This is a genomic window from Nocardia tengchongensis, assembly GCF_054781395.1.
Genome location: NZ_BAAGUM010000001.1, coordinates 282,634 through 507,327, shown reverse-complemented (window position 1 = coordinate 507,327; position 224,694 = coordinate 282,634). Strand labels below are relative to the sequence as shown.

Here is a 224,694-nt window from a genome sequence, read left to right as displayed (position 1 = left end):
GATCCGACACCGACCAGGGTGCGGCGGGGGAGTGGTGCACGGCGGTCAGCACCGGGGCCAGGGCCGGGTCGAGGGCGGCGGTGAGCCAGCCGGGGGCGGCGGTGTCGGTGGACCAGGCGCGCAGGGCGTGGATGAACAGCAGGTCCAGGATGCGCGAGATCATGGCGGCCGCGCCCGGGCGGGGATGGGTGACCTCGACCAGCAGCAGGTTCAGGCTCAGCGGCAGCCAGTCGCGGCTGGGCCCGGCGGCCTCGATGTGGATGGCGGGCGCCAGCACCGAGAGCAGCGGGGCCGCTTGGGGTTCGTCGACCAGGAACCAGCCGGTCACCCAGCGGGCGGCGCCGCCGACGGGGGTCACGGTGTGGCCGTCACCGCGGGCGAGCACCACCATGTCGCCGGAATGCGCGGTGGTGCCGCCGGTTTCGCCGTCGACCCGGATCTCGGCGGTGCCGCGTTCCAGGATGTGGAGCACCCGCTTGCCGGGCGGAACCCGCACGGGGACCCCGGCTTCGGCGCTGCGGCGGGTGACCGCCTGGCCGCGCAGGCGCACGGTCTCCAGGATCTCCGAGAGCGCGTCCAGGGCCGCGAGGGTCGCCGCATCCGGCCGCGCATCCGGTGATTCGGCAAAGTTTTGCGGTGTTTCCGTCATGGTCTTTGCTCCATCATCCGAATAGCGTAAGTCTCGCAACCCGGGAAGCACACCGAAGATCAGCACTTCGAGAGGAGAAAACGCTATGGCGGACAAACCTGCGATCGTTCTGGTTCACGGATTCTGGGGTGGTGCGGCGCACTGGGCCAAGGTCATCGTGGAACTGCGGCGGCGCGGCTACGAGTCGCTGTACGCGGTGGAGAACCCGCTCACCGGGCTGGCCGACGACGCGGCCCGGACCCAGAAGATGGTGCGTCAGATCCCCGGGCCGGTCCTGCTGGTGGGTCATTCCTACGGTGGTGCGGTCATCACCGAGGCGGGTGACCTGCCCAATGTCGAGGGCCTGGTCTATGTCGCGGCCTTCGCGCCGGACGCCGGGGAGAGCCCCGGCCAGATCACCGAACAGCTGCCGCCCGCCGCGGTCGCGGCGATCGCGCCGGATTCGGACGGCTATCTCTGGATCGCGCAGGACAAGTTCCACGACAGCTTCTGCCAGGACCTGGCCGACGACGAGGCCCTGGTCATGGCCGTCACCCAGAAGGCTCCGCTGGGCTCGGCCTTCGGTGACACGGTGACCGCCCCGGCCTGGAAGGCCAAGCCGACCTGGTATCAGGTGTCCACCGAGGACCGCATGATCAATCCGGACAACGAGCGCCGGATGGCCGAGCGCATGGGCCCGCGGCGCATCGTGGAACTGCCCACCGGTCACGCGTCCCTGGCTTCGCAGCCGGGGGCCATCGCGGATCTGATCGATGCCGCCGTGGCCGATCTGGGTTACGTCTGATTCGGCCCTGACGTGCGGCGCATTCCGGTATCGGGGGATGCGCCGCGGAGTCTTGACTTTCCTGCCCCGGCCCCGCATCGTAGGAATACTTAGCGAAGCTAAGTGGTGGGGAGAAAACCTGACGCCCGAACATGTTTCGAGGCGTGTGATCGCTGCAGATCAGGGAGGCACTGATGGCCGAGGACGCCACGCGCACCGAGCTTACCCAGCGATTGGCCGATCGGCTCGCCGGAGCCGAGGCCACCCTCCGCTTCCAAGCGCTGCTCGCCGACGACCAGGTGCGCGCGGCCGTCCCGCTACCCGAGGTCGCCGAGGCGGCCCGGCAGTCCGCTCCGGGCCAGGCCCAGGTGATGGCGGCGCTGATGGACGGCTACGCGCAACGCCCCGCCTGCGCCGAGCGAGCCGCCGAGCTCGTCGTCGGCGCGGACGGGCGGCGGACCCGGCGGCTGCTGCCCGAGTATCGGACCGTCACCTACGGCGAGCTGTGGACGCGGGCCGGCGCCGTCGCGGCCGCCTGGCACGGCGACGCGCGGAATCCCCTGCGCGCCGGGGACTTCCTGTGCACGCTGGGCTTCACCAGCGGCGACTACGCCACCGTCGAGCTCGCCGGTGTCCGGCTGGGCCTGGTCAGCGTCCCGCTGCAAGCGAGCGCAGTAGCCGCGCAATGGCATTCGATCATCACCGAGACCGGCGCCCGGATTCTCGCGGTCAGCCTGGAACTGCTCGATGCCGCCCTCGACTGCGTGCTCGACGACACGCCGGTGCGCTCGGTGGTGGTCTTCGATTTCGAACCCGGCGACGACGCGCAGGCCGAGACCTTCGCCGCCGCGCAACGGCGCATCGCGGACACCGGCATCACCCTGGAATCGCTTGCCGCGGTGGCCGATCGAGGCAGCGATCTGCCAGAGGTCGCGCTGCACGTCCCCGCCGACGAGGACGAGCTGGCCCTGCTCATCTACACCTCCGGCACGACCGGCACCCCCAAGGGCGCCATCTACACCCAGCGCCTGGTGACCGGTATGTGGTTGGGGCCCACGATGATTCCCGCCCCGGTCCTGAACTTCTGCTACATGCCGATGAGTCACGTGGCCGGCCGCATGGTGCTCAGCGGCACCTTCTCCCGCGGCGGCACCGCCTACTTCACCGCCACCAGCGACATGTCGACACTGTTCGAGGACTTCGGCCTGGCCCGGCCCACCGAGGTGTTCTTCGTGCCGCGGGTGTGCGACATGATCTTCCAGCGCTATCAGCGTGATGTGCAGCGCCACCTGGCGGCCGGCGAGTCGGCCGAGGCGGCGGCCGAGACGGTGAAAGCCGCACTGCGGCAGGACTTCCTGGGCGGCCGTTTGGCGCGGGTGATGGTCGGCAGCGCGCCCATCTCCGAGGAGATGAAGGAGTTCATGGACTCGGTGCTGGGCCAGCCGCTCATCGACGGCTACGGCTCCACCGAGGCCGGCGGCGGCCTGCTCATCGACAACCAGATCCGCCGGCCCCCGGTCATCGACTACAAACTGGCCGACGTGCCCGAGCTCGGCTACTTCGCCACCGACAAGCCCTATCCGCGCGGCGAGTTCCTGGTGAAGTCGACCCAGCAGGTCCCGGGCTATTTCAAGCGGCCCGAGGCGACCGCGGAGATCTTCGACGAAGACGGCTACTACCGCACCGGCGACATCGTCGCCGAGGTCCGGCCCGACCATCTGGTCTACGTGGACCGCCGCAACAACGTGCTCAAGCTCTCGCAGGGCGAGTTCGTGACCGTGGCCAAACTCGAGGCCGTCTACGCCACCAGCCCGCTCATCGCCCAGATCTTCGTGCACGGCTCCAGCGAACGCGCCTACCTGCTGGCCGTCATCGTGCCCACCGCCGCGGCCCTCGCCCTCGATCCGGCCGAGCGCCCCGCGGCCATCGCCGAGTCGCTGCGGCGGCTGGCCAAGGACGCCGAGCTGGAGTCCTACGAGATTCCGCGCGAATTCCTGCTCGAACCCGAGCCCTTCACCCTGGACAACGGCCTGCTGTCCGGGATCGGAAAACTGTTGCGGCCCAAGCTGAAGGAGCGGTACGGACCACAGCTCGAGCAGCTCTACCGCGCCGAGAGCCAGCGGCAGGAAGACGAACTGCTCGCGCTGCGTGACCGGGCCGCCGACCGTCCGGTGCTCGAGACGGTGCTGCGGGCCGCCCGCACCGTGCTCGGCGGCGTCGAGCCGCCGGCCGATGCGCACTTCACCGACCTGGGCGGCGATTCGCTCTCGGCGCTGTCGTATTCGACGCTGCTGCGGGAGGTCTTCGGGATCGAGGTGCCCGTCGGCGTCATCGTCAGCCCCGCCAACGACTTCGCCGGACTGGCCGCCCACATCGAGGCGGGCCGTTCCGGGGTCGCGCGCCCGACCGCGGCCACCGTGCACGGCGGCGGCGAGCTGCGCGCCACCGACCTCCCCCTGGCCGCCTTCATCGACGCGGACACCCTCGCGGCCGCCCCCGATCTGCCGCTCGCGCCGCAGCCGCCGCGCACCGTGCTGCTCACCGGCGCCAACGGCTACCTGGGCCGGTTCCTGTGCCTGGAATGGCTGGAGCGCCTGGACGATTCGGACGGCACCCTGATCTGTGTCATCCGCGGCCACGACGCCGACGCCGCCCGGCAGCGGCTCGACGAGGTCTTCGACAGCGGCGATCCGGTCCTGTCGGCGCGCTATCGCGAGCTGGCCGGGCGCCGCCTGCGGGTGCTGGCCGGTGACATCGCCGAGCCGAATTTCGGTCTGGATCAACGGGTCTGGCAGGAGCTGGCCGCCACCGTCGACCTGATCGTGCACCCGGCCGCCCTGGTCAACCACGTGCTGCCCTACGACCAGCTGTTCGCGCCCAACGTGGTCGGCACCGCCGAGGTGATCCGCCTGGCTCTGACCACGATCCGCAAACCGGTCACCTACCTGTCCACGGTCGCCGTGGCCGCGCAGATCCCGCCCGGCGTCTTCACCGAGGACGGCGACATCCGCGAGATCAGCCCCGTGCGATCACTCGACGACGGCTACGCCAACGGCTACGGCAACAGCAAATGGGCCGGTGAGGTGCTGCTGCGGGAGGCGCACGACCGGTGCGACCTGCCGGTGGCGGTGTTCCGTTCCGACATGATCCTGGCGCACAGCGCATTCGCCGGTCAGCTCAACCTGCCCGACATGTTCACCCGCCTGCTGCTCAGCGTGCTCGCCACCGGACTGGCCCCGAAGTCGTTCTACGCCTTGGATGTTCACGGCAACCGGCAGCGTGCCCACTACGACGGCCTGCCCGCCGATTTCACCGCCGCCGCCATCACCACCCTGGGCGCGCGCGTCACCGCCGGCTTCGAGACCTACGACGTGCTCAACCCGCACGACGACGGCATCTCCCTCGACGAATTCGTCGACTGGCTCATCGAATCCGGCCACCCGATCGACCGCATCGACTCCTATCCGGACTGGTTCACCCGCTTCGAGACCGCCCTGCGCGCCCTGCCGGAGAAGCAACGCAACCTTTCGGTGCTGCCGCTGCTGCACGCCTACCGCCGCCCCGCCCCGCCCATCCCGGGCGCGGCGCTGCTGGCCAAGCGTTTCCAGGCCGCGGTTCAGCACGCGAACCTCGGCCCGAACGGCGACATCCCGCATCTGACGAAGGACCTCATCGACAAGTACGTCGCCGACCTGACCCTCCGCGGCCTGCTGCGCTGACCGGGTCAGGCCCCGATTCCGGCTGCCGCCGCGGGGATTTCGAGCCCGTTCTGCACCGCGGCGACGGTCCGGTCGAGGATTTCGTAGAGGCCGGTCAGTGACGGGTCCGGGCTCGTCACCCAGTGATCGAGCCCGACGCCGAACGCAGCGAAGCAGGTCGCGGCGGCGAGTTTCGCCCGCAGGTCGTCCTCGCTCAGCCCGGCGCGGCGGGCGAAGCTGCGGGCCAGCGCGTCCCGGCGGCCGAAGGCGCCGGTGAAATTCTCCTGCCGCAGTTGCGGATTGGCGATCAGGACCAGCCGCGCCCGCCGCGCGGTGTCGGCCTGGCGGCGGCGCGCCTCGCGCTCGGCGTCGTCGAGCAGGAAGTCGCGCAGGGCGGCCCGCAAGGCGACGAAGACCGCTTCGTGCGGCGGGCGGCGGCCCAGGGCGGCCAGCAGGTAGGACATGACGTCCTCCTCGTGGCTGAAGATCACGGCCGTCTTGGCGGGGAAGTGGCGATGGAAGGTGCGCCGCGAAACCTGGGCGGCGTCGGCGATCTCCTGCACGGTGGTCTGTTCGAAGCCGCGGCGCTCGAACAGCAGTAGCGCGGCGTCGATCAGGTCGCGCCGGACTCTGGCCTTCTCGCGTTCGCGCATCCCGATGGCTGCCGTCATTCCGACCTTTCGTGCCGAGTCACCCCCTGGTGTCTCACAGTGACACTTCTCAGGATAGTCTCGCGGAAGTGTCTCAATGAGACACCAGAGCGAGAGAGGACTCCTCGATGACGCGACGTACCGTGATCACCCTGGTCTCGGCGGCTGTGCTGGCCGCCGGGCCGCTCGCCGCCACCGCCGTGGCCGACCCGCCCGCCCGGGCCGAGGCCGCGGGCGCGGTCGTCGCCGACGCGGCGTTGCCACTGGACCTGTGGCTCGACGGCACCGGTTCGGCCCGCAAACTCACCTACTGGACCCGGGATTCGGCCGATCAGCCCGCGCTGTCCACCGGCGTCGTCTTCACCCCGGCGGGCACCCCGCCGCCGGGTGGCTGGCCGGTGCTGTCCTGGGAGCACGGCACCGTCGGCATCGGCGACGACTGCGCGCCCTCGGTCACCGGACGCTCCGACCGCGACAACGGCTTCCTGGCCACCTGGCTGAAGCAGGGTTACGCCATCGTCGCCACCGACTACATCGGGCTGGGCACGCCCGGGGTGCACGCCTACCTCGACGGCCGCGCCGAGGCGCACGCCGCCATCGACATGGTGCGCGCCGCCCGCGCGGTGGACGACTCGCTGGCCTCGAAATGGGTCGCCATCGGGCAGTCACAGGGCGGCGGCGCGGCCGTGTTCACCGCCTCGCTCGCGACTCGCTATGCGCCGGAACTGGATTACCGCGGCGCGGTGGCGACCGGCCCGGCCTCCAATATCGTCGATGCGGCCACCCTGGTCGGCCCGGGCACCACGTTCGGGTCCTCGCACATCACCGCCTACTCCGCCTACGTGCTCAACGGTGTGAAGGCGGCGCGCCCGGACTTCGACCTGGACAGCTATCTGACCCCGCAGGGCAAGCAGTTGGTGGAGGACGCCAAGACGCTGTGCTTCGGTCCGCTGGCCGATCGCGCCGAGGGACTGTCGCTGGGGCAGCTGCTCTCGCGGCCGCTGTCCGACGGCGATTTCGTGCCCGTCGCCCGCTCGGTCATGGATGTGCCGCTGACCGGCTACGACCGGCCGCTGTTCATCGGCCAGGGCACCAACGACACCGACGTCCCCGCGCCGCTGACCGCCAAACTGGTCGCCGACATGACCCTGGCCGGCACCCATCCCGAGGTGCACGTCTACCCGGGCAAGGACCACAGCGGCGCGATGCTCGCCTCGCTGGCCGACAGCGTGCCCTTCGTGGCGCGCCTGTTCGCCTGACTCGAACGGCTCCACACCTGCGAAAGGCCGAGTGGCGCACCGCCACTCGGCCTTGTCACGCGCTCGAGTTCAGCCGATGGTGACGGTGGTGTCGATGAGTCCGAACACCTCACCCTGGGGTCCGGACACGATGCCCATCCGCCCGAACGGGCTGTCGGAGGCGCCCATCAGCACGGTCGCGCCGAGCGCTGCCGCCTTGTCCAGCGCGGCGTCGGTGCCCGCGACCTGGAACCAGGTCAGCCAGTAGTTCGGGGCTCCACCGGGCTGCCCGGTGCTGTCGGCCATGCCGCCCATCGGCCGCCCGTCGGCGCCGGCGAAGGTGGAGTACGGCATCTGCTCGTTGCCGATCTCGTCGAAGGTCCAGCCGAAGACGGTGCTGTAGAACTCCTGCGACGGCTTGTAGCCGTTGGTCTGCAGATCGTTCCAGCAGTACGCGCCGGGCTCGTTGAAGATCCCGGCGCCGGTGTGCGCCTTGGCTTCCCAGACGCCGAACATCGCACCGGCCGGGTCGCCGGCGACGAACATCCGCCCGACGTCCATGACGTCGAAGGGCGGCATGTAGACCGTGCCGCCGGCCGCGGTCACCGCGCCCGCGATGCTGTCGGCGCTGTCGGCGGCGAAGTAGGTGGTCCAGACCGAGGGCATGGGCGCCGCGCCCATCTTCGGTCCGATACCCGCGGCGGGCTTGCCGTCGAGCATGGCCATCAGATAGCCGCCGGCTTCGGGCGGGCTGTCGAGGATCTCCCAGCCGAGCAGCTGGGAGTAGAAGTCCCGCGCGGCGGCGGGATCGTCGACCGAACAGTCGACCCAACACGGTGTTCCCTGGGGCCAAGCCTTGTCTGTCGTGGGCATCCAGATCCTCCCGAAAACGGTCGGTGGCGGCCGGCCGCTGCGGTCGGCCGGTCATAGAATACCGATTGGTTCTCCCGGATTGGGTGGTTCCGGCGCTGGTCAGGATTCCAGCGCGCCCACCACGTCCTCGAAGGTGTCGCGGGCCAGCAACTCGGCGTAGAAGCCATTGCGTTCGACCAGTTCCCGATGCGTGCCGCGTTCCACCACGCGGCCCCGGTCGAGCACCACGATCTGGTCGGCGTCGCGGATGGTCGACAACCGGTGCGCGATCGTAATGGTGGTCCGGTTCGCCGACAGCGTGTCGATGGCGGCCTGCACCTCCCGCTCGGTGCGGGTGTCCAGGGCGCTGGTCGCCTCGTCGAGCACCATGATCGGCGGATTGCGCAGGATCGCCCGCGCCACCGCCAGGCGCTGCTTCTCGCCGCCGGAGAACCGGTAGCCGCGCTCGCCGACCAGGGTGTCGTAGCCGTCGGGCAGGCTCATGATGTGGTCGTGGATCTGTGCGGCCCGTGCCGCGGCGTGCAGTTCCGTTTCGGTCGCATCGGGTTTGGCGAAGCGCAGGTTGTCGGCGACCGAGGAGTGGAACAGGTATGTCTCCTGTGACACCACGCCCACGGTCGCGGACAGGTCGGCGAACGACAGGTCTCGGACGTCGATGCCGTCGACGGTGACCCGTCCGGACGTCACGTCGTAGAGCCGAGCCACCAGGTATCCGAGAGTGGTCTTGCCCGAACCGGTTTCGCCGACGATGGCCAGGCTCGACCCGGCGGGCACATCGATGTCGATGCCGCTGAGCACCTCCCGATCCGCGTCGTAGGCGAAACCGACCTCGTCGAAGCGCACCGCGCCGGTCACCCGCTCCGGCAGCGCCGCCGGCCGCTCCGGCTCTTCGATATCCGGTCGCAGATCCAGGTATTCGAAGATCCGCCCGAACAGCGCCAGCGAGCTCTGGATGTCCACGCCGGTGGACAGCAGCATCACCGAGGGCCGGAGTAATCCGCTCTGCAGGGTGGTGAACGCGACCAGCGTGCCGATCGACACCAGCGGGTGGCCCGAGGCCACGGTCATGCCCGCCGCCCAGTAGACCACCGCGGGCATGGCCGCCATGACGATCGAGATGGTGGACTGCCGCCAACGCCCGGCCATACTGGCCCGGATCTCGAGATCGACCAGTCCGCGCGATTCCCGGGTGAAGTCCTCGACCAGGGCGGGGGAGCGGCCCATGGTGCGCGCCAACAGGATTCCGCTCACCGACAACGATTCCTCGACGATGGCCGACATGCCCGCCAGCTTGCGCTGCTTCTCGCCGGTGATGCGCCGGCGCTCGGAGCCGACCCGGCGGCTGATCCACACGAACAGCGGCAGCATGGCCAGCGACACCAGGGTGAGCCGCCAGTCCAGCGCGAACATGGCGATGACCGCGGCGATGACGGAGGTGAGGTTGGAGACCAGGGAGGTCAGGGTGGAGGTGACGGTGGACTGCATGCCGCCGATGTCGTTGGCGATGCGCGACTGCACCTCGCCGGTGCGGGTGGCGGTGAAGAAGGCCAGCGGCATCGATTGCAGTCGCGCGTAGACCGCGGCGCGCAGATCGTGCATGACGTGCTGGCCGACGCCGGTCGAGATGTAGGTCTGGAGTACGCCGAACACGCTGTTGAGCGCGGCCACGGCGATCATGCCGGCCGCGAGCAGGGTCAGCAGGCCGGTGCGGCCGCCGGGCAGGGCGTCGTCGATGATGCCGCGCAGCAGGAACGGGGAGGCCAGCCCGGCCAGCGAGGCCAGTCCGACCAGGGCCGCGACCACGGCCAGGCGTCCCCGATAGGGGTGGAAGAGCCGGACGATCCGGCGAAGTTCTGTGTCTTGTGAAGCCAGGGGTGCCTCCGAAGCCATAGCGCCTCCTTTCGCAGGGAGTCTCACGCTGTAACTGAGTTTGACTCATAATTGTTCCGGGGACAATGAGTTATGCTCTGAATCATGTCGAGCACGCCCGCGGACCAGCCGCGCGCCACCGGGGAGCCCCGCGAGGACGACCTCGCCGAACTGTTCCTGCGCGCGACCAAACGCCTGCATCGCACGCAGTCCGTGCGGCTGTCCCCGCTGGGTCTCACCCCCGCCCAGGCCCGCGCGCTGCGCACCATCGGCCGCGCCGCCGAGCACGCCGACGAACCGCTGCGCATGTCCGCGCTCGCCGAGCATCTGGGCATCGTGCCGCGCTCGGCCACCACCGTGGTCGACGCGCTGGTCGCGGCGGGACTGGTTGCGCGCGAAGCGGATCCGGCCAACCGCCGCGCCACCCTGGTGACCATGACCGCGGCCGGCCGCGATGCGCTCAACCGCATGTTCGAGGCGCGCCGCGACGCCGCCGAGGAGATGTTCGCCGCGCTCACCCCGGAGCAGCGCTATACCCTGCGCGATTTACTGGCGACACTGACCTCCGGCGAATCCGCTCCGCGCTGACGGGCATACAGTCCGAGTTCACCCATTCGAGCTCGTCATCTCCATCAGCAAGGAGTCGATATGCCGCGTGAGCTGGCCGACCTGCCCTTCGCGCGTTTCCTGGAAACGCAGGACGCGTTGCGTGACGAGGGCGCCTACGACTGCGCCCATTTCGACGGCCTGTCCCTGGACGACCCGCAGTTGCGCGGCGTCGCCTTCACCGAGTGCGCCATCTCGGCCACCACGGTGACCGGCGGGTTCTTCCGCTACTCGCGGTTCAACGATGTCTGGCTCGACAGCACCCGCTGGTTTCGCACCGATCTGTCCGAAACCAATTGGATGGACACCGAATTCGTGATGGCCGCGCTGTCGGGGGTGGAGGCGTTCGGCTCGGTGCTGCGCCGGGTGAGCTTCCACAACTGCAAGTTCGATTCGGTCAATCTGCGCGGGGCCGTGCTGACCGACGTCTCCTTCGTCGATTGCGTGCTGCGCGATGTCGATATCAGCGAGGCCAAGCTGACCTCGGTGAGCTTCCCGGGTTCGGAGGTCTCCGGGCTGTCGCTGCGCAACGCGAAGCTGAAGAAGGTGGATCTGCGCGAGGCCCGCTCGATCGGCATCTCCAGCGGTGTCGAGTCGCTCTCGGGTGCGCTGGTGACCAATACCCAGCTGCTCGAGCTGGCCCCGGTGTTCGCGCACGCGTTCGGGATCGTGGTCAAGGATCTCTAGTTAGTAGCGCAAGTGAACTGACTCGAGTTACGCTGCTCACATGACGGAGTGGCAGCCCACGGCATGCATCCTGTGCGAGTGCAATTGCGGCATCCAGGTGCTGCTCGGGCCCGACGGCCGGTCCTTCGAGAAGATCCGCGGCGACAAGCTGCATCCGGCCTCGGCGGGCTACACCTGCAACAAGGCGCTGCAGCTGGACCGCTACCAGAACGGGCGCACCGGGCGGCTGACCTCGCCGCTGCGGCGGCGCGCGGACGGCAGCTTCGAGGAAATCGACTGGGAAACAGCGATTTCCGAGATCTCGGCGCGGATGCTCGAGATCGGGCACCACTTCGGCGGGGAATCGATCTTCTATTACGGCGGCGGCGGACAGGGCAATCACCTGGGCGGCGCCTACGCCCCGGCCACCATGGCCGCCTACGGCATGAAGTACCGCTCCAGCGCGCTCGCGCAGGAGAAGACCGGTGACTTCTGGGTGGGCGCGCGGATGACCGGCTACCCGATGCGCGCCGACGTCGAGCACGCCGAGGTGGCGTTCTTCATCGGCAAGAACCCCTACCAGTCCCACGGGTTCCCGCGGGCGCGCACCGTGCTCAAGGAGATCGCCAAGGATCCGGCCCGGTCGATGATCGTGCTCGATCCGGTGCGCACCGAGACCGCCGAGCTGGCCGACTTCCACCTGCAGCTGCGGCCGGGCACCGATGTGTACCTGCTGACGGCCATGGCCGCGATCCTGGTGCGCGACGACCTCCTCGACGACGAGTGGCTCGCCGCCCACACCACCGGCCTGGACGCGGTGCTGCCGGTGCTGCGGGCGGTGCCGATCGAGAAGTACTGCGCCATCGCCGATGTCGACCCCGCACTGGTCACCGCCGCCACGCACCGCCTGGCCGCCGCCGAATCGGTGGCCGCGCTCGAAGACCTCGGCGTGCAGATGAACCGGTACTCGACGGTGGTCAGCTATGTCGAGAAGCTGGTGTGGCTGCTCACCGGCAATGTCGGAAAGCCCGGCACCCAATACGCTTTCACCGGTCTGAGCAATCTCGGCCATGACCGCGGGCACCCGGCCGGTGAAGGCCCCAAGAGCCCGGTGGCCGGCGCGCAGATCGTCAGCGGGCTGGTGCCGTGCAATGTGATCAGCGAGGAGATCCTCACCGATCACCCCGCCCGCTACCGGGCCATGTTCGTCGAGAGCGCGAATCCCGCCCACTCCCTGGCGGATTCGGCCCGCATGCGCGAGGCCCTGCGGGCGCTGGAACTGGTGGTGGTCATCGACGTCGCCATGACCGAGACCGCGCGGCTGGCCGACTACGTGCTGCCCGCACCGACCCAGTTCGAGAAGTACGAGGCCACCTTCTTCAACTTCGACTTCCCGCGCAACATCTTCCACCTGCGCCACCCGGTGCTGCCCGCACCCGAGGGCGTGCTCCCCGAACCCGAGATCCACGCCCGCCTCGTCGAGGCCGCGGGCGTGGTCGGCGAGGCGGACTACGCGCCGCTGCGGGCCGCGCTGGCGCAGGGCCGCGAGGCGTTCGCCTTGGCCTTCCTGGGCATTCTGGGGGACCCGGCGCGCTCGAAACTGGCTCCCGTGCTGCTGTATCGGACGCTGGGGGAGACCCTGCCCGGCGGGGCCGCCTCGGCGGCGCTGCTGTGGGCCGCCGCCTACAACATGGTGCGCAAGTTCCCCGACAGTGTGGAACGCGCCGGGCACGGTACCGGATTGGCGGCCGGTGAGCGGCTGTTCGAGGCGATCCTCGAGGGCAAGCACGGCATCGTGATCTCCGAGGACGACTACGCCGAGACCTGGAACCGGGTGCGCGACAAGGTGATCCGCCTGGAAGTCCCGGAACTGCTGGAAGTGGTCGCCACCCTGCCCGAGCCCGCCGCCGACGACAGCGCGGCCTGGCCGTTCATCCTCTCCGCCGGTGAGCGCCGGGCGTTCACGGCCAACACCATCTTCCGCGATCCTGCCTGGCGCAAGCGGGATGCGGCGGGCACGCTGCGGATCAGCGTCGGCGACGCCGAACGGCTCGGCTTGTCGGCCGGTGATCTGGTGCAGGTCACCACGCGTCGCGGCACCGCGCGGGTGCCCGTCGAACCCACCGACCGCATGCGCTCGGGTCACCTGTCGCTGCCCAACGGTTTCGGGCTGTCGGTGGCCGACGCCGACGGCACGCCGGTCACCACCGGCACCGCCCCGAACGAGCTGACCTCGTTCGAGGATCGCGACGAATGGGTCGGGACCCCCTGGCACAAGTACGTCCCGGCCCGTCTGGATACCGTGACCACATGAAACGTACGAGTTTCGCGAACTGGCCGTGCACCGTCGCCCGCACCGTCGACCTGCTGGGCGACTGGTGGACGCCGCTGATCCTGCGCGAAGCTTTCTACGGCGCCAAGCGTTTCGACGATTTCGAATCCGCCCTGGGCCTCAGCCGCAATATCCTCACCCAGCGGCTGGCCCGGCTGGTGGAGGCGGGTCTGCTCGACAAGGTGCCCTATCAGGACCGCCCGGTCCGCCACGAGTACCGGCTGACCACCCAGGGCCGCGATTTCTTCCCGGTGATCGCGGCCATGATGGCGTGGGGTGACCGCTATCTGGCCCCGGAATCGGGTGAACCGGTGCTGCTCCACCACACCGCCTGCGACCACGACACCCACGCCGAGGTCGTCTGCGCGCACTGCCGCGAGCCGCTGCGCCACGAGGACATCGCGGCCCGGCTGGGTCCGGGGTTCCCGCCGCGGCTGCGCGACGCGGCCCTGGCCACCGGCCGCTTCACCGATGCGGTCTGACCCCGCACCGGTGCTTTAAGCTGCAGGGACTATGGCCCTGAACGCGACTCTCCATACCTTCAACGTGCAACTGTCCGACATCGATCGGGGGGTGTACGAGGAATTGGATCTGCGGGTCGCCCAGCATCCTTCCGAGACAGCCGAATACATGCTGACCCGGGTGCTTGCCTACTGCCTGGAATACGAGGAGGGCATCGCGTTCAGCGTCGGCGGCGTCTCCTCGACCGATGAGCCGCCGGTGCTGGTGCGCGACCTCACCATGCGGCTGACCGCGTGGATCGATGTGGGCGCCCCCGACGCGGCCCGGATCCATCGGGGCAGCAAGGCGGCCGACCGCGTGGTCATCTACACCCACCGGGATCCGGTCAAGGTGCTGGCGCAGCTGCCGGCCAAGCGCATTCACCACGCCGGCGAGATCCGCGTCTACTCGTTCGACCCCACCTTCATCGAGGACGCCGCCGCGTTCCTGCAGCGCCGCAACACCGTCTCGGTCTCGATCTCCGAGCGGCACCTCTATCTGGATCTGAACGGCAACGCCCTGTCGACCGACATCGAAGAACACCGCCTGTCCTGATGCCCGCATCCCGTCGGCGTCTCCGTATCGCGGCCGCGGCCACCGTCCTGGTCGCCGCGGCGAGCGGCTGTGCCCAGCGGCACCCCGAATCCGACGAACAACCGGCTTACACGGGGCCCGCCGATCAGGTGATCGCGGTCGTCTCCGATGCGCCGACCGACACCTCGGCCACGCTCACGGCCTGGGATCGCGTTGGGGCGCACTGGGTCCGGGCGATCGGCCCGCTGCGCGCCGACGTCGGCGCGCAGGGCATCGGCGCCGCCAGCGAATCGGCGACCCGATCGCCCGCCGGAATCTGGCCGCTGACCGAGGCTTTCGGCATCGCCGCCGACAACGGCACCCGGCTGCCGTATCGGCGCGTGAGCACCTCGGACTGGTGGGTGTCCGACACCGCGTCGCGGTACTACAACACGCATTACACGTGCGCGCCCGGCAGTTGCCCGTTCGACGAGTCCGCGGGGGAGGATCTGGGGGCCGCCGGGCCGGCGTACGACCACGCGGTCGTCATCGACTACAACCGATCCCCGGTCGTCCCGGCCGCCGGATCGGCGTATTTCCTGCATGTCGGCGACGGACATCCCACTGCCGGGTGCGTCGCGGTTCCCGCTTCCGACCTGGACGCCCTCATGCGCTGGCTCGATCCGGCGCGCGGGCCAGTTATTGATATCACGGTGCGATAACGGCCACGAGGCGCTATTTCAGCGGACAAACCCCAGGTGCATCGGCAATTCGCCTGATGTGATCGAGCTATCACCCTGCATTCGTCGCGGGATTGCACGTTTCAGATAACCGGGGTGCGGGTATCAAACTTTGTCGAACGTGCAAAGGATTTGAAATATGGGTGCGAGCCTGATGATCGTGGGGGACGACAATGGGGTCCGTGGCGCCCTGCGGGCGGCGATGGAGGAGGAAGGGTACGAGGTCGCCGAGGCCGACGCGGGTGAGGCCGCGCTGGAACGGCTGCGCAGTCACGGCGCGCCGGACGTGATGGTGGTCGACCTGCTGGACGGCGAGATGGACGCCTTCACCTGTATTCGTGAGGTGCGCCGCGCCCACGAGGTGCCGATCATCGTGGTCAGCGCCAGCACCGACACCCACGACGTGGTCGCCGCGCTGGAAGCCGGCGCCGACGACTTCGTCACCAAGCCCTTCGAGATCAAGGAGATCAGCGCGCGCATGCGGGCGCTGCGGCGGCGCCCGCACCTGGGCGGACTGCCGGACGAGCCGGTGGACGTACCCCTCACCGAGATCCTGCTGGATGCCGACGAGGCTGCGCCGCTGGTGCTTTCGCCCGAGGGTGGCTCGGTGCGCCGGGGCGAGGAGCCGATTCCCTTGACCATCACCGAGTTCCGGCTGCTGTGCGAGCTGGCGGCCAATCCGGGCCGCGTGCTCACCCGCACCGTGCTGCTGGAAAGAGCCTGGGACGAGGGCTTCTTCGGCGACGAGCGACTGGTCGACGTGCACGTGCGGCGCTTGCGCACCAAGATCGAGACCGATCCCTCGGATCCGCGCATCGTGGTGACGGTCCGCGGGCTCGGCTACCGCCTCGATATGCCCCGATAGGCGGGCGCCCGGAGCCGGGGTCATCGGATCGTCATGAGATCGCAATGAGTTCGCACGGAAGACCTCAACGTTGCGCGGTCAGGCTGAAACGGTCATGCAGATCCCAATCAGCAAATTTGACGCGATATCCGAGCAAACCATCCAGATCCGGGAACCCGAGCTTGCCGACGGCGCGCACATGTGGCAGATCGCCGAGAACTCCCGGGTCCTCGACACCAACTCCAGCTACGCCTATCTGCTGTGGTGCCGGGACTTTCCCGACACCTCGATGGTCGCCGAAATCGACGGCGAGGTAGCCGGATTCGTCATCGGCTACACCCGGCCCGCCTGGCCGAACACCCTGTTCGTCTGGCAGGTGGCGGTGGACCGGCCGCATCGCGGGCACGGGCTGGGCGTGAACATGCTCGACGCGCTGCTGGAACGCGCCGCGGCGCAGGGCATCACCCAACTCGAAACCACCATCGCGCCGGACAATCCGGCGTCGGTGGCCATGTTCGCGGCCCTGGCCCGCCGGCGCGGCGCGGCCCTGACCCGCACCACCCTGTTCTCGGCGGACCAGTTCCCCGGCGGACATCAGCCCGAGGACCTCTACCGCATCGCACCGGTCACCACTCAGGAGGAACGACGTTGATCACCCCCGATATGACCGTTTTCGCGGACCTGGAATCGAATGTGCGCGGCTACTGCCGCTCCTGGCCGACCGTCTTCGACACCGCGTCGGGCTGCTGGCTGCGCGATGAGACCGGCCGCGAATACCTGGACTTCTTCGCCGGCGCGGGCGCGCTGAACTACGGGCACAACAATCCCGTGCTCAAGCAGTCGCTGCTCGACTACATCGCGGCCGACGGCCTCACCCACGGACTGGACATGTCCACCGTGGCCAAGCGCGAACTGCTGGAATCGCTGCGGGACCGGATCCTGCGCCCGCGCGGCCTCGACTACAAGGTGCAGTTCCCCGGGCCCACCGGCGCGAACGCGGTGGAGGCGGCACTCAAACTGGCCCGCAAGGTGACCGGCCGCACCGAAATCCTCAACTTCACCAACGCTTTTCACGGCATGACGCTGGGCGCGCTGTCGGTCACCGGCAATGCCGCCAAGCGGGCGGGTGCGGGCGTGCCGTTGCAGCACGCCACCTCGATGCCCTTCGACGGCTACCTGTCCGGCGCGGACGACGACTCGTTCGAATGGATGGAGCGCGTCCTCGACGACGCCTCCTCGGGCCTGGACAGCCCCGCCGCGGTGATCGTCGAAACCGTGCAGGGCGAGGGCGGGGTCAACATCGCGCGCGCCGAATGGCTGCGCAAGCTGGCCGGATTGTGTTCCGCCCGTGAGATTCTGCTGATCGTCGACGACGTGCAGATGGGCTGCGGCCGCACCGGGCCCTTCTTCTCCTTCGAAAGCGCCGGCATCACCCCGGATATCGTCACCCTCTCCAAGTCCATCGGCGGCTACGGCCTGCCCATGGCGCTGGTTCTGTTCAAACCCGAACTGGACCAGTGGAAGCCGGGCGAGCACAACGGCACCTTCCGCGGCAACAACCCGGCCTTCGTGACCGCACGGACCGCCCTCGAGCACTACTGGTCCGACGACACCCTGGAGTCGGCCACCCTCGCCAAGGGCGCACGCATAGATCGCGCCCTGACCGGCATGGCCGCGGCCTTCGACGGCGTGACCGCGCGCGGCCGCGGCCTGGTGCACGGTCTCGTGTTCGACGACGCCTCCCAGGCGGGCAAGGTGTGCGCCGCCGCCTTCGGGCGCGGACTGCTGGTCGAGACCTCCGGTGCCGAGGACGAGGTGGTGAAACTGCTTCCGCCGCTGACCATCTCCGAGAACGAGCTCGATCACGGCCTGGAACTGCTGGCCGCGTCCCTGGATGCCGTCGGCAGCGGACGGGGGCACTGAGATGATCGTGCGCACCACCGCCGAGATCACCGGCACCGAACGCGATGTCGCGGGCCCGGGCTGGCGCAGCAAGCGCATCGTGCTCGGCGGCGACGGGGTCGGCTTCTCGTTCCACGAGACCACCATCGAAGCCGGAACCCTGCACGAATTCCACTACCAGCATCACATCGAGGCCGTCTGGCTGGTCGAGGGCGAGGGCACCCTGGTCGATCTCGACCACGGCGTCAGCTACGAGCTGGTCCCCGGCTCGATGTACCTGCTCGACGGCCACGAACGCCACCGCCTGTTCGCCCGTACCGGAATGCGGATGCTGTGCGTGTTCAATCCGCCGGTGACGGGCCAGGAGGTCCACGACGAGAACGGCGTCTACCCGCTGGTGGCCGTCGCCCGGGAGAGTGCCGAATGACCCTGTCCGACTACGGACTGATCGACCGCTACCGCACCCGGACCGTCGCCGGGACGCCGCCATTCGACCGCGACGACCCGACGGTCTGGGGTCCGATCGACTCCCACGGCCTGGCCGAGTTCGACGACAACGGCTTCGCAGTGCTGGACATGCTGCTCGACCCGGACGAAGTCCGCGCCGTGGCAGCCGAGATCGAGCACCTGACCAGCGATCCCGAACTGCTGCTGGACGAGCGCGTGATCATCGAGCGGGCCTCGCACCGGGTGCGCTCGGTGTTCGATGTGCACCGGCTGAGCCCGATGATCGGGGATCTGGTGCGCCAGGACCGGATCGCGGGTCTGGCCCGCCAGATCCTCGGCTCCGACGTCTATCTGCATCAGGCCCGGGTGAACTACATGCCCGGGTTCTCCGGGGCGGGGTTCTACTGGCATTCGGACTTCGAGACCTGGCACGCCGAGGACGGCATGCCGGCCCCGCGCGCGGTGAGCCTGTCGATCGCTCTGACCGACAACTATCCGTTCAACGGGAGTCTCATGGTCATGCCCGGCTCCCACCGGACCTTCGTGCCCTGCCAGGGGGAGACGCCGACCGACCACCATCGGGTTTCGCTGCGGCAGCAGGACATCGGCGTGCCCTCGCAGGAGGCGCTCACCGATCTGGCCGGCAAGCACGGCATCACCCAGTTCACCGGTCCGGCGGGCTCGGCGCTGCTGTTCGACTCGAACCTGATGCACGGGTCCTCGGGCAACATCACCCCGTTCCCGCGCTCGAATCTGTTCCTGGTGTTCAACAGTGTCGAGAACACCTTGCGCGACCCGTACTCCGCGCCGGATCCCCGGCCGGAGTACCTCGCGAGCCGGGACTTCACGCCGCTGCGCTGAGCGGCACCGGACGCGAGGTTGGTTCCGGCAATGGCGTCGAATCAGCTTGCGGCGGGGGTGGTTCGGTGCCCGCGAGAGCCGTAGCGCTCGCGGGCCTGGGCCGGTGTCACCGTCTCGGGGCGGGCCGGGAGCTCGCCCTTGATGTGCTGTTCGAGGATCTGCCCGGCCATCGGCGCGATGATCGGCGCGGCCATGATCAGGCCCTTCTTGTCGAAGAGAGTGAACAGCCACACCAGGATCCGGCCGGCGGGGCGGACCAGGAGGTCGACGATGCCGGGCCGGTCGAACTGGCCGAGCTTGCGCTGCCATTTGGGCAGGGTCGCGATGGAGGCGAACGACAGCAGTCGCGCGCCGATCGCGTAGGTCCAGCCCGCGCCGTTGCCGGGTGAGGTGAACAGCAGCTGCCGCATACCGTCCTGGGCGGCCTCCGAAGTGCACAGGCGCGCACGGACATCCGCGTAGTACTGGCGCACGCCCTCGCGGGTGATCGGGACATCCTCGGGCTTGCAGGTCTGCAGTTCGGCCGCGATGCGGCACTCCCGCCAGTACTGCGCCTCCTCCTCGGGTGTCAGTCCGGGCCCGAACATCTCGTAGGCCTTGAGGACCGACTGCCAGCCGGTGATGTGGATCCACAGTTGGGTCTCGGGGGAGTTGGCGCTGTAGCGCTGGCCGCTGATCGGCTCGATGCCGGTGTTCTTGGCGTGCACCGTCATCAGATGCTCGGAGGCCTGGATCGCGGTGCGGGAGTCGCCGATGGCCACGATCAGGAAGTAGGCGAAGGTGGCGTCGAGGCGGTTGCGCGGTTCGGAGTAGATCTTGCCGGTGTCGGCGACGGCCGCGGTCAGGAACGGGTCGAAGTGCTCGAGGGTGACCGCGCGCTGGAAACCGATGACGGCGGTGGGCGAGGTCCACACCTTCCAGCTCGGCGAATCCGGGCCGAAGAAGCCGTAGTCCGCACGGCGGAGGGTGGTCGGATCGAAGGTCACTGGGGCTCCTCTACGGGTTCGATCCCATGCAATACAACGCAACCGTAGCAATTGCCGGGAATGAATACAACGGGGGCGTAGCTTTAGTCGGGACAGGCGGGTGACCTCGCGATCCGGAATGACAGAATGGGGCCGATGAAGGTGCAGCGGCAGTGAGCGAACCGATGATGGCGGACCGGCCGCGTCGCCGCTATGCGCCCCGCCTGCCTCCTGAGGAGCGCCGCGCGCAGCTGCTCGACGCCGCCTTCGCGGTCCTGGAACGGTCCGAACTCCACGAGCTCAACATGGAGGCCGTCGCCGCCGAGGCGGGTGTGGGAAAGCCGGTGCTGTACACGGTCTTCAAGACCCGCGCCGAGCTGGTCGCCGCGCTGCTCGAACGCGAACGCGAACGGGCGCTGGAACAGGTCGCCGACACCCTGCCCACCGACCTGCTCGGCGCGGATCCCGTGGTCGCGGCCTCCGCCGCGGTCCGGGCGTTCGTCGATGTGGCCCTGGACAATCCGACCCGGTGGCGACTGCTGTTGTCCGGGCCGGGCAATGCCCCCGACGAGTATCGTGAGGCCATTCGCAGCTCCCGTGCGGGCATCTTCGATCAGGCCGAGGCGCTGGTCCGGGTGGGTCTGATCAGCGATTCGCGCTGGGCCGGAATCGATTCCGGCCTGCTCACCAATTCGCTGCTGACCATCGCCGAGATGCTGGGCCGCATGGCGGTCAGTGAACCGGATGTCTACCCCCGTGAACGCATCGAGGGTTTCGTCCAGGCGATCGTCGCGCTGCTCGTCGGCCCCGGCCGCTAGGCCCGCGGCCCGGCCGCACCACCTCCGACGCCGCAAAAGTGACCCTTGCCACAGCCCGGTACACGAGCGTACCGTCGCGCTGGTACGCAGAGGTACCACGCTGGGAGATGGCGCATGACCACAGTGACACTGCCCGACGGACCGACGACGCCGGGCTTCGTGCAGGGCATCGAGATCCTGGCCGGACGCACCCGCGCCTGGCGGCGGCTGCATCAGCGCTACGGGTCGGCGTTCGTGGTGTCGATGCCGCGCTTCGGGCCCACCGTCGTGCTGTCCGACCCCGCCGAGGTGAAGGCGCTGTTCACCACCCACACCGATCTGGTCGACAACCTCGACATCAACCTCGGCCAATTCCTGGGCCCCGGTTCGCTGTTCGCGCGGCGCGGTGAGGAGCATCGCAAGGAACGCAAGCTGCTCACGCCGCCCTTCCACGGGCGTCGGCTCGCGGTCTACGAATCGCTGATCGAGGAGGAGGCCGTCCGCGAGATGGCCACCTGGCCGTCGGGCCGCGAGTTCGCGACCATGGATTCGATGATGCGCATCACGCTCAATGTGATCCTGCGCGCCGTATTCGGTGCGGAGGGAGCGGAATTCGAGCAATTGCGCGAGCTGATCCCGAAACTGGTGCTGATCGCCTCCGCGCTGGCGGCGCTGCCGGTACCGCAAGGATTGTTCGGGCGCTTCGGGCCGTGGGCGCGGTTCGCGACCCACCGCGCGAGCTACGACGAGATCGTGGGCCGGCTCATCCGCCGCGCGGCCGCCGACCCGCACCTGTCCGACCGTGACGACGTGCTGGCCATGCTGCTGCAGGCCCGCTACGACGACGGCTCGGCCATGACACAGAGCGAGATCGCCGACGAGCTGCTCACCCTGCTCACCGCGGGCCACGAGACCACCGCCACCTCGCTGGCCTGGACCGTCGAACGGCTGCGGCGGCACCCGCACCTGCTGACCCGCCTGGTCGAGGAGACCGACGCGGGCGGCTCCGCGCTGCGCGAGGCGACGCTGCTGGAGGTCCAGCGGGTGCGCCCGGTCATCGACGCCACCGCCCGCAAGGTGCGGGTGGACGATTTCCAGCTGGGCCGCTGGACGCTGCCGCGCGGCCAGCACGTCCTGGTCAGCATCCGGCTCATGCACGACAACCCGGAATTGTTCACCAACCCACGCGATTTCGACCCGGACCGGTTCCTCGACGCGCGCCCGGGGACGTTCAACTGGATTCCGTTCGGCGGCGGCGCGCGCCGCTGCATCGGGGCGGCGTTCGCCACCATGGAGATGAACGTGGTGCTGCGGGTGCTGTTGCGCGACTTCACCCTCGCACCCACCGACGCGCCCGACGAGCGCACCCACTTCCGCGGCGTCGCCCTGGCGCCCGCGAAGAAGGGCCGCGCGGTCGTCTACCGCAGGCCACCACGACCGCCACTGATCGCCGCCGAATCCGATACAGCCGGTGCCGAATCCGGGGCAGACGGTGCCGCATCCGGTGAATCTCCGGCGGTATCCGGTGAATCCCGGGATGTGCGTGGCGAACAGGTGACGGCGTGAGCGAGCGAGGAACAGGCGCAGCCGAGGGTAATGAGCGACAGTTGAGCGAAGCAGAGCGCGTCGCCGAGGTCGGACGCGGGATCACCCTCACCTACGAGCGTCAAGGCGCGGGCGTGCCGGTGCTGCTGATCGCCGGGCTCGGGCAGCAGAAGCACGAATGGCACGACGGGCTGGTCGCCCAGCTGGTGGTGCGCGGGCACGAGGTGGTGCGGTTCGACAATCGTGACGTCGGGACCTCCACGCACGCCAGGTTCCGGCCGCCGGGCGGGCTCGCCCTGGCCCGCAAGCGCTGGGACCCAAGGCAATACGATCTCGGCGACCTGGCGGCCGACACCGCCGGGCTGCTCGACGTCCTCGGCTGGCGCTCCGCGCATCTGGTCGGGATGTCGATGGGTGGGATGATCGCCCAGACCGTCGCGGCCCGGTATCCGGCGCGGGTGTCGTCGCTGACGTCGATCTTCTCCACCACCGGGGCGGCGCGCGTGGGCCGGCCGGCACTGTCCACCTGGGCGCGCATGTTCCGCAAGCCCGCCCGCACCCGCGACCAGCATGTCGAGGATGCGGTGAACATGTACCGGCACATCGGATCTGCCGGCTACCCCATCGACGAGGCGCGGATCCGCGCGACCGCGGGCCTGACCTGGGACCGTGACCCGCATCCGGCGGCCGGTGTCGGCCGTCAGCTCGCCGGAGTCCTCAAGTCGGGCGACCGGACCCGGGAGGTGCGGACCATCACCGCGCCGACGCTGGTGCTGCATGGCGACCGCGATCGCATGGTGAACCCGACCGGCGGCGCGGTGACCGCCGCCGCCATCCCGGGCGCGCGCCTGCACACGCTGCCGGGCATGGGCCACGATCTGCCCGTCGCGCTGTGGCCCACCTTCGCCGACCTCATCGACAGTCACATCCGCACCGCAGAATCCAGGAGTTCCGATGCCCCGAACCTCTAGGCCCCTGTCGGGCCGGCCCGTCATGATCACCGGCGCGGCCTCCGGCATCGGGCGCGGACTGGCCGAATTGCTGTCGCGCCGTGGATCGCCGGTGGCCATCGCCGATATCGACGCCGACGGGTTGAAGCAGACCGCCGCCGGGCTCGACGGTCCGGTGCTGACCCGGGTGCTGGATGTCAGCGACGCCGCCGACCAGCTGGCCTTCGCCGGTGAGGTCCGGGAGTGGCTGAACGCGCCGCTGGCCGCGGTGTTCAACAATGCCGGGGTGGCGGTGTCCTCGTCGGTGCTCGACAGCGTGCCCGACGATGACGAATGGTTGCGCCGCATCAACTTCGACGGGGTGGTGAACGGGACGCGGGCGTTCCTGCCGATCCTCGTCGAGCAGGGCAGCGGCGCGATCGTCAACACGTCCAGCGTGTTCGGACTGGCGGGCATACCGTATCAAAGTGCCTACTGTGCCGCGAAATTCGCGGTGCGCGGGTTCACCGACGCACTGCGACAGGAACTCCGGGGGACCGGGGTGTCGGCGGTGACCGTGCATCCCGGCGGTATTCGCACCAATATCGCCCGCAACGGGCGGGTGCGCAAGGACCCTGAAGGCCGGGGCCGCACCCACGAGCAGATGGCCGCCGAATTCGAGGCCATGACCATGACCACGCCCGAGCGGGCGGCCGAAATCATCTGCCGCGGTGTCGAACGCGGCAAGGCGCGGATCCTGGTCGGACCCGACGCCTACCTGTTCGACACCCTGACGCGGGTGACCCCGACGCACTACTACGACGTGCTGTCGGTCGTGATGGGCCTGGCGCGCGGGCGGGCCGCGAAGGGAGCGGGACAATGACCGAACACGTGGACGTGCTGATCGTCGGGGCCGGACTGTCGGGCATCGGGGCGGCCCATCACCTGCAGGACGCATTCCCCGGCCGCAGTTACGCGATCCTCGAGGCCCGCGAGGCGATGGGCGGGACCTGGGATCTGTTCCGCTATCCCGGGGTGCGGTCGGACTCCGACATGCACACCCTCGGGTACCGGTTCCGGCCGTGGGTGGCGGCCGAGGCCATCGCGGACGGGCCCGCCATCCTCTCCTACATTCGCGAGACCGCCGCCGACGCGGGCATCGACCAGCGAATCCGGTACGGGCACAAGGTGACCGGGGCGTCCTGGTCGTCGGAGGAGGCGCGCTGGACCGTCGGGTTCGAGCACGCCGGGGTGCCCGCCACCATCACCTGCGACTTCCTCTACCTGTGCAGCGGCTACTACCGGTACGACGAGGGCTACGTCCCGGAGTTCGCCGGAATGGACGACTTCCGCGGGCAGATCGTGCACCCGCAGCATTGGCCGGCCGAACTCGATTACGCCGGAAAGCGTGTCGTGGTGATCGGCAGCGGGGCGACCGCGGTGACGCTGGTACCCGCGATGGCCGAGACCGCCGGGCACGTCACCATGCTGCAGCGCTCGCCCACCTACATCATGTCCGCGCCGAGCGTGGACACCGTCGCCACCAAGCTGCGTCAGTGGCTGGGGGCGCGGCGGGCGTATGCCGTCACCCGATGGAAGAACGTGGCGATCAGCACCGTCATCTATCAGCTCAGTCAGCGGCGGCCGGCGATGATGCGCAAGTTCTTCCGGGATCTGACCGTCAAGCAGCTGCCCGCGGGCTACGACGTCGACACGCATTTCAATCCGGCCTACAACCCGTGGGATCAGCGGCTGTGCCTGGTGCCCGACGGGGACCTGTTCCGCGCCATCAGCGCCGGGCGCGCGTCGGTGGCCACCGACCGCATCGAACGCTTCACCGCGGACGGGCTGCGGCTGGAATCGGGGACCGAACTGGACGCCGACATCGTGGTGACGGCGACCGGGCTGGATCTGCTGGCGCTCGGCGGCATCGCGCTCACGGTCGACGGCCGCGAGATCCAGCCGCCCGACACCATGGCCTACAAGGGCATGATGCTGAGCGGCGTGCCGAACTTCGCGTTCACCATCGGCTACACCAACGCGTCGTGGACGCTGAAGGCCGACCTGGTCTCCGAGTTCGTCTGCCGGCTGCTTCGGCACCTGGACGAGCACGGGTACAGCCAGGCCACGCCGTGGCCGGACCCCGCGGTGACCTCCAAGCCGCTGCTCGATTTCCAGGCGGGCTACGTGCTGCGGTCGATGGATCGTTTCCCCAGGGCCGGGTCGCGGGCGCCGTGGCGGCTGGGCATGAACTACGCCCAGGACGTCATCACCTTGCGGCACGGGCGAATCGAGGACGGCACCATCCGTTTCAGTCGGCGCACGGTGCGCGCGGCCACCGCGCCCACGGCCGAGCGCGGACCCGAACAGGTCACGGCCTGACCATGGCGAGACACGCCGCGGCGGACACACCGACCCCGTCGCGGTGCTCACCGAGATCCGGGAAACTACGCTGATGCTCGTGACCCGCGCCGACCCTGCCAGCAGTGCCGACCCCGCTGCGCGGGCCGACACCGCCGCCGACTCCGGCTTCCGGCGGCGTCTGCTCGACGCCATGGCCGACGCGGTCCGTGAGCGCGGCTACCGCGACACCACGGTCGCCGACATCGTGCGCCTGGCCAAAACGTCGCGGCGGACCTTCTACGAGCATTTCGCCGACAAGCAGGACTGCTTCGTGGCGATGCTCGCCGAACGCAACAACGAGACCATCGACCAGATCTACGCGGCCGTGGACGCGGCCGCGCCCTGGGACACCCAGATTCATCAGGCCATCGAGGCGTGGATCGGGGCGTCGCGGGAGGACACCTGCATCACCCTGGCCTGGATCCGCGATATTCCGGCGCTGGGGGAGCGGGCCCGGCAGCTGCAACGCGAGGCCGCCGACGCGTTCATCACCCTTATCCAGACTTTGACCGCCACAACCGAATTCCAGGCCGCGGGCCTGCATCCGCCGACCCATCAGATGGCGACGATCCTCTACGGCGGGTTCCGTGAATTGATCGCCTCCACCGTGGAGGACGGGCGCGACATCATCGAAATCATCGACGTGGCAGTCGAAACCGCGCTGGCCCTGATCGGCCCGCGCTACTCGGCGTAGCCGTCAGTCCTTCTTCGGCCGGGCGCGGAAGTGCGCTCGCTCACCCTGTTTGCCGAACAGGCTCAGGAACTCGACCGGTTCGTCATCGGCCGCGCCGAACCAGTGCGGTTCACGCGTATCGAATTCGGCGGCCTCGCCCGGTCCCAGGATGAGGTCGTGCGAGCCGAGGATCATCCGTAGTCGCCCGTTGAGCACGTACAGCCATTCGTAGCCCTCGTGCGTCTGCGGATTGGGCTCGGTGCGACCGGATTTCGGCCCGAGCACGATCTTGAACGCCTGAATCCCGCCCGCCCGCCGCGTCAACGGCAGCATCTGCATGCCGCCCCGCGTGATCGGCCGCATGTGCACGCGCGGATCTCCGGTGACCGGCGCGTTCACCAGATCGTCGAGGCTCACCCCGTGGGCGCGTGCCAGCGGCAGCAGCTGCTCCAGGGTGGGCCGCCGGGCTCCCGACTCCAGCCGGGACAGGGTGCTCACCGAGATCCCGGTCTCCGCCGACAGCTCCGCGAGCGTCGTCTCCCGCTGTTTGCGCAGTTCACGCAGCCGCAGCCCCACCCCTTCCAGGGCTCTGTCGATATCCTCGGTCATCACCCCAGTTTGCCACATCGGCAAAGAAGGTTGCCGATGCGCCGTCATCCTCCGCATCGTCGTAGTCAGGAGGTGGTCATCCATGACCGATCAGCTGAACAGCAACTACGACGTGGTGGTGGTAGGCGGCGGCCCCGCCGGCCTGAACGGGGCCCTCATGCTCGCCCGCGCCCGCCGCACCGTGGCCGTCATCGACGCGGGCGCCCCACGCAACGCCCCCGCCGACCGCGTCCACGGCCTGTTCGCCCGCGAGGGCGTCCCACCCGCCGAACTACTGTCCCGCGGCCGCGACGAGGTCCGCTCCTTCGGCGGCCACATCGTCCCCGGCGAGGTAACCGAAATCACCAGGGACGGCGACGATTTCATCATCACCCTCGCCGACTCCCGCACCACCCGAGCCCGCCGCCTGCTGGTGACCTCGGGCCTGGTCGACGAACTCCCCGACATCCCCGGCCTCCGCGACCGCTGGGGCCACGACGTCATCCACTGCCCCTACTGCCACGGCTGGGAATCCCGAGACCGTCCCATCGGCGTCCTGGGCCTGGGTCCCATGGCAATCCACTTGGCACTCCTCTTCCGTCAGTGGAGCGACGACATCACCTACTTCGCCCACACCAATACCCCTCCCACCCCCGAGGAATCAGAACAACTGGCAGCCAGAGGAATCCGGATCGTCGAAGGCGAAATCGCCTCCGTCGAAATCGCCGACGACCGCATCACCGGCGTCCGCCTCGCCACCGGCACCGTGGTTCCCCGTGAAATCCTGGTCGCCCCCACCCGAATGGTCGCGCGAGCTCCCTTCCTCACCCCTCTCGGCCTCACGCCTACCCCTCACCCCATGGGGGCAGGCGAGCATATCCCCACCGACCCCACCGGCCGAACCACCATTCCTGGCGTCTGGGCGGCAGGCAACGTCACCGATCTCTCCGCCCAAGTCGGCAACTCTGCGGCTGCTGGCGCGATGGCGGGCGCTCATATCAACGCTGACCTGGTAACCGAGGACACGCGGCACGCTGTCGAGGCGCATCGAGTTCACGCTCGGGTGTAGCGCCGGGATCAAGAAAGGACCAAAAGATAAAGAGGACTAAAAGATAAAAGACGCCTGGAGAAGGGAGAGGGGCTGGCTGGGTGGGGAGGCTCACTCACCTACCAGCCTCATTACGGCTCGGCCGTGGATCGGCCCGGTGTGGGGTACAAGCACTCTGAAGTTGTCGAGGTACACGCACTGTGAGGTGTGCTGGGAGGGAAGGGTTGGGGTCGTCCCGAGCCTTTGAGGCTTTGAGTCTTTGGGCTTGTGTCTCGAGAAGGTGATCCGTGCAGTCCGTGGGCCGGGATCGGCGGGTCACGGCTCCCAACTTGGCGTCAGCCCAGGTCCGGTAGGCAGGCGAGGCGACCACACTCTATGTAGTTTTGCGCACGCCAGCAGCACACGAGCAGCACTGGTTTCACGCAGCCCGTGAGCGCCACTTTCGGCAACTGGAATCGATGGCAGCGGCGATCGACTGCCCGACATGATGGCGATCGTTCACCCGAGGAGTTCCGGTCGGGTCAACACTCTTCGGAGCAATCCACCCCGTTCGACCCCGATACGGTGAGTCCTTGCCCATCACAACGGTTTTCCACCCATCGGGCCCGTCATTGATCAACGCGTGGCAGTGATCGCACGCAAGAGTCAGGTTGTTGATGTCTGTCGGTCCGCCCTTGGCCCAATCGGCGACGTGGTGGGCGGCGCACATCGAGGCGGGTTGTTCGCAACCCGGGCGGGTGCAGCCCTTGTCGCGGGCGATGAGTGCGAGGCGCTGGGCGCGGTTCGCGGTGCGGCGGGACCGCTGCAGGTAGAGCGGCATCCCGTCACCGTCGAGGACCACGATCACCGGGTGGGTCCCTTCGGCCATCTTCAGCGCCTCGTTGATCGAGATCTGAGTGCCGGTGTTGGTGGTGGCCACCCCGGTCCCGTTCTCCAGGTCGGACAGGCTCATGGTGAGCACGACCTCGACCGGCAGACCCCGGTGCATCCCCAGTGCGCGCATGTTCACGCCCGGCTGCACGAGAGCCATCAGCGCGTCGTGGGTGCGCTGCCCGGCATCGCGACGGTCACGCCGCGCGGCAGCGTCGAGAACGCTGTCGGCGATGAACCCACCACTGGCGGTGGGGCTTTCCGCATCATCGACGTTGCACATGCCGGGCCGGGCGAGCTTGGCGAACACAGCATCCAGACAGGCACGCAGTTCGGGGGTGATCCACCCTTCGATCCGCGACATCCCATCCACACCGGGGCGGCACAGGGTGATCCCGCGCCGACGCCGACGGTCGGCGTCGGAGACAACCTTCCCGTCCGGATCCAGCCGCGCCAGAATGTCGCGCCCGATCTTCGGCAGATCATCCGGCCAGCCCTCACGCGAGTACGAGACGAGAATCTGTTCGGCCTCCACGCGTGCTTCGGTGGGGACGTCGGCGGGCAGATGGTCCATCACGTCCATGATGTTGCGCACGTGATCCCGCGAAATCTCCCCGGCGGCAAAGGCTTCCGCCATCACCGGCAAAGTCGCCGGACGCAGGTGTCCGCTGGGTTCGAAGAACTCTCCGCAGTGATGGGTCACCTTCACCCGCAGGGCCGCGTCGTACCGCGAAAGTCCGAGGGTGTGCCGCAGGAACGGCACCATCTTCCCGGCCCCGGAACGCGCGTGCAGCGAACGCTCCCCGGCTTCGATGATCAGCCGCGTATCCAGCGCAGCCAATTGCCGCTTGCAGGCTTCGAGCTGCTGCATCAACGCCACGATGTCTTCATCGGAGAACTGGGCCATCGTCGCCTTCTGAACGGAGTTCGAAAGGGTCGAGACCGCGGCCGCCAGTTCAGCGATACCGCAGTCGTCGAGTGTCACCCCATTCGAATCCATGTGCTAATTCTACGCCCATGCGATCACCCTGGGAACCCGAAATGTCCAGTATTGCAACGCATTTGGGAATCTTCAAGATCAACGCGTGTGTCGCCGAGGCTACCTGCTGTGGTACCGGCGGTGCCAAACCTACCGGTCCAGTTGGCCGGACTGGACGAGGAAGGACACGAAGTCGCGGACGGACTGTTCCAAAGTGTGTGGCTCGTAGCCGAGTTCGTGTTTGGCCTTCGAGTAGTCCACTCGCGGTGCGGCTGATAGCGCATTGAGCATGGCTTGGGAGAGGACGTCCGAGCCGAGTGCGGCGCAGATCGGTTCGGCTACCGGCATGATGCCGCTCAGTATCGACAGTGGGAAGCCGATCCGGGGTCCGCGGCGGCCGGCGACGCGGGCGTTGAGCCGGACCCATTGGATGAGTGGTCGGTAGTCGCCGCCGAGTAGGTAGTTCTCTCCGGTGCAGCCCTTTTCGGCGGCGAGCATGGCTCCTGCCACGACATCGCGAACGTCGACGATGTCGAAGGCGGCGTCGGAGATGAATGCGGGTACCAGGCCGCGTGCGGCGTCGCGCGCAATTCCGTTGAGCCGCGACCACTTTCCGGTCGCGTACTCGACCGGGCCCCAGATGCCGGTCGGGTTGCAGATCGTCGCGTCCAGGCCTTTGTCGATGACCTTGCGCAGTTCCTGTTCGCCTGCCCATTTGGATCGGTCGTACACCGGGATTTCCGGGCGCTCGGACCGGGGTGAGGTCTCGTCCAGAACCGGCCCGCAGATCTCCTGGTCGAAGGAGTGCACCGAGCTGACATGTACGAACCGGCGTGCGCCGACGGCCAGTGCGGCTTCGGCGACGTGGCGCACACCCTCGGTGTTCACCCGCCACGCCAGCGGGTCCTCCATCCGCAGCGTGATCATCGCGACCAGGTGGTACACCTGGTCGACTCCGTCGAGTGCGCGGCGCATCGAGTCGGGGCTCAGCACATCCCCTTCGACCCAACCGACCTGATCGGATTGCATGCGCGGGTTGCGGACACGGTCGATGGCGACCACGTCGTGTCCTTCGGCGACCAACGCGTCGATCAGGTTCGTGCCGACGAAGCCGGCGGCTCCGGTAACGCCAATCTTCATGCTTTCTTCCCCCCGGTCGCTTCGATGCGCTCGGTCACGGTGTCGGTGACCGAACTGTTTCTGGCATGGTATGCCATCAATGGCACTTTATGCCATAAAGGCGTCATCGAAAGCGGTTACACGGCAACGACTATCGACAAGGTCGCCGCTTACTGCATCAACGACAGTGAGGACTGGGCTTCGTCGCGGCCGGAGCGCTTCAGGAATTCCCGCGCCAGCTCTCGGTACTGTTCGGCGCCACGGGATTTCGGGGCCCAGCTGGTGAGGGGCTCGCCGGCGATGGTGGAGTCGGGGAAGCGGACGGTTCTCGAGATCATGGTGTCGTAGAGCTGTTCGCCGAAGGTTTCGGCGACTCGGTCGCGGACCTGGCGGGAGTGCAGCAGGCGCGGGTCGAACATGGTGACCACGATGCCGGATAGTTCGAGGCGCGGGTTGAGGCGCTCGCGGACCTTCTCCATGGTGTCGTTGAGCAGGGCCAGTCCGCGTAGTGAGAAGTATTCGCATTCCATGGGAATGATGACGCCGTCCGCGCAGGCGAGCGCGTTGACGGTGAGCAGGCTGAGCGACGGCTGGCAGTCGATGAGGATGAAGTCGTAGCGGTTGCGGATGGGGTCGAGTACCCGCGCCAGCGAGTGTTCGCGGCCGACCTCGTTGACCAGCTGGATCTCCGCCGCGGAGAGATCGATATTGCTGGGTAGCAGATGCAGGTTGGGGACGGTGGTCTTGATCAGCACGTCGTCGATGGGTGGGGCGTTGCGGCTCAGTAGGTCGTAGATGGTGAGTTCCAGATTGTGGTGTGCGACGCCCAGGGCGGCGGACAGCGCGCCCTGCGGGTCGAGATCCACCAGCAGCACCCGCAGCCCGCACTCGGCAAGCGCGGCACCCAGATTGACTGTCGAGGTGGTCTTTCCGACGCCGCCCTTCTGATTGCACAAGGCAATCACCTGGGCTTCGCCTGTGGCCGCCCCGGCCTCCCGAACAGCATTGTTTGCCGACATTTCGCCAGACTATCCTGTCACGTGGCGGAACTGGCGGACCCGCTCCGGAGTGCTTTCCAACGATCTCGATCGTTACCGGTTGCCAGCCCTTTTCGGGGATTTCACGGCGAACCCGCATGTCGGACAAGGGTGGTTTGCTGGCCGCGCTGATCGTTAGCCGGATTCGGGGTGGAGGGCCCCAACCACGCTGCCCTCCACCCCGAAATTCAGACGAAACCGGCCGCTCAGCTGCCGGGCAGCACCAGGATCTTCACGTGCTCCTCCGGGTCGCGCAGCGCGGTGAACGCCTCGGCCACCCCGTCGAGTCCGACCCGGCCGGTGATGATCGCCTCGACGTCGATCAGCCCGGACGCCAGCCGCTCCAGCGTGATGTCGTAGGCGTTCTCGTACGGCCCGTGCCCGAAGTTGATCGCGATCCGCCGGAACTGACCGACCACCGGAATGATCGGCTCGTCCGCGAACGGCGCGGCCAGCACCTGGATCCGCGAATTGAACGGCATCGTGCGCATCAGCGTGGCCAGAATCCCCGCGCGCCCGCTGCACTCGTAGGCGATGAGAATGCCGGTGCCGGACTGCCCGACCACCGAATCCTGCTGCGCCACCGCCGCCATCCAGGCCGCGATCGGGTCCTGCTCTCGCGGATCGACCACGATGTCCGCGCCGACGGCCCGGGCGAGTTCGCGTCGCTTGGGGGAGGGTTCGGAGGCGACCACCAGTCGTGCCCCGCGCGCCTTGGCCGCGATGATCGCGCCGAGCCCGATTGTCCCGCAGCCGATCACCAACGCGGAGTCCTCGGGCGTGAGACCCGACTGCTGTACGTGCATCTCGCCGACATGCAGCGGTTCGGCCAAAGTGGCGTGCTCGAGCGGCAACCCGTCGGGCACGTGCCGCACCCACCACGAGTCCACCACGATGCTCTCGCCGAACGCCCCGTGATAGTCGTTGGAGTATCCGATGATCGTGGGAATCCCGGTGGCCGTCTCGGTGGCCAGCCCGATCCCGGCGACCCGGTCCCCGACCGCGAAATCGGTGACCCCGGACCCGATCTCGCTGACGGTGCCCGCGTATTCGTGCCCGAGCACGACCGGCCGCTCGGTGTCGAAAGTGGCGAGGGGATATCCGCTGTCGGTGGCCACCTGCACGAACCGGCAGGGATCCTTCGACATGGACAGGTCGCTGCCGCAGATGCCGCACGCGGCGACCGCGATGCGCAGCTGTCCGGGGCCGAGGGCGGGCGGCTCGGCCACTTCGGCGGCGGTGAACTCCCCGTTCAGAAACTGTGTGGCGCGCATGGGTTCACGCTCCTGTCGCGGCGGCTTCGCCGTAGTAGTCGGTGTGGGCCTTGGTGATCGCGGTGACCAGTTGCCCGATCAGCAGCTCGCGGTTGTCGGCGGCGTATTGCAGGCTGTCCTCGCGCCGGCGGTTGCGGTTCTTGAAGTGCGGGATCACCTCCGAGGCGAACAGCTCGTAGCTGCGCTTGGTGTCCTCCCAGCTCGCCATGTCGACGTGCAGCACGAGCATGGTGCCGAAGCCGCCGGTCTTCTCGATCAGCTTCTCGATCCGCGCGATCGCCTCGTCGGGGGTACCGATGATGGCCTGCCCGAATTCGCCGAGGTTCTCGTTGCGCCACTGGTCGATGATCCCCTTGGGGGTGTCGGCCCAGGCCGGGTTCTCGCCGGTCTGCCGGTTCACGTAGGCGGCCATGGATCCGATCCGCCGGCTCACCGCGCGTTCGGCTTCCTCGCGCGTCTCGGCCAGGAAGATCGGGTTGACCAGTCGCCACCGCGACCGGTCGGCGACGTGCCCGTGTTCGGCGCACGCCTTCTCGTACACGCCCCAATTGCGGTCCAGCACTTCGAATCCCATGGGCGAGCTGGCGGCCAGCGACAGCAGCGACAGCCCGTGCTGTCCGGCCAGCACCGACCCGTTGGGGGAGATGGTGGAGGCGGTGGCGACCTCGATGCCGGCCGGATCGTAGGTCGGCAGCTGGGCGCGAGCGTCGCGCAGGGTGAACCAGTCGGTGGTCATGTTGACCACCTCGCCGCGCAGCAGCGCCAGGATCGCCTCGAGCGCTTCGCCTTGGCGGCGGCGCTGATCGGAGGGGTTGATGCCCATCATGTGCGCGTCGAGCGGAATCTTGCCGGGCCCGGTGCCGAAGATGAGGCGGCCGCGGGTCTGCAGGTCGAGCTGGGTGATGCGGTCGACGGTGACCAGCGGGTGGTGATAGGGCAGCGACATGACGCCGGTGCCGAAGCGCAGCCGCTCGGTGCGTTCGGCGGCCGCGGCGATGAAAACGTCGGGCGCGGGGACGATCTCGGCGCCGGTGGAGTGGTGCTCGCCCATCCACGCCTCATCGAAGCCCAGGTGGTCGAGGTGTTCCATGAGATCGATGTCGCGGCGCAGCTGTAGCGCCGGATCGGCGTCGAGGGGGTGGTACGGGGCCAGGAAGGCCCCGAACTTCATCGATTCAGCAGTCCACATACAGGGATCTCCTTACCCAGAGCGCCGGGCTTCGTCGCCCGGAGCGGTTCCCCGAGTAAACCTGGATCAAGTGATCCAGAAATGTGGTCGTCCCGCTGAGTGGGCATGATTGGAAAACTCAGGTAGTGATGCCATTCCGACCTCGATAATGGGCTGTTTCGGTGGTAAGAAATCGGTCTGACGATCCACTTCCGAACCCCGCGCCGACGAGTCCCCGGCCGTCATGTGCGAAGCTCGTGATGTGACCGTCCCGATGCAGAACCGCCAGGGCAATGCGACTCGCACCCGGCTGGTGAAGACCGCCGAGCGTCTGTTCGCCGCCCACGGCGTGGACGCCGTCTCGGTGCGCGCGGTGAACGCGGCGGCCGGTCTCGGGCCCTCCTCGGTCAACTACCACTTCGGCACCAAGGACGATCTGATCGCGGCGGTACTGCTCGATCTCGGTGCGGCCGTGCGTGACCGCATCCGCGCCAATGCCGACGTGCTGGCGCAGCGGGCCGAGCCGCCCACCGCGGAGACCCTGGTGCGCGCGGTCACCGAGCCCTATCGGGACCTGCTGCTGGCGCACCGGACTCGCGGCATGCGCTGGATCAAGATCGTCACCCAGCTGTCCCTGGTATCGCATCCCGCCCTGATCGCCTCCGAACAGGACCTCCCCGATCAGTTGCACGTCCAGTTGCGCCGGGCGTTCCCGGCGTCGGATCCCGAACGGCTGGAGGCGCGCTGGGCGATAGCGCTCATGGGCTTCCTGCAGGCGTTGAGCCGGGCCGACGACTGGCATCCGGGCGCGACGCCGCCGCCCGCGCAGGAGCTGGCCGCGCTGTACGAGGACCAGGTCGTTTTCCTGATCGGCGGCCTCGACCGGCTGCTGAGTGGGACTGCCCGCTGACAGTTCGTGCCCGCTTTGTCCGGCCATCTGGACGCTGGGCCAGGTTAGCTGTAGCGTCACTGTACGATTCGCGACGGGCTTGCTGTCTGTCCGCTACCGAATCATGGGCGCGGCTGTGCCGCATGCCAATCCGTTGCTTGTTGGTCGATCGTTCGTTCGCCGTGCAGTCGGGGGCGCGAGACTCGAACGGCTGAAGTGTGAGGGAACGTCGTTGTTCGCAGTATCCGCCAGGGCAGTGGTCCTGGCTCTGAGCATCCTGACCGCGGGAGCCGTGTGTGCACCCGTATCGGCTCAACCCCTTTATCCCACACAGGATTCCGATCCTTTCTATAGCCCGCCCGCCGATCTGGGCGGTTTCGCGCCCGGTGACGTGGTCCGTACCCGCCGCATCGATACCGGCCTGTACGTGGGCACCGACGGCTGGCAGGTCGCCTTCCGCAGCACCAATTCCCAGGGGCAGCCGATCCTGGGCATGACCACGGTGCTGATGCCGAAGGGCGTCAAGAACCCGCCGCTGGTGTCGTATCAGGCCCTGATCAATTCCCTCGGCTCGCAGTGCAATCCGTCGCGGTCGCTGTTCAACGGCGAACTGCAGGACGGCGCGGGCGCGATGCTGCCGATCGGGCGCGGCTGGGCCATCTCGATGCCGGACTACCTGGGGCCCAATGTCGCCTACGGTGCGGCCAAGCTGAGCGGCATGGTCACCCTCGACAGCGTGAAGGCGGTCCGCAAGGTCGCCGAGCTGGGGCTGGGTAGCTCACCGATCGCATTGGCCGGTTACTCGGGCGGCGGCATGGCCACCGCGTGGGCCGGTGCGCTGCAGCCGGAGTACGCCCCGGACCTGAAGCTGGACGCCGTGGTGGCGGGCGGCATTCCGGCCGATCTGGAGGAGATGGCGCTGTCGCTGGGCTTCGCGCCGCACCCGGGCTTCGGCCTGGCCTTCGCCGCGGCGATGGGTCTGGAGCGCGAATATCCGGACCGCCTGCCGATCTCGGATCAGCTCAACGAGAACGGCCTGTGGTTCCGGGAATTCACCCACGACGCCTGCCGTCGGTTCCTGCTGTTCCACGGTGCCTTCCGCAGCGCCGATCAGCTGGCCGCGTCCAAGAGCCTGATGGATTCGCCGGTGGCGCACGAGGTGCTGCGGGAGAACAGCCTGCGCTACAACTCCGCCGTCCCGACCGCCCCGACCTACTTCTGGCAGGGCCGTTTCGACGAGCTGACCGCCTTCGCCCCGGTGGCCGAGGTGGCCGACCGCTACTGCAAGGCGGGTGCGCCGGTGGTGTTCCGGCCGTTCGAGATCGCCGAGCACATGACCACCGCGGTCGCCGGCTTCCCGGATGCCTGGAACTACGTGGAGGCCCGTTTCCGCGGGGATGCGGTTCCGTCCAGCTGCTGATCGTTAACCAAGTATGTGCTGCGTTGCCGTTCGATAGCCGATCCGCACCGAATTGCCATAAGGGACAGAGTGCTTCCTTTCTGGATTTCCTTTGGTAACAGCTTGATTCCGGAACTTGTCAAGCGTGGTTCGGTCAATTACTTCTAGGTAGAAGTAATTAGCTGGTTCAATGCCGAACCACGATTCGAGGAGGAATCCGGTGCGTATCCTGCTGCTGGCCGGCGCTTTCGACAGCCTGACGCAACGCGTCCGGTGCGAGCTGGTCGAGCGGGGCCATCGGATCGGGATCGAACTGGCGCTCGGTGACGACGACATGCGGGCGGGTGTACAGGCCTTCGAACCGGACCTGATCGTCGGGCTCATGCTCGCCGATCAGGTCCCGGCGGACCTGTGCGCCCGCCATGCCGTGCTGCAGGTGAACCCGGGACCGGAAGGCGATCACGGCCCCTCGTCCCTGGACTGGGCGATCGGCACCAACGCCCCGTATTGGAGCGTGACCGTGCAGCGGGCGGTCGGCGCCTCCGGTGCCGGTCCGGTCTGGGCCTCGGAAACGTTCCCGCTGCGCCAGTGCGGCAAGAGCGAGCTGTATCGGACCGAGGTCGCCGATGCCGCGGTGCGGGCCCTGCTGCGGGCGATCGAACGGTTCGAGCGCACCGGCGCCGAGCCGATCGATCCGCGCCTCGAGGTGTCCGCACCGCCGCCTCCGCCCTACACCCAGTACTTCCGCCGCATCGACTGGGCACACGACAGCACCGCCACCGTGCTGCGAAAACTTCGTGCCGCGGACTCGAATCCGGGTGTCCTGGACGAGCTGTACGGCCGCGACGTGTTTCTCCACGGCGGCCATCTGGAGGACCGGTTGCGCGGTGTCCCCGGCAGCGTGATCGCCACCCGCGACGGCGCGATCTGCCGCGCCACCGTCGACGGCGCGGTCTGGATCCCGCAGCTGCGCGCCCGCCCGCTGCCCGGCGGCCCGGCCACCTACAAACTGCCCGCGACCGAGGTGCTCGGCCCCGAACCGCTCGCCGACGTCCCGGACGTGCCGGTCAGCCCGTGCGAGGCGGCGGTCCGCGTCACCTGGTCGGAACTGCGGTATTACGAATACGACGAGGTCGGCTACCTGGGCTTCACCTATGCCGGTGGCGCTTTGAGCACCGCCCAGTGCGAACGCCTGCTGGCGGCCTACCGGCAGGCCTGTGCCCGACCGGTGAAGGTGCTGGTGCTGGGTCCGGCCCGGGACTTCTTCTGTAATGGCATCCAGCTCAATGTGATCGAGGCGGCCGCGGATCCGGCCGCCGAGGCGTGGCGCAATGTCAACGCCTTCAACGATCTGGTCGAGGCCATCCTCACCACCACCGACAAGCTCGTGATCTCCGCGCTGCCCGGCAATTCCGCCGCGGGCGGGGTGATGCTGGCGCTGGCCGCCGACGAGGTGTGGTGCCGGGAGTCGGTGGTGCTGAACCCGCACTACCGCCTGTCGGGCCTGCGTGGTTCGAAGTACTGGACCTACACCATGCCGCGTCGCGTCGGCGCCGAGTGCGCGGATCGTCTGACGGGCGAGGCCCTTCCGATCGGCGCTCGCTCCGCGGCCCGGCTGGGCCTGGCGGATCGGGTGGTGGCGGGGGATCCGGCCGAGTTCCGCACCTGGGTCCGGCACCAGGCCGCGGAGCTGGCCGCCGCCCCCGACCTCGCCGCACGCATCGACGAGAAGCGGCGCCGTCGCGCGGCCGACGAAGCGGCGAAACCGTTGGCGGTGTACCGATCCGAGGAGCTCGAACACCTCGAGCGCGAGGTCTTCGATCCCGCCTCGCCGTTCCATCGGCTCCGCCACGACTTCGTGACCAAGGCCGGGCCGCGGGCCACCCCGGCCTATCTGCTCGGCTGACCGCGTCAGCTCGCGAGGCGCAGCACCAGCGCCCCGGCGATGATGGCGCCGAACGCTACGACCTTGGGCGCGTTGATCTTCTCCCGGTAGATGAGCGCGCCCAGCACGACGGTGCCGATGGACCCCAGGCCGGTCCAGATCGTGTAGCCCACCCCGACATCGAGGGTGCGCAGCGCGAGGCTGAGGGTATAGATGCCGGCCGCGGCGGCGGCCAGGGTGAACACCGACGGCCACAGCCGGGTGAATCCCTTGGTGGCATTGGTGCCGAGTGCGAAGGCGACCTCGAAAACGGCGGCGATGAGCAGGTAGACCCAGGACATGACGGTTCTCCTCGAAAACGGTTGTACGGGAACGACGATCGGGCCGGCGGTTCAGGCCGGTGCGCCGGTGAGCTTGTCGGCGAGCTTCAATCCGAGGACGCCGCCGATGATCAGCACGAAGGCCACCACCTTGGCCGGGGTGAACGCTTCGCCGAACACGATGGCCCCGAACAGGACCGTGCCGACCGACCCGATGCCGGTCCACACCGTGTAGCCGACCCCGACGTCGAGGGATTTCAGCGCGAGGCTGAGGAAGAAGATGCCGCCCGCGGCGGCCGCGGCGGTGAGCAGGGACGGGCCCAGGACGGTGAAGCCGTGGGTGGCGTTGGTCGCCAGGGCGAAGACGATCTCGAAGACCGATGCGATGAGCAGGTGGACCCAGGCCATGGGAGTCGCGCTCCTTCATGTTGTTGTATGTACGTGCAAGTAGTTGCTCGAAAAGAATGCATGTACATGTAAACTCGTGTCAAGACCCAGTGGCCGCGGACCTGGCCGGCCACGCGTCAGTTCGAGGGAGTGAGTCGATGCCGTCGCAGGCTCGAGTGGCGAAAACCGGTGCGGACGCCCAACTCTGGAACCGGATGCTGATCCTGCACGCGCAGGTGGAGAGCCGCCTGGCGACCGTCCTGCAGCGCCGCCACGGGCTGGGACTGTCCGAATACCGGGCGCTGAGCTTCCTCGATCAGGCCCCCGACAGCGAACTGCGCATGCAGGAACTCGCCGACAAGCTGGGCCTGAACCAGAGCTCGGTCACCCGGCTGGTCGGGCGCTTGAACGCCGCCGACCTCACCTATCGGGACCTGTGCCCCGACGACAAGCGCGGCGTCTACACGGTGCTCGCCGACGCCGGCCGCGAGCGCTACCGCGCGGCCCGCACCACCTACGAGGACGCGCTCGCCGCGGCGTTCGCCGAGATCGCCAACGGCGACCCGGCGCTGGCCGCCATCCTGGCCGCCGCCCGCGCCGCCGGCTGAGCGGCGCGCCGCGTCAGAGTGCTTCCAGGATCATGGCATTGGCCTGGCCGCCGGATTCGCACATGGTCTGCAGACCGTAGCGCGCGCCGCGCTCGTGCATGGCGTGCACGAGGGTGGCGGTGAGGCGGACGCCGCTGGCGCCGAGCGGATGGCCCAGCGAGATCGCGCCGCCGTGGACGTTCACCCGATCGAGGTCGGCCCCGGTTTCCCGCGCCCAGGCCAGCACGACGCTGGCGTAGGCCTCGTTGATCTCGATGAGATCGATGTCGGCCAGCGTCAAACCTGTTTGCTTGAGCACCTTCTCGGTGGCCGGGACGACCGCGGTCAGCATCAGGAACGGGTCGTCGCCGACGGCGATGTGACTGCGGATGCGCGCCAGCGGCTTCAGCCCGAGGCGCGCGGCGTTCTCGCTGGTGGTGACCACGACCGCGGCACTGCCGTCACCGAGCTGGCTGGCATTGCCGGCGGTGATGTGCCAGGCGATCTCGGGGAAGCGCGCGGCGATGGCCTCGTTGTAGAACGAGGGCGGCAGCGCGCCGAGTCCGGCCGCGGTGGAATCGAATCGGATGGTCTCGTCGCGGGCCAGGCCGTTGATCGGCGAGGTCAGCTCGGCGTCGAAGCCGCCGCGCGCGGTGGCCTCGGCGGCGCGGCGGTGGCTCTCGAGCGCGTAGTCGTCGAGCTGGTTGCGACCGAATCCCCAACGCGCGGTGATGAGTTCGGCGCTGATGCCCTGCCACGGCACACCCTGCGGATAACGTTCGAGGAAGGCCGATCCGGTGAGGTTGTCGACGTCGAGCAGGCTGGTGCCCATCGGAATCCGGCTCACCGATTCGACGCCGGTGGCGACGACCAGATCGCAGTCGCCCGCGATGACCGCGTGCGCGGCGAAGCGCAACGCCTGCTGGCTGGCGCTGCACTGGCGGTCGATGGTGCTGGCGGGCACCGATTCCGGGAACCCGGCCGCCAGCGAGGCGCGCCGGGTGACATTGGTGGCCTGTTCGCCGACCTGGCTGACCACGCCGCCGATCACCTCGTCGATCAGGGCCGGATCGATCCCGGCCTGATCGATGACGGCGCGCAGGCTGTGCGCCATCAGATCCACCGGGTGCACGCCGTCGAGCGCACCGCCCTGCTTACCGCGTCCGATCGGGGTGCGCACCGCCGCGACGATGACCGCGTCGCGCATCACGGGATCCCCAGCACGCGGCGCATGGTGGCCAGCTTGGCCGAGGTCTCGGCGAATTCGTCGTCGATGCGGCTGCGCGACACCACGCCGCCGCCGGCCCGCAGCGTCAGATCACTGCGGTGGGAATCCAATTCGAGTCCGCGCAGCGCCATGTGGAACTCGCAGTCGCCGGTGCTGTCGAGCCAGCCCACCAGGCCGCCGTAGTAGGCGCGCGCGGGTTCGTAGTCGGCGATCATGCGGCGCGACAGCGCCTGCGGCACCCCGCAGACCGCGGGGGAGGGGTGCAGGGCCGCGACCAGGTCGGTCACCGGCGTCTCGGGGTCGATCAGGCGCGCCGTGATGGGAGTTCCCAAGTGCCACACGCCCGGAGCCTTCACCAGTTCCGGGTCACCCGGATAGTCGAGGTCGGGGCAGAAGGCCGCCAGGCCCTTGACCATGAAATCGACCAGGTGCCGGTGCTCGGCCAGATACTTGTCGTCGAACAGGATGGCGCGGGCGCGCTCCTTGTCCTCGGAGTCGGGCAGGCGGGTGTCGCGCAGCACGGTGCCGGCCAGCGGCGTCATGGTGATGGTGGCGCCGGACTTGGCCAGGAACAGCTCCGGGCTCGCTCCCATCGTGTACACGCCGGGGTGGTCGAGGTGCTCGACGAAGTAACTGCGCGCGTTCGGGTACAGCTCCGCGAACCGCTCGAACAGTGCGTGCGGGTCGACGACGCCGTCGTAGAAATAGCGTTCGCAGCGCGAGATGACGATCTTCTCGAGGTCCGTGCCGGGCGCCCGCAGCTGCGTCAGGGCATCGTCGATGAGCCGCAGGTAGTTCGCGATCGCGGCGTCGTTGAACTCGATGTCGCAACGGAATTCGGGGTGCGTGCCGGGACGGGCGGCGGACCGGGTGCGGGCGTCGTTGCGCCAGCCCAGGTACAGCGAGGAGCCGGCGAGTTCGGTGTCGAAGGGGATCGCCCCCGCCACCAGATTGCCGTAGGCCCCCGCGCGGACGGCGGCCTCGGCCTCGGCCAGGTTGTCGTAACAGATCAGCGGGCCGTCCAAGCCCACCGGGCCTTTCGCGCCGGCTAGGCGGAATCGCACGGGATCATGCATGGGTGGGCTCCGATTCGGTGGTGGTCAGTCGTTGGTGCACGGCGCGGCGGTCGATCTTCGAGTTCGGCAGCAGGGGCAGCTCGGTGCCGAGCACGAAGCGCTTCGGCACGGCCGCGCGGCCCAGGCGTCGCCGGACGCTGTCGCGCAGCGGTTCGAGGTCCGGGATCGCTCGGCGGGTCACGATGTACGCACCGACGAGTTCGCCCCATTCGCGGTCGGGCACGCCCATGACCACCGCGGACTCGATCCCCGGGATGCCGGTCAGGGCCTGTTCGATCGCGACCGCGGAGACCTTGACCCCGCCGGTGTTGATCAGATCGTCGACGCGGCCGGTCGGGACCAGCAGGTCCTGGGCCCAGTGCCCGCGATCGGAGGTGCGGTACCAGCGCGTGTCGCCCTCGCGATAGAAGGGCTGCTCGCCGGCGTCGCCGAGATAGCCGTCGGCCACCACGTCGCCGCCCAGGTGGATGAGTCCGTCCACGATGCGCGCCTCGACCCCGCGCAGCGGGACGCCGTCGTAGACGCAGCCGCCGCAGGTCTCGGTCATGCCGTAGGTCACCACGGCATCGGTGAGCTCGCGCAGCCTGCGGCCGGTCTCCTCGTCCAGGCGCGCGCCGCCGATCAGGACCTTGTCGAAACACCCGAGAGCGCTGCGGGATTCGGCGTCGGCGAGCAGGCGGGTGACCTGGGTGGGCACCAGCGAGGCGTAGCGGCGGCCGGCGGGCATGCGCCGGGCCGCGGCCGCGAAGGCGGCCGGATCGAAGTGGCCGCCGGGCAGTGTGGTCACGCGGGTGCCGCCGAGCGCGGCCCGCGAGATCACCTGGAAGCCCGCGACGAACCCGGCCGGCAGGCACAGCAGCCAGTCGCCCGCGCCGCCGAGCCGTTCCGCGCTGGCCTGCGCCGAGGCCAGCAAGGCATTGCGGGACAACAGGGTTCGCTTGGGCACACCGCTGGATCCGGAGGTGGACAGCAGTACCGCGGTGGTGGCGGGCACGGTCGGCGGAAGCTGCTGTGCCTGAGCGGAATCGGTGACCGGTGCGATCGCCCGATCGCCGGTGTAGGCGAGTTCGATGGCGCGCTGCAGCGCCTCGACCGCGGCGTCGGGATCTTCGGGGAGGAGCAGGGGAGTCAAGGGAATGGCGGGGTGTGGCATCAGGAGTGCAGCTCCAGCTCGAGATTCATCGCCGAGACCGCGGTGGCGTCGAAGGCCTCCTCGGCGGCCTGCCGGGTGCCCGCGTGCACGTCGCGCAAAGCGGTTCGGGTGACGGGTACTTCGAGGACCGACAGGCGCTGCGCCGTGCGGGCCCGCCCGAGCGCCGCGGGCAGGTCGTCGATTTCGACCGTGGCGTGCGCGACGTCGTAGGCGCTGCACAGGTGGGAGATGTCGATGTTCTGCGGCGTGCCGTAGATCCGCTCGAAGGTGTCGCCGTAGGGTTCCCGCTTGTAGCGGGCGTCGCCCTGTTCGAGCAGTTCGAAGATGCCGCCACCGGCATCGTTGGACACGACGATGATCAGATTGGCGGGCATCCGCTCGAGCCGCCCGGTCTGCAACCCCGACGCGTCGTAGGCGAAGGTCAGGTCGCCGAGCAGCGCGACGACGGTGCGGTCGGGATGCGCCAGCGCGACTCCCGTTGCGGCACTGACGTTTCCGTCGATGCCCGCGACACCGCGGTTGGACAGCACCTGCACGCCGGGCGGCACCGGGCCGGTCAGTGAGACGTCGCGGATCGGGTTGGACGCTCCGAGCCAGAGCAGGTCGCCGGGCCGCAGCGCGTTGAGCACCGCGTGCGCCACGCCGACGCCCGTGCGGCGGTCGGCGGGCTCGGTCATGGTCCGGGTCCACGCGTCGCGCACGATCGTGTCGGCCCGTTCGAGCTCCTCGATCCAGACCGGCGACGCGGCGCCGGTCCAGCGCGGATTCCGGGACAGCACTTCGATATCGGGTGCGGCGTAGAGCCAGTCGCCGCCGCCGGCGACGAGCACGCTGCGCACTCCCGGCCGGGCCAGTACGCGGCCGACATTGCGGTGCAGGGTCGGCCGGCCGTACACCACGACCTGCTCGGGTCGCACCTGGTCGAGTACCCAGGGGTGCAGGCGTCGACGGCCGCCGACATCGACGGTCGGTTCGGCCATGCACGGCAGGTGCGCCGGCAGCGCGGCCGGATCGGCCCCGTCGCCGGCGATGACGAGCGTGGGCCGGCGCAGGTCGATCTCGGTGGCGTCCGGGTGCTGCGAGCGTGGGATCTCGGGCATGGCGATCCACGGCATGCCGTCGGGACGTCCTGCGGGAGAAGAGGTTTCGGTCTGCGGCGGCAGGCCCGACGACAGCGGCACGTCGAGCTGGACCGGGCCCGGGCGGCCGACCAGCCGACCGGTGCCGATGCCGAGGGCGCGGCACACCTGCGAGCGCAGCACGCCGTTGGCCGTCGCGCCGGCCGAGTCGCCGGACCAGAGCTGCTGTACGTGGCGCACCTGCGAGGCGAGCAACGCGGTCTGATCCACCGTCTGCGACGCCCCCGTGCCCAGCACGTCCGGCGGCCGATTCGCGGTCACCAGTACCAGCGGCAGATCGGAGTAGTTGGCCTCGGTGACGGCGGGCAGCAGGTTCGACACCGCCGTGCCCGAGGTGGTCACCACGGCCGCCGGAAGGCCGGTCGCCTTCGTGATGCCCAGTGCCACAAAGGCTGCCGAGCGTTCGTCGAGACGGACCTGAAGGTTGATCTCCCCGGCCCGCGCTCGGCGGGCCAGTTCGAATCCGAGAGGACCGTTCCGGGAGCCGGGACAATACACGAACCATTGCACGCCATTGCGAACCAATTCATCGACGACTATCGCCGAGATCACCGAAGGCATGCGGTATTTCCAAACTGAAACGATGTCGTCCCACACGAATGCGGAACCGATTCAAAATTACTCACAAAACAATCCCGACCACAGACCCCGACAATTAATCGTTGTTGATCAGCCGACCCGCAACGTCATGGCAACACGCTATCGGCACCTGCTCGATGCTGTCAATGTGAGCCGCCACTCTCAACAGCCTTGCAGCTCAGAGCGATTCGGTCACCTCTGCAGGGTGTGACCGGGGTCGGTGCACAGACTTGTCTGTCAATGCGGTCATCGCGCCGCCGTAAGTCAGATCTGTCTCATTCGGCGGCGCGTATTCACTTGGCTACCAAGCCACCGGAAGCGCCTTCGGCCCACGCAACAACATGCCGGTCTTCCATTCGATTTCGGCGGCCGGAATCGCGAGCCGCAATTCCGGGTAGCGTCGCAGCAGTGCGGACAAGGTGACGTCCAATTCGAGCCGCGCCAGGTGCGCCCCCACGCAGTGATGGAATCCGTGCCCGAATGTCAAGTGCGAGTTGTGATGCCGGCTCAGATCCAGGGTACCGGGATTCTCGAATACCGTCTCATCGCGGTTGGCGGCCTGCAGATCGACGAACACCGACTCCCCGGCGCGGATCAGGGTGCCCGACAGTTCGATGTCCTCGGTGGCGATGCGCGGGAACGCGCCGCCGTTGCCGACCTGGACGTAGCGCAGCAGCTCCTCGATGGCGGTCGGGACCAGCCCGGGATCGGCCCGCAGTCGATCCCATTCGCCCGATTCGGTCAGGAGCACGTAGGTGAAGTTGGCGATCTGATTGGCCGTGGTCTCGTGCCCGGCGACCAGCAAGGTGATGCCCAGGGTGATGAGTTCGTCCTCGCTGAGCCGGTCCTCGTCGTCGCGGGCCGCCACCAGCGCGCCGAGCAGGTCGTCGGCCGGTTCGGCGCGCCGCACCGCGATCTGTTCGGTCAGATACCCGGCGACGGCGGCGTAGGCGTTCAGGCGGTCGGTGTCGCTGACCGCGGTCGTGGACATGATGGCGTCGGAGAAGTCGCGGAAGCGATGCTGGTCCTGCGGTGGGACACCGAGCATTTCGCAGATCACGGTGACCGGCAGGGGCAGCGCCAGCGCGTCCACCAGGTCGGCGGGCGAGCCCGCGGCCTCCATGGCGTCCAGCAGCTCCTCGACGATGCGCTCGGCGCGCGGGCGCAGTTCCTGCACGCGGCGGGAGGTGAACGTGGTCATGGTCAGCTTGCGCAGCCGGGTCAGCTCCGGCGGGTCCATGCTGGTCGGAATATTCGGCAGCGCAGGGGTTTCCCGCACCCGGGGCACATCCAGCCGCCCGACGGTGGCGGCGCGACTGAACCGGGCGTCGCTGAGCACCGAGCGCACGTCCGCGTAGCGGGTGACGAGCCAGGCTTCACCGCCGAAGGGCAGTAGCACGCGGGAAATCGGTTCCTCGCGTTGCAGTTTCGCCACCAGCGGGGGCGGATCGAGCCGGACCGGCTCGCCGAACGGATAGGGGCGGGCTTCGGTGTGTGTGGTCACGCGGTACTCCCTAGTCTCGAGAGCCCGACATTAGTTGTCCGGGAACACTTCCGCTGTGCGGTCAGCGGCAGCGGACCGGCAGTTCGGTGAGGCCGCGGATCACCACGCTGGGCCGCCAGCGCAGCTGCGCGGGATCGGTGGCGAGGGTGAGGGCGGGGAAGCGGGTGAGCAGGCGGCTCAGCGCGATATCGGTCTCCAAGCGGGCCAGCGGCGCGCCGAGGCAGAAGTGGGCGCCGTAGCCGAAGGCGATGTGGTGGTTGTCGATTCGGTCCGGGTGGAAGGTGTCGGGGTCCGCGAACCGGCCGTGATCCCGATTGCCCGCGCCGAGGGAGACCATGATGAGCTCACCGGCCTCGATCCGGACGTCGGCCAGGGTGAGCGGGGTGGTGGTGTAGCGGAACGTGGTGATGTGCACCGGGCTGTGATAGCGCAGCACTTCCTCGCGGAAAGCCTTGGTGGCCGGTGGATCCGTGGCGATCGACTGGCGGACCCGGGCATCGTCGGGCAGGGCCAGGACGCAGTTGGCGATCAGGTTCACCGTGGTCTCGTGCCCGGCGATGAGCAGCAGCAGCGCGTTCGACCGGAGCTCGTCGGGGCTGAGCCGATCGCCCGCCTCGGTCGCGCGGATCAAACCCGACAGCAGGTCGGCGCCGCTGTCGCTGCGCCGCTCGGCGATCAGGTCGTCGAGGTATTTCGCCAATTGCGTGTTGGCGTCGGCCTTGGCGGCGTGGCTCTGCGCGGTCACCAACTCGCTCGACCAGAGCTGGAAGTCGGTGCGGTCGGCGGCGGGCACGCCGAGCAGTTCGCAGATGACGGTGATGGGCAACGGGAAGGCATACTGCCGTAGCAGATCGACCGTCTCGCCGGGGGCGATGGTGTCGAGCAGCTCGTCGGCGAGCGCGGTGATGCGCGGTGCCAGCGCGGCGACCGCGGCAGGGGTGAAGGCTCGATCCACCAGCTTCCGCATGCGGGTGTGGTGGGGCGGATCGGTATTGAGCATGTGCTGACTGTTGCCGGGGTCGGCGATGGTCGCCCCGCCGACCAGTCGGTTGTCACCGGCGACGGCCCGCAGGCCCTTGCTGATCGTCGGCTCGCTCAACACCTGGCGCGCGAGCGTGTAATCGGTGACGAGCCAACCGATCACGCCGTGCGGGAACCGGACGTGTTGGACGGGTCCGCGCTCCCGCAGCCGTCCATAGGTCGTGTGCGGGTCCTGGAAGAACTCGTCGGTCAAGACGATCGGCTGCTCGTCGATCAAGACAACTCCCGAAGGTGGACGCGTTCGCAGCGGAGAACGGGCCCGGCGACAAGGGCGGACCCGACAGTCAGAATAGGCCGTTCCGGCCGCCGAGCAGCGGGATTCACCGCGGGCGGTGCCGCTGCCCCGGTTGCCGGGTGTCGCCACTGATTCCGGAGCGGCTGAGCTATCGTCGGTTTGATATTGCTGGCGGTTAGCCAGTCCATTCAGGGAAGGCGGTTCGGCGTGATCAGTGCGGCCTCGGAGGCGGTTTCGGGGAACCCGGCTCCCTTCACCTGGGTGACCGCGGTATCGATGCTCGTGTTCTGCGCGATCCTGTGGGTCATCGTCGACTACATGCGGGTGCATCCGCGGCCGGCGATGTGGGTGTGGGGGCTGTCGCTGCTGACGTTTCCGCTCTGGATCTGGGGACCGGGACGCGATATCGGGCTGGTGAACTGGTTCTCCTGGGCCAAGATCCTGTCGGTGCTGATTCCGCTGACCATCGTCGGGGCCATGCGCATCGCGGTCGCCGAGCAACGCGTGGGCCGGATCTGGGACATCCTGCGCAATCCGCGGTTCCTGTGGTTCCCCTACGCGATCCTGTTCCTGAACATCGCCGAGGCCACGCTGCGCGACGCGGAGATCGGCAACTACTGGAACGCCGCCGTCGGACTCGGACTGTGCCTGACGATTCCGTACTCGCCGCGCTTCTGGGAGATCCTGCCCGGCCGCAACGCCGAACTGGTCGCCTACACGACCATGGCCTGGAACTTCCTCTACACCACCTGGAATCTCTGCTTCACGTTCGGCGGCTACCCGCCCGAGGAGGAGCACTTCGCCGCCAGCATCTGCATCCTCGCGGTCGCCGAGATCTACCCGCTGGTCAAGGGCCGGCCCGAGCTGTACATCATGGCGCGCATCTACACGCTGCCGGTACTCATGCTGGCGATCGCGATCTACAACATCTTCCCGAAGGTCATGCCGTCGGACGGCTGGTTCAACAACGATGTCTGGATCGTCTGGGGCATAGTCAATTTCGCGCTCACCGTGCCGTATCTGTTCTGGTACACCTGGCAGCTCGAGTCCGACCGCTCGTTCATCTCGTTCCGCCGCGGCAAGGCCCGCCAGGAGTTCGTGCGGCTGCACGGTGACACCATCGATCAGCTGATGGAGATCAACCTGTCCCTCGATGCCGCAGTCGACAACCACGGCCGCACCCGGACTCGCGGACCGCAACCGCCCCGCCCGTTCCCGGCGCCGGATACCGTCGATCCCCGATGACCGCCGCCGATCCCGTCACCCGGATGCCCGCCGCGTTCCTCGGCCACGGCAGCCCGATGAACGCCCTGGAACGCAACCGCTACACCGAGGCCTGGCAGACCTTCGGCAGCAGCGTGCCCCGCCCGCGCGCGATCCTGATCGTGTCCGCACACTGGTACATCAACGCCACCGCGGTGACCACGATGGCGTACCCGCGCACCATCCACGACTTCTACGGCTTCCCGCCCGAGCTGTTCGCCGTACAGTACCCGGCCCCCGGTCTGCCCGCGCTGTTCGAGGAAGTCAGCGAGGCGGTGAAACCGAACTGGGTCGGCGCGGACACCGACAGCTGGGGCATCGACCACGGGTCCTGGTCGGTGCTGCGGCACGCCTTCCCCGACGCCGACATCCCGGTGGTGCAGCTCAGCATCAACGCCGACAAGCCGCTCGAATACCACCTCGAGCTCGGCATCCGGCTGAACGCGCTGCGCGAGAGCGGGATTCTGATCGTGGCCAGCGGCAATGTGGTGCACAATCTGCGCGGCATGGATCCCAGCCGCCCGGACACCGGCTTCGACTGGGCCCAGCGCTTCGACGAGGCCGCTCGGAACATCATGCTGACCCGGCCCGCCGACGCGCTGGCACTGACCGACCAGCGCGACTACGGACTCGCGGTGCCGACCCCGGATCACTTCATCCCGTTGCTGTACCTGGCCGGTCTGGCCGCCGCCTCCTCCGAGGGCGCGGGCACGCTGATCGACGGCTACAGCTACGGCTCATTGTCGATGACGGCCTACACCCTCGGAATCTCGTGTCCCGGAGCGGATTCCGGCTCCGGCGGCGCGGCCGAGCTGCCCGACGGTGTGCCCGCGGACGGCACGAACATCTGAGTTCCGTTCGCGCGCAAGGTGTTCAGGCCAGACGGGCCCGGGCCCCCGGCGAGTTGCTGCCGGGCAGCGAGCCGTCGGCGAACATCTCGGCGGCGGTCCGGCGGGCGGCGGTGAACACCAGCGGGGCGACCCGCCGCAGTTCGAGTTCGCCGCGCGTGGCCACCGAGATCGCGGCGATCGGGCCGTCCGGGCCCAGCACCGGGGCGGCCACGGTGCTGATGCCCATCTCGCACGCCGTCCCCAGCGACACCGCCAGCCCGTTGCGCTGACGCACCCGGTACAGGTCGGCCAGCACCGCGCGCCGGCGGGCGATCGGCCGAACGGCGGAGCTGCGCAGCGGCATCCGCAGCACCCGGTCGGCGTCCTCGGGCGCCAGCGAGGCCAGCAACGCCAGTCCGCACACGGTTTGGGTGGCGTCGATCCGGGTGCCGACCTTGGAGGGAATCGTCGCGGCCAGCGCGCCGCCGACCTTGTCGAGGTAGTGGACCGTATTGCCCTCGAGCACTCCGAGGTGGACGACCGCGCCCGTCGCCACGTGCAGGTCCGACAGCGCGGCGGAGGCCGCGGCCCGGATGTCCTCGCAGTCGGTGATCCGGGCCAGCCGCCGGGTGCGCGCACCCAGCCGGTAACCCTGCTCGTCGTGAATCAGCCACTGCAGCTCGGTCAGCTGGCAGGCCAGGCGGAAGGTGGTGGACCGCGGCAGTCCGGTGCGGTCGGTGATGTCCTCGAGCCGCAGGGTTTCGCGGCCGCTGTCGAAGGCGTCGAGGATGGCCGACATGCGCTCGATGACCCCGGAGCGCGATTCCCGAATGGCGGTGTCGCCGCTTACGCGCGGCTGGTCCGTCACCGTCATGCACATCCTTCCACCAAGCTTCGCTCCACCGCAGCGTACGACGCGGCGGCGCGGGGCGGAATACGTGGCGACCGATTGGTTCGGATGGGCTACTTCGACGCCTCGGGCGGTGTCTGCACGTCGTAGCGGCGCACATAGGCCGACAGGAAGGCCTGCGCGGTGGCCGTCACCGGGATCGCCAGCAGTGCGCCGGTCGCGCCGAACAGGGCCGCACCCGCCAGCACCGCGCCGAAGGCGACCGCGGGATGCATGTCCAGCGTCGTCGCGGTGATGCGCGGCTGCAGCACGTAGTTCTCGAATTGCTGGTACACGACGATGAATCCGAGAATCCACAGGGCGGACCGCGGATTGTGCGCCAGCGCCACCACCACCGGCAGGGCCCCGGCGAGATAGGTGCCGACGGTCGGAATGAACTGCGACACCACGCCCACCCACAACGCCAGCGCGAACGCCGACGGGATCCCCAGCACCCGCATCGCCGCGTAGTGCGCCAATGCCGAGCAGGCCGCGAGCAGAGCCCGCGAATAGAGGTAGCCACCGGTTTTCTCGACCGCGATATCCCAGGCGCGCAACACGTGCAGCTGCCGTTGCGGCGGCAGCAGCGAGCACACCGCGTTGCGGAACCGGGGTCCGTCGGCGGCGAAGTAGAAGGTGAACAACAACACGCCCAGCCCCTGGAACAGCACGCCCAGCGCGGTGGTGCCGATGCCCCACACGTCGTCGGCCAGATCCAGCGCCCAGGCTTGGAGTTTCGAACTGATCTCCGAGGTGCGGTCGGTGATGTCGGTGACCGAGAGCTCGGTGTGGAAGGTGTCGTTGATCCAGGTGACCACGCTCTGGATGTCGTGCGGCAGGTTCCCGATCAGCGAGGACACCTGGTTGACCACCAATTCGCCCATGGTCCAGACGAATCCGACCAGCACCACGGTGACGATCGCGAATACCGCACCGGTCGCCGCGCCGCGCTTCCAGCCGCGCGCGGCCAGCCAGTTCACGGCGGGCTCGATCGCGAACGCCAGGAACAGCGACACCACCAGCACCGTCAGCAGCCCCTGCAGGCGGGTCAGCGCCCAGAAGGTCACCACGATGCCCGCGACCGTGGCGGCCGCGAGCAGGTAGGCGCGCGGCAGCCAGGCCGGAATCACCGAGGCGACCAACGCATCGGGCCGGATTCCGGCGTCACCGTTGTCCTCGGTTGTCGTCTCGCCGTCCCCGGCGTCGGTCGTGTCAGCGGGCACCCCGCCAACCTAACGGCGACCGACCCCGCCGGCCCGGCCCGGCCCCGCGTGTTGCCGACCGAAAACCGGCGGTGCGGAGTTCTGCGCCGCGAGGTTTCCGTACCGGCCCGATCCAGCGGGCCGATACCGCTGTCGATCAGGACCCCGTGCGGGCGAGGAACTCCCGGATCAGGGCGGCGATCTCGGGGCCGTGGGTTTCGAGGGCGAAATGGCCGGCGTCGAGCAGGTGGAGTTCGGCGTCGGGCAGGTCGCGCAGGTAGGCGCGAGCGCCGTCCGCGCCGAAGATCTCGTCGTGTTCGCCCCAGGTGATCAGGACCGGCGGGCGATGCTCGGCGAAGTATTTCTGGAAGGCCGGATAGCCGTCCAGGTTGAACTGGTAGTCCCAGAACAGCTGGAGCTGAATCTCCTTGTTGCCCGGGCGATCCAGGTAGGCCTGGTCCAGGGTCCAGCCATCGGGGTTGACCAGGGCCTTGCGGTCGTCGGGCACGCCGTGCAGGTGCTGCCATCGAGTGGCGTCGGCCTCGAGCAGCTGTCGAACCGCGGGCTCGTTGGCAGCGCGGTCCTTTGCGTGCGCGAAGAGGATGTCCCAGAACGGGGTGAAGCCCTCGAGGTAGGCATTGCCGCTCTGGGTGATGATCGCGGTGACGCGCTCGGGATGCGCCGCGGCGATCCGCAGTCCGATGGGAGCCCCGTAGTCGTGGATGTAGAGGGTGAATCGATCGATGCCCAGGGCGTCGAGCAGGCCCTCGGTGATCTCGGTGAGTTTGTCGAAGCTGTAGTCGAATTCGCCGGCCTGCGGCATGGCCGAGCGGCCGAAGCCGATGTGGTCGGGGGCGATGAGGTGGAAGTCGTCGCCCAGGTCGTGCATCAGGGTCGCGAACATGGCCGAGCTGCTGGGGAATCCGTGCAGCAGGACCAGGGTGGGCCGGGTGGGATCGCCCGCCTCCCGGTAGAAGACGGGCAGGCCCTGGACCTCGATGGTGTGGTGGCGCACGGCAGTCATGTTCTCGGCCTTCCGTTTACGTCCCGATCAGTCTTTCTAACCGGTTGTTGACACTTAGAAGGTTATAAAGACTGCGCATGTTCCCGTGCTCACCGAATTCGAGTGTGAGATCGCCGTCACACCGCGGCCGGGCTCACGGCCTGACTTGCGACCACAGCCGCAAATAGACCTCCGCACCGTGGAAGACATCGGTCATGATCTCCGGGCCGCCGAGAACCCGGACCGCCTCGAGCCAGTCGGCGTAGGCGCCGTAGGTCGCGGTGCCGTCGGTGCCGAGGTCGAAAGTGCGGTCGCCCCAACGCTCCCGGTCGAAGGTGACCGCGCCGTCGTGGGAGGTGAAGGGGTACCGCACGATGCCCGGTCCCGCGGGTCCGCCCTGGGGGCCGAGGCCGTTCATGTCCGAGCCGAAGCCGTAGCCGAAATCGCCGCCGGGGCGGTGCATCCCGCGCGCCTTCTGCCAGGAGGCCACGAATCCGGCCGGGCCGCCCGCGTACGGGGTGGCGAAACCGCCCACGGCATAGACGCGTTCGAGGGTGCGGTCGGAATCCCAGCCGTGCGAGGACAGCACGCCGGGATAGTGGCGCTGCTCGATGATGGACATGACCGAGTCCGCGGTGGCCTCGCTCATGTGATCGACCTCGATGAGGAAGCCCTGGTCGATCATCTTGTTGATCAGGTACTTGCCCAGCTCGGTCAATCCGCGCGCGTTGCACTGGGTTCCGGCCGGGTACAGGGGGAGCGGCACGCCGCCCAGCAGCGGGCCGGTGACCTTGCCGAGGAGCTGGTTGAGGTCACCGGCGATCGGCACCGAGGGCTGCGGGTTGTCGTGGCCGGGACCGGTGCAGGGCTGCACATTCCAGAACGTGCCGGTCTGTACGAAGTTTCCGGCGTTCACCAGCAGACCCGTGGTGTTGGAGTCCATCTTGGTGCCGCCGAAGGCATTGTCGAACTTGTGGACCGGGAAGAAGCTGCTCACCCCGAGCGCACGCAACTCGGTCAGCCAGCGGTCGACATCGGCGGTGCCGCACTTGGGCTGGCCGAGGAACACGCCGCAGCCCATGGGATCCGACAGTTCCATGCCGAGGACGACGGCGAGCTTGCCCGACGCCGCGACCCGGCGCGCCTCGGCGGGGTCGGTGACGATCCGGAAGAAACCCCGGCCCGGGCCACCGGCCTGCGCGTCGATGTAGTCCTGCAGCGCGCGCATGTCGGCCGCCTGGGTGCGCACCGAAGTCATATCGGTACAGGGGTTCCGGCGATCGGTCATCATCATGCACAGCGACTCGTTGTCGACCAGGTCCACGGTCATCACCCGCAGACCCGCCTTCCAGCTGCGCTGAATGCTGGTCCAATAGGTGCCTTCGGTGCTGAGCTTGGACGGTTCGGGCCAGTCGCGGAAGCTGGGCCAGCCGGCCGGGTCGGACTGCCGGGCGCCACCGTAGTCCAGGAAATCGGCGACCAGGCCGTTGGTTCCGGTGCGGTAGGACCCGCAGTCGGGCAGCGCGTAGGTCACACCGTAGGGATGCCACGGTCTGCCGCAATGGAAGTCGCCGCCCAGGAACTCGTAGGCCGAGACGTGCACGTGCGCGTCGATGGTGCCGACGATCGAACCGTCCGGGCCCACGCTCGGGCCCGGGGTGCCGGTGGCGCCGTCCTGTGCTTCGGGGAAGACTGCGCAGCCGGTGTCGGGGACGAAGGTGGCGGACGTGCTGGTCTTGGTCGCGGCGTTGGTGAGGGTGAATCCGCCTGCGCCGGAACCGTCCACCTTCCAGACCGCGGTGACCGACGGGGTCTGCGCGGGGTGGATCGCGCCCGCCGAGGCGTCGAGGACTTCCTTGTTTCGGCCGTAGAGCAGGTATTCGCCGAGTGCGGTCGCGTGCATCCGGTACGGCCCGGCGGCCTGCGCCAATGGTCCTGCGGGAGTGTCGATTCGGTAGCAGCCGTCGACCAGCGAGTAGCGGGTCCGGCCTGGATCGGGGGCCGGGTCCGCGGCGGCGAATCCGGCGCCGGGCCCGACCGCTCCTGCGGCCAGCAGGACAGTGGCGAGGGCTGGGAGGTACTTCACGCCGACGAAAATACTATGCAACATAGTTTTTGGCGTGCGAATCTCAGATCGTGAGCACGTAGGCGACCGCGGCACTCGCGCCGATCGCGATGATCGAGGCGGCGGGCGCGAGCAGCATCGTCGCCAGCACCCCGAGCGTCGCCCGGCGGCGGGCGGCCGCCCGGGATCGCGGTGGGGCGCACAGACATTCCAGCCGCAACGCCAGCGACTCGTCGACCAGGCCCAGCGCCGTGGTCGTGGAGGTGGTGCGGGCCGCCACGATGCGCAGCGCGGCGGCCAGCGCACGCGGGTCGCCGGCCGCGCGGTCGGCGGCGAGCTCCACCAGCGACGCCATCGCGGCCGGCGCGGCGGCGAACACCGGAATCCACGGAAACGCGCGCGCGAAAACCTGGCAGACACCGAGGATCTGGTGATGGCGGGCACGCAGATGCGCGTGCTCGTGAGCGAGCACCGCCTGCCGCTGCGCGTCGGTCAGGCAGTGGGCCAGCCCATCGGTGACCACCACGTAGCCGCCGCGGCCCGCGACGCTGTAGGCCAGCGGCGCCGGGTGCTCGAGCCACACCAAGTTCGCGTGGGCGGCATCGGCGCGGCCCAGTACCTCGACCAGTTCGTTGTGCTTGCGGCGCAGGGCCGCTCCGCGTCCGCGATGCCCGATGGCGATCCGGGCCAGCTGCCCCGTCGGCGCCGTCAGGCCGATCGCGGTCACCGGGGCGATGAAGCCCGCCGTCCAGGTGACGACGATCGGCTCGATCGCGCCCAGGCAGGCGAGCGCGCTGCCCGCGAAGGACTCGCCCGGGGGATAGCCCGGCCACGCCAGTGCGATCAACGCCAGTGCGACATACCCGAGCGTGGCGGCGAACGCGCCCAGCCAGGCCGCGATCCCGATACTCGGGGCGGCGGCGAAATCGATGCGCGACAACGCCGCCGGCGCGCCCACCGCGACCGCGACGGCCGCCACCAGCAGGGCCGCGATCAGGATCACCGGCGGTGCCGCTCGTCGGAAATGCCCTGCCGCAGCGCCTCGATCTCGTGGGCGCTGGCGGTGCGGGCCAGGTGCAGCAGCACGGCCGGCGCGTCGGGGCTGGCGTCGAGGATCTCGCGCAGCAGGTCGGTGGTCGCCTCGGCGCGGGTGCGGCTGGGCCGGTAACGGTAGGAGCGCCCGACCTTCTCGCGCAGCACCCACTTCTTCTCCCACAGGTGCGTCAGGACCGTCAGCACCGTGGTGTACGCGGGCACCCGCTGGTCGTCGCTGAGCCGCTCGACCACATCGTGCACCGACAGCGTGTCCGCGCTGTCCCAGAGCACGGTCATCACCCGGCTCTCGAGTGCGCCCAGTCCTTTCATCACCCTCCTCGGTTCGCCCGACAAATCTACTATTCTTCATAGTTTTCGCGGGCCGATACCCGTCCTGTGCGGGAATGCCACGGAACCGTCTCTCCGACAGGTACTCTCGATGCGGTGGGACATCGTGTGCTGTTCTCGCTCGTGAGTGTCGTTCTGGCCGCGTGGTGTGCGGTCGTCATACCCGGCAAGGTGGTCGCCGATCCGGGATTGCCGCCGGTGGGCGGGAATTTCTTCTGGGGCGTGTCCAGTTCGGGATTCCAGAGTGAAGGCTTTGCGCCGGACAGCAATTGGAGGCGATATGCCGGATCCGGCCGGGCCGAGAGCTATCTGAACTCCGTCGATTTCCTGCATCGCTACGGTGAGGACATTCAGAATGCGGCCGACCTCGGTGTCGGCGTCTATCGCGTGAGCGTGGAATGGGCGCGCGTGCAGCCGAATCCGGGCGCGTGGGATTTCTCGTTCTACGACAATATGATTGCGCGCATTCGCGCCGCCGGGATGCGGCCGATGATCACCCTCGACCACTGGGTGTTCCCGGGGTGGGCCCTCGACCGCGGCGGCTGGCGCAATCCCGGCATGGTCGAGGACTGGCTGACCAATGCCCGTGCGGTGGTGGACCGCTACGCCGGCGCCGATCCACTGTGGGTCACGTTCAACGAGCCGCTCGCCTATGTGGGAAAAGAGCAGGAGATCGGTGACATCGGCGCCGGCGATGTGGTGCCGATGATCGACCGGATGGTCGCCGCGCACCGCGCGATCTACGACCACATCCACGCGCGGCAGGGCGGCGCGCTGGTCACCAGCAATATCGCCTTCACCGACGTCGGCGCGGACCAGGCCGACACCTCGTTCATCGACCGGATCGCGGACAAGGTCGATTACATCGGCATCGACTACTACTACGGCGGATCGCTCAGCAATCCACCGAATGTGCTCGCGCAGCTCACCGATCAGCCGTCACCGCTGATCCTGGAACCCGACGGCATCTATTATGCGCTGCGCCGATACGCCCATCGATTCCCCGGCCGCCCCCTCTACATCGTCGAGAACGGCATGCCCACCTACGGCGGCTCGGCCACCACCGACGGCATGACCCGCGCCGACAATCTTCGCGACACCGTCTACTGGGTGCAGCGCGCGAAAGCCGACGGCATGGACGTCATCGGCTACAACTACTGGAGCATCACCGACAACTACGAATGGGGCAGCTACGCACCCCGTTTCGGCCTCTACACCGTCGACGTCACCACCGACTCCAGCCTGTCCCGCCGCCCCACACCCGCTGTTCCGGCCTACCGTGACATCGCCCTGTCGGGCGGCGTCCCCGCCGGCTACCTGCCCACCCGCGCCCCGGCCCTGTGTTCCATCCAGGACCTACCCTCGAGCTGCCTGTTCCCGGTCACTGCGCCGGGTCGCTGACCCAGGCCCCATCGTGGACGTTCAACTCGTGCCGCATGGTGTGCCGCAGCCGATCCAGCGCCCGCAGGAACGGCGCGTGCACCGCATGCCACTCCGGTGACCCCGCGGGCCCCCGCCCCACGGTCAGCTGCGTCTCGATCAGCGCCTCCCGGATCTCCCGCAGCCTCCGATAAGCATCGGCCGCATCCTCCCGAACCGCCCTGGACGCCACCAGATCCACCTCATACCCCACTGCCACCAGCGAATACGACCGAAACGCCGCGGTTACGGCCTCCCGCTCCAACGGCGTGGCCCCGTGTAACCCCAACGCCTGCATAGCCGTATCGGTCTGCACCAACGCCGTCAAATACTTCACGTAGATCTCACGCCGCGTATCCCCGAACCGCTGCGCCTTCTCCCGACGCGCCCGCGTCGCATCGATGACCAAGGTGGTCGTCGCCCCCACCACGGCACCACCCAACGTCCCGACGACCGCCAACCACTCCGCTGCCACAACTACCCCCGTCACTACCGGTCGGGCGGCGGGTCGTGGCCCGCGCCCTCACCGAAAGAGTCTAGGCAGCTGCGACATTCGTGCCCGCTGGAGCGGTCAATCCAGGTCGATGCGGATGGACAGGAGGTCGGTGCCGACGAGTCGGACGGCGGTGCTGTTGGCTCGGGGGAGGGAACGGAGGCGGGCGATCGGGTCGTCGTCGGGCATGAGGTGTGCGGTGCCGGTGAGCCAGCGGCCGCGGAGGCGCAGCCGAACTCGGTTGTCGGCCTCGATGTTTCGAACGTATTGGGAGCGGGTGCCGAATTCGGAGACCAACCAGAAGGAGTTCCCGGTGCGGCGGCCGCCGATCGGGGTGATGCGGGGTTGGCCGCTGACCCGGCCCGTGGTTTCCAGCAGGGTCTGGATGGGCAGGCGGCCGAGGATCGGATTGCCCACCCGGCGTTGGAATTCGGTCACCACTGCGTGTTGGATATCGCGCCGGTTCGCCATGTCCTGACGCTACCTCGAGTTGGTGCGTCGAGGAGTTTCCGGTCGGGTCATCAGAAACTCCCCAACGGGTCTTGGTTGTTGAAAATGTATCTGTCGCCGTTGTACCAGGTGACAATCGTCGAGGTGGCGTCGGCGGATAGTTGCCGGCAATAGGACACGCCGGGGAACGGCAGGGACGATGAGTCGCCGTCGCATTGGTAGGTGAAATCGTCGGCGAGTTTCTGCGTTTCGTAGCGCTGGCCGACGCCGCCGTAACTGCGGGGGATCCACACCGAATCGGGGCCGGTGAACACCCACAGGATGCTGCCGAACAGCCAGCTGTAGAAGATGTAGGTCATCGCTATCGCGACCGCGCAAATCACGGTGAGTTGTCTGCTGCGGCGCCGGCGAGATTTCTGCGCCTTGATGGGGTAGGAGCCCGAATCGGAACTGTCCATCAGCGTTGTCCTCCTTGGCGGGAGAGATAACGTGCTCAGCTCATGATATCGGTGCGGCGGCAACCGGGCCGCTGCTTCCGGCCGAACCCAGGTCGAGATGGTTGAGCAGGTTCTGGATGACGACGTACGGGTTCATCGGCTGATCCTTCGATCGGGAAATCCGGGCCAATCCTGTTGTGACTGGCGTCACGGTGTGGTCTCATCAAGATACACGGATACAAAGTGTGTGTCTGTGTATCACGCCAAGTGCAGAGGACATCGGCATGGATGCACACCGTCTGAGCAGACGCGACGCATTGAGAACAGGTACCGGCTTGCTGGGCGTCGCCGGTGCGATGGCACTGACCGCGCGCACCGCGCGAGCCGAACCGTGGAAGTGGTCGCCGGCCGACTCGGTGGTCGGAGTCGGCGGCGGCGCCGACCCGATGACCATCTACGACCCCGACGCCGACTCCGTACTGGCCGATGTCATCCAGCACGCCGACGTGCCGCAGATCAACCGGCTGCTGGCGACCTGGGTCTACAACGACCAGGCCCTGCCCGCCGGCCTGCCGAAAGGGTTGGCGGACTTCATCGAAGACGCACGCCGACTGCCGTCGTGGGCCGACCAGGGCAGGCTGGCCAGTTCCTTCGAATTCACCAAGAAGCGCGGCACCTATCTGGGTGTGCTCTACGCCTTCGCCAGCGGCATGATGTCCACGGTCATTCCGCACGAGGCGCGCGCGGTGTACTACTCGCGCGGCGGCTCACATCTGAAGGAACGCATCGCCAAGACCGCGAAGTTCGGCTACGACATCGGCGCGGTCAACGCCTACGGCGACGGCGGCGAAATGATCGTCACCTGCGTCAAGACCCGGATCATCCACGCCTCCGTGCGGCACCTGCTGCCGCAGTCGCCGCACTGGCCCGCGGACGTCACCCCGATCAGCCAGGACGACCTGATGGTCACCTGGCACAGCCTGGCCACCACCATCATGCGCACCCTCACCGCGTGGAAGCTGCCCATCCCCGCCGCGGAATCCGATGGCTACCTGCACAGTTGGCAGTTGGCCGCGCACCTGCTCGGCATCCGCGACGAGTACATCCCCTCGACCTGGGATCAGGCCAACGCCCAGGCGGCACAGCAACTCGACCCGATCCTGGCCCCCACCGCGGAGGGTCACGACCTGGCCGATCAGCTGCTCAACCTGGGCGCGGACCTCGACCTGACCCTGTTGAGCCGCGGCATCCTGGGCGCGTTCACCCGATTCATCATGGGAGACAAGGTCGCCGACTGGCTCACCATCCCCCGGGAGCCAGTGTGGAGCCCGCTGCTCGAGGTCGCGTGGGGGCCGTACGTGGCGGTCCGGGAGGGCGTGCTGGCGGTGGCGCCGGTGGTCGACGCCCCCTACTGGATGTTCGACGAGTTCCTGCGGCAGTTCGTGCTCTGGTACATGTCCGAGCTGCGGATGCCGTTGAGCATCGAAATCCCGCTCACCAACCGCTGATTCGCCCACCGGCGCGGGGACGGCGAGCGCGTTGCCGGCTCGCCGTCCCCACCACCTCCGGACTCGAGGAAACAGCTAACGTATCCGCGTATCGGCAACGATGTGGAGACGTGAAACGCGATCAGGAGGACGCCGTGGAACCCGCGCCGCGCGCGAAGGAGCTCCCGCTCGGCCCATCGCTGATCGAACGCGCCTACCTGCAGGCCGTCGAACAGGTCGATGACGACGACGGCATGCGGACCCGCATCCTCGACGCGGCCGACGAACAATTCCGCCGCTGGGGTGTGCAGCGTTCGACGATGGAGGACGTGGCCCGCACCGCGGGCGTCTCCCGGATCACCGTCTACCGGCGCTTCAGCACCAAGGAAGAGCTCGTCGAACGCGTCATCCTGCGGGAATTCCGCCGGTACTTCGATACTTTCCTGGTCGACATCGCCGCGGCCGCCGATGTGGGGGAGCGCGTCGTCGTCGGATTCGTGAGTTCGCTGCGCGCCTTGCGGGGCAATCCGCTGATCGGCGCGCTGATCACCGCCGAACCGGACTACTTCGTGAGTTCGCTGGTGGGAGACGGCGGCCGGGCGGTCGCCATGGTCCGCGAATTCGTGGCCCGGCAACTGGGCCAGGAGCAGCGCGCGGGCACCATCTCCGCGGACCTGCGGGTCGAGCTGGTCGCCGAGCTGATGGTCCGAATCTGCGCTTCCTTCCTGGCGATTCCGAGCCAGGTCGTCGACCTCGACGATGACGAACAGCTCGCGGCGATCGCCCGGCAGTTCCTGCTCCCCATGCTCGACCCGCCGGGCGCCGGCCGCACCGCCCCGGATGCCTGATCGATGGACCACGGTATGGATCCGCGCGATATCGAACTGCGCGACATCGAGATCTTCTTGACGCTGTCCGACGAACTGCATTTCGGCCGCACCGCGGAACGGCTCTACATTTCGCAGGCCCGGGTCAGTCAGGTGATCCGGAAGATCGAAACCCAGGTCGGCGGAAAGCTTTTCGAGCGCTCCAGCCGCAATGTCGCGCTCACCCCGATCGGGCGGCGGCTCGCCGAGGACCTGCACATCACCTACCGCGATCTGCGCGCCGGCCTGGGCCGGGCGGCGCGCGCCGCCCGGCACGGTGAGGACGGCCTGCTGCGGATCGGGGTGACCAGCAGCAGCCTCGCCGAGATCCGGCCGCTGCTGAAGATCTTCGAAGCCCAGCACCCGAACTGCAGCATCCACATCGAGCACGTCCACTTCGGCAACCCCTTCGGAGCGCTGCGCGCCGACGAGATCGACGTCCTGGTCAGCTGGCTGCCCATCGAGGAACCCGACCTGACCGTCGGCCCCACCCTCTACGAGGAACCGTTCATGCTCCTCGTCGGCGCGGATCACCCACTGGCGGACCGGGAATCGGCCACCTACGAAGACCTCGCCGACTACGGCGTCTTCGGCGCGGGCACCGACCCCGCTCGCCAACCACCCGACTACTGGCAGAGCGCGATCACCCCGTTCACCACCCCCAGTGGCCGCACCATCCGCCGCGTCGTCCACGCCGACAACTTCCAGGACGCGATCATGCTCGTCGCGGCGGGCAAGGCCATCACCCCCGTCCACGCCCACGCCGCCATCCACTACGCCCGCCCCGACGTCACCTACATCCCGATGCCGGACGCCCCACCCGCCCGCTGGGCCCTGATCTGGCGTCGAGGCGGCGAAACCGACCTCATCCGAGACCTGGCCGCCATCGCCGCCGCCGGATAGGCCGGAGACGGGCGGCCTGGCCGAGTCAATTGCTGGGTCGGCCCGCGATCGCGTTGTAGACGTGGGCGCGGAGCTTGTCGATCCAGCGCTCGTGCTGGTCGCGACGCGCGGCCCGGATCGCCTTGCTCGACTCGGGCGGGTATCGCCAACGTGCCCAGGGGGATTGGGGCCGGGCCAGGCGGATCGCGCCCACGATGCCGAGCGTCGGAACGAACAGCGCCGCCATGCCGGTCCACACCTTGCCCTTGGTCATCGTCACGATCGCGAGCGCGCCGTTGATCAGGACCACCGCGACGAGATACGGCCAGCCGGTGAAGACATCGGTGATGCCGAGGGGTGTGGCGCCGAGCAGCATCAGCCCGCACACCGAGGCGCCCACCACGACGGCGTCCACCGACACCCGCCCCTGCTCCGACCAGTAGACATCCCGCAGGTCGAGGATCAGGGCGAACTCGTCGAGCACCAGCGCCGCGCCGGCGCCGAACAGGCCCGCGAAGATCTCGAGCCAGGGGTGCAGGTCACCGATCGGGCTGAAGGCGCCGAACCCCGCCGCGATCATGAAGACGACCCCGAAGACCATGTGGTGGATGTGCTTTCCGCCCGGGGTGATGTTCCCGGGCCACCAGGACACGCCCGCCCGGATCATCCGCACGCTGATCCGGATGAATACGAAGGTGCTCACGAACATCACCAGCAGGATCGCCAACGGCAACTTGCCGGCAGCACGATGCTTCTGTCGAACCACCCTGCGGCGACCAGGTTCACGACGTGGCGGCGCAGCCTGGCGTGGGCGGGCCGGCGAAACGGTCGCCGAGGTAGCGCAGGGCGCCCAAGGCTTCGACGGTGGCGGCGCCGCTGTGGCCCGGGATCGATGAAAAGCGCTGGGTGAGAGTCGATCCGATGCTGCAGTAGCGATTGATCAAGGCGTGCACCCCGGCGGAGGGAATCATTTCGTCGGCGTTGCTGTGGTACAGATACAGCGGTACGTCCGGGGTGATGGAGCCCAACTCCTGCCGGCGTGCGGCCGCCAGGATCGTCGGGTGCGCGAACAGGTCGGCTGCGACGGAATAGTCGCCGACATGTGTCCCCGCGTAGGTCGACAACAGGCCGGTGCCGCAGCGCTTGGTGACGTCCGCGAGCATGGCGGTGCTGCGCTTGTTGAGCAGGCCCTCGATGTTGGCGCGTGGTTCGTTCCGGATCAGTGCCGCCGTGATCAACAGGGCCAGAGCCGCTTTCGGGCCGCCGTCGGCCGCATTGGCGATGGCGGGGATATCGGCCGGTATCCCACCCGCGGCGATCCCGGTCAGCGGCAGTTCCGGTGCGTATTGGGCGTGCAGCTGTCCCGCCCACAGGGCCGCGAAAGCGCCGCCGGAATAGCCCCAAACCCCCGTGGGGCTGTTGGCCAGACCGGTGGACGGGAAGCGGCGCGCGGCGCGGATACCGTCGAGCAGGGCGCGGCCGGACATCACACCGTCGAGGAACCGGGACTGCGGGCCCTCGTAGTCGGGAATGACCAGCGCCCAGCCGAACATCAACGGCCCCAACAGGAACGGCAAATCCAAGGTCGTCTGGCTGCTCAGGTTGAGGGGGCCGCGCAGAGTGGCGGAGGGGGCGCAAGCGGTGGTGAGGCTGTCCTCGGCGCTGGCGTAGGCCAGCAGCGGACGGGAACCGGGGCCCCGCCAGGGGGCGCTGGGTTCGACGACGGTAGCGATCGTGGTGACCGGCTTGCCCTCGGAATCCGTTGTCAGGTATTGGATTTGCCAGGAATTGAGTGGAAGCCGCGTCGACAAACCGAACAGGTTCACGCTGCGCCAGGCGAGCGGATCCCCATTCGTGTGGCCGCCGAGGTCGGCGGGCGCGGTGTAGAACGGGTCGGGGTCGGGCGCCGCCGGGGGCGGCGCCGCGGCGGCCTGGGAGACCGCGGTACTGAACGCTAGAACCAGCACGCCGACGATCAGGGCGTGCCGCGCGGCCTTCTTCATGAAGCCGCTTGTCATTGGGCGCCTCACGGTGTCTCCCGCATCGGGGCGACTGTATCCGGTGTAAAGCCTGGTCAGGGGGACGTGAGCGGTGTGTCGCGCGCCCGGATTGTCCAGGCCGACGACGACGGCAGCCGATGGCGATCGCCGCCGGCTGCCGTCCGGTGTGCTGATCCTCGCTATCCGACCGGGGCGTGGGCCATGTTGGAGTTCGGGACCAGGATCGGTGGTGTGACCCGTCGCCGCCGTTGCTTCGGTTTGGGGAGTGCGACCGGCATCGCCGGGGTGACGCTGATGGCTTGCTGGGGTTCGCGTCCGCATTTACGGATCAGGTCGTAGAGGTCGCCGTCGAATTTGTCGACACAGCAGGTCTCTTGGTCACCGACGACGCCGTCGGACGCGAATTGCAGGATGCTGGGTTTGCGTCCGGACATGACGTTCCAGCCGACGGCATGGTCACCGACGCCCTGGTATTGATCCCGGAAGGGTCGGGGCGGGCCGGACCCGTTGTAATTGCTCGCCCAGATGTCGTAATCGCCGGTGAGCGTATCGCCGTACATCCAGTAGGGGGTGTATCCGATGACGTAGCCGGGGGCTCCACGGTCGGCGAGGTGCTGTTGGATGAGTTGCACCGCTTGCAGGACTTCGTCGGCGCTGGGCGGGCGTGGGGCATTGGGGGACTGCTCGGCGTCGATCTGCCAGATCCACGGCCGGTCTTTCCACCACGGCGTTTGTTCGTCGACGCAGCTGACCCAGAATTCGATCTGCGATTGGATGTCATCGGGCCACAGGAAGTGGTAGCTACCGAGGACCGGAATTCCGGCGTCGCGCCCCCGTTCGAGGATGGTCTGATAGTGCTGGGATTGCCAGTCGCTGCCTTCGCTGGCCTTGTAGATGAAGAACGAGATGCCGTCACGTTGGGCGGCGACCATGTTCATGGGGCCGCGGTTGAAGTCGAAGTCGGAGGCGTCCCATCCCCAGACGGGAGCCGTGTTGGCGACACCGGTGGTGACGGCGGCGACGGGCGATCCCGTGACCTCCGGGTGGACGCGGGCGGGTGCGGATCCGCCGGCGAGCTGTTCCAGTTGCGTCATCAGATCGGCCGAGGTCGCCCAGTGGGTGTGGTCGTAGTGACCGATGGCGGCGGGGCCGCCGTAGGGTCCGCCGCCGGGGAATTGTTGTTGGTTCTTGACATAGAAGCCGTCGTCGTCGGCGAAAGGCGTGGAATGGATGAGTTCGACCGTGTAGTTCGAGTAGTTGTCGTACATCCATTTGGCGAAGTCCCGCATCTTGACGTCGTCCAGGTCGCAGCCGATATCGATGGCCGCGGTGGGCGAGCCCTGGTAGGACAGACCGTAGTGGTGCGATTGGAGTCCGTGATCGCCGTCCATGCCACTGGTGATCCGCAGCTCGTCGGCTCTCGGATAGGTTTCGAGAAACTTCACCATCCTTGTGCCCAGCGGGCCGAGTATGACACCCGGAAATTGTTGAATGGCCATGACCTTCTCCTCCATGCTGATGCTGGTGAGAAAGGCAACAAGCTACAACGGGCACAAAGCTTTTCGCCCCCGGGCGCCGCGTCTTCGCAGTGCCGGTAATCCTCGGCGCGTGTGCGTCACTACTTCCCCACGCTGGTGATTTGCTGTGAGAAATCAAGGGTCGCATCGCGATTCGGCGGTGTATCGAGTGTTCTACTACGTGCGTTTCGGCGGAACCACGCCGATGCCCTCGGGCAGGTCAGGAGGCCGCAGCCGTCGAAGGGGACCGCGAGACCGGCGACGCCGGTGTCGGGGCAAGTAGTCGGCTACCTGCCCGTCTTCGCGTCGTTCTCGGTCGTCGTCGGCCACAGCTACCCGTATGCAAGTAGGGGGCAGGCCGTCGGCTGACGTGGGTAGGTTGTGGTGCCCACGCCAGCCGATCATTCGTTGTTCAGCGCCGGTGCGTGCGCGCTGTCGCGCATCAATCCAGCGGGGAAACCTTCGCGCCACCGCCTTGCCGGGCCGCGGCGACGGTCGCGTCGTGGACGGCCTCGCCGGCTTCCTCGGTTGTCGCCTCGACGGGGCCGCCGGACACGGTGTACCAGTCATCGCCGTCGGCCGCGCGGACCGTGACCAGTGCTCGCTTGCTGACTCCAGACCACAATGTCCGGATTGTTATGTCGCCCTCCACCTGACCGGCCTCTTCAGTGGTCACGCCACCGGCGCCGGAGGTGAGGGTGGAGGTCCAATCGCTATTCGTCATATGCATCTCGTCTTCAGTGGGTAAAGAAAATCAGTAAAACGCCACGTAGCGTAGTTCTCCGCCGATGGCGAAACGTCGAAAAGCTCGAAAGTAGCGCTGACGGCTCGCTTACCCCGTTGCCCGTCGGTTCGACCGGCCGGAACAGCTGTGTCCTGACCGTCCGGTGAGTGGACATCCGGCCGACCGATTTGCCGGATATGCGCGGTTGTGCAGAATCGAAGGTATGCCGAACTCGAATCCCATCAGTGCCTGGAAGTCCCTGCGTGACGGAAATGACCGCTTCGTCGCCGGTCGGCAGCAACATCCCAGCCAGGACGCGGTCAACCGCGCGAAGCTGGTCTCCGGCCAGCACCCCACCGCGATCCTGTTCGGATGCGGCGATTCGCGCGTGGCCGCCGAGATCATCTTCGACCAGGGCCTCGGCGACATGTTCGTGGTGCGCACCGCGGGCCACGTCATCGACAGCTCGGTGCTCGGGTCGATCGAGTACGGCGTCGAGGTGCTGAACGTGCCACTGATCGTGGTGCTCGGCCACGACAGCTGCGGCGCGGTCAAGGCGACCATCGACGCCCTCGACGGCGGCGCGGTCCCCGGCGGCTTCATCCGCAGCCTCGTCGAACGGGTCTCCCCGTCGATCCTGCTGGGCCGCCGCGAAGGCCTGACCTCCGTCGACGACCTGGAAGCCCGGCACGTCGCCGAAACCAGCCACCTGCTGATGGAGCACTCACAGCTCATCGCCCGCGCGGTGGCCGACGGCAAACTGGCGATCGCGTCGGTCACCTACCGCCTCGACGACGGCCGTGCTCAGCTGCGCCGCGTGGTCGGGGACATCGGCGAGCTCGCCTGAGGCATTGCCTTCCGCCACCGCGCCCGCGGCCGACAAGGCACGTTCGATCAGGTGCGCTGTAATTCGCGCCAGCGCATACACATTGCTCGGATCTCTGCCGTCGGCCGGCGGCATGGTGGAAAGGGCCGCGACCACGGTGCGGGTATCCGACCGGATCGGAACCGAGATCGTGTTCGGATCCGTTGAGTCGCTGTAGTGGGCAACGCCCCGCCTCCGGATCTCGTCGAGCTGTTCGCGGAGAGGTCGGGTGGCGGGGACCGTGCCGGGTTGTGCGCGCGGATGCAGGGGCTCGAAAACATCGCTCGCTGCACCGTATTCGGCGCATACGCGAGCAGCACCAGTCCGGCCGCGGACCTGTGCAATGGAAGTCGCTCGGCCGATCGGGGCACGGCCGAGAAGACGCCGGGCGCCGACACCCTTTCGATGCACAGGACTTCGCGCTGTTGCCGGACGGACAGGCCCACGTTTCGACCGACCTGCGCGCTGAGCCTATTCATGTACGGGATCGCGAGGGCGCGCAGATCGTGGAAGGGGGGCTCTGCGGTTCGCCAGCTCCCAGACGCGAGGCCCGATGTCGACGCGCCGAGTCATATCGCGGCGCAACCACTCACGTTCTACCAGTTCGGATACGGTGCGCGAGACGGTTGGCAACGGCAGCCCGGTGCGTTGGGACAGTTCCGAGACGGACAGCGGGAAGTCATTGTCGGCGACGGCCTCCACCAGTCTGATCACACGGGAGAGGACGGTTTCGCCGTTGGAGAATCGAGCCACAGCCACTTCTTTCACCTGAATTGGGCGTGCGGGAACCATCCCGACCTGGACGATTGACCAGTGTGGTCGACGGTTCTATCCCTCAGCTGTCCGCAACTTATGTGCCGGCTGTGTAGGTCTGCGAAAGCTGCGGGGGTGTGCGTGCCGCCGAGATGCCGGCAAGGGGAGGATGGCTCTCGGTCGGCACGCACGGCCCGCGAGGGGACGACGCTCCAGCGTTGCGATGACGGAGGCTTCGGAGCGTCTCGGGCCACCTGCATTCTGCAATCGGTGCCTGTCGCACCGCCAGACGGCTTTCCTTGATTGCAAGGTTGCGGATGATGGCCTCTCACAGCGTGCTCCTAACTCGCGCCAATCAGCGACATATGCGGCGGCGCAAGGATTCCTGTACCGGCCCGAGAGGCGGGCGGGTGCTCTCGGATGCGGATCCGACGACAGGAGGAACAACGACATGGTGTACCCGAAGGTTGTTAGGGTGGTCGCCGCCACGGCGGTTGCGGTCGGACTCCTCGGCGTGGGTGTCGGCGTTGCCGGCGCCGACCCGGCGCCTGGTTTCCCGGTGAATCCGGTTGCGGGGCAGCAGTGTCCGCCGCCGCCCGGCGATCAGCAGGGCCAGCCGCCCCAGGGGCAACCGCCGCAGGGCCAGCCGCCGCAAGGTCAGCCTCCCCAAGGCCAGCCGCCGGAAGGTCAGCCGCCGCAGTGCCCCGGCCAGTAGCTCGATGAGATCCGGCCCGATGCGATCGTGTTTCGCATCGGGCCGATCCGTCGTGCCGGGTTACCCGGTTTCGTCGGCGTCGTTGCCGGACATACCGGGAAGGCGCACAGTGAATTCGGTATGGCCGGGCACACTCTCGACGGTGATCTGCCCGCCGTGTGTTTCGACGACCGCGGCAACGATCGCAAGGCCCAAGCCTGTACTTCCTGCCCGTCGTGAGCGCGAGGAATCGCCGCGAGCGAACCGTTCGAAGATCTCGGGCTGGAATTGCGCCGGGATGCCCGGCCCGTTATCGACCACGCGCCACACCGCACCGCCGCACGCGTCGGTGTCCAGGGCGGTGACCACGGTCGTACCGGACGCGGTATGGGTGCGGGCGTTGGCGAGCAGGTTGGCCAGCACCTGGTGGAGGCGTGCCGCATCCCCGGTGACGATCACCGGCTCATCGGGCAACTCCAGATCCCAATGATGTTCCGGCCCGGCGATATGCGCGTCGCTGACCGCATCCACGGTGAGCTGTGTCAGATCGACCGGAGCATGTTCGAGCCCGCGCCCGGAGTCCAGCCGCGCCAGCAACAGCATGTCTTCGACCAGATCGGTCATGCGGAGCGACTCCGATTCCACCCGCCCCATGGCGTTGGCCACGGCGGGCGGCACCTCGCTCCGATTGCGTTGCGCCAGTTCGGCATATCCGCGAATCGCGGTCAACGGGGTGCGTAATTCATGGCTGGCGTCGGCGAGGAATTGACGGACCCGAGTCTCGCTGGCATGCCGCGCCGACAGCGCGGCGGTGATGTGATCGAGCATCTGATTGATGGCCGCACCCAGCTGTCCCACCTCGGTCCGGACATCGGCATCGGAGCTCGGAACCCTCACCTGGAGCGCCACTTCGCCGCGATCCAGCCGCAGATCGGCGACGGTCGCGGCGGTGGCCGCGACCCGGTTCAGCGGTGCGAGCGCCCGCCGGATCAACCAGATCCCCACCGTCACCGCCACGACCAACACCACCGCGGTGACGATCAGCAGGATCAGCAGCACGCGCATGAGGATGGCGTCCACCGAGGCCAGCGGCAATCCGATGACGACCACCTCATCATCCCAAGTGGACTCCGTCGTGATCCGATAGCGACCCTGTCCATCGAGGTCCAGAGTCACCGTCCGTCCCGAACCAAGCTCGGCGAGTTGGTGTTTCGCCGCTTCTGAAAGCGCGGACCGGGTGCCGTCGGCCCCGACCTTACCGGCGGAGACGGCCCGCCCGCCGGCTACGAGTGCGCCGATCGTGTCGGGCTGAATCCCACGGCGGTCGATGAAATCGGGCCCGGGGCCGGCGCCGCGCGGCTCGAGCGGTGGCGGCTGCGGCGCGCCGGTGCCGACCGGTTCAGGTGGTGGGAGTTGCGGCGCGCCCGTGCTGCCCGGGCCTTGCGGCCGCGGGCCGAGGCTGGGCCCGCCGCCGCTGTCGACGAGGGCACGATGCTCGATATCGATGAGCCCGGTATCGAGCTGATGGACCAGAAACTGTTGCAGCGCCAGCTCTGTCGCCGCCCCGGTACCCACGACCACGACCACGAGCAGCACGATCTGCCCGAGCAACAGCCGGGTCCGCAGCGACCACGCGCGTCCCCGACGCTCAGCCGGCGGGCTTGAGGACATAACCGGCTCCACGCAGGGTGTGAATCATCGGCTCGCGATTGCTGTCGATCTTCTTACGAAGGTAGGACACATACAGCTCCACAATGTTCGACCGCCCACCGAAGTCATAACTCCAAACCCGATCCAAAATCTGTGCCTTACTCAGCACCCGCTTCGGGTTCCGCATGAAGAACCTCAGCAATTCGAACTCCGTGGAAGTCAACACAATCGGCTCACCCCCACGCGCAACCTCATGACTGTCCTCGTCGAGCACCAAATCCCCAACCACAATCTGCGCCCCGCTATCGGCCTCGGTAACCCCGGTCCGCCGCAACAGCGCCCGCAACCGCAACATCACCTCCTCGATACTGAACGGCTTGGTCACGTAGTCGTCGCCCCCCGCGGTGAACCCGGCAATCCGATCCTCAACGGTGTCCTTCGCCGTCAACAGCAGCACAGGCAACTCAGGACAATGCCGCCGCAATCTCCCGAGCACCTCGAGCCCACTCATATCCGGCAACATCACATCGAGCACGACCACATCCGGCCGCACTTCCCGCGCAACGGTCACAGCCGTACCGCCGCTGCCGGCCGTAGCGACCTCCCACCCCTCCAGCCGCAACGCCATCGACATCAGCTCGGCCAGCGCCGGTTCGTCATCGACAACCAAAACACTGATCGCACTGCCATCGGCACGTCGCATGATCGCCCGTTCGATCGGGCCGTTTCGAGTGGTCATCGGAGGCATCGAAAGAGTGTCGATCCTGTGGCTCACCCCTAGCTATGTCTTGCCTGTGTGCCCGCTGTGAATCAGGAGCTTCTTCGAAGACTGGGTGAGAATCGCGCCCACCGCGAAGCGTTCACAGCCGGGACCTATTTCACGCCCATGGTGGACAAATGCGGCGACTCTACGGTTCGTGCCGACATTGAAATAAGCAGCACGACAGGAGTTTCGAGTGACACATCCAAACCCCGCGCGAATCGGCCGCTGGATTTCACCGACATCTGACGGCGTCCAGCCGGCCAGTCCCTGGCTGGCGCTGTGGATCATCGTGACGACGGGCAGTGCGACTGCCGCCAGCTGATCGGAAGCTGTAACACCAGGGACTGTCTTCAGGTGCTATGGCGTGTAGCGGAGGATAGCTGCCGCGTGCGCGCCGTCGGGGATGTCTTCGGAGCGGACCGCGAGTACGCGGCCGTTGGAAAGCAGTGTGCGGCGCGCGATCTCGTCGAGGACGCCCGGGCCGTTGTCGTCACGCGCCGGCACCTGGGTGATCGAGCCGTCGTCGGCGAGTCGGCCGGGCACATGCGCGTCGATGTCCACGAACAGCACGTGCACGATGCCGTAGGTTGCGGCACGGGCGATATCGGAGAGGTCGAGGATGCCGCGACCGTCGCTGCGGCGGTTCTCGAATTCGGTGCGAAGCTCGGCCAATTCGGTCGCGTAATGCTGGTCGAGCAGGGTCCGGGCCTGTTCGGCGAGTTCGGCGTCGGTCAAACGCTCCGGGTTGCCGGAGATGCCCTCGGTCAGCAGCTGGGGATAGCTGCTCACCGAACGGAACAGCCCGGCGGTCGGCTCGGTAGCGGCCAGAATCAGCGGAATATCCAAGCCGGTCAGCACATTTCGCAGTGCGAGATCGACCGCGCGGCAGTACTGGCGGACCCGTACCTTGCGGCCCTCGCTGCCCTGTAGGCGGCCGTGCGGGCTGCGGCCCAGCGGGGGCAGTGCCAGGTACTCGGTCAAGCTTGCGGGGAGGCCGGGCACCTGCGCGTCCTGGGCCGGTCGATCCGCGGTGACCTCCACCAGGCGCACCGCGTTCTCCGACAGCGCCAGCACGAAGGCCGACTGCGGGAACGTCACGGCGCGCAGCAGCGGCTTGATATTGAACCGATCGCCGACGGTGGTGCTCGCCTCCAGCCGGTTCGGCACCCGATGGGTGATCAGTTGCTCGGGAGTAGCGTGCACCGCCAAGGTGCGCGACTGATAGCGCCAGTAGTCCTCGTCATCGAGGAGATCGGCGAACGCCTCCGACAATGCGGTGCGTGCGTTCTTGTCCTCCACGCGGTCGAGCGCCTGTTTTACCTGGTTCTCGATGGCCACTCGATTCTTGTCCGGCGTAGGCGTGTCCACCTCGGTCGGTGTGTAGATGGAGACGCACCACGGTTCGGATACGGTCGTCAGGGCCAGGATTTCGCCGTGCGTGGGGATATCGGTGTGCAGCATGCTCGCCTCCACGAAATCGTCATCGCCGGTTTTCGGGTATCAGCACGAACCGCACTCGATAGTAGCCTCGCGATTGCTACCCGGGGCTTCATCCCGCCCAGCCCGCTTCGTGGGCTTCGACTGTGCCCATGGCGATTGCTTCGGTGAGTTGGGCGTGGTCCCGGGCATTTTGGTCAGCATAGGAGGTGGCGAAGGCGACGAGCGCGGCGTCGGTCCGTGCGGTGCGGCCGAGGTAGTCCGCGATCATCGTCGCGTCGCCGGATCGAGCGTGCGCTCGAGCCAGGACTCGTGCGCAAGCGGTCGCGAACTGTTCCAGCTGGGGCGCGACCAGCGCCGTGTCGGCGGTGATCTTCATGTCGCGGAACTGGCGTACGTAGAAGTCCAGGCCGTCGACACGGGTCCAGCCCAGGAACTTGTCGGTCGTCGACTGCAGCATCCGCTGACCGTGTGCCACCCGAGATCCGCCGTTGGGGTACCGGCTCGGAGGAAGGAAGTCCTCGTACACCGATCGACCCGCCTGCTTGACCTGGAGGAAGAACGGATCGCCAGTGCGTCGTTCCTCGAGCAACGCCAGATAGACCCGCATGCCGACGCTACCGACGCCCACCACTTGCCGCGCCACATCGACGACCCGGTACCGAGTCAACAATGACCAGATGTGATCGGGCACCGACTCGGCATAGTCGTGCACGATCTCGGCGACCAGGCGGCGCTGATCCGAGCCGACGGCCACCCGGAACGGTGGCTGTTCGGTAATGCACCGGCGACCGTCGCGGATCTCGGTGAACTTGGCGAACGCGCCCCGGCTGGTCCGTTTGCGGGTACCGCGTTCGATCACCTTGCGTGCCGACTGTTGTGCGCGAGGGCCGAAATAGCCCAGGAAGTCCTCCGCATCGACCCGCTCGTACCAGATGTCGATCTCCGGGGTACGCGCGTAGTCGGCCATGGCGGCCCGGTAGCTCGCCGATGTCGCGGCCACCGCGGCGGCCGCCCGGTCCTCGGACACGGCATTGTCTCTCGCGAGCACCACGAGCGAGGTGACCAGTCGCAGCAGATCCCACTCGAACGGGCCCGGCAGAGTTTCGTCGAAATCGCGCAGATCGAAGACCAGGTTTCTTTCGGGCGAGGCCCACATGCCGAAGTTGAGGACGTGCGCATCCCCGCACATCTGCACCTCGATGCCGGTGTGTGGCCGCGAGGCCAGGTCCGCGGCCATCACAGCCGCGGCTCCGCGGTAGTAGGTCCACGGCGAGGCCGCCATTCGCGCGATCCGGATCGGCACCAGATCGGGGGCGCGCAGGTCGTTCTGTGCGAGGACCGTGGTCAGCGCGTCATGGCCGCGCGCTTCCGGGTTCCACTCACCCAACGCCGACCGCGGCACGATCTTGCGGGAATCCCGCCCTCGCCCACTGCGTTCCGGCCGGATGATGCTTGCGCGCGGCGTCAGTGGGGAGTTGAGTTCATCGGTCATCGGCGGACTCCCTGCCTCGGGTGCCCGGGGAACTTCCCGCAGGACACGCTGCGTCAAGGGTCCCCAGGGTAGGCCCATACCGAACCGATTACGTGCACCTGACGATCACCGAGACGGTCTCGCTCGAGCAGAATCGGTGGTGTCGATGACGAAAACCGGGAATCTGTCCTCGGGCGGGTCGGGTTCGTATCGGACACGGATCGGCTGGTCCGATAGTGGCGGGAGCTCGCTGTCGATCATGGAGTAGAGCAAGGGGCCGTCGTCGAGTTCGACAATGGCGACCGTCGAGGGCTCCCACGTCCCGGTGTTCGATCGGTAGCCCGCCTCCTTCCACGACACGATCGAGCCCGCGCCCGAGGAGGGGACCCAGTCCAGCGTCGTGGCTCGGCACGATGAGCAGGCGTTGGTCAGCGGCCCGACCAAAGTCGCACAGTCGGTGCAACGCCGAATCATCAAGATCGGACCGCCGTGGCGCACGGTGGGGTCGCTGACGTCTCGTGGGTTCTCCAGCTTGTGGTCGAACATGGGAATCCTCGCCGTTTCTTGCCCGCTCGGTCACTCATGAGCCTGCGCCCCCGAGGGCCCCACCCGCGACGACCGAACTACCCACGACATACCTATTTTGCTGCCCCCGATCTGTAGTGGCACCGGTCTGGGACCGCCCCTCGAGGCGGTCCCATGCAGGTCTAGGCCACGGTCGGCTCGTCGTATCGGATGTCGTGCCTGGCCGCGATGGGGTTGAGCTTGACCGGGTCGAGCTCGCCATCGGTGAGCACGGCCGAGGCAGCCTCGAAGAGGTCTTCCAAATAGCACTCCCAGCCGCCGGGTGAGGAGATCTGGATGAGTCGGGGCGGGGGCGTGGAAGCGCGGCGCAACGCGTGCGGAACGCCGTGGGGGAGCAACACGAACATTCCAGCGGTGGCATGCACGATGCGGTCGTCGAATTCCACCTCCAAGGTGCCGTCGAGGACGTAGATGCACTCGTCCGCCACGTGGTGGGTGTGACGCGGGATATCGCGGGCAAGGCTGACTTCCAACAGCGAGAAGCGGCCCTCGGTGTCGGCGGTGCCGGCCTTCACAGCGAACGCGGGCGGCAGCGGCAGGCGTCCGGGGCGAATGGCGCCGGCGTCGAGCAGCAGAAATCGATTGTGGGACATGGTGGTACCCTTCGATCAGAAAGAAACGGAACCGGAATCCGGATCCGTTTCGAGTGTAGGCCGGAAGGGAACCCGAGTGTCAAGCCCGTCATCGCCGCCGCGCAAGCCGCGAGCGGACGCCTCCCGCAACCGCGACCGAATCCTGGAGGTCGCGCGAAACCTGTTCACGGAGCGCGGAAGTCAGGTGCAACTGCCGGAGGTGGCGCGCGCCGCGGGCGTCGGGATCGGCACCGTGTATCGACACTTCCCGACCCAGGCCGACCTGATCGAGGCGGCGGCCACACAGCGCTTCGCCGAGATCGAGGAGTACGCCCGCACCCGATGTCTGGACCTCGCCGAATCCGGCCGCGCCGTGCTGACCTACCTGACGCACGTCGGCGAAACCCTCGCCGCGGACAGCGGATTGTCGGCCGCCATCGAAGCGGCCCGCCACTCGCGAGGCAGCGAACCGCGCGGCGTGGCGATGGAAGGCCTCGCCGAAATCCTCGGCACACTCATCGAATCCGACAAAGCGGCCGCAACTGTCCGCCCGGACTTGACCGTCGCCGACGTCTACATGGTTGTGGGCGCGTTGTCCGCCACCATTCGCTCGGAAAGCGGCGATTGGCGTCGACTCCTAACGCTGCTGTACGGCGGGCTTGCGACCTAAGGCTTCCGAACCGAAGCCTGTCGAGTGTGGCAAACCCCGTGATCGGTCTGCTGGAAGTTGTTTTCTGCGTTGGCATATAGCGTCGGCTGTGGCCTCTTTCTCGCTAGTCGAGAAAGTAGGCGTCGATCTTCTCCTCGGCATCCAGGATCTCATCCGAAGCCACGCCGAGTGCCACTGCCAGCTCAACCGATCCGACGAGCGCGACCTGCACGTCAGGCGAGAATGCTCGTTCGAGCAGTCCGAGATAGTCCGACATGCTCTGGTCCAACTTTTCCAGAATCCCCTGGTACTCGGTGGCGAGTTGCTCGTCGAGCGCGCGCTGTTCGTCGAGGTACCGCTCGATCAGCGCTGCCTCTCGCTTCGTCAACGACGATGCGACGGCCTTGTACATCACAATGCCGACCGTGTTGCCGATGACGGCACCAAGGATTGGGATGGGAATGGTCGCCTGGCCGACAGAAGCGGACAGCGCGCGGACTGCGGCCTTCAAGGCGACGAGCTCGGAGGTTTCGATGAACTCCAGTTCGTCGATCTCGTTGCGGCGGAGCTTGTTCGCTTGCTCTGCGATGCTGAAGGATGCGGTGACGATCGAGCTGGCGACGGCTGCGGAGGTAGCCGTAAAGTTCGTGAGCGCGTAGATGCTCAGTCCTCGGACGCCGCCCTCGCCGAAACCCAGGCCGGTCTCGCCTGCGATGTCGATCCAGTCCTGCCCGGTGAACTCATTGAGCCTCTTGCCTTCTCGACGCTTGGTGAACACGGCCAGTGCGAAAGCTGTCCCGCCCGCTGTCGCGGCAGCCGTGAGTGCGACCGTGCCTCCTTCTCGCAGCGTCGGCCGGCTCTGCTGGTGGGCATCGTCGCGCAGAGACCGGTCCGTGGCGCGGAGCGAGTCCTTTTCCGCCGCAATGGTCGAGGTGTAGACATCGCGTTGAACTTCGTCGTACCTCAGCGTCGAGGGTTCGAGCGATTCGATGCCGACTGATCCGGATTGGAAGAACGCCTGGACTCGCTGCCAGTCCCTGAGGGAAGGTCCGTCGCCGCTGCGTGACAGCAGCATGCTCGCCTCCTCCGGCGACAAGGCGTGCAGCCGCTGGATCACCTCGAAGTGATTACTGGGGATCTGGTACTTCCCACCGTTGTGCACGAATTCGGGATACTTCTGGAGGTGCTCGGCGATCGCGCCCAGTGAGAAGCGGCCGCCGGCTGCGACGAACTTCTGCTGGATCTCGACACTTCCGCGCATCAGGTCGACGGGTCCGTTGTCGTTCACCCACTGGTAGACGGCCTCGTGGCCGAGGATCTGCTTTCGGGCGTTACCGATCCCGACCTCGGCGATCTCCGCGATGAAGCCGTGCATGCCATGTTGTCCGCCGCGGTTGGCGGCTACCACCTCGAGGTCGATCTTCCTGATGGCTTCATCGACGCTGGTGAGCGCGTCCCGAAGGTGCTCGTCCTGCTGGCTGAGCGCGCTCAGAAGGTTGTCGATGCGAAGCTGGTTGAGATAGCTCACCCAGGACGCGACTGCCTGCTCCTGTGTGCTCGTGACGAACTCGGCAGCGTCACTCACTGTCGGCATCCTGTTCGATGCGCGTGCTCAGCATGGTCGCGCACGACTTCGTGTTGTTCACCAACGTAGCGAGTGTCGACCGCTCGGCAGGGGCGAGCGCGTGGAAATCGGAGCGGAAGTGCATCAAGGCTTCACCGTAATTCTTTACCAGCCCTTCGCGGAGTGAGGTCGTCCGCTGGAGGAGCTCGTCGATCTGAGCATCCATGCCTTTGACGAGGGCGGTGTTGCGCTTAATCGCAGTCAGCGCTTCGTGCTTCGCCTCTCGATTCTCGAACTTCTTCTTCGCGAACAGGGCGATCGACGCGAGTAGGGTTGCGCCCGCGATGGTCCAGCCGATCGGGCCGGCAAGCGCGAGCAGTGTGGTGCCTGCCGCAGTGCCGCCGCCGCCGGCGGCCAGCGCGCCGCCACCGAGCCACGCCAGTGCTGCCTGGCTGGCCGCAGCCCCGGAAAGGGTCGAGATCGCGGTCCCGGTCGACGCCGTCCCGAAGGTGGTGGCAACCCACATCGCCGCCGACGGTGCCAGGCCCGCTACCGCGGTGCCCGCCGCGAACCCGGCGCCGGCGCCGGCAGCCGACAACCGCGCCGATTCCAGCTCTTTCTGAGCGAAATCCTCTGCGCTCAGGAACCGTTTCCGATGTACCTCGATCTCGTCGAAGTCGGTATCGAATGACTTCGGGGTGTTGGCGATGCTGTTCACCAACTGCTCGACCAGCTCGATCAGGTCCGTCGAACGTTCGCGCTGACGCAACAGAGACAGGCCCCGGTCAGCCATCGCTGTGAAGACGCCGTTGTATTCCGCTACGGCAACCTCATAGAGGTCCGGCCCTTTCGCAGTCAGCTTCTCGACCCTGCCTCTGGCAGCGTCCTTGACGTTGCCGACCTGCCCGACGAACTGCGTTGAAGCGGTTCGCGCCGCCTTGCCGATGCCGTCGACGGTCCTGCCGATGCCCTCCTTGGCATTGCCTACGTTGAGCCTGGCGTTGCCCACGTCGAGCTGTTCTTCCAACGCACCCTCCAAGACCATTGCGGCTCAACAACGTAACGGAGAATATCGACCACATGTGACAGATTGGACGGGACGCACACTCCGATCCACCCAGCTTCGCCTGCAGCTCATCCGCGCACGTCACAATTCCTACACCAGCTGGTGCCCCCGCCGCAGCGGAGCCCGCCGACCCGACGACGATCGCGCCCGCGCCCGCCAATCCGCCTGCGGCCCAGCCGATTCGTCCCAGAGTATGGCTCGGTGCCATTTGTCCTCCCCGTGTGTTCGCAGCCTTCCCACCAGGCCCGGATGGCGCGGGAAGCCGGTCGGGCGTCGTGAGTACCAGCGGTGTCGAATTCCGGAATGGCCCGATTCAGATCGGCGGGGACGCCCCGACTTCCTGGGGCGAAGTACCTGCCCGAGATGGTCCCTGGGTAGCAGGGTCGCCGTCGGCCGCCAACTGGTTTTCGCCGAGGCTCGGCGGCCGGATGCCACGGAGCCACAGGTAGGGTTCTTGACTCTCACACGGTGTCAGGCGGTCAGCTGGGAGGCGTCATGTTCATTATCGGAGACTTCGCCCGGCACGGCCGCGTATCGGTCCGGATGCTGCGTCATTACAACGCGACCGGCCTTTTGTACCCGGCGCGAGTCGACCCGGCCACCGGCTACCGCTATTACAACGCCGGCCAGCTGGCCCGCCTCAACCGCATTATCGCGCTCAAAGATCTGGGATTCACCCTCCAGCAGGTCGGGGAGATTCTGGACGAGAAGGTCACGACCTCCGAACTGCGTGCCATGCTGCGGCTGCGACGAGCGGAACTGGAAGCGACCATGCAAGCCATGTCGGCCAGGTTGGTTCAGGTCGAGGCGAGGCTCCGCTCGATCGAAAGCGAGGGACAGATGCCCGAAAACGATGTGGTGGTGAAGAGTCTGCCGAGCGTGCGGGTTGCCGAATTGACCGGTGCGGCTCCGGACTTCGACAGTATCGGACTGGTTATCCAGCCGCTGTACGACGAGCTGTTCCGGCGCCTGGAGGCCGCGGGCATCACTCCTTCAGGTCCCGGTATCGCCCATTACGAGGACGCCCCGGACGGCGGGGTCCTCATCCACGCGGGCGTCGAGGTCTGCGCGCCTCTTGCGGTGGATGACGGATTGCGGATCGTGAACCTACCGCCCATCGAGCAGGCGGCGACCATCGTGCATCGCGGGTCGCTGGACACCAGCCTGCCCACGTTCCAAACCCTGGGCCGCTGGATCGATGCAAACGGCTACCGCTCCACCGGCTACCCCAGGGAAATCAACCTGGAATGCCCCGCGAACCTCGACGACTGGGTGACCGAGTTTCAGGAACCGGTCGTCAAGAACCAGTACACCAGCTGACCAACCCAAACTTCGGCCCGCCAATCGCTCTCGGTCGCTGGGACGCTTCCGGCGACCGGTACAGCAACGACAACGAGCTGGAACAACGAACCACCACCGGTATCTCAGGGGAATGAGCCGGCCACGACGATCGATCGTGATCGCAAAAGAGCTGTGAGTCAGTACGAATAGCGAAGGCCCGCATGCGTATCGGGAGTAGTGGCGCATCCATCTCGCCGAGATCGTCGGCGACCCTCTTGCCCCCGTCGGGCGGGCATACGGCCACAATCCTGTGATGGCCACGATCAACCCGCGGCCGAGCTTCACGCCGGTATTCGGGTCGATCTCGGGAGTCGCCTGGGTGATCAGTTGCGCGAGCCGATCGTTGAGCCGGCACGCCCGCTCCTTGAAAGACCGTGCCGTCTCGACCGAGACGTTGCGTTCCAGCTCGATCGCCATGGCCCACCGAACCGGGTCGAGGGGCTGATCGGCAACACATCCACGCGGGCGGAGCCGACAAGCATCGACATCGTCACCATTGCTCTCCCACCCTCGCTGGCAACACTCGTCGAGGAACTGATCCGAAAGGGTGCTGGGCCGCCCCCAGGTCGGTGGACGCAGCAGGATACTGCTGCGGCGAACCGGATGCGGCGATGCCCGCATGCGGCGAGCTCACACTCGACGAGGTTCGGCCACGACGGGTAGAAGGCGGTCCACTGCTTGCGGTCGTGCTCTGGTTGCTGTTCGAGACACGATGCCCTACATCCTGTACGAAAAGTGCGCGATCTCGGCCGCTTCCATCAGCGACAGGAATTCGCGCTGCTCCATATGGATGAGTGCCTCGTGATCGCCGGCCTCGAAATAGACCTCCGGCTCCAGCGCCAGATCCTGCTCGAGGAACGTCTGCATGCCGTAGGCCATGCAGACCGGCGGCAACGCACCCGTATCGCAGTCCGTGAACAGCTTGCGAAGCTCGTTTTCCTTCGCGAGTACCAGATGCCGGCCGGTCCGCGCCCAGAGATCGGTCAGGCGCACCGCTTGCGTCGTCGGCAACACGGCTGCGACATAGCCGTTGTCGTCTTCGAGCAGCACAGTTTTCGCGAGGCGATCGCCGGGTACGTGCGCCGCCGCGGCCGTCTGCATGCTCGTGTCGCTATGCGGGTGGTTCACGACTTCGTACCGCGAGGACTTCTGACGCAGGCAGTCCTGCAGGGTGGCAGACATGGGCATGGAACACCTCGTCTCAACGTCTCGGGCGGATGTTGTGTTCGTGCCGACGTCATTCAGCATAGATCGCATTCGTGCGGATGGAATCACGTTGCACCCCCTGGCTTCACGTCGGCCCAAAGCCCGGCGATCAACCCGACACCTGGTTACCGCAAACAACTTTTCCGGCGGTACCAGTGTTCGCGTCTTCGAGGTCGAAGATGCACGCTATCGCGACGACGTTGATCCCCTGCCCGGTCAGGACCGCGATCCGCGCCCGCCATTACGAGCTATCCTGTCGTGGTTCCTGACTGGCAGGGGCCGGGATTGCCTGGACGGTGGCGGCTGGGTGCCGGATGAACTACTGCTTCCCAGCTGTCCGTTTCTCTGGGATTCTGGTCGGGGAAGCCCGATTGGAGGCGACATTCTGGCGACCATCAATGCCGAGTGGATCGAGAGTCTCTCGCAATGTGCCCTGCCGCAGATCGAGTCCGTGCGGCTCGTCGAGGCGGTGCACGCGGCAGTCGGCCAGCTCACCGCCGCTCTCGCGGGCGAATATCCCGATCTCGAGGCAGTGCGGCAGGTCGCGGCCGGTCTGGTGGATGCCGGCGCCACCGATCCGGTCGTCGTTGCCCGCTCGGTACCGGTCCTGTGCGATCTGGCCGAGCGGGCCGGTCACGGCAGGGTCGATCGGGTCGCTGCGATCGTGGGGGCGTTCGGCGAAGGGTTCGCCCGGGCGGCGGTCGACGTCACCGAGACGCGGTTCGAAGGGATGGAAGCCGCCTACCGCAACACGCCCGTAGCTATCGTTATCGGTAGCGCCGGGGGCCTGATCTACGAGGTCAACCCGACATTCGAGCGGTTGATGGGGGTTCGCGCCGAAGATTGGCGCGGCAGACCAGGCTATCCGCTGTTGCCGCCGGACCAGCGTGAGCGGGCCCTGAGGCAGCTCGGATCGGGGGAACGTTTCACCTCCCAAGGGCCGCTCCCGCAGGCCGACGGGACCGAGGTTTGGATGGCCTGGACGGGGCTCCCGGCGACGTCGAAGTCCGGCCGCCACTACATGCTCGGATTCGGTCAGGACATCACCGAGCAACGCAAAGCCACCGAAGCGCTGAAGTGGCAGGCCCTGTACGACCCCCTCACCTTGCTGCCAAATCGTCGGCACCTGCTCGAGCATCTGGCGCGGACGGCAGCTTCGGCCGGGCCCACGGATGAGGTGGGGGTGTGTGCGCTGGACTTGGACACGTTCAAACCGGTGAACGACCTGTACGGTCACCTGGTCGGTGACCAGTTGCTGGTCGAGGTTGCGCACCGGATGCAGGCGGCGGTGGGCGCCGACTGTTTTCTGGCCCGCGTCGGCGGTGACGAGTTCGTGGCGGTGATGGTGCCGCCGACGGACCACGACAGGATATGCGCGATCCTGTCTGGTCTGCAGGCCGCGCTGCGCGAGCCGTTCCATATTGGTGGCCACGTCCTCAACGTCACTGTCAGCGTCGGTGCGGTGCTGGGCCCTGTAGCCGGACGCGATCTGTCCCAGGTGCTCGATGCCGCCGACCAGGTACTCTACGAAGCCAAGACGCAGGGGGCGGATCGGCTGGTGCTTCGCCGGCTCACCGCTGGCGGTGACCTCGAGTCGGGCCCGCAGCTCCGATGATCCGTCGGCAGTAGCCGGGCCCACCACAGGAATCCGACACAGGCCGCGCCAGCGGCCGCACAGAGTCGGTCGGGTCGGGCCCCGCACGCCGAAGTCGCTGGCTCCGATCGTCGTTCATGCAGGGTTTGACGGCGAGCACGGGCCAGGCGTTGCTCCGTACACGCAGATGTCCGCCATTGGCGCGAACCTTGCTCCGCCGGCGAGGTTTCCGGTTGCCGGGTCCGCGGGCATCGACACCGCCGAGTGGATGTGGGCCTTGCGCCGCCAGACAACCCCGGGGCCCGGCGGTCTCAAAGACAAAGGTACGAAAGGGAAGAGGGCGCGACGCATGCCGATCATCGGCCATATTCGACCACTGGTGCTGACCCACATCAACGACGCCCGTGACCGAGTCGGCCGAACCCACCCGGAGGCCCGCGAACGCGAGTTGCGTGAGGCACTCATGGACGCGCGGTTGTTCGTCGGTCCACGCGGCGGCCCCAAATCTATGGGTCGTCGAATAGCAGAAAATCCCTTCCGGCCGAGGTCTGCACGAAGCCGTTCACCGTCGCCGAACCCGCACCACCACAGCAGAACACACCGACTACGGGCATTCAGGGGCCACGATGACCATCCATCGACCGCCGACTCCGCCGGGCCGTCGCCCGCGGTTGTTGGACTTGTTCTGCTGCGCCGGCGGTGCCGCGAAGGGCTACCACGACGGTCCGCGCGAGCTGGATGGCTCAGGAGTTGCTCACCACCTTCGCCACCGACCTGTCCGAGGTCGCCCTCATTCCCGGCGAGGGCGGCGTCTTCCGCATCACCGTCGACGGTGACCAGATCTGGGAACGCAAGGCCGACGGCGGTTTTCCCGATATCGCCATCCTCGAGCAGCGTGTCCGCGACCGGGTGGCGCCCGGCCGCTCGCTCGGCCACGCGGACAAGAAGGACACCGAACCGGCGAGCTAGCGGCTCGAGCGGGGCGCCATCGCGAGCTCCCCACGGCGGGCAGCCCGCCGCCACCGCTGTCCGGAGTCGATGGCACGCCTGATCTTGCGCACGCTGGGTACCTGCGTGAGCAGGTGCAGTTGATACCGCCACGGCATTTGCCGCCCGTGCCGGACCGACATCGCATAGGCGAACTGCACGGCGCCGCGATCGAGATACCGGTCGGCGTGTTCGAACCAGACCATGCTGGTACGGGCGGCGGCCTGTATCGGGCGCAGTGCAGCGCGCCGCTGCGCATCGTAATTCTTCAGTGCGTCGGCGACCTCGGCATGCTCGTACAGGTTCTGTGCGAGCACGACAGCGTCGACGATTGCCAACCGGGTGCCTGAGCCGATGGTGAAGTGCGTCGTGTGCGCCGCATCGCCGAGCAGCACCACGTTGTCGTGATACCAGGTCTTGTTGGTCACCTCGGGAAATCGGCTCCACCTTGCGAATTCGCCTCGTGTCTTGCTGATCAACGAGTGACCGTCGAGAGGGCGGCCGAATATGTTCTCCAGAACCCGCACGTTCTCCAGAACGTCCAGGGAATCGAATCCCAGTCCATGCCAAGTCCGCGGTTGGCATTCGACGATGCAGGTGCTGATTCTCCCGGCAATCGACGGGTAGGCGTGAAACCAGATCCAACCGGCCGACGTGTGTTCGAAGGCGAAGGTGAATCGGGTGAAGACCTTGTCCGTGCCGAGCCAGATATATCGATTCTCGCCGAGTGTGACCGACGTGCCGAAACGATGATCACCCAGCTGTCGTATCCGGCTGTTCGCGCCGTCGGAGGCGACGATGAGATCGAAATCGTCGAAGCCGGACAGATCATCCACGTTTCGCCCGTGCTGGACATCGACGCCCAGGTCCCTCGCCCGTCGCGAAAGCACGTCGAGCAAGGCCGCGCGCCCCATGCTGAACCCGTAGCCCCCGAAATGCGCGGTCTCGTTGTCGCACACATGGATTGCCTGTTCACGCCATACGACCGACCCGGCACGCACCGCCTGGGCGCTGTCGGGGTCATTCCGATACAGAATGTCGAGCAGGTCGTCCCAATACACGACGCCCCAGCCATAGGTGGATCCGGGAGGATCGCGGTCGATCACCGTGATGTCATGGGCCGGGTCGCGGCGCTTCATCGAAATAGCGAAGTACAACCCGGCCGGCCCGCCACCGACACACACGATCTTCATCTCGTCACCGGCTCCAGCCGAGTTGGTCGAACCTGGCTTCACATGGTGGTACTCGATGCGACCGAGCCCGGCACGCTGTGCGTGTCCGGGCTCGATCACCAGCGCTAGAAGCTGCCCCAGCCACCGGGTAGCCACCAGCCGGGATTCCATCCCCAGCCGTTGCCGCCACCCCAACCCCCGCCGTCGCCACCCCAACCCCCGCCGTCGCCACCCCAACCCCCGCCGTCGCCACCCCAACCCCAGCCGCCACCGCCCCAACCCCAGCCGCCACCGCCCCAGCCGTGGCCGCCGCCCCAGCCGTTGCCGCCGCCCCAGCCGGGGCCGTTTCCCCAGCCGTTGCCGCCGCCCCAGCCGGGGCCGCCGCCCCAGCCATGGCCGCCGCCCCCACCAGGGCTGTCGACTTGCTGGGTTACAGACGTTGACGTGGTTGCTTGCGCGGTAGGCGCTTTTGCCGCGGCTGCGGCGACCGGAATCGCGGCGAGTGCGGCTATACCGGCGGCAGCCGCCAGCCGGGTGAACCTTGTGCGTGAACTCTTTCTCTCGGTCATGATAGGGCTCCAGAAATGCTGTCCCGACCTGCTGGAAGTCTACGCGGTTTCGCCGAACTCCAGAAGACATAGCATTGGCCCATATATAATGCCCGCCGCGTCCCGCTGGCCGCCGGCTCAGCTGCTACAGCAGCCGCCCCCACAGCAGCCGCCACCGCTCGACGGGACCGGCGGTCGATCCGGCGCCGGGCCTGGACGACGTTGACGAGGTGCTCGCGCTGCTTGCCTTGCCGATGCTCGGTGGCGTCGTTGCGGTGTGTGACGGCGTTTATCGGGCGGGGGCGGCGGCCGACATCGTGGTCGCGAGGTTGCGTAGGCTCGCCGCGGCTGCGCGGGTCGTCGACGACGAGGATCTGGCCGACCGGTATTGAACACATCGGAAGGCATTGCGGCGCTACCGATGCCAGCCGCGCAGCATCGGCCATCGCTGTCCACACCGAAGTCCGCTCGGCATCGTTGTGATGATCAGGATCCGGATCTGATGAAACCGCCACCGGCTCGCGGGGTCGGTCGGGTCGCACCCCGCACGCCGAAGGCGCTGGCGCCGTGCGTCGTTCATACAGGGTTTGACGTCGACCAAGGCGAGGCATTGCAACGGACACGTAGGTGTCCGCCGTTGGCGCGGGCCTTGCTCCGACTTGCGCTTGGATGTCCAGTTCTGCGACCGGCGCTCATGCTGAACTGGCATGTATCTGGCATTCAAACGCGCCGGTGCGCAAGTGTGCAGGTCAGGATGTGCCCTCGGCAGGATTCGCTATCGCCACAGCGGAACTAGTCGATGTCTGAGGAAATGGCGGTGAAATACTGTGCGCAAGTGGACATTCGAGGCCCAGGAATGGGGAGCAACGGCGACACCGGCTGCGGCGCTGGCGATTCCGGCCGCGGGGACTGGGTCGGCTGGGTGGGCTGGTCCACGGTCATCAACGCCACCCGACGGTCTTCCCGGCTTCCAGGAGTTGAACCGGACCGCGTCGTGGGTCCAGGCTGCGTGCACGGCGACGAGGATCGGTGAGGTCTCCGGCTGCTGAGTCGGTGACGTCGACACCGAGGCGTGGCTATGGACGCTGCGGCGGCAGACCACGCCCGGACCGGGCGGACTCCATAACAAGGGGACGAAAGGCAAACGCGCCCGGTCGGTTCCGATCATCGAGCAGCTTCGTCCATTAGTGGAGAAGCGGATTGCGGCCGTCGGCAAGAAACCCGATGCCCGGCTATTCGCCGGACCGCGCGGTGGACGGATCCAGGTCACCGTGTTACGGCGCGCAACACACTGGGATGAAGTGGTCGCCAAGTTCGGCTACGAACACCTGCGGAGACACAGCCTTCGGCACACGGGCCTCACATGGTTCGCCGACGCCGGGGTTCCTATCCATCGGCTCCAACAGATCGCAGGCCACACCGACCCGCGAATCACCCAGCGGTATCTGCACCCGGATAAGAAGGCCCTCCAGAATGACGGCAACCTGCTGTCGATCCACCTCCGAGCGCCGAATCGGTCCCCAGATGGTCCCCAACTCCGATTGGTCAAATAACAGCAAATCCCCTCCGACCGAGGTCGGAGGGGATTTTTCTTTGTCGGGCTGACAGGATTTGAACCTGCGACCACTTGACCCCCAGTCAAGTGCGCTACCAAGCTGCGCCACAGCCCGTGGCATTCGCTCTCGCTCGTGCTCGACGAGATTACCTCACTACCCCCCTCAACATCCAAATCGGCTGGTTATCGGCGTGTGGAGAGGGTTGCCGGGGTGGAGCGGGCTTAGGTGGGGAGGGCTCAGCCCTGTTCTGGCGCAGTCGAATCCGTGGGGGTGCGGATGAAGGGGGCGGCTACGTCGGGGGAGAGGGGGGAGGGGGTGGTGGACTCGCGGCGGGCCAGGGCTTCGGCGGCTTCGGGTTCGTTGTTGGTGGTGAGGCGGTGGACTGCGCGTTCGAGGATGGGGAGGACTTCGGAGACCTGGAGGGTGCCGTCGGCGCATTGGCCCAGGAGGGAGAAGGTCATGTTGGCGAGGATGACGGCGATGTCTGCGAGGTAGCGGGGGTTGGCGCCGGAGAGGACGGCGGCGGCGATGGGGAAGACGGCGTCGAGGCCGTGGTTGTCGAGGCGGTGGCGGGCGGGGCCGGTGCGGGCCCGGTAGTAGGCCTCGAGCATGGTGGGGTGGCGTTCCCACGGGTCGAAGACGTGGCGCATGACGCGCAGCAGGCCGTCACGGAGGGGTTCGCCGGGGGGTGGGGTTTCCATCGGGAGGTAGGTGTTGTCATCCATCCAGGCTTCGATGGCGGAAACCAGCAGGTCATCGCGGGTGGGGAAGAACTTGTAGATGGTGGTGAGGGAGACGCGGGCGCGGCGGGCGACCTCGCGGAGCTGGACGGCGTCGGGGCCTTCGGATTCGAGCAGGGCGGTCACTTCGAGCAGAATTCGTGCCCGGATTGCCTCTTCCGTCTCCTTGGCCATGCCGCTACAGTAACGCCGTTACTCGAGTAACCCGGTTACTCGGAGGGTGAAGTCCGTGGAGAAAGAGCACTATGCCTCGTCAGCAGTACTCGTCTGTTCCGACTGTCCGGTGGCCGATCAGCGTCGTCAAAGGCGCGGTGGCTGCGCTCGCGGTGGCCGCGAGCTGCGCCGCGGTGACCCCGGCCGCCGCCGAGCCGGTGAACGGCTTCTATTACCCGCCACAGGAATTCGATGCGACGCCGGGCGCGGTGATCAAAACCGAGGGGATGTCGGTGCTGCCGGCGGTCCCGGCCGCCGATGGGAGCTGGCCGTTGCCGGCGCAGCGGGTCATGTACACCTCGCGCACCCAGAACGACACGCCCGTGGCCGTGACCGGCACGTTCATCGACTCCACCCGGCCGTGGCAGGGGCAGGGACCCCGGCCGACGGTGCTGATCGCCCCCGGCACAGTCGGGCAGGGCGATCAGTGCGCGCTGTCGCTGGCGTTCCCGACCGGCATATACGCGAGCCTGACGCCGCCCACGTTCTCGGCCAATCAGGAGGCCATCGCCGCGTTCGCCTGGAACGCGCTCGGCGCGCGGGTCTTCGTCACCGACTACATCGGGATGGGCACGCCCGGCATCCACACCTACGCCAACCGGATCGAGGAAGCGCACGCCGTGCTGGACGCCGCGCGCACCGCGAACCGGCTCGCGGGCACCAGCGCGGACACGCCGCTCGCGTTCTGGGGGTATTCGCAGGGCGGCGGGGCGAGTGCCGCCGCGGCGGAGATGCAGCCGGACTACGCCCCGGAGCTGAATCTGAAGGGCACGTGGGCCGGTGCTCCCACGGCGGATCTGTCGGCGATTCTGGATCGGATCGAGGGCAGCCTGATCGGTGGCGCGGTCGGCTTCGCGCTCAATGGATTTCTGGACCGGTACCCGGAACTGAAGCCCGAACTCGATGCGCGCGTGACCCCGGCGGGCCACGGGCTGCTCGACGAGCTGTCCAACGCGTGCATCGGTGACGTGATCGCGCTGCATCCGTTCCTGCGCACCAACGCGTTCACCGTCGATCAGCGGCCGCTGGTCGAGCACATGCGGGAAATCCCGGCGATCCAGCAGATTCTGCGGCAGCAGCGGATCGGATCGCTGACCCCGGCCAGCCCGGTGCTGATCACCAGCGGCGTCAATGACGACACCGTGCCGTACGGCCAGGCCAAGCAGCTCGCCAACGATTGGTGCGCCGCGGGTGCGACGGTCACCTTCCGCACCGACGAATTGCCGCCGATCCTGCCGGGCGCCACAATTCCCAATCATTTCGGCCCGGAATTGATCGACGGCTTCGGCACGAACAATGCGATCAGCTATCTGATGGATCGGCTGAACGGCACACCGCTCTCGGGATGCGCCTTCTCCTGAGAACCGCAGCCACCGTCCGATTTTCGCCGATCAGTCAAGGTCACCATGTCGAATATTTCGCGTCGCTCCCTGCTGTCCGGAGCCGCCGCCACCGCCGCCCTGCTCGCGACCGCTCCCCGGGCGGGAGCCGGAATCGCCGCCCGGGTCAACAGGGTTCAGCTCACCCGTGAGGACCACCGGGTCATCGTCATCGGATCCGGTTTCGGTGGCGGGGTGACCGCGCTGCGCCTGGCCGAGGCCGGTGTCCCCGTCACCCTGCTCGAACGCGGCATGCGATGGCCGACGGGACCGAACGCGCAGACGTTCCCGAACGCCACCGCACCGGACAAGCGCATGCTGTGGCATCGATCGAGCCCCGAATTGTTCGGTAGGCCGGTCGCTTTCGACAAGTACACCGGACTGGTCGAGGCGGTGCCCGGCGAGAACATGACAGCGCTGTGCGCCGCCGGTCTGGGCGGCGGATCGCTGGTCTACCAGGGCATGTCATTGCAGCCGTCCGAGGCGGTGTTCGCCACCCACTTCCCCGGCGGTCTCGACTGGGCCGCGCTGGACAGCGTCTACTATCCCCGTGTCGCGCGGATGCTCGGCCTGGCGGTCGCACCCGACGAACTCGTCGAGACGCCGAACTACCGGGCCGCACGGGTTTTCGCCGAACACGCCCGCAATGCGGGGCTACCCGTGTCGAAGATCCCCATGCCGATCGACTGGAACTACGCGCTCGCCGAACTGCGCGGCGAGATGGCCGCCTCCTACACCAACGGCGCGGGCTCGCTCGGGGTGAACAATGGCGGCAAGCACACCGTCGACGTCACCTATGTCGCCGCGGCCGAGGCCACCGGCCGGGTCACCGTCGAGACCCTGCACGAGGTCACCGAGATCGAGCGCGGCCGCGACGGCCGCTGGGTCGTGCACGTGAATCGCACCGACACCGCGGGCACGGTGCTGGAGAACAAGATCCTCACCACCAATGCGCTGGTGCTGGCGGCGGGCAGCCTCAATACGACCCGCCTGCTGGTGCGCGCGGCCGCCAAGGGGCAGATCCCCGACCTCCCCGACGAGCTCGGCCGCGGCTGGGGCACCAATGCCGACCGCATCTACGTCTGGACCGCTCCCACCGAGGAATTCGGCCTCGCGCAAGGCGGACCCGTCGTCTACGGCAGCCTGAACTGGGACGATCCGGACGGCGCGCACACCGTCATCCAGGCGTCGATCCCGCCGCTGTCGGTGGACGCGCACAGCACCATGATGGTCGGCTACGGCGTGAGCACCGGCCGTGGCGAATTCCGCTACGACCCGGCCACCGACGCCGCCACCCTGCACTGGCCCGCCAACGGCGACAGCGCCATCCAGGACAACCACATCGGCCCCGCCGTACACCGCATCGCCGGCCCGTCGAGCACCCTGCTCGACACCAACCTCGCCTTCCCCTCCACCTGGCATCCGCTCGGCGGCGCGAGCATGGGCACGGTCTGCGACCTCGACGGCCGCGTCCTGGGCCACCCCGGCCTGTACGTCCTCGACGGCGCCCTCATGCCCGGCAACACCGCGGCCTGCAACCCGTCGATGACGATCGCGGCGCTGGCCGAGCGCGCCCTGGATCGACTCGTGGCAAAGGACGTGGGACAGCTGATTTGATGTGAGCTACCCGCGGCCGGTGACCGTGATTTGACGGACAGCGCGGACTTCGCCGGCGAGCCTCGACCGGCCGCCGGTGAACTCGCGTGGAGATGCCCGGCCTGGACCTGTCGAACTCGTCGCCCTCCGGTGTCGCGTCGAAGCCGCTCCGGCCGCCGACCGGAACTCCTGGTAGCTCAGGAACATCCGGCCACTCACGGTGATCGCCGATGGCGTCAGTATGCCGAGGCCGTCGTGGTCGGCGTCGTGATCGGGGTGGTGGACTTCTGCGGCGTGGTGGTCGGTGAGGTGGTGGTCGTGTTGGCGCCGACGGTGATGGTGATCGTCAGGTCGGGCGCTACCGCGGTGCCGGCCGTCGGGTTCTGGTCGATCACTTTGCCGATCTTCGCCGAATCGGTGACCGCGGCATAGATTTGCTTCACCGACCCCGACCAGCCGGCGGCTTTCAGCGCGGTGGTCACGGCGTCGGGGGACAGGCCGGTCAGAGTGGGCACGGTGATCGTGGTCGGGCCGGACGCGACGTACACCGTGATGGTGGCGCCGGCAGGCTGCTCGGATCCCGCGGCCGGCGCGAGTTCCACGACTGTCCCTTTGTCCCTTTTGTCCTCACGCTGAACCGTTTTGACGGTGAACCCGTCCTTCTCCAGCCGCGCTTTCGCCTGCGTGATCGTCATGCCGACCACGTTCGGAACCGGAATGGTTTTCGCGGGCTGGGCGGTGGGTGTGGTGACGATCGGCTTGTCCGTGGTGACCGTTGGCGTGTCGGTGACCGACGTGTCGGTCGTCGAGATCGCCGGGGTCGTCGTGGGCGACTGTGACGTTGCCGCGTCGGACTTCAGGGATGGCTGATGGTTTCCGGTGTGCACCACCAAGTATCCGAGGCCCGCCACGATGACAACCAGGGCGAAGGCCACGACGATCCGTGCCACAGTGCCGCGTTTGCCGGGATTCGTTGTGCCGATATCGGTCCCGGTGTCAGTGTCCGATCCGGTGCCGATGTCCGATCCCGTGCACGCGCCGATGCCGATGGCTTCATGATGCTCGGCAGGCAAGGGCCCGGTGACCAGCCTGGTCGGCGCAGGTCCCGTATTCCGAAGGGTGGGTGCGGGTCCCGTGTTCTGCCGCGTCGGCGCCGTGCCGGTGACCCAGCGGGTCGGCGCGGGCCCGGTCGCTTGGCGGGCGGGTGCGGGCCCGGTCGCCGGGAGCGTCGGCGCCGGCCCTGTTGTCTGGCGCGCGGCTCCAGGCTCGGTGTCCTGGCGGGTGTGCGGAGGCCCTGTCGGGCGCGAGGGCAGTGGCGCGGGCGGCATCGTCGTCGCGTTGTGCCCGGGCTGCGTCACAAGGGATCTCGGTCGGCCGCGGTGAACGCTGGTCGACAGTCCGGTGTGCGGCGTCGTGTTCTGGCGCAGAATTCGCGAGGCGCTCCACGCCAGGTGCGTGCAGGTGGGGAACCGCCGCTCGGGATCCTTGGCCATGGCACGCGCGATCAGCTCGTCGAAACCCCGTGGCAGCGTGGGGTTCCGATCGGAGGGGACGGGCACCGGCTCGTAGGCGTGGCCGTAGACGATCTGCCCGACGTTCTGTCCCGGATACGGAGCCTCTCCGGTCAGCATGTGAAACAGCGTGCACCCCAACGAGTACACGTCGGCGCGGCGGTCGGCCTCGGCAGGCCGGGTCAGCCGTTCCGGTGCCGCGTACTGGAAACTGACGAGGATTTCACCGTTCTGGGTGAGTTGTCGGCTCTCGTCGAGAGATTTTGCGATGCCGAAGTCGGTCAGCAGGATGCGTTCCGGCCGTCCGTCGGCGAGCAGGATATTGGCCGGTTTCACGTCCCGGTGCAGGATTCCGGTGTCGTGGGCGTGGTCGAGCGCGGCGGCGGTCTCGGCGATGATGCGCACCGCGCGGGCCGGGTGCAGGGGCCGTCGCGCAGGGCGCGCGCCACGTCGCTGCCGTCGACGAAGGTCATGGAGATCCACAGCCGGTCGTCTTCCTCGCCGCGGGCGTAGACGGTGACGATGTTCGGATGTTGCAGGCGCGCAACCGTATCGGCCTCCCGCTGGAACCGGGCCCGGTGGGCTTGTTCGCCGCCGGGCAGGGTCAGCAGTTTCAATGCCACGAATCGTGGCAGGTCGCGGTCTCGGGCCTGATAGACCGCGCCCATCCCGCCGGCTCCCAGTTTTCGCAAGATCTGGTAGCCGGCGAACATCTCTCCGGGTTCGAGCGTGACTCCCACGGAAGGGATATCGCGTGACGGGCTCACACCGAAACGTTCGGCGTGTCGCGCTCGCGCGAGTCGGGCATTTTTGATCATGGGATGCCGTTGGCTCGCCGGACGCAGCAATGACCTTGTAGTCTTTCACAATTCGGTGGGCTGGTCCGGCTACTGTCTGGGCTGTCTTGCATCCACCGGGTACTGGAAGCAACCGGTCAACAGCAAAGGGGAACGCCGGACGTGGACGTGGGAGCAGTGGCGGCGGCCGCGCAATCGGGTCGCAGCAGCGAAGCCATCGTCGCCGACACCGAGCAGCAGGTCATCGAACTGCTGACCAATATCGGGCGGTACTACCAGGCGATGTACAACCTCGGCGATATCCGTTCGCCGGGTGCGCAGTTGCGCGCGGCCTGTATGAAACTGCTGACCGTCGCCGACTGGCTGGACACGGCCCGCGATGAGCAATTCCAGGAGACCCCGCCCGCGCCGGGGGAGATCCCGCAGGAGCAGAACCGTTCGCTACCCCGGGTGGTGGCCGACTTCCTCGCCGAACACCCCGAGCAGACCTGGACTCCGGCCGAGGTGATCGCCGCGCTGCAGAGCCGCGGGGTGGAGTTGCCGATCAGCGCCCGCCATCACGTCGCGGTCGCGCTGGGGCGAATGGCGCAGCGCGACAACAGCAATGTGCGCAAGCTGGACCGGGGAAAGTACCAGTACGCGGCCGACTCGGCCTAGCGCTCGAGACGACTCGGCCTAGGAGATCCAGGCGATGAGTTCGTCGATGTAGGCGCGGAAGAGCGTGGCCATGTCCACGTTGTCGGGATCCACCAGCCATTGCAGCTGTAATCCGTCCATCATGGCGAAGACCTGCCGTGCGACGGCCGCGGGATCGATGTCCGCGCGCACGCTGCCGTCGGCGCGGCCCGCGTTCAGGGCCGCGGCCAGGTAATCCTGGAGTTTGCGGTAGCGCTGCTGCGCCCAGTCGTGCGCGGGGTGATCGGTGGTGACCGCCTCGCTGGTGAGCACCGTGAACAGCCGGACCAGTCCGGGCACGTGCGTATTGTGGTCGACCAGCTGGGCGAGGCGGATGAGGGCGTCCTTGCCGGGCAGCTGCTGGTCGAAGCCGAGGCGGTCGTAGTCGAGGCGGTCGCGGTAATCGAGGACCGCGGACAGCAGCGCCGCCTTGTTGGGGAAGTAGTGCAGCACGCCGGGCTGGGACAGTCCGCAGCGCTCGGCGATCTCGGCGATGGAGGTGCTGCGGTACCCGTTGTCGGCGAAGGCTTTCAGGGCCTGGTCGATGATCTGCTCGCGGCGGTCGTCGCCCCGGCTGCGGCGTCGAGGATGGGGCGTCATGAGGTGGGACACTAGTCAAGCGTGTTGATCAGGCAAAACCCGACCGTGGTAACGAAACGATAACGTTACCTAATGGCCACTCGGTAAACGTGGATTCCGCTGGCACACTCGAGCCCAGGCCGTACATGGCAGTACGAGGGAAGGGATCGCCGGATGAGTCAGGCCCTGATCACACCGTTCACACTGCGGGGAGCCGCCGGGAAGCTGGCCGCCTGGGAAGCCGCACCGCCGGCCGGGGCCGAGCACCGCGGCACCGCGCTGCTGGTCCCGGGCTTCACCGGCTCCAAGGAGGACTTCGAGGCGATGCTGCCGCTGCTGGCGGACGCCGGCTATCGCGCGGTCGCCTACGACCAGCGCGGGCAGTGGGAATCCGAGGGTCCGGACGAGGTGTCGGGCTACACCATGGCCGATTTCGTCGGCGATCTGCACGGCGTGGTCGATCAGATCTCGCCGGATGAGCCCGTGCACCTGGTCGGTCACTCCTTCGGCGGCTATGTCTCGCGCGTCGCGGTGATCGAGCGTCCCGCGCGGTTCCGCACCTTCACCCTGCTCGCCTCCGGCCCGTCCTCGGTGGAGGACATCAACTTCCCGCCGCCGCAGCTGGTCGCGCAGATGGTGGAAGCCGGTGGGCAGGAGACGATCTGGCAGCAGATGAGCGCGGTCATGGCCCAGGCCGACCAGCAGCCCTCGCCGGAGCGAATGGAATTCCTGCGCGAACGCATCCTGCGCACCAAGCAGGCCAACATCATCGGCATCCTGACCTGCATGGCCGAGCCGCCGGTGAAAGACCCCGCCACGCTGCGCGATTCGGGCGTGCCCCTGCTGGTCGCGTACGGCGACACCAACGACCTGTGGGCGCCCGAGGTGCACGCGGAGTTCGCGAAACAGCTGCACGCCCGGACCGCCGTCTACCCCGGCTCCGGTCACGTGCCGAACGAGGATGTCCCCGACCGGGTCTGCGCGGACCTGGTGACCTTCTGGAAGGAACGAGCATGACCGACGCCATCGACGACCTGCTCGCGAAGCTGGATCTCCCCGCCAAGATTCGCCTGATCTCGGGCGCCGGCTTCTTCCGCTTCGCCGGCGACGAGAGCATCGGGTTGGCCGAGATGCCGGTCTCCGACGGTCCCTCCGGAGTGCGCGGCGAGCAGTGGGACGAGCGCGATCCGTCGGTGAGCCTGCCCTCGGGCACCGCCCTGGCCGCCACCTGGGACCGCGACCTGCTCACCGACATCGGCGCGCTCATCGCCGCCGAGGCGCGCCGCAAGGACGTGTACGCGGTCCTGGGCCCGACCATCAACCTGCACCGATCCCCGCTCGGCGGACGGCATTTCGAATGCTTCTCCGAGGATCCGATGCTCACCGCCGAGATCGCCGATGCCTATGTGCGCGCGGTCCAGGCGCACGGGGTGAGCGCGTGCCCCAAGCACTACGTCGCCAACGACTCCGAGACCGAGCGCTTCACCGCCGACGTCGTCGCCGACGAACGCACCCTGCGGGAGCTGTATCTGTACCCGTTCGAGCGTTCCGTGGAGGCGGGCGCGTGGATGGTCATGGCCGCCTACAACTCGGTCAACGGCGCGACCATGACCGAGAACGACCTGCTCGACGAACCGTTGAAGGGGGAGTGGGGCTTCGACGGCGTGGTGGTGTCGGACTGGACCGCGGTGCGCTCCACCGCGGGCGCGGCCAAGGGCAACGACCTGGCCATGCCCGGCCCGTGGGAATTGTGGGGCGCGCCCCTGGAGCATGCGGTGCGCGACGGTGAGGTCCCCGAATCCGCGATCGACGACAAGGTGCGGCGCATCCTGCGCTTCGCCGAGCGGGTCGGGGCGTTGCGCGGAACACCCACGCCGGTCCCGGCTTTCGGTGAGGACGCGGCGCGGCAACTGGTGCGCGAGGCCGCGTCCCTGGCCATGGTGCTCGCCACCAATGACGGCACCCTGCCGCTGCGCGAGCCCGCGCGCGTCGCGCTGCTCGGATCCGCCGCCGCCGAACCGCGATTCATGGGCGGCGGCAGCGCGACCGTGATCCCCACCCACACCACCTCGCCGCTGCAGGGACTCTCCGAGGTGCTGCCGGTGGTCCACACCCCGGGTGTGCACCTGAGCGAGAACATGATTCCGGTTCCGCTGGACCTGGTCACCGATCCCGAGACCGGCGAGCCCGGGCTCCGCCTGCGCTACCTCGACGGTGACACGGTGCTCGCGTCCGAGCATCGCGGCGCGGGCAACCTCATGTTGTTCGGCAACCCGAATGCGGTGCAGGCCAAGACCATCGAACTGCGCGGGCGGCTGCGCGCCGACCTGGCGGGGGAATGGCGCATCGGTTTCGCCGGTGTCGGCGCGCTGACGCTGACCCTCGACGGCGAGCAGGTGCTCGACGAGACCGTGCTGCCCGACGGCGCCGACCCGGTCGAGATGCTGCTGAACCCGCCGCAGCGATTCGTCACCCGCACCCTCGCCGCGGGCGAGGAGGTCGAGGTGCTGGTGCGCATGGCGCCCGGCGGCGGCTTCCCGGCCATGGGCATCACCTGCGCGGTCGGCCGCCCGCGCCGTTCGGACGACGAGGAGTTCGCCGCGGCCATCGAGCTGGCGTGCACCAGCGACGTGGCGGTGGTCGTGGTCGGCACCACCGAGCAGATCGAATCCGAGGGTTTCGACCGCACCACGCTGCGGCTGCCCGGCCGGCAGGACGAGCTGGTCGCGGCCGTCGCCGCGGCCAACCCGCGCACCGTCGTGGTGGTGAATTCCGGTTCGCCCGTGGAGATGCCGTGGCGCGACGACGTCGCGGCGGTGCTGCTGGCCTGGTTCCCCGGACAGGAATTCGGGTCGGCGCTGGCGGACGTGCTCACCGGCGCGGCCGAACCCGGTGGCCGACTGCCCACCACCTGGCCCAAGACGATCGACGACGTCCCGGTGCTGAACACCAAGCCGGAGCTGGACAATGCGCTGCCGTACTCCGAGGGCATTCACATCGGCTACCGCGCGTGGCTGAAATCCGGTGTGGCACCGGCCTATCCGTTCGGGCACGGGCTCGGCTACACCACATGGGAGCTCGACGAGCTGACGGTGTCGGGCCGGACCGCCACGGTCACCGTGCGCAATACCGGCGCCCGCGCCGGCCGTCAGGTCGTGCAGGCGTATCTGTCGCGCCCGGACAGCGCCGTCGATCGCCCGGTGCGCTGGCTGGCCGGATTCGCGGTGGTCGAGGCCGGGGCGGGTGAATCCGTCACCGCCACCGTCGAATTGCCGAAGCGGTCCTTCGAGCACTGGACCGAGCAGGGCTGGGTCGTCGAGCCCGGCTCGTTCACGCTGCACGTCGGCACCTCGGTGACGGCGCTTCCGCTCACCGCCGAGATCGGCTGAGCGCTTCGCGGGTAAAGAGATCCGGCCGTTCGCGGCCGGATCTCTGACATTCAGTGCCAGCGATTCCGCTGAGCTTTCGCTCCGGATGCATTGTTGACAAGATCATGTAATATCTGGCGACATCGAAAGGGGCTGCACGGCAACCCTTTTTGCACTCTTGATCGACTTCAGGGCGGTAGGGGGTATCCGGGGGGAAACGAACAATATCGAGGCTTCGAAATATGTCGGAGCGCAGGGGCAGCTCGTCGACGCGGAGGGGGCGTTGATGGCGAGACGCAGGGGCCGGCTGCGCGCGACGTGGTGACCACACGGATTCCGCAGCATCGACTGCCGCTCGCACCAAAGGAATCTCGCGATGTCCGAAAACTTCCCGGATCATCCAGCCGCCCTTTCTTCCACTCCCACCGACCTCTCCCTGCTGTTGCGGCCGGCCCCGCCCGGAGCGCCCACCGATATGGTGCGCCCGCATCCGCGTAACGGTTATCTGCTGTGGGCCGACCTGCCGCCCGTGCTCGTGCTGGGCAGCTCCGGCGGCTCGGGCGCCACGACCACCGCGCTGGGCATCGCCGGCGCGGCCGCCTACGACTACGGCGAGCATTCGCCGGTCGTGGTGGACGCGACCACGACCGGCGGCGATCTGGCCGCGCGTGGCTGCGACACCATCGACGCCGCAGGCACCGTGCAGTCCTGGCTGAACATGGCACACCGCAGCCTGCCCTCGACGGTCATCGACAGTTGCGGTGAAAACTCTTCCGGCGTAGGCGTTCTGCCGCGCGGACCCGAGGCGCTGCCGCGTCGCGAGACCTACTCCTCGGTGCATCGCGACCTGGTGGAGGCGGGATGCCTGCCGGTGTACGACGGTGGCGCGCCGGTTACCAGCCGGATGGTCGCGCCGTTGCTGTGCGACTCGCGGATCTCGCTGGTGATCACGCTCGCCGCTCGGCCCGATGCGGTGAATCGGCTCAAGCCCGCGCTGATCTGGCTGGACGACAATTACAGCCAGTACCACTTGGCCGAGGCGGTCATCGTGGTCACGCGTCAGCATCCCAAGGACGGGCCGCTGGTCACCGAGCATGTGCGCAAGTACCTGGGCGACGTGGTCCGCGCGGTGGCCGAGATCCCGTATGACACGCATCTGGGTGCGGGCGGGCCGGTGAGCTGGCGTCGCCTGGCGCCGCCGACGCGCGCGGCGTATCGGCAATTGGTCAATCTACTTCGATAGCCCCACAAGACCATTCGGTTCGTTTCCTGGGTTGGCCCGGCAGCGCGAGGGTTGCTGGCAAGATTGCCCCATGAATGCCTACGAGGTGACCGTGGGTGGCTCGCGCATCTCGACCGCCGGGGCGTCCGCGAAGGAATCGTTCGACCTCTGGGCGTCCATCCTGAGCGAGTCGATGGTGAAGTGCTCGATGGAACCGCTCTCCGACGAACCCTTCCACGGCGTACTCGACCCGCGCGTGCGCTCCGAGCCGATATCGATTGCCCTGGTGGCGAATTCGGACACGCTGGCGCGCCGTACGCATCGCCACATCGCGAGCTCGGACTCCTCGTACGTGCTGGCCTGCCTGACCACGGCCGGGGTGTGCGACGTCCGTTGCGGCGGAACCTATCTGCGCTCGCCCGTGGGCACCATGTTCGTGGTGGACGGCGATCGGCCGCAGGAGGCCGTCACCACCGGCTACCAGGGCATCATCATCCGCGTCCGGCGCGACCTGCTGATGAGCGCCGCGGGCCTGCGCGAAGACCAGGTGCCGCAGGCGATGCGGTTGCAGCCGATCGGCCACGAGGGCTTGGTGATCGACTACTTCCGGCGTCTGGTGCACCTGTCGCCCGCGGCGCTGGGCAATACGGCGATGCTCGACGCGGGTATCGGACTGCTCGCGGCGGGCCTGGCCCTGGGCAGCGACCAGCTGCCCGACGAGTGTGCGGCCAACACCCTCCTACGTCAGCAGGTGATCACCTTTCTCGAGGCGCACCTGAGCAATCCGGAACTGACGCCGGACCGCATCGCCGTCGCGTGCGGGCTCTCGCGCCGCAAGCTGTTCCGGATCTTCGCCGACATCGACGGCGGACCCATGATGTTGCTGCGCCGGCTGCGGGCCGAGCGCGCCCGGGAACTGCTGGTCGCCGCGCCCGATCGCACCATCGCCGCCATCGCGGACGCCTGCGGATTCACCGGGGACCGCAACTTCTATCGCGTGTTCCGGGCCGAAACCGGGCTGACCCCACGCGAATACCGTGACCACATCCTGTCGGTGCGGCCCGCGCCCGGCTCGCCGATGGGTGTGCCGCTGGGTAGCTTCTCGGCGTGACCGCCTGCCGACCGCGGTGTGTCACCGGTGGTCGCAGTGGTGTCACCGGAGGTCGGTCGAGATGACCGTTCGATTGCTGTGAGGCTGCTGACAGTTTGCGGAGTGTTAGCGTGGCTCCCGTTTTGTACGAAATCAGGATCCATGGACACGAAGAGTTGCGGGAGTGCTGATTTGCTGAAGTACGACATGACGGAGATGGGCGCGGCGGTCGCGGGCGGCGAGCTGTCGGCCGGGGAAACGCCGAGGGCGAAGGTGCGCAGCCGGGTGCCGGTGGTGCTGCGGCGCGGCGTCGAGTGTGTGGCCGACCTCGTCACGTTCGAGAATCTCGCGGATCCGGGTGAGCACGTGGCCTTCGTCTTTCCGGCCCCGTATCGGGCCGCGGGAATTCCCTTGGTGCGCGTCCACAGCGAATGCCTGACCGGTGATCTGCTGGGCTGCGACCGTTGCCAATGCGGCGGGCAATTGCAGGAGGCGGTCACCCTGATCGCCGCGCGCGGCGGCGCGATTCTCTATCTGCGCCAGGAAGGCCGCGGCATCGGGCTGTACAACAAGGTCGACGCCTATGTGCTCCAGGATGTGGGCTACGACACATTCGAGGCCAATCGTTTGCTCGGCCGCGGCGCCGACGAACGCACCTATCGAATGGCCGCGCAGATGTTGTCCGCCCTGGGCCTGGACACTGTGGAACTACTCACCAACAACCCCGACAAGGTGCGTCAATTGCGTGCCGAGGGAATAGAAATCGCCTCCGTGCGCAGGTCGGAGCCGGATCTGCTGACCGAGCCCCATCGGTTCTTCTGACGCCACCCGTAGTTCAGTCACAGCCGAGAATTGGTCCGTGCCAATCGATCTCGCACCCATGTGATTCCGATAGCATCGAATGGGAACAGTGGTACGCGCAAACCGTTCGATCGTCGGAATTCGGCAGGTAGGTGGGATGCGGTGAGTCCGGGTGCGAGATCGTGTATCCGCTGTGGCGGCCGTTTGGCCCGGGACAACGACGACGAGCTGTGCGGTCCCTGCGCCCGGGGCCGCGAACGCCTGCCCCGGCTGGAGCCCGCGCAGTGGCGCACCGAGGATATGCGGAATGCCCTGCTCACCAGGGAATTCGGGGAAGTGCTGCGGGCCTGGCGGCGGCATCCCGCCCACGGCGGCCGTCCGGTCCCGCAGATCGATCTGGCCGGGTGGCTGGGCATCACACAGGGCCAGTTGAGCCGCATCGAAAGCGGCCGCAACCGCGTGCGTGACCTGGACAAACTGAACTGGTACGCACGCACCCTGGGCATTCCGGCCGAACTGCTGTGGTTCGAATTGGACGGCGCCGATGATCCGGCGCCGCCGGTGACCCGCGATCTCGAACTCGGCAATGGCGCGCTGGTTCCGACGACAGCGCCATTGTCATCGAGTCTGCTGGTCGAATCCTTTTCCACGGTCCTGGAACAGTATGTGCGCACCGACCGGGTGGCAGGCGCGCATCGCCTGCTCCCGATCATCACCCAGCAGATGCGCTACGTCGACCAACTCGACGAGACTGCCGGCTCGGCGCCCATGGGATTGCAACTGCTGCGAGCGCGATTCGCCGAATTCCTCGGGTGGCTGCATCAGGACGCCGGGAATCTCCCGGCGGCCAGCGAATGGACGCGGCGCGCGGCCACACTGGCCGGAGAATGCGGCGACGAACGTCTGCAGTCCTACACCCTGGTCCGGCAGAGCAATATCGCGGCCGAATCGGGAAATCCCTCGGCGGCGATCGATCTGGCCCGGGTGGCGCTGCGCACCCCGTCGAATCTCTCCCCGCGCCTGCGCACCCTGGGACTGCTGCAATTGGCCCACGGTCACGCCCTGCGCCGGGAGCGCGGCGAATCCGATCGGGCCATCGGGCAGGCCTGGGACAGCGCGGCCGATTCTGCGGGCGGCGACGACCTGGCCGGTTATTGCACACCCGAATTCATTCGCATGGAAGCCGCGCACAGCTGGGTGCAGCTGGGCAAGCCCGAAGCCGCCGAGGAGGCTTTACTGAAAGCCCTTCCGCTGTGGCAGGTCGAGGACCGGCGTGATCTCGGGCGCGGGCTCGCGCTGCTGGCGGTCGCGCAGGCGCGCACCGGGCAAGCCGAGCAGTCCCTGGAAGCGGCCCGGCACGCGCTGGCGATCGTGGCGGAGACCCATTCCAGCCGGACCATGCGGCAATTGCACCGGCTGCCTGAGGAATTGCGGAGCCGGGGTGGCGTCGATCAGGCGATCGAACTGCGTAAACTACTGCATCGGACCGTCCGTGCCCAGCGCTGATCACGGCCGGCCGCGAGTCCGGCGGCAATTCGGCGGCGTGGATATGTGTGAGCGGAATTGCCGATATGCGCGGCGCCGGATTCCGCCCTGATGCGAGGTGCGTCACGCTGCTATTAGCTGGAAAATAGCGGTAAAGTTCGCAGTTGGAGTCGATCTTGTTCGTACGTATCTCACGCGACGTGGATTCGAGGACAAATGACGAATGCCGGAAAGTTGCCTGTGCTGACCTTCGCCGCACTTCTGTTGACCTCGATCGGGCTGCTCCTGATCGGTCCGGTGGCCGCCGGATTCCTGATCCAGGCCAGCGCGGGCGGGCCCGCGGACCTGGCGAAATTCGCGCCGCTGGTCGGGATGGCGCTCCTGGTCGCCCTCACACTGGGCTCCGGGGTGTGGATGTTCTGGTCACTGCGGCGCAAGATCTGAGACCTCGGGCACCCCGGAGCCGGCGAGATCGATTCAGGCGAAGTTCTTTTCGATCAGCTGGGTCAGCACGGACGGGTACCGGTCGGGGTAGTCCATGGGGACGATCCCGTAGTGGGCGGCCTGGCCGCGATGGGCGGTCAGGTACGCGTCGAGCTTCGGCATGATCGCCGCGGCATTGTCCTTGGGCCAGGCATTGTCGGCGAAACTGGTGAAGTTGATGTACTGGAGGGTGTTCGCGGGATCGCCGGCGGCCTTGTCCAGGCAGGCCTGCACGTAGTCGAACTTGTCGCCGCCCGAGGAGCCGAAGTTCGAGGAACCGGAATCGAGTCCGGCCAGGCCGCGGTCCTTGTAGCGGTCCTGCAGATAGATGCGGTCGTTGCTGAAGACGCCGTTGTCGCCGCCGGGCCATTGCAGACAACCCAGCGAGTTGGCGAACTGGGCGATCAGCACGATGCGCCCGCGTGCCTCGCCGAGTGCGGGGAAGCGGTTCTCCAGCCAGAACAATGAGCGGTAGCCCTTGGCGTCGAGGTAGCCGTTGAAGATTCGCTCGAAGTTCGAGCCCACGTCGTTGTTGGTGCCGTCCTCCTTCTTGACCCGCATGACGAGGACCTCGCCGGGGTTGCGGGTCAGGAAGGTCCGGCACTGGTCGAGCACGGAGTCGAAGCTGATGCCCTGGTAGAAGCCGCTGTGGTAGACGCCGAAGGAGTCGGCGGTGTGGTCCTGCAGGCCGTTGCAGCGGATGTCGAGGAAGCGGATGCCGTGCGCGAATTGATCGGGCAGCGACCAATTCTGGGTGTGCGACCATTCGGTGCCGTTGGCCGGGTCGGTGGCGCACGAGTCGTGGGTGCCGGGGATGGTCAGGCGCAGCAGCGCGGTGCTGTCGGGCAGCGCCGCCATCCAGGCCTGCGGGGGTGTGGTGACGGTGCGCGCGTGCGGAATCGCCTGCGCCGCAGCGCCGGTCAGGCCGGTGGCGACGGTGCCGGCGACGGCGGCCAGGGTGGTGCGGGCGAAGTCTCGGCGCGTCAGGCTCATAGAGCGGGGAGCCTAACCTGGACAGCGGTCCAAGATCATTGAATTGCTCGAATTGAGGGATCGATCTCGGTGCCGCGTCCGGGTCGGCCCGAAACCGGTCAGCTCGGTTCGGCGCGCAACGTGATCGTGGTCCAGCCGCCCACATGGATCCGATCGCCGTCCCGCAGCGGGATGGCCGTCTTCGGCGCGATCGGCGTCGGGCTCTCGTTGATGCAGGTGCCGTTCGTGGACCCGAGATCGGTGACCGTGAGCGTCGCGCCCTTGATGTGCAGCATCGCGTGCGAGCGCGAGACCGCGATATCGGCGGGCGCCACCGACAGATCGATCTCGGGGTGCAGGCCCTGCGAGGCGCTGCGCTTGCCGATCAGGACATTGGGGCCCCGCAACGGGATTCGGCGGTCCGGGTAGTAGCCCGGGAACTCGACCCGGTCCAGGTCGGGGCCCTGCTGCGCCTGCATGCGCGCGTAATGCCCGGGATCGGCGGTCACGGTGGCCACCCAGACCGGCCCGCCGTCGAGGTCCGGGGGCTCGCGGATCTCGCCCAGCGTGGCGGCCTCGTGCTCGTCCGGCGCGCCCGGTTCCGGCGCGGGTGGTGGCGGCGGCAGCGCCGAATCGTGGCCGCAGTTCTCGCAGAACCGGCCCTCCGACGGCACCCCGCACGACGGGCACAGGGCCAGGTTCGTGGTGGCGCTGGGCGATCGGCCGCCCACCGGCGCGCCGCAGGTGTCGCAGTAGTCGACGGCGGCGGTCTCGTGCCCGTCGGTGCAGAACGCCATCACGGCTCCTTGCGAACTCGGGCCGTCTTCGTGGATCGCACGTCGAGGGCCATCTCGTCGACCGGATCGACCTTGTTGCGCAGCCGGATGGTGCCGGTCCGCTCGTCGACCACGTCCACCACGCTGAGCAGCAGCTTGGCGGTGTTCTCATTGCCGGAGGCGGTCGCCAGGTGGTAGGCGCGCTGGAGTTTGGCGGTGGCCGTGGCGAAGTCGCCCTGCTTGCGCGCGGTCAGGCCCTCCTGCACGGTCTGGGCCAGCTCGGCTTGGCCGGTGTAGTGGGCGACGCGGCGGCTGATGCGCGCGGACTTGTCGGTGTCGGTGGTCCAGGCGGCCTTGACCAGGCCCTGCCCGAGGATCTCGCCGTCGGCCAGCACGGTGACCCGCGCGGCCAGCTTCTCGCGATCGGCCGCCGCGGGCTCGACATCCAATTGCACGTGATAGTCACGGTCCTCGGCGCCCCAGGAGCCCAGCGCGTACTCGCCGACCTGCGGGCCGGTCTCGATCCGCCGCGCAGTGAGGTCCTCGATGAACGGCGCGACCTGCTTGATGAAGGAGATCCGCGCGCCCACCGGCGTCCACACCCGCAGCGTCAGCTCCGGAATCGCCTTCTCCATTGAGGTTTCCATTATGGTCGCGAAGTCCTGGGCCAGCAGGTCCGCGGTCTTCACGATGTCCACGGTGCCGTGCAGCGCGGAGGCGACGGCGCGCAGCTCGTTCGGGTTCCAGTCCGCGCCGACACCCCGGCAGTCGCAGGTGAAAACGCCTGTCGACAAACCGATTTCCTCGGCCAGCCGCTCGGGCGTCTCGTGCTCGTTCTTGCCGTCGGTGAGCAGGATGGCGTGCACCATGGCGCCCGGATGCTGCTGCGCGATCAGCCGCGAGAGTCCCAGCCAGGTGCCGATGGCGGTGCCGCCGTGCGGGGACAGCCGGTCCAGGGCGCGGCGGGCATTGGCGCGTTCCTGCGGGCTCGCCACCGCGGACGGGCCCTGCGTCGGGAACACCACCTGCGCCTTGTCGGTGCCCTCCACGATCGCGAAACGGGTGCCGTCGGGCATGACGTCCAGGGCGGCCAGCGTGGCGCGCCGCGCGCCGGCGAACTTGTCGCCCCCGCCCATCGATCCGGAGGCGTCGATGATGAGGATCTCGACCCGCGGCGCGGGCGGCACCGACACCACCAGGTCGTCGGTGGCCTCGACGGTCACGATCGCGTCGACCGTGCGGGCGCCGTCGGCGAGGAAGGGGTTCTGGTCGACGGCGACCGAGAGTCCGGTGTGCTCAGCGGAAGTCACGGGGTGTCTCCTGAAGGTGCTAGGGACGGTACAGGGACGAGAGCGACGGTGATGTTGTCCTTGCCGCCCGCGCCGAGCGCGTGTTCCACCAGGGCGCGCGCCGCCGGCAGAGCGGGCAGCGCACTGGTGAAGCGGGACAGGGCCGCCGCCTCCGGGAGGTAGTTCCACAGGCCGTCGCTGCACAGCAGCAGCACGCCGGGCTCGTGGGTGTGCAGGGTCCGCACGCAGGTGGGCGACCACTGGTGTTCGCTGTCGGCGCCCAGCCAGCGGGTCAGCACGTGCGCGTGCGGACCGTCCATGGCGGTGGCCGCGTCCAGCAGGCCGTTGTCGACCATGGCCTGCGCGAGCGTGTCGTCGACGGTGAGGCGCTGCGAGTCGTCGCCGGGCCGCAGCCAATAGGCGCGGCTGTCACCGACATTCGCGACGGTGATCGACGCGCCGCCCTCGGGCCGGAACTGCACGATCGCCGAGACGTAGGTGCACGACGGGGACTTGCCGTCGGGTGAGCCGACCGCCTTGACCGCGTCCGCGGCGGCGGTGAGCCCGGCCAGCGCGCAGTCCTCGGCGGACCGGTCGGCGGCCAGTGCGGCCAGGGTGGCGTCCAGGCCCGCCCGCACCGCCGCGCCCGAGGCCGCCTGTGGGTCCTCGGAGGTCGACACCCCGTCGCAGACCGCGAGCACCGCGGTGGCCGGGCGGTCCGGCGAGGCGCTGTCGACCACCGCCGCGGCAACCGCGTCCTCGTTGCGGGCATGCAGCAGACCACGATCGGTGACCAGGCAGGTGGCGCCCAGATCGGCTTCGAAGCGATCGCGTTCGGGGCCCAGTTCACCGCAGGTGGAGCAGTAGCCGTCCGGATCGAACGCGGTGCCCCCGCAGCCGGTGCAATCCGGCGCGGGACCGGCGTCGAAGCCGTCCGGGCCCGCGGTCGTGGCGCGGGCGTTGCGCGCGGCCTCGGCGACCGGCACCGTCGACCCGGAGCCGGGCCGGAACTCCCTGGGCGGCAGGGCGATCAACCGGATGCCCAGCTTGCTCCCGCACGCCTCGCAGAAGCGGTCGGTGTCGGCGGCGAAGGTGCCGCACTGCGGGCAGCGCGCGGTCACAGCAGCGTCCTCGGGCGCACGGCATTGGCCTGTTCGACCAGGGCGATCCGCTCCCACATGTCGTCGGTCTCGTGCGCGAGGTCGCGATAGCAGCGTTCCAAACCGGTCCGTACCCCTTGTTGATCGAGCGCCACCCCCAGCAGCGGGGAGTGGTCGGTGGGCACCCTGCCCAGGCGCAGCCAGCGCAGCGCCGCGTCCAGGACCCGCAGCCGGGCCTGCGCGGCACGGCGTTTCGAGTCCAGGGTCAGCTTGCCGATGCGGGCGCCGGCGTCGCGCAGCACCTGCTCGGTGAGCTCGGCGGGATCGCTGACGACCAGCAAGGTCTCCACCGCGGTGACCCCCGCCTCGGTGTACACCGCCGAGGCGGCGTCGACCTGATCGAGCACCGCCACCGCGCCGGCGCTGTCGCCGGCCGCGCGTCGCAGCCGAGCCGCGCCGAACGCGGCGCTGGTGAAGGCGTGGTCGGTGCGCCACACCAGCTCGTAATAGGTTGTGGCGAGGGCGGACGCGGCGTCCTCGCCGTCGGAGGCCAGCAGTTCGGCGGTGACGGCGAGCGCCAGTTTCGGGGCGGCCTCGCCCGGCAGCGCGCTGTAGAGGGCGTCGAATTCGGCTACGGCGGTGGCCCAGTCGTGTTGCAGCAGCCGGGCCTGGCCGGCGAACCAGGTGAGCCGCCAGTCGCCGGCCAGGGTGGCCTCCACCGCGTCGAGGCGGCGCAGGGCGTCGTCGGGATCGCCGAATTCCAATGCGGCACGGATCAGTCGGAGCGGAATCTCCACCGACTCGGCCTGGCCGGTGACCACCGACTGCAATCCGGCGTTGATCTCGCGCTCGAGGTCCTCCGGGGTGACCGCGCCGCTCGCGGCGAGCAGCGCGGCGCCGCTGTCGCTCGGATCGACCAGCGGGACCGGCAGTGCGGCGATGATGTCGCGCGGGTCGCCCGGCAGCCGGTCGCCGACGCCGAACACCCCGCGCGGCGGGCCGAACCGGGTGGACAGGCCCGGCCGCGGGCGGCCGTCCTCCTCGGCCAGCACCTCGCGCAGGACACCGGTGAGCTGATCGCCCATCTCGGTCATCGAGGTGAAGCGGGCGTCGGGGTCGGCATCGGTGGCGCGCACCAGGAATCGGTACAGCGACTCGTGGCGGGCCAGCACCGCCTCGGTGTCCGGACCGGGCAGCGGCCCGAGCTCGTTGTTCACCGGCGGGATCCGCATGATCAGCGCGGCCAGCGTGCGGCCCACCGTGTACACCTCGGAGGCGACCGTCGGACCGGTCTGCGCGATCTCCTTGGCCTGATAACCCGGTGTGCCGTAGATGGTTTCGTTCTGATCGTGCAGGCCGATCACCGCGCCCAGGTCGATGAGCTTGAGCTGCTCCTCGGTCTGCATTACGTTGTCGGGCTTGAAATCGCAGTAGGCCAGGCCGCGATCGTGCAGGTACTCCAGCGCGGGCAGCATCTCCAGGATGTAGGCGATGGCGCGCGCGGGGCGCAGATACTGCTGATCGGCGGTGCGCTGCTCGCGCAGAATCTGTTTGAGCGACTTGCCGCCCACGTACTCCATGACGATGTAGCCGACCGGCTTGCCGTCGGGGCCGGTGTCCTCGGCGAAGTTGTAGATCCGCACGATATTCGGGTGATCGACCTGCGCGAGGAACCGCTTCTCGGCCACCGCGGCCCGCATGGCGTCCGCATCGCCGGTATTGAGCAGACCCTTGAGCACCACCGGCCGATCGTCGACCTTGTGGTCGACCGCCAGGTAGATCCAGCCCAGGCCGCCGTGCGCCAGCGGGCCCAGCACCTCGTACTGGCCGCCCACCACATCGGTGTGGGACAGCTTGGGGGTGAAGGAGAATCGGGTGCCGCAGTGGGCGCAGAAACCCTCGGTGCGACCGGGCGCGCCCTCGCGGCTGCGGCCGACAGGGCGGCCGCACTTGCCGCAATCACGGTGGTGCTCGGGCACTTCCGGATCGGCGAGCACCGCCTCGGCCGGGTCGCGGCGGGGGACCGACGGGACCTTCACCATGCCCGCGCCCAGCCGGCCGCGACTGGCGCCGGTGGATCCGGAACGGCCGGTGCGGACCGAGCGTCCGCTGCGCGAGGCGCGGCCGGTCGAGATGGAGCCCGCGCCGGTGGTGGCCGCCACGCTCGCCTGCGCGGTGGTGGCCATCGCGGACGGGGGAGCGGGGGCGCTGCCGCACACATCGCAGTAGCCGTCGAGAATCGTTCCGGTGCAACCGGGTTCGGTGCAGCTGCCGGATGTGGCAGCGTTGCCGAGGTCGGGGTCGCCCGTGTTGGCGCCCGTCGTGCCGGTGACAGTTCCGGCCGTCCCGGTGCCGCTGTGCGCGGTCCCGGTCGCGGCGTTGGCTGTGCCGGTGGTGGCGTTCGTCGCGCCGGCGGTGTGCGCCGACATGGTCGCCTGGTGCGTGGCGGCCGCCGGGTTCGGGGCGGTGCCGCAGACGGTGCAGTATCCGTCCTCGATGGTCCCGGTGCAGCCGGGCTCGGTGCAGTTCATGATCGCCTCCCCGATTTCTGCGCGATGAGCTGGCGGTAGTCCGTGATGGCGCGGGTGACCGCGGCCAGGTCGCAGGGCCGGCGGGCGAGCAGCCCGGCGGCGATTCGGCTGGAGGCCAGCACATCCTGTTCCTCGCTGACGCCCAGGCGGGCGGCCTTGGCGCGGTAGGAGCTGAATCGGCCCTTCAGTTCCAGCCGCCGGTCGAGCAGGCCCTGCGCGAGTTGTTCGTTGCGGGCGGCGGCGTCGAGCGTGGCGGCGATGCGCCGGCGCAGCTCCCACAGCGCCGCCGGCGCGGGCGGATTGGCTTCCAGCGCGGTCAGTTCCGCGCTGTAGACGGCGCTCTCGTCGGGCTGTCGGGGCAGCGGCGCGGCCAGGATGATGGTCTCCACCTCCGCGCGCGCGTGGTCGGCCCGCGCATAGGTCTTGCGCAGCACGTCGATCAGCGTCCGCACCCGCTCGACCGCGGTGTCCCAGTCCGCGGCCATGGCCCGCAGGTCGGCCAGGACCGTCGCGGCCTCGCGCATGCGCCGGGACAGTTCGGTCAGCTTGCGCTCGACTACCTCGGGCCCCAGGGCGAGCGGATCGGTGGCGACCTGGACCGACAACTCGTCGATCTCGGTTGCCAGCGCCCGTAATTGCGGCAGCGAGGTGCCGATGCGGTCCAGTTCCGCGCGTAGCGGCGCGACCTCGGTCATGACCCGCCCGTTGACCGCGTCCACCGCCTCGAGCACCTGCACCACCACGGGGAAGGCCGCGCGCATGCGGTCCAGCATCTCCGCGATGCCGATCAGCTCGACCTGCTCGCGCGGTCCGCCCAGCGAGCGCTGCGACATGGGAATCATGGTGCGCGCCAGCTCGACCGGCTGCCCGCGCAGCAGCCGGGTCAGCTCCTCGCGATCGAGCGCGTCGAGCCGCCGCCGGGCCCGTGCGGTGCGCGCCTGGTCCAGCACGGCGGTCAGCCGGCCGAAGTCCTCCCACATCAGCTCCAGCGCGGCTCGCGCCGGGGCCCAGCGCTGCTCGGTCACGCCGGTCGGCGGAAACCGGCGCAGCAGCACCAGACCCGGATGTTTGTCCAGCTCCACCAACGTGGCGGCGATGATCTCGATCTCGCGGGCACGTTCGGCGATGTCGCGATCGATCTCGGCGACGCTGAGAACGTGCCCAGGATTCCCCTGCATGACCGAGCTCAATCGCTGTACTTGGGCGCCGGGGGACCGTTGGACGGCCCGAGCACGCTCAGCCGCTGGTTGTAGAGCCGCTGCCAGGTGCCGTCGGAACGCACCCGCTCCAGCACGCCGTTGACGAAGCGCACGAAATCGGTGGCCTGCTGCTGGATTCCGATGGCGTAGGAGTCCGAGGCCATGGCGTCGCCGACCACTTCGAGATTCGGGTCCTGGATCTTGAGGCCGTACAGCAGCGGCAGGTCGGTGCTCGCGGCGTCGACCTCGCCCTGCTGCAGTGCGGTCAGGCAGTCCAGCCAGTTCTCGATGCCGATCACGATGGGCCGCTGCGGGAGCGCGAAGACGGCGTCCAGGGTGGTCGAATTCGGGATGCCGCACACCTTCTTGCCGCCCAGGTCCGCGGCCGAGTGGATGCCGGAGCCCTTGGTCACCAGGACCCGCTGGTCGGTCTCGAAGTAGACCGACGAGAACTGGATGTCCTTGCGGCGCGCGCAGGTCGCGCTGAAGCTCTGCACCACCATGTCGACCTGGCCCTTGGTCAGCGCCTGCACCCGGTTCGAGGTCTCGATCGGCTTGAGCTCCACCCGGTTCGGGTCACCGAACAGGTCCCGGGCCACCTCGCGCGCCAGATCGATGTCGAAGCCCTCGATCTCGCCGGTGGCCGGATTGCGGTAGCCGAACAGGAATTCGTTCTGGTTCACCCCGACCCGGATCTTGCCGCTGGCGACGATCGCCGCCATGGTCGATCCTGCGGGCATGGCGCCCGGCTGCGGTTGCGCGCCCTGGGGACGCAGGCTCGCGGTCGGATTGCAGGCCTGATCGGTGCGCTGATTGGGGGCGCCGGTGAGCACCGTCGCGCCCGCCGGCAGCCGGTTCTCGGCCGGCAACTGAAAGGGCGCGGCCTCCGGCGTCGCACCGCACGCGGCGGCCAGCAGCGCCACCGCCGCCACCACCAGCATCCGCATCCGCTTCACAGGAACTCCTTCAACCGCGGCCACACCCCGACGACGATGGCGCCCGCCGCAGCCACCAGCAGTGCCAGCGTGCCCCACGGGCTGAGGGTGAGAGCATTTCCGGCCGTGTTCACATCGTCGCGCACTTCCTGGCGGGTGCGCTCGAGTTCGGTGTTCAAGGCGGTGTCGAGCGCGGCGAACTGGGCCGCCGAGCCCGTGCCGTCGGCCTTGAGCGACTGGTCGACCGCCCCGCGATAGTTGTTGCTCAGGAACGCGGCGACTTCCTTGCGATGGCCGTCCTGCCAGCCGGAGAACGCCTTCGAGGCCGGTGAATCGGCGCTGACCAGGTCGGACAGATCCGACCGGAGCTTGTCGCTGCCCTGGGCGAAGCGCTGCTCGCTGGCGCTGATGTCGCTGCGGGTGATCAGCTGCAGGGTCTCCTCGGTGCGGGCCTGCTGGGCGAGAATCCGCGCCTGCGCGAGCTTCTCGAACCGGGCGGTCGCCCCGGTGTCGATCGACGCCGAGGCCGCGATGGTGGTGGCCAGGATCCACAGCAGCGCCACCACGGTCAGACCCGCGGCCGCGACCACGCCCGGATTGATCCACCGGTTGGTGCGAGCCACCAGCAGCCACGATCCGTAGCCGCAGGCCGCGAGGAGCAGGACCAGCACGCCGACGCTCCACAGCGGCAGGCCGGTGATGGCGCGCTGATCGCGGTGCAGCTGGTCCAGCCGGATGCCTTCCAGTTCGGCCGCGTTCTTCAGCAGGGAGCCCTGCATGAGCGCCGAGGCCTGGCGCAGGTAGGCCGAGCCGACGGGCAGGCCCTGCCGGTTATTGGCCCGGGCCGCCTCGACATAGCCGGTGTAACTGGGCAATTCGGCCGCGATCTTGCCGAGGATGGTGCGGGTCTCGTTGTCGGAGGCGCCGGTGGTGGCCTCCGCGAGGGCGGCCGCCGCGTCGGTGAGCGCGTTCTCGTAGCGGGTGCGGACCTCGGACGATTCGATGCCGCCGGACAGGTACGCGGTGGAGGCCGCGGCGTCGGCGGTGGACAGTGCCACGTAGAGCCGTTGCGCGGCATTGGCCAGTGGCTCGGTGTGGGCCAGCACGGTGTCGTGGCGAGAGAGTTTGGCGCTCTGCTGATTCGCCGACACTCCCGCGCCGATCAGGGCGAGCACCGCGAGGGCCGCGCCCACCGCCGCGATGACACCCGGTGCGGTGCGCGCCAGGCGTCGCGTCCATTCCGCGGCATTGCGAATGGTCGCCGGTAAGCGACTCCTCAACTCCGATTCCCCCGTTCGACCGGCCGGTTCTCCCCGTATGGCCAGATCGTACGGGAGTGATCGCGGGCTGTCGATCGAGTTCCGACCGGTTGGAATTCGATTGCCGAGCTCGCGATTTCGAATGTCCGCGCATTCATGACCGGACCGTGAAATCCAGATTTAACCGCGGGTAATCGCCGGGAAACGTTACGGCACAACACTTGGTTCACCCGATGTGACCTCAGACACCTTATGTCACAACGTCATTAGTGCTGGAGCGAGTCTGGTGCCTGCCCGCTCCGCGGTGAGGTAGCGCTGAAACAATGTCACCGTATCCCGACTGGCTCAACCCCGGCGACAATGCCTGGCAGTTGGTAGCCGCGACTCTCGTCGGCCTGATGAGCATACCCGGAATCGCGATCTTGTACGGCGGTCTGGTGCAACGCAAATGGGCCGTCAACACCATGCTCATGGCATTCACCGGATTCTCGCTGGTCCTGGTGGTGTGGGTGCTGTGGGGCTTCAAGATGGGATTCGGCGAACCCGTCCGGATCGGGCCCGGAATTCTGCGGGCCGCCATCGGCAAGCCGCACACCGTGCTCGGCTCGAATAATCAAGAACAGGCAGCGATTCCGCTGCTCGACGGGCTCATGCCGAACTTCCGCTTCTCCCAGACGACTCTCGTTTACTTCCAGTTCGTGTTCGCGGCGATCACCCCATTGCTGTTCCTGGGCAGCGTGATCGGCCGCATCAATTTCAAGGTCTGGCTGATTTTCGTCCCGCTGTGGTCGACGCTGGCGTATTCGGTCAACGCCTTCCTGATCTGGGGCGGCGGCTGGTGGTCGCAGATGGGAGCGCTCGACTACTCCGGCGGCTACGTCATCCATCTGGCCGCGGGGACCACGGGATTCGTGGCGGCGGCGGTCATCGGTCCGCGACTGGCGCGCGACCGCGAACGCGCGGTGCCCAACAATCTGCCCATGGCCGCGGCCGGGGCGGGCATCCTGTGGCTGGGGTGGAACGGATTCAACGGCGGCGACCCGTACTTCGCGGGCGCGGATGCCTCACTGGCGGTGATCAATACGAATCTGGCCACCGCGTGCGCCGTGCTGACCTGGGTCGTGTGGGACATGCTGGCCGGCCCGTCGCGGCGACCCAACTTCCTGGGCGCGGTCAACGGCATGATCGCTGGGCTGGTCGCCATCACCCCGGCGGCCGGTTTCGTGAACAGCTTCGGGGCCATGGTGATCGGGCTGATCGCCTCGACGCTGGTATGGCTGTCCTGGAACAAGCTGGGCCGCACCAAGCTGTTCCGGAAGGTCGACGACACCCTCGGGGTGGTGCACACCCACGGCGTGGCCGGGCTGGCGGGCGGGCTGCTGGTCGGGGTGTTCGCCGATCCGCACATCCGGGTGTATCTGGGCACCGGCGGGGCCGCGGACGCGACCTACGGCGGCTGGCTCTACGGGCACAATCCGAAACTGCTGCTCTGGCAGGCGGGTGCCGCGGCGACGGTGATCGTGTGGGACGCGTTCGTCACCTTCGCGATCCTGAAGATACTGAGCCTGTTCATGAGCCTGCGCATGCCGGATGCGGTCCTCGAAGTGGGCGACGTCGCGGCGCACGAGGAGGAGGCCTACCCGGACGACTCGCTCGTGCACGCGCCACCGGTGCGGAAACCGCCGGTGCGCGCGCAGGCGCCACTCGCGCAGGACGGTGAAGCGGGGGTCCCGGTCGAGGAAACCTGAAACCGAGGCCGCCGCGACTCGGCGGCATGATCGGTGCCCGCATCGCCCTACCGGTTCAGGCCGGCAGGGCGATGTGCGGGTCGTTCGAGCGGTACGGCTCGGCGTGGGGGCCGGTGGCCAGGCCGCGCAGGACGGTGGCGAGGGCGTGCTGGATGGCCGCTTCCCGGTCGGCGTCGGTGGCGTCGGCAAGGGGAGCGTCGATGAGCAGCGTCGCCAGGCCGTGGACGGCCGCCCAGGCGGTGAATTCGGCGCCCGGGCGCTGGCGGGGGTCCATGAAGCCCACGGTGACCAGGGCGTCCAGGCCGACACCGATCAGCTGGAAGATCGGGTCCTCGGTGACGTCCTTGTCGATGTCGATGTCGGTGGCGCAGAAGGCGGTTCGGAACAGGCCGCGTTCGCGGTCGGCGTATTCGATGTAGGCGCGGCCGGCGGTCGCCAACTGGGCAATGGCGGTGGCGGTCGGGTCGGATTGTTGCGGAACGCTTTTCATCGCGGTGTCGAGGGCCTCGAACAGGGCCTCGGCGGCCTGGTCGTGGACGGCGGCGAGCAGTTCCTCGTGTCCGTTGAAGTGGCGGTAGGCGGCCGTGGCGGTCACGCCGACGGCGCGGGCCGCGGCGCGCACGGTGACGGCGGTGGGGCCGCCGATCTCGGCGAGCTGTGCGGAGGCGCGAACGAGGGCATTGCGCAGGTCCCCGTGGTGGTAGGGGGCCTCGCGAGCGGGTCGTTGCGGCGCGTCGTCTGTGATGGCCACGACATTGATGTTGACACCTGTACAGATTCGGGGGCAAGTTAACACCCATAAAGTTCACACCTGTCAACATCTGTCTTCTCGAGGGGAATCAACCATGAGCGCAGTGCTGGGGAGGATCGGCGACCTCGCGTTCCGACGCCGTGGCCTGGTCGTCTCGATCTGGATCGCAGTGCTGATCGCCGTGGTCGGTGGCGCCGCCGCCGCGGGCGGCCACCTCGACGACCGGTTCACCGTGCCCGGGGCCGAATCGCAGCACGCGCTGGATACCTTGACCGAGACCGCGCCGGGTGCGGCCGGGGCCACGGCGCAACTGGTCTTCACCGCGCCGCCGGGTCATCTCATCTCCGAGGCGCCCTATCGCGCGGCCATCGCTCACACCCTGGCGGACGCCGGAACCGCGGCCGGCGCGGTCGGGGTCACCACACCGCAGCAGGCGGGAACGATCTCACCCGACCAGCGGACCGCGGTCGCGATGGTGTCCTTCGCCGGTGACCGCTCCCAGGTGAGCACCGATGCCCGCGCGACCGTGGAGCGGTCGGCGGATTCTGCGCGTGACGCCGGACTTGATGTTTCGGTCGGCGGCACCGTGTACGGCGTCGGCGACATGCAACCGGGCATTACCGAAGTCCTCGGACTGGGTGTGGCCGTGCTCGTGCTGCTGATCACCTTCGGTTCGCTGCTGGCCGCCGGAATGCCGTTGCTGTCGGCGATCTTCGGCATCGCTGTCACGGTGGGCGGGCTGCTGGGGGTGGCCGCGGTCACGCCGGTGTCCTCGACCGCGTTGACGCTGGCGCTCATGCTCGGGCTGGCGGTCGGGATCGACTACGCGTTGTTCATCCTGTCGCGGCATCGGTCGCAACTGGCGGCGGGGCTCGCACCCCGGGAATCGGTCATCCGGGCCAATCAGACCGCGGGCAGCGCCGTCGTTTTCGCCGGCGTCACGGTGATCATCGCGCTGGCGGCGTTGAGCGTCATCGGGATTCCGTTCCTGACCGTCATGGGCCTGGCCGCCTCGGGCGCGGTGCTGGTCGCCGTGGCGGTGGCGATCACGCTGCTGCCCGCGCTGGCCGGGTTCGCCGGTCATCGACTGGCTCCGCGCGCCGGGTCGCGGGCCCAGCGCCGGGCCACGGCCACCGGCGCCAACAGCATGGGCGCGCGCTGGGCTCGGCTGGTCACCGCGCGGCCGATCCTGACGGTGGCGGCGGTGACGGGTGCGCTGATCGTGCTGGCGATTCCCGTAGCCTCCCTGCGAATGGCGCTGCCCGACAACGGATCCGCGGCCGCCGCGACCGGACAGCGGCAGGCCTACGACACCATCGCCGAGAAGTTCGGTCCCGGCTTCAACGGCCCGCTCGTTGTTGTTGTCGATGCCGACGGCGATGCCGGAGCGGCCGTGCGTGTGGCCGAGACGGTACGCAAGCTGCCGAACGTCGCCTACGTGGCCGCGCCGCAGCCGACCCTGCGGCGCGGGCAGTCGCTGGTCATGGCCGTTCCGGCGAGCGCGCCGGAAACCCGGCAGACCGCCGACCTCGTGCACGCCATCCGCGATCAGGCGCCCGCCGCGGTCCCCGGCGTCCGGGTGGCCGTCACCGGCAATACGGCGGTCACCATCGATGTCTCGCAACGGCTCTCGGCGTCGCTGCTCCCGTTCCTCGGCGTCGTGGTCGGCCTGAGCCTGCTGCTGTTGATCGTGGTGTTCCGCTCGATCGCGGTGCCGGTGAAGGCGGCGCTGACCTTCCTGCTGTCGGTCGCGGCCGCGCTCGGCACGACGGTGGCGGTGTTCCAATGGGGTTGGGCGGCAGACCTGCTCGGCGTCGCGAAGACCGGTCCGCTGGTCGCGTTCCTGCCGATCATCCTGGTGGGCGTGCTGTTCGGGCTGGCCATGGACTACGAGGTGTTCCTGGTCTCCGGCATCCGTGAACAATGGCTGCACGATGGCGACGCTATGGCGTCGATCGTCGAAGGCACCCGGCACAATGCCCGGGTGGTCACGGCGGCGGCCTCCATCATGGTCGTGGTCTTCGCCTCGTTCGTGCCGACCGACGACGCCATGATCAAGCCGATCGCCTTCGCGCTGGCCGTGGGTGTGCTGGTGGACGCGTTCGCGGTGCGGCTGACCCTGGTCCCCGCCGTGCTGGCCCTGCTGGGCCGCGCCGCGTGGTGGCTGCCGCGCCGCCTCGACCGGATTCTTCCGGCGCTGCATATCGAAGGGCCGCACGAGGATTCGCAGGACCGCGAGGAACAGCGCCGGCCCGAGCCGGTCGCGGTCTGACCGACCGGAACGTCAGGCGGGCTGCCACAGTTCGATGCGGTTGCCCGCCGGATCGGTGACCCACCCGAACCGGCCGACGCCCTCCATCTCCTGGGTCTCCTCGGCGACATCGGCTCCCTTGGCCCGCAATTGGGCGAGCATCGCGTCCAGGTTCTCGACCCGGAAGTTGAGCATCGTCTGCTGGCCCGGGGAGCCGAAGTAGTCGGTGTCGGCGGGAAAGGTCGCGAACACGGTCGGTCCGGGTTCCTGCCGCCACAGGCCGTGCTCGTCGGCGTTCAGGCCCAGATATTCGCGGTACCAGGCGCCGAGACCCTCGGGGTCCGTGGCGCGCAGGAAGTATCCGCCGATGCCGACCACACGTTCCATGCCGCCATCATGCCGGGCCGGGCAGGTGGGAGGTTGCCGCCACTCCGGGCGGGTGCGAACGGCTTACGGCTGAACCAGGGCGGCGAGGATTTCCTCGGTGGTGGCGGTTCTGCCGAGGCGGGGGAAGATCTTTTCGGTGGAGTGGGTGTGGGAGGCCGGGTCTCGGTCGGAGGTGGCGTCGGTGGCTATGACGACGTTGTAAGCGTGTTCGTGGGCGGCGCGGGCGGTGGATTCGACGCCGATGCTGGTGGAGATGCCGGTGAGGACGATGGTGGTGATGCCGCGGCGGCGGAGCTGGAGGTCGAGGTCGGTGCCGTGGAAGGCGCCCCACTGGTGCTTGGTGATGCGGATGTCGGTGGGGTGGGGGTCGAGGTCGTCGAGGAGTTCGTCCCAGCCCGGGGGTGGGGTGAAGGCGCCGGTGGGTTGCATGGTGCGGCCCGGGGGCATGTCGGCGCCGTCGGGGGAGAAGGAGACTCGGACCAGGACGACGGGGAGGCCCTGTGCCCGGAAGGCTTTCGCCAGGGCCGCGGAGCGGCCGATCACGTCGTCGGTGGAGTGCGGCTGGGTGGGGGCTGCCACCACGCCGCGTTGCAGGTCGATGACGACCAGGGCGGAAGTGGGGTCCACAAGGGTGTCCGTCACAGGGCGATCCTTCACTGGGAGTGGGGAATTCGGTCAGTCCTCGACCAGGCGGGCGAGCAGCGGGATCGCGGTGATCAGTGAATCCTGTTCCGCGGGAGAGAGTTTGGTGGTGATGGCGGTGGCCAGCCAGTCCTCTTTGGCGTGGTGGGCCAGGGTCAGCAGGCGCCTGCCCTCGTCCGACAACGACAGCAGGACCTGACGTTGGTCGGTGGGGTGGGGTGCTCGCGTGACCAGGCCGCGCTCCTCGAGGGTCGCGAGGGTGGTGCGCATGGACTGGGGGCGGACGCGCTCGGCCCGGGCCAGATCGGCCACCGACAGGGGGCCATCGGTGCCGAGCCGGCTCAGGGCCACGGCCTGGGAGGGGGTCATCTCGATGCCGGCGCGGGCGGATCGCAGATGCCGCAGCAGGCGACTGGCCGCCACGCGGAGTTCGCTCGCGGCGGCGGCCACGTCGGCGGCTGATCCGGCCCTTCTGGTCGCGCTCACCCTCCCAGGGTGGCACAGGGCAGAAAGACTTGCAAGTTTACCTGTCTAATTTGGTGGGTGCTGTGACGGCCGCGAGGCGGTCACGGAGGAATTCGGTGATCGTCGTGCGGGCGGGTTTCGCCTGCGGCACCAAGCCGGGCATGGTGATGAAGGCGTGTGTCGCGCCGGGGTATTCGGCGACTTCGACCGGAGTGCCGGACGCGCGCAGCCGCTCGGCGTACCGGCGGCCGTGGTCGGCCAGCGGGTCCAAGGTCGGGATCACGACCAGTGCCGGGGGCAGACCGCCGAGATCGTCGGCATACAGGGGTGAGAAGGGACGCGGGTCACCGTCCGGGGGCAGGGCCAGCTTCCGGAACAGCTTCAGCCGCGCGAGATTCAGGGTGGGAGTGTCGGGGTAGTGGGCCATCGACGGGTAGTCGTACATGGTGTCGGTCAGGTCGCAGGCGGGGTTGGTCAGCACTTGCGCCCGCAGGGGCAGGCCGGTTGCCGTGGCGCGGATCGCGGTGATAGCGGTGATGAGTGCACCGGCGCTCTCACCCGCGAGGAGGATCCGCGCCGGGTCGATTCCCCAGTCGCCGGGTTTATTCACGATGTGCTGCAACATGTCCCAGTTGTCGTCGACAGCCGCCGCGAGCCCGATCCCGGGCCCGAGCAGGCGGTGCTCCACCGACACGACGACGGCGGGCAGCCGGGCGGCGAGATGACTGTTGCCCCAATCGCATTGGGCTGCGGTCCCGGCGAAACCGCCACCGTGCACCTGCAACACCAGGGGCAGCGCGGCATCGCCCGAGGTAGCGGGGCGGTACACGCGGACACGGACCACCCGATCGGCCAGCGCCACGTCCTGCCACTCGATGGTGGTGCCGCGCACCGGGAATCCGGTGATGACCCGCAGGTATCGCGAGCCCGCCAGCCGGTTCGCCGCGTCGCGGTGGGTGATCACCTCCTCCAGGCTGAGAGCTTCCCAATCCGGGTCCTTGCGGAGTGCGTGCAGCAGCCGGATGCCGCGCGGCGGCCGATCGAACGCGTGCGCCTGGTTCTTGTCGTTTCTGGACATGAATCCCAGGATCGGCGGCCGGTGGGGCCGTGTATTGGAGAAATGTTCCCGGGCTAGCGGGTCCCCGCCCAGGCCACCGGATCGACCGCCAGCCACGGCGCGTCCGCGAGCGCCGAGGGCGTGAGCCCGGCGAAGGTCATCGCCTCCCGATGGAAATGCGACTGATCGGCGTACCCGGTGTCCGCCGACACCCGCGCCGCACTGAACCCCGCCGCCAGGCGATGGGTGGCATCGTCGAATCGGACCAGTTGCGCGGCCCGCTTGGGAGTCAGCCCGATCTGGGCGCGGAACCGGGACCACAGCCGTTTGCGGCTCCACCCCACCTCCGCGGCGAGCGCTTCGACGCGAATCTGACCGCCGCTCACCATGATTCGCTGCCAGGCGAAGGCCACCTCCGGGTCGACGGCCGTCCCCGTGCGCTGCCGATCGATCAGCGCATCGTCCATGATGGCGGATCGGTCCTCCCAGGCCGCGGTGTCGTGCAACCGCTCTCGCAGCTGTTCGGCGTCCGCGCCCCACAGCTCGTCGAGCCCGACCACGGACCCGCTCACCTCCGACGCTCCGCCCAGGACGGCATGGGCGACCACCGGCGACAACCGCAACTGCAACAGATCGACATCGGTCGCGGACCCGCGCACCCCGACCGGCCCCACGCCCACCACGCCACTGCCCGCCGCGCGAGCGCCACCGGTGTCCTCGACCATCACCATGTCCCCGAAATCGATGAACATCGTGACCGCCGGGAACGGCACCACCGGCAGGTCGATCGGCGTCGGCGCACGCCCCCGGAACCCGGCCATGCCGACCCCGGCCAGGCGGCCGGGCCGCGCCGGCACCGCGACATCCACCAAGGCCCCGGCGACGACGACCGGATCTCGAGCCATGTCCCCACTGTACGAGCCGCCCGTCCGAATGCCGCCAACGCGATGGCCGATTCCCGCCGGTCATTGCTGATCGGCTGCACCAGAGTGGATACCGGAAGCGAACGAGACGACGCAGGAGGAAGCGATGAGCGTGTACACGACAATGGCCAGCCCGGTCGGTGAGCTGTTGCTCGCGGGCGAGCGGCGCGGCGGCGAGGTCGAGCTGACCGCGGTGTCGATGGCGGGCAGCAAAAGCCTTCTGGTGGAGGGTGACTGGATCGCCGACCCCGAGGCCTTCGCGGAGGTCGTCGCGCAGCTGACGGCCTACTTCGCCGGGGAACGCGACAGCTTCGATCTCCGATTCGGCAGCCGCGGAACCGATTTCCAGCGCCGGGTCTGGCGGGCCCTCGACGAGATCCCCTACGGCACCACCGCCACCTACGGGGAGATCGCGAAACGCATCGGGGCCGCGCGCACCGCGGTGCGCGCGGTGGGATCGGCCATCGGGGCCAACCCGCTGCTCATCGTGCGGCCCTGCCACCGCGTGATCGGCGCCGACGGGTCGCTCACCGGCTACGCCGGGGGAGTGGAACGCAAGCAGCGGCTGCTGGAGCTCGAGCGGGCCGCGCGATGACCGCCGCCGTCGCGAAATCGGTGTGGGCCGCCAGGGTCGCCCAGCAGGAGTGGGCGACCCTGGCCGGTGAGCTAGACGACTACGGGCACGCGCTCACCGGGCCGCTGCTCACCCCCGGGGAATGCCGCACGCTCGCAGGTCTTTACGACGCGGACGAGCACTTCCGCTCGACGGTCGAGATGGCCCGGCACCGGTTCGGGTCCGGCGAGTACCGGTACTTCACCCACGACCTGCCCGAGCTCGTGGCGGAACTGCGGGCGGCCCTCTACCCGGCCTTGCTGCCCATCGCCCGGGACTGGGCGGCGCGGCTGGGCCGGCCCGGCACCTGGCCGGACCGCCTCGAGGACTGGATCGCCCAGTGCCATCGGGCGGGCCAGACGAAGGGTTCGCAGATCCTGCTGCGCTACGGCCCGGGCGACTGGAACGCGCTGCACCGGGATCTGTTCGGGGACATGGTGTTTCCGCTCCAGGTGGTGATCGGCCTGGACGCGCCCGGTTCCGACTACACCGGCGGTGAGTTCCTGATGGTCGAGCAGCGCCCGCGCGCCCAATCCAGGGGCGCGGCAATGGTCTTGCCGCAGGGACACGGCCTGATCTTCACCACCCGTGACCGGCCGGTCCGGGGCGCGCGAGGGTGGTCGGCCGCGCCCATGCGGCACGGTGTCAGCCTGGTGCGTTCCGGGCGCCGACGCACCCTCGGCCTGGTCTTCCACGATGCCTGACGGTGCGCGACGGACCAACGCCGCGAGCGGAGCCGGTGGTGCGTGAAGCGTCGGCCGTGCGCGAGTACGTCCTGCTGGGTGCGGACGGTCGCCCCTATCCCAGCCGGACGCCCGGAGCCGTCGGCGGCCACCGCCGCATGAAGATCTACGGCCGCCTGGACTGCCCGGCCGCACTGCGCGCCCTGGCCCGCGGTGGCTATGTCACCCATCGTGTGTTCTTCGCCGACGAGTCCACCGCGGTCGCGGCCGGATACCGGCCCTGCGCGGTGTGCTCACCGGAGGCCTATCGGCGGTGGCGTGCTCGCCGGGCCGGGTGAGGCTCCGGCTCTCCGAATAATCAAGACCGGTCGGTAGCCAATACCCTGGACCCCATGCTGACCACGTTGGCCGTGGAGAACTACCGGTCCCTGCGCACGCTGCGGGCACCCCTCGGCCGCACCAACGTCGTCACCAGCGCCAACGGCAGCAGCAAATCCAGCGAATCGGTGCAGCAGGAGGGTGCGACGACGGTGACGGGACAGCGAATCATGGATGAACCGCTCTGGTATCGGCCGGACCGTTAGTCGCTCGGTGACGTGGAAACTTATTCTTGGGACGTGAGTGTGGAAACCATCGGTGATCCGGGACCCCTGCCGCGGGGCCGGCACGGGCTGACCCGTGAGCAGGTGGAGGCCTCGCAGTACCAGCGATTGTGCACCGCCGTGCTCGAAGCGGTGGGCGAGCTCGGCTTCGCGGCGACCACCGTCGCCGATATCGTGACCCGCGCCCAGGTGGCGCGCCGCACCTTCTACGCCGTCTTCGGCGGCAAGGACGAATGTTTCGCCGCCGCCTACGATCTGGCCGTCGGGGCCGCGCTGGAACAATTGCGCGAGACCGTCACCGGGCTCGAGGGCGTGAATTTCGCTGACCGGGTGCGCATCTCGTTCGAGATCTACCTGGGCTTCCTGGCCCTGCAGCCGGGTGCGGCCCGCGCACTGTATGTCGAAACTCTCGCCGCCGGACCGGGATTGGTGGCGCACCGGCTGCGGGTGCACGAACGGTTCGCCGATTACATCATGGCGGTGGCGCAGGTCGGCGTGCGCGACGGCGACCTCACCGCCGAACCGGACCGCGAGATGGTCGACATGCTGCTCGGCGGCATCGACGACCGAGTGCGGGCGTGCCTGCACACCAAAGGCGCGCAGGCTCTGCCCGAGCTGGTGCCGTTGTTCACCCGCACCGCGGTCACCATCGCGAGCACACCCGCGTCCTGACCGCTGTTCACCGCCACAATCCGCGCACGGTCCGCGCCCGTCCGACTGTCACCTGGCACAGCGGCGGTGACACGGGCCACAGCGCGCTTCTACGGTCGCAAGCGAATTCGACGCGTTCGGTCGGGTTCGCCGCACGCAGTAGGAGAATTCATGAGGCCAACCTTCCGCACCCTCGGCAGCGCCGTGTTCACCAGTGTCACCGCCCTGTCGGTCGCCTTCGCCACGGGCGTGGCCAGTTCCGAACCCGACACCGGCAGCAGCTCGGGGTCCGCGACCGTCAGCACCGCCTCCGACGCCGTCGGCGAGGGTCCGGAGATGACCTCCTATCTGGCCGCGTTCGCCTACGGCCTCACCCACCCGGACGCCGCGCCGCCGGGATCCAACGACTGGAATTGCACACCGAGCGCCGAGCATCCGCGGCCGGTGGTGCTGGTTCACGGCACCTGGCTCAACACCTACGACAGCTTCTCGTTCCTGTCCCCGCAGATCGCCCGCGCCGGATTCTGTGTCTTCGCCTTCAATTTCGGCCGTGAGACGCCCCTGGCGGGCGGCGGGATCGGGCCGGTTCTGCCCGGTCGCTACGGCGTCGGGCCGATGGGGGACTCGGCCCAGCAGCTCGGCCGGTTCGTGGATCGTGTGCTGGCCGCCACCGGCGCGCCCGCCGTCGACGTGATCGCGCACTCCCAGGGCGGCCCGGTCACCAGCCAGTACCTGAAATTCGAAGGCGGCCAGGGGAAGGTGCGCAAGGTGGTCGGCTTCGGCGCGACCAACCACGGCACTTCGCTGCTCGGCATCGCCACGCTGGGCCGGATCATCACCAATCTGGGCCTCGACATTCTGGGCTTCTATCAGCCGTTGATCGGCCAGGCCAATACCGAACAGGTCGTCGGCTCCCCGTTCTACGCCAAGCTGAACGCCGACGGTGACACCGTGCCCGGCGTCGAATACACCGCGGTCGGCACCAGCCACGACGAGATCTCCAACCCCTACGAGTGGACCTTCCTCACCCCCGGGCCCGACGCGAGCGTGGAAAACATCACGCTGCAACAGGATTGCCCCGAGGACGTCTCCGACCACCTCACCATCATGTATTCGCCGCGGGCGGCGTCGATCGCCCTGCACGCCCTCGACCCGGCCGCGCACCCCGGCCTGGTCTGCACCTTCAACCCCTGGATGATCGGCGGCAGCGGCCACATCTAGCCGCTGCGTTACGGAGAGGACCACGATGACGATCGGCGATGCGATCGAGACAGCAAGTGTCACCGAGGAACTGGAGCCGCCCCGCGGGCGCCCACTGCTACCCGGAGAGGATCCGTTCTATCGTTCGCCGATCGACCCGGGCGCCGTCGCGCCGGGCACGATCCTGCGGTCGCGGCCGGTGCGGCTGGCCCTGTTCGGACGCATTTCGCAGCGCGTCCGAGCCTGGCAGCTGCTCTACCGCAGTACCGATCTCAATGGCGCGCCCGAGGCGGCGGTCACCACGGTCCTGCTGCCGTGGGATGCCGAGCCGTCGGCGGACCGGCCGCTGGTGTCGTTCCAGTGCGCCATCGATGCCGTCGCGCCGAAATGCTTCCCCTCCTACGCTTTACGGCACGGCGCTCGCGCGCTCGGCGCCATTCCGCAGGTGGAGTTCCCGCTCATCGCCGCGGCCCTGGCCCGGGGCTGGGCGGTGTCGGTGCCCGATCACGAAGGGATCCACGGCCATTTCGGCGCGGCCCGCGAGCCCGGTTACCGCGCCCTCGACGGCCTGCGGGCCGCGCTACGTTTCGAACCGTTGGGTCTGGCGCCGCGGACCCGAATCGGCTTGTGGGGCTACTCCGGTGGCGGTCTCGCCACCGCGTGGGCCGCGGAACTGGCGGCGGGCTACGCGCCCGAGCTCGATATCGTGGGCGCGGTCGCGGGCTCGCCGGTGGGCGATCCGGCCGAGGCGTTCGTGCGGTTGAACGGTTCACCGTTCGCGGGTTTCGCCATGGTGTTCACCTCCGGCCTGCGCCGCGCCTACCCGCAGCTCGACGACTGCGTGCGCACGCTGGTGTCGGAGGAGTACCAGGGCCTGCTCGACGGCGCGGAGTCCATCGCCACCTTCCCGCTGCTGGCCCGCTACGCCGGACGGAATGCCAACCGGCACATCCGCGGTGGCCTGGGCGCGCTACTGACCCGCCCCGAGATGCGGGCCGTCCTCGACGACATCCGCCCCGGCGCGCAGGCGCCCGCCATGCCGATGCTGGTCGTGCAAGGGGTCAATGACGAGGTGATCGCGGTGGCCGATGTCGACGCGCATGTGCGCCGCTATCACGAGCGCGGAGCCCACGTGCACTACCTGCGCGATCGGCTCAGCACCCATCTGCCATTGCAGTTCATCGCCATTCCGGTGATGGTGGATTGGCTGGCCGACCGCCTGGCCGGCCGACCGTTGCCGCCGTCGGAGGTGCGCACCGTGTGGTCGGTGGCCGCCTCCCGGCGCGCGCTGCGCGAGCACGCTCACTTCGCGGCGCTGGTGGCCACCATGCTGTCGGGCGGCCCGATCCGCACCCGATCGGACTTGCGGTAACTGCGGGCCACCAGCGCGGACCGCAGGTACCACAGCCCCGACGGCTGGGCCGGATCGAAGCCGGTCAGCTGCCCGATGCGTTTGAGCCGATTGTCGACGGTATTGGTGTGCACGCCCAGCAAGCGCGCCGTATGCCGTCGGCTCAGGTCGTTGCCGATATGGCGGCGCAGGGTTTCCAGCAGTTCGGGGTGGGCGTCGAGCGGATCGAGCAGCGTGCCCAGGTATTCGCGGGCCGGGCCGGGGCGGGTCAGCTGGTACTCCATGGCCAGGTCGTCGAAGCGGTACAGGCCGGGCGCGCATTCCAGGCGGTGCACCATGTCGAGTAGTTCGTGCGCCTGCTCGGCGGCGTCGGGAATACGCGAGGTCTCGGTGTGGACGACCGTGGCGGTCACCGGAACCTGTGCGGCCGTGGACAATCCGGTGATCAGATCGGCCAGTTCGGCGGCGGTCGCGGCGGTGCCGGGCAGCAGCACGGTCCCGCCGTCGGCGCTCAGCAGCGACAGCGCCCGGCCCTCGCCACTGCGCGCCAGTTCGGATTGGATGCGCCGCAGCTTGCGGCGCGCCACCACCTCGCCGTCCACCCGGGCATCGGATTCGCCCGGATGACGCGGAATGCTCAGGGCCAGAATGTGATACGACTCGTCGATCTCGATGCCGCCGGCGCGGGCCATGGTCGAGGCGGGATGCCCGGCCAGCAGCGCCGAGGCGACCGTGTGCACCGCCGTGTGGTGTTCGGCCACCACCGCGCGGTGCTCGCGCACATAGGCCACGGCGAAGGTCGAATCCACCATGGCCAGCACCTCGAACAGCCGCCGCGCGGTGACCGCGAGCCGCGCGTAGTCCTCGGGCCCGGTGTCGTCGACGATCAGGTCGAAGCCCAGCGCGAAGCCGTCGTGCACGGCGCGGTGGATGGTGCCGATCGGAATGCCTTCACGCGCCCAGTCCGCGCCCGCGCGTTGCAGCCGTTCGATCTTCGCGCTGACGTCGCGGCCCTCGAGCACCCCGGCGGCGAGTTCGAGGCAGGTGCGGGTGACGGTGGTGACCTCGCCGCGCAGCGCGTCCCCGGGCAGGGTGCCGCAGCGGGCGACATTGTCGGCGAAGTGGGCGACCAGGGTGTTCGAGAGCGTGCGCGCATCGCGCAGGGGTCCGGAAATCGGTGCGGCCGTGAGGGGTTGCGTTGCCTTGATCATGCGCGTTGCCTCCACAGCAGTCTGGGAACGCTGGCGTTCCTACTGGAGCGTAACTGTAGCCGGGGTCACGTTGCGCGGCAATATGCTTGGCCGCTTCCGCCGGGGTCCGGGCCGGTCGAGAGTACGATCGGCCGTATGGAAAGCCCGGCAGTGGAGGCCACCGAGATCACCGACAAGCGGCTGCTGCGCGGCTCCCGCACCCGCCGCGTCGTGCTCGACCGGGCCGTGGACATCGCCTCGCTGGACAGCCTGGAGGGCTTGAGTTTCGGCCGCCTCGCCACCGACACCGGGCTCAGCAAAGCGGGCATCCAGACGCTGTTCCGCACCAAGGAAGGCTTGCAGCTGGCCACCATCGAGCACTTCCGCGGCCTGTTCGTCGACACCGTCACCCGGCCCGCGCTGACGAAACCCCGTGGCGTCCAACGGCTCCAGGCGCTCGTCGAGCACTGGGTGGACTACGCGGCGCGGCCGCTGTTCGAAGGCGGCTGCTTCCAGGCGGCCAACCTGACCGAATTCGACAGCCGCCCCGGGCCGGTCCGCGACGCGCTGATCGAGAACCAGCGCGTGTGGACCGAGCTGCTTACCGGGGAACTGGCCTACGCCCGCGACCACGGCGAGATCGCCGACCTGGATGCCGAACTCGCGGCCTTCCAGATCGACGCGGTGCTCAAAGCGGCGAATACCGCACTGCGCCTGGGCGACGACAGTGCGGTAGCGAAGGTGCGCCGAATCGTCGACGGCTTCCTCACCGCCCCTTGATCAGCGGGCCAGGCCGGCGAAGAACTCCCGGATATCGCCCACCAGCAGCTCGGGCACCTCGAGGGCCGGGAAGTGGCCGCCGGAGTAGAACTCCGACCAGTGCACGATGTTGTGCGCCTTCTCCGCGAAACGGCGAATGGCGTAATCACCGGTGGTGAAGACCGCCACGCCGGTCGGCACCGTGCCCTTGGGCTTGGGCGCGAACATCGTGTGATCGTGGAAGCGCTCGTAGTAGTAGTCGCACACGCTGCGCGCGGTATCGGTGAGCCAGTAGATCGCCACCGTGGTCAGGATCCTGTCGCGGTCGATGGCCTGCTCGGGCAGCTCGTGGCTCGCGTCGGTCCACTCCTTGTACTTCTCCACGATCCAACCCAGCTGGCCGACGGGCGAATCCGCGAGCAGCTGCGCCAGGGTGTGCGGGCGGGAACCTGCCAGGCTCATGTAGGCCGAGCCGTCGTCCTGGAACTGCTTCATCGCCGCCAGCCGCTGCCGCTCGGTGTCGGTGAGCGCGGCCATATCGGCCGGGTCGCCGGTCGGGAAGGTGACCAGGGCGTTGGCGTGCACGCCGATCACGTGCTCGGAGTGCTCGCGGGCCAGGCGCGGGGCCACGAACGCGCCGTGGTCGCCGCCCTGCACGCCGTAGCGGTCGTAGCCCAGCCGCGCCATCAGCTCGGCCAGCGCCGCCGCGACTCTGCCGTCGTGCCAGCCGGTTTCGGTGACCGGGCCGGAGAAGCCGTGCCCGGGCAGCGTCGGGATGACCAGGTGGAAGACGGGGGCGTCGGAGTCGCCGTGGGCGGCCGGGTCGGTCAGCGGGCCGATCAGGTCCAGGAAGTCGGCGGGGGTGCCGGGCCAGCCGTGGATCAGCAGCAGCGGCGTGGCGTCCGGGCGGGCCGAGCGGATGTGGAGGAAGTGCAGGTGCTGGCCGTCGATCGTGGTGGTGAATTGCGGGTGGGCGTTGAGGGCGGCCTCCACGGCGCGCCAATCGAACTTGTCGGCCCAATAGGTGGCGAGCTCGCGCAGGTAGGCGGTCGGGACGCCGCGTTCCCAGCCGACGCCGGGGACCTCGTCGATCCAGCGGGTGCGGGTCAGGCGCTGGTGCAGGTCGTCCAGGTCGGCCTGTGCGATGTCGATGCGGAAGGGGCGGATCGCGGTGTCGTGCAGGCGGTTCTCGGTGTCGCTCATGAGAATGAGTCTTCCGATAAAGAGGGGGTGGCCACATCACGATAATTAGCTATTTGGTGTCCGGGCTGGGCGAAATGCGAAGGTGACGGCATGATCGTGACGTGGTGAGTTTCCCCGGCAGTAGCGCCCTGGTCGGTCGGGCCGCGGAAGTGTCCGCGTTGCTCGAAGCCGTCGACGACGACCGCGCACAGACCGTGCTGGTCGCCGGCGAAGCCGGGATCGGGAAGTCCCGGCTGATCGCGGAGTTCACCGAGCGCCTGGGCGGCGAGGCGATGGTGCTGCTCGGGCGCTGCCCGGAACTGGGCACCGGGGGCGTCGCCTACGCGCCGTTCCTGGCCGTGCTGCGCGGCCTGGTCCGCAGGCTCGGCGGCGAGGCCGTGGCCACCCTGCTGCCGCCGCATCCGGCGCTGGCGAACTGGCTGCCGCAGCTGGCCGTGCACACCGGCGGCGCCGCGCCCGAGGCCGACCGGATCCGGCTCTTCGGCGAAATCCTCACGGTGCTCGAACAATTGGCGATGACCCGGCCGGTGGTGCTGGTGCTCGAGGACCTGCACTGGGCCGACGACGCCAGCCGCGAACTGCTCACCTTCCTGGCCGCCAACCTCGCCGACGCCAACGCCCTGCTGGTCGGCACCTACCGGCCCGGCGAGGCCGGACCGCTGCGCGGACTGGTCGCCGAACTGCGCCGCAACCCGGGCGTCCACGTCCTGGAACTGCACCCGCTGACCCGCCACGAGGTGGGCCGCCAGCTCGCCGCCCTGCTCGGGCGCGAACCCGGATCCGAGCTCATCACCAAGGTTTTCGAGCGCAGCGGCGGCAACCCGCTGTTCGTCGAAGCCCTGGGTCAATGCCCCGACGAGCTCCCCGCCGACCTGGCCGACCTGCTGCTGGGCTTCCAAACCGGCTTGTCCCCGCAGGCCCGCACCGTGGTTCCGCCGGCCGCGGTCATCGGCTCCCCGATCCACCACGACCTGCTCGCCGCGACCGTCGACCTACCCCCGGACGAACTACCCCGCGCCCTGCGCGAATTGGTCGACCGCCACCTGCTGCTCACCACCGACACCGGCTACGAATTCCGCCACGGCCTCATCCGCCAGGCCATCTACGACAACCTGCTGCCCGTCGAGCGCACCGCCCTGCACGCCCGGGCCGCCGCGGCCCTGCACTCCCGCGGCGACGCCCTCGACCCCGAATCCCGCGCCGACCTGGCCCGCCACGCCCGCGCGGCCGGCGACCTCGACCGAGCACTGCGCGCCTACTGGTCCGCCATCGAAGTCGTTCCCGCCACCCACCCCGAACGCCTCCGCCTGCTCGAACAAATCCTCACCCTCTGGGACCGCGTCCCGACCCCGGAACAGATCCTCCCCACCACGAAACTGTCCGTCCTGGAACAGATCGTCGACGTCGCCGTCGCCTGCGGCGCCACCGAACGCGGCATCGCCGCCGCCGACGCCGCACTGGCCGTACTCGACCCCGCCGGGGACCCGGGATCGGCCACGCTGCCCGGCGGTGACGGGTCCGACTTCGCGGTCGCGGCGGGGACAGTAGTTGTTGCCGGCGAATCCGGCACAGCCGCTTCCGATCCCGAGCGCGTGGCGCGAATCTACCGGCGGCGGGCTTACCTACGGGCGACCACGGGAGCCGGTCCGGGGGAGGACCTGCGCCGGGCGCTGGCTCTGATGGAGGGGACGCCGGACAGCGTCGAGCGAGCCGAGGCCTTGGTGCAGTCCGCGGCGGCGCGAGTCTTTCAGGGGGATGCGGTGGGTTCGGCCGTGGATGCGGTGGCGGCGCTGGCCATCGCGCGGCGGCTGGGCGCGGACGCGTTGGTGGCGCGGGCACACGCTCATCTGGGGCTGGCGGGTGCGGCCGCGGCCGGGGGCTCGCTGGACCGGGACGCGCCCGATGACGGGGATGCGCGGCCCGGCGGGAATGCGTCGGCGGACAGTGGCGTGCGGCCGGGAGCAACGGCGGCGGCGGACGGGGTGGCAGGGCGCGCGCGATCGCGCTCGTCGAGTGAAACTGATTGGGCACTAGAGCATTTCGCGCAGGCGCATCGGGCGGCCGCGGTGGCGGGTGATGCGCGGATCGTGGTGGATGTGGCCACATGGGAGTCGGCCGTGCTGGTGGGGGCGGGGCGGTACGAGGCCGCGATCGCGGCGGTGCGGCAGGGGCTGCGGGCGGCGCACGAGTCGTTCCGGTTCGCGGAATCCGCGCCGATCCTCTACGTGAAATGGGCTCAGGCGCTGAGTGCGCTGGGGCGGTGGGACGAGGCGCGGGCCGTGGTCGACGAGACGCAGTTCGCGCAGTTGCCGCCGTTGAGTCGTGCGGCATTGCTGGTGTGCTTCGCACGGATCTCGTTGGCCACCGGCGATGTTCGCGCTGCCGAGGAGGGGGCGGAGGCGGCGGGGCTGCTCCTGGGAGACAGTCGGTGGGCGGCGCAGTATCGGCTCGAACTCGCGGCGCTGACCTGTTCGCTGGCGTTGGTGGGGGGTGATGAGCGGGCGGCCGCGGCGGCGCTGACCGGGCTGCTCGAGGGCGGCGACGGGGTCGCGACGCTTTTCGCGCATCCACACGAGGCGTGGCCGCTGGTGGTGCTCGCGGCCCGAATCGGCGGCGCGCCCGCGGAATTGCTCGCGCTGGGTGACACGCTGCCGACGGCGTCGCCGGTGGATGCCGCGCAGCGCGCCGCGTTCACCGCGCATCTGGCCGGGACCGCGGCCCGCTGGGCGGAGGCGGTGGCGGCCTGGCGCGGTGTCGGGCGGCCCTACGACGTGGGCATCGCGTTGCTCGGGTCGGCGGAATCGGCTGCGGTGGAGGGGAATCGGGTCGAGGCGGGATCGGCGTTGAAGGAGCTGACCGAGATCGCCACCCGGCTGGGAGCGGTCCCGCTGGCCGCGGCCGCCGCGGCGGTGGGTGAGCGGGCCCGCATCTCCCTCGACGGGTCGGCGGTCCGGGCGCCGAAAGCGCAGAGCGGCACTGCTTCCGGCGGATTCGGGCTCACCGCACGGGAATTGGACGTGCTGCGCCTGGTCGCCAAGGGCATGAGCAACCGGGCGCTGGCGGCGGAGCTGTTCATCAGCGCCAATACCGCCGGAGTGCATGTCTCGCGGATTCTCACCAAGCTGGGGGTGGCCGGCCGGACCGAGGCCGCGGCGTTCGCGCACGAGCACGGGCTGCTGATCACCGTGGGCGATTGAGCCTCAGGGCAGCCGGGGCGGCATGTCGAACAGGTCGAAGATCTCGTCGACCTGATAGACGACGAGATTGGTGATGAGGCCGTCGCGAACGGTGAAGACCTGCACGGTGTGCCGCGCGTACCCGTCGCCGTCGCGGGCGTAGGCGGCCAGCGCGGGCTGGCCGTTGGCCCACATCGGTTCCATACGCCAGTCGGAGCCCTTCCATTCGAAGACCCGGGCCATGAATCCGACGTAGCTCGCGCGACCGAGGTACCAATTGAGCATGGGCGGCATTTCCATGATCACGTCGTGGGACAGCAGCTTCTCCAGGGCGGTCAGATCCGCGTTGCGGAAGGCGGTGACGTAGTCGTCCACCACTGCCCGCTGTTCGGCGCGCTCGGTCACGTCGTCTTCGCGAATACTGTTCTGGCCCAAAGTCTTCCGGGCCCGCTGCAGGGCGCTGTTGACGGCCGCCGGAGTCATGTCGAGGGCCTGTGCGACCTGGGCGGCGGGCCAGTCGAGCACCTCGCGCAGCACCAGCACCGCGCGCTGCCGGGCGGGCAACTGCTGCATGGCCGCGACCAGCGCGAGCCGCAGACTGCCCTGCGCCACCGCGGCTTCGGAAGGATCGCCGAGTAGTTTGTCCGGAATCGGTTGCAGCCACGGGATTTCCCCGCCGTGCACCAGCTCCTCGCGCGGGTCGTCGCCGGGCGCGTGCCCGAGGCCCGACGGCATGGGCCGTCGCCCACGCTGTTCGAGCGCGGTGAGGCAGGCATTGGTGGCGATCCGGTAGAGCCAGGTCCGCATGCCGGCCCGGGTGCCGTCGTAGCTGTCGCGTGACCGCCAGGCGCGCAGATAGGTTTCCTGCACCAGATCCTCGGCGTCCTGCACCGAGCCGAGCATGCGATAGCAATGCGCGAGCAACTCCCGCCGATAGCGGTCGGTGCTCGCCGCGAAGTCTGCGTCCGCCATGCTCTCACTCCTCGAAACATGGCCCCCACCGGTCGAAACAGGGCCCTGCCGAACTTTGTACACCGCGAGCGATGAATCCGGCACCTCCCGCCGGTAGGTACTCGTGAGCCGCCACACCGGGCGGCCGCAGACCGAGGAGTAATCATGAACGACACCGCCGTGCGCACCGACCGCGACGCCGTGCTCGATGTCCTGAAGGGCGTCTATACCGCGTGGGTCGCCAATGACGCGGACACTTTCGTCGCCGACTACGAACCCGAGTCGACCTCGGTCCTGCCGGGCGTCTTCCGCAACGGCCGGGAGGCGGTCCGGGCCGGCATGGCCGCCGGTTTCGCGGGTCCGCTGCGCGGTTCCAGCGTGCTGGACGAGCCGCAGCTGGTGCGGTTCCCGGCCCCGGACACCGCCGTGGTCACCAGCCGCGCCGCCATTCTCCTGGCCGGTGAAACCGAACCTCCGGCCGACCGCTGGGTGCTGGCGACCTGGACCCTGGTCCGCCGCGACGGCCGCTGGCTGATCACGGCCTATCACAACTGCGCGGCCTGAAAAGCGCAGTGGCACACCGGCGCGGGCGGATCTCGCGCCGGTGTGCCACTGGAAAGGATTGTTACGGAACCACTTCGACCATGTCGCCGGGGTTGAGGTAGTTGAAGAACTCCCGCGCGCCGTCCGGGGTCATCCGGATACAGCCGTGGGACTTCTTGTCGACCGGGCCGATGTGGAAGGCGATGTCGCCGTTGAAGAAGACCGCGTACTCCATCGGAGCGTTGTGCATGGTGCTCCAGTGGAACGGCTTCTTGAACGAGACATGGAAGACGCCCGGCGGGGTCTCGAAGCCGGGCATGCCGTGGGAGATGGGGGTGGGGCCGAAAACGACCTTGCCGTTGTCCATCAGCCACGCCTCGTTGCTGCTGAGCTTCAGGCAGGCGCGGGCGCCTGCGGTCGCGCACGGTGCGTTGACATCGCTGGGTGCGATGCCGGGGATGATCGCCGGGACACCGGGCACGTCCGGTCCGCCGGGCCACAATGGTTCGGCCTGCGCGGGCGCCGCCGCGAGTCCTGCGACCGCCACACCGGCGAAGACCGCCGATCGCGCCGCCAAGCCGAGGGAACTTCTGCTGATCATCGCGTTCGACCCTCTCCTAGCCTCGCCCACCACCCTGTTCGATCTCGCCTGTCAGGGCGAAGGGACTGCCTTGTTGACACAAGCACGGGACCTCTGGGTACCGGTAGATCATTCTGACTGGTGCCGCGCGCGATTCGCGGGACAAAACGCGACGGACGCGCCGACACGCCTGTTCAGGCCCCGGCGGCACGCCGGTCGGCCCCGCTGCCGGGCGTGGCGGACCCGCCGGAATCACTTGACCGGCGGCAGCGTGCGCGCCTGCGGATCGACGCCGGTCGGCCGGTGCGCGCCATTGTTGGGAACGTTCGGTCGCGGCGCGTTGGCCGATCCGCGGATCTGCTGGTCGGCGGGCGGATTGTCGCAGTAGTTCCAGCGCCCGAAGCCACCCTCGGTGGCCAGGAACGGCGCCACCGCCGGGACCGGATACTGACACCACGGCCGGTTCCAGATGTCGATGATGGTGTTGAACTCTCCGTTGTGGGCCGGCACGCCCATGGCGGAGGTGCCGATCACCAGGGCCGGGAACAGTTCGCGCACCGCGGGCAGCCGCAGCAGCGCGGCGGTCACGATGGCCGACATGGTGGTGGCCAGGCTCTGGATCGGATCCAGGTTCCGGTCCAGGGTGGCGTCGAGGATCGCGATCTGCTCGGGCGCGCGGTCGAGCAGGCCGCGCAGTTCGCCGTCCGCGGCCCGGGCCTGGGTGACCAGGGTCTGCGAATTGCGGGTCAGCGTGCCGAGATCGGGTTGGGCGTGGGACGTGGTGCCCGCGATGACCTGCAGGTTCTGCAACAGGCTGACGGTCTGCGGCAGCCGGTTGTCCAGACCGGTGGTCGCCACGCTCAATCCTTCGATGAGGCCGCGCAGCTGATCGGGACCGCCGCCCAACGCGGTGTCCATATTGTCGAGAATCACCCCGACCTTGTCCGGGTCGATCGACGCGATGAGCTCGTTGCTGTCGGTCAGTGTCTGCCAGACCGGCGTCGGGGTGCTGATCCGGCTCGGATCGAAGCGCACCACCTGTCCGTCGTGCAGGTAGGGCGGCGCGTCGGAGTGCGGCCGGAAGTCGATGTACTGCTCGCCCACGGCGGACAGCGCCGCCACCGCGATCTCGGTGTCGGCCGGAATCTTGTACTTCTTCTCGATTTCCGCGGTCGCCGCGATACCGGCCCCGCCGTCGATGATCTCGACCGCTCTGACCGATCCGACCCGATATCCGCGCCAGGTCACATCGTTACCCGCCTGCAAACCGCCGGAGCGATCCAACTGGACGGTCACCGAGTAGGTGCTGCCCGGGGCGCGCACCCGCGCCACATCGATCAGCAGATACGCCGCCCCGACCGCGAGTAGCAGGATCAGAGCCAGATTGGAGAACAACAACTTATGTCCGCGCAGCACGCTCAAGAGGCCCGCCTCCACCGCTGAATAGCAGCCAATAGGGTTCGATGCACAGCAACTACCAGGCGAAACTGCGCGCAATCTAACCACAGTCGGGACGCGGGACCCGGCGGGGGCGGTGTCCGGGCGGGCGGGTCGCCCGGACATCGGGTTTCGGAACGGGAGTGGGTCAGTCCTTCGGCAGCGCGGCCAGGTGCGCCTCGACGGCCTTCACCGCCTGGCCCACCCCGTCCTCCGCGGCGATCCGGGCCGCCATGCGAGTCGCGTTGTCGCGCAGCGCGGTATCGGTGGTGGCGCGGCGGATGGCGTCGGTGAGGCGGTCCTCCGAGATCTTCGAATACGGGATGGTCGCCGGGCTGACCCCCAGATCGATCAGGCGTTGCGCCCAGAACGGCTGATCGGCGTAGACCGGAACGCCGATGGCGGGCACGCCCGCGCGCAGGCCCGCGGCGGTGGTGCCCGCCCCGCAGTGGTGCACCACCGCCGCCATGCGCGGGAACAGCCAATCGTGCGGCGCCTCACCGATGGTCAGCACGTCGTCGCCGGTGACCTCGAGGTTGAGCCAGCCGCTCTGCACGATGCCGCGCACCCCGGCTCGGCGCAGGGCGGCGCCGATGATCGTGCCGGTGCGGGCGGTGCCCGCGCTGCTGTCGGCCATGCTGCCGAAGCCGAGGAACACCGGCGGCGGCCCGGCGGCGAGGAAGTCCACCAGTTCGGCGGGCGGTTCCCAGCCTTCGGGGCGCGGCGGCCACCAGTATCCGGTCACCTCCAGGCCCGCCCGCCAATCGGCCGGGCGCGGAACGACACTGGGGGAGTAGCCGTTGAGCATAGGCCAGCCCGCCGCGGTCCGGGCCCGGCGCAGGTCGTACACCGAGATCGGCGGCAGGCCGAGTTCGCGGCGGAAGAAGGCGACCGAGCTCGCGTAGAAGCGGTCGTTGAACCAGGCCCCGAAGTCGGCGGCGAGCCGGTTGCCGCGCGCGCCGAAATCGTAGGCGCCGTAGGCCGAGGGCGCGTGGTCGGCGGTGGCGGACAACGGCTGGAACCGCAGTCCGATCGAGGGAATACCCTTGGCCTCGGCCAGCGCCAGACCCGCGTATTCGGTCGGCGGCGGCAACAGCAGGACGTCGGCGGGTTCGTCGATCAGCGCCCGGATCATGCCCAGGCCCAGACTCTGGACTCCCTTGGGCGAGGAGAACTTCCAGCCCGCGGACAGCCGGTTGACGTCGGGATCGGTCATGTCGATGTCGATGTCGTGGGTCATCTCGCGGAACTCGAGCCCGCAGCGGGTGATCTGTTCGGCGAACAGGGTGTGCGCGGCCACCACGACCTCGTGTCCGGCGTCGCGCAGTCCCACGCCCAGGCCGGTCAGCGGCGCGATGTCGCCGCGGCTGCCGATGCCCACCAGCACGATCCTGCTCATCGGACCTCCACGTTCTCGATGATGGTCAGCCAACGGGTCACGACGGCCCGCATCCGGTCCGCGCCCAGGCCACCGTCGGGGGAGTGCACCGAATAGTGCACCTGCTCAACACCTTCGGGTTTGCTGGTGCCCAGGAACAGGCTCATGTCGAACATCTTCAGGCGGGCCTGTTCGCGTGAGTGCGCGTCCGGGATCCACACGCCCACGTCGCCGAGGAAGTTGAAGTAGAACTTGGGTGAGTTGAAGGTCAGGAAATGCGACCAGCTTTCGGGGTGATGCCAGCGCAGCAGCGTGAAATCCTCGGGGTGCGTGGGGTATCCGGCGAGGGCGTCGCGCAGGCGTTCGTCGAGGGTGCCGGTCGCGGGTCGCAGCAGCCACGGGTAGTCGTCGGAGATCCAGGCGACGGTGCGCGAGAGGTCGGTGCCGGGCCGCAGGCGGCTGTAGCGGCCGTGCTTCTGCACGGTGATGGGGCGCGCGACCCCGGTCGCGTCCTCGATAGCCAAACCCAGTGTGACGAGCAGGATTCGGGTGTAGCTGGCCCCGAACACCTCGGGCAGTTCGACCAGCAGCCGCTGCGCCAGCGGTCCGTCGATGACGCCGTCGAAGTGCGCCGATTTCGGGGTGTCGCCTCGGTCGAGTTTGGCGGGCTCGCTGTCGGAGGCGGCCAGCCAGTAGTCGCGTTCCCCGACGCGGGTGGTCGCGTACTCGTCGAGGTATTCGGCCCACTCCGATCCGGTGATCGACTCGGGCGGCAGCGAGATCTCCTCGCCCGCCGACCATTGCCGGGCGTAGGTGGCGATGTCCTCCCACAGCACCCACATCGAGATGCCGTCGATGGCGATGTGGTGGGCGGTGAACAGCAGGATGTTCACGTCGAAGGAGCGGGTGAGCAGCACCGCGGTGACGATCTTGCCGGCGGTCGGGTCCAGTCGCAGGTTGGCCGCGGCGGATTGTTCGGCGATGACGGTGGCGAGCTCCTCGGGGTCGAGGTCCTCGATGTCGATGGTCCGGACGTCGACGCGGGCGGGGTCGATCACGCCGCCGGATTCGGGTTCGATCTCGCAGGCCGCGTCCGCGCCGTAGCTGTAGCGGCTGCGCAGCGACTCGTGGGTGTCGATCAGGGTGTTGATCAGCCGCTGCGTGTCCTCGAGCCCCATGGTCACCGGGAGCGGGCAGGGAATGGTGACGCCGAAGACTCCCGGATTCTCGTCCCAGGTCAGGAATTTCTTGGCGGCGGCGGTGAGCCGCCCGGGGCGCAGGTCTGTCATGAAGGTCCTCTGGCTGGATTTCTGATCATCGAACGGTGGTGAGAGACAGCACGTGGTCGCCGAGCAGGCGCAGACTGGTCCAGCCCGCCTCGATCGGCAGCCCGCCGATCAGCGGGTTCATCAGGATTTCGGTGCGCCCGGCCGCGATCTGGTCGAGCAGCTGTGCGGGCGTGAGGATTTCGAGGTAGCCGTGCGCGCGCAGTGATTCGACGGAATCGGGCACCGCGTCGTGCGGGCGGGAGATGCCCTCGCGTCCCCAGGACGCGTACTCGCGGATCTCCGTCAGAATGTGCGGGGCGTATTCGTGCCAGGCCTGGTCCGGGTCTTCGTGCAGCAGGGTGTGACGGCTGTCTGGCTCGGGCTTGTGCACGAATCCGGTGGTGCCGCAACGGATCAGCTCCTGCTGATACAGCTCCTCCACCGCCGGTGCGGGCAGCGGCAGCGCCAGTCCCAGTCCGAATCGCGCGGCCCGGCGGGCGGTCGCGGGGCTCATTCCGGCGATCAGCAGGTGCGGGTGCGGCTTGGTGAACGGCTTGGGCGTGACATCGAAGGCGTGCCCCTCGCCCGGCATCGGCTCGTCCCGCCAGGCGGCGAGCATGATCTCGAGCGCCTCGTCCATGAGTTTGCCGCGGCGGGTGAAGTCGCGCCCGAGCGCCGCGTATTCCGTTGGGCGGTAACCGATCGCGGCGAGCACGGTCAGTCGCCCGCCGGCCAGGTTGTCGAGCACGGCCAGGTCCTCGGCCAACCGGACCGGGTTGTACAGCGGGACGATCAGCGCACCGATGCTGATCCGGATCCGTTCGGTGCGCGCCGCGACCGCCGCCGCCAGCAGCAGCGGCGCGGGCAGCCAGCCGGTGCCCGAGCCGTGGTGCTCTTCGACGTTCACCACCGCGAACCCGCATCGGTCCGCGTACTCGGCCATGTCGAGGGCGGCGCGGTAGCGCTCGTGATGCCCGGCCCGCGGGTCGTCGATATTGGTCATATTGAGCTTGAGCGCCGCCACCACGTTCATGCAGTCAATATCGAATGTGCCGGTGCGGCAGGACAACCTGCGCGGATGCCCCAGTCAGGTGGTTCGTGCGAGGGGGGCACCACCGGGAGAGGCCCGGACGATGCCGGTGCCACCGGCGGGGGTACCGGCAAGGATGGCAACTACTACGGCGGGTCGAGCAGGCCGAGTTGGGCTGCGCGCACCCCGATCTGGAAGCGGCTGCGCACCTCGAGCCGGGTCATCAGGTCGGCGATGTGGCGGCGGTAGGTGCGCAGTGACATGCCCAAGGTGCGGGCCGCCGTCTCGTCGATCAGGCCGAGGTTGAGGGTGTTCAGGACCGCGCGGGCAGTAACGCTCAATTCGACGGGGCCGCTGTCGATCCGGCTCGGCAGACCGTGCCCGGACTGCCAGCTGAGCAGCGCGAACTGGTGCAGTGCGCGCAGCAGGGCGGGTTCGCGGACGAGGTAGGCGTAGGGATGGTCGGCGCCCGCACCGCTCCACAGCACCGCCACCGTGCGGTCCAGGATGAGCACATTGTGGAAGTCGTTGTCGGTGACGCGGATCTGCGCGCCGAGGGAGGACTGGCGCAGCAGTGGCTGCCGGTCGCGGCTTTCCAGGTAGTCGGGCGAGTAGAGCAGCCGCACCTCTTTGCCCGCGGCCAGCAGGTCGTCGACCACCACCTGGCCGAGGCGCAGGTGATCGGTGGAGTGGGTGGGGTTCGAGACCGCCACCACCGCTTCGCGCCGGGCATGGCGCAGCAGCTGGTGGACGTCCTGATCCCAGTGCCCGTCCTGGCTGAACCGGACGATGCCGGTGGCCAGGGTGCCGTTGGCGTCGGTCCGCTGTCGCTGCATCACTTCCCCGATCCTGGCAGGCGACCTGGCGTTTCCGGTCGATCTGGCAGCTTCCTGCCAGCCCGGCGGATCTGCCCGGGCCGCTTCCTACCGTCAGCTTATGCACATCAGTTTGACCGAAGAACAGCATCGGCTGCGGAAACGGCTGCGCGAGTATTTCGCCGATCTCGTCACCCCCGACGTGCGGGCGGCGCTGCGGTCGGGGCCGGGCGGCGAACACGGTGACGGGGTCGTCTACAAGGAGGTGGTGCGCCGGCTGGGCACGGACGGCTGGCTGGTGCTGGGCTGGCCGGAAGAGCATGGCGGACAAGGCCGCCCGATGCTGGATCAGCTGATCTTCCTGGACGAGGCCGCGGCGGCCGGCGTGCCGCTGCCGTACCTGACCGTGAACACCGTCGGGCCGACCATCATGCGCTACGGCACCGAGGAGCAGAAGGCGCATTTCCTGCCGCGGATCGCCCGCGGTGAACTGCACTTCTCCATCGGCTATTCGGAGCCGGACGCGGGCACCGACCTGGCGTCGCTGCGCACCCGCGCGGTGCGCGACGGGGACGACTACGTGATCAACGGCGAGAAGATGTGGACCAGCCTCATCGAATACGCCGACTACGTCTGGCTGGCCGCGCGCACCGATCCGGCGGCGAGCAAGCACGCCGGCTTGTCGATCTTCATGGTTCCGGCCACCGCGCCCGGGTTCTCGTGGACGAAGGTGCACACCATGGCCGGTGTCGGCACCAGCGCCACCTACTACGCCGACGTCCGGGTGCCCGCGCGGAACCTGGTGCACGGGGAGAACCGTGGGTGGGCGCTGATCACCAATCAGCTCAATCACGAACGCGTGGCGCTGGCCTCGGCCGCGCCGCTCGCGGAGTCGCTGCGGCAGGTCACCGCCTGGGCGCGCGCCACCGTACTGCCCGACGGGTCCCGGGTGATGGACGCCGAATGGGTGCGGCTGCACCTGGCCCGCGTGCACGCCCACACCGAATATCTGAAGCTGCGCAATTGGCGGACCGCGTGGGCGGCCGATCGCGGTGAACTCGGCCCCGCGGACGCCTCCGCCACCAAGGTGTTCGGCACCGAGTTCGCCATCGAGGGGTATCGGCTGCTCATGGAGGTGCTCGGGGCCGACGCCGTGGTGCGTGCCGGTTCCCCGGGCGCGCTGCTGCTCGGCCGCCTCGAACGCTTCCACCGGACCTCGCTCATCCTGACCTTCGGCGGCGGCATCAACGAGGTGCAGCGCGACATCATCGCCAAGACCGCCCTCGGCCTGCCCGTCACCCGCTGAGCCGAACAAGGAGTAGGACAATGGATTTCGAATACACCGAAGCGCAGCGGGACCTGTCGGGACTGGCACGGGAGCTGCTCACCGACTGGGCCGTGCGCCATCCCCGGCCCGACGACAGCGGGTTCGACCCGGAGCTGTGGCGGGCCATGGCGGGCGCGGGGCTGTTGGAGGCGGCGCTGCCCGAGCGGGTCGACGGTGGCGGGTTCGGGGTGCTGGAACAGTGCGCCGTGCTGATCGAGATCGGCCGGACCGTCGCTCCCGCACCGTATTCCACGAGTATCGCCGTGGTCGCGGCGACGTTGGCCGAGTTCGGCGACGATCTGCTGGTGCGGCGTCGGCTGCGGCCGCTGCTGCGGGGTGAGACGACGTTCGCCGCCGCACTCGCCCGTGATTTCGCCGCCTTCGAGGCCGAGCCGGGTGAGAACGGCTGGTGCGTACGAGGTTCGCAGTCGGTGGTCGCGGCCGGGGCCTTCGCCGACGGGTTCCTCATCGAAGCCTGTTCCGGTGCGAATTCGATTCTGCTGCTGGTGGATCGGGCCGCTGCGGGTGTCACGGTCACCGGGCAGCAGGTGGTGAACGGTACCGACGCGGCCCTTCTGGAACTACGCGATGTCCAGGTTCCGGATGGCGATGTGATCCTCGCGCCCGAAGCGCCCGGCTGGGCCCGCCGCCGCGCCGCGTTGGCGGTATGCGCCCACCAGCTGGGGGTGCTGGAACGCGCCCTGGAGATGACCGCCGAATACGCCCGCACCAGAAAACAATTCGACAAGCCCATCGGCGCTTTCCAAGCGGTCCGGCAACGCCTGGCCGACGCCTACATCGACGTCGAGGCGGTTCGCCTGACGTTGTGGCAGGCCGCGTGGCGCGAATCCCACGGCCTGGCGGCCGAAGCCGAGATCGACGTGGCGAAATTCTGGGCGGCCGAGGCCGGTCACCGGGTGGCCCACACCGCCGTCCACGTGCACGCGAGTACCGGCATCTACCTGGACTATCCGATGCAGCGCTACTTCACGGCGGCCAAACGCGCGGAATTCGAGTCGGGTACCGCGCTGACTCACCTGCGTGGCCTCGGCGTGTTCCTGGATGCCCCGGTCTAGTGGTGGAGCCGTCGCCCCGGTGGGCGACGGCCGTCCGACCCGCATCCGCCGAATGCGCACCCCTCGTGACGCACGCGGACATGACCTCAATCGCGCGCGGGCACCCAGGAGGTTGCAGCTCCGGGGTACCCGCGTGGATGCACACTCCCACGGGCGGATAAAAAGCGAATAAACGTTCTCTATTGCGGGGCGGGGCCGGACGCGAACAGCGTCGCGGGTGTCGGGGCGGGCAGTCCGGCGCGGCGGAAGATCTCGGCGGCGTCGGCGTGCTCGCGGGCGGCGGCCTCGGTCTCGCCGCGGGCGGTGGCGCGCAGGAACAGCGCGCGGGCCCGGTCCAGCGGATCGGCGGCCTTGCTCAGCAGCCGCAGCGCCTGCGTCGCTTCCGATTCCGCGGCGGCCTCGTGCCCGGCGCGCAGGTGGATCTGCGCCAGGCGGGTGCGGGCCCAGCCCTCCCACAGGCGCACGCCATTGCGGTGGGTCATGTGCACCGCGTCCGCGGCGAGGTCGAGGGCGGTGTCGTGTTCGCCGAGCATCGAACGGGTGGCGGCCAATTCGTGGGTGGCCCAGCCCAGCGCGACCGCGTTGGAGGACTCCCGGGCCAGGTCGATGGCCCGCTCGGCCACCGCGACCGCCTCGGCGTACTGGCCGGATTCGCACAGCGTGCGGGTGGCCAGCGCCAGAATCCACGCCTCGAGCGACCGGTCGTCCAGGGATCGGGTCCAGGCGATGGCATTGGCGTAGTGCCGATGCGAGTCCTTGGTGTTCCCGGTGCGGCGGTCCGCGACGCCGAGCAGGATCTCGGCCAGCACCTGCAGCCGCCGTTCGGCGTCGTCGGCGGGCTGGGAGATGGGTTGCAGGAACTCCAGACTCGCCTCCACCTCGCCGAGTCCGATCTGCATCATGGCGCCCAGCGCCACCCGCAGCCGCCGGGAACTGGCGTGGTCGCCGTCGCGGATCGCGGTGTCCAGGAGGGCTTTCAGGCCGTCGGCGAGTTCGCGGGCGCGGCTGCCGGTGTCCATCAGCTCGGCCATCACCCAGGCCAGGTCGGCGGCGAGGGCGACCGCCCGGCCGCCGAGGCGGGCCGCCTGCCGGTGCAGCGCGATGATCACCGGGCGCTCGATGTCGTTCCAGGACTGGCCTTCCGCGCCGCCGGCGAAGGTGTGGCCGGCGACGGTGGTGGGCACCAGCAGCAGGGTGGTGTTGCTGTAATCCAGTGCACCGAGCAGGTTCTTGGTGCTGGCCAGGTAGTAGTCCAGCAGGCGGGCGACGATCTCCGCCTCGCTCTCACCGGTGTCGCGGGTCGCGGCGGTGCCGGCCCGCTGCGCCGCGAACAGCCGCAGCAGGTCGTGGAAGCGGTAGCGGCCGGGCGCGGGGGTCTCGAGCAGGCTCAGGTCGACCAGGGATTCGCAGACCAATTCGGCCTGCGGCACCGGGACGCCCAGCAGCGCGGCGGCACCGTCCACAGGGAAATCGGGCACGTCGGCACGGGCGAGGGTGCGAAAAGCCCTGGCCTGCTCGGTGTTCAGCTGGCCGTAGCCGAGCCGGAAGGCGGCCTCCAGGGTGAGGTCGCCGGTCTGCAGCACCGCCAGGCGCTGGCTCTCGTCGGCCAGCCGGACGGCCAGCGAGGCGATGGTCCATTGCGGCCGCACCGCCAGCCGCGCCCCGACAATGCGCACCGCCAGCGGCAGGCACGCGCACTGTTCGATGACCGCGTGGGCGGCATCCTGTTCGGCCGCAACGCGTTCGGGCCCGAGGATGCGGGTCAGCAGGGTCATCGCCTCGGCGGGCTCGAGCACATCGAGGCGGGTGCGGCGGACCGCGGGCAGCTCGGTGAGCGCCGAACGGCTGGTGATCAGGACCGCGGTGCCGGGCGTGCCGGGCAGCAGCGGCGACACCTGGGCGGTGTCGCGGGCATTGTCGAGGACCACCAGGATTCGCTTGTCGCTCAACAGGGTTCGCAGGTGCGCGGCCCGATCGTCGACGGCGGGCGGGATATCGCCCTCGGCGACGCCGAGCCCGCGCAGGAACCCGCCCAGCGCGTCACCGGTGGGCAGCGGGTCGGGGTCCACGCCGCGCAGGTTCACATACAGCTGCCCGTCGGGGAACCGGTCGCGCACCCGGTGGGCGATGTGCAGGGCCAGCGTGGTCTTGCCGACCCCGCCCATGCCTCCGACCGCCGAGATGGCCACCGCCGGTCCGCCGCCGGTGAGCTGGGTCGCGATTTCCTCCGCGACGCGGGAGCGGCCGGTGAAATCGGCGATGTCGGGCGGCAATTGGGCCGGAGCGAGCGGGGCGCGGGCCGGACGCGACACCGCCGGCAGGTCGGCGCGCAGGATGCGGGCGTGCACCGCGCTGAGTTCGGGCCCGGGTTCGACTCCGACCCCGTCGACCAGGGCGCGGCGGGCGCGGGCGTATTCGTCGAGCGCTTCGGCCTGGCGGCCGGAATGGTAGAGCGCGGTCATGAGCAGCGCGCGGAAGCGTTCCCGCAGTGGATGTTCCTCGATGAGGGGGCCGAGCTCAGCGACGGCCTCGGCGCTGCGGCCGGTTTCGATGTCGAGGGCCAGCCGGTCCTCGAGGATGGACAGCCGCCACTGTTCGAGCCGGGCGCGCTGCCGCTCCGCGTACGGGCCGGGCAGCCCGCCCAGGGCCGCGCCCTGCCAGCGGCCCAGCGCCGATTCGAGGGTGCCGCGGGCGCTGTCGGGGTCCTCGTGCCGTACCCGTTCGGCGGCCGCGACCTGCCCCTCGACCTCGTGAATGTCGGTGTGGCCGGGCGGAAGTCGCAGCACGTAGCCGTCGCCGATGGAGACGAGCAGGGTGGAGGGCCCGCGGTTGACGCGGTCGGGTTCGAGTTCGCGGCGCAGTTTGGCGACGTGGGTGCGCAGGGCGGGGACGGCGCGCAGGACGGGGTCCTCGCCCCAGATGCCTTCGACGAGTTCGGCGGCCGTGACCGCCTTGCCCTCACGCAGCAACAGTGCCGCGAGCACCGCCCGCCGTTGTGGCGGGCCCAGATCCAGGGGAGTGTCCCCGCGCCATGCGCGGACCTCGCCCAGTACCGAAAACCTCAGCAAACCGACCTCCCCGTTTGGAAGTGTAGAGGGGCCGAGCCGACGCCGATTCGCCGACTGTCCTGCACCTATCCGCCATCCTTCCGGCCCTGAACACCGGGCTCGCCTCCGGGGACTGCCCCATATCCTGCGCGCCACCGGCCCGATTGGTGTGCCATTGGCGGGTTCCAAGCCGCCGGATCGACTCTGATCGTGGGCATCGAGTCGAGATGCCCCCGATCCTCGGAGGCACCCCATGCGGTTGAAGTCCGCCATCGTATTCGCCGCGTGCGCCCTGTCCCTGGGCCTGGCCGCCTGCGAGGCCGCACACACGCCCGCCGGTCCCGGCGGCGTCGGCACGCCGGCGGTGACCTCCGACCCCATGATCGACCAGCAGCGCGGCCGCCAGCATCTCGCCTCGGCCGTCCGCCACACCGATCGAAACCGGACAGCCGCTACCGCTGCCACGTAACCTGGGGAGGTGGCAATGGGTGACACGTCGCGCGCCGCGGCGCGGCCCGCGATCGCGTTGGCCACCGTCACCGCGGTCCTGTTCGTAACCTTCCTCGACACGACCATCGTCAGTGTCGCGCTCGCCGATATCCGTTCGGACCTCAGCACCGATGTGGTGCTGCTGCAATGGGTGGTCAACGCCTACACGCTGGTGTTCGCGAGTCTGATGCTCGCGGCCGGATCAGTGGGCGACCGGTGGGGGCGCAAGCGGGTGATGGTCATCGGATTGGTGATCTTCGCTGCGGGATCGGTGATTTCGGCGCTCGCGGCGAGCGTGCCGGTGCTGATCCTCGGGCGTGCGGTCATGGGCGTCGGTGCGGCCGCGTCCGAGCCGGGCACCCTGTCGGTGCTGAGACAGGTGTTCCCGGAGGCGCGGACCCGGGCGAAGGCGCTGGGGGTGTGGGCCGCGGTCTCCGGGCTCGCCCTGGCCGCCGGGCCGGTGGTCGGCGGGGCGCTGGTGGGGGCGTGGGGGTGGCGCTCGATCTTCTGGTTCAACCTGATCATCGGGGTCGTGGTGCTGGCCGCCGCGTTGCGCTACGTGCCCGAGAGCGCGGATCCGCAACCGGGGCAGCTGGATTGGCTGGGATCTCTACTGGGTGCGGTGTTCCTCGGCACGGTGATCTTCGCCGCGATCACGGGGGAGAACCGGGGGTATGACGCGCCGTCGGTGATCGCGCTGTTCGTCGTCGGCGCGATCGCGTTCGTGGCGTTCCTGATCGTGGAGACGCGAGTTCGCAATCCGGTGTTCGATTTTCGGTATCTGCGGCTGCCGCCGGTGCGCAGCGCGCTGGTGGTCGCGTTCGCGGTCTACTTCGGTGTCTTCTCGATCTTCTTCTTCACCGCGCTGTATCTGCAGGTGATGATCCACTATTCGGCCGGGCGCACGGCGGCGGTGTTCGCGCCCATGGCGGTCGCGATCGTGGCCGGGTCGCTGGCGGCGGGGTTCTGGGTGGCGCGCAGCGGGGCGCGGATCCCGATGATCGCCGGGTGCGTGGTGGGCGCCGGCGGGATTCTGCTGACCCGCTATTCCCTCGACGGCACGGTCGAATTCACGCCGCTCGCGATCACCCTGGCCGTGGCGGGACTCGGCTTCGGGATCGCGGTCGTGCCGTTGACCTCGGCGGTGCTGACGGGTGTTCCCGCGGAACATTCGGGCATGGCGGCCGCGGCCACCAACACCATGCGTCAGGTCGGCGCGGCGGTGGGTGTCGCCGTGCTCGGCTCGCTGGTCAACGGATTCCTCACCGCCGACCTGCGTCAGCGGATGACGGAGTTGGGCCTGCCCGACAACTTGCAGCCGATCGCGATCGACGCCGTGGAGCGTGGCCGCATCCCGGCCGGCGTGGACCTGGCCACGGCCCTCAAATACGCCCCGCACGTCAACGACGTGCTGAACACCGCGACCGTCGCCTTCCATCACGGACTCGATGTGGCACTGCTGGTTTCGGCGGTGATGATTCTGGCCGCCGCGGTATTCGTGGCCGCGAGCGGCTCGGCTCGGGCACGAAAATAACTGGCGCGAGGCGGCTTCGGCCGGGCAACATGGCTCGCATGTTCACGCAGTCCATCGCCGCATACCCCGCAGTCGCGGGCGCGATGGCTGCTGCCCTGGCGGCATTCGCATTCGACGGCGCACGACGCTGACCTTCTCCGGGACGTCCCGGACCTCAGACGGGGAAGGTCGGCTCCCCCTGAGGCCCCCTCGAATCGATTCTGGAGAATTCATCATGGCCAAGCAGGCCTACGTCCGCACCAAGCCGCACCTGAACATCGGCACCATGGGTCACGTCGACCACGGCAAGACCACCCTGACCGCCGCCATCACCAAGGTGCTGGCCGAGCGCGGCGGCACCGCCTTCGTTCCCTTCGACCGCATCGACCGGGCGCCGGAGGAGATCGAGCGCGGCATTACTATCAATATCGCCCACGTCGAATACGAGACGGCCACCCGGCATTACGCGCACGTCGACATGCCCGGCCACGCCGACTTCGTGAAGAACATGATCACCGGCGCGGCCCAGCTCGACGGGGCCATCCTGGTGGTGTCGGCGGACGACGGCGTCATGCCGCAGACCGCCGAGCACGTGCTGCTGGCGCGGCAGGTGGGTGTCGAGCACATCGTGGTCGCGCTCAACAAGTCCGACGTCGCCGACGGCGAACTGCTCGAGCTCATCGAGCTGGAGGTGCGAGAGCTGTTGTCCGCCAACGGCTACGACGGCGACGGCGTCCCCGTGGTGCCGGTGTCCGGACTGCGGGCGCTGGAGGGCGACGAGCACTGGTCGAACCAGCTGGTACGACTGCTCGACGCCGTGGACGAGTACGTGCCGATGCCCGAGCGCTACCTCGACGCCCCGTTCCTCATGCCCGTGGAGAACGTGCTCACCATCACCGGTCGCGGCACCGTCGTGACCGGCGCGGTCGAGCGCGGCGTGGTGCGGATGGGCGACAAGGTCGCGGTGCTCGGCTACGGCGGCGCCATCGAGGCCGTGGTAACAGGAGTCGAAACCTTCGGCCGCACCATGGAATCGGCGGAGGCCGGCGACAACGTGGCGCTGCTGCTGCGCGGCGTGCAACGCGGTCAGGTGGCGCGCGGCCAGGTGGTCGCGGCGGTGGGCAGCATCGCCGTCCACACCGGATTCACCGCGCGGGTGCGGCTGCTGACGGCCGCGCAGGGCGGCCGCCGGACGCCGATCACCTCCGGCTACCGGCCGCAGTTCTTCGTCCGCACCGGCGACGTGTCCGGTCAGGTGGTGCTGCCGGAGGGGCGTGCCATGCCGGGCGACACCGTCGACCTGGCGGTCACGCTCGACCGCGCGGTTCCGCTGGAGCCGGGCCTGGGATTCGCTGTGCGCGAAGGCAACCTGACGGTCGCCGCGGGCACGGTGCTCACCGTGGACGGATAGGCGTCGCGTGACAATGGTTGGGGGCGGACAGTAGTCCGCCCCCAACCTCAACGTGCGGCTACCGGCCGGGCGGGGGGCCTGTGTTGGCCGGGATTCTCTGTGTCGGAACTCGGGTCGTCCCGGACGATGGGGCCATGGAACGAGGGCACTACGGAGACGATCACGGGGCATTCGCCGAGCTGGCGCGAGGGTTCGTGCGCAAGGAAGTCGCGGCGAATTACATGGACTACGAAGCCGCCGGGATCGTGCCGCGCTCGGTGTTCGCGCGGGCGGGGGAACTGGGGCTGCTCGGGTTCGCGGTGCCGCAGAACTACGGCGGGCTCGGCGTCTCGGACTTCCGCTTCAACCAGATCCTCATCGAGGAATTCATGGAGGGCGACTGCGCGGGCGTGGGGCTGAACTTCGCGCTGCACAATGACATCTGCACGCCGTACCTGGTGGAACTGACCACCGAGGAACAGCGGGAGCGGTGGCTGCCGGGATTCGTGGCGGGGACGAAGATCGCGGCCATCGGGATGACCGAGCCGGGCGCGGGATCGGATGTCGCCGGGATACGCACGGCGGCAGTGGATATGGGGGATCACTTCCTGGTGAACGGGGCGAAGACGTTCATCACCAACGGGATCAACGCGGATCTGGTGATCACCGCGGTGCGAACCTCGGCCGAGCGGCATGCGGGGGTGACCGTGATGGTCCTCGAACGGGGGATGGACGGATTCGAGCGGGGACGGAACCTCGACAAACTCGGACTGCACTCGCAGGACACGGCGGAGCTGAGCTTCACCGATGTCCGGGTGCCGAAAGAGAACGTGCTGGGTGAGGTGGGGCGCGGGTTCTCCTACCTGATGCGCAATCTGCCGCAGGAACGCATGCAGATCGCGGTCGCCTGTCTGGCTCGGGCGCGGGTGGCGTTGCGGACGACCATCGAATACGTCGGTGAGCGTGAGGCTTTCGGGCAGCAGATCGGAGCGTTCCAGAACACCAAGTTCACGCTGGCCGACGTGGCCACCGAGGTGTCGGTGGCCGAGGCGTTCATCGACAAGTGCGTGTTGGAGTTGAACGCGGGGCGGTTGACGCCGGCGGATGCGGCCAAGGCGAAGTTGTGGGCTTCGGAGATGGAGTTTCGGTGTATCGATCGGTGTCAGCAGTTGTTCGGGGGATACGGGTATATGCGGGAGTATCCGATTGCTCGGATGGCGGCTGATGCTCGGATTACTCGCGTTTATGGGGGGACTTCCGAGATCATGCGGGAAATCATCGGACGGGATTTGCGACTGACTGATCGGTATTGAGCGGAACATACCCGAGTTTTGTTGGGATATTGGACAATTCGGGTTCTGGGAGGGTTCGGTAATTGATAGAATAGAGGCATGAATTGGGGTGGGCAGGTACTCGGGAATGAAGTCACGGTGGCGGATGCCACCGGGCTTGTTTCCGATGCTGTGAGCGTGCTCGTTCACGATTCTTTGGACTCGCTTTCCGATGACGATCTCGTGGATGTGTTGCGGGATTGGGAGTCGACGCGGCGGCGGATGGCCAGTTTCGAGCACAAGTTGATTCGTGAGGTGGAGAACCGCGGGTTGCCCGAGAAGGTAGGGGTGAAGCGGACTTCGAAGTATTTGGAGCAGACTTTGCGGATCGGGCACGCTGATGCTTGTGCGCGGGTGCGGGCGGCGGAACTGCTGGGGTTGCGGCAGGAGGCTGGGCGGGTTGTCGAGCCGTGGTTGGCGTGGACGGCGGCGTTTCAGGAAATGGGTTTGGTGTCAGCGGATTCGGCTCGGGTGATCGCGAAGATCGTGAACCGGATTCCGGGGAAGGTCGACGCCGATACCCGGGATCGGGCCGAATTCCAGCTGGCCCACTTTGCCGCCACCTCCACCCCGGATGACCTGCCCAAGGTGGGCGACCGGCTGTTGGGTTACCTCGACCCTGATGGGCGTCTCACTGATGACACCGATCGGCAGCGGCGGCGTGGGATCACGTTGAGCAAGCAGGGTGTGGACGGCATGTCGACCATGACCGCGGAGTTGACCCCGGCCGCGCGGGCGTTGTTCGATCCGATCTTCGCCAGCCTCGCCCAGCCCGGCATGTGCAACCCCGATGACGCGGAAAGCCCTTGGACGACTGACAGACTCGATGAGGAAGCGCTCGCTGGTTTGGAGCGTGCTGCCCGTCGCGACACTCGCACCGCAGCCCAGCGCAACCACGACGCCATGGTGGCATTCCTGCGCCCCGAGATGGGTCCCGCGAACCTCGGTCAGCACCGTGGGCTGCCCGTGTCCACCATCATCACCATGTCGCTGGCCGAGGTCGAAGCCGCTGCCGGTGTGGCCACCACCGCCTCCGGCGGGACGGTGCCGTTGGAGCAGGCGTTGCAGCTGGCCCAGAAGTCCAAGCCGTTCCTCGCGATCTTCGACCACGCCGGACGACCCCTGCACCTGGGCCGCACCAAGCGCCTCGCCAACTCCGCACAGCGCCTGGCGTTGATCGCCACCGAACGCGGCTGCACCCGACCCCGCTGCAGCGCACCCGCCACTCTCACCCAGGTCCATCACGTGACCGAGTACAGCAAGGGCGGGACCACCGACATCGAAAACCTGACCTTGGCCTGCGACGCTTGCCACGCGCTCATCCACGATGGGCCGGGTGGCTGGAAAACCGTTGCCATGCCAGCGGATTCAGAACATGCTGGCCGGACGGGCTGGATAGCTCCACGCCACATCGATCCGACCGGTATGCCCCAGGTCAACGACCGCCACCATGCGGGGGAGTTGATGGCCGCATCCCTGGCACGGTTGCGCGATCGCACGCGCCCACCGGCACGCTGGTGGTCACGCCCCTAGTTGTTGCTCCCGTGAAACTATTGCTCCCCTCAATTCAAAGCCGGAGCCTCACCGAAGGTGGGGCCCTTCGGGCTGCGTGCCTCACGGCTGCTCGTGCCGCAAGCGCGTCCGCAAAACTACACAGAGTGTGGTCGCCTCGCCTGCCCTACCGGACCTGGGCTGACGCCAAGTCGGGAGCCGTATCCCGCCGATCCCGGCCCACGGACTGCACGTATCACCTTCTACAGAAAGAACCCAACCCCCCTCACTTCGTCTTCCCCGGGATGCTGCGCGGCCGAACCGTGAGTGGGGCTGGTAGGTGAGGGGGCCTCGCAAGCTCGGCCACCCTCTCCCTTATCCAGGCGTCTTTTATCTTTAGTCTTCTTTTTCTTTTGTCTTGTGGTTCTTACCGTTTGAGCCCTTGGGCCCCAGCAATAACCCGCTCCATCACAGTCCGCGGCAGCAACCGACGAATAGCAAACATCAGAGGCGCATTGCTACCCACCGCGTACAACGGCCGAGGCCGATCCGAGTTCACAGCCCCCACGATGGTCTCCGCCACCTTGGCAGGCGAAATCCCCTTACTCATCTTGGCATCGAGCCCAGCCATGAACCGAGCGAACTCAGCAGCATGCGGCGACCCTTCATCCACATACTTGCTCCGCCGCTCACTCAACCCCGTATTGATCTGCCCCGGTTCAACAGTCGTGATCCACACCCCGAACGGCGACTCCTCGAACCGAGCCGCCGTGGCAAACCCCCGCACCGCCGCCTTGGTAGCCACATACGACGACCGATACGGCATCGGAAAGCTACCGAGCATCGACCCCACCATCACGATCCGCCCGTACCCCCGCTCCCGCATCCCCGGCAACACCGCCTGAGTCAACGCCACCGCCCCGAAAACATTGAGCTGGAACAGCCTTTCGATAGCCTCCCGAGGCAACTCGGCCAACGGCCCGGCCTGACTCTCCCCGGCATTGTTGATCAGCACATCGATCGCCCCGAGCTCACCGGTGAACCGCTCGATCGACTCCAGATCGGTGATATCGAGCGCGCGATACTCCACACCGGGCGCCCGATCACCCTCAGCCAGTTTGTCCGGATTGCGACTGGTGCCGATCACCTTGTGCCCCTGGGCCGCGAACGCCGCCGCGGTGGCCTTGCCGATGCCGGAGGACGCGCCGGTGACGACCACGGTGCGGGTCGGAGAGCTGCTCATGGCGAGAACGTTATCGGGTGCGGCGGCAGCGCGCCGCGCGGCGCTCGGCGGCGGCCTCGCCGGTGACCGAGCGGAGGCCGAGCCAGAGGCCGATGCCGAACGCGGGTGCCGCCAGCACGGGGACCAACAGGATGGCGGTGGAGCTCATGGTGATGAATCGCGCCGCTGCATTCGCTGTTACGTGACGAAATATGCCGTTGCGCCACACCGACCGGTCTCTCGTTGATATGTTGCGCCAACCCGATGGGTAACGGACATTTGGGTCGGGAGAAGTCGAAGAGGACAAAGTACACATGCTCGACTGGGACGTAGCCAGGAACACCTCCGATGTGCAGATATCGACCCGGCGTACGGAGGAGCGCGGGGCGTCGGCGGGGGAGTGCCTGCCGTCATTGCCCGGGCCGCTGGTGCTGGCGTTGCTGGCGAGCCGGACGTTGCGGGACGCGATCGTTGTCGCGGTCGGTTACGTGGACCACGGGTTCACGATCGGGCAGCTGAAGTTCGAGAACGCGGACGGCGAAGGACGGCTGCAGTTCGAGGATCGGGAGGCGTCCGCGGATGGTCGCGACCTGCTCGCCGAGCGGGTGCTGGCCGGTTTCCAGACGGTCGGGCACGAGTTGTACGGGATCGGGGTGCCGCTGCGTCGCGTCAGCTTCCGGCACTCCGCGCCGGCCGATATCACCCGCCATCGGTCTGTTTTCGGGATCGAGCCGCTGTTCGGCACGACCGTCAACGAACTCGCCTTCGACTCCTCCTACCTCGATGTGCCGCTCCCACATCCCACCGAACAGGCCCGCAGCACCTGCCAGCGCATGTGCCAGGAGCTGCTGGCCCGCCGCTACGTCCGATCCGGCTTCGCGGGTGTCGTGCGGGACCTGCTGGTGCGCGATCCGGGCGTGATCCCCGACCAGTCGGCCGTGGCGTCGGAACTGTTCGTCAGCCCGCGCACCCTGTCCCGGCGACTCAACGAGGAAGGCACTTCGTTCCGCACCCTGCTCGACGAGGTGCGACAGGTCCTGTCCGAGGAACTGCTCGACCGGACCGACATGACCACCGAACAGGTGGCCGCGCGACTGGGCTACGCGGAGGCCGCGTCCTTCATCCGCGCGTTCCGGCGCTGGCAGGGCTGCCCGCCGCAGGAATATCGCGCCCGCGGGCGGACTCCGGAACTGGTCTAGCCCCTCACGCCCGCGCGGTCAGAAAGGTGCCCGCGTGCAGCGTGGTGCCGAAACCCGGTGCGAATTCGCCGTATTCGTAGACGAGGTCGCCGCCGACCACGGTCGCGGCGACCACTCGGTCATTGCGATTGACCATGCGCTGCAAGCCCGCGACCCCGGGGAACGGCGCTTCGGCGTACGCGCTCGAAGCGCCGTCGAAACCTGCCGGGTCGATGACGGCGATATCGGCGCGCCCGCCGACCGTCAGGTGGCCGGCGTCCAGTCCGTACCAGTCGGCCAGTTCGCCCGTGAGCCGGTGGATCGCGGCCTCGATCGGCAGGAACCCCCGCTGGTGCGCGCGTTCCAGCAGCCGGACGCCGAAGTTGTAGAAGGCCATATTGCGCAGGTGCGCACCGGAGTCCGCGAACCCGACCTGCATCATCGGCGAGCGCTGCAGCCGGTCCAGGATCTCTTCACGGTCGTTGGCGATGACGGTGCGCCACCGCAACGCCGGGCCGTGCGCCACCGCCAGGTCCAGCATGGCGTCGGCCGGGTCGATGCCGCGTTCGTCGGCGACCGCGCCGAACGACTTCCCGACCACCTCGGGCTCGGGGCAGGACACGATCACCGCGTCGTAGAGATCGCGGTTCCACACCCGCGGGCCGAACTTCTTGGCCAGATCCTTGCGGAAGGCGCGGCGATAGGACTCGTCGGCGAGCAGCTCGCCGCGCTTCATCACATCGCGGATATTGAGCGCCGCCACCCCGGAACCGAACTCCTCGAACACGACCAGATCCACGCCGTCGGCATACACCTCGAACGGCACCGGCAGGTGCTGCCACCGGAAGCGCGCCCCGCCAACGGTATTCGCGATCCAGGCCGCGGCGGTGGCGGCCCGGGCGACGGTGCGGTCGGCCTTCACGTCCATGCCCGCGATGAGGGTCGTCTTGAGCGGGGTGCGGAAGCGGCCGGCGCTCTGGGCGAAATACCGGGCCAGCTCGATGCGGGTGGTGAGGTTCGGGGTGCTCTGATGCACGCGGCCGCGACGCCGCAGAATCGTGTTGAGGGCCCGATACTCGCGCCACGTCGCGTACGTGGACGGCAGCTGCCGGGTCGGGAACCGGACGCCCTCCAGTTTCGAGAACGAGCTGCGAATCGTGGACAGGCCCAGGAACCCGGCGTCGAGCGCCGTCTCGAGCATGCCGCACATGCGTCGCAGCTCCGCCGGCGTCGGTTCCACCTGTGCGTCCACCGACCGGCCCAGGCCCATCACCGTGACGCGCATGTCCGAATGTCCCAGGAAGGCGGCAACATTCGCGCCGAGCGGGCGATCGGCGATGGCCTTCGCGTAGGAGTGCGGGTCGTCCCAGTCCTTGTGCTCCTTGACCGCCGCGTGCACCGCGTCCCACGGCAGCGCCTCGACGCGGGCGAACAGGTCGGCGCAGTCCTCGGCCTCGGAGTACACCGTCGACAGCGAGCAGTTGCCGAGCACGACCGTGGTGACGCCGTGCCGGACCGATTCACCCAGGCCGGGACTGCCGAGCACCTCGGCGTCGTAGTGGGTGTGCACGTCGAGCATGCCGGGCATGACCCACTTGCCGGTGGCGTCGACGGTTCGCTCCCCGTCAGGCAGCTCACCATTGCCGATGAGTGAGATCTTGCCGTCGGTGACGCCGACATCGGCCCGCACCCCGGGGCCGCCCCGCCCGTCGAACACCGTGCCACCACGAATGACCAGATCACACCGTGCCATCGCAATTCACCGCCGTCGATCAGCCCGCCGTGCGGCGGGTGTTGTACACGCTATAAATCAGTATCCGCCTCCTCACGGGACACCGTTGCGAGAACGCGACCGTGGGCACGGTCGCGCACCGCGGATTGCCTCGAGACGGGCCGAATGTATTGGCCCGCCATCAATTCGACGCTCAGGTCGGTTCGGGGCAGAACAGCTGGCACGACGCCGGTGGATTCGGCGCCGGCGTCACCGGGTCGTCGAATTGGGCATGGTCGATCAAAACTATGAGTGCGATTCCGATACTCAGTACTGCGGCGAGTGTGATGGTGAACCACGCCCAATTGAGTTTCGGAAAGGTGATGATTTGGGTGCCGTCCGCGGCCACGGTGAATATCACCGCCGCCGTCGCCGGCGATCTAGACATCTGATGGAGAACTGTGTAACGCCACCAGTTTCCGGTCATGGCAGAACACGACCCTTCACTGACCTCTTGTGTGGTTGCGCCGAGAGTGTGGCAACCATCAGGCTACACCCGAAATGCCATGATAGCCATCAGCTATATGCGGAGCAACCCTTGTCCGGAATGAGTAGTTCTGCGGTGTTCCCCGCCCCGCGCGTCGGCAAGGATGAAACATGTTGCCGCACGGTCGATACGGGGAGAATCATGAACACCGACGCACCACGTCCGCGCGGGTTGGGCAAGCGCGCCTGGCTCACCACCCAGCTGGTTCGACGCGTCCTGCGCACCCTGGCCTGGTCCCGTCTGGTCGACGTGACCGTGCTCGGCCGGGACCGCGTTCCGAAAACCGGTCCCATTATCATTGCGAGCAATCACATTTCCCTGCTCGACGCAGTTTTCCTGTGGGGAGCGCTGCGTCGCCGCGCGGTCGCCATTGCGATGGCCGAGCTGTGGACCTGGCCCGTGGTCGGCCGGCTCGTGCGCCTGCTGGGGCATATCCCCGTGATCCGCCGCGACGCCGAGTCCGGACGCTCCGCGCTGACTCGGGCCGCGCAGGTTCTCGGGTACGGCGGCGTCCTGATCATCTACCCCGAAGGACGATTGGTCCCGGCGGGCGGCTACGAACCCTACAAGCCAGGTGTGGCTAACCTAGCCATGGCAACCGGTGTCCGAATTGTCCCTGTTTGCACCACCGGTACCGATGGAGTGCTGCCGATGCGAGGTCCTGGAGGTGCGGCCCGGAAATTCAACCGCAATCATCCGGTTACCATCCACTTCGGAATGCCCATCAATCCTGCCGAATTCGATGACGCGGAGAAACTTCTGGACCATCTCCGTCACGAAATCGAATCGCTGCGAGCCGAACCGAACGGCGGCTAGCGCGAGTCAGGACGCGTCGGGCAGCACCGCGTCGGCTTCGATTTCGACCAGCAGCGCGGGGTCGATCAGCGCGCGCACCTCCACCATTGTCGCCGCCGGGCGGATGTCGGCGAAGACTTCACCGTGCGCCTTGCCGACCTCCTCCCAGCGGGAGATGTCGGTGACGAAAATACGAGTGCGGACGACATGCTCGGGCCGGGCGCCGACTTCGGCCAGGGCGGCCACAATTCGGCGCAACGCCTCACGGGTCTGCGCGGCGATATCGTCGCCGCCCACCGCGCCGCCCCCGGGCGCGACCGCCGTGGTGCCCGCGACCGAAATCCACTGCCCGACGCGCACCGCGCGCGAATAGCCGACGACCGATTCCCACTGGGCGCCGGAGGAGACCACCTGTCGCTGCGTCATGGTCCCCATTGTGCACAGATGATCTCCGGAAGCTGTTGCCGCCGTAGCTTGCCGGCCGTGGTGCGCGGCAGTTCGGGGACGAAGACGATCTCGCGGGGCGCCTTGTACCCGGCCAGGGTCGCCTTGATGTGCCGTTGCAGGGTCCGGGCGTCGACGTGCACACCGGGTTCGAGCACGACGGCCGCGACGAGGCGCTGCCCGAACTCGTCGTCGGGCACCCCGACCGCTCCGGCGTCGGCGACGGCGGGATGCGCGAGCAGCGCTTCCTCGACCTCCTGAGGGAAGACGTTCTCGCCGCCGGAGACGATCATGTCGTCGGAGCGGCCGTCCACGAACAACCGGCCCTCGGCGTCGAGATGGCCGAGATCGCCGGAGTCCATGTGCTTTCCGACCATCTCCTTGGTCCTGCCATCGCTGTAGCCGTGGAACATGCTCGGGTTCTTGTTCACGATCCGGCCGGTGACACCGGGCGGCAGCTCCCGGCCGTCGCCATCGACGATGCGAATGTCCACGATGCCGGTCAACGGCCGGCCTACGGTGCCGGGCGCGGCCCGCAGATCCGCTGGGGTGGCGAAGGTTCCGGCGCCGGTCTCGGTGGAGGCGTAGCCGTTGAACAGCACCTCACCGAACTCGTCCAGGAACGCGGTGGCCAGCCACGGCGGCAGGGGAGCGGCCCCGCACACCATCATGCGCAGACTCGACAGGTCATGGCCGCCGCGGATATCCGGCGGAAGCGCCATCACCCGCCCGAGCATGGTCGGCACCACGCAGGCGATCTGCGCGCGATGGCGTTCGATGTCGGCGAGCAGCGTTGCGGCATCGAATCTCTCGTGCACGACGACCGTCGAGCCGAGCAGGAAGGCCGCCGCGGACGCCAGGAAGCCGTAGGTGTGATGCAGCGGCGGCGCGATCACCATGGGCCGGCCCAGCCGTGGGATCGGCGCGACCCGGGCGAGATCGCGGATGGCCGGAAGCATCCGCGGGTTCAACCCGGACAACGTGGCGCCGACGCTGCGGCCGCCGAAAGTGCGTGGCGCGCCTTTCGGAACCCCGGTGGTGCCGCCGGTGAGCAGAATCAGCGCGCCCCCGGACGCGGGCTCGCGCACCGGCGGTCCGCCCGCCGCAACCAGTTCCGCCACGGTCGGCAGCCCGCCCGCCGCACCCCGCACCACGACCCGTGTGCCGCTGAATCCGGACTTCTCGATCTCCGCATGGAATTCGCCGTCGTAGCACAGCAATTCGACGCGCTCGCGGTCCAGCACCTCACCGATCTGCGGCCCGGCGAAACCGTAGTTCAACGGCACCAGGTCCGCGGACAGCCGCGCCGCCGCGTACGCCGCCAGCACGAATCCCCGGTGATTACGGCACAACACGCCGACCCGCTGCCCACGCCGCACGTCCCAGCGCGCCCGCAATGCCGCCGCCAGCCGCCGCACCTGCCGATCCAGCTCGGCGGCGGTGATCGGGCCATCGTCGTCGATCATGGCGGGCCGGTCCGGGAACCGCGCCGCGAAGGCCGACAGTGCTGTCGCCAGGCCGACGCCATCACGTAATGCCCAGGCCAACTGGGGAATCCGGGTCGGCGGCAGCAGCGCCGCCGCACCGCTGGCGGGAATCCATCCGGCCACCGTGACCGCGTCGTCGATCAGATTGGCCGTCCGTTCCACCCGGCCGAGCGGACCGGCCCAGTCGACGGGCCGGTTGTTCCAGTTCCCGGCCTGCGCGTACAGCGTCAGCAGGCGTTGCGCCGCCGGGGAGCTGTCGAGCGCGTAGGACAGCGGCGCGCTCACCCGCTCCCACCACGGCCGAATCGCCAAGGGGCGGTCCACGATCGCCCGGCACACCAGGCCGGCCGCCTCCTCGGTCGACATGCTCGGGGTGTACCGGTAGATCCGGTAGGGACCCAGCATCTCCGAGCGCACCAACTGCAGGTGGATCGTGGTGACGTCGATGCCGTCGGCCCGCAATTCCGGTGCGGCGCCGCGCATCCAGGAATTGAACGCCGACTTCGACGCGATGTAGGCGGTCCAGCCCACACCCGGACCGTGCACACCGGCGGTGCTGACATTGACGATGTGACCGCGATGCCGGGCCCGCATCGACGGCAGCAGACTCATGACCAGCCGTGCGGGACCGAGGTAGTTGATGCGCGCGGTGTCGTCGATATTGTCCCAGCGGTCCACCGAATCCGAGAGCCAGCGGCGAATGGACTTGCCCGCGTTGTTGACGAAGACATCCACGTGCCCGTGCTCGGCGAGCACCCGGTCGATCAGCGCGGCGCAGGCGTCGGTGTCGGACAGGTCCGCCGGATAGGCGTGCACGCTCCCCGGGAATTCCGCTGTCTCGGAGCACAGTTGCTCCAGCAGCGCGGCCCGGCGGGCCACCGCGAGCACGGTCGCCCCCTGCGCGGCCAAGCGTTTCGCGGTGGCCCGCCCGACACCCGACGACGCCCCGGTCACCAGGATCACGGCGCCCCTGACAGCCGGTCCGAGACGGCGGTCGCTGATTCCGTATCCGGCCGCGCCGAGCGCGATCCGGACCGATTTCGGCAGTTCGATCATGAGCGCGAGATCCTTGCGAGCGGAGCGGTCAGGCGGTTCGACGGTCGAAGTCGTAGTCGGTGAACGGGAACCGGTGATGGGCCCGTCGCGCCGAGAAGAATCCCGTCGGCCGGATGTAGGTCGAGTCCCCCTGGGAATTGCGGTAATAGGTCGGGACGTGCGCGTTGAGTTCGGTCAGGTAGTAGCGCATGGCCGCGCCGTTGCGGTAGATGCGACGGTGATAGGCGTCGTGCGCGTCCTGCCGGACGGCCACCCGGGTCGCCGACCGCCGCCGCGCTTCCGAGATGGCGCGCACCGCATGGTCGGCGGTCATCTCCACGAAGGCGTGCCAGCCGCTGCCGGTCCACGAATACGGGCCGACCAGCGTCCAGCGATTGGGCAGGCCCGGCAGCGACACGCTCTCGTAGGCCTGCAAGCCGTGTTCGGTGTAGTACTCGCCCAGATCCAGGCCGTCGCATCCGACCACCAGACCGGGCGTGTAGGTCTCCGGGTCGGAGAAGACGTGATAGCCGGTGGCCAGCACGACCATGTCGAATTCGCGCTCGACCCCGTCGGTGGTGCGCAGGCCGTGCTCGGTGAACCGTTCGATGGGGGTGGTCACCAGGTCGACATTGTCGCGGTTGAAGGCCAGCAGATAGCCCGTGTTCAGGGTCGGGCGTTTGGCGATCGGGCCGTAGTCCGGGGCCAGGCCCGCGCGAATCCCGGGATCGCGCACCAGGAGTCGCAGCAGTCCGCGGTAGCCGCGAATGGCGGTGGCGTCGATCGCGCGCAGGGTCGGCCGGACCACGGGCATCGGCGCATTGGACATGGTCCGCACCACGGCGTCGACCGCCACCAGCGCCGCACCGTGCACGCCGGCCTGCACGCCGGGGACCCCCAGCGCCCAGCGGACGGCGCGCGGAATCCTGGGATTCGGCTTGGGCAGGCACCAGACCGGGGTGCGCTGGAAGACCGCCAGGCTGCTCACCTTGCCGGCGATCGCCGGGGTGATCTGCACCGAGCTCGCGCCCGTGCCGATGATCGCGACCCGCTTGCCGGTCAGGTCGTAGTCGTCGTCCCAGTCCGAGGGGCGTTGAATCCTGCCGCCGTACCGGTCCAGTCCCGCGATTCCGGGATCCAGCTTGGGGCTGATGAACGCCCCGACCGCGCTGATGACGAACCGCGCGGTCAGCACGCCGCCGTCGGCGAGCCGCAGCGCCCAGCGGTGCCGGTCCTCGTCCCACTCCTCGGCGGCCACGGCGGTGCCGAACCGCAGGTGCGGGTACAGCCCGAACCGCCGGGCCACCGCCACGTGATACCGGCGCACCTCCGCCCCGGAGGCGAACAGCCTGCTCCAGTTCGGGTTTCGCGCGAACGAATACTGGTAGGCCAGCGACGGGATGTCGACTTCCAGCCCGGGATAATGGTTTTCGTGCCAGCTGCCGCCGACCTCGTCGGCCCGCTCCAGGATCACGAAGTCCTCGACCCCGGCCCGCTTCAGCTTGATCCCCGCGGCAATGCCGCCGGGACCCGCGCCGATCACCACGACCTCGTGGTCGGGAACCGGATGCCGCTCTGCGCCCATCACTCCAGGGTAGGTCTGTCTGGGACAGTGATCAAGGGGTGGGTGCGCAGCGATCCATCACCGCGCTCAATTCCGGTGACCAGCGCAGGATCTCCGCGCGCATCGGACCCGTGGTGCCCAGCTGCGCGACCAGCCCGAGCAGGGTGATCAGGGCCCGCTGGAACGGCATCAGGTACGCGGGCGTCCCCAGCTGCCGGTAGGCGTTGTCGAGCTTGGGGCTCAAGACTTCCCGCGTGCGCCCGCGCAACCACGCGGTGTCCATCCGGAACGTCTCGTGCCGCAGCGGCTCGGTGAAGGGCAGCAGCTTCTCGGCCAGGCCCGCGCTGTCCAGACCCCGCTGCGCATCGGTGAAGCCGTGCCGCTGGGCGGCGGCGTCCAGCTCCGCGGGGCCGCCGTGGATGAGGGCCTCGGCCAGATCGTGCACGAGCGCGGGGAACTGTGCCGGCGGCCAGGGCGGGCACGCCCCGAAATCCACCACCCCCAACCGGCCGTCGGGCAGAGCACGGAAATTGCCCGGATGCGGATCGCCGTACAGCAGGCCCGAACGCGGCGCCGATGACCAGAAGAACCGGACCGCCAGCATGCCCAGCCGATCCCGCTCGGCTCGCGAACCCTGGGTGATCAACCGAGACAGCGGAATCCCGTCCAGCCATTCGGAGACGATCACGTCACCACGCTGGGCCACCACCCGCGGCACCACGAAATCCGGATCGTCGGCATAGACCTGCGCGAAGGACCGCTGATTACGAGCCTCGGCCTCGAAATCCATTTCGGCGCGCAGGCATTCGGCCAGCTCGTCGACCACCGCGTGACCGTCGACGTGCGGGGCGAACACCGGCGTCAGCCAGGCCAGGCCGCGCAACTGCCGCAGGTCGCTGTCCACCGCGGCCCGCGCGCCCGGATACATCACCTTCACCGCCACCGCCCGGCCGTCGTGCCAGACCGCCCGATGCACCTGACCGATGGTGGCCGAGGCGCTTCGGCGATCGTCGAACTCACGGAAGCTCGACCGCCAGTCCGGCCCGAACGACGCCTCCAGCACCGTGTGCACCGTGCGCGGCAGCATCGGCGGCGCGGCATCCTGTAGGCGGCCCAGCGCGATCCGGTACGGCTCGGCCAGTTCCGGCGGCAGCGCCAGCTCGTAGACGCCCAGGACCTGCCCCAATTTGGCGGCGCAGCCCTTCAATTCGCCCAGCACGTCGGCCATGTGCTCGGCGGTGCGCAGCTGGATCTCGCGATCGATGTCGCTCGTGGGCCGCCCCAGCGCCCGCTTCCCGGCCCCCGCGACCTGCCGTCCCGCGAACGACAGCGGCACCGCCGCCAGCTTCGCGGTGCGAACCGCCTTGCGGGTGGGCGGATTTCCGCCGATGTCCGCCTCCGCCCGAAGGCCGCCCTCCACCAGCCGGACACCGCTGCGCCGAGACTTCATCGATCAACCAACTCCTGGTGTGCGTTTCGGTCGAACGCTCCAGGGAGTCTGCCACGAAGTGAAACTACGCGGTATGAAATTCGGCGCGGTCAGGCTTGCCGCGCGGTGACCACGGCCAAGTCGATGAGACGATGGGCGCGGGCGACCTCCGCGGGGGTGAAGGGCTCCCCGGTGCGCAGGAACGTCATGGCCCCGAGATCCCCGGACGCGGCGGTCTCGAGCAGCGTGCCACCGGGGACACGGCCGGGATCGGGATCCGGAAGATATTGCGCGCCCAGTAGTTCGGCGATGGCCAGGGGCAGCTCGCCGGGGTCGGCGGCCACCCGCCCGGCCAGGCCCAGCGCCCGGGTCTGGCCGTCGACCAGGGTCAGCGCCGAGGCCGGCCAGATGCCGATCGCCACCCCGCCCGCCCGGGCGACGGCGTGGGTGAGGCGCTGCGGCAACACTTCCGCGGGCGTCGAGACCACCAGCTCGTCGAGCACGCCGTTCTCCAGGTGGTGGACGTGCATGGCGAGAATGTTGGCGCGGCGGTCGGCCAGGTGCTTGGCCAGCAGCTCCAATCGGCCGGGCTTGTCGTCCAGGCGCACCCGGATGCGCCACAGTCGCTCGGCGCTGTCGAGGCGGTGCCGGTGCCGCAGTTCCGGGGCGTGCAGCCAGCGGCTCAGGTAGCGCATGGCCCCCGGTTCGACCACCCAGATCACCAGGATGGTCGCGGTCACGGCGAGGATCGACACCGTTGCCAGATAGGGCAGTTCGAAGTGGATGACCAGGGCGTGCAGTGCCAGCTCGACCGGGAAGACCGCTGCCAGCTTGGCCAGGGCCATGCGGGTGCGTTTGGGATGGGGCAGACGACCACAGACCTCGCATGCCAGCGCATGTATCTCGGTTTGCCTCATGTTCACCACAGTGCGGTGCCGAGGTTTCCGCACTGTGGTGCGGTGTAAAGACGGGATGACAACTCGCGAGAAACCCATTGTGGCAGCTCGAAATTGGGTGAATCGAGCCACAGGCGCGTCATCGCTGTGCCGCAGGGCACAGTGTTTGCTCCCGGATATGACCGCCGGGCCTACTTCGGTGGCAGCGTCTTGGCGAAATCGACCCCGCGGCGCACCCACTCGTCGAGCGTGTCGTCGTCGGTGACCGTCGCGGCCGTGACGCGCAGCCATCCGGTCATCTTCCGGCCGCCCATCTCCATCGGCTCGACCGCGCCCGCCCGCAGCAGCGCCGCGGTGGCGTCCGGATCGGCGCGCACCAGCAGCCCGCCCTGGCCGCTGGCCGCGACGGCCATATTGCCGCCCACCAGAAACGCCAGGCCACCGAACATCTTCTTCTCGACCACGTGCGCCACCTCGGGCCCCAGCGAGTCCCGGATGCGGTCGGCCAGCTCCTCGTCGTATGCCATATCGACAGTGTGACCCCACCCACCGACAGCGACCGTGATTTCCCCGACCGGTCGGGCGCCGGAGAGACCGCTCGGCAGGTGTGGAGTGGCGTCGATGAGGTATCCCGCCAGGGTGAAAACCCCGCCTACGGTCGGTGTCGAAGAGGAGTTCCTCCTCGTGGATCCGCGTACCGGCGCGCCGGTCGGCAAGAATGCCGACGTCGCCCGGACCGCCGCGGATCTCGGCCTGGACCTGCAATTGGAGATCATGCGGTGCCAGGTCGAGACCAGCACCCGCGTGCACACCGACACCGCCGAACTGCTCCAGGAACTGCGGGAGCTGCGCCGCGGCGCCGCGGCTTGCGCGGAGAAGAACGACGCATTGCTGCTGGCCGTGGCCGTGCCGCCCACGCTCCCCGACGAGCTCGCCATCACCAGCACGCCGCGCTATCACCGGATCGCCGCGAGCTTCGGCCGCCTCGCCCAGGAACAAGGTCTGTGCGGCTGCCACGTGCACGTGGCCGTCCCGGACCGGGCCGCGGCCCTGCGGGTGAGCAACTTCCTGCGACCCTGGCTGCCACTGCTGCTGGCACTGACCGCCAACTCCTCCATCCACCGCGGCGTCGAAACCGGTTATGCCAGTTGGCGTCACATCCTGTGGCGGCGCTGGCCGAGCGCCGGGCCGCCGCCCTACTTCGCCTCGGTGGGCGAGTACGAGACTGCCGTGGAGTCCATGCTGGCGCTGGGCGTGATCCTGGATCGCAAGATGGTCTATTGGGATGTGCGGCCCTCCAGCACTTTTCCGACGGTGGAGGTTCGGGTGAGCGACGTGCCCGCCACGGTGGAGGAGTCCGCGCTGCTGGCCTGCCTGGTGCGCGGGTGTGCGATGACGGCCCGCACCACCGACCCGGTGCCCCGGATCGCGGAGGACACGCTGCGCGCCGCCTATTGGCGGTCCGCGCACGGGGGTCTGGACGGGGCCGCCATCGATCCGGTCGACGGGCACGCCGTGCTGGTGCGGGAGCTGCTGGATCGGCTCGTCGAGCTGATCCGGCCCGCGCTGGAGCAGCTGGGCGATCTCGGCTTCGTCACCGAGGGGCTGGACGCGCTGCTGGAGCGGGGCAACGGAGCCCGCCGTCAACTCAACGCTTTTCGCGCCCGTGGCGATCTGTCGGACGTGGTGAGCGAACTCGCGGAGGCGACGCTGTTCAGCTGCCGCTAGACCGCCGGCGCGATCCGGCTATTTCAGGGTGAGGCACAGCGCGAAGGTCGTGAACTCCGGGCCGTTGCCGTAGCTGGTCTTGTGCGTGAGGACCACATCGGCGTTGGGGAACGTGCTGTCGCACTCGGCTTCGGCGTTCGCGCCCATCGGCTTGCCCAGCACGGTCGCCTGGGCCTGCGGATCCGAGCACGGCACCACCTCGATCTTGGGGTGCTGGTCGGTCGCGAGGTCACCGGCGGTGTCGCGCACGCAATCTCCGACGACCGCCGCCGTGGCGCCGCGGGCCGCGGGAGTCGTGGGCGCCGGCGGGGCGGTGGGCATGGTGTAGGTCGTGGACGGCGCGCCCAGATAGTGATCGCTGCTGCGATCGGCCGAGCTGGAGCCCGAACTCTTGGCACTGTTGCCGAAGACGAAGGCCACCAACAGGATCGGCACCAGCGCGCCCAGGATGTGCGGTCGCAGGAACAGCGGCGTGCCCGGATCCATCGGCGGTGACGGCGCACCCGGAATCGGCGGCGGCAACTGTGCCAGCCGCGTGCGGTTCACCAGGTTCAGCAGCAGCGTGCCCGGATTCGCGAACACGAACGAGAAAGGGCCCCACCAGCCTTGGACCAGGCTGTCGCCGGTCATCTTGCGGAACGAGGCCAGACCGCAGGTGCGGCAGTAGGGTCCGGGCAGCTTCCGGAACTGCATCATCAAGATCATGCCGCGATGGGCGCGGAAGTCCATGTCGATGGCCGGGGTGGCCCCGCAGAAGCGGCAGTAGACGCCGTTGGCGTCGCCGAAACGCGCTGGATCGGGCGTGGTCACGCTGTAAATCCCCCTGGGTGGAGCTGGAAACCGCCGTATTGAAACACATCGTGTTCGCAATCGCGGAGTCCAGCCCGAACGCCCGTCCAGTATCTGGGATGGGAATTACGGTAGCGGCTTGTCGTCGACGATCATGTCGTAGTTGACCTTGGAGCCCTCGACATTCGTGGTCTTGGCGGTGAAACCCCAACGGGTGCCGTCCACCTCGGTCACCACGCAGCGGATGGACGCGCCGGTGGCTCCGCGCAACAGTCCGTTGCAGGTGGAGGACTGCGGGGACGAGCCGAACTTCTGCTTATAGGTGTCGGCGATGGTGCTCGCGACGTCGTCGGGGGCCACGTAGGCGTCGGCGAAGGTCAGGTCGTAGTAGACGTCGCTGCCGTCCACCTTGGTGACCTTGGTGTCGATCACCCAGTTCTGCCCGTCGGCCGCCGTGGCCGTACAGGTCTGGGTGGCGTCCACCTTGGCGGCCAGACTGCCCTCGCAGGACACGGATTTCGCGTCCTCGTGGGATTTGTCCTTGTAGAAGCTGCCGGCCTTGGCCTGCACATCACTCTTGCTCACCGAGCCGGAACCGGTGGATACGGAGCAGCCCACGGCGAGCAGCGGCGTGAACGTCAAAACCAGAGCGGCTGTCAGTTTTCTCATGGACAACTTTAGGCGCGGATTCGCCGGGAAAATCTCGAGAACGAAAACTGGTCTGGCGCATTTGGGGGTGGATTAGGGGCTTCGGCAGTGATCCGGTCGGTTTTGGCAGGGCGACCGACCGGACCACGCCGAGCATCAGCCGATGCGGGCGCGCCACTCCTCCAGCTGCGGGAGTTCCGCGCCGATGGTGGTGGATTCGCCGTGGCCGGTGTGCACCAGGGTCTCCGGCGGCAGCGTGAGCAGCCGGTCGGCGATCGACTCGACAATCGTGCCGAAATCCGAGAACGACCGGCCCGTGGCCCCCGGACCGCCGTGGAACAGCGTGTCGCCGGTGAAGACCGCGCCCAGATCGGGGGAGTAGAAGCAGACCGAGCCCGGCGCGTGGCCCGGCGTGTGCAGCACGTACAGCTCGGTGCCGCCGACCGCGATGATCTGCTTGTCCGACAGCTCCCCGTCCGGGGCGATGTCCGGGTGGGTCTGCTGCCACAGCACCAGGTCCTCGGGGTGCATGAGGATCGGAGCGCCGGTGGCCCTGGACAATTCGGGCGCGACGCGGACGTGGTCGTCGTGCGCGTGGGTGACCAGGATGGCCTTCACCTCGCGGGTGCCGATCACATCGAGAATGGCCTCGACATTGTGCGGGGCGTCGATGACGACGCACTCCAGATCGTCGCCCACCACCCAGACATTGTTGTCCACGTCGAAGGTCTCGCCGTCGAGGCTGAAGGTGCCGACGGTGACGGTGTGGTCGATGTGCGCCATCAGAACACCACCACCGATCGCAGCACGTCACCGTGGTGCATCTTGGTGAACGCCGCCTCGACCTCGTCGAGCGCGATGGTCTCCGAGACGAACCCGTCCAGATCCAGCCGGCCCTGCTTGTAGAGCTCGATCAGGTACGGGAAGTCGCGTGAGGGCAGGCAGTCGCCGTACCACGAGGACTTCAACGAGCCACCGCGCGAGAAGAAGTCGATGAGCGGCATCTCCAGGGTCATGTCCGGGGTCGGCACCCCGACCAGCACCACGGTGCCCGCCAGATCGCGCGCGTAGAAGGCCTGCTTCCAGGTCTCGGGGCGGCCCACGGCATCGATCACCACGTCCGCGCCGAAGCCGTCGGTGAGTTCCTGAACCCGTTCCACCGCATCCTCTTTGGCGGCGTTGACGGTGTGGGTGGCGCCGAAACCGGTGGCCCACTCCAGCTTCCGCTCGTCGAGGTCGACCGCGACGATGGTGGTCGCGCCCGCCAGCTTCGCGCCCGCGATGGCGGCATTGCCGACACCGCCGCAGCCGATCACCGCGACCGAGTCACCGCGGCTCACGCCACCGGTATTGATGGCCGCGCCCAGACCCGCCATCACGCCGCAGCCCAGCAGGCCCGCCGCGGCCGGGGAGACACTCGGGTCCACCTTGGTGCACTGCCCGGCGTGCACCAGGGTCTTCTCGGCGAACGCGCCGATACCCAGGGCCGGGGTGAGCGGCGTGCCGTCGGTCAGCGTCATCGGCTGCGCGGCATTGAAAGTATCGAAACAGTACTGGGGCTTGCCCTTCCGGCAGGCGCGGCACGAACCGCAGACCGCGCGCCAGTTCAGGATGACGAAATCGCCCGGCTCCACATCGGTGACGCCCTCGCCCACCGATTCCACGATGCCGGCGGCCTCGTGCCCGAGTAGGAAGGGGAATTCGTCGTTGATGCCGCCTTCGCGGTAGTGCAGGTCGGTGTGGCAGACGCCGCAGGCCTGGACCCGCACCACGGCTTCGCCGGGCCCCGGGTCCGGGATCACGATCTCGGTGACTTCCACGGGAGCGTTCTTGGAGCGTGCGACAACGCCGCGCACAATTTGGGACAACGAAATTCCTTCCTGGCTAAACGCAATGCCTCCGACTATTGCATCCGGTTCGGCCCACGTCATCTATTACCCCGGGTCACGCACAATGAATCCCCTTGCGTCCGATCACAAGAGCGCCCCCTGCGCGGCCTCGGCGATGGTGGCCGCGACCAGCGTCAGGGCGGGTGAATCCAGCCGCCACTGTTGCCAGTACAGGGGGACGTCCACGAAAACCTTGTCGTCCAGCGGAACCAGGTCGTCTTCGGGACGAATCATCAGGTCGGGAATCATGCCCCAGCCCAATCCGGCCTGCACCGCGTCGTTGAACGCGGCCGAGGACGGGATGTAGTGCCGCGGCGGATCCACCGGTTTGCGAGTGTAGTGGCGCACCAGCCGGAATTGCAGATCGTCCTTGCGATCGAAGAGCACCACGGGCGCGTGTGCGAACGATTTCGCATTCGCGCCGTCGGGGAACCAGGTGCGGGCGAAGCCGGGTTGGGCCATCGGGCGATAGCGCATCGCGCCGAGCCGGCGCACCGTGCAGCCCTGGACCGGGGCGGCGGTGGAGGTGATGGCCGCCATCACGGTGCCGTCGCGCAGCAGGCGCGTGGTGTGCTCCTCGTCCTCGCGGTGGATCTCGAAGCAGAGCCCGGCGCCGGGCCGCTCGGCCGCGGTGGCGCGGCCCAGCGCGGCGACCACCCAGGTGTGCAGCGAATCGGCGTTCACGGCGATCGGAATCACCACCGGGCGGTCGGCGGGCTGATGCGCCTCCCCGAGTTCGCGGGCGGTGTCGCCGGTGAGCAACTGGATCTGCCGGGCCAGGCGCAGCACGGCCAGCCCGGAATCGGTGGGTTGCACCGGTTTGGTGCGTTGCACCAGGATGCGGCCTGCCGCGTCCTCGAGGGCCTTGATGCGCTGACTGATTGCCGAGGGCGTGACGTTCAGTTTGCGGGCGGCGGCGTCGAAGGTGCCCTCGCCGATCACGGCGTCGAGGGCGCGCAGTTGGTCGAGCTGGAGTTCCACGGTAAGTGATTCTAATGGTGCCTCAGAATCTTTAGCTGGCCTGGTGCTGGACGGTTGCCCTAATTTCGTCAGGGTGAACGCATCATCGGCGGCCCTGGCGGCCATTTCAGGACTCGGCTTCGGACTCTCGATCATCATGGCGATCGGCGCGCAGAACGCCTTCGTACTACGCCAGGGGATCCGCGGCGAACACGTCCTGCCGGTGGTCGCGGTGTGCATCGGGTCCGACGTCATCCTGATGACGCTCGGCGTCGCCGGGTTCGGCGCGATCGTGGACTCCGCCCCGATGGTCATGACCGTCGCGAAATACGCGGGCGCGGCGTTCCTGCTGGGCTACGCGGCGCTGGCCGCCAAGCGCGCCTGGTCGGCCTCGGCGCTGTCCGCGGGCGGCGGCGCGCCCCTCGCGCTCGGCGCGGCCGTCGCCACCTGCCTGGCCGTCACCTGGCTCAACCCGCACGCCTACCTGGACACGGTGGTGCTGCTGGGATCCTTCGCGAACACCTACGCCACCCCCGACCGCTGGTTCCTGACCGCGGGAGCCATTGCCGGCAGCCTGATCTGGTTCCTGTCACTCGGATTCGGCGCGCGGCTGCTGGCCCCTGTCTTCGCGAAGCCGCAGGCGTGGCGGGTGCTGGATTCGCTGATCGCCCTGGTGATGACGGGTCTTGCCGTCGGTTTGCTGGTGAGCTGAAACCGCGGTCAGTACACCTGTTTCCACACGCCGATCGGGCTGCTGGAGCTGTCGGCGGGCAGGCAGTAGACGGCCCGGCCGCTCGAGGACTGGGCGATCGAGTCCTTCTTCAGATTGCAGACCTGGCCCGGCTCGTGCATCCCGGCGGTCACCGTGCCGGGGCTGTCCCACATGTAACTCGGCGCCGAGCTCGTGCCGGGACGACGCGCGCAGACCAGCGGGGCGCCGCTGCTGCTGTAGCCGAAGCTGCCCGCTTCGCCGGCATTACACGGCGATCCTTGCGCGGGGCGTGTGATGGGCAGCCAGTGCGGGCTCGCGCCGCCGATGGCGTCGCAGGTCAGAACGGTGCCGTCGGCCGTCGCGGCGGTCATGCCCACCTGATCGCAGGGCAGCTGGGAACCGACCACCGAGCTGGTCGTGGTGGTCGTCGTAGTCGTCGTGGTGGTTGTCGTCGTGCTGGACGTGGTCGTCGTCGTGCTGGGGTCGGTCGTGGTGGTGGCCCGGTTCGGCGCGGTCGTCACGTCGGCCTCCTGGGCCGCGGTGGTCGGCGTGGGCCGCACCGAGGTGGTGATCAGGACCCGCGTCGGGCCGGGACCTTTGGCGGCGTTGGGGGCCGCGTCCCAGCCGCTGTGCCCGGAGGCGAGCAGGCCCACGATGGCCAGCAACGACACCGCGATGGTCGCGGTCAGCCCGATGATCGCGTAGCGCGTGGCCTTGGTGCCGCCGAGCAGGCCGGCCAATCCGCCGGGCTTGCTCGCGGGCGGCCCGTCGGGGCCGTCCTGGATCGCCTCGAACACCATCGTTTCCTGCGTCCACAGCCGGTCGTGTGGATCATAGCCCGGTGGTATCGAATTGCCGTTCATCCCAGTAACTCTCGCTCGGTGGTCCCGCTGTTCCTCACCGGGCAAAGAAAGAAGGTATACGGCGATCCGGTTGCGCGGTAGCCGGAGTTTCGGCGGCAGAGGTCGGTCAGCGGCGAATGTCGGCCAGACGAACAGGTCTGCCCTGATGCCGGGACAGTTCGCAGGCCTCGGCGATATAGAAGGCCTCGAGCGCGTCCGCGGGCGGGCACGGATTGGCGATCTGCCCGCCGATCACGCCCAGGAAGGTGGCCAGTTCCTCGACGTAGGCGGCGTGGAAGCGATCCATGAAGCCCGGATAGGCGGGCAGCGCCGAGGGCGGGTACCCGGGTTCGACCGAATGCAGCGGGGCTCGCTCGTCGAGCCCGACGATGGCGTTCCCGGCCGAGCCCAGCACTTCCATCCGCACGTCGTAGCCCGCGCCGTTGTAGCGGCTCAGGGAGACCGTCGCCAGGCAGTCGTCGTCCAGGCGCAGTACCACCGCGGCGGTGTCGACATCGCCGGAGTCGGCGAAGCAGCGCTCGCCGCGATTGGCGCCGGTGGCGTACACCTCCACCACCTCGCGGCCGGTGACCCAGCGGACGATGTCGAAATCGTGGACGCCGCAGTCCCGGAACAGGCCGCCCGAGCGCGGAATGTAGTCGGCGGGCGGCGGCGCGGGGTCGAGCGTGGTGGCGCGCACGGTGTGGATCCAGCCCAGCTCGCCGGCCGCGATGGCCGCGCGCGCCGCGCGGTACCCGGCGTCGAAGCGGCGCTGGAAACCGATCTGCACCGGCACCTTCGAGCGCTCGACGTGTTCGACGACGGTCAGCGTGCCCAGAATGTCGGCGGCGATCGGCTTCTCGCAGAAGACCGGGATGCCGCGGTCGACCGCGGCGGTGATGAGGGCCGGATGCGAGTCGGTGGCCGTGGTGACGACCAGGCCGTCGATCCCGGCGGCGAAGAGCGCCTCGATATCGGGCGCGAACTCCACCTCGAGCTTGTCTGCGGTGGCGCGGGCGCGTTCGGAGTCGGTGTCGGTGACGATGACCCGGTCCACGCCCGGCAGGGTCGCGAGGGTCTCGGCATGGGAGGTTCCGATGCGGCCGGTGCCGGCGAGGCCCACAGTGATGGGGGACATGGCGGTGGCTCCTGTCAGTCTCGGGGTGCGGCGGTGGTGGAACGGACCACCAGTGACGGTTCCAGTCGCCGGCGCACCGGATCGGTCCGGTCCTCGCGCAGGCGTTCGGTGAGGGCTGCCACGGCCAGGCGGCCGATGCTGGTGCGCGGCTGGTCGATGGTAGTGAGCGCGACGTGCCGCAGCGCCGCGAGCGAGGTGTTGTCGTAGCCGACGACCGAGACGTCCTCGGGCACCCGCAGACCCGCTTCTTCGAGCGCGGCCATCGCGCCCACGGCGTTGAAATCGTTGCCGCACACCAGTGCGGTGGGAAAAGTGCTGGGGGAGAAGATGTTCAACAGCCTGCGGACCGCGCCCGCGCCCGCCTCGTCGGTGTGTTCGCTGGGGATCACCATGGGTTCGAGGCGGTAGCGGGCCATGGCGGCGGTGTAGCCCTTGCGGCGCGGCGGCGCCGCGAAGGCCGCGCCGCCGTCGAGGTGCACGATGCGCCGATGGCCCAGTGCGACAAGGTGATCCACGGCCAGGGCGGCGCCGAGTTCGCCGTCGTCGTTGACGGTGTCGACGGTGGCGCTGGTGGAGGTGCGCGAGACCAGCACGACCGGGCATTGCGCTGCCGCGTCGCGGATCGCGGCGGCGGGCAGCACCGGGGACAGCAGGATGATCCCGCCGGGGCGGAAAGCGAGCAGGCTCTCCAAGGCCGCGCGTTCCCGGGGACCGCTGCGCCGGCCGGTGTTCAGGATCAGTTCGAACCCGGACTCCTGCGCCGCCTCGTCCATTCCTTCGATCACGTCCGCGAAGAAGGGATTGCGCAGGTCGGACACCATGACCCCGATGATGTTCGAGGTGCGGCTGGCCAGTGACCGCGCCATGGCGTGCGGGTGGTAGCCGAGGTCGGCCGCCGCCGCCAGCACCGCGCGGCGGCGGTGCTCACTGACCTTGGGGGAGTTGCGCATGACCAGCGAGACCAGCGCCCGGGAGACGCCGGCGCGGGCGGCGACATCCTCCATGGTCGGTCTGGTCATGTGTCGCACGCTACATCGTGGCCGGGGAGTGAGGCAATGGAGCGCTCTAATCGGACTTTTCCGGCGTGGATTCGGTCTGTCATTCCCCCTGCAAGACACCATTTTCGGTGTGTACGGGCAACTTTGGGGCGCATGTCGGGACCTTGACACCCGAGTGAGCCAGGTTACATTGTTGGAGCGCTCCAATATCGACGGCAAGCGCCTCACACGATGGCCAACGACGGGTCTGGAAGTGCCGATGACCGAACCGCTCCATCCATTGTCTCCATTGCGAATCGCCGCCGCGCCGATCTCCTGGGGGGTCTGCGAGGTCCCCGGCTGGGGTCACGTCCTGGACCCGGACATCGTCCTGGCCGAGATGGCGAGCCTCGGCCTCACCGCAACCGAGTTCGGGCCGCCGGGATACCTGCCCGCCGACCCCGACGAACTCCGGAAGACCCTGCGCGCCTACGGTATCGCGCCGATAGGTGGCTTCCTGGCGCTCGCGCTGCACCGGGAACCGAGCTGGGCCCTGACCGCCGCGCGGACCGCCGCCGCGCAGTTCGCGGCCGCCGGCGCCGAGGTCCTGGTGCTGGCCGCCGCCACCGGCCACGACGGCTACGACACCCGCACGCCGCTCGATGGGCGGCAGTGGCGCACGCTGCTCGACACCGCGGCCGCCGTCGGTGACATCGCCGCCGAACACGGCCTGCGCCTTGCCGTCCATCCGCATGTGGGCACCCACGTCGAGACCGCCGCCGAGGTGGAACGCTTCCTCGCCGACTCCGATCTGGACCTGTGCCTGGACACCGGGCACCTGCTCATCGGGGGCGCCGACCCGGTCGAGCTGGCCCGCCGCCACCCCGATCGCCTCGGGCACATCCATCTCAAGGACGTCCGGGCGGCGCTGGCCGCCGAAGTGCGCAGCGGCGCAGTCGAATACAGCGAGGCGGTGCGGCAGGGACTCTATGTTCCGCTGGGTGCGGGCGACGTCGAGGTCGCCGCCCTGGTCCGCGCGGCGCATGCCGGCGGCTACCGCGGCTGGTACGTGATCGAGCAGGACACCGCGCTGGGCCCGGACGAGACCGCCGCGGCGGCAACCGCGGCCGCGCGACACAGTCTGCGACACCTGGCCGAGATCGCCGCCGGTCTCGCCTCGGCTCGGATTTAGTGGGGAGGTGACGACGATGTCCGCATTCCCCCGTGCGCGCCGCCTCCGTCGGCTGCGCCTGGCGCCTTGGCTGGCCGCCGCGGCCGTGCTCGCCGCCTGCAGCGGCCCCGGCGCCGATGTCAACGGAACCACCGCGGCCCCGGTCGCGGTCGGGGCCGTGAAATCGGTGGCCGTGGTGACCCACGGGTCGCCCGGCGATGCCTTCTGGAACGTGGTGAAGAACGGCGCCGAGGCCGCCGGGAAGGATCTCGGCATCCGGGTCGAATACAACTCGGCGGGCGATCCGACCCAGCAGGCCAAGCTGATCGACAATGCCGTCGCCCAGGGCGTGGACGGGCTGGTGGTGTCCATGGCCAATCCGGACGCGTTGCGGCCGTCGGTGGAGAAGGCGGTGGCCGCGGGCATTCCGGTGGTGACGATCAACTCCGGGGAGGCGGAGAGCGCCCGGTTCGGGGCGATAGGTCATGTCGGGCAGAGCGAGCGGCTGGCCGGCGAGGCCGCCGGGAAGCGGCTGGCCGACGCCGGGAAACACAAGATGCTGTGCGTGATTCACGAGGCGGGCAATGTCGGGGCCAATGAACGCTGCGCCGGCGCCATCCAGGGTTTCGGCGCGGCCACCACGCTGCAGGTCGACATCAACAATCCGACCGATGTGCAGTCGCGGATCAAGGGCGCGCTCGAGGCCGATCGTTCCATCGACGCGGTGCTGACCCTGAACTCGCAGATCGCCGCCCGGGCGGTGGACGCGGTGAAGGAGTCCTCGGCCAAGACCACCGTCGCCACCTTCGACCTGAATTCCGATGTGGTGCGGGCGATCCAGGCCGGGACGCTGCTGTTCGCGGTGGATCAGCAGCAGTACGAGCAGGGCTATCTGCCGGTGGTCATGCTGAAGCTCTACAAGTCGAACCTCAATGCCGTGGGCGGCGGCCATCCGGTGCAGACCGGACCGGCGTTCGTGGACAAGACCACCGTCGATGCCGTCGCCGCCCTGGTCGGCCAGGGCACACGGTGACCGGGCCGGGAGACGCCGAAATGACTACTACGACAGAGGCATCCGAGACGTCGTCCGGGACCGCCGCACCACCGCCGGACCGCCTGGCCATCCTGAACCGCCTCGTCGCCCGGCCCGAGGTCGGCGCGCTGCTGGGCGCGGTGGCGGTGTTCGTGTTCTTCACCGTCATCACCACCAAATTCCTGAACCCCCTGGGCATTTCGACCTGGCTGGACGACGCGTCCACGCTCGGCATCATGGCGGTCGCGGTGGCCCTGCTCATGATCGGCGGGGAGTTCGACCTGTCCACCGGCGTGATGACCGCCTCCACCGCGCTGATCACCGGCCTGCTCGCGGTGCACGCGGGCTGGAACGTGTGGTTCGCGTTGGCGGTGTCGCTGGCCTTCGCGCTCGCCGTCGGCGCGCTCAACGGCTGGGTGGTGATGCGCACCGGGCTGCCGAGCTTCATCGTCACGCTGGGCACGTTCCTGGCCTTGCAGGGCCTGAATCTCGGTGTGACCCGGTGGGCCACCGGCACCGTGCAGGTGTCGGGGATGCGGTCCGCGGACGGATATCAGTCCGCCGGTTGGGTTTTCGCCTCCACCACCAAGATCGGCGACGCGAGCATCCAGGCATCGGTGGTGTGGTGGATCGCGGTCACCGCGGTCGCGGCGATCGTGCTGGCGCGCACCAGGTTCGGCAACTGGATCTTCGCGGTCGGCGGGTCGCTGCCCACCGCCCGCGCGGTCGGCGTGCCCGCCACCCGCACCAAGATCCTGCTGTTCATGACGACCGCGTTCGCGGGGTGGATCGTCGGCGCGTGCAATCTGCTGCGGTTCGCCAGCGTGCAGGCGAATCAGGGTGTGGGGCTGGAGTTCCAGTACATCATCGCCGCCGTGATCGGAGGTTGCCTGCTCACCGGCGGCTTCGGCTCGGTGGTGGGTGCGGCGCTCGGGGCGCTGATCTTCGGGATGGCGCGGCAGGGCATCGTGCTGGCGGGCTGGAACAGTGACTGGTTCATGCTTTTCCTCGGCCTGCTGTTGTTCTCGGCCGTGCTGGTCAACAACGCGTTCAAGAAGCGAGCCGAAAGGGTCCGGCGATGACCGAGCAGCAGAGCGCGCCGCCGCTCATCGAAACCGTCGGCATCGGTAAGAGTTACGGCGGTGTGGTGGCGTTGCGCGACGTGTCGACGGTGGTCGACGCCGGTCAGGTCACCTGCGTGCTGGGTGACAACGGCGCGGGCAAGTCCACGCTGATCAAGATCCTGTCGGGCGTGCACCAGCACGACAGCGGGCAGCTGCGCATCGAGGGCCGTGAACTCCGGTTGTCCTCGCCGCGTGCGGCTTTGGACCTCGGCATCGCCACCGTGTATCAGGATCTCGCGGTGGTGCCGCTGATGAGCGTGTGGCGCAACTTCGTGCTGGGATCCGAGCCGGTCAAACGGTTCGGGCCGCTGGAACTGCTGGACCGCAGGCAGGCCCAGGACATCGCGCGAAAGGGGCTCGCGGACATGGGGATCGACATCCCCGACCTGGAGCAGCCGGTGGGGACGCTGTCCGGCGGTCAGCGCCAGTGCGTGGCCATCGCCCGCGCGGTGCACTACGGGGCCAAGGTCCTCATTCTCGACGAGCCGACCGCGGCGCTGGGCGTCAAGCAGGCCGGTGTGGTGCTGCGCTACGTGGTGCAGGCCCGCGATCGGGGGCTCGGCGTCGTGCTGATCACCCACAATCCGCACCACGCCTACCCGGTCGGGGACCGGTTCCTGCTGCTCAAGCGCGGGTCGGCGCTGGGCAGTTACGAGAAGTCGGAGATCGACCTCACCGAGCTGACCCGGTTGATGGCCGGCGGCGCGGAACTCGAAGCGTTGCAACACGAATTGGAGCGGGTGGTGCCGTGACCGAGTTGGATGTGCTGACGATCGGGCGGGTCGGAGTCGACCTGTATCCCGAGCAGAGCGGGGTGCCGCTCGCGCAGGTTCGGAGCTTCGCCAAGTTCCTCGGCGGGACCGCCACCAATGTCGCGGTGGCGGCGTCGCGGCTGGGGCGCCGCACCGCGGTGCTCACCAAGGTCGGGCCCGACGGGTTCGGCGACTTCGTGCGCGACGCGCTGGAAGGGTTCGGGGTCTCGGCCCGGTATGTCGGGACGTCGCCCGATCTGCAGACGCCGGTGGTGTTCTGCGAGCTGAATCCGCCCGCGGACCCGCCACTGCTGTTCTATCGCGCGCCCATCGCACCCGACCTCACGCTCACCGCCGACGAGATCCCTTGGGACGTCGTGGATTCCGTGCCGCTGCTGTGGGTGACCGGGACCGGTGTCAGCGCCGAACCCGGCCGCACCACCCAACGCGCCGTCCTGGAACGCCGGGCACGGCATGGGCACACCGTGCTGGATCTGGACTACCGGCCGATGTTCTGGCCCGACGTGGAGACCGCGCGCGCCGAGATCGGCTGGATGGTCGATCACGTGAACGTGGTGGTGGGCAATCGAACCGAGGTGCAGGTGGCGGTCGGCACCGCCGATCCCGACGAGGCCGCCGACCGGCTGCTGGCGCGCGGGGTCCGGACGGCCGTGGTGAAACGCGGCGCCGAGGGCGTGCTCATCGCCACCGAAGCCGAACGCTGGACGGTGCCGCCGTGCCCGGTGCGGGTCCGGTGCGGGCTGGGCGCGGGCGACGGCTTCGGGGGCGCGCTGATCCACGGCCTGCTGTCCGGCTGGGACCCGCACCGGGTGGCCGCCTACGCCAATGCCGCCGGCGCGCTGGTGGCCTCGCGGCTGGCCTGCGCCGACGCCATGCCGACCGCCGCCGAGATCGAGGAGATGCTGTGCACCTGACCGACGCGCGGTGGTACGACCTGCTCCGCACCCGCGCCACCGATCCCGAGGCCGTCCGGCACGCCTACGCCGACCGGCGGCGGCGCCGGAGCCTGCTGTCGGACACCGGCACCCTGTTCCTCGTCGCCGCCGACCACCCCGCGCGCGGAGCCCTGGGCGTCGGCGCCGACCGCACCGCCATGGCCGACCGCCGCACCCTGCTGGAACGCCTGCTCATCGCGCTGGCCGACCCCGCTGTGGACGGCGTGCTCGGGTCACCCGACATCGTGGAGGAACTCCTGCTCCTCGACGCGGTCCACGACAAGATCGTCATCGGCTCCATGAACCGCGGCGGATTGGCCGGGGCCGACTGGGAGATCGACGACCGCTTCACCGGCTACGACGCCGAAGCACTGGTCAAATACCGCCTCGACGGCGGGAAAATGCTGCTGCGCCTGGTGGATTCGGATCCCGGCACCATCCCGACCCTGGAAGCCTGCGCCCGCGCGGTGTCCGAGCTGGCCGAACACGGGTTGATGGCCATGGTGGAACCACTGCCCTACGCCCGCGACCACAGCGGGGCGCTGACCATGCACAAGGACTCCGCCTCACTGCAACGCGCCATCACCGTGGCATCGGGGCTCGGCGTCACCTCGGCGTACACCTGGCTGAAAATCCCCGCGCCCGACGATGTTTCGGTACTCGACGCCACCACGCTGCCCGTGCTGGTGCTGGGCGGCGAGCCCTCGGGCGACCCCGAGGCCGACCTATCGTCCTGGGGTGCGGCGCTGCGCCACGATGTCGCGCGCGGCCTGGTCGTCGGCCGCAGCCTGCTCTACCCGCCCGACGGCGACGTCGCGGGCGCGGTACGGGCCGCGGCGCGCGTGCTGGAGGTGGCGCGATGAGCGGCTCGTGCCGGTCTCCGAGGAGGCAGCGGTGAACAGGCTGCATCGACCGGCCGGAACGCTGGCGGATTCCGGGGATCCGGTGTCGCTGACGCCCGAAGCCGCCGGGTGGTCCTATGCCGGGCTGCGGGTGCTGCGGCTCGGTGCGGGGGAGCGGCGGGTGCTGCACACCGGGGAATTCGAGGCGTTCGTGTTGCCGCTGGCGGGCGCGTGCACGGTGCGGGTGGACGGGCTGGTGTTCGAACTCGCCGGGCGCGATTCGGTTTTCACGCGGGTCAGCGACTTCGCGTATGTGCCCAGGGAGGCCGAGGTGGAACTGTCCACGGCGGCGGGGATCGAGGTGGCCCTGCCGATGGCACGCTGCACGCGTCGCTTGGATCCGAAATATGGTCCCGCCGAGCGGGTTCCGGTCGAAGTGCGCGGTGCAGGGCCGGCGACCCGGCAGGTCACCAACTTCGGGACGCCCGGGGCGTGGGAGCACGCGGACAAGCTCAACGCGTGCGAACTGCTCACCCCCGACGGGAACTGGTCCTCCTACCCGCCGCACAAGCACGACGAAGCCTCCGACTGCGAGGTCGTCAACGAGGAGATCTACTACTTCCGCATCGCCGGACGCGACGGAATCGACACCGGCCCCGAGGGTTTCGGCCTGCACCGCACCTACACCCGCGACGGTTCCCTCGACGAGAACGTGGCCGTTCGCGACGGCGACGTCTTCCTGATCCCGCACGGCTACCACGGTCCGTGCGTGGCCGCCCCCGGCTATCCCATGTACTACCTGAACGTGCTGGCCGGTCCCGCGCCCGAACGGTCCATGGCGTTCTGCGACGACCCCGCGCACGCCTGGGTGCGAGCGGAGTGGGCGCGGCAGACGCCGGATCCGCGGTGCCCCCTCACCTCCCACGCGGGCCCCGTCACTGCCCCCGAAGGACGGCTCGGATGAAGCTCACGACAGCGCAAGCGCTGGTGGCCTGGCTGGTCGCGCAACGCTCGGAAACCCTCGAGGGCGTCGAGGTGCCGTTGTTTCCCGCCGCGTTCGGCATCTTCGGGCACGGCAATGTGCTCGGCCTGGGCACCGCGCTGGCCGAGTACCACGACGCCTTGCCACTGTGGCGCGGGCACACCGAGGAGGGTATGGCGCTGGCGGCGGTCGGGCTGGCCAAGGCCACCCAGCGGCGGCAGGTCGGGGTCGCCACCTCCTCGATCGGGCCGGGCGCACTGAACATGGTGACGGCCGCCGGTGTCGCGCACGCGAATCGGCTGCCGGTGCTGCTGCTGCCCGGTGACACGTTCGTGAGCCGTGCCCCCGATCCGGTGTTGCAGCAGGTGGAGCACTTCGGTGATCCGACCGCCACCGTCAACGACGCCTTCCGGCCGGTGAGCCGGTATTTCGATCGCATCACCCGGCCCGAGCAGCTGATCGCGACACTGCCGCAGGTGGCGCGGGTGCTCACCGATCCCGCCGACGCCGGACCGGTGGTACTGGCCCTGCCGCAGGATGTGCAGGCCGAGACCTACGACTTCCCCGACGCCCTGTTCGAGCCGGTGCTGCACCACGTTCCGCGCCCACGGCCGGATCGGCGCGCTGTCACCGACGCCGTGCGCGTGCTGCGGGAGGCGCGTCGTCCGCTGTTGGTACTCGGCGGCGGCGTCCGATATTCGGGTGCGGGCGGTCAGGCATTGGAATTCGCTGAGCGGCACGGTATTCCGGTCACCGAGACCACCGCCGGGCGCACGCTGGTTCCGCACGGGCATCCGCTGTTCGCGGGTCCGCTCGGCATCACGGGTGCGGCGTCGGCCAATGCCCTGGCAGGGGCGGCGGATGTGGTGCTGGCCGTCGGCACCCGACTCCAGGATTTCACCACCGCGTCGTGGACGGTGTTCGCGCCGGAAGTCCGTCTGGTGCACATCAATACCGCGCGCTTCGACGCGGTCAAGCACGGTGCGCTGGCGGTGGTCGGCGACGCCGACGCCACCCTGCGCGACCTCGGATCCGACCTGGGGGAGTGGACGGCCGATCCGGACTGGACCGCGCGGGCGCAGGCGGTGCGGTCGGAGTGGGACGCGCACATCGACAAGCTGCGCGCATCGACACCCGGCACGCCCAGTTACGCGCAGGTCGTCGGCGCGGTCAACGAGCTCAGTGAAGCCTCGGACTATGTCATGACCGCCTCCGGGGGAATGCCCGGCGAACTCGTGGGCGGCTGGCGTGCCATCGGTGGCGTGCCGACCATGGACGTCGAATACGGCTTCTCCTGCATGGGATACGAACTCGCCGGGGCCTGGGGCGCGGCGCTGGCGCGCACGGGGACCGACGGCCTGGTCACCACCCTGCTCGGCGACGGCTCGTACCTGATGCTCAACTCCGAGCTGTTCTCCGCGGCGTTCGCCGGGCACCCGCTGGTCGCGGTGGTGTGCGACAACGACGGGTACGCGGTCATCGCGCGGTTGCAGGAAGGCCAGGGCGGGACGCCGTTCAACAACTTCTACGCCAACTGCCGGACCAATCACGCGACCCCGCCGCGCGTGGACTTCGCCGCGCATGCGGCAGCGCTGGGCTGCGCGGTGTTCAGCGCGGGCGAGCTCGATGAGTTTCGGGAGGCATACGCTCGCGCGCGGGTAGCCGCGCGGGCCGAGTCCCGGCCCGCCGTCGTCGTGGTCCGCACCCGGCCGTCCGTCTGGACCGAGGCGGGCGCCTGGTGGGAAGTCGGTGTGCCACAGCACCTCTCGGGGCATACCGAATATGACCGCGGCAAAGCGGGGCAACTGCGCTACACCCATCCGAGCTGAGGCCGCCGACCCATCCGGCCTGATAGCGGGCGCGACGTGCCGGTGGCAAGAAATCCGGGCATACCGACGGACGCCCGACCCGCGTCCAGGATTTGTGGCAGACTCGGCGCAAATACGCGGTCGGTCGATGGGCGATCAACGTTTGTGGTGATCGAAGCAGTACGGGGTACGGGATTTTGAAGGTCGCAATGGATCTCAGCGCCATCGAGCGGCAAGTGGCCGCGGATCGCGGGGCAGCACGGGACCGGTCGATCGGGCCGGAGCTGGCGCTGGCCACCACACTGTCCGAGCTGGCCCGGGCGCTGATGGCGACCAAGAACGATCCGGAACAACGGGATCGGTCCGCGTCGGCGCTGGAACCGGCACAGGAAGCCGTGCTGATCCGGTTGCGCTGGCTCACCGCCGGGCACGTGACCGCGCCGTTCGCGGCGGAGGTGACCGAGGCGCTGCGGCTGTTCGAGCAGGCCGCCCGCACCATCGGGCATCGGGAGCTGGCCACCTCCACCATCCGCAACGCTTGTTCGGCGTATCGGCATGTGGCGCAGAACTATCCCCTCGCCGCGGGCGCGTCGGCCGACGCGCTGTCCAAGTGCAGTGTGTGGCTGTGCCGCCTCGACCCCAAGGCCGCCGTGGCCGCGGGCGAGGACGCGGTACGCATCCGCGCGGGCCTCTTCGCCGCCGACCCGGACCAGGCCAACCGGTACCTGGCCACGTTGAACACCCTCCTACGCACCCTCATGGTGGGCCGCCAGCGCAAGCAGGCCCTGGCCATGTACCGCGAGTGCTACGCCAACGTCACCACCGCGGGCATGACGCAGCGGCTGCGTGAAATCCGGGTCGAGGACATCGGATTCACCGGCAAGACCGTCACCGCGCTGCGCAAACTCGAATGCGCCACCCTCGAACGCGCCGGCTACCTGACCCAGCAGCAGATCCTCTACCAGACGGCCGGTGACCTGGCCACCATCGAGGAGATCAACTGGCAGCTGGCCCTGGTCGGCCTCAAGCCGATCGCCGCGGGCGCACTCCCCGACCAGCCCTCCAAGCCGGTCGAGATCAGCACCTCCTTCGGCGCGCTGAGCGTGCGCTGCTCCTCCCGCAACGCCGTCACCCTGGTGCGTGCGGCCATCCTCGCCGCCTACACCGCCGACAACGCGCAGGCGGTCCCCAGCACCGCCTACCAGGGTGTCGACGAAAAGCACTGGAGCACACCCGAGCCCGAGGTCAACCGGGCCGAACGCCTCGGCGAGGATGTCGTCCTCATCGAGAAAGTCTCCGAACACTGGGTCTCGGTGAAGAGCCTCAACTGGGAGGTCGCCCCCGTCGGCCGCCACCCCCTGGCCCTGCGCCTATCTCAGGAATGGCCGGTCGTCAGCGTCACCACCACCGAGCAGATGTCCTACGAACTGTGCTGGTACGAGGGCGGCGCCGCCACCCAATACGCCTGCCTGGGCCTCCCCGCCGCCCAAATCCCCTTGGAAAAACCCCTGGCCCCCTTGGACTTCAAGGCCCTCTCCGACTACGGCGCCGACTACGCCTCCGAAACCCAGGTCCGCTCCGCCTTCGGCAACACCACCATGTTCACCAAACTCACCTGCCTCCCCGGCAGCGGCATCCGCCAGGCCGCCGAAGCCAGCCCCCTCTCCGCCCACGGCGCGAACACCCTCTACTTCCGCAACGGCGATTCGTGAACTAGCCCAACGGCTACGAGATCGCGTTCGACACCGACCTGGAAACCCACGGTTGAACGGCGTTTGCGGACGCGTCTCGGAACGGGTTGAAACGGCACTGGATAGACTTGGCCGTGCCGCTCACCTTTCCTTCGCATGCGTTGGCCGTACTCCCGTTGAAGATTCGGTGGCCTCGCCATCTGGATGGCGTGGCGTTGGTGGTCGGCGCCGCGGTTCCCGACGCCCCCTACCCGGTGGCAGGGTTCTTTTCGTTTCCGGAGACGCACACACTGCCTGCGTTGTTGTGGTGGTGTCTGCCGATGGGACTCGTCGCAACGCTGGCGATCCGTTGGGGTGCACCGGCGATTGGCGCGCATCTGCCGCGACTCGGTGCGTTCGATCTGCCCGCCTACGGCGTACTCGGTGTCGTCCGATATCCGTGGTATGTCACGGGATACTCGATCCTGATCGGTGCGGTCACCCATATCTTCTGGGACGGGTTCACGCATGATCCGGCCGGCGGGCATGGCTGGGGTGTGGCCAGATTTCCCGTGCTGTTGCAGCCAGGCCTACTCGGCAGGCCCTGGTGGTACCTGCTGCAGCAGACATCGACCTTCGTCGGTGCGGCACTCACGGTCGGATTGTTCTACTACATCGGTCGCCGCGGACTGCTGCGGGCCTGGCACGGTGAACCACCGGCCACCCGGCGCGACCCGAAGCGGTTCTGGCTGGCGGCCGGGCTGGTCGCTGCGATCGGTTTGTCGCTGCTTCCGCTGATGCCCTTGGCATTTCAGCCGTTCGTGGTGGGGGTCCGGATGCTCTATGTCGTGGCGCTGTCGTTGCTGGCAGGCGCAGCCTCGATGCGGCAGAGGGTAGCTGTGCCCACTCGCTGATGACCGGTCCGCGTGATCGGTCAGGGGCGGGGTGGTTCGACGCGGACCAGGCCGGATTGGAAGGCGAGGACGACGAGTTGGGCTCGGTTTTGGACGCCTAGTTTGGACATGGCTCGTTGGACGTGGGTGCGGATGGTCAGGGGGCTGACGTACATTTTTTCGGCGATTTCCTCGTTGGAGAGGCCTTCGGCGACCATGGCGACGACCTCGCGTTCGCGGGCGGTGAGGACTTCGAGGGAATCGGCGGCGCTGATGCGGCTTTCGGGGCGGGAGAGGTAGCGGGCGATCAAGGTGCGGGTGGCGGTGGGGGAGAGCAGGGCGTCGCCGGCGGCTACCGCGCGGATGGAGCGGAGTAGTTCTTCGGGGCCTACGTCCTTGCCGAGGAAGCCGCTGGCTCCGGCGCGCAGCGCCTGGGCCACATACTCATCCAGTTCGAAGGTGGTGAGGATCATGACTCGGGTCTCGCGGAGTGCGGGATCGGCGCAGATCTCCTGGGTGGCGGTCAGGCCGTCGACGCCGGGCATGCGGATGTCCATGACCACCACGTCGGGTGCGGTGGCCTGCGCCAGTTCGACTGCTTCCCGGCCGTTTCCGGCGATGCCGACCACCTCCATGTCCTCGGCCGAATCGATCAGGAGCCGGAAGGTGCCGGCCAGCAGCGCTTGATCGTCGGCGAGCAGTACCCGGATGGTCATGGCGTCCTGTCCTCGTCGTCGGGGGATTGCGGGGGTTCGAGGGGGAGTTCGGTGGTGACTTCGAAACCGCCGCCGGGCTTGCGGCCGGCGCGCAGGTGACCGCCGACGGAGACGGCGCGCTCGTTCATGCCGATCAGGCCGTACCCTTGCCCGGCCGAATCCTGTTCGCCGCGAACAGTATCGGAAGCGTCGCCGCCGTCGTCGCTGATGCTGATGGTCAGCAGCAGACGCGAATAGACCAGTCGCACATTCGCGGTCGCGGTGCTCGCATGCTTGGTGACATTGGTGAGCGCCTCCTGGATGATCCGGTACGCCGTCAGATCAGCGCCCGGGGAGAGCGGGCGCGGCACCCCGGTGATCGACAGCGACAGGGTCAAGCCGGTCCGCTCGAAAGAAGTGAGCAGCTCCGAGAGTTGAGCCAGGCCGGGCGTCGGCTCGAGCGGGGCGTCGGAATCGTCCTCGCGCAGCAGCCCCACCGTCGCCTTGAGTTCACGCAACGCCGCGGAGGTCGTGCCCGCCAGCTCGTCGAGCATCCCCTGCGCCTGATCGGGCTGGCTCCGCAGCAGGTACGCGGCGGTGGAAGCTTGAGCGTGCGCCAACGCCATGTGATGCGCCACGATGTCGTGGAGTTCCCGCGCGATCCGGACCCGCTCCTCGCCGACCCGCTGCCGCGCCTCCTCCTCACGGGTCCGTTCGGCCAGTTCCGCGCGTGCGTGCAAGGCGGCCAGATAGTTGCGCCGGTTGCGCCCGGCCTCGGCGAAAGCACCGGCCAGCAGGTCCCCGGCGACCAGCGTGATACGTCCCCCGGTCAGCAGTGGATTGAAGTCGTGCACGAGCGAGGTGATCAACAGCGCACCACCCGCGACGATCGGCGCTAGCTTGGCCGTGCGGGCGTCGGGGTACCACAGTCCCAGCGAGTACATCGCGACGAACGCCGCGCCCGCCGTGAACACCGACACCTCGAAACCCAAGGCGCCGATCGCGATACCGCAGGCCGTCGTGATCGCCAGCACCGCCCGCGGAAACTCCCGGCGCCACAACAACGCCAGCGAGGCAGTCGCCGACAACGCGAACACCCCGGGCGACCACGGCCGCACCACCACCGGGCCCTGCCCGTTGCCGTGATCGATGAACCGGCTCGCGTAGGTGGCGAGCGCGCACAGCAGAATCGCCACGACCACATCGACCACCCGGCTGTGCCGGCGCGGCCACTGCGACCATTCGGCGGTCATCCGCACTCCTTCTCCTCGTCGAGAACACTAATCGGCCGGTCCCGAAGTGACCGGTAGGCCGCCCAACCGGGACGGCCTACCGATGCCTGTCGTCGATCAGGCGCGCACGGATTCGAGCTCCCGCTCCGGTTCCACGGCCTCGTGACGGTTCAAGCTCTCACCCTCCACGTCCACGTTCGGCAGGATCCGCGCCAGCCACCCCGGCAGCCACCACGCCTTGTCGCCGAGCAACGCGAGCACCGCCGGCACCAGCGTCATGCGAACGATGAACGCGTCGAAGAAGACCGCCGCGGCGAGCCCGAGACCCATCATCTTGATCATCGGTTCACCGCCGCCGATGAATCCGGCGAACACCGCGATCATGATGGCGGCCGCGGCCACCACCACCCGGCCGCTGTGCCGGAACCCGGTGACGATGGCCTCGTGCGCGGTCTCGCCGTGCGCGAACGCCTCCCGCATCCGGGTGACCAGGAAGACCTCGTAGTCCATGGCGAGGCCGAACACCACGCCGATCAGGAAGATCGGCATCATGCTCATCACCGGACCGGTCTGGTGGACTCCGATCAGGTCGGCCAGCCAACCCCACTGGAAGACCGCGACGATCACACCGAAGGCCGCGCCCACCGACAGCAGGAATCCGAGGGCCGCCTTGATCGGCACGGCGATCGACCGGAACACGACCATCAGCAGCAGAATCGCGAGCCCGACCACCACCGCCAGATACGGCAGCAGCGCGTCGGCCATCTTCTGCGAGACATCGATATTCATCGCGGTCGCACCCGTGACCAGCATGGTCGCGCCGGTCGCCGTCTTCAGATCGCTCGCCTCGCCGCGCAGGGTGTGCACGAGATCCTTGGTCGCGGTGGTCGAGGGACCGGTCGCGGGCACCACGGTGACCATGGCCGCGTCCCCGGCCTGATTGAACATCGCGGGCGACACCGACACGACGCCCTCGGTCGCGGCCAGGGTGCTGGTCGCTTGTTCCACCGCGGCCCGCGGATCGCTGACGCCCTTGACATCGAGTGCGACGGTCAGCGGCCCGTTGAAGCCGGGACCGAAGCCCTCGGCGAGCGCGTCGTAGGCGCGGCGCTGCGTCGTCGACGTCGGCTGTGTCTCGTCACCGGGCATACCGAGTTCGAGGCTGGTCATCGGCAGCGCGAGCGCACCCATACCGACCAGGCCGATCACCAGCACCGCCACCGGGCGACGGACGACGAACCGGGCCCAGCGCGTGCCCATGCCGGGCTTGCCGGACGGAACCCGGTCGGCGGGCGGGTTGTCCCGACCGTCCCGCGCCGTGCGGGAAGCCTTGGGCAGCACCGCATTCTGGAAGAACCCGAGCAGCGCGGGCAGCAAGGTCAGTGCGATGGTCACCGCGACGGCGACGGTGCCCGCCGCGGCCAACCCCATCTTGGTGAGGGCGGGAATACCGACCACGGCCAGTCCGGCCAGTGCGATCACCACGGTGAGTCCCGCGAAAACCACCGCGGATCCGGCGGTTCCGACGGCCCGCCCGGCGGCTTCGGCCGCGCTGTAGCCTTCGGCGCGTTCGGTGCGGTAGCGCGACACGATGAACAGCGCGTAGTCGATGCCGACCGCGAGCCCGAGCATCATGGCGAGCGTCGTCGTGGTGGTGGACATCCCGATCGCCACGATCGCGGCGATGCCGACACCGATCCCGATCAGCGCGGTGATCAGCGGCAAGCCGGCCGCCGCGAACGCCCCGAAGGTGATCATCAGCACGATGGCGGCGATGGCGATGCCGATGGCCTCGGTCGCCCCGGCCATTTCCGGCTTGGCCTGCAGCGCGGACCCGCCGATCTCCACCGTGACCCCGGCCGACTCACCGGTGTCCATCGCGTCGGTCAGCGCCGTCTTCGTCGCATCGGTGAGATTGTCACTGGTGGCGCCGTAACTCACGGTCGCGTACGCGGTGCTGCCGTTCTTGCTGACCGCCCCCGTCTGGAACGGGTCGAGCACGCCCTTCACCTGCGCGCCACTCGAGACGTCGGCGACGATCCGCTCCACCACCGCCTTGTTGGCGTCGGAACCGATCTGCTGTCCCTCGGGCGCGACGAACACGATCCGGGCTTGCGCCCCATCGGATTTGGTGCCCGGGAAGCGCTGCTCGAGCAGGTCGAACGCCTGCTGGGACTCGGTCCCCGGAATCGAGAAGGTGTCCGGCGGCGCCGGCGGCGCACTGGCGGCCCCGATCGCCAGCGCGGCCAGCAGACCCACCCAGAGCAGCACGACGAGCCGCCGCTTCTCGAACGCGAACCGGCCGACCCGGTACAGGAGTTTCGCCATAGGGCCATGCTCGTTCGACGGCTCTGTAGTCGGCATCGTCCCGGTGAAGGCCGTCTCGCGTACTGCGAACGCAGTACCCGCACGCTCCTGGTACTCGATCCGCAGCACCTCGGCCGGGTCCCAGGTGCCCCCCGACGTCACCGGCTCCGACATGCTCACATGATGTGTGTGACGCTGACGTCAGGATCGATGTAAACGGTGTCAACACTTGTTAGGTTGGAGTGATGCGACCCACGACGAGCGCGTACCACCACGGCGACCTGCCCGCCGCCCTCGTTCGTGCGGCCATCGAACTGCTGGAGGAAGGCGGCTCGAGCGAGCTTTCGCTGCGCGCGGTGGCCCGCCGTGCCGACGTCTCCACCGCCGCGCCCTACCGGCATTTCGCCGACCGCCAGGCCCTGCTGTCCGCGGTCGCCGCCGTCGGCTACCGCGAACTCGCCCAGCACCTGGCGGCCGCGAACCCCGACCCGAAGACCGCTGACGACTTCGCCGACATCGCGATCGCCTACGTTCAGTTCGCCCTGCAGCGGCCCGGGTTGTTCCGGGCGATGTTCGTCGAGCCCTGCGATTCCGGCAGCCCCGATCGGGTGGCCGCCGTGGACGCGATCACCGACTACCTGAAAAGCATTGTCCACCAGGCATTCCCCGACGTGGACGCCGACGCCGGGGCGAAAGCGACCTGGTCGCTCGTACACGGCCTGGCCTTCCTGCATCTCGACGGCAAGTTCGATGCGTCCTCCGCGGAGGTCATCGCCGAAACCGTCCGTGCCGTCGTCCGCGTCACTCTCCCCGCATCGGGAAGAGTCGCAACGCAATAGCCGGGCCGGCCGTACACGCTCTTCAGCGGTGTGCGACCCGCTCGACCGCTGCCTCACCCCGCGCCTCGAGTCGAAGGACCGCGCCCTGTTCCCGCTGGATCTCTACCGGGATGTCCGCCGGTAGTTCCGTGCACACCCGGAACAACAGCAGGAACAGGCTGTCGATGAGGAATGGGACCGCCAGGAACAGTACGGCCGGCAATGCGATCAACAGGAACAGCAGCCATTCGCGGAGGCCCGCGCCGGACATGCGGCCGCCGAAACGCACGGCGGCCCACATCATCCAGCGCTGGGGCGCGGAGACGCCGCACTCGCGGAGCATGCGGCGGAAGATGCCGTCGGCGTCGGATCGGCCGACCGGGGCGTGCTCGCACAGGTAGTCGTGGACGATCGCGGCGCGAGTGTAGGCGCCGTAGCGGGGGATCAGCCAGATCAAAGGCCGTGGGACCGAGGCGAAGTCGGTGAGGAAGCCGACCGGGACGTGGAAGACGTCGGTGGCCGCCCGGTAGGTCAGGGGTGCCTGCAGCTGCCACCGGACCGCGTCGACCTCCTCGACGACGACGGCTTGTTCACCGAGGAACGGCATCGAATCCTCCTGTGCGGAGCTCGGTTCGGCCGGTCATCAGGACAGCTCCTGGTTCACGGCGTCGGCGAGGGCCTTGCAGTGGCCCTCGGCCAGGTAGGCGGTGGTGTGCCGGCCGTCGGTGAGATAGCCCTTCATCCAGGCCGCGGCGCCACCCCAGTCCTGCCAGTGGTCGAGGGTCCACCACGGTTGCAGGCTGCGGCTCAGGGCCGTGTCGAGCATGGTCTGGGCCCAGTGCGCGACCGCCTCGGGCGAACTCAGCGAATAGAACTCGGTCATATCCGCCAAGCTGCGCAAGGGGTTTCCCGCCGGGAGCGCGGTGATCGGGTCGCCGGGGGCGGCGGCCCACCAGGTGGGCAGGCCGGTGTCGCGTTCCCCGGAGATGCCCCAGCCGCCCGGGTCGGCGCCGACGCAGCGACCGTGCGGGCGGGACGGATCGGCGATCAACGCCACACCGCGCACCTCCAGCTCCGGATGCCGTCCGGCCGAGATCTCAGCGGCGACATCACCCGCGATCTGCGCGCCCTGCGAATACCCGCCCAGCAGCACCGGATTCGGGCTCGCACCGATCGCGCCGAGCAGGGCTTCGCGGCCCGCCGCGCGGCTGTCGGCGTAGGTGCCGGGGCTGCCGTATTCGGCCGGATAGTCGACGATGCGGGTGGTGAACCGCGCGGGGTCGAGGTCGCGCAGGAACTCCTCGCTGATGTTGTCGCCGCCGTGCGGGCAGAAGGTGCCCGGCATCATCAGAACGTCGATCATGACCGGACTCCGGTGCGCGCGGTGACGATGCCGCAGGCGGCGGCGAACTCGTCGGCGGACAGGCCGTCGGCGCTGTTCATGTCGCAGGGTCCGAACGGCGGGCAACCCTCGGGCAGCCCTCCGCCCCAGCCGCGCCCGTCGGTGTACTGGTGTGCGACCTGACCCGGCAGCTGCGGATCCCGGCCGTATCCCGCCGCGACCACGCGCAGGCCGTCGGGCCGGGTGGGCCACATGGTCGCGAAGTCGGCCGCGTTGGCGTAACCGATGACCCGGCGCGGATCACCCAGCCAGTCGGCGACGGCCCAGTAGGCGTGATTCACCCCGTCGGATTGGTCGCCGGCCGGATTGCCGCCCTGCTCGACATCGAGCATCACGATCATGCGCGGATGCGGGCCGCCCGCCTCGCTCACCAGGTCGATGCAGGTCTGCGCGGCTTCCTGCCAGTTGGGACGCCAGTAGAAGTAGACGATGAAGCACGCCAGCCGGCCGGAATCGGCTGCGGCGGTGGCCCATCGATAGTTGTCCGCGAACCGATCGTCGCGGTAGGTGCCGTCGTTGCTGCGGAACGACAGGACTTCGTAGGGATAGTCGTCGTCGACCGGTGCCTGAAAAGTGGACACGTCGGCGAACAAGGTGTCTGTCATGAACCCCCCCGGGTCTGAATCAGTCGGCGGTCTGTCGACCGCGGACTTGAAGGTACAAGTCCGATGCCCGGTTCCGCTACGCCTTTTTCACGCCGGTCGTGGTTATGGTTCAGCTACCGGCGTACATTCTGATCAACGCTGCTCAGGCCGTTTTCATCGACGAAGGGGCCCGATGATGAGTGTGTCCGCTCGATGGCGCGTCGGCGCGGCCCTGGCAGTCGCGCTCACCATGGTCGTCAGCGCGTGCGGGGCGAATCGGGACAGCGGTTCGAGCCCATCCAGGGTCCCTTCCCTGGAAGCCGCCCGGATCACCGAGATCGTGCGCGCGAAACTGGCCGAACTCGATCTCACCGCGGCGGTGTACGGCGTCTGGCGTGACAACCGGGAAGTCGTCACCGGCGCGGTGGGCGACTCGCCACTGGGCGTCCCGGCGACCGCCGATATGCGACTGCGAGTGGGTCAGCCGATGGAACCGATGCTGTCCACCGTGCTGTGGCGGCTCGACGACTCCGGTGTGCTGAAAATGGACGAGCCGATCGCCCGCTGGCTGCCGAACTTCCCACGCGCCGACCGCATCACCGCACGCATGCTCGCCGACAGCACCTCCGGAACAGCGGACTATGTCACCGACCCGGAATTCCTGAAACGATTCGGCGACAACCCATTCCACACCTGGACGGCACAGGAGTTGCTGGACCTGGCCAATGCCCGCCCGCCGCTGTTCGACCCGGGAACCAGTTTCGCCTACGCCCACAGTGATCTGGTCGTACTGGGTGAAGTTCTGCAGAAGGCATCGGGTAAACCATTGGGCGACTTGATCTCCCAGTACATTCTGGACCCGCTCGGTATGTCGAGGAGTGCGGTGGTGCTGACCGCTCGGATCGACGAACCGATCCTGCACGGTTACACCGATGAACGAAAGGTCTTCGAGGACGCCACTTTCTGGAATCCGACCGCATTCCTGCACAGCGGCAACATGAATTCTACCCTCGTCGATGTCGGCCGCTGGGTCCGTGCCGTCGGCAAGGGGGAACTGCTCTCCGCCGGTCAATTCCAGCAGATGATGGCCCCCTCGACCGCCGGCCTCGGTCCGCTCACCACCGAGAAGTACTTCGCCTTCGGTATCCCGCACCTGTCCGACTGGCTCTTCATGAACCCGGCCTACGGCGGCTACAACGGAGTCGCCTTCTACGACACCGAGACCGCCACCACCGTGGTCGTCTACGCGACCCTCGGCCCGACCGCGGCCGCGGAGAAGAACAACGCCGTCCCCATCGGCGAAGCGATCGCCACCCTCCTGGTGCCCGATCGTCCGCCCCCGCTCCCGCGCTGAATGCATCAGGTGCCGTGCGTAATTCCGAATGGAGGAACTTCCTCCGCAATATTCAATTCTTTTGTTCTCGTAACAAGTAGCAGGCGTATGCGATTTGCTTGAAGACAACACCAATTCAGGAGGTCGGAATGCTCTCTGCGAAGCGGCTTGCTGCCAGTGCCGTCGTTGCCAGTGCGGCCGCGGGTCTCGTGCTCGCCGGCAGTGGAACGGCCTCGGCCGATGATGTGCCCGTGTGGCAGGCCAACTGCCACCTGTACAACATCTTCAATACCGGCGGAATGTCCAATTGTGAATTGCCGACCTGGCATCAGGTGAAGCTGACCTGCGTCGCATGGCCGGTGCCGTTCACCTACTGGAAGTACGGTCCCATGGAGTACGGGCAGAACCAGTCGTGGGCCAGTTGCGACTCGTATAACGCGATGGTCGGCGTCGAGGTAATTCAGGCCTATCCCTGACCGCGTGAAAAGACCCCGGGAACGCCACGGCGTTCCCGGGGTCTTTTGCTGTGTCCGGGAAAGCTCGAATCGGCGCCCGATGCGCGGGCCCGGAACCCGCCGCCGGGCAGGGGTTCGGACCGCCGAGCCCGCGCCCGCGCACCGGGGTCCGGCAACGGTCCGGGGGCCGATCGCGGGCGCGGAGTTCGATAACAGTGATTCAAATCACTCATGGCCGCTACCCTGTTGTCACCCCGGTTGCTCGCGCCGCGTTTCAAGGGCCCGCTGGCTGCGCGAAAGGCCGTGGAGAGAAAGGCGTCTCGAACATGAGTAGTACCCCGACCGCTGCACCTCCGGCCGCGGAATTCCCCCCGCCGACGCTGGTCACCGGACTCTGGCAGCGCAAGCTGCCGCACTATCCGGAAACCCCCGCCCGCTCCTGGTATCTCTTCCTCGTCGTGACGGTGTCCGTCGCGCTGTACTATCAGCTGTTCGTGTCCGGAGCCGTCGGCAACCAGCTGATCGCCGACTTCCACCTGACCTTCCGATACTTCGTCGGAATCTTCATCATCGGCGCGGCCTTCGGCGCCGTTGCCTCGGTCGTGACCGGGGTGCTGGACCGGTGGGGGCGTGCCAATATCGTCGCCTACGGCACCGTGCTCACCTCGCTGCTCACGCTCTTCGCGCAACCGCAGTGCACGAACAAAGAATCGTTCCTGGCCGTCTACTGCGTCATCAGCATCGTCGAGGGCGCGGTGCTGGTGGCCACGCCGGCGCTGGTGCGTGACTTCTCACCTCAGCTGGATCGGGCCTCCGCGATGGGTTTCTGGACCCTGGGGCCGGTACTGGGCGCACTGGTCACCACCGAGATCTCCACGCACACCCTCGACGCGCACCCGGACTGGCAGTACCACTACCGTCTGGCCGGGGTCATCTGCTTGGCGATCTCCCTGATCGGCCTGGTCGGGCTGCGCGAGCTGAGCCCCCGGCTGCGGGACCAGATCATGGTGTCGCTGCGGGACAAGGCGCTGATCGAGGCGCGGGCGCGCGGACTGGATGTCGAGGCGCTGGAGCGCAATCAGTGGAAACAGATGATGCACCTCGACGTCGTCGGCTCGGCGCTGGGCATTTCGATCTTCCTGGCGTTCTTCTACACCATCGTCTCGTTCCTGCCGGTCTACATGGCCACCAACTTCGGGTTCACCGCCGCCCAGGCCAACGCCCTGGGCAACTGGTACTGGATCGCGACCGCCTTCGCCCTGGTGACGACCGGCATCGTGTCGGACAAGATGAAGGTCCGCAAGCCGTTCATGATCTTCGGCGCGATCATCAGCGTCATCGGCACCTTCGTCTTCCTCGGCTACACCGACAGACCCGGCACCGACTACTACACCTTCGCGGTCGTCATGAGCTTCACCGCGGTCGGCACCGGCATCGCCTACTCCACCTGGATGGCCAGTTTCACCGAAACCGTGGAGAAGCGGAATCCGGCGGCCACGGCGGTCGGGCTCGCGGTGTGGGGCGGCGTGCTGCGCACCGTGGTGACCTTCGTGCTGCTGGGCTTGCTGTTCGTGGTCACCGCGGCCGGCACGCTGGTGAACTACGGTCCGCGACTGCAAACCATCAACGCCAAGTACCACGACGAGATCACCACGATCCAGACCGTGGGCGCCGATACGCTCACCGCCCTGGGCAAGGATCCGAACGACGTCTCGGCGCAGGTGGCGGCGCTGGTGAAGCTGACCGGTGACGCGCCCGCGGACATCAAGACCACCGTCGAGCTCAACGCCAAGTATCCGCAGGAGCTGGCCACCCTTCAGGCCATCGACCAGAAGGTCCTGATCAAACTGCTGACCGACCCCGCCGACACCGCGGCGCAGGCAACCGCCGTCGGCCAGGTGGCCCAGAAGTTCTCCATCCCACCGGATCAGGCCGTCGCGCGGATCGCCGCCGCCGGGAAGGTGCCCGTCGACCAGTTGGCGGTCGCCTCCCAGACCGGCCCGGCCCTGACCGCCGCGAGCGCCAAACTCAAGGCCGTGAGCGCGATCCCGGCCGACGACCTGGCCTACCTGTCCGACCACGGCAAGGAAGTCCAGCAGGCCCAGGCCGATTCACCCAAGCAGTGGAAGCGCTGGTGGTGGATCTGCCTGATCGCCCAGATCTGCTTCATTCCGTTCGTGTTCATCATGGCCGGACACTGGAGCCCGAAGAAGGCCGCCGAGGAGGCCGCCGAACACGACGCGGCCGTCCAGCGCGAACTGGCGAGCCTGCCGCAGTAGCCGGTCCTCAGCCGGGGAGCATCGAGGTGTCGCGCACTGCTCCCCGGTCGGCCGAGGTGGCCAGCAGCGCATAGGTTTTGAGTGCGGGCGACACGGTCCGGTCGCGGTGGTGCGGCCGGTAGCCGCCGCCCGCCTCCAATGCGGCTCGGCGCGCGGCCAATTCGGCGTCGTCCACGTGCACGGTGAGGCTTCGGGTCGGGATGTCGATGGTGATCGAGTCGCCGTCGGCGACCAGCGCCAGCGGGCCACCCGCCGCGGCCTCGGGGGAGATGTGGCCCACCGAGCAGCCCGAGGAACCGCCCGAGAAGCGCCCGTCGGTGATCAGCGCGCATTCCCCGGCCAGGCCCAGGCCCTTCAGATACGAAGTCGGATACAGCATCTCCTGCATGCCCGGCCCGCCGCTGGGACCCTCGTAGCGGATGACGAGCACGTCACCGGACTTGATCCGGCCCGACAGGATCGCCTCGACGGCATCCTCCTGCGACTCCACCACCAGGGCGGGACCGGTGAAGGTGTGCATGTGCGCGGCCACGCCCGCCGACTTCACCACCGCGCCGTCGGGGGACAGGTTGCCGCGCAACACCGCCAGCCCGCCGTCGCGGGAGAAGGCGTGCGCCACATCGTGGATACACCCCTGCGCCGCGTCGACATCCAGCGAATGCCACCGCTCGGACTGGGAGAAGGCGGTGGCGGACCGCTTGCCGCCCGGTGCGGCGTGGAAGAGATCGAGCGCCGCCGCGGTGGGCTGGGCCCCGCGCACGTCCCAGTCGTTCAGCCACGCGCCGAGCGAATCCGCGTGCACCGCACGCACATCGCGATGCAGCAGCCCCGCCCGGTCCAGCTCGCCCAGCAGCGCGGGGATGCCGCCCGCGCGGTGCACGTCCTCCATCAGGTATTCGCCGTTGGGGGCCACCTTGCACAGGCACGGCACTTGCAACGACATCTTTTCGATATCGGTGAGCGTGTAGTCCAGTCCCGCCTCGTGCGCGGCAGCCAGCAGGTGCAGGACGGTGTTGGTGGATCCGCCCATGGCCAGATCGAGGGCCATGGCGTTGTCGAAGGCGTTGCGGGAGGCGATGTTCCGGGGCAGCACCCCCGCGTCGTCCTCGTCGTAGTAACGGCGGGCCAGGTCCATCACCGTGCGCCCGGCATCGCGGTACAGCTCGGCGCGGGCGGTGTGGGTCGCCAGGGTGGTGCCGTTGCCGGGCAGGGCCAGGCCCAGTGCCTCGGTCAGGCAGTTCATCGAATTGGCGGTGAACATGCCGGCGCAGGAGCCGCAGGTGGGGCAGGCGTTCTCCTCGATGAGCGCGAGGTCGGCGTCGGAGACGTCGGGGGAGACCGCGTCGGCCATGGTGGTGATGAGGTCCAGGCGGCTGCGCACGGTGCCGTCGACCAGCACCGCGTTGCCGCCCTCCATGGGCCCGCCGGAGACGAACACCGTCGGGATGTTCAGCCGCAGCGCGGCCATCAGCATGCCCGGGGTGATCTTGTCGCAGTTGGAGATGCACACCAGCGCGTCGGCGCAGTGCGCGTTCACCATGTACTCGATCGAATCCGCGATCAGGTCCCGCGAGGGCAGTGAATACAGCATTCCGCTGTGCCCCATGGCGATGCCGTCGTCGACGGCGATGGTGTTGAACTCGCGCGGGATGCCGCCCGCCGCCCGCACCGCCTCGGACACCATGCGGCCGACCGGCTGGAGGTGGGTGTGGCCGGGCACGAACTCGGTGAAGCTGTTGGCGATCGCGACGACCGGCTTGCGGCCGATATCGGCCGAGGGAACGCCGCTGGCCCGCATGAGGGCGCGGGCCCCGGCCATGTTCCGTCCGTGCGTGACCGTGCGGGAGCGCAACTCGGGCACGACGCTCACCTCCTTTTGAATCTGCAACCAGATGGTTGCAACCGTGTGGTTGGAGTTTGCCACGACTGCGAGCCCGAACGCAACCATGCGGTTGGAAATGGTTGGATGGACCACATGGCGTGGGACACCGAGAGAACCAGACGACTGCTGCTCGAGGCGGCGGTGCTCGAGTTCGCCGAACGCGGACCCGACGGCGCCCGGGTGAACGCCATCGCGACCCGCGCCGGCATCAACAAGGAACGCATCTACCAGTACTTCGGCGACAAACGCGGCCTGTTCGAGGCGGTGCTCACCGACCAGCTCGAACAACTCGCCGCCGCCAGCCCGCTGACCGCCGACACCGCCGGCGACCTGGCCGAATACGCCGGCCACGTCTTCGACTTCCACCGCACCCACCCGCAGTTCCTGCGCCTCATGTACTGGGAGGGCCTGCAACCGCAGGAGGGCCGCCTGCCCGCCGAATCGGCCCGCGCCTCGCACTACGCGGACAAGGTGGCCGCCCTGGCCGCCGCCCAGCAAGCCGGCACCCTCCCCGACGAGGTCGCCCCCGGCTACCTGCTCTACGCGGTCGCCGCCCTGGCCGCCTGGTGGTTCGCGGCCCCGCAAGTGGTTCGCATGATCTTGGGCCCGGACACCGACGACCCAGATGCCCTGCGGGCCGCTCTGGTCAGACTGGTGCGACGACTGGAAGTGCGGGACTAGCGACGCACTGAGCGATCCGGCGGTGCCGCCCTCGAACTCAGTTGGGGGCCAGGCTGTCTGCCAACGCGGTCAGCACGGGCGCGCAGCCGGTATCGAGGGTGAGGGCTGCGAGGTCGTGGGCGCGGGTGTGGCCTCGATTGAGGATGATGACCGGGCGACCGGATTTGGCGGTGTGGCGGGCGAAGCGCAGGCCTGACATGACCGTCAGGGAGGAGCCGACGACCAGGAGGGCGTCGGCGGCGTCGACCAGGTCGAACGCGGCGGCGACGCGGGGTTTGGGGACGGACTCGCCGAAGTAGACGATGTCGGGTTTGAGGAGGCCGCCGCAGGAATCGCAGTCCACCATGCGGAAGGAGGCGGTGTCGGCGATGACCGCATCGGCGTCGGGGGCGACCTCGAGGCCGTCGAGCGGAACCGATTCGGCGAAGCCGGGATTGGCGGCTTCGAGGCGGTCGGCCAGGGCCATGCGGGAGGTGAGGGTTTCGCAGGTCAGGCAGCGGACGCGGGCGTAGACGCCGTGCAGGTCGATCACTCGGCGCTGGCCGGCCTTGGTATGCAGCAGGTCCACGTTCTGGGTGAGCAGGCCGGTGACGATGCCCGCGCGTTCCAGGCGGGCCAGTGCGCGATGGGACGGATTCGGGCGGGCCGCGTCCATGCGCCGCCAGCCGACGTGGTTGCGGGCCCAATACCGTTGGCGGAACGCCGGATCGCCGACGAACTGCTGATAGGTCATCGGTGTGCGGGGCGGGGCGCCGGGGCTGCGGTAGTCGGGGATGCCGCTGTCGGTGGAGATGCCCGCGCCGGTGAGCACCGCGACCCGGCGGCCGGCGACCAGGTTCAGCAGCCGATCGAGCTGCTGCGCGGAACCGGAATCGGGCATGCGGCCAGCCTACGACCCGGCCGTGACGTGCCGCCGGTCACCTCATGTCACACCCGCGGAGGCTACGGCGTCATCAAGGCAGGACGCCACCGCAGCGGCGGCGCGAGACGAAGGAGATGGTCATCATGGCGAAGACGGTTCTGGTCACCGGCGGCACGGGCACCCTGGGCACCCTGGTCACCCCGCTGCTGCGGCAGGCCGGGCTGGGCGTGCGGGTACTCAGCCGCAGCGCGCACGAGGCGAAGGACGGCATCGAGTTCGTTGCCGGAGACCTGGAGACCGGCGCGGGAATCGCCGAGGCGGTCGCGGGCGCGGACACAGTGCTGCACTTGGCGGGCACGACCAAGGGCGACGGCGAGAAGACTCGCGTCCTGGTCGACGCGATCAATGCCGCCGGCGCGTTCCCGCATCTGGTCTACATCTCGGTGGTGGGCGCCGAGCGGGTTCCGGTGGAGAGCGCGATCGACCGGCAGGTGATGGGCTACATGGCCTCCAAGCGCGAGGCCGAACTGGTGGTCGAGAATTCGGGTCTGCCGTGGACCACGCTGCGTGCCACCCAGTTCCACGATCTGCTCTTCACCATGGTGTCGGCGATGGGCAAGATGCCGGTGGTGCCCGCGTTCAACTTCCGCTTCCAGCCCATCGAAACCGGTGAGGTGGCAGCGCGATTGGTGGATCTGGTGCAGGGTGAGCCCGCCGGACTGGTCGAGGAGATCGGCGGACCGCGCATCTACACCATGAAGGAACTCGAGCGCAGCTACCTGGCGGCCACCGGCCGTCGCCGCCCGGTGTTCACGGTGAAAGCCCCGGGCAAGGCGGCCCGGGTGTACGCGACGGGCGCGAACCTGACCCCCGATCACGCCGTGGGTCAGCGCACGTGGGAGGACTTCCTGGCCGCCAAGCTGGCCACCGCGTGAAAGACGCGAAAACCGGTGTCAGCGCGGTCCGTTGGTGTTGAGGTAGACCACCGGACCGTCGCCGAACCGGCCGTGCGCGTTCATGTCCAGCAGTGCGGCCATGGCCTTGGCGGTGTACACCGGCTCCAGGGTCATGTGCTCTCGATCGGCCGAGAGGGCCTGCGCGGTAGCGGCTTCCGGCATCGGATAGCCGTAGCCCGGTCCCAGATACTCGGTGACGATATCCAGATTGCCGGTGGGGGAGATGTTTTCGGGGATGGCCGCGCCGCGCGATCGGAGCAGTTCGGCGCAGCGGCCCGCCAGGGTGGTCAGCGTCGGTTCGTCAAGGCGCAGTGTGTCGTTGACGACCACACCCACCACCCGGGTCTTCAGGCCCGCGAGCCGCAATCCCAGGGACAGACCCGCCGCGGTTCCGCCGGATCCGACCGGGATCACGATGTGACCGGGCTCGGGCAGTTCCCCGGCCCGGACCTGTTCGGCCAATTCCAGTGCCGCTTCGACATATCCGAGCGAACCCACCGGTGAGGACCCGCCCGGCGGCAGGTAGTACGGCGGCCGGAAGCGGCTGAAGTTCCGGGCGAGCAGATAGGGCGCGCTCAGTATGGTGCGGGCCTTGGTGTGGGTGAAGTGCAGTTCCGCCCCCGAGGCCCGCAGGCGCGCCAGCTGCGCGCGCACGTGCTCGTCCTCGGGCTGATCCAGCAGTGCCAGTACGGTTTTCAGCCCGTGTTCGCGACCGTAGAGCGCGGTGGCCAGCCCCCAGTTGGTGCCCAGTCCGCCCACGGTGACGATGGTGGTGCGGCGCAGGCGCAGGGCGTCGGGCAGCAGCCATTCCAGTTTTCGGACCTTGTTGCCGCCCCAGCCGCCGTCGCCGAAGACGCTGTCGTCCTTGAGCCAGATCTCGGCGCGACCGGAGTCGACGGCGTCGAGGGCGTCCAGTCGCCGCACCGGGGTGGGGCTGGTGCCGAGGCTCAGGTGCGGCAGGGTCCGCGCCAATGCGGGGTGGAGGCGGTGCAGGTGCGGCGTCATCACACCAACCCTATCGACTGTCCAGTTACTCGACGAGTGTGGCGGGCAGCACAGGGGCGGCCCGTACCGGCTGCTAACTTCTGAAAAGCTCATTAGATACGGCAAGGAGAATCATGCCTGGTGTAACCGATCGCGTCATCATTGTCACCGGAGCCGGTGGCGGCCTGGGCCGCGAGTACGCGCTGCTGCTCGCCCGCGAGGGCGCCCTGGTCGTGGTCAACGACCTCGGCGGCGCGCGCGACGGCTCCGGCTCGGGCCACAATATGGCCGACGCCGTGGTCGAGGAGATCCGCGCGGCCGGCGGCACCGCGGTCGCCAACTACGACAGCGTCGCCACCGAAGAGGGCGCGAAGGCGCTCGTGCAGACCGCGATCGACAGCTTCGGCGCGGTGCACGGCATCGTGAACAACGCGGGCATCCTGCGCGACATGAGCTTCGTGAAGATGACCCCCGAGGCCTTCGAGGCCGTGCAGCGCGTGCACCTGTTCGGCTCCTTCTACGTCACCCACGCCGCCTGGCCGCACTTCCGCGAGCAGGGTTTCGGCCGCGTCGTGATGGCCACCTCCACCTCGGGTCTGTACGGCAACTTCGGTCAGGCCAACTACGGCGCCGCCAAGATGGGCCTGGTCGGCATGATGAACACCCTCGCCATCGAGGGCCGCAAGTACGACATCACCGTCAATGCGGTCGCGCCCATGGCGGCCACCCGCATGACCGCCGACATCGCCTCGGAGGCCATGCTCGAGAAGCTGCCCCCGGCCCAGGTCGCGCCCATCGTCGCGCACCTGATGGGCGAGGACTGCACCGATTCCGGCATGGTGCTGGTGGTCGGCGGCGGCTCGGTGCAACGCGCCCAGTTGTTCGCGAACAAGCCCGTCTTCTTCAGTGAGGTCCCGAGCGTGGATCAGGTGCGGGAGAATTGGACCCGTATTACTGATATGTCCGACGCTCAGCCCGGGGTGAACCCAGCGGGCTGAGCCTGCTCTGAGGAGCCTCGCCATGAGCGAGAACGCGTGGGACGCACTGGTTGTCGGAGCCGGAGCGGGCGGGCTGTGCGCGGCCGCCCGGCTCTCGCACCGGGGCTATCGGACCCTGGTGGCCGAACGTCTCGACCGAGTCGGCGGGCGGGCCTCCACCGCCGAACTCGACGGTTTCACCATCAATACCGGCGCTGTCGTCGTCGAACTCGGCGGCATCACCGAACAGACCTTCGAGGAGGTCGGGGCGAAATTCGAAGTGCGCCCGGCGGATCCGCCGATTCTCTACCGGATCAACGGCCGCGACGTGGATGTCTCCAGCGGTGGCTGGGGACTGCTCATCTCCCAGCTCACCCGGCACGGCGCCCAATTGATCGGTGGCATCGGGGCCGCCCGCGCCGAGGGTGAATTACCCGATCGGGAACTGTCCACCGCCGACTGGGTGCGCCGCTACACCAAAAATGATGCGGTGCAAGGCATCTTCCGCAACATGTGCGGCTCCATCTTCGCGGTCGGCTCCGAGGAGCTGCCCGCGCGGGTGTTCCTCACCTACTTCACCCGCAAGTCCGCGTTCAAGAAGTTCGGCTTCTGCCCCGAGGGCACCATCGGCATCTGGAAGGCCCTCGCCGAAGTCGTGGAACGCAATGGGGGAGAGGTCCGGCTCGACAGCGAAGTACGGCGGCTGTATGTCGAGGGTGATCGCGTCACCGGCGCACAGATCAGCCATGACGGCGAAATCTCGGATGTCGCATGCGCTTTCGCGGTCAGCGATATCGGTCCGTCGGCGACCATGGATCTGGTCGGACCCGAGCACTTCCCGTCCGACTACATCGGCAGCGTGCTCCAGCGGGATCTGCCCTGCGCCATGATCTCGGTCAACTTCGCCAGTCGCGAACCGTTGATCACCGCGCCCGGGCTGCTCAGCTTCGCCCGCACCCGGCGGCTGTGCTACGTCGCCAATTTCACCGCGACCTGTCCGGAGATGGCGCCCGAGGGCTGGCATCTCTACGTCGGCACCGGCGTGCCCAAACCCTCGGTCGGCGACTTCGACTCCGAGGCCGAAACCGCACTGGTCCTGCAGGATCTGCGGGAGGAGATCCCGGGCTTCGAACAGGCCCGCATCCTGTCCATCGCGGTGACCCGCGACGACTGGCCGCCCCAACGCGCCGTCGCCGGCTACGACCTGCCCCACGACACCCCGCTGGCGAACCTGTGGAATGTCGGCGACGCGGTCAAGGAGTACGCCAACGGCGGTATCACCGCCTGCATGGAGACGGCGAAGATCGTCGTCGAGGAGATAGTGGCCAGCGGGGTCGGTCGTCACGCAACGTGACAACTGATTTCGTGCCGATGGGGGTAACTCGTGGGGTACCCCCAAAATCGGTTCGGTGCCTGGCCGCCGGCACGCATACGCGACAGGTGGCGGCTCTCAGCTGGGCGCTGAAGGCTCGGGGAGGCGGGACCGCATCCCGGGCAGCCGATCCACCATGGCCACAACGTAATCCGCGAGAATCCCGATCAGGACCGGCCGCTCCACCTTCAGGCCGCCGTCCAGCCACACCAGGATCAGCTCGGCGGCCCCGCCGGTGATCAGTTGTGCCAGTGCGGTCAGGGCGGTGTCCTCGCCCTCCGGGATGTCGAGCAGGACGCGGGTCTGTTCGATGAGCAGCTCGGCCACCTTGCGCATGCCCTCGAACCGGCGGCGCATGAGCAGTTCGGAGCCGTAGGCCTGCGCGAAGGCGATATTGGCGCGCCGTGGATCGTCGGTGACGCCGATGATGAGCGCGGCGACTCCCGCGCGCAGCTTCTCCTCCGGCCCGCCCTCGGTCTCGGTCATGGCGGTGCGCGCCTGGTCGAGCGCCTCGTTCTGCACCTCGTCGAGTAGTTCGGTGGCGAGTGCGTCCAGGTCGGTGAAGGATTCGTAGAAGAAGCGCGGCCCCACCTTGGCCAGTTCGCACACCCCGCGCACGGTGAGCGCGGCCAGCCCCTGCGTGCCGACGATGTCGAGAGCCGCGTCCAGCAGCCGCCGCCGGCGCTGCTCGCGGCGCTCGTCGGTGGTGGTGCCGCGATAGGTCCCGTTGGAAGCGCGCGTCACCCTCATAGCTTGGCACAGAAATTGGGAAACGACCGTTTACGGAAACGGGCGTTTCCGCTACCGTTGAGGTATGGCCGTGCGAAAAGCCGTGGTGAATCATCGAATTCAGGGCCGAGCCGCCGGGCTGCTCGGGCGGTATCCCAGCGTGCCGCAGCCGCTCGCCACCCCGCCGCCCGGCAGTGGGCTGAAACCGGTGATGGGGGATTACGGCGCGCCCGGCATCGGGTATCTGCTCAACACGCTCGCCGATCCGCTGAACTTCAGCCGCGACCGCATGCGCCGCTACGGCCCGGTGCAGTGGATGGGCGTGTTCGGGCGGCGGGTGGTCGGCGTCGTCAGTCCGGCCGCCACCGAGGAGGTCCTGCTCGACCGCAAGCACGTGCTGTCCGCGCAACGCGGCTACGAATTCGTGATCGGCCCGTTCTTCCGCGGCGGAATCCTGTTGCGCGACTTCGAGGAACACGCCTACCACCGCCGCATCCTGCAGCAGGCCTTCACCCGCCCGCGCCTGATCGGCTACCTCGGGCTCACCACCCCGCGCATCGTGCGGGGCGTCGACTCCTGGCGGCCCGCCCCCGATTTCCGGCTTTACGACCACGTCAAACGACTGCTGCTGGAACAGGCGACGGTGGTTTTCGCGGGCGCCGAGTTGGGCCCCGAGGGCACCCGGCTCTCCCGCGCCTTCGAGGACGCCGTACACGGCGGCCAGGCCATCATCCGCACCAACCTGCCCGGCGGCGTCTGGAGCCGGGGCCTGCGCGGGCGCAAGGTGCTCGAGGACTATTTCCGGCGTGAGCTGCCCGCCAAGCGGGCCGGCGCCGGCGAGGACCTGTTCAGCGTGCTCTGCCATGCCGAGACCGAGGACGGCGAATCCTTCTCCGACGCCGACATCGTGGACCACATGATCTTCGTGATGATGGCCGCCCACGACACCAGCACCCTGGCCATCTCGATGCTGGCCTACGAGCTGGGCCGCAACCCGCGGTGGCAGGAACGGTTGCGTGCGGAATCACAGGCGCTGGGCAAGCCCACGCTCGACTACGCCGACCTGGACCGGTTGCCCGCGCTGGAGATGGCCTTCCGCGAGACGCTGCGCATGTACGCGCCGGTCGGTCAGATGGTGCGAGAAGCCCTGGAGGACACCGAGATCGCGGGCTACTTCGTCCCCAAGGGCGCGCTGATCATGGTCGGCCCGTACTCGATGATGCGCAATGCGGAGTACTGGCACGATCCGGACGTGTTCGATCCCGAACGCTTTGCGCCCGGACGCGCGGAGGACAAGTCGCACCGCTTCGCCTGGCCGCCGTTCGGCGGTGGCGCGCACAAGTGCATCGGCAAGTACTTCGGCAGCATGACGGTCAAGGCGACCATGCACCGCATGCTGCTGAACTATCGCTGGAGTGTGCCGGACGGGTACGAGGTGCCCCTCGTGCCGAGTACCGGCCCCACCCCCGCGGACGGGCTGCCGATCCGTCTCAGTCGCCTCTGAACGTTTATCGCACGTCGCGCGGGATCCCGAGTTCGATGTCCAGGTAACGCAATTCCGGATCCCGGCGGCGGCCGTTGCGGAAGGCGCGGAACACCAGGTCCTGCGGATGCCCGACAGTGAACACCTCGGTGAAGGTGGCCACCGTGCGCCGCGGCGCGCCTCGCAGGCTCGGGTTGAATCCGGCCTTGGCGAGCGGCCCCTCCCAGATCAGCGCCGCCCCGCCCGGCACGCTGTGCGGGGCGAAGCTCCAGCCCAGTTCGCGCATGCGCCGGTCGAATTCGCCCGCGCCCAGTCCGGCCACGTCCCAGCCGCTGGCTTCGTTGAAAAGCTGCCTGCCGTGCAGGAATTGGACAAAGCAGGGGTCGGGGCCCGGGTGTGGGGTGCTCAGGTTGATGACGCCGTCCCAGGGCAGGGTGGTCAGCGCCCAGCTCAGCCGTGTCTCGAAATCGGCCCAGTCGGTGCACACCACGGGCTTGTCGCGTTCGCTGGGGCGGTCGGCGGGCAGGCCGTAGCTGCCGGTGCCGGGCGCGTCCATGCTCCAGGTGGTGAAGCGCAGCCGGTCGCCGTCCATGTCGAGTCCGTCGCGCAGCACGGTCACCACCGATTCGGCGACGCCGCGACGGTGATCCACCGACTCCCCGCGTTGCCACCCGGTGCTCCATTCCCGGGCCAGCCGCGGCTGCTGGTGCACGCGCTGCATGGCCCGCCACTGCGGATCCGGTGCGGTGGCATCGGATTCGGATGGCATCGGGACCGGATCCCAGGTGCCGTCGGGCTGCTCGCCGAGCACCCGCAGCAATCGGTCCGCCTCGGCGGCGTCCTCGGGGACCGCGACCAGGACTTCGATCTCGGTGCCCTGTTGCGCGAAATGCACTCGGCGGCCGGTGAGTTCGTCACGGACCTGGATGAACCGCGGGTTCCATCCGAGTCCGGATTCGTCCGCGTCCTCGTCCTCCTCGAGAAAAAACGGCATCCATTGGACCAGCACATCCCATCCCTGCGAACCCACCTTGCCTCCCTCCGGGTTCTCGCCAACCTACCCGCCGGTCACTGTCCGTGCCCGCCGGTGGGTACCGGATGGACTCGGGCTGTGGTAGAACCTGTTCTAGTTTTTCACCTGAAGGGCCACGAATGAACTGGTACACCGGTAATACCGTCTACGACACCGTCCTGACGATCGCCTTCGGTTTCGCTGCCTTCGTGCTGATCGGGGGCCTGTTCCAGCAGAGCCCGTACGGCCGATTCGCCACCGCCAAGCTCGGACTGAACCTGAACCCGAAACTGGGCTGGTGGTTGATGGAAATTCCGGCCACCGTGGTCTTCGCGGTCGCGTACCTGAGCGGGCCGCACCGCTTCGAGCCGACTTCCCTGGTGCTGGCGGCCATCTGGATCCTGCACTACGCCAACCGCGGCTGGTTCTTCCCCCTCTCGATTCGCCAAGTGCCCGGCAAGACCAGCAGTTTCAACATTTCGGTGCTCGGCATGGGCATGTTCGTCACGGCCATGCACGGGTACCTCAATGGTGCCCTCTTCAGTCACGACTATTTCGGGCAATACGGAACAGAGTGGCTGACCGACCCGCGGTTCATCATCGGATTGGTCATCTATCTCACCGGTTTCGCGCTGCTGACGAGTTCCGAGTGGATCGTTCGCAATCTTCGCGATAAGAACAACCCGGGCGCAACGGAATACAAGATTCCGTTCGGTTTGGGCTTCCGATTCGTCACCAGCCCCACGTATCTCGGCGAACTCGTCGCGTGGGCCGGATTCGCCATCCTCACCTGGGCGCTGCCCGGCGTGGTCATCTTCCTGATCACCTTCGGCAATCTGGTGCCCCGCGCCTTCGCCACCCACACCTGGTACCGCGAGAAGTTCTCCGACTATCCGTCGGACCGAAAGGCCCTGGTGCCGTTCGTGATCTAGCGCCCTTGGCGCAGCCGTGATCTAGCGGCCCTTGGCGCAGCCGTGATCTAGCGGCCCTGACGCAGCCGTGATCTAGCGGCCCTGCCGCAGCGCCTTGTCGCGGTACATGGCGGTGTCCACGGCGTGCATGAGTTCGTCGATGGCGGTCGAGTCGGTGTCGACCAGCGCGGTGCCGATGCTCGCGCCGACCCGCACCGACAGGCCCGCCACGTCGAACGGATCGCCCAGCGCGGCCAGCAGGCCATCGGAGACGGTGTCCAACTCCTCGCGGCCCGAGCAGCTTTCGACCAGGACGATGAACTCGTCGCCGCCCAGCCGCGCGGCCACCCCGTGCGGCGGCAGCGCCCGGCGCAGCCGCTGCGCCACCTCGCACAGCACCTGATCGCCGGCGGTGTGGCCGCGGCGGTCGTTGACCTCCTTGAAGCCGTCCAGATCCAGGTAGCAGACCCCCACCTGGCCGGTGGCGGCCGCGAGCCGGTCGAAGAAGAGCAGGCGATTGGGCAGGCCGGTCAATGAATCGTGGTGGGCGTCGTACCAGAGCCGGTCGGCCAGTTCCTTGCGGTCGGTGACGTCGACGGTGACGCCGATCAGGAAGCGCGGTTCGCCCTCGCTGTCGCGGACCACGGTCATCGACAGGTCGATGATGGTGTGCGAGCCGTCGGGCTTGGTGTGCTGGGTCTCGAAGCGGAAGCGGTCGATCTCGCCCGAGAGCAGGCGCTGGAACAGGCCGAAGGCCTCGCCGATATTGCTCGGGCCGAGGATTTCGGCGACCGAGCGGCCCGGCATCTGCGCGGCCGGGACGCCGAGGGTCTCGGCCATGGCGTTGTTGACGTCGACCACCTGGCCGGTGGTGATGTCGACGGTGCCGATGCCCACCGAGGCGCCCTCGAAGATGGCCTGGAAACGGGCCTCCGACAGCTGTCGGCGAGCGTCCGCCTCCCGCGCCGCGGTCATCGCCGCGGTGAGGGTCGTCTCCTGTTCGGCCAGCGCCGCATTGCGCAGTCCGGCGGTGAACTCGGCCGCGAACTCCGCGGCCAGTTCGATGGCGCGGTCGCGCACCGGCCAGTAGTCCGCGCAGGCGGGGTCGGGGCAGGCGTCGGTGACCAGGTCCTTGCACAGCACCAGTATCGAGCGGTGCACGGCCAGTGGATCCCGATAGTTGGCCGCCACCAGTGCGCGGGCGGCCTCGCGGGCCACCGTCATGTCCTCGGTGCCCTGCACGGCCGCGATCAGCCGATCACCGAATCCGTCGAGCAGCCGCTCGACCTGTGTCCGGGTGAGCGTCGGCGCGACCGCGCCCTCGAGCGCCTCGGCCCATCGGACCGCCAGCTCGTGTGCTCCCACCGCCTGACCCCCTTTGCCCCTGCCTCGTGCTCAGACCTTGCGGCCCACACCCGCCAAACCGAGCGAACGGCCCGGAGTTTCATGCTGGTCACGGTCGGATTCGGGCCGCCACAACGGCAATTCCACCACACCGGGCTCGATCAACTGCCACGCCCCGAACAGTGCGGTGATCTCGTCGCGTGTCCGGAATCGCAGCCCGATCCGGCTGACGTCGCGGGAGTTCTCCACCAGTTTGGCCGCATCGTCGGGTCGGGTGGCCGAGGTGAGGTGGGAGATGGCGACGTAACTGCCGGCGGGCGCGGCGGCGTGCAGTGCGGCGACCTTCTCGGCGGGGGCGTACTCGTCGCCCATCAGGTGCAGGACCGCGATCAGCAGAATGCCGACCGGTTGATCGAAATCGATAATGCCGGTCTCGCGCGCCTGCGCCAGCAGCGCCTCGGGCTCACGCAGGTCCGCCTCGATGGCGGCGGCCCGGTCATTGTCGCGCAGGATCGCCCGCGCGTGCGCCACGGCCACCGGGTCGATATCGGCGTAGAGCACCCGGCATTCCGGATCGATCGCCTGCGCCACCTCGTGGACATTGCCCGCGGTCGGAATGCCCGAACCGATGTCGAGGAACTGCCGTACCCCCTGATCCACCAGGAACCGCACCGCGCGGCGCAGGAAGGCCCGATTGCTGAGGGCCAGTCGCGGCAGGTCCGGGACCAGCGCCTTGCCCGCTTCCGCGGCCTGTCGATCGACCTCGAAGTTGTGCGACCCACCCAGTAGCGCGTCGTACATGCGCGCCGGACTCGGCCGGTTCATGTCCACGCCCTCCGGGGCCCACGTCGGTCTGTCCATCCCCAAACCCTCCTTGCCGCAACGGTCGAACGCCCGCCGGCAGAACGAGGCGGGCCGAGATCCGGGCAAATCCGGTGTTTCCGATCACCCGGACGGTGCAAACCGAATGGTAGTCCTCGTTCACCAGAAACCTTGCAGCGATACCACTCTCGCCCTGAGGTGGGACAATGCTCACCCGGCGGTTGACGCCGTGCAGGTGCTGTGCGTGAGCGGCGGCACACACACCCCCGACACGTCGGCCAGCAGCAACCGCGCGCCGAGGACCAGCGAGCACAGCGCAATCGCGGCGAAAGCGAGCACCCACAACAGCCCGGGAATCCTGGTCAGGTGAGCCAGCTGGTCTGCATCGGAGTTCGGCTCGTGCGCGCGATTGCGCTGCAACTCGATCACCGGGCGCACCGCGGCCAGCAGCAGGAACCAGGACGCCGCATAGGCCAGCGCCGCCTGCGTGGTGTCAGTGCCGAACCAGGACACCGCGAAGACCACGCCGCCGGTCACCAGCAGCGACAGCAGGCCGTACCAGTTGCGGATCTTCAGCAGCAGCACCAGCAGCAGCGCGATGGTCAGCCACAGCATCAGGGTGATCCGATGCGCGCCCAGCAGCGCGGCGTACCCCAGCCCCAGCAGCGCGGGCGCCGGATACCCGGCCGCCATGGTCAGGATCATGCCGAGCCCATAGGGTTTGCCGCTCGACACCGTGAGACCCGAAGTGTCGGAATGCAATCGGATGCCATTGAGCCGCCGCCCGGTCAGCAGCGCCGTGAACGCGTGCCCGCCCTCGTGGGCGATGGTCACCGCGTTGCGCAGAATCCGCCAGGTCGGCCGGAACAGCACCAGAATCAGCGCCACCACCCCGGTCCCCACCACCAGCTGCCACGGCGGCGCGGCCTGCGTCGTGGACAACCGATCCACGATCGTGCTGCCCCGCTGAACGAACTCCGCTGTATCCACCGCCGCACCCTACCGATTCGGCGCGCACCCGACGACCGCTCCCGCGCCGCTCAGGCGGTCGGGCGCCGGACACCCTCGGGTCTAACGAAGGCGGTCGGCCAGGATGCCCGCGCGGGCGAGCTGGACCTTGCGGGCCTGGCCGGAGGCGAAGGCCATCAGGCCGAAGGGGGTTCGCAGGCGGAGCTCGTCGTCGACGCGGGTGCCCTCGTCGGTGGCGGTGAGGTCGAAACGGTAGGCCATGTGGACGCCGCCGGGGCTGTCGACCTCACCCCAGACGGCCTTGCCTGGCGTGCCCAGCAGGGCGACGCGAATGCGGTTGTCGTACTTCAGGCCCAGTGCGCGGAACCGTTCGACGGCGACGTACGAGCCGTCCTGCACATCCTCGACCGCCACGACGAGCGGCGAGAGGCCGATGTAGTTCTCGGGCCGGATGAGGTGTTCGTAGACCGCTTCCACGGGGGCGGGGACGGTGAAGGTGTTGCTGAGGATCTTTTCCGGCATTCCCGCACTGTAGTGGTCGCGGCCCGGCGGGACTCACCCGAAGTGCGGCATCAGGTTTCGCTCGGTGCGGTCTGGGCCAGGAGGCCGTCGACGAGGGCGCGCAAACCCTCGCGGTAGGTGTCGCGGGCGGCGAGTTCGGGCCAGCGCTCGCCGATAGCGGCCAGACGCGGCACCTGCTCGGGGTCGAGGTCGTCGAAGGCGGGCCTACCGGTGGTGGCCGGTCCGCCCCGGCGCTGCGAGTGGGTGCGGACGAGGATCTCGCCGACCGTGTAGTACCAGACGGATCGGAAGAGGTAGGCGGCCTGGTCGGAGGTGCGGCCGTGGGCCTCGGCCGCGGCCAGGATGGATTCGACCGTCCACAGCGCGGATTCGTCGAGGAGGCCGACGAAACCGTCGACGGTGAGGACCTCGGCGGCCCAGGGCCAGCTCGCCAGCAGGTCGTGCATCGCGGTGGCGGCCGCGACGATGCGGTCGCGCGGGTCGTCGGGCAGTTCCGGGCGGGCGGTCTGGTCGGCGTAGTGGTTGAGCAGCAGGACCAGCAGGTCTTCCTTGTCCTGGACGTGGCGGTAGACGGTGGTCGCTCCGATGCCCGCTTCGGCGGCCAGGCCGCGAATGGTCAAGCGCTCCCAGCCGTCGCGGTCGATCAAGCGTCGGGCCGCGGTCAGGATCTCCGTGCGGGAGGTGACGGGCGGGCGGCCGGTGCGGCCGTGCGGCGGGGTCGGTCGGGGCATGGTGCCATCATGCCCCAGCTCCGGTCTCGACAGCGTGACCTGCTGATGCTACTTTCGGAACGTGTTCGCAAAGTCGTTGACCGGCGTCGGCGACACCCAGCAGAGGAGCATCCCGTGCGATACCTGATCCTGGCGGCGGTCGCCGCAATGTCCTCGGCCATCACGACCGGATCGGCTGCGGCCCAACCGGATACCGGAGGCGAACCGGGCGCGGTGCTGTCCGCGCGGGCGCTCGGCGACGGCGAGCTGATTCCCGGTGCGGCGAGCGGCTTTCGGATCAGCTACCGGACCACCGGTCAGAACGGCGAGGCCGTGGTGAGCGGAGGCACGATCTATCTGCCCGGGGGAGCGGCCCCCGCGGGCGGACGGCCGGTGGTGTCCTGGGCGCACGGGACCAGCGGGATGACGCAGGGGTGCGCACCCGCCCTCAACGGCGGTATGGCGGACACGTTCGACGAGACACCGCAGCTGGCAACGTATCTGGCGCACGGATACGCGGTGGTCGCCTCCGACTACGCCGGGCTGGGCGGGCCCGGGGTGTACGAGTACCTGGCCGGGCGCGCCGCCGGTCACGCGGTCCTCGACATCGTGCGCGCGGGCCACGCCGTCGACGCCGAATTGTCCGAATCATTCGTGCTGGCAGGGCATTCCATCGGTGGGCAGTCGGTGCTCGCCGCCGCCGGGATGTCCGCGGACTACGCCCCGGAGCTCGATCTGCGCGGCACCCTCGCCTACGCCCCGACCAGCAATGTCGACGAGCTGATCGCCCTGCTCAGCCGCCCCGGCGTCCCCGTGCTGCCCGGGCTGGACGGACTGCACGCCCGCCTGGTCATGATCCTCGCGGGCCTCGACCACGCCCGCCCCGACCTCGGCCTCACCGATTACCTGTCGGCGCACGGCCGCGAGGTCCTCGCCATCGCCCGATCCGGGCGTGATTGCCTGAGCTCCCTGGAGAGTGCCGTCGCGGGCCGGTCCGTCGGGGAACTCTTCTCCGCGCCGCTACCCGAACCGGCGATCGCGGCCCTGCGGGACTACCTGTCGGTGCCGACCACCGGCTACCGCGGCCCGGTCGTACTGCTCCAAGGCGGGGCCGACACCATCCAGCCCGTCCCCACGACTGTGCTCCTGCACCAACAGCTTCAGGCTGCCGGTACCGACAACCGGCTGGTGCTGGTCGCCCCGGCCACCCACTTCACCATCCTGCGCAGTGCGGACCCCGAGGCCGAGACGTTCCTGGCTCGCGTACTGCCGACCGCGGGATGACGCTGCGCGGATGGCCGGGCTGTGCGAAATGACCGGAACCATCACCTGTGCCGTTTTGCTGCGACATCATCGGGTACGCGAACCATGAAGCCGGGGAAGATCGTAACTCCGGTAGATGGGGTGGTGACCATGAGTGAACCGCCACAGGGCGAGGAAGCAGGCGGCGGCCGAGGCCGGGGCACGGTGTTCCCGGGCCCGCGCGGTGACGGAAAGGCGTGGACGCGCGCCGAGGGCGTGAACAGTCGATCGCCATCCCGCTCCGGCGCGGTGGCCCTGCTGGTGCGAGCCGACGCCGGGCAGTTGGAGATGCTGCGGGCGATAGCCGAAACCATCATGCTCACAGCGGATTTCACTATCGATGTGGCGATCGATGTGCGTGTGGCCCTGGACCAGGTGGCCACCACCCTGATCGCGGCGGCCGTGCCGGGCGCGGCGCTCGAGTGTGAATTCCACTTCGACGAGGAGCGGGTGCGGATTCGTGTGACTTCGGTGATCGGCGCCGGTGGCGGCCTGATCGAGCACGGCTTCGGCTGGCATTTCGTCGAAGCCCTCACCGATTCGATCGTCGTGGACAGTGCGAACTTCGACACCGTGCGCTGCGGATATCCGGTGACCGTGGAATTCACGCGGAAACGGGGCGAGGATCAACCGGCCGAGCCGTCGTCGAAGCGATAGACCGTCAGGCGGCCGGCGACCGCGACGCGAATTCGGGTCGCGGTCCCGATCAGCTCGCCGTCGGCGGCGAGCGGTTCTCGCGTGGGCAGCTGGACGGTCAACTCGTCGCGGCGGAACTCGCCGTACAACGGTGTGCGCGCGAGGGCAGCGAGCCCGAGCGCCGATGCGATCCGGACGCGAGACCAGGGCCCGTCGGCGCGCAGCCATCGGATATCGAGCAGCCCCGCGTCGAGACGGTCGCGAAAAGCCGGGACAGCCTGCCGGGGACGATAGGAACCGTTGCCGAAGAACAGCACCCACACGCGCCGGGGGACGCCGTCGACCCGCACCGTCAGGGGCCTTGCCCGGCGCAGCGCGACCGCCAGCGCGGCGGCGAAGGCGGGCCAGCGGCCCCAGCGTGACTCCCATTTCTCCCGCAGCCGCACCATCTCCGGGTAGGTGCCCACCCCGGCCGTATTGAGCACATACCGGGTGCACGGTCCGCTCTCGTCGTCGAACTGGATGCGCGCTATGTCCACCTGGACGGCGTCACCGGTCCCGACGGCCGCGGCCGTGTCCGCCGATTCGCGAACGCCCAGGTCGCGGGCGAAATGGTTGAGCGTGCCGGTGGGGAACACCGCCAACGGCAGACCGTGGCGCAGCGCGATGGTGGCCGCCGCGGCGACGGTGCCGTCACCGCCGGCGACACCCAGCGCCGACGGTGGCCGCGGGCAAGTGCGGTACGCGCGCTCCAGCTGTTCGGCGGGATCGTCACCCGGGCCGGTCTGAACGAGCATGGCCTCGGGCAACAGGGCCGCGAGATCCGGGCCCGGCGCGGCGGGCGGACCGCCCGCGGCCGGATTGACCAGGACCAGCAGGCCGTCGCCGCCGGTGAGCGCAGGCGCGCCACTCGGCCTTTCCCGCGTCGCGGCCGGAACCGGAGACGGCCACCAATGCCGGGTCGCCACCGCGACAGCCGAACCCACGATCGCGCCCGCGAGCACATCACTGCCCCAATGCACGCCGGTGTGTACCCGCGAATAGGAGACGACGGCCGCGAGCGGTACGAGAAACAGTGCGGTCCGGGGACTTTCGAGCGCCGCGCCGGTCGCGAATGCCGCCGCGGCGGCGCTGTGACCGGAAGGGAACGACGACGAGGCCGGCCGCGGGGCCGAGCGCCGACACGCGGGCAGCAGATCGGCGGCCGGCCGGCGGCGCGCGACGATCGGTTTGAGACCGGCGTTCACGATCAGGGCCGCACCACCCAGCGAGACGACACCGCGCACCGCGGCGCGCCGCCGCTCGCCCGTGCGCGTCCCGAGCGCGGCCGCGATGGCCAGCCACAGGGCCGCGAAATCCGCGCTGCGACCGAGCCTCAGCAGGCCGGAATCCAGCTCGGACTCGGGCAGTCGCGCAACCGCGGCGGTCACGGCGCGGTCGATCCGTCCGACGCGATGGAAACTTCGGCCGAGACTTCTCATTGGGGAGAACGCTCCCTTCTGGCCGAAAATCCGTGTACGGCAGCATGTTTCTCGTGCCGGGGTGCACGGCGGCTGCCCAGCGGACGAATCCGCTGGGCATCGGCCGATTCGACTTCTGAAATGCATTCGGGTGGAGGTTGTTCACCGCGGATGACGGTGACCTACCAATAGTGGGAGCGTCCGCCGATCGGGCGGCCGACCATGCCGAGCAGCCACACCGCCGCGCCAACGAGCATCAGGACGACACCGATGGTGGTGAGGATCGAGATGCCGAAAACAATTCCCAGGATCAGCAATACGAGGCCCAGGATGATCATGATTACTTCCTTTGTAGGGTGGATGTGACCTACTCGCAATTCCCGGTGAACCGGCCTTCAAACACGCCGGTATCGACTGTGGCAGTACTTGATCTACCTGCGGATTCGCCGCTGTTTTCGCAATTCGTGTTCGCCCGCATCGAATGTGGGTACCCCATCGTCATGCAGTTCAGCCGAATACGGGGTGATTCCGATGACGGGTGACAGCTATGACGATATCGAGCCGCTTTTGAAACAGCTCGCCGTCGCCGTGGAATGTGATGCTCCCGAGCGAAAGGCTTTGCGTGAGGAGGCGATAGGCCGATGCCTGCCATTGGCCGATCACATCGCGCGCAAATTCTCCGGTCGCGGGGAAGCATTCGAGGACCTGCTCCAGGTCGCCCGACTCGGACTGGTGCAGTCCATCGACCGGTTCGACGCCGACCGCGGGTCGCGGTTCCTGTCCTTCGCGGTACCCACCATCATGGGTGAAGTCCGGCGCTACTTCCGCGACAGCACCTGGGCGGTGCGGGTGCCGCGACGGGTGAAGGAGACCCAGATCCGCCTCGGCGCCGCCATCGAAGCCTTAGCCCAGCGTCTGGGCCGCATGCCCAAGGCCCGCGAACTGGCTGCCGAACTGGATGTCGACCAGAGCGAGCTGACCCAGGCGCTGCTCACGTCCAACGCGTACCAGAGCACGTCGCTGGAAGCGGCGCTGCCCGACGACGGAGAGAACGCCCCGCTCGCCATGCTGGACGCGCTCGGCATGGAGGAACCGGGTTTCGAGCACGTCGACGGGTACCTCGCCGTCCGCCCGCTCATCGCGGAGCTTCCGGAGCGCGACCGCCGGGTCCTGACGATGCGGTTCTTCGAATCGATGACTCAGACCCAGATTGCTCAGCGCCTCGGCGTCTCGCAGATGCAGGTGTCGCGCATCCTGTCGAGCACCCTTGGCCGGTTGCGCGCAGAATCGCTTGCTACCTGAGCGGATTGCCGCGCACGGCAGGGCATCTTCTTCGATCGCGACTTCGCGGCTGTCTGCAGACAGCCGCGAAGTCGCGTCGGTGAGCAGGTCGTCAGAACCCGGCCGGCTCGGGAATCCGGATCGCCCAATCCTGCACGGTGGCATTGAATTTCAGCCGGGCCTCGGTGGGGCCGTCGGCGCAGCATCTCAGGTGATGGTGAATTCGGGGGATTCGTCCGATAATCCCATCAGGAGGCCGTGATCCCAGCAGGAGGCCGGTGTGGAAATGGCCACGAAAATTCCTCGGAGACAGCGCCGCCGGGTACCCGTTGCGGTCACTGTGGCGATCCTCGCGGCACTGGCGGCCGCGCCGCTCGCGGCCTGCTCGCGGGACGGCGGCCCTGCCGCGCCCTTGCCTTCGGCTGCCGGCGGTTCGATCGGTGGTTCTGCCGTGCCCACCGTGCCGGGTACCTCCGCGCCGGGGGCCTCCACGACGTCGGCACCCGCGGACTTCCCGTACGAACCGCTGTGGCCCTTCCGTGATCGCGCCGAAGCGGCGGCGTGGCAGCAGGATTCGGCCTCCGGTCATCAACCCTGGCACCTCGACCCCGCCGTCACCGCGCAGTCCTTCACCCAGCACTATCTCGGCTTCACCAGTCTGGACAAGATCGTGAAGGTCGCTACCGAGGGCGATCAGTCGCGGGTGAGTGTCGGTTTCGGCAATCCGAACGGGGTGGCGGTGGTCGCGGCGGTCGTCCACCTGGTCCGCCTCGGCAACGGCGACACCGCTCCCTGGGAGGTGGTCGGCACCGAGGACACCGCCCTCACCCTCACCGCACCGCGCTATGGCGCCACCGTGCACTCCCCGATAGCCGTGGGCGGCACCATCACCGGCGTGGACGAAAGCCTGCGCGTCCGCGTTCTGCGGTCCGATCGGGACCAGCCGGTCGGCCAAACCGCGCCGATCCCCGCGGGCGGCGCCGGATCCCCGTGGGCCACGACGGTATCCGTTCCCGATGCCTGTCCCGCCACGCTGACGATCGTCGTCGCCACCGGCGGCCATGCCGCGGAGGTCGAGCGTTTCGCCGTCACCGGCGCCCACTGCTGAGCGAAAACTGCGCAGTAGAGCATCTTTCGGGCAAACGAGGCCGGGCGACGTGTGCCAGGTCTCGGACCATGCGTGCCGCAGTTGATCTTCGCGCTGCCGGGGCGACGCGCGTGCATCAGAATTGGTGGTTCCTCGTCGGAAGGTTTCGAAACGTGCTCAAGCACTGGATCACGGTGGTGTCGATTGCGGTGGCGGCGGCCACTGTCACGGGTTGTAGCGATCACCGCAGCACCCCGCTGACTCCGCCCGAGCCGTCGACCTCGGCGCCCGTCATGGGTGGCGGCCAGCTCCCCGACGTGATCGATGTGCCGGCCTCGACCGCCACTCCGTCATCGGCCTTGCGGCCGACCAAGACCAACTGACCGGGCGGCTCCGCCGCGTCCGGGTTGCGGCTCAGGCGAGCTGCTCGACCGCTTCGGCAAGCGTCGCGACGCGGATCGCGTCATCGGGCAGGATCAGGTTGTCCCAGCCCGGTCCACCGACGTACACGCGGGCCCCGCCCTCGACGCAGGTGCGCACGGCGGAAGTGAGCGCGGTCGATTCCTGCTGCGACCACAGCACGACCTGGGCGGGTACCGGAATTCGACCGAGGGTGTCGCGCAGCGCCGTGGCCGGAACATCGGAGCCCAGCATGTGCGCGGCCACACCGCGTTCGGCGAGTGCGGCGCGCAGCACCTCCAATGGCAGGGAATGGGTTTCGCCGCTGGTGCACGCCAGAACGAGCGTCGCGGGTTCCCGGGGCAGGACCGGTGAGACGACCCGGTGCAGCGCCGCCACGATGCACCACGACAGCAGGTGCTCGACATCCACGCAGCCCTCGCCGCCGAGCTGGCGGGCGACGATCGCGGCGAAAGCGGGACGGCACAGGCGGTTCCAGCTCTCGGTCACCCCGAAGGTCCGCAGATGCGCCTCCAGCATCGCGTGCACGGCCGGGCCGTCCAGGGCGAACGCCGCCGCGAGCAGCGGATCGATGTCGCCCAGCGCGACGGCCGGACCTCGTGCCACTGCGGCGGCCGCCGCCGGCGTCGCACCGCCCCGGATGAGTTCGAGCATCCGGCCGAGTACGTCGATGTCGCCGTCGGTGTAGAGCCGGTGCCGGCCGGGACGGTCCTGCCGCGGGCCGATGTCGTAGCGCCGATTCCAGCTGCGCAGCGTCGCGGTCGGGATGCCGAGCCGCTCGGCCACGGTGCGGACGGTGTAACCGCCCTCGTCGGTGGCGGCGGTCGGACTGATCGGCATCAGGTCATTGTGCCCGTAACGGGCACCCCTCAACGGAATCCGGCCTGCCCGGGCCCGGCGGTGTCGAGTACCGGCACCGGGTCACCGGACCCGGCGGGGGACTGCGCGACCGTCCGGACCCCGGCCAGGCCGTTCCAGCACAGGCCGGCGGTCGTGCTGACGGCATCGCGCTTGGGGATCGGTTTGCGGTGAATCGCCCAGTCCCGGGCGCACGCCTGGGCGATCGCGACCAGCTCGACGGCGATGAGCCGGCGCTGCTCGGCCCGCGCGAACGGATACGCGGCCAGCGCCTGGGAGACGGCGTCATTGCAGATCGTCGCGGCCCGGTGGGCGAGGCGCTGCGCCGAGGGCTCCTCGGCCACCGCCGCGTCGGCGAGCAGCGCCGCGCCGCGGGGGTGGGTGTCGGCGAAGTCGAATACCGCGGCCACCGTGGCCGTCACGATCGATTCCAGGTCCCCGGCGTGGCCCAGTGCCACGGTGAGCGTCTGTTCCAGCCCCTGCACCTCCTCGTGCAGGACCGCCAGATACAGCTCCAGCTTGCTCGAGAACGACTTGTACAGCACGGGTTTGCTGATCCCGGCCCGGCAGGCGATCTCCTCCATGCTCGCCGCGCGATACCCGCACGCGGCGAACAACCCCGCCGCCGCGGCCATGATCGAGCGCCGTCGCGCCTGCCTGGCCCGCATCACCTTCTCGTCCACCGCGGTCACCTCCTCGATACGCACCGTATACCGACGCCCGGCGGTCCCGGTGACGCACGGCCGGATTCGGCCGGCGCCGTCCCCCGGTGACCGCACTGCCGCGACGCTACATCCGGGCTATCGCGATGACCCGGTCTCGGCCGCCTGATCGGGCCGGGTCGTGTGGGGCGGGCGCGGTATCGCCCGGCTGGCGCTGATGCATCGATAATGAATCGAATTGCGACTAGGGTGGCGGCATGACCGCATCGATCGTGCTGTTCACCCGGGACCTGCGTGTGCACGACAATCCGGCGCTGTCCGCGGCCTGCCGCGACGCCGGGACGGTGGTGCCGCTGTTCGTGCTCGATACCGAACTGCTTGCCAAGGTGTCCGAGGCTCCGAACCGGGCGCGGTTCCTCGTCGCCGCGCTCACCGAACTCGACACCGAACTACGAACCCGTGGTGGGCGTTTGGTGGTGCGCAGGGGCCGCGTCGTGGAGGAGGTGGCGCGTCTGGCGCAGGAGGTGAACGCGCGGAGCGTGCACCTCGCCGAGGACGTCACCGGCTACAGCGCGCAGCGGCTGGGCGCGCTGCGGGAATCGCTCGCCCGCATCGGCTGTGCCGTGCACGCGCACCCCGCGTCCATCACCGCCGTGGATGTGTCCGCGCTGCGCCCCGACACCGGCCGCACCCACTACGCGGTGTTCACGCCGTACTTCCGGCGCTGGCTCGACACCCCGATGCGGCGTCCCCTGCCGGCTCCGGACGCCGTGGTGGTGCCGCGCATCGGCAGCGAGCCGATCCCCGATCCAGCCGATCTGGCGACCGGCCCCGGGTCGCCGCAACTGGCCGTGGGCGGGGAGGCGAGTGGGCGGAAACTGTTGGAGCACTGGCTTTCCGGGCCGGTGCGCGAGTATGCGGACGTCAAGGACACGCCCGCCGTGGACGGCACCTCCGGGCTGTCGCCCTATCTGCACTTCGGCTGTCTGTCGGCCGCGGAGATCGTCTTCCGGGCCGACGTGTCCGACGCCGGCGGGCAGGCCTTCGTGCGGCAGCTGGCCTGGCGGGACTTCTACCATCAGGTGCTCGCGGACCGTCCCGACGTCGCCACCGCCGACTACCGGCCTGTCGCACAGTCGTGGCGCACCGATGCGCACGCGGTCGCCGCCTGGCGTGCCGGGCGCACCGGCTACCCGATGGTCGACGCGGGGATGCGGCAACTCACGGCGCAGGGCTGGATGCCGGGGCGGGTCCGGCTGATCACCGCCAGCTTCCTGGTCAAGACGCTGCGGGTGGATTGGCGGGTGGGAGCGCGGCACTTCGAGCGCTGGCTGGTCGACGCGGACGTGGCGAACAACCGGATGAACTGGCAGTGGATGGCCGGGACCGGCACCGATACCCGCTCGAGCCGGGTGCTCAACCCCTTGCGTCAGGCCGACCGGTTCGATCCCGGCGGCGACTACGCACGCCGGTGGCTGCCGGAGCTGGCGCACCTGCCCGGCGCGGAGATCCATCGGCCTTGGCGTACGGGTGTGCTCGCCGCGGAGTACCCGCCGCCGATCGTCGAATTCAACGGCATGTGAGCGGGATTCACCGGGCCGGGAGGCCGACCGCGGCCGCGCAGTAGCGCCACAGGCGCTCGCGATCGGCGTCGGACTCCCGGGTGCGGCGCCGGTAGTGCTCGGGCCGCGCGCGCCGATCGTGCCAGAACCGGCCCGAGGGGACATCGGTGGCGGACAGCCAGATCACGGTGTCCGCGCCCTCGGCGGGGGTGCGCAACAGTGGACGCGTCAGGGCGCGAAACGTCGGCAGCGAGGTGGCGACGCCCGGTGTGTCCACCCAGCCCGGGTGCATGGTGTGCACCGAGATGCCCGCTGCCGCATAGCGATCCGACAGGATCGGGGTCAGGGCCACCTGCATGCGCTTGCTGCGCGCGTAGGCGGTCGCGCCGTGATAGTCGCCGGTGCGGTATTCGAAGTCGTCGGGGTGCAGTGCCTGGGTGTACATGCCGCCGGACGACACCTGGATCACCCGGGCGTCCCCTGACCGCGCCAGGACCGGCGCGAGCAGTTCGGTGGCCAGCAGTGGTCCCAGCACGTGGGTGGCCACGCAGATCTCGTGCCCCTGAGGGCTTTCGCGACGGGTAGCGGGCAGCACGCCCGCGTTGTGGACGAGCACGTCCAGTCGCTCGGTCCGCTCGGCGAACTCGGCCGCGAACCTGCGAACCTCGGTCAGATCGGCCACGTCGCAGCGCTCGACCCGTAGGCGGGCGTTCGGGACGGCCGCGGCGATCTCCGCGGCGGCCGAGGCGCCGCGCGCCTCGTTCCTGACCAGCAACGTGACCGTTGCGCCCAGGTCGGCCAGTCCGGCCGCGATCGCCTTGCCGATCCCGGAGTTCGCGCCGGTGACCAGCGCGGTCCGGCCGTGCAGGGCATTGGCCGGTCGTGCCGGCCAGGCCCCGTGCCGCAGATGGAATCCGGTGCGTCCGTAGCCGAGTACCACCGTGCGATCGAGGGCGGTGTCCAGTGCGGGTGGGAGGCGGATGGCCATGGTCCCTTCTCCTCCTGATGCATCGTTTTTGCATCGATTACATGGTAGGGTCGAAGTCGCGGACCGGACAGCCCGATGGTTCGCCCGGACGGCGGAGGACCTCATGACCACCAGCCCACAGCTCGGGGGATTCGACGGGGCGGGAACGCCGTGCGCGGGATGACCGGGGACCGGCGGCGAGTCGCGGTGATCGGCAGCGGGGTGGCCGGCCTCACCGCCGCGTGGGTGCTGGCCAGGGACTGCGAAGTGATTCTGTACGAGGCCGATTCGCGGCTGGGCGGCCATGCGCACACGCATCGGGTCCCGGCCCGGGCGGACGGCACGGGGGAGCTGCTCGGTGTCGATTCCGGGTTCATCGTCCACAACGCGCGCACCTACCCCACCCTGTTGCGCCTGTTCGGTGAATTGGGGGTGCGCACCCAGGAATCGGAGATGTCGATGTCGATCCGATGTGACGGCTGCGGACTCGAATACGCCGGCGGCAAGGGCCCGCGCGGGCTGATCCCGAATCCGGGAATTGCGCGCCCACGCGCCTACCTGCGCATGCTCGGCGAGGTCACCCGCTTCCACCGCCTGGCGCGAGCCGAGTTGGCCGGGGACGGCGACGAACTCCGCACCCTGGGTGACTTCCTGCGGGCGGGCCGATTCTCGGAGTTCTTCACCGCCCATTTCATGGTTCCGCTGGTGGCCGCGGTCTGGTCCTGCCCGCCGACGATGGCTGTTCAGTACCCGGCCCGTTCACTGTTCACCTTCCTCGACCATCACGGCATGCTCACCGTGTTCGGCGCACCGACCTGGCGGACCGTGACCGGTGGCTCGGCCAGCTACGTGGCGGCCGTTGCGGCGGGGGTGCACCAGGTGCGGTCGGGTGTGCCCGTGCGCGCGATCCACCGTGCCGCGCGGACCGTCGCGGTGCGCGACGACGCCGACGAGGTGGACTTCTTCGACGCCGCGGTCATCGCCACCCACCCCGACCAGGCCCTGCGGCTGCTGGACGCGCCCACCCCGGCGGAGTCCGAAGTGCTTGCGGACCTGCCCTATTCGTCCAACCGGACGGTGCTGCACACCGACGACACGGTGCTGCCCCGGCGTGCCGGCGCCCGGGCGTCGTGGAACTATCGGCTGCCGCACTGCGCCGCCGCGCCCGACCGAGTACTGGTCAGCTATGACGTGACCCGGCTGCAACGGCTACCGGCCGGTGATCGCCGGTTCCTGGTCACAC

At 68.6% G+C, this 224,694-nt stretch carries 209 protein-coding genes, 1 tRNA gene and 2 pseudogenes (2 of these 212 cut by a window edge); 99 read left to right on the top strand and 113 right to left on the bottom strand.

Features of this window, described 5'->3' with window-relative positions:
- Positions 1–649, bottom strand: the 5' portion of a protein-coding gene (locus ACYVKL_RS02410; protein WP_379173495.1) for an AraC family transcriptional regulator. Its footprint begins 260 nt before the window's first position; only the first 649 of its 909 coding nucleotides appear in the window; the start codon lies at positions 647–649; its stop codon lies off the left edge, out of view.
- An 85-nt stretch (positions 650–734) separates the two neighbouring features.
- Between ACYVKL_RS02410 and ACYVKL_RS02405 the strand changes: the two genes are divergently transcribed.
- Together ACYVKL_RS02405 and car are read left to right on the top strand one after the other, a co-directional pair.
- Positions 735–1,433: an alpha/beta hydrolase gene (locus ACYVKL_RS02405; protein WP_379173493.1), complete on the top strand. Its 699-nt coding sequence runs from the start codon at positions 735–737 to the stop codon at positions 1,431–1,433.
- Positions 1,434–1,606: 173 nt separating this feature from the next.
- Complete coding sequence (gene car, locus ACYVKL_RS02400) at positions 1,607–5,131, top strand: carboxylic acid reductase (protein WP_379173491.1); 3,525 nt, start codon at positions 1,607–1,609, stop codon at positions 5,129–5,131.
- Positions 5,132–5,136: 5 nt separating this feature from the next.
- Here the strand turns inward: car and ACYVKL_RS02395 are convergent, their stop codons facing one another.
- Positions 5,137–5,781 (bottom strand): TetR family transcriptional regulator, encoded by a 645-nt coding sequence (locus ACYVKL_RS02395; protein WP_379173489.1) that lies wholly within the window; start codon positions 5,779–5,781, stop codon positions 5,137–5,139.
- A 107-nt stretch (positions 5,782–5,888) separates the two neighbouring features.
- Here ACYVKL_RS02395 and ACYVKL_RS02390 point away from each other — a divergent pair, with 107 nt between their 5' ends.
- Positions 5,889–7,019, top strand: coding sequence for a lipase family protein (locus tag ACYVKL_RS02390; protein ID WP_379173487.1), 1,131 nt, complete (start codon positions 5,889–5,891; stop codon positions 7,017–7,019).
- A gap of 69 nt (positions 7,020–7,088) precedes the next feature.
- On the opposite strand, the gene ACYVKL_RS02385 is transcribed toward ACYVKL_RS02390, so the two are convergent.
- Entirely contained in the window at positions 7,089–7,871 is a 783-nt protein-coding gene (locus ACYVKL_RS02385; RefSeq protein ID WP_379173485.1) for a VOC family protein, read from the bottom strand.
- A gap of 99 nt (positions 7,872–7,970) precedes the next feature.
- Entirely contained in the window at positions 7,971–9,761 is a 1,791-nt protein-coding gene (locus ACYVKL_RS02380; RefSeq protein ID WP_379173483.1) for an ABC transporter ATP-binding protein, read from the bottom strand.
- A gap of 84 nt (positions 9,762–9,845) precedes the next feature.
- On the opposite strand from ACYVKL_RS02380, the gene ACYVKL_RS02375 reads away from it, so the two are divergent.
- From ACYVKL_RS02375 to thpD, 11 genes are all read left to right on the top strand, one after another.
- Positions 9,846–10,328, top strand: coding sequence for a MarR family winged helix-turn-helix transcriptional regulator (locus ACYVKL_RS02375; protein WP_379173481.1), 483 nt, complete (start codon positions 9,846–9,848; stop codon positions 10,326–10,328).
- Positions 10,329–10,388: 60 nt separating this feature from the next.
- The gene (locus tag ACYVKL_RS02370; RefSeq protein ID WP_379173479.1) at positions 10,389–11,033 is read left to right on the top strand and encodes a pentapeptide repeat-containing protein; all 645 of its coding nucleotides are present in this window, start codon (positions 10,389–10,391) and stop codon (positions 11,031–11,033) included.
- 40 nt (positions 11,034–11,073) lie between these two features.
- Positions 11,074–13,326, top strand: coding sequence for a molybdopterin-dependent oxidoreductase (locus ACYVKL_RS02365; RefSeq protein ID WP_379173477.1), 2,253 nt, complete (start codon positions 11,074–11,076; stop codon positions 13,324–13,326).
- Positions 13,323–13,826 (top strand): winged helix-turn-helix transcriptional regulator, encoded by a 504-nt coding sequence (locus ACYVKL_RS02360; RefSeq protein WP_379173475.1) that lies wholly within the window; start codon positions 13,323–13,325, stop codon positions 13,824–13,826. The genes ACYVKL_RS02365 and ACYVKL_RS02360 overlap by 4 nt, the downstream gene beginning before the upstream one ends.
- 31 nt (positions 13,827–13,857) lie before the next feature.
- Positions 13,858–14,400 (top strand): YaeQ family protein, encoded by a 543-nt coding sequence (locus ACYVKL_RS02355; protein WP_213554767.1) that lies wholly within the window; start codon positions 13,858–13,860, stop codon positions 14,398–14,400.
- Positions 14,400–15,080 (top strand): L,D-transpeptidase family protein, encoded by a 681-nt coding sequence (locus ACYVKL_RS02350; RefSeq protein WP_379173473.1) that lies wholly within the window; start codon positions 14,400–14,402, stop codon positions 15,078–15,080. Before ACYVKL_RS02355 ends, ACYVKL_RS02350 begins: the two co-directional genes overlap by 1 nt.
- Before the next feature lie 157 nt (positions 15,081–15,237).
- Entirely contained in the window at positions 15,238–15,963 is a 726-nt protein-coding gene (locus ACYVKL_RS02345; protein WP_379173471.1) for a response regulator transcription factor, read from the top strand.
- Positions 15,964–16,057: 94 nt separating this feature from the next.
- Positions 16,058–16,594 carry a diaminobutyrate acetyltransferase gene (gene ectA / locus ACYVKL_RS02340; protein ID WP_379173468.1) on the top strand — a complete coding sequence of 179 codons (537 nt, stop codon included), beginning with the start codon at positions 16,058–16,060 and terminating at the stop codon, positions 16,592–16,594.
- Between the two features lie 11 nt (positions 16,595–16,605).
- Positions 16,606–17,865 (top strand): diaminobutyrate--2-oxoglutarate transaminase, encoded by a 1,260-nt coding sequence (gene ectB / locus ACYVKL_RS02335; RefSeq protein WP_379173628.1) that lies wholly within the window; start codon positions 16,606–16,608, stop codon positions 17,863–17,865.
- Position 17,866: 1 nt separating this feature from the next.
- Positions 17,867–18,271 (top strand): ectoine synthase, encoded by a 405-nt coding sequence (locus ACYVKL_RS02330; protein ID WP_379173466.1) that lies wholly within the window; start codon positions 17,867–17,869, stop codon positions 18,269–18,271.
- Positions 18,268–19,152 carry an ectoine hydroxylase gene (thpD, locus tag ACYVKL_RS02325; protein ID WP_379173464.1) on the top strand — a complete coding sequence of 295 codons (885 nt, stop codon included), beginning with the start codon at positions 18,268–18,270 and terminating at the stop codon, positions 19,150–19,152. Before ACYVKL_RS02330 ends, thpD begins: the two co-directional genes overlap by 4 nt.
- Positions 19,153–19,193: 41 nt before the next feature.
- Here thpD and ACYVKL_RS02320 read toward each other — a convergent pair whose 3' ends face one another.
- Positions 19,194–20,138, bottom strand: a complete 945-nt coding sequence (locus tag ACYVKL_RS02320) for an oxygenase MpaB family protein (protein ID WP_379173462.1) — start codon at positions 20,136–20,138, stop codon at positions 19,194–19,196.
- Between the two features lie 164 nt (positions 20,139–20,302).
- Between ACYVKL_RS02320 and ACYVKL_RS02315 the strand changes: the two genes are divergently transcribed.
- The 6 genes from ACYVKL_RS02315 to ACYVKL_RS02290 all read left to right on the top strand — a co-directional run bounded on the left by ACYVKL_RS02315 (position 20,303) and on the right by ACYVKL_RS02290 (position 26,485).
- Complete coding sequence (locus ACYVKL_RS02315; RefSeq protein WP_379173626.1) at positions 20,303–20,935, top strand: TetR/AcrR family transcriptional regulator; 633 nt, start codon at positions 20,303–20,305, stop codon at positions 20,933–20,935.
- 114 nt (positions 20,936–21,049) lie between these two features.
- Positions 21,050–22,480: a cytochrome P450 gene (locus ACYVKL_RS02310; RefSeq protein ID WP_379173460.1), complete on the top strand. Its 1,431-nt coding sequence runs from the start codon at positions 21,050–21,052 to the stop codon at positions 22,478–22,480.
- Positions 22,481–22,521: 41 nt separating this feature from the next.
- Positions 22,522–23,430: an alpha/beta fold hydrolase gene (locus ACYVKL_RS02305; RefSeq protein ID WP_379173457.1), complete on the top strand. Its 909-nt coding sequence runs from the start codon at positions 22,522–22,524 to the stop codon at positions 23,428–23,430.
- Positions 23,414–24,271, top strand: coding sequence for an SDR family NAD(P)-dependent oxidoreductase (locus tag ACYVKL_RS02300; protein ID WP_379173455.1), 858 nt, complete (start codon positions 23,414–23,416; stop codon positions 24,269–24,271). The genes ACYVKL_RS02305 and ACYVKL_RS02300 overlap by 17 nt, the downstream gene beginning before the upstream one ends.
- The gene (locus ACYVKL_RS02295; protein ID WP_379173452.1) at positions 24,268–25,770 is read left to right on the top strand and encodes a flavin-containing monooxygenase; all 1,503 of its coding nucleotides are present in this window, start codon (positions 24,268–24,270) and stop codon (positions 25,768–25,770) included. Before ACYVKL_RS02300 ends, ACYVKL_RS02295 begins: the two co-directional genes overlap by 4 nt.
- A 79-nt stretch (positions 25,771–25,849) precedes the next feature.
- Positions 25,850–26,485 (top strand): TetR/AcrR family transcriptional regulator, encoded by a 636-nt coding sequence (locus ACYVKL_RS02290; RefSeq protein ID WP_379173450.1) that lies wholly within the window; start codon positions 25,850–25,852, stop codon positions 26,483–26,485.
- Between the two features lie 3 nt (positions 26,486–26,488).
- Here ACYVKL_RS02290 and ACYVKL_RS02285 read toward each other — a convergent pair whose 3' ends face one another.
- Positions 26,489–27,073, bottom strand: coding sequence for a helix-turn-helix domain-containing protein (locus tag ACYVKL_RS02285; protein ID WP_379173448.1), 585 nt, complete (start codon positions 27,071–27,073; stop codon positions 26,489–26,491).
- 82 nt (positions 27,074–27,155) lie between these two features.
- Here ACYVKL_RS02285 and ACYVKL_RS02280 point away from each other — a divergent pair, with 82 nt between their 5' ends.
- Positions 27,156–28,121, top strand: coding sequence for an NAD(P)/FAD-dependent oxidoreductase (locus ACYVKL_RS02280; RefSeq protein WP_379173446.1), 966 nt, complete (start codon positions 27,156–27,158; stop codon positions 28,119–28,121).
- Positions 28,122–28,518: 397 nt separating this feature from the next.
- On the opposite strand, the gene ACYVKL_RS02275 is transcribed toward ACYVKL_RS02280, so the two are convergent.
- The 5 genes from ACYVKL_RS02275 to ACYVKL_RS02255 all read right to left on the bottom strand — a co-directional run bounded on the left by ACYVKL_RS02275 (position 28,519) and on the right by ACYVKL_RS02255 (position 34,568).
- Positions 28,519–29,970, bottom strand: a complete 1,452-nt coding sequence (locus tag ACYVKL_RS02275) for an HNH endonuclease signature motif containing protein (RefSeq protein WP_379170638.1) — start codon at positions 29,968–29,970, stop codon at positions 28,519–28,521.
- A gap of 129 nt (positions 29,971–30,099) precedes the next feature.
- Positions 30,100–31,089: an NAD-dependent epimerase/dehydratase family protein gene (locus ACYVKL_RS02270; protein ID WP_379170636.1), complete on the bottom strand. Its 990-nt coding sequence runs from the start codon at positions 31,087–31,089 to the stop codon at positions 30,100–30,102.
- 149 nt (positions 31,090–31,238) lie between these two features.
- Positions 31,239–32,087, bottom strand: coding sequence for a ParA family protein (locus ACYVKL_RS02265; RefSeq protein ID WP_379170634.1), 849 nt, complete (start codon positions 32,085–32,087; stop codon positions 31,239–31,241).
- 224 nt (positions 32,088–32,311) lie between these two features.
- Positions 32,312–33,379: an alcohol dehydrogenase catalytic domain-containing protein gene (locus tag ACYVKL_RS02260; RefSeq protein ID WP_379170632.1), complete on the bottom strand. Its 1,068-nt coding sequence runs from the start codon at positions 33,377–33,379 to the stop codon at positions 32,312–32,314.
- Positions 33,380–33,383: 4 nt separating this feature from the next.
- Positions 33,384–34,568 (bottom strand): LLM class flavin-dependent oxidoreductase, encoded by a 1,185-nt coding sequence (locus ACYVKL_RS02255; RefSeq protein WP_379170630.1) that lies wholly within the window; start codon positions 34,566–34,568, stop codon positions 33,384–33,386.
- 241 nt (positions 34,569–34,809) lie between these two features.
- Here ACYVKL_RS02255 and ACYVKL_RS02250 point away from each other — a divergent pair, with 241 nt between their 5' ends.
- The 3 genes from ACYVKL_RS02250 (at position 34,810) to ACYVKL_RS02240 (ending at position 38,741) form a co-directional block, all read left to right on the top strand.
- Positions 34,810–35,457, top strand: a complete 648-nt coding sequence (locus ACYVKL_RS02250; RefSeq protein WP_379170628.1) for a TetR/AcrR family transcriptional regulator — start codon at positions 34,810–34,812, stop codon at positions 35,455–35,457.
- A gap of 211 nt (positions 35,458–35,668) precedes the next feature.
- Positions 35,669–36,856: a lipase family protein gene (locus ACYVKL_RS02245; protein ID WP_379170626.1), complete on the top strand. Its 1,188-nt coding sequence runs from the start codon at positions 35,669–35,671 to the stop codon at positions 36,854–36,856.
- A 199-nt stretch (positions 36,857–37,055) separates the two neighbouring features.
- A complete protein-coding gene (locus ACYVKL_RS02240; RefSeq protein WP_379170624.1) occupies positions 37,056–38,741 on the top strand; it encodes an enoyl-CoA hydratase-related protein in 1,686 nt (561 codons plus the stop codon).
- A 5-nt stretch (positions 38,742–38,746) separates the two neighbouring features.
- On the opposite strand, the gene ACYVKL_RS02235 is transcribed toward ACYVKL_RS02240, so the two are convergent.
- Positions 38,747–39,061 carry a DMT family transporter gene (locus ACYVKL_RS02235; protein ID WP_379170622.1) on the bottom strand — a complete coding sequence of 105 codons (315 nt, stop codon included), beginning with the start codon at positions 39,059–39,061 and terminating at the stop codon, positions 38,747–38,749.
- A 51-nt stretch (positions 39,062–39,112) separates the two neighbouring features.
- The gene (locus tag ACYVKL_RS02230) at positions 39,113–39,448 is read right to left on the bottom strand and encodes a DMT family transporter (RefSeq protein WP_379170620.1); all 336 of its coding nucleotides are present in this window, start codon (positions 39,446–39,448) and stop codon (positions 39,113–39,115) included.
- A gap of 137 nt (positions 39,449–39,585) precedes the next feature.
- Here ACYVKL_RS02230 and ACYVKL_RS02225 point away from each other — a divergent pair, with 137 nt between their 5' ends.
- Positions 39,586–40,035, top strand: coding sequence for a MarR family winged helix-turn-helix transcriptional regulator (locus ACYVKL_RS02225; RefSeq protein ID WP_379170618.1), 450 nt, complete (start codon positions 39,586–39,588; stop codon positions 40,033–40,035).
- A gap of 13 nt (positions 40,036–40,048) precedes the next feature.
- Here the strand turns inward: ACYVKL_RS02225 and ACYVKL_RS02220 are convergent, their stop codons facing one another.
- From ACYVKL_RS02220 to ACYVKL_RS02195, 6 genes are all read right to left on the bottom strand, one after another.
- Positions 40,049–41,221, bottom strand: a complete 1,173-nt coding sequence (locus tag ACYVKL_RS02220; protein ID WP_357201560.1) for a thiolase family protein — start codon at positions 41,219–41,221, stop codon at positions 40,049–40,051.
- A complete protein-coding gene (locus tag ACYVKL_RS02215) occupies positions 41,221–42,318 on the bottom strand; it encodes a chorismate-binding protein (protein ID WP_379170616.1) in 1,098 nt (365 codons plus the stop codon). Before ACYVKL_RS02215 ends, ACYVKL_RS02220 begins: the two co-directional genes overlap by 1 nt.
- Positions 42,311–43,471: an AMP-binding protein gene (locus tag ACYVKL_RS02210; protein ID WP_379170614.1), complete on the bottom strand. Its 1,161-nt coding sequence runs from the start codon at positions 43,469–43,471 to the stop codon at positions 42,311–42,313. The genes ACYVKL_RS02215 and ACYVKL_RS02210 overlap by 8 nt, the downstream gene beginning before the upstream one ends.
- Positions 43,471–45,171 (bottom strand): 2-succinyl-5-enolpyruvyl-6-hydroxy-3-cyclohexene-1-carboxylic-acid synthase, encoded by a 1,701-nt coding sequence (menD, locus tag ACYVKL_RS02205; RefSeq protein WP_379170612.1) that lies wholly within the window; start codon positions 45,169–45,171, stop codon positions 43,471–43,473. The genes ACYVKL_RS02210 and menD overlap by 1 nt, the downstream gene beginning before the upstream one ends.
- Before the next feature lie 319 nt (positions 45,172–45,490).
- Positions 45,491–46,693, bottom strand: coding sequence for a cytochrome P450 (locus tag ACYVKL_RS02200; protein WP_379170610.1), 1,203 nt, complete (start codon positions 46,691–46,693; stop codon positions 45,491–45,493).
- A 61-nt stretch (positions 46,694–46,754) separates the two neighbouring features.
- Entirely contained in the window at positions 46,755–47,951 is a 1,197-nt protein-coding gene (locus tag ACYVKL_RS02195) for a cytochrome P450 family protein (RefSeq protein WP_379170608.1), read from the bottom strand.
- A 225-nt stretch (positions 47,952–48,176) separates the two neighbouring features.
- Between ACYVKL_RS02195 and ACYVKL_RS02190 the strand changes: the two genes are divergently transcribed.
- Both ACYVKL_RS02190 and ygiD read left to right on the top strand, forming a co-directional pair.
- Positions 48,177–49,214 (top strand): hypothetical protein, encoded by a 1,038-nt coding sequence (locus ACYVKL_RS02190; protein ID WP_379170606.1) that lies wholly within the window; start codon positions 48,177–48,179, stop codon positions 49,212–49,214.
- Between the two features lie 23 nt (positions 49,215–49,237).
- Complete coding sequence (gene ygiD / locus ACYVKL_RS02185; protein ID WP_379170676.1) at positions 49,238–50,083, top strand: 4,5-DOPA-extradiol-dioxygenase; 846 nt, start codon at positions 49,238–49,240, stop codon at positions 50,081–50,083.
- 22 nt (positions 50,084–50,105) lie between these two features.
- On the opposite strand, the gene ACYVKL_RS02180 is transcribed toward ygiD, so the two are convergent.
- From ACYVKL_RS02180 to ACYVKL_RS02155, 6 genes are all read right to left on the bottom strand, one after another.
- Positions 50,106–50,936 (bottom strand): IclR family transcriptional regulator, encoded by an 831-nt coding sequence (locus ACYVKL_RS02180; RefSeq protein WP_379170604.1) that lies wholly within the window; start codon positions 50,934–50,936, stop codon positions 50,106–50,108.
- An 89-nt stretch (positions 50,937–51,025) separates the two neighbouring features.
- Entirely contained in the window at positions 51,026–52,174 is a 1,149-nt protein-coding gene (locus tag ACYVKL_RS02175; protein WP_379170602.1) for an AI-2E family transporter, read from the bottom strand.
- A gap of 136 nt (positions 52,175–52,310) precedes the next feature.
- Positions 52,311–53,177: an alpha/beta fold hydrolase gene (locus tag ACYVKL_RS02170; RefSeq protein ID WP_379170600.1), complete on the bottom strand. Its 867-nt coding sequence runs from the start codon at positions 53,175–53,177 to the stop codon at positions 52,311–52,313.
- 133 nt (positions 53,178–53,310) lie between these two features.
- On the bottom strand, positions 53,311–55,242 hold the full coding sequence (locus ACYVKL_RS02165; RefSeq protein ID WP_379170598.1) for a peptidase: 1,932 nt from the start codon (positions 55,240–55,242) through the stop codon (positions 53,311–53,313).
- Positions 55,243–55,285: 43 nt separating this feature from the next.
- Entirely contained in the window at positions 55,286–56,224 is a 939-nt protein-coding gene (locus ACYVKL_RS02160) for a M56 family metallopeptidase (protein WP_379170596.1), read from the bottom strand.
- Positions 56,221–56,586: a BlaI/MecI/CopY family transcriptional regulator gene (locus ACYVKL_RS02155; RefSeq protein WP_379170594.1), complete on the bottom strand. Its 366-nt coding sequence runs from the start codon at positions 56,584–56,586 to the stop codon at positions 56,221–56,223. Before ACYVKL_RS02155 ends, ACYVKL_RS02160 begins: the two co-directional genes overlap by 4 nt.
- A gap of 114 nt (positions 56,587–56,700) precedes the next feature.
- On the opposite strand from ACYVKL_RS02155, the gene ACYVKL_RS02150 reads away from it, so the two are divergent.
- Complete coding sequence (locus tag ACYVKL_RS02150) at positions 56,701–58,005, top strand: family 1 glycosylhydrolase (RefSeq protein WP_379170592.1); 1,305 nt, start codon at positions 56,701–56,703, stop codon at positions 58,003–58,005.
- Here ACYVKL_RS02150 and ACYVKL_RS02145 read toward each other — a convergent pair.
- The 3 genes from ACYVKL_RS02145 to ACYVKL_RS02135 form a co-directional block, all read right to left on the bottom strand.
- Positions 57,986–58,498 carry a hypothetical protein gene (locus ACYVKL_RS02145; protein ID WP_379170590.1) on the bottom strand — a complete coding sequence of 171 codons (513 nt, stop codon included), beginning with the start codon at positions 58,496–58,498 and terminating at the stop codon, positions 57,986–57,988. The two genes, ACYVKL_RS02150 and ACYVKL_RS02145, sit on opposite strands and share 20 nt — an antisense overlap.
- 96 nt (positions 58,499–58,594) lie before the next feature.
- On the bottom strand, positions 58,595–58,987 hold the full coding sequence (locus tag ACYVKL_RS02140; RefSeq protein WP_379170588.1) for a nitroreductase/quinone reductase family protein: 393 nt from the start codon (positions 58,985–58,987) through the stop codon (positions 58,595–58,597).
- 50 nt (positions 58,988–59,037) lie between these two features.
- The gene (locus ACYVKL_RS02135; RefSeq protein ID WP_379170586.1) at positions 59,038–59,424 is read right to left on the bottom strand and encodes a hypothetical protein; all 387 of its coding nucleotides are present in this window, start codon (positions 59,422–59,424) and stop codon (positions 59,038–59,040) included.
- Positions 59,425–59,687: 263 nt separating this feature from the next.
- Here ACYVKL_RS02135 and ACYVKL_RS02130 point away from each other — a divergent pair, with 263 nt between their 5' ends.
- From ACYVKL_RS02130 to ACYVKL_RS02120, 3 genes are all read left to right on the top strand, one after another.
- Positions 59,688–60,911 carry an oxygenase MpaB family protein gene (locus ACYVKL_RS02130; RefSeq protein ID WP_379170585.1) on the top strand — a complete coding sequence of 408 codons (1,224 nt, stop codon included), beginning with the start codon at positions 59,688–59,690 and terminating at the stop codon, positions 60,909–60,911.
- Between the two features lie 110 nt (positions 60,912–61,021).
- Entirely contained in the window at positions 61,022–61,738 is a 717-nt protein-coding gene (locus ACYVKL_RS02125; protein ID WP_379170583.1) for a TetR/AcrR family transcriptional regulator, read from the top strand.
- Positions 61,739–61,753: 15 nt separating this feature from the next.
- Positions 61,754–62,659 (top strand): LysR family transcriptional regulator, encoded by a 906-nt coding sequence (locus tag ACYVKL_RS02120; protein ID WP_379170581.1) that lies wholly within the window; start codon positions 61,754–61,756, stop codon positions 62,657–62,659.
- 25 nt (positions 62,660–62,684) lie between these two features.
- On the opposite strand, the gene ACYVKL_RS02115 is transcribed toward ACYVKL_RS02120, so the two are convergent.
- The 4 genes from ACYVKL_RS02115 to ACYVKL_RS02100 all read right to left on the bottom strand — a co-directional run bounded on the left by ACYVKL_RS02115 (position 62,685) and on the right by ACYVKL_RS02100 (position 66,879).
- Positions 62,685–63,341 (bottom strand): hypothetical protein, encoded by a 657-nt coding sequence (locus ACYVKL_RS02115; protein WP_379170580.1) that lies wholly within the window; start codon positions 63,339–63,341, stop codon positions 62,685–62,687.
- Between the two features lie 79 nt (positions 63,342–63,420).
- Positions 63,421–64,656 carry a lipase family protein gene (locus ACYVKL_RS02110; protein WP_379170578.1) on the bottom strand — a complete coding sequence of 412 codons (1,236 nt, stop codon included), beginning with the start codon at positions 64,654–64,656 and terminating at the stop codon, positions 63,421–63,423.
- A 161-nt stretch (positions 64,657–64,817) separates the two neighbouring features.
- Positions 64,818–66,137, bottom strand: a complete 1,320-nt coding sequence (locus ACYVKL_RS02105; RefSeq protein WP_379170576.1) for a GH25 family lysozyme — start codon at positions 66,135–66,137, stop codon at positions 64,818–64,820.
- 460 nt (positions 66,138–66,597) lie between these two features.
- On the bottom strand, positions 66,598–66,879 hold the full coding sequence (locus tag ACYVKL_RS02100; protein ID WP_379170574.1) for a hypothetical protein: 282 nt from the start codon (positions 66,877–66,879) through the stop codon (positions 66,598–66,600).
- Positions 66,880–67,102: 223 nt separating this feature from the next.
- Between ACYVKL_RS02100 and ACYVKL_RS02095 the strand changes: the two genes are divergently transcribed.
- Positions 67,103–67,726, top strand: coding sequence for a carbonic anhydrase (locus tag ACYVKL_RS02095; RefSeq protein ID WP_246597542.1), 624 nt, complete (start codon positions 67,103–67,105; stop codon positions 67,724–67,726).
- 47 nt (positions 67,727–67,773) lie between these two features.
- Here the strand turns inward: ACYVKL_RS02095 and ACYVKL_RS02090 are convergent, their stop codons facing one another.
- The 8 genes from ACYVKL_RS02090 to ACYVKL_RS02055 all read right to left on the bottom strand — a co-directional run bounded on the left by ACYVKL_RS02090 (position 67,774) and on the right by ACYVKL_RS02055 (position 75,693).
- Positions 67,774–68,247: an IclR family transcriptional regulator domain-containing protein gene (locus ACYVKL_RS02090; protein ID WP_460770960.1), complete on the bottom strand. Its 474-nt coding sequence runs from the start codon at positions 68,245–68,247 to the stop codon at positions 67,774–67,776.
- The gene (locus ACYVKL_RS02085) at positions 68,216–68,536 is read right to left on the bottom strand and encodes a helix-turn-helix domain-containing protein (RefSeq protein ID WP_379170572.1); all 321 of its coding nucleotides are present in this window, start codon (positions 68,534–68,536) and stop codon (positions 68,216–68,218) included. The genes ACYVKL_RS02090 and ACYVKL_RS02085 overlap by 32 nt, the downstream gene beginning before the upstream one ends.
- A gap of 736 nt (positions 68,537–69,272) precedes the next feature.
- Entirely contained in the window at positions 69,273–70,862 is a 1,590-nt protein-coding gene (locus ACYVKL_RS02080; RefSeq protein WP_379170570.1) for an ATP-binding protein, read from the bottom strand.
- Entirely contained in the window at positions 70,840–71,580 is a 741-nt protein-coding gene (locus ACYVKL_RS02075; RefSeq protein ID WP_379170568.1) for a response regulator transcription factor, read from the bottom strand. The genes ACYVKL_RS02080 and ACYVKL_RS02075 overlap by 23 nt, the downstream gene beginning before the upstream one ends.
- Before the next feature lie 381 nt (positions 71,581–71,961).
- Positions 71,962–73,065, bottom strand: a complete 1,104-nt coding sequence (locus ACYVKL_RS02070; RefSeq protein WP_379170566.1) for a baeRF11 domain-containing protein — start codon at positions 73,063–73,065, stop codon at positions 71,962–71,964.
- An 88-nt stretch (positions 73,066–73,153) separates the two neighbouring features.
- Positions 73,154–74,536 carry a DUF2252 domain-containing protein gene (locus tag ACYVKL_RS02065; protein ID WP_379170564.1) on the bottom strand — a complete coding sequence of 461 codons (1,383 nt, stop codon included), beginning with the start codon at positions 74,534–74,536 and terminating at the stop codon, positions 73,154–73,156.
- 105 nt (positions 74,537–74,641) lie between these two features.
- Positions 74,642–75,061 carry a Zn-ribbon domain-containing OB-fold protein gene (locus ACYVKL_RS02060; RefSeq protein ID WP_379170562.1) on the bottom strand — a complete coding sequence of 140 codons (420 nt, stop codon included), beginning with the start codon at positions 75,059–75,061 and terminating at the stop codon, positions 74,642–74,644.
- Positions 75,062–75,222: 161 nt separating this feature from the next.
- Positions 75,223–75,693: a cupin domain-containing protein gene (locus tag ACYVKL_RS02055; protein ID WP_379170561.1), complete on the bottom strand. Its 471-nt coding sequence runs from the start codon at positions 75,691–75,693 to the stop codon at positions 75,223–75,225.
- A 76-nt stretch (positions 75,694–75,769) separates the two neighbouring features.
- Here ACYVKL_RS02055 and ACYVKL_RS02050 point away from each other — a divergent pair, with 76 nt between their 5' ends.
- A complete protein-coding gene (locus tag ACYVKL_RS02050; RefSeq protein WP_379170559.1) occupies positions 75,770–76,342 on the top strand; it encodes a TetR/AcrR family transcriptional regulator in 573 nt (190 codons plus the stop codon).
- 103 nt (positions 76,343–76,445) lie between these two features.
- Here the strand turns inward: ACYVKL_RS02050 and ACYVKL_RS02045 are convergent, their stop codons facing one another.
- Together ACYVKL_RS02045 and ACYVKL_RS02040 are read right to left on the bottom strand one after the other, a co-directional pair.
- Complete coding sequence (locus ACYVKL_RS02045) at positions 76,446–77,915, bottom strand: hypothetical protein (RefSeq protein ID WP_379170557.1); 1,470 nt, start codon at positions 77,913–77,915, stop codon at positions 76,446–76,448.
- A complete protein-coding gene (locus ACYVKL_RS02040) occupies positions 77,899–78,912 on the bottom strand; it encodes a hypothetical protein (RefSeq protein WP_379170556.1) in 1,014 nt (337 codons plus the stop codon). The genes ACYVKL_RS02045 and ACYVKL_RS02040 overlap by 17 nt, the downstream gene beginning before the upstream one ends.
- Before the next feature lie 507 nt (positions 78,913–79,419).
- Between ACYVKL_RS02040 and ACYVKL_RS02035 the strand changes: the two genes are divergently transcribed.
- A complete protein-coding gene (locus tag ACYVKL_RS02035) occupies positions 79,420–80,271 on the top strand; it encodes a MerR family transcriptional regulator (RefSeq protein WP_379170554.1) in 852 nt (283 codons plus the stop codon).
- A 255-nt stretch (positions 80,272–80,526) separates the two neighbouring features.
- On the opposite strand, the pseudogene ACYVKL_RS02030 reads toward ACYVKL_RS02035, so the two are convergent.
- Both ACYVKL_RS02030 and ACYVKL_RS02025 read right to left on the bottom strand, forming a co-directional pair.
- Positions 80,527–80,709 (bottom strand): annotated as a pseudogene (locus ACYVKL_RS02030) (hypothetical protein); the annotation flags it as partial.
- Between the two features lie 300 nt (positions 80,710–81,009).
- Positions 81,010–81,474, bottom strand: a complete 465-nt coding sequence (locus tag ACYVKL_RS02025) for an aminoacyl-tRNA deacylase (RefSeq protein ID WP_379170552.1) — start codon at positions 81,472–81,474, stop codon at positions 81,010–81,012.
- Here ACYVKL_RS02025 and ACYVKL_RS02020 point away from each other — a divergent pair.
- Positions 81,473–83,113: a diguanylate cyclase domain-containing protein gene (locus ACYVKL_RS02020; protein ID WP_379170550.1), complete on the top strand. Its 1,641-nt coding sequence runs from the start codon at positions 81,473–81,475 to the stop codon at positions 83,111–83,113. The two genes, ACYVKL_RS02025 and ACYVKL_RS02020, sit on opposite strands and share 2 nt — an antisense overlap.
- Positions 83,114–83,830: 717 nt before the next feature.
- Positions 83,831–84,061, top strand: a complete 231-nt coding sequence (locus ACYVKL_RS02015; protein ID WP_357278176.1) for an Rdx family protein — start codon at positions 83,831–83,833, stop codon at positions 84,059–84,061.
- Here ACYVKL_RS02015 and ACYVKL_RS02010 read toward each other — a convergent pair.
- Together ACYVKL_RS02010 and ACYVKL_RS02005 are read right to left on the bottom strand one after the other, a co-directional pair.
- Positions 84,058–85,371, bottom strand: coding sequence for an FAD-dependent monooxygenase (locus tag ACYVKL_RS02010; RefSeq protein WP_379170549.1), 1,314 nt, complete (start codon positions 85,369–85,371; stop codon positions 84,058–84,060). The two genes, ACYVKL_RS02015 and ACYVKL_RS02010, sit on opposite strands and share 4 nt — an antisense overlap.
- A gap of 5 nt (positions 85,372–85,376) precedes the next feature.
- A complete protein-coding gene (locus tag ACYVKL_RS02005) occupies positions 85,377–85,820 on the bottom strand; it encodes a hypothetical protein (RefSeq protein WP_379170547.1) in 444 nt (147 codons plus the stop codon).
- 209 nt (positions 85,821–86,029) lie between these two features.
- Here ACYVKL_RS02005 and ACYVKL_RS02000 point away from each other — a divergent pair, with 209 nt between their 5' ends.
- Positions 86,030–86,191, top strand: coding sequence for a hypothetical protein (locus ACYVKL_RS02000; protein WP_379170545.1), 162 nt, complete (start codon positions 86,030–86,032; stop codon positions 86,189–86,191).
- Between the two features lie 693 nt (positions 86,192–86,884).
- Positions 86,885–87,352 carry a tyrosine-type recombinase/integrase gene (locus tag ACYVKL_RS01995; protein ID WP_379170674.1) on the top strand — a complete coding sequence of 156 codons (468 nt, stop codon included), beginning with the start codon at positions 86,885–86,887 and terminating at the stop codon, positions 87,350–87,352.
- A 43-nt stretch (positions 87,353–87,395) separates the two neighbouring features.
- Here ACYVKL_RS01995 and ACYVKL_RS01990 read toward each other — a convergent pair.
- Positions 87,396–87,469, bottom strand: a tRNA-Pro gene (locus ACYVKL_RS01990).
- A 122-nt stretch (positions 87,470–87,591) separates the two neighbouring features.
- Positions 87,592–88,269, bottom strand: coding sequence for a TetR/AcrR family transcriptional regulator (locus ACYVKL_RS01985; protein WP_379170543.1), 678 nt, complete (start codon positions 88,267–88,269; stop codon positions 87,592–87,594).
- Between the two features lie 71 nt (positions 88,270–88,340).
- On the opposite strand from ACYVKL_RS01985, the gene ACYVKL_RS01980 reads away from it, so the two are divergent.
- Positions 88,341–89,669 carry a lipase family protein gene (locus ACYVKL_RS01980; RefSeq protein WP_379170541.1) on the top strand — a complete coding sequence of 443 codons (1,329 nt, stop codon included), beginning with the start codon at positions 88,341–88,343 and terminating at the stop codon, positions 89,667–89,669.
- Between the two features lie 45 nt (positions 89,670–89,714).
- Positions 89,715–91,304, top strand: a complete 1,590-nt coding sequence (locus ACYVKL_RS01975) for a GMC oxidoreductase (RefSeq protein ID WP_379170539.1) — start codon at positions 89,715–89,717, stop codon at positions 91,302–91,304.
- Between the two features lie 215 nt (positions 91,305–91,519).
- Here the strand turns inward: ACYVKL_RS01975 and ACYVKL_RS01970 are convergent, their stop codons facing one another.
- Entirely contained in the window at positions 91,520–92,611 is a 1,092-nt protein-coding gene (locus ACYVKL_RS01970) for a PASTA domain-containing protein (RefSeq protein ID WP_379170672.1), read from the bottom strand.
- Positions 92,612–92,806: 195 nt separating this feature from the next.
- A pseudogene (locus ACYVKL_RS01965) lies at positions 92,807–93,462 on the bottom strand (serine/threonine-protein kinase); the annotation flags it as partial.
- Positions 93,463–93,753: 291 nt separating this feature from the next.
- Here ACYVKL_RS01965 and ACYVKL_RS01960 point away from each other — a divergent pair.
- Positions 93,754–94,248, top strand: coding sequence for a hypothetical protein (locus ACYVKL_RS01960; RefSeq protein ID WP_213554834.1), 495 nt, complete (start codon positions 93,754–93,756; stop codon positions 94,246–94,248).
- Between the two features lie 18 nt (positions 94,249–94,266).
- On the opposite strand, the gene ACYVKL_RS01955 is transcribed toward ACYVKL_RS01960, so the two are convergent.
- On the bottom strand, positions 94,267–94,866 hold the full coding sequence (locus ACYVKL_RS01955; protein WP_379170537.1) for a TetR/AcrR family transcriptional regulator: 600 nt from the start codon (positions 94,864–94,866) through the stop codon (positions 94,267–94,269).
- Between the two features lie 153 nt (positions 94,867–95,019).
- Between ACYVKL_RS01955 and ACYVKL_RS01950 the strand changes: the two genes are divergently transcribed.
- From ACYVKL_RS01950 to ACYVKL_RS01920, 7 genes are all read left to right on the top strand, one after another.
- A complete protein-coding gene (locus tag ACYVKL_RS01950) occupies positions 95,020–95,862 on the top strand; it encodes an alpha/beta fold hydrolase (protein WP_379170535.1) in 843 nt (280 codons plus the stop codon).
- Entirely contained in the window at positions 95,859–98,234 is a 2,376-nt protein-coding gene (locus tag ACYVKL_RS01945; RefSeq protein WP_379170533.1) for a beta-glucosidase, read from the top strand. Before ACYVKL_RS01950 ends, ACYVKL_RS01945 begins: the two co-directional genes overlap by 4 nt.
- Positions 98,235–98,589: 355 nt before the next feature.
- Positions 98,590–99,456 (top strand): MinD/ParA family ATP-binding protein, encoded by an 867-nt coding sequence (locus ACYVKL_RS01940; protein WP_379170531.1) that lies wholly within the window; start codon positions 98,590–98,592, stop codon positions 99,454–99,456.
- Between the two features lie 70 nt (positions 99,457–99,526).
- Positions 99,527–100,546: a helix-turn-helix domain-containing protein gene (locus ACYVKL_RS01935; RefSeq protein ID WP_379170529.1), complete on the top strand. Its 1,020-nt coding sequence runs from the start codon at positions 99,527–99,529 to the stop codon at positions 100,544–100,546.
- 141 nt (positions 100,547–100,687) lie between these two features.
- Complete coding sequence (gene ribA, locus ACYVKL_RS01930; protein WP_379170527.1) at positions 100,688–101,347, top strand: GTP cyclohydrolase II RibA; 660 nt, start codon at positions 100,688–100,690, stop codon at positions 101,345–101,347.
- Between the two features lie 183 nt (positions 101,348–101,530).
- Complete coding sequence (locus ACYVKL_RS01925; RefSeq protein ID WP_379170525.1) at positions 101,531–102,832, top strand: helix-turn-helix domain-containing protein; 1,302 nt, start codon at positions 101,531–101,533, stop codon at positions 102,830–102,832.
- Positions 102,833–103,027: 195 nt separating this feature from the next.
- Positions 103,028–103,255: a hypothetical protein gene (locus ACYVKL_RS01920; protein ID WP_213554841.1), complete on the top strand. Its 228-nt coding sequence runs from the start codon at positions 103,028–103,030 to the stop codon at positions 103,253–103,255.
- A 33-nt stretch (positions 103,256–103,288) separates the two neighbouring features.
- On the opposite strand, the gene ACYVKL_RS01915 is transcribed toward ACYVKL_RS01920, so the two are convergent.
- The 8 genes from ACYVKL_RS01915 to ACYVKL_RS01880 all read right to left on the bottom strand — a co-directional run bounded on the left by ACYVKL_RS01915 (position 103,289) and on the right by ACYVKL_RS01880 (position 113,376).
- A complete protein-coding gene (locus ACYVKL_RS01915; protein WP_379170523.1) occupies positions 103,289–104,287 on the bottom strand; it encodes a phosphatidylinositol-specific phospholipase C in 999 nt (332 codons plus the stop codon).
- Positions 104,288–104,385: 98 nt separating this feature from the next.
- Positions 104,386–105,063: an FHA domain-containing protein gene (locus tag ACYVKL_RS01910; RefSeq protein ID WP_379170522.1), complete on the bottom strand. Its 678-nt coding sequence runs from the start codon at positions 105,061–105,063 to the stop codon at positions 104,386–104,388.
- Positions 105,063–106,352, bottom strand: a complete 1,290-nt coding sequence (locus tag ACYVKL_RS01905; protein WP_379170520.1) for a vWA domain-containing protein — start codon at positions 106,350–106,352, stop codon at positions 105,063–105,065. The genes ACYVKL_RS01910 and ACYVKL_RS01905 overlap by 1 nt, the downstream gene beginning before the upstream one ends.
- Positions 106,349–107,452, bottom strand: coding sequence for a PP2C family protein-serine/threonine phosphatase (locus ACYVKL_RS01900; protein ID WP_379170518.1), 1,104 nt, complete (start codon positions 107,450–107,452; stop codon positions 106,349–106,351). Before ACYVKL_RS01900 ends, ACYVKL_RS01905 begins: the two co-directional genes overlap by 4 nt.
- Positions 107,449–109,962: a serine/threonine-protein kinase gene (locus ACYVKL_RS01895; protein WP_379170516.1), complete on the bottom strand. Its 2,514-nt coding sequence runs from the start codon at positions 109,960–109,962 to the stop codon at positions 107,449–107,451. The genes ACYVKL_RS01900 and ACYVKL_RS01895 overlap by 4 nt, the downstream gene beginning before the upstream one ends.
- A complete protein-coding gene (locus tag ACYVKL_RS01890) occupies positions 109,959–111,140 on the bottom strand; it encodes a hypothetical protein (RefSeq protein ID WP_379170514.1) in 1,182 nt (393 codons plus the stop codon). The genes ACYVKL_RS01895 and ACYVKL_RS01890 overlap by 4 nt, the downstream gene beginning before the upstream one ends.
- An 8-nt stretch (positions 111,141–111,148) precedes the next feature.
- Entirely contained in the window at positions 111,149–112,108 is a 960-nt protein-coding gene (locus ACYVKL_RS01885; RefSeq protein WP_379170670.1) for a glutamate ABC transporter substrate-binding protein, read from the bottom strand.
- Between the two features lie 5 nt (positions 112,109–112,113).
- Positions 112,114–113,376 carry a hypothetical protein gene (locus ACYVKL_RS01880; RefSeq protein WP_357201370.1) on the bottom strand — a complete coding sequence of 421 codons (1,263 nt, stop codon included), beginning with the start codon at positions 113,374–113,376 and terminating at the stop codon, positions 112,114–112,116.
- A 302-nt stretch (positions 113,377–113,678) separates the two neighbouring features.
- Between ACYVKL_RS01880 and ACYVKL_RS01875 the strand changes: the two genes are divergently transcribed.
- The gene (locus ACYVKL_RS01875; RefSeq protein WP_379170511.1) at positions 113,679–115,103 is read left to right on the top strand and encodes an ammonium transporter; all 1,425 of its coding nucleotides are present in this window, start codon (positions 113,679–113,681) and stop codon (positions 115,101–115,103) included.
- A gap of 55 nt (positions 115,104–115,158) precedes the next feature.
- Here the strand turns inward: ACYVKL_RS01875 and ACYVKL_RS01870 are convergent, their stop codons facing one another.
- Entirely contained in the window at positions 115,159–115,854 is a 696-nt protein-coding gene (locus tag ACYVKL_RS01870; RefSeq protein WP_379170509.1) for a TetR/AcrR family transcriptional regulator, read from the bottom strand.
- A gap of 94 nt (positions 115,855–115,948) precedes the next feature.
- Here ACYVKL_RS01870 and ACYVKL_RS01865 point away from each other — a divergent pair, with 94 nt between their 5' ends.
- Positions 115,949–118,126 (top strand): MMPL family transporter, encoded by a 2,178-nt coding sequence (locus tag ACYVKL_RS01865; RefSeq protein WP_379170507.1) that lies wholly within the window; start codon positions 115,949–115,951, stop codon positions 118,124–118,126.
- A 12-nt stretch (positions 118,127–118,138) separates the two neighbouring features.
- Here ACYVKL_RS01865 and ACYVKL_RS01860 read toward each other — a convergent pair whose 3' ends face one another.
- The 5 genes from ACYVKL_RS01860 to ACYVKL_RS01840 form a co-directional block, all read right to left on the bottom strand.
- Positions 118,139–118,492: a VOC family protein gene (locus tag ACYVKL_RS01860; RefSeq protein ID WP_379170506.1), complete on the bottom strand. Its 354-nt coding sequence runs from the start codon at positions 118,490–118,492 to the stop codon at positions 118,139–118,141.
- A 63-nt stretch (positions 118,493–118,555) separates the two neighbouring features.
- Entirely contained in the window at positions 118,556–119,134 is a 579-nt protein-coding gene (locus ACYVKL_RS01855) for a hydrolase (RefSeq protein WP_379170504.1), read from the bottom strand.
- Positions 119,135–119,167: 33 nt separating this feature from the next.
- Positions 119,168–119,620, bottom strand: coding sequence for a MarR family winged helix-turn-helix transcriptional regulator (locus tag ACYVKL_RS01850; RefSeq protein ID WP_379170502.1), 453 nt, complete (start codon positions 119,618–119,620; stop codon positions 119,168–119,170).
- 37 nt (positions 119,621–119,657) lie between these two features.
- Entirely contained in the window at positions 119,658–120,677 is a 1,020-nt protein-coding gene (locus ACYVKL_RS01845; RefSeq protein WP_379170500.1) for an alpha/beta hydrolase, read from the bottom strand.
- 53 nt (positions 120,678–120,730) lie between these two features.
- Complete coding sequence (locus ACYVKL_RS01840) at positions 120,731–121,561, bottom strand: helix-turn-helix domain-containing protein (protein WP_379170499.1); 831 nt, start codon at positions 121,559–121,561, stop codon at positions 120,731–120,733.
- A gap of 124 nt (positions 121,562–121,685) precedes the next feature.
- Between ACYVKL_RS01840 and ACYVKL_RS01835 the strand changes: the two genes are divergently transcribed.
- From ACYVKL_RS01835 to ACYVKL_RS01805, 7 genes are all read left to right on the top strand, one after another.
- Entirely contained in the window at positions 121,686–122,174 is a 489-nt protein-coding gene (locus ACYVKL_RS01835) for a methylated-DNA--[protein]-cysteine S-methyltransferase (protein ID WP_379170497.1), read from the top strand.
- On the top strand, positions 122,171–122,896 hold the full coding sequence (locus ACYVKL_RS01830) for a 2OG-Fe(II) oxygenase (protein ID WP_379170495.1): 726 nt from the start codon (positions 122,171–122,173) through the stop codon (positions 122,894–122,896). Before ACYVKL_RS01835 ends, ACYVKL_RS01830 begins: the two co-directional genes overlap by 4 nt.
- A gap of 38 nt (positions 122,897–122,934) precedes the next feature.
- The gene (locus ACYVKL_RS01825) at positions 122,935–123,213 is read left to right on the top strand and encodes an Ada metal-binding domain-containing protein (RefSeq protein ID WP_379170493.1); all 279 of its coding nucleotides are present in this window, start codon (positions 122,935–122,937) and stop codon (positions 123,211–123,213) included.
- Positions 123,214–123,267: 54 nt separating this feature from the next.
- Entirely contained in the window at positions 123,268–123,459 is a 192-nt protein-coding gene (locus tag ACYVKL_RS01820) for a hypothetical protein (protein WP_379170492.1), read from the top strand.
- A 33-nt stretch (positions 123,460–123,492) separates the two neighbouring features.
- Positions 123,493–124,149, top strand: coding sequence for a TetR/AcrR family transcriptional regulator (locus tag ACYVKL_RS01815; protein ID WP_379170490.1), 657 nt, complete (start codon positions 123,493–123,495; stop codon positions 124,147–124,149).
- 150 nt (positions 124,150–124,299) lie between these two features.
- On the top strand, positions 124,300–125,349 hold the full coding sequence (locus ACYVKL_RS01810; RefSeq protein WP_379170488.1) for an esterase/lipase family protein: 1,050 nt from the start codon (positions 124,300–124,302) through the stop codon (positions 125,347–125,349).
- Positions 125,350–125,374: 25 nt separating this feature from the next.
- A complete protein-coding gene (locus ACYVKL_RS01805; protein WP_379170486.1) occupies positions 125,375–126,700 on the top strand; it encodes a lipase family protein in 1,326 nt (441 codons plus the stop codon).
- Here the strand turns inward: ACYVKL_RS01805 and ACYVKL_RS01800 are convergent.
- Entirely contained in the window at positions 126,631–127,890 is a 1,260-nt protein-coding gene (locus ACYVKL_RS01800) for a PucR family transcriptional regulator (protein ID WP_213554859.1), read from the bottom strand. The two genes, ACYVKL_RS01805 and ACYVKL_RS01800, sit on opposite strands and share 70 nt — an antisense overlap.
- 135 nt (positions 127,891–128,025) lie before the next feature.
- Between ACYVKL_RS01800 and ACYVKL_RS01795 the strand changes: the two genes are divergently transcribed.
- Positions 128,026–128,649: a TetR/AcrR family transcriptional regulator gene (locus ACYVKL_RS01795; RefSeq protein WP_379170484.1), complete on the top strand. Its 624-nt coding sequence runs from the start codon at positions 128,026–128,028 to the stop codon at positions 128,647–128,649.
- Here ACYVKL_RS01795 and ACYVKL_RS01790 read toward each other — a convergent pair whose 3' ends face one another.
- A complete protein-coding gene (locus tag ACYVKL_RS01790; RefSeq protein WP_379170482.1) occupies positions 128,650–129,831 on the bottom strand; it encodes an epoxide hydrolase family protein in 1,182 nt (393 codons plus the stop codon).
- A gap of 101 nt (positions 129,832–129,932) precedes the next feature.
- On the opposite strand from ACYVKL_RS01790, the gene ACYVKL_RS01785 reads away from it, so the two are divergent.
- On the top strand, positions 129,933–133,028 hold the full coding sequence (locus tag ACYVKL_RS01785; RefSeq protein ID WP_379170480.1) for a helix-turn-helix transcriptional regulator: 3,096 nt from the start codon (positions 129,933–129,935) through the stop codon (positions 133,026–133,028).
- A 3-nt stretch (positions 133,029–133,031) separates the two neighbouring features.
- Here ACYVKL_RS01785 and ACYVKL_RS01780 read toward each other — a convergent pair whose 3' ends face one another.
- A complete protein-coding gene (locus ACYVKL_RS01780; protein WP_379170668.1) occupies positions 133,032–134,042 on the bottom strand; it encodes a sigma-70 family RNA polymerase sigma factor in 1,011 nt (336 codons plus the stop codon).
- A gap of 81 nt (positions 134,043–134,123) precedes the next feature.
- Between ACYVKL_RS01780 and ACYVKL_RS01775 the strand changes: the two genes are divergently transcribed.
- The gene (locus tag ACYVKL_RS01775; protein ID WP_379170478.1) at positions 134,124–134,522 is read left to right on the top strand and encodes an SgcJ/EcaC family oxidoreductase; all 399 of its coding nucleotides are present in this window, start codon (positions 134,124–134,126) and stop codon (positions 134,520–134,522) included.
- Between the two features lie 61 nt (positions 134,523–134,583).
- On the opposite strand, the gene ACYVKL_RS01770 is transcribed toward ACYVKL_RS01775, so the two are convergent.
- From ACYVKL_RS01770 to ACYVKL_RS01745, 6 genes are all read right to left on the bottom strand, one after another.
- Positions 134,584–135,102, bottom strand: coding sequence for a L,D-transpeptidase (locus ACYVKL_RS01770; RefSeq protein WP_379170476.1), 519 nt, complete (start codon positions 135,100–135,102; stop codon positions 134,584–134,586).
- 231 nt (positions 135,103–135,333) lie between these two features.
- Positions 135,334–136,497: an MlaD family protein gene (locus tag ACYVKL_RS01765; protein ID WP_379170666.1), complete on the bottom strand. Its 1,164-nt coding sequence runs from the start codon at positions 136,495–136,497 to the stop codon at positions 135,334–135,336.
- A 169-nt stretch (positions 136,498–136,666) separates the two neighbouring features.
- A complete protein-coding gene (locus ACYVKL_RS01760; RefSeq protein ID WP_379170474.1) occupies positions 136,667–137,917 on the bottom strand; it encodes a glycosyltransferase in 1,251 nt (416 codons plus the stop codon).
- A complete protein-coding gene (locus ACYVKL_RS01755; RefSeq protein WP_379170472.1) occupies positions 137,914–139,185 on the bottom strand; it encodes a condensation domain-containing protein in 1,272 nt (423 codons plus the stop codon). The genes ACYVKL_RS01760 and ACYVKL_RS01755 overlap by 4 nt, the downstream gene beginning before the upstream one ends.
- 25 nt (positions 139,186–139,210) lie before the next feature.
- Positions 139,211–140,197 (bottom strand): LLM class flavin-dependent oxidoreductase, encoded by a 987-nt coding sequence (locus ACYVKL_RS01750; protein ID WP_379170470.1) that lies wholly within the window; start codon positions 140,195–140,197, stop codon positions 139,211–139,213.
- A gap of 143 nt (positions 140,198–140,340) precedes the next feature.
- A complete protein-coding gene (locus ACYVKL_RS01745) occupies positions 140,341–141,030 on the bottom strand; it encodes a hypothetical protein (RefSeq protein ID WP_460770839.1) in 690 nt (229 codons plus the stop codon).
- A gap of 100 nt (positions 141,031–141,130) precedes the next feature.
- Between ACYVKL_RS01745 and ACYVKL_RS01740 the strand changes: the two genes are divergently transcribed.
- The gene (locus ACYVKL_RS01740) at positions 141,131–142,315 is read left to right on the top strand and encodes an acyl-CoA dehydrogenase family protein (RefSeq protein WP_379170466.1); all 1,185 of its coding nucleotides are present in this window, start codon (positions 141,131–141,133) and stop codon (positions 142,313–142,315) included.
- 20 nt (positions 142,316–142,335) lie between these two features.
- Complete coding sequence (locus ACYVKL_RS01735; RefSeq protein WP_379170465.1) at positions 142,336–143,412, top strand: acyl-CoA dehydrogenase family protein; 1,077 nt, start codon at positions 142,336–142,338, stop codon at positions 143,410–143,412.
- A gap of 179 nt (positions 143,413–143,591) precedes the next feature.
- Here the strand turns inward: ACYVKL_RS01735 and ACYVKL_RS01730 are convergent, their stop codons facing one another.
- Positions 143,592–146,480, bottom strand: coding sequence for an AfsR/SARP family transcriptional regulator (locus ACYVKL_RS01730; protein WP_379170463.1), 2,889 nt, complete (start codon positions 146,478–146,480; stop codon positions 143,592–143,594).
- A 232-nt stretch (positions 146,481–146,712) separates the two neighbouring features.
- Between ACYVKL_RS01730 and ACYVKL_RS01725 the strand changes: the two genes are divergently transcribed.
- The 5 genes from ACYVKL_RS01725 (at position 146,713) to ACYVKL_RS01705 (ending at position 152,715) form a co-directional block, all read left to right on the top strand.
- Entirely contained in the window at positions 146,713–146,928 is a 216-nt protein-coding gene (locus tag ACYVKL_RS01725) for a hypothetical protein (protein ID WP_379170461.1), read from the top strand.
- 15 nt (positions 146,929–146,943) lie between these two features.
- Complete coding sequence (locus tag ACYVKL_RS01720) at positions 146,944–148,482, top strand: MFS transporter (RefSeq protein WP_379170459.1); 1,539 nt, start codon at positions 146,944–146,946, stop codon at positions 148,480–148,482.
- Between the two features lie 214 nt (positions 148,483–148,696).
- Positions 148,697–149,872, top strand: a complete 1,176-nt coding sequence (gene tuf / locus ACYVKL_RS01715; RefSeq protein WP_379170457.1) for an elongation factor Tu — start codon at positions 148,697–148,699, stop codon at positions 149,870–149,872.
- A 134-nt stretch (positions 149,873–150,006) separates the two neighbouring features.
- A complete protein-coding gene (locus tag ACYVKL_RS01710) occupies positions 150,007–151,164 on the top strand; it encodes an acyl-CoA dehydrogenase family protein (protein WP_379170455.1) in 1,158 nt (385 codons plus the stop codon).
- A 156-nt stretch (positions 151,165–151,320) separates the two neighbouring features.
- Entirely contained in the window at positions 151,321–152,715 is a 1,395-nt protein-coding gene (locus ACYVKL_RS01705; protein WP_379170453.1) for an HNH endonuclease signature motif containing protein, read from the top strand.
- A gap of 385 nt (positions 152,716–153,100) precedes the next feature.
- Here ACYVKL_RS01705 and ACYVKL_RS01700 read toward each other — a convergent pair whose 3' ends face one another.
- Positions 153,101–153,916, bottom strand: coding sequence for an SDR family oxidoreductase (locus ACYVKL_RS01700; RefSeq protein WP_379170451.1), 816 nt, complete (start codon positions 153,914–153,916; stop codon positions 153,101–153,103).
- A 10-nt stretch (positions 153,917–153,926) separates the two neighbouring features.
- Positions 153,927–154,064, bottom strand: a complete 138-nt coding sequence (locus tag ACYVKL_RS01695; protein WP_213554875.1) for a hypothetical protein — start codon at positions 154,062–154,064, stop codon at positions 153,927–153,929.
- 145 nt (positions 154,065–154,209) lie between these two features.
- On the opposite strand from ACYVKL_RS01695, the gene ACYVKL_RS01690 reads away from it, so the two are divergent.
- Positions 154,210–155,094: a helix-turn-helix domain-containing protein gene (locus ACYVKL_RS01690; RefSeq protein ID WP_379170449.1), complete on the top strand. Its 885-nt coding sequence runs from the start codon at positions 154,210–154,212 to the stop codon at positions 155,092–155,094.
- A gap of 4 nt (positions 155,095–155,098) precedes the next feature.
- Here ACYVKL_RS01690 and ACYVKL_RS01685 read toward each other — a convergent pair whose 3' ends face one another.
- Positions 155,099–156,826 carry an N-acyl-D-amino-acid deacylase family protein gene (locus tag ACYVKL_RS01685; RefSeq protein ID WP_379170447.1) on the bottom strand — a complete coding sequence of 576 codons (1,728 nt, stop codon included), beginning with the start codon at positions 156,824–156,826 and terminating at the stop codon, positions 155,099–155,101.
- Between the two features lie 101 nt (positions 156,827–156,927).
- On the opposite strand from ACYVKL_RS01685, the gene ACYVKL_RS01680 reads away from it, so the two are divergent.
- Together ACYVKL_RS01680 and ACYVKL_RS01675 are read left to right on the top strand one after the other, a co-directional pair.
- Complete coding sequence (locus ACYVKL_RS01680; protein ID WP_379170445.1) at positions 156,928–157,236, top strand: hypothetical protein; 309 nt, start codon at positions 156,928–156,930, stop codon at positions 157,234–157,236.
- 236 nt (positions 157,237–157,472) lie between these two features.
- Positions 157,473–158,147, top strand: coding sequence for a lysophospholipid acyltransferase family protein (locus ACYVKL_RS01675; protein WP_379170443.1), 675 nt, complete (start codon positions 157,473–157,475; stop codon positions 158,145–158,147).
- Between the two features lie 6 nt (positions 158,148–158,153).
- Here the strand turns inward: ACYVKL_RS01675 and ACYVKL_RS01670 are convergent, their stop codons facing one another.
- From ACYVKL_RS01670 to ACYVKL_RS01645, 6 genes are all read right to left on the bottom strand, one after another.
- Positions 158,154–158,561, bottom strand: a complete 408-nt coding sequence (locus ACYVKL_RS01670; RefSeq protein WP_379170441.1) for a RidA family protein — start codon at positions 158,559–158,561, stop codon at positions 158,154–158,156.
- The gene (locus tag ACYVKL_RS01665; RefSeq protein WP_379170439.1) at positions 158,549–161,113 is read right to left on the bottom strand and encodes an SDR family NAD(P)-dependent oxidoreductase; all 2,565 of its coding nucleotides are present in this window, start codon (positions 161,111–161,113) and stop codon (positions 158,549–158,551) included. The genes ACYVKL_RS01670 and ACYVKL_RS01665 overlap by 13 nt, the downstream gene beginning before the upstream one ends.
- Positions 161,114–161,141: 28 nt before the next feature.
- The gene (locus tag ACYVKL_RS01660) at positions 161,142–162,677 is read right to left on the bottom strand and encodes a flavin-containing monooxygenase (protein ID WP_379170437.1); all 1,536 of its coding nucleotides are present in this window, start codon (positions 162,675–162,677) and stop codon (positions 161,142–161,144) included.
- A 31-nt stretch (positions 162,678–162,708) separates the two neighbouring features.
- On the bottom strand, positions 162,709–164,106 hold the full coding sequence (locus tag ACYVKL_RS01655; RefSeq protein WP_379170435.1) for an ABC1 kinase family protein: 1,398 nt from the start codon (positions 164,104–164,106) through the stop codon (positions 162,709–162,711).
- 89 nt (positions 164,107–164,195) lie between these two features.
- Positions 164,196–165,002 carry an amino acid-binding protein gene (locus tag ACYVKL_RS01650; RefSeq protein ID WP_379170433.1) on the bottom strand — a complete coding sequence of 269 codons (807 nt, stop codon included), beginning with the start codon at positions 165,000–165,002 and terminating at the stop codon, positions 164,196–164,198.
- A 170-nt stretch (positions 165,003–165,172) separates the two neighbouring features.
- Positions 165,173–165,508 (bottom strand): TfoX/Sxy family protein, encoded by a 336-nt coding sequence (locus ACYVKL_RS01645; protein WP_379170431.1) that lies wholly within the window; start codon positions 165,506–165,508, stop codon positions 165,173–165,175.
- 94 nt (positions 165,509–165,602) lie between these two features.
- Here ACYVKL_RS01645 and ACYVKL_RS01640 point away from each other — a divergent pair, with 94 nt between their 5' ends.
- Entirely contained in the window at positions 165,603–166,709 is a 1,107-nt protein-coding gene (locus ACYVKL_RS01640; RefSeq protein ID WP_379170429.1) for a carboxylate-amine ligase, read from the top strand.
- Between the two features lie 18 nt (positions 166,710–166,727).
- On the opposite strand, the gene ACYVKL_RS01635 is transcribed toward ACYVKL_RS01640, so the two are convergent.
- The 5 genes from ACYVKL_RS01635 to ACYVKL_RS01615 all read right to left on the bottom strand — a co-directional run bounded on the left by ACYVKL_RS01635 (position 166,728) and on the right by ACYVKL_RS01615 (position 171,016).
- On the bottom strand, positions 166,728–167,519 hold the full coding sequence (locus ACYVKL_RS01635) for an LppU/SCO3897 family protein (protein WP_379170427.1): 792 nt from the start codon (positions 167,517–167,519) through the stop codon (positions 166,728–166,730).
- A gap of 105 nt (positions 167,520–167,624) precedes the next feature.
- Positions 167,625–168,167 carry a DUF4333 domain-containing protein gene (locus ACYVKL_RS01630; RefSeq protein WP_213554887.1) on the bottom strand — a complete coding sequence of 181 codons (543 nt, stop codon included), beginning with the start codon at positions 168,165–168,167 and terminating at the stop codon, positions 167,625–167,627.
- Between the two features lie 135 nt (positions 168,168–168,302).
- Positions 168,303–168,929, bottom strand: a complete 627-nt coding sequence (locus ACYVKL_RS01625; protein ID WP_379170424.1) for an MBL fold metallo-hydrolase — start codon at positions 168,927–168,929, stop codon at positions 168,303–168,305.
- Positions 168,929–170,014 (bottom strand): S-(hydroxymethyl)mycothiol dehydrogenase, encoded by a 1,086-nt coding sequence (locus ACYVKL_RS01620; RefSeq protein WP_213554889.1) that lies wholly within the window; start codon positions 170,012–170,014, stop codon positions 168,929–168,931. The genes ACYVKL_RS01625 and ACYVKL_RS01620 overlap by 1 nt, the downstream gene beginning before the upstream one ends.
- Positions 170,015–170,119: 105 nt before the next feature.
- Positions 170,120–171,016 carry a LysR family transcriptional regulator ArgP gene (locus ACYVKL_RS01615; RefSeq protein ID WP_213554890.1) on the bottom strand — a complete coding sequence of 299 codons (897 nt, stop codon included), beginning with the start codon at positions 171,014–171,016 and terminating at the stop codon, positions 170,120–170,122.
- Positions 171,017–171,152: 136 nt separating this feature from the next.
- Here ACYVKL_RS01615 and ACYVKL_RS01610 point away from each other — a divergent pair, with 136 nt between their 5' ends.
- Entirely contained in the window at positions 171,153–171,707 is a 555-nt protein-coding gene (locus ACYVKL_RS01610) for a LysE/ArgO family amino acid transporter (protein WP_357201815.1), read from the top strand.
- Between the two features lie 8 nt (positions 171,708–171,715).
- Here the strand turns inward: ACYVKL_RS01610 and ACYVKL_RS01605 are convergent, their stop codons facing one another.
- From ACYVKL_RS01605 to ACYVKL_RS01595, 3 genes are all read right to left on the bottom strand, one after another.
- Complete coding sequence (locus ACYVKL_RS01605) at positions 171,716–172,570, bottom strand: hypothetical protein (protein ID WP_379170422.1); 855 nt, start codon at positions 172,568–172,570, stop codon at positions 171,716–171,718.
- A gap of 106 nt (positions 172,571–172,676) precedes the next feature.
- Positions 172,677–173,687, bottom strand: coding sequence for a Gfo/Idh/MocA family protein (locus tag ACYVKL_RS01600; protein ID WP_379170420.1), 1,011 nt, complete (start codon positions 173,685–173,687; stop codon positions 172,677–172,679).
- A 14-nt stretch (positions 173,688–173,701) separates the two neighbouring features.
- Entirely contained in the window at positions 173,702–174,706 is a 1,005-nt protein-coding gene (locus ACYVKL_RS01595; protein ID WP_379170418.1) for a LacI family DNA-binding transcriptional regulator, read from the bottom strand.
- Between the two features lie 238 nt (positions 174,707–174,944).
- Here ACYVKL_RS01595 and ACYVKL_RS01590 point away from each other — a divergent pair, with 238 nt between their 5' ends.
- The 10 genes from ACYVKL_RS01590 (at position 174,945) to ACYVKL_RS01545 (ending at position 185,916) form a co-directional block, all read left to right on the top strand.
- Positions 174,945–175,856 (top strand): TIM barrel protein, encoded by a 912-nt coding sequence (locus tag ACYVKL_RS01590; protein WP_379170416.1) that lies wholly within the window; start codon positions 174,945–174,947, stop codon positions 175,854–175,856.
- Positions 175,857–175,872: 16 nt separating this feature from the next.
- On the top strand, positions 175,873–176,868 hold the full coding sequence (locus ACYVKL_RS01585; protein ID WP_379170414.1) for a sugar ABC transporter substrate-binding protein: 996 nt from the start codon (positions 175,873–175,875) through the stop codon (positions 176,866–176,868).
- 20 nt (positions 176,869–176,888) lie between these two features.
- The gene (locus tag ACYVKL_RS01580) at positions 176,889–177,950 is read left to right on the top strand and encodes an ABC transporter permease (protein WP_379170412.1); all 1,062 of its coding nucleotides are present in this window, start codon (positions 176,889–176,891) and stop codon (positions 177,948–177,950) included.
- A complete protein-coding gene (locus ACYVKL_RS01575) occupies positions 177,947–178,744 on the top strand; it encodes an ATP-binding cassette domain-containing protein (RefSeq protein ID WP_379170410.1) in 798 nt (265 codons plus the stop codon). Before ACYVKL_RS01580 ends, ACYVKL_RS01575 begins: the two co-directional genes overlap by 4 nt.
- Positions 178,741–179,679: a 5-dehydro-2-deoxygluconokinase gene (gene iolC, locus ACYVKL_RS01570; RefSeq protein WP_379170408.1), complete on the top strand. Its 939-nt coding sequence runs from the start codon at positions 178,741–178,743 to the stop codon at positions 179,677–179,679. Before ACYVKL_RS01575 ends, iolC begins: the two co-directional genes overlap by 4 nt.
- On the top strand, positions 179,670–180,563 hold the full coding sequence (locus tag ACYVKL_RS01565) for a Cgl0159 family (beta/alpha)8-fold protein (RefSeq protein ID WP_379170406.1): 894 nt from the start codon (positions 179,670–179,672) through the stop codon (positions 180,561–180,563). The genes iolC and ACYVKL_RS01565 overlap by 10 nt, the downstream gene beginning before the upstream one ends.
- 31 nt (positions 180,564–180,594) lie before the next feature.
- On the top strand, positions 180,595–181,506 hold the full coding sequence (gene iolB / locus ACYVKL_RS01560) for a 5-deoxy-glucuronate isomerase (RefSeq protein ID WP_379170404.1): 912 nt from the start codon (positions 180,595–180,597) through the stop codon (positions 181,504–181,506).
- On the top strand, positions 181,503–183,353 hold the full coding sequence (iolD, locus tag ACYVKL_RS01555) for a 3D-(3,5/4)-trihydroxycyclohexane-1,2-dione acylhydrolase (decyclizing) (RefSeq protein ID WP_379170402.1): 1,851 nt from the start codon (positions 181,503–181,505) through the stop codon (positions 183,351–183,353). Before iolB ends, iolD begins: the two co-directional genes overlap by 4 nt.
- A 188-nt stretch (positions 183,354–183,541) precedes the next feature.
- On the top strand, positions 183,542–185,044 hold the full coding sequence (locus ACYVKL_RS01550) for a hypothetical protein (RefSeq protein ID WP_379170400.1): 1,503 nt from the start codon (positions 183,542–183,544) through the stop codon (positions 185,042–185,044).
- Between the two features lie 113 nt (positions 185,045–185,157).
- Complete coding sequence (locus tag ACYVKL_RS01545) at positions 185,158–185,916, top strand: DUF4184 family protein (RefSeq protein ID WP_379170398.1); 759 nt, start codon at positions 185,158–185,160, stop codon at positions 185,914–185,916.
- Positions 185,917–185,936: 20 nt separating this feature from the next.
- Here the strand turns inward: ACYVKL_RS01545 and ACYVKL_RS01540 are convergent, their stop codons facing one another.
- The 3 genes from ACYVKL_RS01540 to ACYVKL_RS01530 form a co-directional block, all read right to left on the bottom strand.
- The gene (locus tag ACYVKL_RS01540) at positions 185,937–186,611 is read right to left on the bottom strand and encodes a response regulator (RefSeq protein WP_379170396.1); all 675 of its coding nucleotides are present in this window, start codon (positions 186,609–186,611) and stop codon (positions 185,937–185,939) included.
- On the bottom strand, positions 186,608–187,843 hold the full coding sequence (locus ACYVKL_RS01535) for a sensor histidine kinase (RefSeq protein WP_379170394.1): 1,236 nt from the start codon (positions 187,841–187,843) through the stop codon (positions 186,608–186,610). Before ACYVKL_RS01535 ends, ACYVKL_RS01540 begins: the two co-directional genes overlap by 4 nt.
- A gap of 96 nt (positions 187,844–187,939) precedes the next feature.
- Positions 187,940–190,150, bottom strand: a complete 2,211-nt coding sequence (locus ACYVKL_RS01530) for an MMPL family transporter (RefSeq protein ID WP_379170392.1) — start codon at positions 190,148–190,150, stop codon at positions 187,940–187,942.
- Between the two features lie 224 nt (positions 190,151–190,374).
- Here ACYVKL_RS01530 and ACYVKL_RS01525 point away from each other — a divergent pair, with 224 nt between their 5' ends.
- On the top strand, positions 190,375–190,968 hold the full coding sequence (locus ACYVKL_RS01525; RefSeq protein ID WP_379170390.1) for a TetR/AcrR family transcriptional regulator: 594 nt from the start codon (positions 190,375–190,377) through the stop codon (positions 190,966–190,968).
- Positions 190,969–190,990: 22 nt separating this feature from the next.
- On the opposite strand, the gene ACYVKL_RS01520 is transcribed toward ACYVKL_RS01525, so the two are convergent.
- From ACYVKL_RS01520 to ACYVKL_RS01510, 3 genes are read right to left on the bottom strand one after another with little or no spacing between them, the layout of a single operon-like run.
- A complete protein-coding gene (locus ACYVKL_RS01520; RefSeq protein WP_379170388.1) occupies positions 190,991–191,554 on the bottom strand; it encodes a DUF1353 domain-containing protein in 564 nt (187 codons plus the stop codon).
- Positions 191,555–191,590: 36 nt separating this feature from the next.
- Positions 191,591–192,310: an alpha/beta fold hydrolase gene (locus tag ACYVKL_RS01515; protein ID WP_379170386.1), complete on the bottom strand. Its 720-nt coding sequence runs from the start codon at positions 192,308–192,310 to the stop codon at positions 191,591–191,593.
- Complete coding sequence (locus ACYVKL_RS01510) at positions 192,307–192,954, bottom strand: hypothetical protein (RefSeq protein WP_379170384.1); 648 nt, start codon at positions 192,952–192,954, stop codon at positions 192,307–192,309. The genes ACYVKL_RS01515 and ACYVKL_RS01510 overlap by 4 nt, the downstream gene beginning before the upstream one ends.
- A 175-nt stretch (positions 192,955–193,129) precedes the next feature.
- Between ACYVKL_RS01510 and ACYVKL_RS01505 the strand changes: the two genes are divergently transcribed.
- The 3 genes from ACYVKL_RS01505 to ACYVKL_RS01495 all read left to right on the top strand — a co-directional run bounded on the left by ACYVKL_RS01505 (position 193,130) and on the right by ACYVKL_RS01495 (position 197,000).
- On the top strand, positions 193,130–194,287 hold the full coding sequence (locus ACYVKL_RS01505) for a serine hydrolase domain-containing protein (protein WP_379170382.1): 1,158 nt from the start codon (positions 193,130–193,132) through the stop codon (positions 194,285–194,287).
- A gap of 128 nt (positions 194,288–194,415) precedes the next feature.
- A complete protein-coding gene (locus tag ACYVKL_RS01500; protein ID WP_213554910.1) occupies positions 194,416–194,742 on the top strand; it encodes a hypothetical protein in 327 nt (108 codons plus the stop codon).
- 305 nt (positions 194,743–195,047) lie between these two features.
- Positions 195,048–197,000, top strand: a complete 1,953-nt coding sequence (locus tag ACYVKL_RS01495; RefSeq protein WP_379170380.1) for an MFS transporter — start codon at positions 195,048–195,050, stop codon at positions 196,998–197,000.
- A gap of 7 nt (positions 197,001–197,007) precedes the next feature.
- Here the strand turns inward: ACYVKL_RS01495 and ilvD are convergent, their stop codons facing one another.
- The gene (gene ilvD / locus ACYVKL_RS01490) at positions 197,008–198,861 is read right to left on the bottom strand and encodes a dihydroxy-acid dehydratase (RefSeq protein WP_379170379.1); all 1,854 of its coding nucleotides are present in this window, start codon (positions 198,859–198,861) and stop codon (positions 197,008–197,010) included.
- 114 nt (positions 198,862–198,975) lie between these two features.
- Between ilvD and ACYVKL_RS01485 the strand changes: the two genes are divergently transcribed.
- Positions 198,976–199,563 carry a TetR/AcrR family transcriptional regulator gene (locus ACYVKL_RS01485; protein ID WP_379170377.1) on the top strand — a complete coding sequence of 196 codons (588 nt, stop codon included), beginning with the start codon at positions 198,976–198,978 and terminating at the stop codon, positions 199,561–199,563.
- Positions 199,564–199,600: 37 nt separating this feature from the next.
- Here ACYVKL_RS01485 and ACYVKL_RS01480 read toward each other — a convergent pair whose 3' ends face one another.
- Positions 199,601–200,443, bottom strand: a complete 843-nt coding sequence (locus tag ACYVKL_RS01480; protein ID WP_379170375.1) for an NAD-dependent protein deacetylase — start codon at positions 200,441–200,443, stop codon at positions 199,601–199,603.
- A 125-nt stretch (positions 200,444–200,568) separates the two neighbouring features.
- On the opposite strand from ACYVKL_RS01480, the gene ACYVKL_RS01475 reads away from it, so the two are divergent.
- On the top strand, positions 200,569–201,360 hold the full coding sequence (locus ACYVKL_RS01475) for an SDR family oxidoreductase (protein WP_379170373.1): 792 nt from the start codon (positions 200,569–200,571) through the stop codon (positions 201,358–201,360).
- 18 nt (positions 201,361–201,378) lie between these two features.
- Here ACYVKL_RS01475 and ACYVKL_RS01470 read toward each other — a convergent pair whose 3' ends face one another.
- Positions 201,379–202,386, bottom strand: a complete 1,008-nt coding sequence (locus tag ACYVKL_RS01470) for a 1-aminocyclopropane-1-carboxylate deaminase/D-cysteine desulfhydrase (RefSeq protein WP_357201162.1) — start codon at positions 202,384–202,386, stop codon at positions 201,379–201,381.
- A 113-nt stretch (positions 202,387–202,499) separates the two neighbouring features.
- Here ACYVKL_RS01470 and ACYVKL_RS01465 point away from each other — a divergent pair, with 113 nt between their 5' ends.
- Both ACYVKL_RS01465 and ACYVKL_RS01460 read left to right on the top strand, forming a co-directional pair.
- Entirely contained in the window at positions 202,500–203,363 is an 864-nt protein-coding gene (locus tag ACYVKL_RS01465; RefSeq protein ID WP_379170371.1) for an SDR family oxidoreductase, read from the top strand.
- A gap of 22 nt (positions 203,364–203,385) precedes the next feature.
- Positions 203,386–204,696 carry a phytoene desaturase family protein gene (locus tag ACYVKL_RS01460; protein WP_379170369.1) on the top strand — a complete coding sequence of 437 codons (1,311 nt, stop codon included), beginning with the start codon at positions 203,386–203,388 and terminating at the stop codon, positions 204,694–204,696.
- Positions 204,697–204,792: 96 nt separating this feature from the next.
- Here the strand turns inward: ACYVKL_RS01460 and ACYVKL_RS01455 are convergent, their stop codons facing one another.
- Positions 204,793–205,458: a TetR/AcrR family transcriptional regulator gene (locus ACYVKL_RS01455; protein WP_379170367.1), complete on the bottom strand. Its 666-nt coding sequence runs from the start codon at positions 205,456–205,458 to the stop codon at positions 204,793–204,795.
- 70 nt (positions 205,459–205,528) lie between these two features.
- Between ACYVKL_RS01455 and ACYVKL_RS01450 the strand changes: the two genes are divergently transcribed.
- Positions 205,529–206,947: a cytochrome P450 gene (locus tag ACYVKL_RS01450; protein ID WP_379170365.1), complete on the top strand. Its 1,419-nt coding sequence runs from the start codon at positions 205,529–205,531 to the stop codon at positions 206,945–206,947.
- Between the two features lie 4 nt (positions 206,948–206,951).
- Here ACYVKL_RS01450 and ACYVKL_RS01445 read toward each other — a convergent pair whose 3' ends face one another.
- A complete protein-coding gene (locus ACYVKL_RS01445) occupies positions 206,952–207,920 on the bottom strand; it encodes a TY-Chap domain-containing protein (RefSeq protein ID WP_379170363.1) in 969 nt (322 codons plus the stop codon).
- 158 nt (positions 207,921–208,078) lie between these two features.
- Between ACYVKL_RS01445 and ACYVKL_RS01440 the strand changes: the two genes are divergently transcribed.
- A complete protein-coding gene (locus ACYVKL_RS01440) occupies positions 208,079–208,870 on the top strand; it encodes a phosphatidylethanolamine N-methyltransferase family domain-containing protein (RefSeq protein ID WP_213554922.1) in 792 nt (263 codons plus the stop codon).
- Positions 208,871–208,942: 72 nt separating this feature from the next.
- Here ACYVKL_RS01440 and ACYVKL_RS01435 read toward each other — a convergent pair whose 3' ends face one another.
- The 5 genes from ACYVKL_RS01435 to ACYVKL_RS01415 form a co-directional block, all read right to left on the bottom strand.
- Positions 208,943–210,214 carry a diguanylate cyclase domain-containing protein gene (locus ACYVKL_RS01435; protein WP_379170361.1) on the bottom strand — a complete coding sequence of 424 codons (1,272 nt, stop codon included), beginning with the start codon at positions 210,212–210,214 and terminating at the stop codon, positions 208,943–208,945.
- Between the two features lie 30 nt (positions 210,215–210,244).
- Positions 210,245–211,054, bottom strand: a complete 810-nt coding sequence (locus ACYVKL_RS01430) for an SAM-dependent methyltransferase (protein ID WP_379170359.1) — start codon at positions 211,052–211,054, stop codon at positions 210,245–210,247.
- Between the two features lie 171 nt (positions 211,055–211,225).
- On the bottom strand, positions 211,226–212,005 hold the full coding sequence (locus ACYVKL_RS01425; RefSeq protein ID WP_379170357.1) for a M50 family metallopeptidase: 780 nt from the start codon (positions 212,003–212,005) through the stop codon (positions 211,226–211,228).
- Positions 212,006–212,086: 81 nt separating this feature from the next.
- A complete protein-coding gene (locus tag ACYVKL_RS01420) occupies positions 212,087–212,506 on the bottom strand; it encodes an SRPBCC family protein (RefSeq protein WP_379170355.1) in 420 nt (139 codons plus the stop codon).
- Between the two features lie 50 nt (positions 212,507–212,556).
- On the bottom strand, positions 212,557–213,237 hold the full coding sequence (locus ACYVKL_RS01415; RefSeq protein ID WP_379170353.1) for a TetR/AcrR family transcriptional regulator: 681 nt from the start codon (positions 213,235–213,237) through the stop codon (positions 212,557–212,559).
- A gap of 114 nt (positions 213,238–213,351) precedes the next feature.
- Here ACYVKL_RS01415 and ACYVKL_RS01410 point away from each other — a divergent pair, with 114 nt between their 5' ends.
- Positions 213,352–214,500: an alpha/beta hydrolase gene (locus tag ACYVKL_RS01410; RefSeq protein ID WP_379170351.1), complete on the top strand. Its 1,149-nt coding sequence runs from the start codon at positions 213,352–213,354 to the stop codon at positions 214,498–214,500.
- A 129-nt stretch (positions 214,501–214,629) separates the two neighbouring features.
- Entirely contained in the window at positions 214,630–215,175 is a 546-nt protein-coding gene (locus ACYVKL_RS01405; RefSeq protein WP_379170349.1) for an ATP-binding protein, read from the top strand.
- Here ACYVKL_RS01405 and ACYVKL_RS01400 read toward each other — a convergent pair.
- Both ACYVKL_RS01400 and ACYVKL_RS01395 read right to left on the bottom strand, forming a co-directional pair.
- Positions 215,145–216,584, bottom strand: coding sequence for a bifunctional phosphatase PAP2/diacylglycerol kinase family protein (locus ACYVKL_RS01400; RefSeq protein ID WP_379170347.1), 1,440 nt, complete (start codon positions 216,582–216,584; stop codon positions 215,145–215,147). The two genes, ACYVKL_RS01405 and ACYVKL_RS01400, sit on opposite strands and share 31 nt — an antisense overlap.
- A gap of 212 nt (positions 216,585–216,796) precedes the next feature.
- Positions 216,797–216,952, bottom strand: a complete 156-nt coding sequence (locus tag ACYVKL_RS01395) for a hypothetical protein (protein ID WP_379170345.1) — start codon at positions 216,950–216,952, stop codon at positions 216,797–216,799.
- A 193-nt stretch (positions 216,953–217,145) separates the two neighbouring features.
- Between ACYVKL_RS01395 and ACYVKL_RS01390 the strand changes: the two genes are divergently transcribed.
- The 3 genes from ACYVKL_RS01390 to ACYVKL_RS01380 all read left to right on the top strand — a co-directional run bounded on the left by ACYVKL_RS01390 (position 217,146) and on the right by ACYVKL_RS01380 (position 219,365).
- On the top strand, positions 217,146–217,916 hold the full coding sequence (locus tag ACYVKL_RS01390) for an RNA polymerase sigma factor SigF (protein ID WP_379170343.1): 771 nt from the start codon (positions 217,146–217,148) through the stop codon (positions 217,914–217,916).
- Between the two features lie 265 nt (positions 217,917–218,181).
- Entirely contained in the window at positions 218,182–219,003 is an 822-nt protein-coding gene (locus ACYVKL_RS01385; protein ID WP_379170341.1) for a hypothetical protein, read from the top strand.
- A gap of 152 nt (positions 219,004–219,155) precedes the next feature.
- Complete coding sequence (locus ACYVKL_RS01380; RefSeq protein ID WP_379170340.1) at positions 219,156–219,365, top strand: hypothetical protein; 210 nt, start codon at positions 219,156–219,158, stop codon at positions 219,363–219,365.
- A gap of 31 nt (positions 219,366–219,396) precedes the next feature.
- On the opposite strand, the gene ACYVKL_RS01375 is transcribed toward ACYVKL_RS01380, so the two are convergent.
- Both ACYVKL_RS01375 and ACYVKL_RS01370 read right to left on the bottom strand, forming a co-directional pair.
- Positions 219,397–220,242 (bottom strand): MerR family transcriptional regulator, encoded by an 846-nt coding sequence (locus ACYVKL_RS01375; RefSeq protein WP_379170338.1) that lies wholly within the window; start codon positions 220,240–220,242, stop codon positions 219,397–219,399.
- Positions 220,243–220,271: 29 nt separating this feature from the next.
- The gene (locus ACYVKL_RS01370) at positions 220,272–221,039 is read right to left on the bottom strand and encodes a TetR/AcrR family transcriptional regulator (RefSeq protein WP_379170336.1); all 768 of its coding nucleotides are present in this window, start codon (positions 221,037–221,039) and stop codon (positions 220,272–220,274) included.
- A gap of 140 nt (positions 221,040–221,179) precedes the next feature.
- Here ACYVKL_RS01370 and ACYVKL_RS01365 point away from each other — a divergent pair, with 140 nt between their 5' ends.
- Positions 221,180–222,505 carry a cryptochrome/photolyase family protein gene (locus ACYVKL_RS01365; protein ID WP_379170334.1) on the top strand — a complete coding sequence of 442 codons (1,326 nt, stop codon included), beginning with the start codon at positions 221,180–221,182 and terminating at the stop codon, positions 222,503–222,505.
- A 7-nt stretch (positions 222,506–222,512) separates the two neighbouring features.
- Here the strand turns inward: ACYVKL_RS01365 and ACYVKL_RS01360 are convergent, their stop codons facing one another.
- Positions 222,513–223,472 carry an SDR family NAD(P)-dependent oxidoreductase gene (locus ACYVKL_RS01360; protein ID WP_379170332.1) on the bottom strand — a complete coding sequence of 320 codons (960 nt, stop codon included), beginning with the start codon at positions 223,470–223,472 and terminating at the stop codon, positions 222,513–222,515.
- Positions 223,473–223,631: 159 nt separating this feature from the next.
- Between ACYVKL_RS01360 and ACYVKL_RS01355 the strand changes: the two genes are divergently transcribed.
- Positions 223,632–224,694: the 5' portion of an NAD(P)/FAD-dependent oxidoreductase gene (locus tag ACYVKL_RS01355; protein WP_379170330.1), read on the top strand. The gene runs 263 nt beyond the window's last position; the window shows 1,063 of its 1,326 coding nt (coding positions 1–1,063); the start codon lies at positions 223,632–223,634; its stop codon lies off the right edge, out of view.

What these genes read in the sequence shown, in the direction of transcription:
- ACYVKL_RS02365 (WP_379173477.1), top strand. Translation starts at nt 11,074, where the DNA reads ATGACGGAGTGGCAGCCCACGGCATGCATCCTGTGCGAGTGCAATTGC.
- ACYVKL_RS02060 (WP_379170562.1), bottom strand. Translation starts at nt 75,061, where the DNA reads ATGTTCGACCACAAGCTGGAGAACCCACGAGACGTCAGCGACCCCACC.
- ACYVKL_RS02130 (WP_379170585.1), top strand. Translation starts at nt 59,688, where the DNA reads ATGGATGCACACCGTCTGAGCAGACGCGACGCATTGAGAACAGGTACC.
- ACYVKL_RS01890 (WP_379170514.1), bottom strand. Translation starts at nt 111,140, where the DNA reads ATGCAGGGGAATCCTGGGCACGTTCTCAGCGTCGCCGAGATCGATCGC.
- ACYVKL_RS01460 (WP_379170369.1), top strand. Translation starts at nt 203,386, where the DNA reads ATGAGCGAGAACGCGTGGGACGCACTGGTTGTCGGAGCCGGAGCGGGC.
- ACYVKL_RS01480 (WP_379170375.1), bottom strand. Translation starts at nt 200,443, where the DNA reads ATGCCCGATTCCGGTTCCGCGCAGCAGCTCGATCGGCTGCTGAACCTG.
- ACYVKL_RS01625 (WP_379170424.1), bottom strand. Translation starts at nt 168,929, where the DNA reads ATGGCGCACATCGACCACACCGTCACCGTCGGCACCTTCAGCCTCGAC.
- ACYVKL_RS01675 (WP_379170443.1), top strand. Translation starts at nt 157,473, where the DNA reads ATGAACACCGACGCACCACGTCCGCGCGGGTTGGGCAAGCGCGCCTGG.
- ACYVKL_RS01610 (WP_357201815.1), top strand. Translation starts at nt 171,153, where the DNA reads ATGGCGATCGGCGCGCAGAACGCCTTCGTACTACGCCAGGGGATCCGC.
- ACYVKL_RS01835 (WP_379170497.1), top strand. Translation starts at nt 121,686, where the DNA reads ATGAGCGTGTACACGACAATGGCCAGCCCGGTCGGTGAGCTGTTGCTC.
- ACYVKL_RS01940 (WP_379170531.1), top strand. Translation starts at nt 98,590, where the DNA reads ATGTCCGAAAACTTCCCGGATCATCCAGCCGCCCTTTCTTCCACTCCC.
- ACYVKL_RS02105 (WP_379170576.1), bottom strand. Translation starts at nt 66,137, where the DNA reads ATGGCCATTCAACAATTTCCGGGTGTCATACTCGGCCCGCTGGGCACA.
- ACYVKL_RS02220 (WP_357201560.1), bottom strand. Translation starts at nt 41,221, where the DNA reads ATGCGCGACGCGGTCATCGTCGCGGCGGTGCGCACCCCGATCGGACGC.
- ACYVKL_RS02280 (WP_379173446.1), top strand. Translation starts at nt 27,156, where the DNA reads ATGACCGATCAGCTGAACAGCAACTACGACGTGGTGGTGGTAGGCGGC.
- ACYVKL_RS01795 (WP_379170484.1), top strand. Translation starts at nt 128,026, where the DNA reads ATGGAAAGCCCGGCAGTGGAGGCCACCGAGATCACCGACAAGCGGCTG.
- ACYVKL_RS01505 (WP_379170382.1), top strand. Translation starts at nt 193,130, where the DNA reads ATGAGTGTGTCCGCTCGATGGCGCGTCGGCGCGGCCCTGGCAGTCGCG.
- ACYVKL_RS01975 (WP_379170539.1), top strand. Translation starts at nt 89,715, where the DNA reads ATGTCGAATATTTCGCGTCGCTCCCTGCTGTCCGGAGCCGCCGCCACC.
- ACYVKL_RS02235 (WP_379170622.1), bottom strand. Translation starts at nt 39,061, where the DNA reads ATGTCCTGGGTCTACCTGCTCATCGCCGCCGTTTTCGAGGTCGCCTTC.
- ACYVKL_RS01665 (WP_379170439.1), bottom strand. Translation starts at nt 161,113, where the DNA reads ATGATCGAACTGCCGAAATCGGTCCGGATCGCGCTCGGCGCGGCCGGA.
- ACYVKL_RS01885 (WP_379170670.1), bottom strand. Translation starts at nt 112,108, where the DNA reads ATGCGGATGCTGGTGGTGGCGGCGGTGGCGCTGCTGGCCGCCGCGTGC.
- ACYVKL_RS02210 (WP_379170614.1), bottom strand. Translation starts at nt 43,471, where the DNA reads ATGCCACACCCCGCCATTCCCTTGACTCCCCTGCTCCTCCCCGAAGAT.
- ACYVKL_RS01750 (WP_379170470.1), bottom strand. Translation starts at nt 140,197, where the DNA reads ATGAACGTGGTGGCGGCGCTCAAGCTCAATATGACCAATATCGACGAC.
- ACYVKL_RS02070 (WP_379170566.1), bottom strand. Translation starts at nt 73,065, where the DNA reads ATGCTGCACACCGATATCCCCACGCACGGCGAAATCCTGGCCCTGACG.
- ACYVKL_RS01740 (WP_379170466.1), top strand. Translation starts at nt 141,131, where the DNA reads ATGCACATCAGTTTGACCGAAGAACAGCATCGGCTGCGGAAACGGCTG.
- ACYVKL_RS01710 (WP_379170455.1), top strand. Translation starts at nt 150,007, where the DNA reads ATGGAACGAGGGCACTACGGAGACGATCACGGGGCATTCGCCGAGCTG.
- ACYVKL_RS01790 (WP_379170482.1), bottom strand. Translation starts at nt 129,831, where the DNA reads ATGAGCGACACCGAGAACCGCCTGCACGACACCGCGATCCGCCCCTTC.
- ACYVKL_RS01495 (WP_379170380.1), top strand. Translation starts at nt 195,048, where the DNA reads ATGAGTAGTACCCCGACCGCTGCACCTCCGGCCGCGGAATTCCCCCCG.
- ACYVKL_RS01920 (WP_213554841.1), top strand. Translation starts at nt 103,028, where the DNA reads ATGACGAATGCCGGAAAGTTGCCTGTGCTGACCTTCGCCGCACTTCTG.
- ACYVKL_RS02155 (WP_379170594.1), bottom strand. Translation starts at nt 56,586, where the DNA reads ATGAAAGGACTGGGCGCACTCGAGAGCCGGGTGATGACCGTGCTCTGG.
- ACYVKL_RS01655 (WP_379170435.1), bottom strand. Translation starts at nt 164,106, where the DNA reads ATGAAGTCTCGGCGCAGCGGTGTCCGGCTGGTGGAGGGCGGCCTTCGG.
- ACYVKL_RS02230 (WP_379170620.1), bottom strand. Translation starts at nt 39,448, where the DNA reads ATGGCCTGGGTCCACCTGCTCATCGCATCGGTCTTCGAGATCGTCTTC.
- ACYVKL_RS01385 (WP_379170341.1), top strand. Translation starts at nt 218,182, where the DNA reads ATGGCCACGAAAATTCCTCGGAGACAGCGCCGCCGGGTACCCGTTGCG.
- ACYVKL_RS01650 (WP_379170433.1), bottom strand. Translation starts at nt 165,002, where the DNA reads ATGAGGCAAACCGAGATACATGCGCTGGCATGCGAGGTCTGTGGTCGT.
- ACYVKL_RS01600 (WP_379170420.1), bottom strand. Translation starts at nt 173,687, where the DNA reads ATGTCCCCCATCACTGTGGGCCTCGCCGGCACCGGCCGCATCGGAACC.
- ACYVKL_RS02345 (WP_379173471.1), top strand. Translation starts at nt 15,238, where the DNA reads ATGGGTGCGAGCCTGATGATCGTGGGGGACGACAATGGGGTCCGTGGC.
- ACYVKL_RS01430 (WP_379170359.1), bottom strand. Translation starts at nt 211,054, where the DNA reads ATGGACAGACCGACGTGGGCCCCGGAGGGCGTGGACATGAACCGGCCG.
- ACYVKL_RS01475 (WP_379170373.1), top strand. Translation starts at nt 200,569, where the DNA reads ATGGCGAAGACGGTTCTGGTCACCGGCGGCACGGGCACCCTGGGCACC.
- ACYVKL_RS02120 (WP_379170581.1), top strand. Translation starts at nt 61,754, where the DNA reads ATGGATCCGCGCGATATCGAACTGCGCGACATCGAGATCTTCTTGACG.
- ACYVKL_RS01915 (WP_379170523.1), bottom strand. Translation starts at nt 104,287, where the DNA reads ATGAGCCTGACGCGCCGAGACTTCGCCCGCACCACCCTGGCCGCCGTC.
- ACYVKL_RS01550 (WP_379170400.1), top strand. Translation starts at nt 183,542, where the DNA reads ATGGATCTCAGCGCCATCGAGCGGCAAGTGGCCGCGGATCGCGGGGCA.
- ACYVKL_RS01530 (WP_379170392.1), bottom strand. Translation starts at nt 190,150, where the DNA reads ATGGCGAAACTCCTGTACCGGGTCGGCCGGTTCGCGTTCGAGAAGCGG.
- ACYVKL_RS02390 (WP_379173487.1), top strand. Translation starts at nt 5,889, where the DNA reads ATGACGCGACGTACCGTGATCACCCTGGTCTCGGCGGCTGTGCTGGCC.
- ACYVKL_RS02405 (WP_379173493.1), top strand. Translation starts at nt 735, where the DNA reads ATGGCGGACAAACCTGCGATCGTTCTGGTTCACGGATTCTGGGGTGGT.
- thpD (WP_379173464.1), top strand. Translation starts at nt 18,268, where the DNA reads ATGACCCTGTCCGACTACGGACTGATCGACCGCTACCGCACCCGGACC.
- ACYVKL_RS01725 (WP_379170461.1), top strand. Translation starts at nt 146,713, where the DNA reads ATGCGGTTGAAGTCCGCCATCGTATTCGCCGCGTGCGCCCTGTCCCTG.
- ACYVKL_RS01590 (WP_379170416.1), top strand. Translation starts at nt 174,945, where the DNA reads ATGACCGAACCGCTCCATCCATTGTCTCCATTGCGAATCGCCGCCGCG.
- ACYVKL_RS01830 (WP_379170495.1), top strand. Translation starts at nt 122,171, where the DNA reads ATGACCGCCGCCGTCGCGAAATCGGTGTGGGCCGCCAGGGTCGCCCAG.
- ygiD (WP_379170676.1), top strand. Translation starts at nt 49,238, where the DNA reads ATGCCCGCCGCGTTCCTCGGCCACGGCAGCCCGATGAACGCCCTGGAA.
- ACYVKL_RS01540 (WP_379170396.1), bottom strand. Translation starts at nt 186,611, where the DNA reads ATGACCATCCGGGTACTGCTCGCCGACGATCAAGCGCTGCTGGCCGGC.
- ACYVKL_RS01445 (WP_379170363.1), bottom strand. Translation starts at nt 207,920, where the DNA reads ATGCCGTTTTTTCTCGAGGAGGACGAGGACGCGGACGAATCCGGACTC.
- ACYVKL_RS01585 (WP_379170414.1), top strand. Translation starts at nt 175,873, where the DNA reads ATGTCCGCATTCCCCCGTGCGCGCCGCCTCCGTCGGCTGCGCCTGGCG.
- ACYVKL_RS01535 (WP_379170394.1), bottom strand. Translation starts at nt 187,843, where the DNA reads ATGACCGCCGAATGGTCGCAGTGGCCGCGCCGGCACAGCCGGGTGGTC.
- ACYVKL_RS01860 (WP_379170506.1), bottom strand. Translation starts at nt 118,492, where the DNA reads ATGGAACGTGTGGTCGGCATCGGCGGATACTTCCTGCGCGCCACGGAC.
- ACYVKL_RS01510 (WP_379170384.1), bottom strand. Translation starts at nt 192,954, where the DNA reads ATGACAGACACCTTGTTCGCCGACGTGTCCACTTTTCAGGCACCGGTC.
- ACYVKL_RS01405 (WP_379170349.1), top strand. Translation starts at nt 214,630, where the DNA reads ATGAGTGAACCGCCACAGGGCGAGGAAGCAGGCGGCGGCCGAGGCCGG.
- ACYVKL_RS02045 (WP_379170557.1), bottom strand. Translation starts at nt 77,915, where the DNA reads ATGCCGACAGTGAGTGACGCTGCCGAGTTCGTCACGAGCACACAGGAG.
- ACYVKL_RS01695 (WP_213554875.1), bottom strand. Translation starts at nt 154,064, where the DNA reads ATGAGCTCCACCGCCATCCTGTTGGTCCCCGTGCTGGCGGCACCCGCG.
- ACYVKL_RS01660 (WP_379170437.1), bottom strand. Translation starts at nt 162,677, where the DNA reads ATGGGCGCAGAGCGGCATCCGGTTCCCGACCACGAGGTCGTGGTGATC.
- ACYVKL_RS02085 (WP_379170572.1), bottom strand. Translation starts at nt 68,536, where the DNA reads ATGGTTCCCGCACGCCCAATTCAGGTGAAAGAAGTGGCTGTGGCTCGA.
- ACYVKL_RS02385 (WP_379173485.1), bottom strand. Translation starts at nt 7,871, where the DNA reads ATGCCCACGACAGACAAGGCTTGGCCCCAGGGAACACCGTGTTGGGTC.
- ACYVKL_RS01935 (WP_379170529.1), top strand. Translation starts at nt 99,527, where the DNA reads ATGAATGCCTACGAGGTGACCGTGGGTGGCTCGCGCATCTCGACCGCC.
- ACYVKL_RS01500 (WP_213554910.1), top strand. Translation starts at nt 194,416, where the DNA reads ATGCTCTCTGCGAAGCGGCTTGCTGCCAGTGCCGTCGTTGCCAGTGCG.
- ACYVKL_RS02260 (WP_379170632.1), bottom strand. Translation starts at nt 33,379, where the DNA reads ATGCGCGCCACACAGTTTCTGAACGGGGAGTTCACCGCCGCCGAAGTG.
- ACYVKL_RS02110 (WP_379170578.1), bottom strand. Translation starts at nt 64,656, where the DNA reads ATGACAAGCGGCTTCATGAAGAAGGCCGCGCGGCACGCCCTGATCGTC.
- ACYVKL_RS01440 (WP_213554922.1), top strand. Translation starts at nt 208,079, where the DNA reads ATGAACTGGTACACCGGTAATACCGTCTACGACACCGTCCTGACGATC.
- ACYVKL_RS01800 (WP_213554859.1), bottom strand. Translation starts at nt 127,890, where the DNA reads ATGATCAAGGCAACGCAACCCCTCACGGCCGCACCGATTTCCGGACCC.
- ACYVKL_RS02270 (WP_379170636.1), bottom strand. Translation starts at nt 31,089, where the DNA reads ATGAAGATTGGCGTTACCGGAGCCGCCGGCTTCGTCGGCACGAACCTG.
- ACYVKL_RS01415 (WP_379170353.1), bottom strand. Translation starts at nt 213,237, where the DNA reads ATGCCCCGACCGACCCCGCCGCACGGCCGCACCGGCCGCCCGCCCGTC.
- ACYVKL_RS02310 (WP_379173460.1), top strand. Translation starts at nt 21,050, where the DNA reads ATGACCACAGTGACACTGCCCGACGGACCGACGACGCCGGGCTTCGTG.
- ACYVKL_RS01985 (WP_379170543.1), bottom strand. Translation starts at nt 88,269, where the DNA reads ATGGCCAAGGAGACGGAAGAGGCAATCCGGGCACGAATTCTGCTCGAA.
- ACYVKL_RS01605 (WP_379170422.1), bottom strand. Translation starts at nt 172,570, where the DNA reads ATGAACGGCAATTCGATACCACCGGGCTATGATCCACACGACCGGCTG.
- ACYVKL_RS02395 (WP_379173489.1), bottom strand. Translation starts at nt 5,781, where the DNA reads ATGACGGCAGCCATCGGGATGCGCGAACGCGAGAAGGCCAGAGTCCGG.
- menD (WP_379170612.1), bottom strand. Translation starts at nt 45,171, where the DNA reads ATGCCTTCGGTGATCTCGGCGATAGTCGTCGATGAATTGGTTCGCAAT.
- ACYVKL_RS01810 (WP_379170488.1), top strand. Translation starts at nt 124,300, where the DNA reads ATGAGGCCAACCTTCCGCACCCTCGGCAGCGCCGTGTTCACCAGTGTC.
- ACYVKL_RS02095 (WP_246597542.1), top strand. Translation starts at nt 67,103, where the DNA reads ATGCCGAACTCGAATCCCATCAGTGCCTGGAAGTCCCTGCGTGACGGA.
- ACYVKL_RS01760 (WP_379170474.1), bottom strand. Translation starts at nt 137,917, where the DNA reads ATGAGCAGGATCGTGCTGGTGGGCATCGGCAGCCGCGGCGACATCGCG.
- ACYVKL_RS01375 (WP_379170338.1), bottom strand. Translation starts at nt 220,242, where the DNA reads ATGCCGATCAGTCCGACCGCCGCCACCGACGAGGGCGGTTACACCGTC.
- ACYVKL_RS02275 (WP_379170638.1), bottom strand. Translation starts at nt 29,970, where the DNA reads ATGGATTCGAATGGGGTGACACTCGACGACTGCGGTATCGCTGAACTG.
- ACYVKL_RS02135 (WP_379170586.1), bottom strand. Translation starts at nt 59,424, where the DNA reads ATGGACAGTTCCGATTCGGGCTCCTACCCCATCAAGGCGCAGAAATCT.
- ACYVKL_RS01950 (WP_379170535.1), top strand. Translation starts at nt 95,020, where the DNA reads ATGAGTCAGGCCCTGATCACACCGTTCACACTGCGGGGAGCCGCCGGG.
- car (WP_379173491.1), top strand. Translation starts at nt 1,607, where the DNA reads ATGGCCGAGGACGCCACGCGCACCGAGCTTACCCAGCGATTGGCCGAT.
- ACYVKL_RS01700 (WP_379170451.1), bottom strand. Translation starts at nt 153,916, where the DNA reads ATGAGCAGCTCTCCGACCCGCACCGTGGTCGTCACCGGCGCGTCCTCC.
- ACYVKL_RS01820 (WP_379170492.1), top strand. Translation starts at nt 123,268, where the DNA reads ATGCTGACCACGTTGGCCGTGGAGAACTACCGGTCCCTGCGCACGCTG.
- ACYVKL_RS01720 (WP_379170459.1), top strand. Translation starts at nt 146,944, where the DNA reads ATGGGTGACACGTCGCGCGCCGCGGCGCGGCCCGCGATCGCGTTGGCC.
- ACYVKL_RS01640 (WP_379170429.1), top strand. Translation starts at nt 165,603, where the DNA reads ATGAGGTATCCCGCCAGGGTGAAAACCCCGCCTACGGTCGGTGTCGAA.
- ACYVKL_RS02180 (WP_379170604.1), bottom strand. Translation starts at nt 50,936, where the DNA reads ATGACGGTGACGGACCAGCCGCGCGTAAGCGGCGACACCGCCATTCGG.
- ACYVKL_RS01515 (WP_379170386.1), bottom strand. Translation starts at nt 192,310, where the DNA reads ATGATCGACGTTCTGATGATGCCGGGCACCTTCTGCCCGCACGGCGGC.
- ACYVKL_RS01775 (WP_379170478.1), top strand. Translation starts at nt 134,124, where the DNA reads ATGAACGACACCGCCGTGCGCACCGACCGCGACGCCGTGCTCGATGTC.
- ACYVKL_RS02025 (WP_379170552.1), bottom strand. Translation starts at nt 81,474, where the DNA reads ATGTCTGCCACCCTGCAGGACTGCCTGCGTCAGAAGTCCTCGCGGTAC.
- ACYVKL_RS02055 (WP_379170561.1), bottom strand. Translation starts at nt 75,693, where the DNA reads ATGTCCCACAATCGATTTCTGCTGCTCGACGCCGGCGCCATTCGCCCC.
- ACYVKL_RS02005 (WP_379170547.1), bottom strand. Translation starts at nt 85,820, where the DNA reads ATGACCGAGAGAAAGAGTTCACGCACAAGGTTCACCCGGCTGGCGGCT.
- ACYVKL_RS01395 (WP_379170345.1), bottom strand. Translation starts at nt 216,952, where the DNA reads ATGATCATCCTGGGCCTCGTATTGCTGATCCTGGGAATTGTTTTCGGC.
- ACYVKL_RS01525 (WP_379170390.1), top strand. Translation starts at nt 190,375, where the DNA reads ATGCGACCCACGACGAGCGCGTACCACCACGGCGACCTGCCCGCCGCC.
- ACYVKL_RS02225 (WP_379170618.1), top strand. Translation starts at nt 39,586, where the DNA reads ATGCCGTCGCAGGCTCGAGTGGCGAAAACCGGTGCGGACGCCCAACTC.
- ACYVKL_RS02375 (WP_379173481.1), top strand. Translation starts at nt 9,846, where the DNA reads ATGTCGAGCACGCCCGCGGACCAGCCGCGCGCCACCGGGGAGCCCCGC.
- ACYVKL_RS01895 (WP_379170516.1), bottom strand. Translation starts at nt 109,962, where the DNA reads ATGAACTGCACCGAGCCCGGCTGCACCGGGACCATCGAGGACGGATAC.
- ACYVKL_RS01470 (WP_357201162.1), bottom strand. Translation starts at nt 202,386, where the DNA reads ATGACGCCGCACCTGCACCGCCTCCACCCCGCATTGGCGCGGACCCTG.
- ACYVKL_RS01770 (WP_379170476.1), bottom strand. Translation starts at nt 135,102, where the DNA reads ATGATCAGCAGAAGTTCCCTCGGCTTGGCGGCGCGATCGGCGGTCTTC.
- ACYVKL_RS02015 (WP_357278176.1), top strand. Translation starts at nt 83,831, where the DNA reads ATGGCTCAGGAGTTGCTCACCACCTTCGCCACCGACCTGTCCGAGGTC.
- ACYVKL_RS01630 (WP_213554887.1), bottom strand. Translation starts at nt 168,167, where the DNA reads ATGAGAAAACTGACAGCCGCTCTGGTTTTGACGTTCACGCCGCTGCTC.
- ACYVKL_RS01755 (WP_379170472.1), bottom strand. Translation starts at nt 139,185, where the DNA reads ATGACAGACCTGCGCCCCGGGCGGCTCACCGCCGCCGCCAAGAAATTC.
- ACYVKL_RS01520 (WP_379170388.1), bottom strand. Translation starts at nt 191,554, where the DNA reads ATGCCGTTCCTCGGTGAACAAGCCGTCGTCGTCGAGGAGGTCGACGCG.
- ACYVKL_RS01580 (WP_379170412.1), top strand. Translation starts at nt 176,889, where the DNA reads ATGACTACTACGACAGAGGCATCCGAGACGTCGTCCGGGACCGCCGCA.
- ACYVKL_RS02215 (WP_379170616.1), bottom strand. Translation starts at nt 42,318, where the DNA reads ATGCATGATCCCGTGCGATTCCGCCTAGCCGGCGCGAAAGGCCCGGTG.
- ACYVKL_RS02285 (WP_379173448.1), bottom strand. Translation starts at nt 27,073, where the DNA reads ATGACCGAGGATATCGACAGAGCCCTGGAAGGGGTGGGGCTGCGGCTG.
- ACYVKL_RS01845 (WP_379170500.1), bottom strand. Translation starts at nt 120,677, where the DNA reads ATGTCCAGAAACGACAAGAACCAGGCGCACGCGTTCGATCGGCCGCCG.
- ACYVKL_RS02020 (WP_379170550.1), top strand. Translation starts at nt 81,473, where the DNA reads ATGGGCATGGAACACCTCGTCTCAACGTCTCGGGCGGATGTTGTGTTC.
- ACYVKL_RS02255 (WP_379170630.1), bottom strand. Translation starts at nt 34,568, where the DNA reads ATGTGGACTGCTGAATCGATGAAGTTCGGGGCCTTCCTGGCCCCGTAC.
- ACYVKL_RS02380 (WP_379173483.1), bottom strand. Translation starts at nt 9,761, where the DNA reads ATGGCTTCGGAGGCACCCCTGGCTTCACAAGACACAGAACTTCGCCGG.
- ACYVKL_RS01365 (WP_379170334.1), top strand. Translation starts at nt 221,180, where the DNA reads ATGACCGCATCGATCGTGCTGTTCACCCGGGACCTGCGTGTGCACGAC.
- ACYVKL_RS02330 (WP_379173466.1), top strand. Translation starts at nt 17,867, where the DNA reads ATGATCGTGCGCACCACCGCCGAGATCACCGGCACCGAACGCGATGTC.
- ACYVKL_RS01670 (WP_379170441.1), bottom strand. Translation starts at nt 158,561, where the DNA reads ATGGGGACCATGACGCAGCGACAGGTGGTCTCCTCCGGCGCCCAGTGG.
- ACYVKL_RS01945 (WP_379170533.1), top strand. Translation starts at nt 95,859, where the DNA reads ATGACCGACGCCATCGACGACCTGCTCGCGAAGCTGGATCTCCCCGCC.
- ACYVKL_RS01970 (WP_379170672.1), bottom strand. Translation starts at nt 92,611, where the DNA reads ATGCCGCCCGCGCCACTGCCCTCGCGCCCGACAGGGCCTCCGCACACC.
- ACYVKL_RS01690 (WP_379170449.1), top strand. Translation starts at nt 154,210, where the DNA reads ATGCTCGACTGGGACGTAGCCAGGAACACCTCCGATGTGCAGATATCG.
- ACYVKL_RS01390 (WP_379170343.1), top strand. Translation starts at nt 217,146, where the DNA reads ATGACGGGTGACAGCTATGACGATATCGAGCCGCTTTTGAAACAGCTC.
- ACYVKL_RS02100 (WP_379170574.1), bottom strand. Translation starts at nt 66,879, where the DNA reads ATGACGAATAGCGATTGGACCTCCACCCTCACCTCCGGCGCCGGTGGC.
- ACYVKL_RS02065 (WP_379170564.1), bottom strand. Translation starts at nt 74,536, where the DNA reads ATGACCGATGAACTCAACTCCCCACTGACGCCGCGCGCAAGCATCATC.
- iolD (WP_379170402.1), top strand. Translation starts at nt 181,503, where the DNA reads ATGAAGCTCACGACAGCGCAAGCGCTGGTGGCCTGGCTGGTCGCGCAA.
- ACYVKL_RS01575 (WP_379170410.1), top strand. Translation starts at nt 177,947, where the DNA reads ATGACCGAGCAGCAGAGCGCGCCGCCGCTCATCGAAACCGTCGGCATC.
- ACYVKL_RS01465 (WP_379170371.1), top strand. Translation starts at nt 202,500, where the DNA reads ATGCCTGGTGTAACCGATCGCGTCATCATTGTCACCGGAGCCGGTGGC.
- ACYVKL_RS02265 (WP_379170634.1), bottom strand. Translation starts at nt 32,087, where the DNA reads ATGTCGGCAAACAATGCTGTTCGGGAGGCCGGGGCGGCCACAGGCGAA.
- ACYVKL_RS01360 (WP_379170332.1), bottom strand. Translation starts at nt 223,472, where the DNA reads ATGGCCATCCGCCTCCCACCCGCACTGGACACCGCCCTCGATCGCACG.
- ACYVKL_RS02360 (WP_379173475.1), top strand. Translation starts at nt 13,323, where the DNA reads ATGAAACGTACGAGTTTCGCGAACTGGCCGTGCACCGTCGCCCGCACC.
- ectA (WP_379173468.1), top strand. Translation starts at nt 16,058, where the DNA reads ATGCAGATCCCAATCAGCAAATTTGACGCGATATCCGAGCAAACCATC.
- ACYVKL_RS01450 (WP_379170365.1), top strand. Translation starts at nt 205,529, where the DNA reads ATGGCCGTGCGAAAAGCCGTGGTGAATCATCGAATTCAGGGCCGAGCC.
- ACYVKL_RS01685 (WP_379170447.1), bottom strand. Translation starts at nt 156,826, where the DNA reads ATGGCACGGTGTGATCTGGTCATTCGTGGTGGCACGGTGTTCGACGGG.
- ACYVKL_RS02295 (WP_379173452.1), top strand. Translation starts at nt 24,268, where the DNA reads ATGACCGAACACGTGGACGTGCTGATCGTCGGGGCCGGACTGTCGGGC.
- tuf (WP_379170457.1), top strand. Translation starts at nt 148,697, where the DNA reads ATGGCCAAGCAGGCCTACGTCCGCACCAAGCCGCACCTGAACATCGGC.
- ACYVKL_RS02370 (WP_379173479.1), top strand. Translation starts at nt 10,389, where the DNA reads ATGCCGCGTGAGCTGGCCGACCTGCCCTTCGCGCGTTTCCTGGAAACG.
- ectB (WP_379173628.1), top strand. Translation starts at nt 16,606, where the DNA reads ATGACCGTTTTCGCGGACCTGGAATCGAATGTGCGCGGCTACTGCCGC.
- ACYVKL_RS01485 (WP_379170377.1), top strand. Translation starts at nt 198,976, where the DNA reads ATGGCGTGGGACACCGAGAGAACCAGACGACTGCTGCTCGAGGCGGCG.
- ACYVKL_RS01910 (WP_379170522.1), bottom strand. Translation starts at nt 105,063, where the DNA reads ATGGCGTTCTGCACCGACGGGCACGAGACCGCCGCCGTCGACTACTGC.
- ACYVKL_RS02315 (WP_379173626.1), top strand. Translation starts at nt 20,303, where the DNA reads ATGATGGCGGACCGGCCGCGTCGCCGCTATGCGCCCCGCCTGCCTCCT.
- ACYVKL_RS01420 (WP_379170355.1), bottom strand. Translation starts at nt 212,506, where the DNA reads ATGCCGGAAAAGATCCTCAGCAACACCTTCACCGTCCCCGCCCCCGTG.
- ACYVKL_RS01745 (WP_460770839.1), bottom strand. Translation starts at nt 141,030, where the DNA reads ATGCAGCGACAGCGGACCGACGCCAACGGCACCCTGGCCACCGGCATC.
- ACYVKL_RS01955 (WP_379170537.1), bottom strand. Translation starts at nt 94,866, where the DNA reads ATGACGCCCCATCCTCGACGCCGCAGCCGGGGCGACGACCGCCGCGAG.
- ACYVKL_RS01645 (WP_379170431.1), bottom strand. Translation starts at nt 165,508, where the DNA reads ATGGCATACGACGAGGAGCTGGCCGACCGCATCCGGGACTCGCTGGGG.
- ACYVKL_RS02355 (WP_213554767.1), top strand. Translation starts at nt 13,858, where the DNA reads ATGGCCCTGAACGCGACTCTCCATACCTTCAACGTGCAACTGTCCGAC.
- ACYVKL_RS01980 (WP_379170541.1), top strand. Translation starts at nt 88,341, where the DNA reads ATGCCTCGTCAGCAGTACTCGTCTGTTCCGACTGTCCGGTGGCCGATC.
- ACYVKL_RS02075 (WP_379170568.1), bottom strand. Translation starts at nt 71,580, where the DNA reads ATGACCACTCGAAACGGCCCGATCGAACGGGCGATCATGCGACGTGCC.
- ACYVKL_RS02350 (WP_379173473.1), top strand. Translation starts at nt 14,400, where the DNA reads ATGCCCGCATCCCGTCGGCGTCTCCGTATCGCGGCCGCGGCCACCGTC.
- ACYVKL_RS02170 (WP_379170600.1), bottom strand. Translation starts at nt 53,177, where the DNA reads ATGACTGCCGTGCGCCACCACACCATCGAGGTCCAGGGCCTGCCCGTC.
- ACYVKL_RS02300 (WP_379173455.1), top strand. Translation starts at nt 23,414, where the DNA reads ATGCCCCGAACCTCTAGGCCCCTGTCGGGCCGGCCCGTCATGATCACC.
- ribA (WP_379170527.1), top strand. Translation starts at nt 100,688, where the DNA reads ATGGACACGAAGAGTTGCGGGAGTGCTGATTTGCTGAAGTACGACATG.
- ACYVKL_RS01595 (WP_379170418.1), bottom strand. Translation starts at nt 174,706, where the DNA reads ATGACCAGACCGACCATGGAGGATGTCGCCGCCCGCGCCGGCGTCTCC.
- ACYVKL_RS01840 (WP_379170499.1), bottom strand. Translation starts at nt 121,561, where the DNA reads ATGGCTCGAGATCCGGTCGTCGTCGCCGGGGCCTTGGTGGATGTCGCG.
- ACYVKL_RS01735 (WP_379170465.1), top strand. Translation starts at nt 142,336, where the DNA reads ATGGATTTCGAATACACCGAAGCGCAGCGGGACCTGTCGGGACTGGCA.
- ACYVKL_RS01805 (WP_379170486.1), top strand. Translation starts at nt 125,375, where the DNA reads ATGACGATCGGCGATGCGATCGAGACAGCAAGTGTCACCGAGGAACTG.
- ACYVKL_RS02080 (WP_379170570.1), bottom strand. Translation starts at nt 70,862, where the DNA reads ATGTCCTCAAGCCCGCCGGCTGAGCGTCGGGGACGCGCGTGGTCGCTG.
- ACYVKL_RS01865 (WP_379170507.1), top strand. Translation starts at nt 115,949, where the DNA reads ATGAGCGCAGTGCTGGGGAGGATCGGCGACCTCGCGTTCCGACGCCGT.
- ACYVKL_RS01875 (WP_379170511.1), top strand. Translation starts at nt 113,679, where the DNA reads ATGTCACCGTATCCCGACTGGCTCAACCCCGGCGACAATGCCTGGCAG.
- ACYVKL_RS02140 (WP_379170588.1), bottom strand. Translation starts at nt 58,987, where the DNA reads ATGGCGAACCGGCGCGATATCCAACACGCAGTGGTGACCGAATTCCAA.